This window comes from Kosakonia radicincitans DSM 16656, from assembly GCF_000280495.2.
Lineage (GTDB): Bacteria > Pseudomonadota > Gammaproteobacteria > Enterobacterales > Enterobacteriaceae > Kosakonia > Kosakonia radicincitans.
In genome coordinates this window covers 1088423-1317463 of record NZ_CP018016.1, presented here as the reverse complement: position 1 = coordinate 1317463, position 229041 = coordinate 1088423, and the positions used below count along the sequence as shown (strand labels likewise).

The following is a 229041-nucleotide window of genomic DNA, read 5'->3' as shown; positions in this document are numbered from 1 at the left end:
TTTTCACCGCGCTATCCCACGGCTAAACGCGGTGACGCAGCGCTACCAACACAAACCGCTTAGCCCGCGCCTCTCCAGAGCCGTGTTCAATGGCCATTTTGATACCACCATCCAGCAGGATCTGGCGAGCCGTCTGGTGGCGCTGCTGGCCCGCTATAACCAACTACCGGATCTGGCGAAAAGCGCGATTGACCGGCTGGCGACCGACATCGCGCATTTTATTCGCGGCGAACTGGCAAACATCGACAGCGCGGAAGCGGCAGAGCTGAAAACCCTGCACCGCTGGTATCTGCACGCCGGAATGATTGCGCTGCAATTTAACGTCACGCCGCCGCACTGGCAGCGTGTCACCCGTAAAGTTGCCTGCGCTGATGAGATTGCCCCGGCGGTGATCCGCCTGTTCAGTGAGGTCTGGTGGCGCGGCCATCTGCGTCGCATCGCCGCCCAGTGGCGCGAACATTTGCAAATTGCACTCGGTAACGTCAGCAAGAAAAAACGGCCCTATGCCAGCGACGATTGCGTCAGCGCCTGGCGCGAGCAGAAACGCCGTAACCGCGAGTTTCTCAACAGCATGGAGCTGGAAGATGAGGAAGGAAACCGTATCAGCCTGATTGATAAGCATGACGGCTCGGTCGCCAACCCGGCGATTCGCCGCTGCGAGCTGATGACGCGCATTCGCGGCTTTGAAACGATTTGTCAGTCGCTGGGTTATGTCGGCGAGTTTTATACCCTGACCGCGCCTTCAGCCTGGCACGCCACCACCCGCGCCGGTTATCGAAATCATAAGTGGAACGGTGCCAGCCCGGCGCAAACGCAGGGCTATTTCACCCGGCTGTGGGCAAGGATCCGCGCCAGGCTGCATCGTAACGGGCTGCGTATTTTCGGCATTCGCGTGGCTGAGCCGCATCACGATGGCACGCCGCACTGGCATCTGCTGCTGTTTATGCAGCCGCAGGATGTCAGCCGCGTGCGCGAAATTCTCGGCGACTATGCCCGCGAAGAAGATCACCACGAGCTGCGCAGCGATAAGGCGAAACGCGCCCGCTTTCACGCCGAGGCGATCGATGCACAAAAAGGCAGCGCCACCGGTTATGTGGCGAAGTATATCGCCAAGAATATTGACGGGTATGCGCTGGAAGGCGAGCGCGATAATGAGAGCGGCGCACCGTTGCAGGAGACGGCCTGTGCCGTTTCCGCCTGGGCAGCACGCTGGCGGATACGCCAGTTTCAGTTTGTTGGCGGCGCGCCGGTGACGGTGTATCGCGAGCTGAGAAAAATGGCCGATGGCAAAACAGCTCGCGGCTTAAGCGTGGAATTCGCACTGGTTCACGATGCCGCCGATGCCGGGGACTGGGCAGGCTACGTCAATGCTCAGGGCGGGCCGTTTGTTCGTCGCGATGATTTGCAGGTGCGCACGCTGTATGCGCCGGATGACGAATTTAACCAGTACGGCGAAACCACGGTACGTATTCGCGGAGTGTATGACACCCAGGTCGGTGCCGGTTCGCCGGTGCTGACGCGGCTGAAAAAATGGAAAATTGTGCCGAAGCGAACGGGGGTTGACCTTCAGGGCGCGCCTGCGCCCTCTTGGAGTTCTGTCAATAACTGTACGCGCTGGCCCACCAGCCGCTGTAGTGATCCACCGCCCGATAACCCGGAATTGACGAGACAAACCGCACCAAAAGCGTGGGCGAAGCAGAATAATGGTTTTCTCTTTCAGCAACATAGTGATGCAGTGAAATAATTTTCGCTTCCCATCAATAAACGGCCTATGATACTGTACAAATATACAGTAAAGAACTCATGAGGGGATTCATGGTGTCTGAACGGAATGAACGCGCCCAGCGGAAATGGGCGTGCGTAAGGTTTATTGCCGAGTTGTCTCTGCTCCACCATTGCAAAAAGGAAGAGCTGGAAATGGCACTGTGGCTGATTGCCGATATGGCGGAAAGCGAAAGCGCGACTGCGCAGGAAAGAGACATCTTTTACCAGGCAGAATAGCCGCCGGAAACCCGCCGGTTACGGCGGCCTGCGCGCCAGATCATACCTGCACTGTTTCAGGCCGCCCCTCCCCACTTCACATTGCTTTCGCCCTGTTGTGTCAGCGTACAGCCAGCGGCGACAGATAGCGTCCGCCTGCTCCGGTCTGGAGACTTAACGGTGGGAAAAATCCTTCCCGACGGTAAGAGACGCGAAACGATGAATGTAATCACACAACAGGGCGATACGCTCGATCTCCTTTGCCTGCGCTATTACGGCTACACCCAGGGTGTGGTTGAAACGGTGCTGGCAGCCAATCCTGGCCTTGCCGATCTGGGCGTGATTCTGCCTTACGGCACTCCGGTAAACCTGCCGGAAGCGCAGGCGCCGACGCAGACAGAAACGGTGAATCTATGGGCCTGACTATCGAAAAAGTCACTTCGTCGCTGGCCTACTGGATAAGCGTCGCGCTGACCTTTTTCGGCGCGATGACGCCACAGGATTTCGCAGCCTGGTTCGGCGCGCTGGGCGTTGCCATCACCGTCGCCGTGAACTGGTATTACCGCCGCAAAAGCTATCTGTTCCTGAAATCCTGCGCCACGAGCCAGGAGGTGATGAATGGGCTTACCCGTTAAACGTTGCAGCGCTGCGGCGGTGCTGGCACTGGCGGTGCTGGTACCGGATTTCCATTTACTGCACACCTCGCAGCCGGGGCTGGCGCTGATTGCCGATCTGGAAGGCTGTCGTCTGCGTCCATACCAGTGCAGCGCTGGCGTCTGGACATCCGGCATTGGCCACACCGCTGGCGTCGCGCCAACGCGGGATATCAGCGAAAAAGAGGCGGCGGTGAATCTGGTCGCCGATGTACTGCACGTTGAGCGACGTCTGGCAGCCTGCGCGCCGGTTGCTATGCCATCACAGGTTTATGACGCGGTGGTTAGTTTTGCCTTTAACGTCGGCACCGCTGCCGCCTGCCGTTCGACGCTGGTGTGGTTTATCAACCACAAACAGTGGCAACAGGCCTGCAATCAGCTGCCGCGCTGGGTGTTTATCAACGGCGATCGCAATCGCGGGCTGGAAAACCGCCGCGAACGCGAACGCGCCTGGTGCCTGAAGGGGGTGAAATGACCGCCCGACTGATTGCCCTGCTGCTCGCAGCGCTGGGCGTAATATGGCTGGTGCAGCAAAACCACGTGCTGCGCAGCGCGCTTTCGCAATCCACCCAGCTTACGCGCGAGCAGAACAACACCATCGCGCAACTGAAAGCACAGCGCGCCACCGCTGATGCGCTGGCGGCCAACAACGAGCAGGCGCAGGTGGCGCTGCGTCAGCAGCTCAATGCCGCCAGCGAACAGGCCGTGCGCCGCGAACAAACCATCACAAGGTTACTCCATGAAAATGACGCCTTCCGCCGCTGGTATAACACTCAGTTGCCTGATGCTGTGCGCCGGGTGCACCAGCGCCCCGCCTGCCCCTCTGCCGGTCACTGTTTACAACCGCTGCCCGCAGGTCAGCCTGTGTCCGATGCCGGGCAGCGATCCACAAACTAACGGCGATTTAAGCGCCGATATCCGTCAGCTTGAGCGCGCACTGGAAAGCTGCGCGCTACAAGTCGAAACCGTTAAACACTGCCAGGATGAGATAAATGCTAAAACCCGACACGCTGCGCAAAGCCCTGACTGATGCTGTCCCGGCGCTGCACGACAACCCCGATACGCTGCGGCTGTGGGTGGACAAAGGCAGCAATACCGCCACGTTTGCCCCTTCGCTGTCGTTTGAAAAACAGTTCAACCTCAACGTCGAAGTCAGCGCTTTTTCCGGCGATATCGATACGATTTTTGTGCCGATCATGGCCTGGCTGCGCGACAACCAGCCGGATATTCTCACCGTCGAAGCGGGTCAGCGCGGCTGCTTTAGCTGGTCGCTGACGACCAACAGCGATGGCACCCAGGATCTGCTGATTATCCTGCAACTGACCGAGCGCACCAAAGTGACGGAAGTGGATGGCGCGCTGCACGCCGAGACGTTGCCGGAGCCGCTGCCGCCAGCGCTGGTTACCCGCCCGGTTGAGCTCTATATCAACGGCGAACTGGTGAGCCGCTGGGCTTCATAACGCCCGCAAATGCGCCCCGCGTTGTGCCAAAAGCCGGACAGCCTTGTCCGTTTTTCAAAGCCGGGGCCGCATAGCATCATTTCCGCTATGAACACACAACTCTCGCTCCAGGAAATGGCCCGCGCGCTGCGCAATATGATCCGTACCGGGATTATCGTCGACATCGACCTGACTTCCGGGCGTTGTCGAGTGCAGACAGGCGGCATCGTCACTCAGTGGTTGCAGTGGTTAACCCACCGCGCCGGACATTCACGTACGTGGTGGGCGCCCTCGGTCGGCGAGCAGGTTTTACTGCTGGCGGTCGGCGGCGAGCTCGACACCGCCTTTGTGCTACCGGGCATTTTTTCTGACGACAACCCGGCGCCTTCCGTTTCGGCGGACGCCTGGCATGTCGCCTTCCCCGATGGGGCGGTGTTCGAATACGAACCACAAAACAGCGCGTTGAAAGTCAGCGGCATTAAAACCGCCGATATCACCGCCTCCCAATCCGTAACCGTCAGTGTGCCGGAAGTGAAGGTTGTCGCCTCCACCCGCATCACGCTTGATACCCCGGAAGTAGTCTGTACCAACAAGCTCATTACCAGCACGCTGGAGGTGCAAAAAGGCGGCACGATGAGCGGCAATATCTCGCACAGCGGCGGTTCGTTGTCCTCTAACGGCAAAGTACTGCATACCCATCAACACCCCGGCGACAGCGGCGGTACAACAGGAGCGCCTCTATGACAGTGCAATACAGCGGTTTTGACCGCACCACCGGCCAGCGCCTGACCGACACCGAACATATCCGCCAGAGCATCAGCGATATTCTGCGCACGCCTGTTGGTTCACGGGTCATGCGCCGTGATTACGGCTCACTGCTGTTTGAGATGATCGACCAGCCACAAACCCCGGCGCTGGCGCTGCAGATTCAGGCCGCCTGCTATATGGCGCTGCTGAAATGGGAACCGCGCATCACGCTGAGCGCAGTGACAACCGAACGTCAGTTCGACGGCACGATGATTGTCAATCTGACCGGCCAGCTCGCCAGTACCGGCGAATCCCTTTCGTTAACCCTTCCAGTGAGTTAAAACCATGCCGATTATCGATCTGAGCCAGTTGCCCGCGCCCAATGTGGTTGAGGAACTTGATTACGAGGGTCTTCTTGCCGAACGCAAGGCGACACTCATTTCCCTGTTTCCTGCCGACGAGCAGGAGGCCATCGCCCGTACGCTGGCGCTGGAGTCCGAGCCGCTGACCAAGTTTCTTGAAGAGAACGCTTATCGCGAAGTGCTGTGGCGCCAGCGCGTCAATGAAGCCGCCCGCGCGGTGATGCTGGCGTACGCCGCCGGTAACGATCTTGATGTGATTGCCGCTAACAGCAATACCGCGCGACTGGTGATCACCCCTGCCGATGACAGCACCATCCCGCCGACTGCCGCAGTGATGGAATCAGATAAAGACCTGCGACTGCGTGCGCAGCAGGCCTTTGAAGGCTTAAGTGTGGCCGGGCCGGAAGGCGCTTATGAATATCACGGCCGCAGCGCCGATGGTCGCGTTGCCGATATCTCCGTGATCAGCCCGAACCCGGCGTATATCACCATCTCAGTGCTCTCACGCGAAGGCGACGGCAGTGCCAGCGACGAACTGATCGCCATCGTTGAAAAGGCGCTGAACGCAGAAGATGTCCGCCCGGTTGGCGACCGCGTAACGGTACAAAGCGCGGAAATTGTGCCCTACCAGATTGACGCCACGCTCTATTTTTACCCGGGGCCGGAATCGGAACCGATTCGTCAGGCCGCCGAACAGCAACTCAAGACCTATATCTCCGCACAGCGCCGACTGGGCCGCGATATCCGCCAGTCGGCCATTTACGCTGCGCTGCACGTTGAAGGTGTACAACGCGTGGAGCTGAGCTCGCCGCAAAGCGATCTGGTGCTGGAGAAAAACCAGGCTTCGTACTGCACAGCCTGGAGCATTAATACAGGAGGCACCGATGAGTGATGACCGCCTGTTGCCCGTTGGCTCCTCAGTTCTGGAGGTGGCAACGGCAGAGGCAGCGGCACAAATCGAACGCGTACCGGTGCCGCTGCGCACATTATGGGATCCGCTGACCTGCCCGGCAGAGCTGCTGCCTTACCTGGCGTGGGCGCTCTCCGTCGATCGCTGGGATTACAGCTGGCCCGAGGCCACCAAACGTAAAATTATCGCCTCTGCTTTTTTTGTTCATCAACACAAGGGAACCATTAGCTCATTACGACGCGTTGTTGAACCACTCGGCTACCTGATTGAGCTACGCGAATGGTGGCAGGAGAATGCCGAACCCGGCACGTTCCGGCTGGTGATTGGCGTGCAGGAGAATGGCATTACCGAGCAGATGTACCAGGAGCTGGAGCGGCTTATCAATGATGCCAAACCGGCGAGCCGCCATCTGTCGGAACTGAACATTAGCCTGAGCACCAGCGGCGAGTTTTATGTTGGCGCCAGTTGTTACCTCGGTGAAGAGCTAACGGTTTATCCTTACATGCCGGAAGAGATTGTGGTCGGCGGCGAGTATTACCCCGCTTCTGCCATCCATCTTATCGATGATGTTTATATTTCATAACCCGCCACACTGCTGAAACGGGCTACGGCCCGTTTTGTTTTATCTCCCTCGTTGTATCAGCGGACCGACAACGCCGCTGATTAGCGTCTGCCTGTGGCTGAACGGAAAATAGCTCCGCCGTTCATTCACTATCCAACAACCAGAGAGCATATGCATGACTGCCAAATATTTTGCCATTCTGACCAATCAGGGCGCCGCAAGGCTGGCGAATGCCACCGCTATCGGCACCTCGCTCAATCTGACGCAAATCGCCATCGGCGACGGTAATGGCGTACTGCCGACGCCCGACGCAACGCAAACCCGGCTGGTGAATCAAAAGCGAATTGCGCCGCTGAATGCCCTGTCGATCGATCCCACCAACACCAGCCAGATTATCGCCGAACAGATAATCCCCGAAAACGAAGGGGGTTACTGGATCCGCGAACTCGGTCTCTACGACGATGAAGGCGTACTGATTGCTGTTGCCAACTGCCCGGAAACTTACAAGCCATTGATGCAGGAAGGGAGCGGCCGCACGCAGACGATTCGCATGGTGATCACTGTTTCATCAACCGCCGCGGTGACGCTAAAAATCGACCCGGCAGTGGTGCTGGCGACGCGTAAGTATGTTGACGATAAAGCGATTGAGGTGCGCACCTATGCAGACAACCTGATGAGCCAACACGTCGCAGCGGGCAATCCGCATGCGCAATACCCTCTTATCGCTAATGCGCTGAAAGAGATGGCGAATGCCGGGCTTGTCAGCAGTGTGCAGAGCAATCTTGGCTTGAGTTCGCTTGTGCAGGCAGGAACCGCAAGTGGCCTGCTGGCCACCGCCGGTTATTTTCAGATCCCGGGTATCTTGAATGGCGGTAAACAGGCACTGATTATTCAATGGATGAAGGTAACGACCAGTGTGAACAACGGTGAGAACTCCGTCTTCACATGGCCAATAGCCTTTCCGAACGCCTGCCTGAATACGCAAGTCACCTATACCGAAGGATCATCACCCTTCACCGATATCACGGTGCCCATCTTTGTTGTAGCCCGATCCTTACAGAACATCACCATCCGTTCCTACAGCGGCGCGGGCAACGGCATCGACATTCTGGCGATCGGTTTTTAACCGCTTCGTTAGCTTGCCACGGGCTGCGGCCCGTTTTTTTCATCACGCTCGTTGTGTCAGCAGGCAACCAACGCCGATCAATGGTGTTCGCCTGTGGCTGAACGGAAAATAGCGTCACCGTTCATTCTTCACCAAACAACCTGAGAGTTAACGCATGACTGCCAAATATTTTGCCATTCTGACAAATCAGGGCGCTGCGAGGCTGGCAAACGCCGCATCGCTCGGCACAAAACTTAATCTCACGCAGATGGCGGTTGGCGATGCCAACGGCGTACTACCGATGCCAGACCCAACGCAGACAAAACTGATTAACCAGCAGCGTATTGCGCCGCTGAACCGGCTGTCGGTCGATCCTAATAACAGCAGCCAGATTATTGCCGAGCAGGTTATTCCGGAAACGGAAGGCGGTTTCTGGATCCGCGAAATTGGCCTCTATGATGACGAAGGCGTATTGATTGCGGTCGCCAACTGCCCGGAAACGTATAAACCGCAAATGCAGGAAGGGAGCGGACGCACGCAGACCATCCGCATGGTGCTTACCGTCTCATCAACGGCTGCCGTCACGTTGAAAATCGACCCGTCGGTGGTACTGGCGACGCGGCAGTATGCCGACGACCTGATGAACAACCATGTTAAAGCCGCTAACCCGCATGCGCAGTACGCACCGCTGGCCAGCCCGGTGTTTATCGGCACGCCGACGGTGCCGGATACGCATATTGGCAACTACGGACAGCAGATCGCCAACACCAAATATGTGCGCGATGTTATTGCTGACTACGACGGCATTTTACCGGTGGGTTCGCCCGTCGCCTGGCCGCAAGCCACTCCGCCTGGTGGCTGGTTTAAATGCAACGGCGCGTCCTTTGATAAAACCCAGTTTCCACGGCTGGCAGCCGCCTACCCGGCCGGTGTTCTGCCGGATCTGCGCGGCGAGTTTATTCGCGGGCTGGATGATGGACGCGGGCTGGACGCCGGGCGAGCACTGCTTTCAGCGCAGGCTGATGAGTTGAGATCGCATAACCACCGATTTATTAATGAATACGGCACGCCCACCGGGAAAATTATCGCCTTTACCGATGAAAACAGTGAAAAAGTGGATATCACCGGGCAAACAGGTAACCGCTGCCATACCTATATCTACATGGAAAACACAGGTGGTGCGGAAACCCGTCCACATAACATTGCATTTAACTACATCGTGAGGGCTCAATAATGTTGACCGCAATTCTGGATGAAAACCGCTTAGCCACTCGTGCCGGGGAAGTGACCGTTTACAACTATGACGCGACCAGCCGCGAATACCTCTCTACATCCGTTGAATATCTCGCCGTGGGTGTCGGTATTCCGGCAAACGCAGCGCTTGATGCGCCTCTTTCGGCGAAAGCGGGATTTGCCATCTGCCGCAACGCTACCGGGCAGACCTGGGAATACATTCACGACTCACGTGGTGAAACGGTATATGACACCGCCAGCGGCGAACGGAAACAGATAACCGAACTGGGCGATTACCCGGCGAATGTCACCACGCTTGTTCCGGCTACGCCTTATGACGTCTGGAATGGCAGCGCATGGGTCACAGATGAAAGCGCGCAAAAAACCGCGCTGATAGCGGAAGCTGAACAGAGCAAAACGCAGCGGTTGAAAGAGGCGAAAGAGAGTATCAGCGTATGGCAGACCGAGCTGCAACTCGGCATTATTAGCGACGACGACAAAGCCAGCCTGGTGAAATGGCTGGAGTACATCAAGGGCGTGCAGGCTGTCGATACCACAAGCGCACCTGATATCCGCTGGCCTGAACAGCCACAATAAGAGCAACGGGCCGCGGCCCGTTTTTTGTCGGGTTGGCGCTGCGCTTACCCGACCTACTGTTCCCCCACAGGCCTGCCCGCCAGCAGGCCATTCTCCTCAGGGTTGTATCGCCCGACAACCAACCCTAACTGATAGGCCCCGGCCCACTGCGCCCCGGACAATACCGTTTACTCAATCGATAACCTGAGAGTGAACGCATGACTGTAAAATATTTTGCCATCCTGACCAATCAGGGCGCGGCGAAGCTGGCGAACGCCACCGCGCTGGGCACCCAAATCCATATTACGCAAATGGCCGTTGGCGATGGCAACGGCAGCCTGCCCACGCCAGACCCGGCACAAACCCAGTTGGTTAATCAGAAACGCATCGGCGCAGTAAACACACTGACTGTCGATGCCGAGGATGCCAATCAAATTATTGCCGAGCAGGTAATCCCGGAAAACGAAGGGGGATACTGGATCCGCGAGCTGGGTCTTTTTGACGACGATGGCATACTGATTGCCGTCGCCAACTGCCCGGAAACCTACAAACCGCTGTTAGGTGAAGGTAGCGGACGCACGCAGACGATTCGTATGGCGCTGATTGTTTCTTCTACCTCAGCCATCACACTAAAAATTGATCCGTCAGTAGTGCTGGCGACACGCAAGTATGTCGATGACAAGGTTATCGAGGTAAAAGCATATTCTGATGCTCTGCTGAGCCAGCATATTGCAGCCAGCAACCCGCACACGCAGTATGCGCCGATTGCCAGCCCCACACTGACCGGAACACCCAAAGCCCCCACTGCAGCGCAAACGGCAAACGATACGCAACTGGCCACCACCGCTTTTGTTAAAGCAGCAATATCAACGCTGAACCTGGGTGACGGTTCAGCGCTGCCGATTGGTGTGCCCATTCCCTGGTCATCGGCGACACCACCGGCAGGCTGGCTGAAATGTAACGGCGCGGCATTCGCCGCAGCGCAATACCCGAAGCTGGCTGTGGCTTATCCAAACCTTGTATTACCTGATTTACGAGGGGAATTTATTCGTGGCTGGGATGATGGGAGAGGCATTGACCCAGGACGCAGTATGATGAGTTCTCAAGATTTTTTAGTTGAATCCCACACGCACTCTCTAACCTATCGTGCGTTATTTCCTGAAACCCCAGGGTCTACTCACTTCGGCGGAGTAACTTCAGCAGTAATGGTTGGGCTTGGAAGTATCATGTCCTCTTATGGTGGTTCTGAAACTCGTCCGCGCAACATCGCCTTTAACTACATTGTGAGGGCTGCATAATGACATCAGCAGTATTGGATAAAGCAAAAATCGCCACCACAGCAGGAAACATCACGGCTTACAGCTTTTCTGCGCAAACCGGCGAATTTACGGGTTCCAGCGAAGAGTTTTTAGCGATCGGCGTTGGTCTTCCCGCCGGTTCAACAGACATTACTCCCGGTGCCGTTGCTGAGGGATGTGTGGCTGTCTTTACGGGGAGTGAGTGGGAGCAGAAAGAAGATCATCGGGGAAAAACCGTCTATTCCACGGCCGATCTTAGCGCCTCAACAGTGGATTATATCGGCCCGCTTAAAGACGGATTTGTTGCCATTGAGCCCGCAACGCCCTATGACAAGTGGAACGGAAGTGCATGGATTACGGACGCCGAAGCGCAACACGTAGCCGCGGTTCAGGATGCGCAGGCACTTCGTCAACAACATATCGATACGGCGATGTCATCAATCAGCATTATCCAGCTTAAGTTGCAGGCGGGCAGGACGTTGAATGACGAAGAAAAAAACCGGCTCGACCAGGTTCTGGATTATATCGATGCCATAAACGCCATTGATCTCTCCAGTGCGCCCAATATCACCTGGCCCACTCAACCAGCATAATTCAACGGGCTACGGCCCGTTTTTTTGCCGCCCGCTGTTGTTTCATCCTCGCCCCAACCCCGATAAATAGCGCTGCGCCGCTGTGGCCTGGAGAATAGCACTCACCCCAACACCACGGAGTTAAACGGATGAGTGACTATCATCATGGCGTTCAGGTCGTCGAAATCAACGACGGCACGCGCGTCATTTCCACTGTCTCAACCGCCATTGTCGGCATGGTATGTACTGCCAGCGATGCCGATGCGGCAACCTTTCCACTGAATGAACCGGTGCTTGTCACCAGCGTGCAAAGCGCCATCGCCAAAGCGGGTACCAAAGGTACGCTGGCCTCTTCGCTGCAAGCCATTGCCGACCAGGCGAAACCGGTTATCGTCGTTGTGCGCGTCGCTGAAGGCAGCGGCGATGATGCGCAGGCGCAGACGATTTCCAACATCATCGGCACCACCGATGAAAACGGCAAATACACCGGCCTGAAAGCGCTGCTGACCGCCGAAGCCGTCACCGGCGTGAAACCGCGTATTCTGGGCGTGCCGGGTTATGACACGCAGGAAGTCGCCACCGCACTGGCGCCAGTCTGCCAGAAGCTGCGCGCCTTCGGTTATGTCAGCGCCTGGGGCTGCAAAACCATTTCCGATGCGATTAAGTATCGCGAGAACTTCAGCCAGCGCGAGCTGATGGTGATTTGGCCGGATTTCCTCGCCTGGGATACGGTGGCGAACGCGACGGCAACCGCCTACGCTACCGCCCGCGCACTTGGCCTGCGTGCGTATATCGACCAGTCTGTCGGCTGGCACAAAACGCTGTCCAACGTTGGCGTGAATGGCGTCACCGGCATCAGCACCCCGGTCTTCTGGGATTTGCAGGAATCCGGTACCGATGCCGACCTGCTGAACGAAGCGGGTGTGACGACGCTGATTCGCAAAGATGGCTTCCGCTTCTGGGGCAACCGTACCTGCTCCGACGATCCGCTGTTCCTGTTTGAAAACTATACCCGCACCGCGCAGGTTATCGCCGACACCATGGCAGACGCGCATATGTGGGCGGTCGACAAACCGATCACCGCGACGCTTATCCGCGACATCATCGACGGTATCAACGCCAAGTTCCGCGAACTGAAAAGCAACGGTTACATCGTTGACGCCACCTGCTGGTTCGACGAGAGCGCTAATGACGCCGAGACCCTGAAAGCCGGGAAACTGTATATCGATTACGACTATACGCCGGTGCCGCCACTGGAAAACCTGACCTTACGCCAGCGCATCACCGATAAATATCTGGCGAATCTGGTCTCCTCGGTCAACAGCAATTAAGGAGCCTGATAAATGGCAATGCCGCGAAAACTGAAATATATGAACGTGTTCCTCAATGGCTACAGCTATCAGGGGATCGCAAAATCCATCACGCTGCCGAAACTGACCCGCAAGCTGGAGAACTACCGTGGCGCAGGCATGAACGGTATCGCGCCGATTGATATGGGTCTTGATGACGACGCCATGGCAATGGAGTGGTCGCTGGGCGGCTTCCCGGATGAGGCTATCTGGGAACTGTATGGCGCAACCAGCGCCGATGCGGTGCCGATCCGCTTTGCTGGTTCCTACCAGCGCGATGACACCGGTGAAACGGTCGCCGTTGAAGTGGTGATGCGCGGTCGTCAGAAAGAGATCGACACCGGCGAGAACAAGCCGGGCGAAGACACCGAGTCCAAAATCTCTGTCGTCTGTACTTATTTCAAACTGACGATGGATGGCAAGGAACTGGTGGAAATCGACACCATCAACATGATCGAAAAAGTGAACGGCGTCGATCGTCTCGAACAGCACCGCCGCAATATCGGCCTGTAACCCCTGCCCGGTCAGCCAGTCTGGCCGGGACTTCCCTTCGCTAACGCAATCACGAGGATTTTATGAGCAACGAAACTGATAACGTCGTTACCCTGGAAACGCCGATCAAACGCGGCGAACAGCTTATCAACGCCGTTACCCTGATGAAACCGAATGCCGGCACCCTGCGCGGTTTGAGCCTGGCGGCAGTGGCGAATGCTGAAGTGGATGCGCTGATTAAAGTGCTGCCGCGTATCACCTCGCCTTCCCTGACCGAACAGGAAGTGGCGGCGCTGGATCTGGCGGATATGGTCGCGCTGGCAGGCAAGGTGGTCGGTTTTTTGTCGCCGGTTTCGGCACAGTAAGTTTTCCGGCCAACCTGTCGGTTGACGATTTGATGGCGGATATCGCGGTGATTTTTCACTGGCCGCCATCAGAACTCTACCCCCTGAGTCTGAGCGAACTCATCACATGGCGCGAAAAGGCGCTTCAGCGAAGCGGAAACACACATGAGTAACAGCACAAATATTGACGCACTGCTCACGGCTGTTGACCAGGCGACGCGCCCGTTTAAAAACCTGCAAACGGCGAATGTTTCGCTTGCTGCGGGTATCAAAGAGACGGAGAAAAATCTGCGCGGGTTGTACAGCCAGCTTGCCCAGGTTGAGGGTTTAACGCAGGCCGAAAAATCCCTTTCGGCACTCAGCCTGCGCCTGCAAACCGTGCAGTTGCGCGCGCAAAAGCTGACGGAGCAAGGCCCGCCGACGCGCAGCCACGCCAGCATTCTAAACTTCACGCAGGAGCGTGCAACCGCGCTTTCGCAACAGCACGAAACGGCACGCGGAGCGGTGATCGACCACCGGTTAACGCTGCTGCGCGCAGGCATTGAGCCGAATGCGCCGACGGCGGCGAAACTGCAACTGCAAAGCCAGATCAGCGATCATCGCGCGCAGCTTGTCACGCAGCAGCAGGCGCTGAAGCAGGAGACCCGGCAAAAACGCGCGGAAAAAATCCAGGCGGGCCAGCAAACGATTCAGGGCATCGCCGGGAAAGTCTCCGCGGTGGGCAAAACCGGAATGGCCGTCGCCACTTCTGGCTTCAACATCGGCAAAAAACTCCTGCAGCCGGGCTATGAGCAATCGCTGAAAAATAGCGCGCCGGCGCAGTCTGAAAGCGAAGTAAGTAACCCGGCAAGTGCGGTAAGCGCGCAGGCGGGCAATCTCGGTACCGATTTACAGGCACTGCAAAGTGCTTATCAGTCACTGAGCGTGGATATTTTCAGTACGCAAGAATCCTCCCTGCGCCAGCTGGTGCAAACGGCAACGGTTTATCTGGGGCAGCTGCAACAGTGGGTGCAGAACAACCAGGGGCTGGTGCAAACCTTCGGCATGATTGCCACTGTCGTGGTCGGCGTTGCCGGGGCGATTGGCACCGTCGCGGGCGTTATCGCGCCGGTCTTTACGGGTATCAGCACGCTGATCACCATTGCGACCACTTTTGGCAGCGTCTTTACTACCGTCTGCGGCGGGATTATGGCGGTGCTTGGTTCGCTCACGCTGCCGATTGTCGGCGTGATTGCCATTGTTGCCGCCGCCGCGCTGGCCATTTACACCTGGTGGCAGCCAATCAGCGCTTTCTTTAGCGGTGTAATGGCCGGGATTGGCGCCGCGTTCGCTCCGCTCGCCGGACTGTTTGCGCCGCTACAACCGCTGTTTGATCTCATCGGCAACGGCTTGCAGAACATCAAACAACTCTTCAGCGATCTGATTACGCCGGTGCAGGCCAGCCAGGAAACGCTGAACCAGTGCGCAAAAGCGGGTTTCTATTTCGGCCAGATGCTCTCTGGCTCCATCGCGCTGGTGATTGAGAGCGTAAAAATATTGGGCAGCGGCCTGAATTGGGTACTGGAAAAGCTCGGGATTATCGACAAAAAACCGGTGCTCGAGGTACCGAAACCGCCGACAGATGCCAGCGGCAGCCAGAGCTACATTCAGCCAACCAGCGCAATGCCTGGCTTTAACAATTATCAGGCAGCGAAACCGGCTGGCGGTGGTTCCTACGTTGACCAGAGCAGAACGGATATCAACGTGACGCTACAGGGCGATGTTTCACCGGGCAGCAATAACAGCCGCCACCTGATGGAGCTGCTCGAACAGTACGAAAACAATAAGCGCGACAATGCGCTCTCGCAATTCAACGCGTTAGGAGGTTATGCACCATGATGCTGGCGCTGGGACTTTTTGTATTTATGCGGCAGACACTGCCCTATACCACCATGAACCGCACGGCCGGATATAACTGGGCCTCCAATAGCCGCATCGGTAAACGCGCGGCATTTCAGTACCTTGGCCCGGGCGAAGAGACCATCGTTCTTGGCGGTGACCTCTATCCGGAGCTGACCGGCGGCCTGCAGTCGCTGGATGTCGTGCGCACAATGGCCGAACAGGGGAAAGCGTGGCCGCTGATTGACGGAACGGGAACTATTTACGGCATGTTTGCTATCGAAAGCCTGAAGGACAACGGTTCCGAGTACTACAGCGACGGTTCGCCCCGCAAAATTTCCTTCACACTGAGCTTAAAGCGGGTGGATGAGTCGCTGGCCGCCATGTTCGGCGATATTCGCCAGCAGGGCGAAGAGCTCTATTCCAGGGCAAGAAAAACGCTGGGGATCGACCTATGATCGATGCGCTGACCAATGGGCTGGCGCAGGTCAGCAGCCCTGCTTATTTACTGATGCTGGACGGTAAAGATATCACCGAAAATATTGCCCCCCGGCTTATCAGCCTGACTATCGAAGATAACCGTGGTTTCACCGCTGATACGCTGACACTGGTGCTGAGTGACGCCGATGGCGATATTCAGTTGCCGCAGCGCGACACGAAAATCCGCGTATTTATCGGCGAAAAGGGCTATGCGCTGGTCGGGCTGGGTGAGTTTGTTATCGATCAGGTTAAGCATGATGGTGCGCCGGATAAGGTGACGGTGATCGGACGCAGTGCGGATTTCAACGGCAAACTCAACAAAGAACATGAGCAGTCGTGGCATGACACCACGCTGGGCGCCATTGTTGAGGAGATTGCTAAACGCTGCGGGCTGGAAGCCAGCGTTGCCGAATCACTGAAGAGGATTAAGATTGCGCATATCGACCAGTCGATGGAATCGGACGCCAGTTTCCTGCACCGCCTGGCGGTGCTTAACGGTGCCGAACTGACGGTGAAATGGAACAAACTGATGCTGATTAAACCAGGACGGGGATTGAATGCAAAGGGCGAAGCGTTCCCGCAGGTTGTCATTCAGCGCAGCGACGGTGATAAACACAGTTTTAATATTGCCGACCGCTCAAGTTACACCGGCGTGACGGCGCGCTGGCTTGATACCAAAAAGCCAAAAAATCAGACGCAAAAAGTGCAGTTACAACGTAAAACCACTGCGCAACCCCCTGCCAGTACAGAGCATCCCCAGGCGGTGACACCTGCGGCAGAGCAAAGCGAAAAGCCGGTTTACGTTGCCGGGAGTGCCGATAACGTCTATGGCATGTCGACCGTCTATGCCAGCAAAGAAGAAGCGAAAAGGGCAGCTGATGGGCTGTGGCATTACATTCAACGTAATACGGCCACCTTTTCCCTCACGCTGGCGCGGGGACGTACCGACATCACCCCGGAAACGCCGGTGCGGGTCTCTGGCTTTAAGACGGTCATTGACGATACGGCATGGACGATTAAAAAAGTGACGCACAGCCTGGATAACAATGGGTTTGTCAGCAAGCTTGATTTGGAGGTCAAAATCGAGGAGGGACAATATGATGTGCAGAATAAATAGCAAATGCGATTTAAAGTTTGCATTTGCAAGCTATGAGTTTATTATTGCAGCATGTTAACGAGGGAGAACCCACCATGATGCATTGCCCGGTATGCCAGCAAGCGGCGCATGCGCGCTCAAGCCGCTACCTGAGTTCCGAAACCAAAGAGCGCTACCATCAGTGTCAGAACATCCAGTGTGGCTGCACATTTGTCACCCACGAGTCGCTGGCGCGCTACATTGTCCGACCGCCGGTGACAGAAGCCTCTCCCCATTCAACGCGATAATTGCTTTTCCTCAGCCTGCGCCAGCAGGCTTTTTTTTGCCTGTCGCCACGGCGATCCGCTGCCGCCATTCTGCCGCCATCGCCAATAAAAAAGGGGTTAGCATTACGCTAACCCCTTGTTCTATAACACGCTTTGGATGTTGCGCGCGCGTTTTATCAGTTAAGACGCTCTTTAATACGAGCAGACTTACCGGTACGCTCACGCAGGTAGTACAGTTTAGCTTTACGTACAGCACCACGACGTTTAACAGCAATGCTGTCAACTACCGGAGAGTGAGTCTGGAAGACACGCTCAACGCCTTCGCCGTTGGAAATTTTACGAACAGTGAATGCAGAGTGCAGACCGCGGTTACGAATAGCGATAACCACGCCCTCGAATGCCTGCAGACGTTTTTTGGAACCTTCAACAACCCATACTTTCACTTCCACGGTATCACCCGGACGGAAGGAAGGTACGTCCTGCTTCATCTGCTCTTGTTCAAGTTGCTTAATAATGTTGCTCATAATTTAATCTCTTATCCTGGGTAAACTGATATTCGGGGGTGTATTACACCAGCCCATCATGTTTGTGTTGCTGTTGCGCGTGCTCTCGTTGGAACTCCGCCAGCAACCTTGCTTGCTCTTCAGTCAGAGCCAGGTTTTCCAGAAGTTCAGGTCTTCTAAGCCAGGTACGGCCCAGCGACTGCTTCAAACGCCAGCGACGTATCTCAGCATGGTTCCCCGACAGTAATACCGCCGGTACTTCCATCCCTTCTAACACTTCAGGTCGGGTGTAGTGTGGACAATCCAGCAACCCGTCAGCAAAGGAATCTTCCGTTGCCGATGCTTCGTGCCCCAGTACCCCCGGAATAAACCGGGAAACCGAGTCAATCAGCGTCATTGCTGGTAACTCACCACCACTGAGAACGTAATCGCCGATAGACCATTCTTCGTCAATCTCGGTTTGAATTACGCGCTCATCTATCCCTTCATAGCGACCACACACCAGAATCAACTTCTGATTGGTAGCCAGCTCGCTAACGCCCGCTTGATCAAGCTTGCGTCCCTGAGGTGACAGATAAATCACTTTGGCGCCTTCACCCGCCGCGGCTTTTGCTGCATGAATGGCGTCCCGCAACGGGTTCACCATCATTAACATCCCCGGTCCGCCGCCGTAAGGACGATCGTCCACGGTACGGTGCCGGTCATGAGCGAAATCACGCGGACTCCAGCTCTGGATGCTCAGCAGGCCATTTTTTACTGCCCGGCCAGTTACCCCGTAGTCGGTAATCGCGCGGAACATTTCAGGAAACAGGCTAATTATGCCAATCCACATAGCGCCGTCTTTTACCGTATATCCGGAGGTTTAAAAACCAGGATCCCAATCTACTTCAATGGTTTGAGTAGTGAGATCGACTTTCTTGATAACCTGCCCATCGAGGAACGGAACCAACCGCTCCTTGATACCAAATGCATCTTTCAGGTTTGCCTTGATGACGAGAACGTCATTAGACCCGGTTTCCATCATATCGACGACTTTACCGAGGCTGTAACCTTCAGTAGTCACTACCTGGCAGCCCATCAGGTCTTTCCAGTAGTAGTCACCCTCTTCCAGTTCCGGCAACTGCGAGGAATCTACGACGATTTCGCAATTCGTCAGCAAATTCGCTGCATCTCTGTCATCAATACCTTTCAGTTTGATGACGATGTCCTGATTGTGGTAGCGCCAGCTTTCCAGCTCAATGCTCTGCCACTGACCCGCCTTCTGGATAAACCAGGGCTGATAGTCAAAAATGCTTTCGGCGTCTTCGGTGGAGGAAAACACTCTGAGCCAACCACGAATTCCGTAAGAAGACCCCAGTTTGCCGACAATAATTGGCTCAGCAGGGACCGCTGCGGTTTGTTGCTTGCTCATCATGACCACCGTGACAGATTAAGCTGCTTTCTGTGCTTCTTTGATCAGCGCGGAAACGCGATCGGAAACGGTAGCGCCCTGGCCAACCCAATGCTGAATACGATCCAGATCCAGGCGGGTGCCTTCTTCTTTCTCGGAAGCGATCGGGTTGAAGAAGCCAACGCGCTCAATGAAGCGACCGTTGCGTGCATTACGGCTGTCAGTCACAACAACCTGGTAGAACGGACGCTTTTTAGCGCCGTGACGTGCTAAACGAATAGTTACCATAACATCCTCTTGTGTGAATAAAACACCAGGCCCCATCGAGGAACGGAGCCCGGCGTCATATTAAAAGCCCGAAAATTTTACTGATTTTTGGGGAAATTGCAATCAGGATAAAGTAAACAAGGAGAATAAGGCATATATCGGTGCAACCAGTTTAGTTCCGGCGTGTGCGCAGAAAGCGGAGCGTACACGGAGTGCGTGAGCATTTACTCGCTCCGCTCGCCCTCCGGGGCCGCCCTAAAGGGCGTTCAAAACACGTTCGTGTTTTGTCGGGCACACCCCGGAGCTAAAATGGCAAACAAGATAGCCTTATATCCTTGTTTTGCACGCAGTACGTGAGGATGACGAGCAACCCCCGGCACCAAAATAAAATAGCAAAAAAGCCAGGCCGTTTATTAGCGCCCAGGGAAGCCTGGCGGCATCATCCCCTTCATCCCGCGCATCATCTTCGCCATCCCGCCCTTCTTCATTTTCTTCATCATGCGCTGCATGTCGTCGAATTGTTTAAGCAGACGGTTCACATCCTGCACCTGCATACCGCAGCCTGCTGCGATACGGCGTTTACGGGAGCCTTTGATAATGTCCGGATTGGCGCGCTCTTTCAGCGTCATCGAGTTAATGATCGCTTCCATCCGCACCAGCACTTTGTCATCCATTTGCGCTTTGACGTTGTCCGGGATCTGCCCCATGCCCGGCAGCTTGCCCATCAGACTTGCCATACCGCCCATGTTTTTCATCTGGCGCAGTTGTTCAAGGAAATCGGTCAGATCGAAGCCGCCGCCTTTTTTCAGCTTGTTCGCCAGCTTCTCAGCCTGCGCACGGTCAACCTTGCTCTCGATATCTTCAATCAGCGACAGCACGTCGCCCATACCGAGAATGCGCGAGGCAATACGATCCGGATGGAACGGCTCCAGCGCTTCGGTTTTCTCGCCGACGCCGAGGAACTTAATCGGTTTGCCGGTGATGTGTCGAATCGACAGCGCCGCACCGCCGCGGGCGTCGCCGTCCACTTTGGTCAGCACTACGCCGGTAAGCGGCAGCGCTTCATTAAAGGCTTTCGCCGTGTTCGCCGCATCCTGACCGGTCATAGCATCGACAACAAACAGCGTTTCCACCGGGTTAATCGCGGCATGAACCTGTTTGATTTCGTCCATCATCGCTTCATCAACGTGCAGACGACCGGCGGTATCCACCAGCAGCACGTCGTAGAATTTCAGCTTCGCTTCTTTCAGTGCCGCATTAACGATATCGACCGGCTTTTGCGCGACGTCAGACGGGAAGAAATCGACTTCAACCTGCTGCGCCAGCGTTTCAAGCTGTTTGATCGCCGCCGGGCGATAAACGTCCGCCGAAACGACCAGCACTTTCTTCTTGTGCTTTTCGCGCAGGAACTTACCGAGCTTACCGACGCTGGTAGTTTTACCAGCACCTTGCAGGCCAGCCATCAGCACTACCGCCGGCGGCTGCGCGGCGAGGTTCAGGCTCTGGTTCTCTTCACCCATCGCCGCAACCAGTTCGTTACGGACGATTTTGACGAATTCCTGACCCGGCGTCAGGCTTTTGTTAACTTCATGACCAACCGCTTTCTCTTTTACGCGGTTGATAAAGTCACGCACTACCGGCAGCGCAACATCCGCTTCCAGCAGCGCCATGCGCACTTCGCGCAGGGTATCTTTGATGTTGTCTTCAGTGAGGCGTCCACGGCCACTGATATTGCGCAGCGTGCGCGACAAACGATCGGTTAAATTATCAAACATTGTCTCTCGCCTGAGGTGATACGGTTGGCCGCCAGGGCGACGCATTACAGAAATTTGCCGGAGTATAACATGAAGACATTGCTCCTGTATGTGATGCAACTGTTGGAGCCAACGTCGCCTGACGTTATACTGCTTTTCTTTCTTCTTCAGTCAACTGCCGACATCCCTATGCCCGTTTTTGCTCTGATCGCTCTTGTTGCCTACTCAATCAGCATCGCACTGATCATCCCCGGTTTGCTGCAGAAAAACAGCGGCTGGCGGAAAATGGCTATTCTTTCGGCGGTGATCGCGCTTATTTTTCACGGTTTCGGGCTGAAAGAACGGCTGTTTCCGGACGACGGCGGGCAAAACCTCAGCTTGCTGAATGTCGGTTCGCTGGTCAGTCTGATGATCTGTACGGTGATGACCATTGTCGCCTCGAAAAACCGCGGCTGGCTGCTGCTGCCAATTGTATATACCTTCGCGCTGATCAACCTCGCCTTCGCGATTTTCGTGCCGAATGAGTACATCACTCACCTGGAAGCGACGCCCGGCATGCTGGTGCATATCGGCCTGTCGCTCTTCTCTTATGCCACACTGATTATTGCAGCGATGTATGCCCTGCAACTGGCCTGGATCGACTATCAGTTGAAGAACAAACGGCTGGCTTTCAGTAGCGAAATGCCGCCATTAATGGTCATTGAGCGCAAGATGTTCCACATCACCCAGGTCGGCGTAGTACTGCTGACGCTGACGCTCTGTACCGGCCTGTTCTATATGAAGAACCTGTTCAGCATGGAAAATATCGACAAAGCCGTGCTCTCTATTATTGCCTGGTTTGTCTATATCGTCCTGCTGTGGGGCCATTACCATGAAGGCTGGCGCGGTCGCCGGGTTGTCTGGTTCAACGTTGCGGGCGCGGGTATTTTAACGCTGGCCTACTTTGGCAGCCGCATCCTGCAACAGTTTGTGAGTTAACGCCAAAAGGAGTTCCCCCTGGAACACATCTCTACCACGACGCTGATCATTACCCTGATTATCATGGTCGTGGTTTCAGCCTATTTCTCCGGTTCTGAAACCGGGATGATGACGCTGAACCGCTATCGCCTGCGTCACCTGGCCAAGCAGGGTAACCGCGCGGCCAGGCGCGTCGAAAAGCTGCTGCGCAAGCCCGATCGTCTGATTAGCCTGGTGCTGATCGGCAACAACCTCGTCAATATTCTTGCCTCGGCGATAGGTACTATCGTCGGGATGCGCCTGTACGGTAACGCAGGTGTAGCGATTGCCACCGGCGTGCTGACATTTGTAGTGCTGGTGTTCGCCGAAGTATTGCCGAAAACCATTGCTGCGCTCTACCCGGAAAAAGTCGCCTTTCCCAGCAGCTTTCTGCTGGCGCCATTGCAGGTGATTATGCTGCCGCTGGTGTGGCTGCTTAACGGCGTCACCCGCGTGCTGATGCGCATGGTTGGCATCAAAGCCGATGTGGTGGTCAGCGGTGCGCTCAGCAAAGATGAATTACGCACTATTGTTAACGAATCGCGCTCACAAATCTCGCGCCGTAACCAGGACATGCTGCTGTCGATTCTCGATCTGGAAAAGGTGAGCGTTGATGACATCATGGTGCCGCGCAACGAAATTGTCGGGATCGATATTAACGATGACTGGAAAGCGATTGTTCGCCAGCTCACTCACTCGCCGCACGGGCGCATTGTGCTGTACCGCGATTCGCTGGATGACGCCATCAGCATGTTGCGCGTGCGCGAAGCCTATCGCCTGATGACCGAAAAGAACGAGTTCACCAAAGAGGTGATGCTGCGCGCTGCCGATGAAATCTACTATGTGCCTGAAGGGACGCCGCTCAGCGTTCAACTGGTGAAATTCCAGCGCAATAAAAAGAAAGTCGGGCTTGTAGTCGATGAGTATGGCGATATTCAGGGGCTGGTGACGGTAGAAGATATTCTCGAAGAGATTGTCGGCGACTTCACCACCTCCATGTCGCCTGCGCTGGCCGATGAAGCCACGCCGCAAAACGACGGCTCGGTGATAATCGATGGCAGCGCCAGCGTGCGCGAACTGAATAAAGCCTTTAACTGGCACTTGCCGGAAGATGAAGCCCGCACCATTAACGGCATGCTGCTGGAAGAGCTGGAAGAGATCCCGGCCGTTGGCACGCGCGTACGCATTGAGCAGTACGACATCGATATTCTCGATGTGCAGGACAACATGATTAAGCAGGTAAAAGTGATCCCGGTGAAAACGCTGCGCGAAAGCGTGGCCGAATAAAATGAAAAACCCTCTCCGGGCGGAGAGGGTTTCAGACGGGATTAACCCTTAGCTTTGGCGACGGTAACCATGGCCGCGCGAATAGTACGACCGTTTAAGGTATACCCTTTCTGCATCACGCCCAGCACGTTGCCAGCGGCGATCTCGTCGGATTCCACCATCGCAATCGCCTGATGGACGTTCGGATCCAGCGGAACATCGGTATCAGCAACCACTTCAACGCCGAATTTCTTCACTACATCCAGCATCGATTTCAGCGTCAGTTCGATACCTTCAACCATCGGCGCCATTTCGGCGTTGTTCCTGTCTGCGACTTCGAGCGCGCGATCCAGGCTATCCACTACCGGCAGCAGTTCGTTGATGAATTTTTCCAGCGCGAACTTATGCGCTTTTTCAACGTCCTGTTCGGTGCGGCGACGCAGGTTTTCCATTTCCGCTTTCATGCGCAGAACAGTTTCACGCTCGCGGTTTTGCGCTTCGGTTAACTGCGCTTCAAGGTTCGCAATTTTCTCATCGCGCGGATCCACCTGCTCAGCAGAATCGTCAGACTCAACAACTGCCTCAACTTCGTCGTGCTGTTCCATGATAATTTCTTCCGGGGCTTGCCCGTCAGGCGTTTTCTGTTCTTTACTACTCATGAATTTCTCCGCGTTTTTTTGCATTCATCTCGCTAACCTGGCTTATTATGGGGATCAGTTTCCGGGATTCAAGGGAACGTGACAGATTGTCATCATTCATTCGCCACAAGGACCACCAGAACATGACCCTCCATTTCAAGTGTATTGGTATTGTCGGGCATCCACGGCACCCTACCGCGCTGACCACACATGAAATGCTCTACCGCTGGCTTCACGAAAAAGGTTATGACGTCATTGTCGAACAACAGATTGCCCAGGAATTGCAGCTCACGAATGTGAAGACCGGCACACTGGCGGACATTGGTCAGCAGGCCGACCTGGCTGTGGTGGTCGGCGGCGACGGCAATATGCTGGGCGCGGCGCGTACGCTGGCGCGCTATGATATTCAGGTGATCGGCATCAACCGCGGTAATCTCGGTTTTCTTACCGATCTCGATCCAGACAACGCCCAACAGCAGTTGGCCGATGTACTGGAAGGGCATTATATCGCCGAAAAACGCTTCTTGCTGGAAGTACAGGTCTGCCAGCAGAGTTCCCTGCCAGAGTGCCAAAAACGGATCAGCACCGCTATCAACGAAGTGGTGCTACACCCAGGAAAAGTTGCCCATATGATTGAATTCGAAGTATATATCGATGAAATCTTCGCGTTCTCTCAGCGTTCCGATGGGCTGATCATCTCCACACCCACTGGATCGACCGCTTATTCACTCTCTGCCGGCGGGCCAATTCTGACGCCGTCGCTGGATGCAATTACGCTGGTGCCCATGTTCCCGCATACCTTGTCGGCCCGCCCGCTGGTAATTAACAGCAGCAGTACCATTCGCTTGCGCTTTTCCAACCGTCGCAGCGACCTGGAGATCAGTTGTGACAGCCAAATTGCGCTGCCGATCCAGGATGGCGAAGATGTGCTGATCCGCCGCAGCGACTATTACCTGAATCTGGTTCACCCTAAAGATTACAGTTATTTCAATACATTAAGCTCAAAACTTGGCTGGTCGAAAAAATTGTTCTGAAATTCACCGTCAGGGCTTTACTGTATATAAAACCAGTTTATACTGTATGAAAACACAGTTATGGTTTTTCATACAGGAAAGCAACCATGTTGGCACAACTGACCATCAGTAATTTTGCTATCGTTCGTGAGCTTGAGATCGATTTTCACAGCGGGATGACGGCTATTACCGGCGAAACCGGGGCGGGTAAATCCATTGCCATTGACGCGCTTGGGCTGTGCCTCGGCGGTCGTGCTGAAGCCGACATGGTGCGCGCAGGTGCTCCGCGCGCCGACCTGTGTGCCCGCTTTGCACTGAAAGACACACCCGCAGCGCAGCGCTGGCTGGAAGAGAATCAACTGGAAGATGGACGTGAGTGTTTACTTCGCCGCGTCATCAGCAGCGACGGGCGCTCCCGTGGTTTTATCAACGGAACGGCGGTACCGCTTTCTCAACTCCGCGAACTTGGCCAACTACTCATACAGATCCATGGTCAGCACGCGCACCAGCTGTTAACCAAATCAGAACACCAGAAGAGCCTGCTCGATGGCTATGCCGGTGAGTATGCGCTCACTCAGCAAATGGCTGAACATTACCGCACCTGGCACCAGAGCTGCCGCGAACTGGCTCAGCATCAGCAGCAAAGCCAGGAACGCGCCGCCCGTGCCGAACTACTGCACTACCAACTGAAAGAACTGAATGAATTCCACCCGCAACCGGGTGAATTTGAGCAGATCGACGAAGAATACAAACGTCTCGCCAACAGCGGCCAGCTGCTTTCCACCAGCCAGCACGCGCTGAACGTGCTGGCCGATGGCGAAGAGGTCAACCTGCAAAGCCAACTCTATACCGCCCGCCAGCTTTTAACGGAGCTGGCAGGTATGGATTCGCGCCTTTCCGGCGTGCTGGATATGCTGGAAGAAGCGGCTATTCAAATCAGTGAAGCCAGCGATGAGCTGCGCCATTACTGCGACCGCTTAGATCTCGATCCCAATCGTCTGTACGAACTGGAACAGCGCATCTCCCGGCAGATCTCGCTGGCGCGTAAGCACCATATCGCCCCGGAAGAACTGCCGCAGTTCCACCAGTCTCTACTCGATGAACAGCAGTTACTGGACGATCAGGCCGACTCCCAGGAGACGCTGGCGCTGGCGGTAACGCAGCACCACCAACTGGCGCTGTCCAGCGCGCAGGCACTGCATACCCAACGTGTGAAATATGCTCAGGAACTGAGCGAACTGATCACCGAGAGCATGCACGCACTTTCCATGCCGCATGGCGTGTTTGTCATTGATGTCGATTTTGACGATCGTTCGCTGACGGCAGAAGGCGCAGATCGTATTGAATTTCGCGTCACCACTAACCCCGGGCAGCCGCTGCAACCGATCGCTAAAGTTGCCTCCGGCGGCGAGCTGTCACGCATTGCACTGGCGATTCAGGTGATCACCGCACGGAAGATGGAAACCCCGGCGCTGATCTTCGATGAAGTGGATGTCGGTATCAGCGGGCCAACGGCGGCCGTGGTCGGCAAGCTGCTGCGTCAACTGGGCGAATCGACTCAGGTAATGTGCGTTACGCACCTGCCGCAGGTTGCCGGTTGTGGTCATCATCACTTTTTTGTCAGCAAAGAGACCGACGGCGCGATGACCGAAACACATATGCAACCGCTGGATAAACGCGCCCGTCTGCAGGAGCTGGCCCGCCTGCTCGGCGGCAGCGAGGTGACGCGCAATGCGCTGGCAAACGCCAAAGAGCTGCTGGCTGCGTAAACTTTTCGGTAATATGACGGTCTGAGTTCTCGACAAAATCGACAACAGACCAGCCCGCAGAGGTTTTAAACTGGCTAAAGGTCTATTATCATCGGCATATTACATATGAGCCACGTATTGTTCGGGCCCGAAAAGGAATCAAATCACTATGCGCTGTAAAATGCTGACTGCTGCCGCAGCGGTTCTCCTGATGTTGACCGCTGGTTGCTCTACCTTAGAACGCGTGGTTTACCGCCCTGATATCAATCAGGGGAACTACCTGACACCAAACGATGTTTCCAAAATCCGCGTAGGTATGACGCAACAGCAGGTTGCTTATGCACTGGGTACGCCAATGATGAAAGACCCATTTGGCACCAACACCTGGTTCTATGTGTTCCGCCAGCAACCGGGCCACGAAGATGTCACACAGCAGACGCTGACGCTGACCTTCAACAGCAATGGTGTGTTAACCAATATGGATAACAAACCTGCTCTGACCAAAAGCTAAGATCGCAGAAACGCAAAAAGGTGCTCAGTGAGCACCTTTTTTGTTTCCGCTAATAGCGCATTACGGCTTGTTCGCCGCTTTTTCTGCCCGCTGGCGACGCAGCTCTTTCGGATCGGCAATCAGTGGACGGTAAATCTCCACGCGGTCTCCCTCATGTACCACATCATGCAGTTTTGCCGGACGGCTGTAGATGCCCACTTTATTGACCTTCAGATCGATATCGCTGCGCAACTCCAGCAGGCCCGACTGGCGAATCGCCTGCTCAACGGTCGCGCCCTCTTCCAGCGTCACCCGTTGCAGATACTGCTTTTCCGGCAGTGCATAAGCCACTTCGACGGCAATTTTACCCGACACGGTAAACCTCTTTCGCGCGAAGAGTAAACGCCTGCACCATATTGGCCGCCAGCTCTTTAAAGATGCGACCAAAGGCCAGCTCAATCAGCTTATTGGTAAATTCAAAATCAAGCTGAAACTCAATGCGACAGGCATCGGCACTGAGCGGCGTAAATTTCCAGCCGCCCATCAATGACTTAAAAGGTCCATCGACCAGATGCATCAAAATGCTTTGGTTAGCAGCCAGCGTATTGCGCGTGGTAAACGTTTTGCTGATCCCGGCTTTGGAAACATCGACCGCCGCCGTCATCTGCGTCGGCCCGGCTTCCAGCACCCGGCTACCGGTGCAGCCAGGCAAAAACTGAGGATAAGATTTCACATCGTTCACTAACTGATACATCTGTTCCGCGCTGTAAGGCACCAGCGCAGTACGGCTAATCTGAGGCATAAGGTTTTCCGCGTTCACACAATCGTCAAATAATACCATTTCCGTCGGATGAAAGGAAAACGCTAAGCCGGAACTCATGCTAAGATAACGCGTTAAACCTCACAGGACGCAATGAGGTCAGTTTCAGATATCAGATTACCGGATGGCTTCACGACATTATGACGAAGAAAAAAGCACATAAACCAGGTTCAGCCACCATTGCGCTGAATAAGCGCGCCCGCCATGAATACTTTATCGAAGAAGAATTTGAGGCCGGGCTGTCACTGCAAGGCTGGGAAGTAAAATCCTTACGCGCAGGTAAAGCTAACATTGGCGACAGCTACGTTATTCTGAAAGACGGCGAGGCGTTTCTGTTTGGCGCAAACTTTACGCCATTAACCGTTGCCTCCAGCCACTATGTGTGCGACCCCACACGTACCCGTAAGTTACTGCTGAATCAGCGCGAACTGGATTCCCTCTACGGCCGCATCAATCGTGAAGGCTACACCGTCGTCGCGCTGTCGCTGTACTGGAAAAACGCCTGGTGCAAAGTGAAAATTGGCGTAGCGAAGGGTAAAAAACAGCATGATAAACGCTCCGATCTGAAAGAGCGCGAATGGCAGCTGGATAAAGCCCGCATCATGAAAAACGCCGGGCGCTAACCCGCACAGCCCTCTCACACCGGGAGAGGGCAACACGGCTTTCCGGCTTCTCTTGTTTATCCCACTAAATTTTTTCCTCGAATAACGCTTCGATAGAACAAATGCCGCTCAGAATATCCTCAACTCGCATTATCAGGCCGTTTGCCGCGATATGGACTGGTATGCTGCGTCATAAATCTGTTATACTCAGCGAACACTTTTGGGGCTGATTCTGGATTCGACGGGATTTGCGAAACCCAAGGTGCATGCCGAGGGGCGGTTGGCCTCGTAAAAAGCCGCAAAAAATAGTCGCAAACGACGAAAACTACGCTTTAGCAGCTTAATAACCTGCTGAGAGCCCTCTCTCCCTAGCCTCCGCTCTTAGGACGGGGATCAAGAGAGGTCAAACCCAAAAGAGATCGCGTGGATGCCCTGCCTGGGGTTGAAGCGTTAAATCTAATCAGGCTAGTTTGTTAGTGGCGTGTCCGTCCGCAGCTGGCAAGCGAATGTAAAGACTGGACTAAGCATGTAGTACCGAGGATGTAGGAATTTCGGACGCGGGTTCAACTCCCGCCAGCTCCACCAATTAAAACAAGGGGTTACGTGAAAGCGTAGCCCCTTTTTCTTTGGTAGTGGCGGCAAAATGGCGACAGCGGGTTACGTTCGTGTGTCATCAAGACAAGTTTGAAAACAACCTAAAAGCTACTTTTTTGGGAAATGTCGATTAGCCTGATCAGGGTTTACACTTCGGATATATGCTGCGATACCTTTTCGCTCGTGCTTGTTCTTAGACTGTGCATAAGCCTGTAAGAACTCAACTAACCTTTTTGATGTAACTCTAAGATTATTATGAGAAAGGTTAAGGTTAAAAACAGTGACAACCTTAGCTGGCGGAGACGTTTTAACTTCATTGACTTCATAACGGGATTTTTGCAAAGCCTCACATAAGGTCTTAAAGTTATCGTTAAGGATAACTAAGTCTTTGCTGGAAAGGATAATATCGTCCATATATACAGAAACTTTCACCAATCCGCTCTTATACATACCCTGAATCGCCACGGGTTTAACAGACACCTCAGAGTCATTTAAGATGGCTTAAAGAGAGGTGCCCATGAGCGGTAAGCGTTATCCCGAAGAGTTTAAAACTGAAGCAGTCAAACAGGTTGTTGATCGCGGTTATTCTGTTGCCAGCGTTGCAACACGTCTCGATATCACCACCCACAGCCTTTATGCCTGGATAAAGAAGTACGGTCCGGATTCTTCCACTAATAAAGAACAGTCAGATGCTCAGGCCGAGATCCGCCGTCTCCAGAAAGAGCTGAAACGGGTTACCGACGAACGGGACATATTAAAAAAAGCCGCGGCGTACTTCGCAAAGCTGTCCGACTGAGGTACGCCTTTATCCGTGACAACTCCTGTTGCTGGCCTGTTCGCCTGCTCTGTCGGGTGCTGGATGTTCATCCCAGTGGTTTTTACGCCTGGCTTCAGCAGCCGCATTCACAACGCCATCAGGCAGACCTGAGACTGACAGGACAGATTAAACAGTTCTGGCTGGAGTCGGGATGCGTCTATGGTTATCGCAAAATCCATCTGGATCTGCGTGACAGCGGGCAACAGTGCGGAGTAAACAGAGTCTGGAGACTGATGAAACGTGTCGGAATAAAGGCTCAGGTCGGATACCGAAGCCCGCGGGCACGTAAAGGCGAGGCCAGTATCGTGTCACCCAACAGGCTCCAGCGACAGTTCAATCCGGATGCTCCTGATGAGCGTTGGGTAACGGACATAACCTACATCAGGACCCACGAAGGCTGGCTGTATCTTGCCGTTGTTGTTGATCTGTTCTCACGCAAAATTATCGGCTGGTCCATGCAATCCCGGATGACAAAGGACATTGTCCTGAACGCACTGCTGATGGCTGTATGGCGGCGTAATCCCGAAAAACAGGTGCTGGTTCATTCGGATCAGGGCAGTCAGTACACAAGCCATGAGTGGCAGTCGTTCCTGAAATCACACGGCCTGGAGGGTAGCATGAGCCGTCGCGGTAACTGCCATGATAATGCGGTTGCAGAAAGTTTTTTCCAGTTGTTGAAACGTGAACGGATAAAGAAAAAGATCTACGGAACGCGGGAAGAAGCCCGCAGTGATATTTTTGATTACATCGAAATGTTTTATAACAGTAAGCGTCGGCATGGTTCTAGCGAACAGATGTCACCGACAGAATATGAAAACCAGTATTATCAACGGCTCGGAAGTGTCTAGATTATCCGTGGCGATTCACCCTTTATAACTTGCCCAGCATAAGAGTTGTGTAAACATAAGGTAGCTAAAATCGGTGATTGAGGAAATCCGTAGGGGAGTGAGAACTTTTTATCTTCGCTTTTAGGAATTCTAACTGTTGATATTTTTGCTATTTTCCTGGCATCCTCATAGGGGAAAATGGTCTTTAACTCCCTTGTGACGCGGCTTTGTGAAGTTGACTCAAAAAAGTTTCGTATATCAACCAAAGCAAAATATTCACTCTTGAAATGAATTCTGGCAGCAGCTAAATGCCCACCATCTCTCATATGGTAATAATAAAGAGGAGCCCGCCATTTACCAATTATAAAGCGATGTAATCTTTTACCATATCTATACATTTCATCAGAAGGAACATAGACCCATCTATCTTTTTTGATTTCAAATTTGTGTTTCCACATATCCATCAATATCGATACGCCTATGCAAAGAGTAGTGTAGGACTACGTGAAGGTGAGGCAGCAGAACCTCAACAAACACGATAAGTGCAGTGAGGAACTCAAGAATTGCCGTAGCAACTTTCAGCACCTTCACTAAGTCAAGTTTGTATTTAAACATACTTGTGCTCTCTATACAGTCCTGACGTTTCTTAGCGCAAGCGCATAGTCCAGACTAAAAACGGAGAACCACGGATAACGAATAACCGTTATTCACGGTTCGCGGCGACCCGGAGATTCGCGATTCGGCGATTCGGCGATTCGTTGAGCGCCACATGTCGTAACACGACGATCGTACAGAGAGGCCGGGATTCACCGGCTAACGTCAGGAAGTTAAGAATACACTTTGCATGCAACATTAATAAACATTTTTATACATGTTTTACATTAAAAAAATTCCCATTAATTGGCGGGCTTTTCCCTAATGAGCCGAGGCCGACATACGCACAACCAATTCGTTATCAAATGGCATGTCTGCAATAGGTAACCATTCCTTTGTTCCAACACGTTCGTTTTCATTCTCGTTTCGGACTTTATCCTGTCTATTAATAAAACCGGTTCCCTCTGCCGTTCTGACGGCAGATAAATAAAGCCCCTCAGGTATTGAAGCCAGGCCGTCACTGATGCCCTTCGCTACCAGTTTTGCATCCATAAAATCCATCTCACGAAACATGCGGTGAAGGAAGGTTATCAAACAACCTGCCCTTACCAGCCAGGAGACTTTTTCTTTCGGATGATTCTTGGAATTCACAGGCAAAAATAGCGCCGCTGAGCGTGTATGTTTTTCAGTTCTGCCCGATGCGGAAACTTTCCCGCAGGCCTTACAGCATCTGGCTTTCCTCTTTTTAGCCCCGCGCTCTGCCACTGTTCATGATGCCCCTTTCTGGTAACGTAAAATAATGAAAATCCTTTTAAAACATAAAGATGAATTTTCAGCGAGATCCTTTACAGATCCTGAAAACTGAAAAAAGCTGAAATCCTTTTCAATCTTTTCAGTGTTGGTTTTCCCGCAAACCGCCAGCAATGGCACAGTCTGGCGGTCTAGTTTGTAGAAAAATAAAACTGAAAAATTTCCCCGATCCAAAACCCGCAGGCGGGTGCGGTGTAGTGCCGTTTTTGTCTGTGACGACTTTATTTTGTCGGCGCGTGGCTGCGCCAGCGAACCGGGACGGGTGCGATCGTGTTGATGGGGGGCGTGGAGATGGTGCGGGGCGTGACGCGCTCAGAACGCACCGTAGCGTGTCTGGTGAGGGGTACAAAAAAGCCCGCACGGGGCGGGCTGTCGGGAGGGGATCAGGCGATGATGCCCTGATACTTGCTGCGGGTCTGTCCCGCTTTGCCAGCCGTCTGCGTAAAGGCGCTGGCGTTGGTCGGCGTGCCGGTGTCGGGGTGGGTGTGGCTCGCGCACTGCTGCGCCAGCTGTTCTTCCCTGGCGGCACGTCTGCCGGTTGCGGAGGCGCGTGTATGAAACAGACCACCATCCCCATCGATGCTCTCAAATATCTGGAGCACCTGCGCACAACACAGCTGCAAGTCACCACCGCCCTGCCCTGTTCAGGCCTCTGGCTTATCTACCAGCGCAGTGTGATGACGGATCGGCTTGACGCAGCCCGAACGCTGAAACTTGCGCGGTCAAATCGGGGGGAGCAGTCATAAATCAGCGAGAGGCCAGCGCAGGAGGAGTCGTATTAGATTCAGATTTCACTAACAATCACGCCAAACAAAACCCCGCAAGACCTTCGCCCGACGGGGTTTTTATTCTAAAGCAACGAACCTCACGCCACTTCCGCGCCATTCACCCCCATAAACTGGCGGATGCGTTGCAGCGCTGGTGTCGCTTCGCCGTGGCGAATATTTTCCGGCGTGGTATCGGCCTGAATAGTGCCTTTATCCATCAGCACCACGCGGTCAGAAATCGCCAGCGCAAAATCCATTTCGTGGGTCACAATCACCATGGTCATCCCTTCCCGCGCGAGATCGCTTATCACTTTCAGCACTTCGCCGACGCGTTCCGGATCCAGTGCCGAGGTCGGTTCGTCGAACAGCATAATATCGGGCGATAGCGCCAGCGCGCGGGCAATCGCCACCCGCTGCTGCTGCCCGCCGGAAAGTTGGTGCGGATATTTGTTCATATGGGCCAGCAGGCCGACTTTATCCAGCAGCCACAGCGCCTGCGCACGCCGTGCGGACTCCTGCTCCGGCTGCTGGTGATAACGCTGCGCCAGCATCACGTTCTGCAAAATGGTGTAATGCGGGAACAGATTAAAACCCTGAAAAACCATGCCGATGCGGCGAATACCCTGCTTGCGTAAACGGGAGTGGCGGTTGTCGCCGGCCTGAATAAAACTTTCGCCAAACAGCACAATCTCACCGCTGTCCAGCGTCTCCAGACCATTAATACTGCGGATAAGCGTGGTTTTCCCGGAGCCGGAAGGCCCGATCACGCTGACCACTTCGCCAGGCGCGACCCGTAAATCAATATCCTTAAACACCGGGTTTTGCCCCCAGGTTTTCTGGATCTGTTTCATCAATAACGCGTCAGGCGTACCGTGCTGCTCGACAGCCTGACGTTTGGCCAACGGCACGGCCTGCTGGCGCAGCGCGTCAAGCTGGTGGTCATCCAGCGTTTGCGGGTTTTTCACTTGAACGTTCGCCCAGCGCTCCAGCGCCTGGAACAGCAAACTGAAGACGGAAACGATCAGCACGTAATAGACCGCCACCGCCGCTAGCGTCTCCATCACCAGAAAGTTTTCCGCGTAGAGTCGCTGCCCGGTCATCAGCAACTCCGGCAGAGAAATCACCGACACCAGCGAAGTCTGTTTAACAATAGTAATAAACTCATTCACCAGCGCCGGTAACGCAATGCGCAGCGCCTGCGGGATCACCACCTTCCGCTGAATGCCGAGGTAGCTGAAACCCAGCGCATAGCCGGCCTCATGCTGGCCCTTCGCCACCGAGATCAGGCCGCCGCGGTGGATCTCCGCCATATAAGCCACTTCAACCAGAATGGTGGCAAGAAGCCCGGCAAAAAAAGCATTGCCGAGCACCGCGCCGCTGGCCGGGAACATCTGCGGCAGGTTATAAACAAACACCACCAGCACCAGCAACGGCACGCTGCGAAACAACCAGATGTAGACCTGGCAAACGCTTTTCAGCCAGAGAGGGCCGGATAACCTGGCGCTGGCGACCACAAACCCCAGCACCAGTCCCGCGCACCAGGCAAGCACGCTGAGTTCCACCACGGTGACGCTGGCTTGCCAGAATGTCGCCATCGAAAACAGTGAAAAGAAATAGTCCCAGTTAAATGTCATGCGTGCCGCTCCCTTATCTGGTGAGGCCAGGCGCTATCAGCGCGCCTGGGTCTCGGTGATGCCATAACGGGCGTATTTTTGCAGCAGCGCGGCGTATTTACCGTTTTCACGCAGGGCGTTCAGCGCGGCGGTAATTTCGGTTTTCAGCGCGGTGTTGCCTTTCTTCACATAAATCCCCAGCGTCTGCGGATAAATGGTCTGCGGCGAGGTGATTTTGACGCGGCCATTGCTGCGCTCAGCGAACATACTCACCGCGCCAGCAATATCCACCTGCGCCTGCACATTGCCGGAAAGCAGAGCCTGCAACGTCTCCGGCGCAGTGGGGAACTCTTTCACGGTGATGCGTTCTTTACCGTTTGCTTTACAGTAGTTTTCCGACAGATCACGCAGTTTGGTCACCCATGAAGTGCCCTGCTGCAAACCGACGGTTAAGCCGCACAGATCCTGTTCGGTTTTTGGTGCGACCTTGCTGTCGCTGCGCACCATAATGTAGGCCCCGGTATCGGCATAAGGAATGGCGTCGGCCTGCGCGATGCGCCCTTCGGTGATGTACAGCGCGGAAATCACCGTGTCGTGACGATTGGCGTTCAGCCCGAGGATCAACCCGGCGAATTTGGTGTCGGCCAGTTGCAGTTTCAGGCCCATTTGATCGCTAAGGAGCTGTGCCAGCTCAGCATCAAAACCAACAATTTTATTATCCTGCCAGGATTCAAACGGCGGATAGGCCACTTCCAGCCCGACTTTCAGTTCTCCGGGCGTCAGAATGCCGTCTGCGGCGCTGGCCGCCGACATGCCCGCCATCAGCGCCGCTGCGGCGCAAAGCCCACGTAACATTTTCATTTTTTTCATTCCCCTGCTCCTGTAGAAAGCCGCTGCCGATGATGCGCATCAGCAAGCTGGCAAAGTAGTTCAAACATCATGGTGGCACCGGTCAGGCTGGTCAGATTGCCCTGATCAAACGGTGGCGAGACTTCCACCACGTCGGCTCCCACCAGATTTAACCCTTGTAATAAACGGATCCCTTGCTGCCCCTGTAGCGAGGTCAGCCCGCCGATTTCCGGCGTTCCGGTTCCCGGCGCGTACACCGGATCCAGCACATCAATATCAAAACTCACATAGGTCGGCTGCTGGCCCACGATGGCTCTGGCCCGCGCCATGACTGCTGCCATGCCCTCTTCGGCCACCTGCTCCATGCGAATCACCGTGATGCCGTTGTCTTCGGCCCAGCGATGATCTTTTTCGCTGAACAACGCGCCGCGAATGCCAATCTGCACGGTGCGTTTCGGATCCAGCACGCCCTCTTCCACTGCGCGGCGAAACGGCGTGCCATGGGTAAAGCGCTCGCCGCCGAAATAGGTGTCGTTGGTATCGGAATGTGCATCAAAATGGATCATTCCCAGCGGCTGCTCACGCCCTAACGCCCGTAAAATGGGTAGCGTCGTCAGGTGATCGCCACCGGCGGTCAACGGCATCACCTTTTGCTCATGCAACGCGCGGTACCAGGCCTCGATCAGCGCCAGCGTGTCCTGCACATCTACCGGGTTGACCGGCACATCCCCCAAATCACCGACGCGGGCCTGGTCATACGGCGACTGAAAAGTCACCGGATGCACCCGCCGTACCAGGCTGGAGGCATTGCGTAATTCACGCGGGCCGTGCCGGGTTCCCGCCCGGTTGGTGGTGCCACCATCCCACGGCACGCCAACCACGCCGATATCGAGCGATGCAATTTGCGCGCCAAACGGCAGGCGAAAAAAGGTCGGCAGCCCGCTGTAGCGCGGAATTTCGCCGCTTTGCGGCTGCGGGTAATCCACTGGCGTTGAATGATTCACAGACGTTTTTCCCCCTGATAATGAACACCGGGCAACACACACAACATTTCGTACAGCAGGTTGGCGCCAAGCTGCGCCGTGATCCCGCTGATATCGTAAGGCGGAGAGACCTCCACCAAATCGCCGCCAATCAGGTTCAAGCCGCGGCAGCCACGTACAATCTCCAGCGCCTGAATCGCGCTCAGCCCGCCGACTTCCGGCGTGCCGGTGCCCGGCGCCCAGGCGGGATCGATGCTGTCAATGTCATAGGAAAGGTAGACCGGCCCGTCGCCGAGCATTTCGCGGATCTCTGCCATCAGCGGCGTCAGGCTTTTATGCCAGCACGATTCCACCGTAATCAGTCGAAATCCCTGATCCACGCCCCACTGAAAATCGCCACTGGCATAGCCCTGCGCACGCTGGCCAATCTGCACCACGCGTTTGCAGTCCAGCAGCCCCTCTTCCACCGCCCGGCGGAAGGTGGTGCCGTGGGCAATCTTCTCGCCAAACATCTCGTCGTTGGTGTCGGTGTGGGCATCCACATGAATCAGCCCGACCGGGCCATGTTTTTTGGCGAGCGCGCGCAGGATCGGCAACGTCAGGGTGTGATCGCCGCCGAGCGTCAGCGGGATCACCGGCCACGCATTGAGTTCGCTATAAAACGCTTCGATAAGATCGACAGACTTCAGCAGGCTGTAGGTATTGATCGGCACATCGCCAATGTCCCCCACCTGCAATGACTCAAACGGCGCTGCGCCGGTCGCCATGTTGTACGGGCGAATCATCACCGATTCGCTGCGGATATGGCGCGGGCCATAGCGGGTACCGGCCCGCTGCGACGTACCGACATCCAGTGGAATGCCGACAAACGCCACATCCAGCCCGGCCGGGCTATCGCAATACGGCAGACGCATCATGGTGCTGCGTCCGGCGAAACGGGGCATGTCGTTACCGCTCTGCGGCTGGTGAAAAAGAGTTTCCATGCTGACTCGCTCCTCGCAATACAGGGTGTGTTGCGAAGATAGTGCCCGGGGGGAAACGGCGGAAAAATAGCAAAATACAAAAAATTAGTTTAGAAAAGTGAAAACTAATTACGCGCGAAAAAGAGGGCAATCGACTGTCATGGCTGCAAAATTTCCCAATCTGCGGTTAATGCATATTTTCGTCACCGTGGCGAAACATCAGGGCTTTGCCAGCGCGCAACAGGATCTCAACCTGACGGTATCGGCCATCAGTAATTACATGAGCGAACTGGAAGAGAAGCTGGGTTTTGTGCTGTGCCGCCGGGGGCGGGGAGGTTTTGCACTCACGCCGAAAGGCGAAGCGTATTTGCAGCAAAGCATGACGCTACTGAATACGCTGGAAAACTTTGAGCGCTACACCGCCTCGCTGCGCGGCGAACAGGGCGGGACGCTCAACCTTGGCGTCATTGACTCGACCATTACCGACCCGATGCTGCCGATCACCGATGCAATTGGGCAGTTCAGCGATCTCTTTCCGCTTGTGCATCTGAATCTGCAAATCAAAAACCCGAACGCCCTGCTACACGGCATTTTAAATAATGAACTGGATATCGCCGTCGGCACCTTTTCATTACAGGGAAACAGTGTGGTTTCGCATCCGCTGTACCGCGAGCAGCACTGGTTATATTGCAGCGATCAGCACGAATTATTCGGCGTGCGCCATCCGACCGTCGCGCATATTTCGCAGATGCGCATGGTGACCCGCAGCTACTGGAGCGCGGCGGATCTGGGTAAAAAAGGCTTTAAGCAGAGCGTGGCCAGCGTGGAGAGTATGGAAGCGCAGTTGATGCTGATCCTGTCCGGAAAATACATCGGTTATTTACCAGAACACTATGCGCTGCCGTGGGTGCAGCAGCAGCGCCTGCGCGCCCTGCTGCCGACCGATTACGGCTACCAGGCGCCGTTTTCCCTGATCTTCCGCCGCGGGCGCAGCAAAGAGATCCTGATCCGCACGCTGCGCGATTTACTGCGCAGCGCGTCGAAATCGTGGAAAACGCGGCGTTAGCAATGCCAAAACAAAAGGCGCGTCCTGCGCCTTTTGTTCGTTTATTACCGCATTCCCGGCCCCTGATACATACCACCACCGCCGCCGTGACCGCCACCGCCAGGGCCACCACCGCCGGGCCCCCACGGTCCCCAGGGGCCAATACAACCGGTCAGCGCGCAGGCGCTGGCTAACATCAGCACGGCAAAAACTACTTTTTTCATATCCACTCCTCAGGGACATCACAGGTAAAACAAAACATTACTCGGACTGGCTGGCATGCCAGCCGCCGCCAAGCGCGGCAATCAATTCGACGCTCGCCACCCACTGCGTGCTCTGTAGCGACAGCAGGCTCTGCTGCTCGCTCAGGCTGCTGTTTTCGGTAGTGGCCACGTCGAGGTAATCAATCATCCCGGCTTCATACTGGTTGCGGGTTACGCGCGCGGATTCCTGCGCGGCATCGGAAGCGCGCTGCTGCGCGGCAATTTCCCCTTGCAGGGTATTCAGCTCCACCAGCCCGTCTTCCACTTCCTGCAACGCCGACAGCACCGTTTGCCGGTAGGTCGCGACTTTGCTGTCATACGCCGCGCGCGCCTGATCGACTTCGGCAGACGTCGCGCCGAAATCAAGCAGCGTCCCGCTCAGCGATGGCCCCAACGACCAGACGCGGTTCGGCAGCGAGAACAGGCTCTGAATGGCAGAGGCGCTGACGCCGCCGCTGGCGCTTAAACTCAGATCCGGATAGTAACCGGCCACCGCCACGCCAATCGCCGCATTGGCCGCAGCGACGTTACGTTCTGCTTCGGCAATGTCCGGCCGGCGCTGCAACAGCCCGGCGGGCAAGGTTTGCGGAATGGCGGGCATCGTGGCGCTGAGTTTTGCCACCGGCAGGCTGAAATCGGCAGGTGCTTTACCCAGCAGAATGGCGATGGCATGCTCCAGTTGCGCGCGTTGCCACTGGTAGTCCTGCGCAGTCGAGCGGGCGCTTTCCAGTTGCATTTGCGCCTGCGCCAGCGTGCCGCGCGATTCGCTTCCAGCCTGATATTTATTGTTGATGACCGTCAGATAGCGCTCATAAGCGGCAACGCTGCGCTGGTAGAGGGCGATTTTTTCGTCCATCACCCGCAGTTCGAAATAGTCCTGCGCCAGTTCGGATTGCGCGCTCAGCGTCATGTTTGCCAGCTCAGCCGCGCTGGCTTCGGCGCTGGCGCGGTTCTCTTCCAGCGTGCGCCGCTGTTTTCCCCACACATCCAGTTCCCAGCTGGCGCTGAGTTCCGCCTGGTGCGCATTGCCGGTGCTGCGCTGCCCGTCGCTATGGCTGCTGCTGCGGGTGGTACTGGCGTCATAACTGACGGAAGGAAATAGCCCGGCGCGCGACTGCGCCGCCAGCGCCAGCGCCTGGCGATACAGCGCGGCGTAACTGGCGACATTCTGGTTGGAGAGGCTCACCTGGCGCAGCAGCGCATCGAGTTGCGGATCGCGGTAAACCGCCCACCACTCGCCTTTGCTTGCGCTATCCTGCGGCGTTGCCTGCTGCCAGCCGCGCGCCTCTTTGTAGTGAACCGGCAGCGCCATCGACGGGCGCTGATAGTCCGGGCCGACGGTACAGCCGCCAAGCAGCAATAAGATGACCGGAGTCAGACGTAACGACATTTTCATCAATCAGGATCCTGCATGGCGCAGACGACGCCACTGACGGCGGGTCGCGCGGCTAAGCGTATCGAGCCAGAGGTAAACCACCGGCGTCGTAAACAGCGTCAGTAGCTGGCTGAGCGCCAGACCACCGGCAATCGCCAGCCCCAGTGGGCTGCGTAAATCGGCATCACCGCCGCTGCCCAGTGCCAGCGGCAAGGCACCAAAAAAGGCGGCAAGAGTGGTCATCATGATCGGGCGAAAGCGCATCAGGCAGGCCTGCACGATCGCCTGCTGCGGCGTCATCCCCAGCCGCCTTTCGGCGTCCAGCGCGAAGTCGATCATCATGATGGCGTTCTTCTTGACGATGCCAATCAGCAGGATGATGCCGATCAGGGCGATCACCGTCAGTTGGGTATTGCTGAGCAGTAACAGCAGCAGCGCGCCAACGCCTGCCGACGGCAGCGTGGAGAGGATCGTCAGCGGATGGATGTAGCTCTCGTACAGCATGCCCAACACGATATAGATCGCCGCCAGCGCAGCGACGATCAGCCACGGCATAGTGGCCGCCAGTTCCTCATAGGCTTTCGCCGTGCCCTGGAACCCGGCCTGAATCGATGCGGGTAAACCGATTTTCGCCATCGCGGTTTTAATCAGGCTCTGCGCCTGCTCCAGCGAGACGCCATCGTTAAGGTTAAAGGCTACCGTACTGGTCGCCGACTGCCCCTGGTGCGCCACCGACAGCGGCGCATTCCCGCTGACAATCGAGACAAATGCCGCCAGCGGCACGCGGTCGCCATCGTCATTAATCACAAACAGCTCCTGCAATATCGCCGGATCGCGGGTGTAGTTATCGGCGAGCGTCATCACCACGTGGTACTGATTCAGCGTGTGATACAGAGTGGCGATCTGCCGCTGGCTGAACGCGTTATTCAGTAGGGTATCGAGCATGCTGACGTTGACGCCGAGGCGGCTGGCGCGATCGCGGTCGATCTGCAACACCACTTCCTGGCCGCCGGTTTGCGAGTCGGAATCCACGCTGTTCAGTTGCGGGATCGCCGCCAGTGCCGCCTGTACTTTTGGCGTCCACTCGCGCAGTAAATCGAGATCGTCAGCCTGCAGGCTGTACTGGTAGCTGGCGTTGGCACTGCGCCCGCCAATGTGCAGATCCTGCGCCGCCATCAGGAACATTTGCGCACCGGGCACGTGGCTGGTTCGCCTGCTCAGCCGGTTGGCGATTTCAGTCGCGGTGGCGTCGCGCTGGCTAAAATCCTTCAGCCGGACAAAGAAGTTGGCGCTGTTGCGCGAACCGAACATGCCGCTGCCCATCGATGACATTACGCTGTCCACCGCCGGATCGGCCTCGATCAGTTTGGTGAACATCTGCACTTTCGGCTCCATCGCCTGGAAGGAGATATTCTGATCGGCACGCACTGCGCCCATCAGCAGCCCGGTGTCCTGATCGGGGAAGAAACCTTTCTGCACCACGCTGTAGAGAAACACGTTGAGTATGACGGTGAGCAGCAGGCTTAACATCACCGCTTTCTGGTGCTCCATCACCCACGTCAGCCGCCGCGAGTAGGCCGCCAGCAGGCGGTTGAGCTGATTTTCAATCCACTGGTACAGCGGATGACGACGTTCATTGACGGCGGGTTTGGCTTTCAGCAACCGCGAGCACAACATTGGCGTCAGGCTGAGGGAGACGAACATCGAAATCAGCAGCGCCACGCTGAGCGTCACGGCGAATTCGCGGAACAGCCGGCCAATAATGCCGCCCATCAGCAGGATAGGAATAAACACCGCCACCAGCGAAACAGTCATCGACAGTACGGTGAAACTGACCTCGCGCGCGCCGCGCAGGGCCGCACGTAACGGGCTAAGCCCCTCTTCGATATGGCGGGCAATGTTCTCCAGCACCACAATGGCGTCATCAACCACAAAGCCGGTGGAGATAATCAGCGCCATCAATGAGAGGTTATCAAGGCTGTAGCCGAGCAGATACATCACCGCGCAGGTACCAATCAGCGACACCGGCAGCGCCAGCGCCGGGATCAGCACCGCCTGCGCATTGCGCAGAAAAACAAACACCACCGCGATCACCAGCAGCACGGCGATCAGCAATGTCTCTTCGGTGTCATACAGCGATTCGCGCACCGTACCTGAACGATCGACCACCACTTTGAGCTGCGTATCTGCGGGCAGATCTTTCTCAAGCTGCGGAAGCTGCGCTTTCACCGCATCGATAGTCTCCAGCATATTCGCGCCCGCCTGGCGCTTGATGCCCAGCATCACCGACGGGCTGCCATTGAGGAAACCGGCCTGGTATTTATCTTCGATCGAGTCATAGACGTTGGCGACATCGCTCAGGCGCAGCGCTTTGCCATTCTGATAGGTAATGATCAACGAGCGGTACTGCGCGGCTTTGTCGAGCTGGCCGTTGCCATCCACCACCCAGGATTGCGTGTCGCCCTGCAACATGCCTTTCGGCAGATTGGAGGTACTGTTGGCGACAGCCTTGCGCACGGTGTCGAGCGAAATGCCGTACTGCGTCAGGCGCTGCGGTTGCAGATCGATGCGCACCGCGGGCAAGGCGCTGCCCATCAATGACACTTCCCCGACGCCTTTCACCTGCCCAATGGCCTGCTCAATTTTGCTTTCCGCCAGATCATAGAGTTCGCCCGGCGAGCGCGTCGCGGAGGTGAGCGCCAGCATCACGATCGGCGCATCAGACGGGTTGGCTTTGCGGTACGTCGGCAGCGACTCCATGCTGCTCGGCAGCAGGCTGCGCGCGGCATTAATTGCCGCCTGCACGTCACGGGCGGCGCCGTTGATATCGCGGTCGAGATCGAACTGCAAAACAATGCTCGCCGATCCCTGTGAACTGCTGGAGGTCATCTCGGTAATACCGGCGATCTGCCCAAGCGATCGCTCCAGCGGCGTGGCGACGGTGGCCGCCATGGTTTCCGGGCTGGCACCGGCGAGGCTGGCGCTGACCATAATGGTCGGGAAATCGACCTGCGGCAGCGGCGCGACCGGCAACAGCCGGTATCCAAGGCTACCCAGCAGCAGGATAGCCAGCGTGATCAGCAGCGTGGCGACCGGGCGGAAGATAAACAGACGCGTCAGGTTCATGATTTCGCCTGCTGCCGACGTTTTATCCAGCGGCTACCGCGCGTGGCAAGGTCATCAAACAACAAATAGATCACCGGCGTGGTAAACAGCGTCAACATCTGGCTGACCACCAGCCCGCCAACAATCACCAGCCCCAGCGGCTGGCGCAGTTCCGCGCCCGAACCGGAAGCCAGCATCAGCGGCAGCGCGCCAAGCAGCGCCGCCATGGTGGTCATCATGATCGGTCGAAAGCGCAATAAACACGCCTGATGAATCGCCTCGCGCGGGCTGAGCCGCTGCTTGTATTCGGCCTCCAGCGCAAAGTCGATCATCATAATGGCGTTCTTTTTCACGATGCCGATCAGCAGGATCACGCCGATCAGCGCAATCAGGCTGAAATCGGATCCGGCCAGCATCAGCGACAGCAAACCGCCCACTGCTGCCGATGGCAGCGTGGAGAGGATGGTCACCGGATGGATAAAACTTTCATACAGGATGCCGAGCACCACATACATGGTGAGCAGCGCCGCGAGGATCAGCCACAGCGTATTGCTGGTGGCGCTCTGGAAGGCGTCGGTTTCCCCCTGGTAGCGCAGGGTCATGCTGGAAGGCAACTGCAACTGCTCGCTCACCGCAGCAATTGCTTTTTGCCCGTCCCCCAGCGAATAGCCGTCATTCAGATTGAACGAAATCATCGCCGCCGGGAACTGGTTCAGGCGCATATGCATCAGCGAACCGGTGCGCTGATGGATGGTGGCAATGGAGGTCAGGCGAACCATACCGCTGGTGCTGGTTGAGGTCGTACTGGTCGAGCTACTGCTGGTTGAGCTACTGGACGACGAGGTGCTGGTCGAGCTGCTGTCTGATGACGAAGAGGCACTGCTGGTCGACGGTTGCAGCCAGACATCATCAAAAGAGGCCGGTGATTGCTGATACTGCGGCGCGACTTCCAGCACCACGCGATACTGGTTCGACTGGGTGAAAATGGTCGAAACCAGCCGCTGACCAAAAGCGTTATACAGCGCCGTATCCACATCGGAAGCGGTAATGCCAAAGCGGGAGGCTTTATCGCGATCCAGCGAAACATACGCCACGCGCCCCTGCGATTGCAGGTTGCTGACCACGCCGTTAAATTCCGGGCGTTTTTGCAACGCCGCCACCATCTTCGGCACCCAAGTGAGCAGATTTTCGCTGTCGGCATCGTCAAGGGTGAACTGATACTGGCTGGGTGTCACCTGGTCGTTGACCGTCAGATCCTGCGCCTGTTGCAGGTAGAGCTGAATACCCACCACCTGCTGCGCCGCCTGCTGCAACTGTTTGATCACCACCGGCGCTTTATCGCTGCGCTCAGCGAACGGTTTCAGGTTGATCTGCAACCGTCCGCTGTTGAGGCTGGTATTGTTGCCATCAATCCCAATCGTTGAAGAGAGGCTCTCCACCGACGGATTCTGCAAAATCACGTTCGCCAGCGCCTGCTGACGCTTCGCCATTTCATTGAACGATACGTCCTGCGAGGCAATGGTCACGCCCTGAATCAGCCCGGTATCCTGCACCGGGAAAAAGCTTTTCGGAATGGCGATATAGAGCACGGCGGTCAGCGCAAAGGTTGCCAGCGCCACCAGCAGCGTTAACTTGCGATGGTTAAGCACCACGGTCAGCAGACGGTCGTAGTAATGAATTAACCGATCAAACAGTTCCCCGCCCTTGCGGGAAAAACGCGACTGCTGCTCCGGCGGAATATGCCGCAGCAGATAAGCACAAAGCATCGGCGTCAGGGTCAGCGACACCAGCATCGAAACGAGGATCGAAACCGCCAGCGTAATGGCGAATTCGCGGAACAGCCGCCCGACCACATCGCCCATAAACAGCAGCGGGATCAGCACCGCAATCAGCGAAAAGGTCAGCGAGATGATGGTAAAGCCAATCTGCTGCGAGCCTTTCAGCGCCGCCTGCATCGGCGTTTTGCCCTCCTCCAGCCGCCGGGAAATGTTCTCCACCACCACAATCGCATCGTCAATGACGAAACCGGTGGCGATAGTCAGCGCCATCAGCGACAGGTTATTGAGACTGAAACCGGCGAGGTACATCACGCCAAACGTGCCCACCAGCGACAGCGGCACCGCGATGCTCGGAATGAGCGTTGCCGCCACGCTGCGCAGAAACAGGAAGGTCACCATCACCACCAGCGCGATCGACAGCATCAACTCAAACTGCACATCGCTGATGGAGTCGCGAATGGTCTGTGTGCGATCCGACAGAATGCTCATCTTCACGCCATCCGGCAGCGCCGCCTGAAGTTGCGGCAGACGCGCTTTGATGCTGTCCACCACCTGAATCACATTCGCGCCGGGCTGGCGCTGCACGCTGATGACAATCGCCGGGCTGTTATTGGCCCACGCCGACTGGAAGCTGTTTTCCGGCCCCTGCTCAATATGGGCAATGTCTTTCAGACGCAGCGCGGCGCCGTTCTGATACGTCAGAATCAGATTGCCGTACTCCTGCGCCGTACGCAGTTGGTCGTTGGCATCGATGGTGACCGAATGGTACTGGCCGTCAAAACCCCCTTTCGAGCCGTTGACGTTGCTGTCGCCGATCAGCGTATTGACGTCCTCCAGCGTCAGGCCGTGCGCCGCCAGCGCTTTCGGGTCCATCTGCACGCGAATCGCCGGTTGATGGCCGCCCGCCAGCGTCACCATACCGACGCCGGAAATCTGCGACAGTTTCAGCGCCACGCGGGTGTTGACCAGATCCTGCACGCTGGTCAGCGGTAAGGTGTCCGAGCTGGCCGCCAGCGTGATGACGGCGTTATCCGCCGGGTTCACCTTTTTGTAGGTCGGCGGGTTCGGCAGGTCGCCCGGCAGCAAATTGTTGGCGGCGTTGATGGCCGCCTGCACTTCCTGCTCGGCAACGTCCAGCGACAGATCGAGCGAGAACTTCAGGGTGATGATCGACGAACCGCCGGAACTGGAGGAGGTCATCTGGCTGAGCCCCGCCATCTGCCCAAGCTGGCGCTCCAGCGGCGAAGTGACGGACGAGGCCATCACATCCGGGCTGGCGCCAGGATAAAGCGTCGTCACCTGAATCGTCGGGTAATCAACCTGCGGCAGCGCCGAGGTGGAGAGAAAACGGTAGGCGAAAATACCGCTGATCAGCACGCCGACCATTAACAGAATGGTGGCAACCGGACGTTGAATAAACAGACGTGACGGGTTCATTTCGCGCTGGCCGCCGCCGTTTTCGCCGGGCTTTCATCCACGACCGACACTTTGCTGCCCGTGCTAAGACGATCGATCCCTTCGGTTACCAGCCTGTCGCCCGGCGCAACGCCGGTGAGCACCACTTGCAGGTTATTCTGCCATGCCGGGCCGGTCTTCACCGCTTTGCGGGTAACGGTATTGTCTTTGTTGATCAGCCAGACAAAGGTGCCATCGCTGCTCAGTTGCAGCGCCTGCGATGGCACTACCGTGGCCTGTTTCAGCACGCGGGTCTGCAAGCGCAGATTGACAAACTGGTTGGCGTACAGCGCTTCGTTCTGATTGGGGAACAGCGCTTTCAGGGTAACCGTGCCGGTGCTGGTGTCGATCTGGTTGCTGATGAATTTCACCGCGCCCTCGTCCAGCACGCTGTTGTTGTCGGCATCGAAAGCGGTCGCAGGTAACGTCTGGCCGGCGTGCAGCGTTTTCGTCAGTTCAGGAATATAGCTTTGCGGCACGCTGAAGGTCACCGCCGCAGGCTGCATCTGGGTAATGATCACCAGCCCGGTGGTGCTGGAGCTTTGCACCATATTGCCCGGATCGACCAGCCGCAGGCCGACGCGCCCGCTGACCGGCGCGGTAATACGCGCGTACTCAATGTTCAGTTGCGCGCTGGCGATCTGCGCCTCGTCGGACGCCACCGCACCGCGATACTGGCCGACGGTGGCGATTTGCGAATCCAGATCCTGGCGCGCCAGCGAGTCCTGCGCATACAGCTTGCGATAGCGCGCCAGCGTCAGCTCTGCGCTTTGCAGCAACGCTTTGTTTTCGCTTAATTCGCCCTGGTACTGTTTCAGCGTTGCCTGGTAAGTGCGCGGATCGATCTGCGCCAGCAACTGCCCGGCTTCCACTTTTTGCCCTTCGGTGAAGAACACGTTTTCCAGTTGCCCGTCCACCCGGCTGGTGACAGTGACCGACGCGTTGGGGATCACGGTGCCAAGCGCATTCAGGTAGACCGGCACATCCGCCGCGCTTGCTGTACCGCTATGCACCAGCGTAGTTCCGGCACCCAGCCTCGCCATCGGACCACCAGATCCTCCGTGCCCGTGCGGCCCGCCGCCTGGAGGGAAATCACCGCCGGGCCCTTTCCCCACAGGCAGCAGACGCCACACCACACCGGCTGTAATCAACACCAAAATCAACACTATTAGCCATTTGAGCCAGCGGGAGCCATTGCTCGGGGATACGTTCGTTTTCATTGAATTCTTCTGGTGGACGGGAAAAAAGTCGCTGCTACCCGGCCAGGGGAAAACCTGTCGCCGGTTATGCCCGGTTAAACTCACATGAAATTATGAAGATAATTACTTTGGCGATATTTCAATTTATTTCAATATAATTCAAATCAATAACATTAAGGAAATAAATCAAATTTAATAATATTAAACAGTTCTTTTCCTGTCCCTGACAAAAATACAGAATGCTCTCACAGACAAATAAAAATATCTCAGCCGGGTCGACAGATTCTTTACCCGCAGCTCCATAACCCTACCACTATCGAAGCTATTTCCCATATTCAGACGTTTATCCCCTCCGAATAATACTCCCGCATCGGGAAAACATAATTTATGGACAATTTGAGCAATGAAAATTAAATCATTGGCGTTACTGATCTGCGCAGTACTCCCCTCTTTCTCTGCGCTGGCGGAAAATATTCCGGTTATTCAGATCGCTTGGAAAGGCAATACTTACCCGGCCATTATGGTCAAAATGAAGGCCGCCTCCGGCCTCACTCGTCAGCAACTGCCCGCGCTGTTAGCGCTCGGCGATTCGTCTCTTAGCGTTAACGCGGCATTTAAGCACGCCACCGCACGCGGGACAGAAATAAGTGAGTTGCAGGCGCTGGATGCGAAGTACGGTTTTGACCGCTACCTGCGCATTGCCATTCCGGACGAACGCAAACGTGATATCGCGTATATCAACGGCATCGTCGAAGAGCTAAAACAAAATGCCAACGTTGAAGTGGTTTATCCGGAAGCGGAACTGATACCGCACGAAGATGCGGTAAAGACAGGGCGCGCCGCGAAGCAACTGAAAGTTATCGATTATCGCTCGTTGCAGTATTACACCAAAGGACCACATGACTCTTCCCCCTCCTACAGCCTCGGCGGCGTGAACCGCGACAGCGTAAATCAGTTTGAAGGTCATGAGGGTGCCAACGTCACGATCTTGTCCCATGAGCTGGGCATGTGGAACCAGAACCATATTAACCTGCCCAAAGCGGCCTTTATTCTGGGTACACCGAATAACAACCAGGCGATGACGGACCATGACACCGCATCGGTGGGCATCATGGCAGCGACGGATATCGGTGCGGGCGTGAAGGGCCTGGCCTGGAATACGCGCATGGCGTACGCCGCAGCGGGCAGCGATCAACTCTATAACGCCATTCCGCGTCTGCAAGCCGGGGACGTGGTGCAGATTGGTTTTGAGATTGCCGGTGGTCAGCAGGTTGGCTGTGCCGACGTGTGCGCTCTGCCGCTCGAAAGCCAGCAGGCGTACTTTGATGTGCTGAAAGCGCTGACCGACAAAGGCGTACACGTGATTGAAGCCGCTGCCAATGGCAATATTGACCTCGATAACAGCGCCTTCGGCGGCCTTTTCGATCTCAAAAAACGCGATTCCGGCGCCATTCTTGCGGGCGCAATCAACCCGGTAGACAGCATGCGCGCCAGCTTCAGTAACTACGGCAGCCGTGTCACCAGCGCAAGCTGGGGTTTATATGTCACCAGTACCGGCTATGGTGATCTCGCCAGACCGAATGCCAACGAAACCTATACCTGGCAGTTCAACGGTACCTCGTCGGCTAACCCGATTATCGCCGGGGCCGTTGCCAGCCTCTCCAGTATCGCCAAAGCGCACGGCAAAACCGTTACCCCACGCCAGATGCGAGACATCATTCATGACACGGGCACTCCGCTTGCGGGTAATACCTCCACGCTTATCGGTACCCAACCGGATATGGGCAGAGCGGTCGAGAAGATCCTTGAGCTGGACGGCGAAGTCATCTCCGATGAAGCGCCGGTTATCAGCGTCGATCGCGCCACCATCAATACCGTTGCCACCAGCACAAACTGGAGCTATCCGGTGACCGCCAGCAGCGATCAGGCCAACGTCTCCTGGGAGTGGAAATTCATTTCCGGCGACAGCAGCATCCGCCTGAGCAATACCAGCAGCGACAGCACCTCGATTATCGTCCCGGGCAACGTGGGCGATACTCAGGCGCGTTTCCAGGTGACGGCGACCAACGGCAGCGGTAAATCCTCCACCACCGACGTCACGATCGTTGTTACACAACCGACGGTGGTTATCGTCGGCGTGGACAGCATGGACACCAACAGCCCGGCCAGAATGTTCGCTCAGGCAAACTTTGAGCAGGCAAGCTATGCCTGGCAGTTGCTGAAAAATGGCCAGCCAGTGACTGGCGGCATCGATCAGAACGGCCAGATCAAAGCCGGTCTGCCTGCGGGCAACTATATGGCAGAAGTGACGGCCACCAATACCGCGCAGGGCACGCGCACGGCCACCACCCGCCACAGTATTAATGTGACCGGTGAAGCGGTACAGAACAACGATGCCGCCTTCATTCAGGCATTGCAGATGGCGATTTCCGCCACCGATAACGAACGCAGCGTGACCTTCAACGGCAACGTCACTTCCACACAAGCGGCGACCAGCACGCCGTCTTATCACTGGGCGCTGCCAGCGGGCGCACAGGGCAGCACTGACGGCCTGCCTTCCCAGCGTTTCACCATCACCAAAACCAGCCAGCCGCAAACGCTGACGGTGAACGTCACGGTGAACGCCGGTACCGAATCCCGCGTGCTGGCGCAGACGCTTACCGTTCCGGCGCTGACCAGCAACGACGGCGAAAACGACAAAGCACCGGTCCTCAACGTCGATCGTCGCATTATCAACACCGTTGCCAGCAATATGGCCTGGAGCTACCCGGTTGTTGCCAGCAGCGATCAGACCAACGTCGCCTGGGAGTGGAAATTCATTTCCGGTAACAGCAACATTCGCCTCGGCGGTAGCACCAGCGACCGTACCATCATCTCTGTACCGGCGAATGCGGGCGACACTCAGGCGCGCTTCCAGGTGACGGCCACCAACAGCAATGGCAAAGCCACTTCCACAGAAGTGGTCATCGTGGTGGCGAAACCGGCAGTCGTCATTGCCGGTGTGAAAAGCATGGATACCGCCAGCCCGGCGAAACTGTATACCCAGGCGAACTTCGAGCAGGCAGGCTATGCCTGGCGTCTGCTGAAGGGCGGCCAGGTGGTCAGCAACGGCATCGATCAGAGCGGCCAGATCCAGTCTGGACTGACAGCTGGTGACTATGTGGCTGAAGTGACCGCCACCAACACCGCGCAGGGCACCCGTACCGCCACCGCGACACACACGATCAAAGTGATCGGTGAAACCGTGCAGAACAACGACGCCGCGTTTATTAACGCGCTGCAAATGGCGTTCTCCACTACCGATAACGGCGACAGCGTGACCTTCAACGGCAACGTTACTTCCGCACAAGCTGCAACCAGCGCGCCAACCTATAACTGGTCGCTGCCAGCAGGTGCGCAGGGCGGCAGCAATGGCCTCGCGTCCCAGCGCTTTACCGTCGCCAAAACCAGCCAGCCGCAAACCCTGGCGGTGAATGTCACGGTGAAAGCCGGAACGCAATCCCGCGTGCTGACGAAGACCATCACCGTTCCGGCGAAAGAAGTGACGAACACCGATGCCGCGTTTATTAACGCGCTGCAAATGACGCTCTCCTCCACCGACAACGACGACAGCGTGACCTTCAGCGGCAACGTTACTTCCGCACAAGCAGCAACCAGCGCGCCAACCTACAACTGGTCGCTGCCAGCAGGCGCGCAGGGCGGCAGCAATGGCCTCGCGTCCCAGCGCTTTACCGTCGCCAAAACCAGCCAGCCGCAAACCCTGGCGGTGAATGTCACGGTGAAAGCCGGAACGCAATCCCGCGTGCTGACGAAGACCATCACCGTTCCGGCGAAAGAGGTGCCGAACACCGATGCCGCGTTTATTAACGCGCTGCAAATGACGCTCTCCTCCACGGATAACGGCGACAGCGTGACCTTCAACGGCTTCGTCACCTCCGCACAAGCAGCAACCAGCGCGCCAACCTATAACTGGTCGCTGCCAGCAGGCGCGCAGGGCGGCAGCAATGGCCTCGCGTCCCAGCGCTTTACCGTCGCCAAAACCAGCCAGCCGCAAACCCTGGCGGTGAATGTCACGGTGAAAGCCGGAACGCAATCCCGCGTGCTGACGAAGACCATCACCGTTGCGGCGCAGGCCAGCAATGATGACGGCGGCTACCCGCAGTGGGCCTTCGGCACCGCGTATAAAGCCGGTGATGTGGTGACGCACAAAGGCAAAAACTTTGAGTGCGTTGTTGCAGGCTGGTGTTCTCAGGCCGGTGAGTTTTCTCAGCTGCATTATGAGCCGGGCGTCGGTCTGAACTGGGGAATGGCGTGGAAACTCTCTAACTAAGTCATCTGGTTATCAAAGGCGATGATATCCGTCATCGCCTTTTTTATGCATTTTGTTAATACCGCGCAACATCTGAATTTATATTCAGCCAATAAGTAACAGCCTATTAAAATTCATTAACATTTATCCTGTAACTTCATTTACGCAAACACATCAAATAGATAAGAATGTATTTCCTTATCATTTAGCGCCGCTAAATTATTAATATCAAGAATATTCACCAAATAAATGCATCCTGTTGAAAAAGAGAAGAAAACTGCCGCCACCATCTATTTAAACTAACGAAACGCCTACTTTTTTACTTTCAATTGTATTGTTAGCCGACTTTCTTTTGTGTATCCTTATTTTCGTCTTAAGAATACTCCCTTAAGAAACTACTCAATAAGCGCACTATGATGCGCCGTAGTATGAAGTTCATTTATTATTAAATTGTTATTTGTTTTTTTATTGTCGAAATAAGTGGTTGCTCGCTTTTATTAAATTAAGAAAAACATCGTTAACAGATTGTTGACATGTTGTTCTCAGGAGCAAACACATGCACGAACAAAATATGAATGAGCAAATGCAGTCTATTGAGGATCTGAACCTGTCCTATCTGTTACTGGCACAGCGTCTGATTCGCGAAGATAACATTGCGGCAGGTTTTCACCTTGGGTTGAACGAAACCACGATGGAAACCATCAAGGGGTTATCTCTTCCGCAGCTCATTAAATTGTCATCAACCGGTCAGTTAATTAGCCGACTGCGTATTGATGATGAAGCACTGATTGCTTGTTTGACAAAAGAATCCCGTATCGATGCGCTTCAGCGTTTTCATACTGGCATTATTTTATCGAGCAATTTGCTTTCTGAAGACAACGAAAGCAAAGCCGCATGAGGGATGACATGATGTGTGATAAAAGCATTATGTCTGAAATCAGGGACGCGCAAATCGCCATTGAGTTAATTACTTTTGGCGCCAGAATGCAGGTTCTGGAGAGCGAAACTGGCCTCAGTCGTCGCAAGCTGTTGAAACTTTATAAAGAACTGAAAGGCTGTTCACCCTCAAAAGGTATATTGCCGTTCTCTGCGGACTGGTATATGGCCTGGGAACAGAATATTCATTCTTCTATTTTTTATAATATTTATTGTTTCATCAAAAAATCTGTATCTGGTCGCCCGGTAGAACTGATGCTGAAAGCATACCGTATTTATCTGGCGCAAGGTTTAGCGGATGCAGAGGAAAAGCCGGTACTGGATCTCACGCGGGCGTGGACACTCTTACGGTTTATTGATAACGGCATGATAAAACAGACCGAATGCAGCGAATGCAAAGGGAAATTTATCACCACGCCAGAACATATGTTTAACGGTTTTACCTGTAGCTTATGTGTTCCGCCATCGCGGGCCATGAAAAAAAGCGACAGATTAAATCAGTCAGCTTCTGCGTAAGTTTGTCGGGATAAATATTAATACCGTGCTTGAAACGTTTTCGGCGGCCTCGCATATTCAGGAAAATCCTGAAAATGCGAGGCCGTCGCGTTTTATCGTTATTCGGTAAACATACCGCGATAATAGGTAGGACAAATATTCAGGCGCATCAGAATATCACGTCGGTGAACATAAGCCGTTTTCAGGCTGATCCCCAGAGAGTCAGAAACCTGCTGCGCGCTCGCGCCACAGGCCAGCATACGAAGCACTTCGCGTTGACGCAGCGTAAGCAGCGGCGTAGTCGTGGTTCTGCGTTGAGGAAGCCTGTTTTTTCTCGCCAGGTGGCTTGCCAGAAACTCAAAGATTTCCGTCATTGATGCATTCAGTCCCATTACCGGAATCTCCGGAAATAATGCGGACAAGAGTGAATTACCGCTATCCCCTAATAACACACAGGGTAAATTTGCATTTTCCTTGCGCATATTATCAAACAGATGCGACATATCCCCGACGTTGGTTGCATCTGTCGCAATCCCTACCACCAGCCGTAGTCTGTTATTTTTCACCTGACGCATCTCCTCCGCGCGGCGAATATGGTAGACCTTCAAACTGGGTCGATAGAGTTTAATTAACTTGATAAGACCTGATGCAGCAAAAATATCCCCACTGTGAACCAACACATGTGCAGCTGCTAATGATAATTTTCCGTTCATAGCTCCCGGGCCTGTTTTTACGTCACCTCATGTGAACGCAGGTTGTCAAAAAAACGCAGGGCTCATTGTTCCTGCGTGTGTTAACCGAACCCTTTCAGAATGATGAAAAGAGTGTCGAAAATGCCCGCCATCATGTTTTCAAAGAAGGGGGCAAGCGTGTACATCACCAGCGACATGGCGACCATGCCGACAGTCAGCGAGACGGGAAAACCGACGATAAAAATAGAAAGTTGCGGTGTCAGACGGTTCAGCAACCCCAGCGTGAGGTTGAGGCACAGCAGCAAAGTAATGACCGGCAGACCGAGCATAAAACCGTACTGAAAGATCATGCGACCCTCGCGGACGATCTCCATCATTCCCGTAGCGCCCATCGGCGCGGCACTGACCGGGAACGCGTTGAAGCTGCTCGCCACCACTTCCAGCAGATAGAGGTGACCATTGAAAACGAGGAACAGCAGCGTCACGCACAGGTTCAGCAGGCGGGCCACCACCGGCATATTGGTACCGCCGCTCGGGTCGTAGACCATCGCCATCGACAGCCCCATTTGCATACCGACCAACTCACCGGCGTGGCGTACCGCGACAAAAATCAACTGTACGGAGAAGCCAATCGCGATGCCGATGATCAGTTGCTGGCAACCAGCCATCAGGCCATCCAGCGAGGCAATCGCAATGCCTGTATCGGGTAACTGCGGCGCAATTAAGAAGGTTGAAACCAGCGCCAGCGCAATTTTGATGCGCGCATTGATCTGTTTTTCACTGAAAATCGGCGCGGTGCCCAGGAGCGCGAGAATGCGCAGGCACGGCCAAAAGTAATGATTTACATACGGATACAGGCTGGCCAGAGAGAGCGTAAGCATTGTTAACGAAGGCTGGCAAGCGAGCTAAACAAACCGTGCATATAATCCACCAGCGTCGCCAGCATCCACGGCCCACAGGCAATCAGCACCACAATAATCGTCAGGATCTTGGGAATAAACGACAGGGTCATTTCGTTGATCTGTGTCGACGCCTGCAAAATACTGACAATCAGACCCGCAGCCAGTGCGGCTAACAATAAAGGCGCAGCAACCAGCAGCCCAACTTTGGTGGCCTGAAACGCCAACGACATTACACTTTCCGGAGTCATTCTCTTCTCTCACTTAGCGGAAAAAACTGTCTGCCAGCGAACCGATAATCAGTTGCCACCCATCCACCAGCACAAACAACATCAGCTTGAACGGCAGAGAAATTGTCGCCGGGGGAACCATCATCATTCCCAGCGCCATCAAAATACTTGCTACCACCAGATCGATAATCAGGAACGGGATGAACATTGTGAAACCAATCTGGAAGCCAGTTTTCAGTTCGCTGGTCACGAACGCGGGCACCAGAATGCTCATCGGAACATCCTCTGGCGTATTAAATTCAGCGGCTTTCGCAATACGGGAAAAGAGTGCTAAATCCGTTTCACGGGTCTGTTTGAGCATAAAGGCGCGCAGCGGCTGCGACCCTTTCTGCAATGCCACTTCCATGGAAATTTTGTCCTGCGACAGCGGCAACCAGGCTTCGTCATAGATGCGGTTAGCAACCGGCGACATCACGAAAAAAGTCAGGAACAGCGCCAGCCCCAGCAGCACCTGGTTAGGCGGCGTACTGGCAGTGCCGAGTGCGTTGCGCAGCAGACCGAGCACAATCACGATGCGGGTGAACCCGGTCATCATCAGCAACACCGCAGGTAAAAACGTCAGCGAGGTCATTAACACCAGCGTTTGCACCGGCAGAGACCAGCTTTCGCCATTCGCGGAATGGGTAAGCATGATGTCGTTATTTGCCGCCCAGGCGAAGTGCGCTGGCAGCAGGATCCCTGCCAGCACAGCACCGAGGCCAATCACTCTGGATGTCAGACGAGAGACGTTTTTCATGACTGGCTCCTGGCGGCGCGCTGTTTAAAACACCGGAGCAAAGAAGCCTGAAAATCAGAAACCACCGGCATGGCCGTGCTGCTCTCCTGCTTTTCCATCGTCATCAGAGGCGTGATGCTTTGTTGCGTCACCCCCAGTAACAGCCATTTATCATCAACCTCAACCACCACCAGCCGCTCACGCGAACCGATACTCTGGCTGTGTTTCACTGCCAGCAGGTTATGGCCTTTAGCGACGCGAGAAACCACGCCAGTGCGACGGAGGATCCACGCAACCGCCACAATCATCACCAGCACCAGCGCCAGTGAGCCAACGATATTTCCCATGGAAATCGGGAAGGTCGCCGCTTCTGTGGTATGCGGCGCAACAGTATTCAGCGTCCCGGTATTCATTATCTGCTCAGCCGATGCATGCGCTCAGAAGGGGTAATAATGTCGGTAATACGAATCCCGAATTTATCGGAAACGACAACCACCTCGCCCTGAGCAATTAAATAACCATTAATCAAAATATCGAGCGGCTCACCCGCCAGGCCTTCCAGAGAAACAATGGAACCTGGGCTAAGTCTTAACAGCTCTTTAATTGTCATTTTCGTGCGCCCGAGTTCCACGGTCATTTTCACCGGGATATCAAGCACCAGATTTAAATCGTCAGTAAAATTCACCACAACATCTTCTTTTTCTGCAGATTGCATGGCCGTACCGTTTTCTGCGGTCAACTGTTCACTCATCGCGTCGCCCCAAAGATCGTCAAGTGATGATTTTTTTGCACCAGCAGATTGTTCAATATCGCTCATGTGACGATCACTCCTTCTTAAACGCTGATAATATTGAATCCATCAGAGATTCGACCCGGATGGCATATTGATTATTGGCAAAGCCATATTTACCTGACATAACAGGCACATCATTAACAAAACCACCGACATCTTCTGGTTTATCCAGAGGAATAATATCTTGTGGTTTCAGACTCATAATTCTGGAAAGACGAGTCGAAATTTCGGCGAATTTCACCACCAGTTCCAGTTCGGTATCCCGAACCTGCGTTGCCAGTGAACTGCGCCACTGATTATTTTCCTGCTGTGAATTTTCCAGCGGCGGATTGGTTAATAATTCGCGCAGCGGCTCAATAATGCTGAACGGCATACAAATTTGTAATTCACCACTGTGCGAACCAATATCAACATGGAAAGGCGTGGTAACCACAATATCGTTAGGTGAAGAGGTAATATTGGTAAACTTCACCTGCAATTCCGAACGCACATATTCCGTTTTGATTTTGTAAATCGAACGCCAGGCGTAATCGTACGCTTCCTGAGCCATCGCCAGCATGCGCTGGATAATGCGCTGTTCTGTCGGCGTAAATTCGCGACCATCGGCTTTAGTCGGGAAACGGCCATCGCCGCCAAACAGGTTATCCACCGCCATGAACACGAGGTTCGGCGAGAAGACAAACAGTGCCGTACCGCGCAGCGGATGCATGTTCATCAGATTCAGGTTGGTCATTACCGGCAAATTACGTGCAAACTCATGGTAAGGCTGAATCTTGATATTACCGACGGTGACATCCGGGCCACGACGGAGGATGTTAAATAACCCGATACGAAACTGGCGGGCAAATCGTTCGTTAATAATCTCTAATGAGTGCAGACGTTCACGAATAACACGGCGCTGCGTATTAGGATCATAAGGTTTAATATTATCGGCTGCGGTTAATGATGACATAGCCTCGATGCTACTGTTGCCAGCATTAGGGCCACCATTCAGCAGGTTATCAATTTCATCCTGAGATAAAAGGCTATCAGACATAATCACTACCGTAAGATAAATGCATTAAACAATACGCTTTTTACCATCACGCGTTTTTTTCCTGACAGTGGTTCACTCACCACAGCCATTATTTTTTCAGAAAGTTTTTTCTTTGCGTCATCGCTGATAAGATCTTCGGCTGACTGTTGAGAAAAAAGCACCACCAAACGACTACGTACATCCGGAAGGTTTTCAACGAGAATGGCTTTCGATTTATCGTCCTGCAAGCGCAAGGTCAAACCAATATACAGAACACGATCGTCGCCATGGCTATCTGGTTTCAGGCTGACGGTAAAAGCTTCGAGATCTTCATACACCGGAACAATATTCTCTTCGTGTGCCGCAGATTCATTTGGGCCTTTCATATTGGCGATCTGTGAATTCAGCTTTTTAATTTCAATATAAGAATATGTCGCAACCGCACAGATACCAACGGCAATTAATAAGGTGAGCAGAGTCAGCAGCAGAGAACGCTTCCCGCTGTTAGCAGATAATTTCTTTTTCGACATTTAATGATTAGCTCTGTAAAAAATAAATCAAGATTCAGCAATTTGCCGGACTTGATGGGATGCGAATATAGTAATACAGCACCCACCAAGTACAATTCATTGATAAGCTGAAATTATTGCCAGTAACTTACTATTTAAGGCAATAATATCAGGCAAAAGTATTGATTCCGCTGGAATATATCAGCGTACGCGGTGTTGAAATGCGCTCTTCCGGCGCGGAAATGGCCATTTCGGACGACTCTTTCTCAGACTTTCCTTGCCCGGAATGCTCACCCGATGGCGCATCGCCGGTCGAGGAGAAACTTTCGGCGCCAACGCTGCTCTGCCCAAGCTGGATGCCGGATTCCTGCAGTTGCGTGCGCAGATGCGGCATCGCGGACTCCAGCGCGGCACGTACCTGATGATCGCCGGTAACAAAGTGCAGTTGCGCCTGATCGTTATTTAAACGCAGGCTAATCTGCAACGATCCCAGATCCTCAGGATGCAGACGCAGCTCCGCATGATGAACGCCATCACGGGTGAACACCGCAATCTGCTGGCCCAGCGATTGCTGCCAGGCGGGCGTTCCCACTTCAGCTTGCAGCGCGCCGGTAACCACTTTGTCGCCCGGCACCGCCGTCACCGGCTGGCTGACAGGCGTACTGACGTGGGCGGGATGCGCGTACTGAATCGGCTCCGTTGTTAAGGCAGAGTGCGGTTTCGCAGCGATATTTTCGCTAGTGGCAACCGGCTGTGCGGCAGCCTCAGCGGTTTTCGCCGCCTCTGCGCTCTCCGCCGTTACCGGTTTCTCAACCGGCACCTCAGCCGTTTTTGCGGCTGCCGGTTTGGCAATGTGCAGCGTCGTCGCCAGCGGCGACATGCCGCTCTCCTGCGGTGGAAGTTTCGGCAGTGCGTCGCTCAGCAACGTGGCACTGCTTTGTGGGATATCCGCCGACATCTCACCGCTCAGCTCACTGCCCGGTGCTGCGGCGACCAGTGCTGCAGAATCCTGCACGGCTGAAATCTCTTGCTGGCCCGCTTGCAGGGCAGGCTCCTGAGGCAACAGTTCCTGCGGCAGCGTCACCGGCACCACTGGCGGTAACGGCAACGTGTTATCCGGCGCGATCGCAGCAGGTAACGGATTCAGTTGCGCGGCGTCACCCTGCAAATCCGCCAGCTGTAACTCTTTTGTCGCGGGCTTCTTTTTGATCCCTTGCGGCAAGGGATCTTTTTCATCTCTCTGTTGCGGTTTATCAGCGGAGAGCTTCTTTTTCAGCTCCGTCGAGAAGCGATCATCCTGCGGGGCAGAAATCGACGCCGTTTGTTGTCCACTATTCCCGCTGGTGGAGGTCACAGGTTGTTGAATAATCATCTTATAACTGCCTCTGGCTGGCTGCCCGGCGAGCAAATTCATCCATCATTTTTTGCTCCAGCCGGTTCTCTTTTAATAATTGCTGCTTGTCGGCACGATCTTTCAGTGTCTGGAACGCATTCAAACGCCGCTTATCCTGTTTCCAGGCATCTTTCTCACTGTCAACCTTGTGCTGGCTGACGGAAACGCGTCTCACCTGCTGCGCCACAACGCCATCCAGCGAAGCGAGAAAATTCTGCTGCGTCTGCAAGCTGAGAATCGAAACACTGCTGGTGCGAATCGAATCCTGCAACTGCTGACGGTATTCGTGCGCGTAGGTGTGAAGCTGCTCCAGGCGAGAAGTTTCCTGTACATAACTCTGCTGCGCGCTGCCCAGCCTGATTGCCGTGTCATTGAGCTTTTTTTCTGCTAACTCACGGAGGTGATCCATCGGACCCGGTTTTGCCATTCGTTCCTGCCTTATTCCGGAAAGAGCGTAGAGAGCGCGTTATATGACGCCTCATATTCGCTGGACTCATGTATCCCCTGGCAGAGGAAATCCTGCATTTTGGGGTACTGCACAATCGCCTGATCCAGCAGCGGATCGCTGCCTGCGGCATAAGCGCCCACGCTAATCAGATCGCGGTTGCGCTGATAAGCAGAGAGCATCTGTTTGAAACGTCGCACTTTTTTATAGTGTCCCGGTTCAATCAATTCGGTCATCGCACGACTGATGGAGGCTTCAATATCAATCGCCGGATAGTGGCCCGATTCCGCCAGACGGCGCGACAGCACCACGTGGCCATCGAGGATCGCACGGGCAGAGTCGGCAATCGGATCCTGTTGATCGTCGCCTTCGGTTAACACGGTATAGAACGCCGTGATCGAGCCGCCGCCCTGCGTGCCGTTCCCGGCGCGTTCCACCAGCGCCGGTAATTTCGCAAACACAGAAGGCGGATAGCCTTTGGTGGCAGGTGGTTCACCAATGGCGAGGGCAATCTCACGCTGCGCCATCGCGTAGCGGGTGAGTGAATCCATAATCAGCAGCACATCCAGCCCGCGATCGCGAAAATCCTCCGCAATGCGCGTGGCGTACACCGCGCCCTGCATACGCAGGATTGGCGATACATCTGCTGGCGCAGCAATAACGACCGAGCGTTTAAGCCCCTCTTTGCCGAGGATATTTTCGATGAAGTCCTTAACTTCGCGGCCACGCTCGCCAATCAGCCCGACCACGATGACATCCGCTTTGGTAAAGCGCGCCATCATGCCGAGCAGCACGCTCTTCCCTACCCCGGAACCGGCAAACAGCCCCATACGCTGGCCGCGACCGACAGTCAGCAGGCCGTTAATCGCCCGCACGCCGACATCCAGCACGGTTTTTATCGGATCGCGTTGCAACGGGTTAAACGGCGCGGTAAACAGCGGGCCTCTTTCGGAAGAGCCGGGCGCAGGAAGGCCATCCAGCGGACGGGCACTGGCATCCAGCACGCGGCCGAGCAGCTCCGGCCCCAGCGGTAAAAGCTTGCCTTTGGTATCGCCGCCGTGCGCATAGACGCGCGCGCCCGGCAGTACACCTTCCACGTTTTCCAGCGGCATCAGATAGAGCACGTTACCGCTAAAACCGACCACTTCACTCTCGACGCGCTGCACGCCCTCTTCGCTGTCACGTTCGACAATGCACAACGTACCGATGGGCAGCTTTAAGCCAACCGCTTCCATCACCAGCCCGGTAGCCCGCGTCAGGCGGCCATACTGACGGTACGGCGGTAGCGCTGACATTCGCTGTTCAGCGCGCGCGATACCATCCAGCCATGTTTTCAGCCGCGCCGTCATAAGGAAAACTCCTCGCGGCTCAGGGTACAGAGCGTATTCCAGCGGGTTTCCACGCTGGCATCGAGATCGCCGCTGTCGGTTGAGATCCGGCAGCCGCCAGGCAGCATCTGTGTATCGGGGCAGAGCTCCCAGCCGCGCGGCTCAACAATGGCTTTCAGTTGCTGTAACACGCTTTCCGGTTCTTTATCGCTGACCCACAGTTGCACACTGCCCTGCTTTAAGCTCTCTTCATTCAGCAGTTGCTGAATACGCGTCATCAGCCACTGGTGCGCATTCGCCGTGAGCGCGCTTTCACCCAGCATGCTGCGCGTCGCCATTAAAGCCACCTGCACCAGTCGCGAGGTCATTACGCTGTCGAGGCTATCGAGGGTAATGTTAAAATTATCAATCAGTTGCACAAGCTGTGCTAACTGTTCCTGCTGACGCTGTTGCTGTTCGATCAGCCCCTGCGCAATGCCCTCTTGCAGACCTTGCTGGAACCCTTCGTCATAACCCTGCGCTTTGCCCTCTTCGATACCGCGCGTCTGGCCCTGGGCATAACCTTTCTTCTCGGCCTGCTGGCGAAGACGGGACAACTCAACCTGCATGGCGGCTTCTGTTGCCGGATCGGTTGTGGCGCTCGTCGGACGGAATTCAGGCTCTGCGCTGCTCTCATCGTGCAGGAGGTTTTCCGGTTTCCACGCCAGCCATTGCGTATTAGACATAGGCATCGTCGCCTCCACCGATCACGATTTCGCCGCTCTCGGCAAGACGACGCACCACCAGCAGAATGTTTTTCTGTTCCGTTTCGACCTGCGACATACGCACCGGCCCGCGGGAAGCCAGATCATCGCGCATGATATCGGCCTGACGTTTCGACATATTGCGGAAGAACTTGTCGCGCAGTACGTCGTCAACGCCTTTCAGCGCCACAATCAGCGATTCACCGTCGATATCCTGCAAGATGCGCTGAATACTGCGGTCTTCCATCTCGACGAGGTTTTCGAACAGGAACATTTCGTCGATGATTTTCTGCGCCAGCTCCTGGTCGAATTCGCGCACGGCGGCAATGGCCGCATCTTCCTGGTGCGATTTCATCAGGTTGAGGATCTCCGCAGCAGGACGAACGCCACCCATCTTGTTGCGCTTGATATGCTGACCGTGCAGCAGCGAGTTGAGCACTTCGGTCAGTTCCTGCAACGCAACCGGCTGTACGCCGCCAAACGTGGCGATACGCAGCATAATGTCGTTACGTTCACGCTCATCGAAGTTCGCCAGCACATCGGCAGCCTGGCCGCGTTTCAGGTGAACAAGGATGGTGGCGATGATCTGCGGATGCTCATCACGGATGAGATCGAAGACCATCTGCGGTTCCATAAAGTTGAGCGTCTCAATCCCGTTGCTGCCATCTGACGAGTCGAGCAGATCTTCCAGCAGCGCGTTGGCACGCTCCTCGCCCAACGCTTTCACCAGCACGCTACGCAGGTATTCATTGGTGTTGACATCCAGCGCAGCATACTCGCCGGAGTCGCGACGGAAATCGCGGACCACGGACGAAAGCTGTTCATGGGTGAAGCTGCCCATGGAGACCATGGCGCTACTGATCATCGTCACTTCGTGGGTGTTAAGGTGCTTAAAGACTTCCGCAGCCCGCTCGTCACCGAGCGTTAGCATGAGGACAGCGCTTTTCTCGGCGGCATTCATGATGATTTCTTTTCCTTATTCAGCCACTGGCGAATAACCAGCGCGATAATCTGCGGCTCCTGCTCGGCAATCTTGCGCAGGTGCTGGGTTTCCTGTTCGGTCTCCATGCGCTGCTGTGCTTTTGCAGTCTCGTGGTGCTGTTTCTGACGTTGCTGTGCTTCCATCTCCGCCTGACGAGCTTCTTTTTCCAGCTCCAGACGATGCAGCAGCAGCTCCTGATGCTTGATCCAGAACGGCTGAACCGCTTTACGCCACAGGATCCAGGCAATCAGCGCCACAAAGAGGTAACGCGCGCCGGAGAGCAGCAACTTAATGAAGTCAGGTTGTTTCCACAGCGGTACGGGAGCTTCCGTATCTGCATCGGTGAACGGGGTATTGACGACGTTGAGGGTATCGCCACGTTTGTCGGAGTAACCCATCACCTCTTTGACCAGACCATTCACCTGATCAAGCTGCGCTTTGGTCAACGCGATGGTTTTACCGTTGCCATCCGCCACGTAATTCACCACCACCGCGACAGAGAGGCGCTGCACCGTGCCGGTATTACGCTTGATGTGCGTCAGCGTTTTATCCAGCTCGTAGTTGGTGGTTTCATCGTTCTGCTTGTTGTAAGGCGTGGTGGTCGTTGTCCCGCCCTGGCCATTGGCTGGCTGGTCGATCGGCGCGGTAACCGCCGCAGGCGGCTCGTTGCTTAACGCCCCCGGAACGCCGCCGACGCTGTTTTTACCGCCCTGCTCCGCATTGCTGCTCTGACGGCTGCGGATGGCCATGTTTTCAGGCCGACTGTTGGGCTGGTACTGCTCGGCAGTTTGCTCATGCTGAGTAAAATCGATCTGCGCCGTGACCTGCGTTCTGACATTCTGCGCGCCGACGATCGGCGCAAGGATCGCCTGAATACGGTGCTCATATTCGGATTCCACTTTACGGGTATATTTCAACTGCGTGGTTTGCGTGGCCTGCTCGCCACTCTGCGTCATCAGATGTCCGCTTTGATCGACGATAGTAACGCGATCGGCGCTCAGCCCCGGCACTGCGCTGGAGATCATGAAGGTGATCGCGCTGACCTGCCCGGCATCCAGCTTACGGCCATTGAGCAGATTCAACGTTACGGAAGCAGACGGCTGTTTTTTATCGTGCACAAACAGCGATGGCTTCGGCATGGCCAGATGAACGCGCGCGGTACGCACCGGACCTAACGTCTCGATAGTGCGTGACAGTTCGCCTTCCAGCGCGCGCTGGAAGTTAACCTGTTCGTTAAACTGGCTGATACCAAACTTTTCCTGATCCAGCAGTTCAAAGCCGACAGAACCGCCTTTCGGCAGCCCCTGCTGCGCCAGCTTCAGGCGCACCTCATAGACTTTGTCCGCCGGGATCTGAATAGAACCGTCATGCTCGGCAAAACGATAAGGTATCTGCATCTGCGTCAGCTGGGTGACGATCTCGCCGCCGTCCTGCTCGCTGATGTTGTTGTATAAGATGCGGAAGTCCGGCTCTTTTGCCCAGAACATCAATGCAATCACAACAGAAATAGCCGCCGCAGCAGCGATGAAAAAAATGATTCTGGGATTGCGCCAGATATTTTCAAGCATCGTTTTAATATCATCGATGCCTTTCTTTTTATTACCGTTGTTCGTGGCAAGCATGCCAATTTCCTGTGACAGTGAAAGGAGGCTATATAAATGAAACCCTATAGCGGCTCAGCGTTTCGCGTATGTAATAAAGTAGTAAATCGATATTTCGCAGGATATTTCCTGGTTGCGTATTATCTACAAAATGCGATGTTTCTTAAGTGCTGATAAGCTGAAACTTGTGTCAGCTTTTCACATTATGTTGTTGTCTGACCACATGTTAGGATTGCCGCAATTAATAGAAAGGTGTTTGTTATGTCAATAAATATGAGCAGCAGCATACTGGAGCAGATGCAGAGCCAAACTCGTCAAATTACCGGCGCGTCTTCGCTGAATCCATTTGCTTCTGCTAAAACCACTGAGAATAATCCATCCTTCTCAGATATTTTATTTAACAGCGTAAATTCAATTAGCCAAATGCAAAACCATGCCAAAACCCAGGCGGAAGGCTATCTGTCAGGCGTCGAAGGCATTGGTTTGAACGACGTAATGGTTTCCATGCAGGAATCTTCTCTGGCATTAAATATTGGTGTGCAGGCAAGAAATAAACTTGTTAATGCCTATCAGGAAATAATGAACATGCCGGTTTAATACCGGCCATTATCTTAATAACCACGAAATGAATTAACTATTCCGTTTCATCTTATTAATAACTGATTATTTTGCTGCGTACCTGAGCATCGCTGAAAACCCGGCAGGGGTACTACCGCTTATTATGATAAATAACTGGAACATTATGAACACCGCAACCGAAGCCAATCAGTCTGGTCAGAAACAACTTACGCACAATGAAATAGAAAGAATTAGCGCGCTGATTTATCAACGTGCAGGCATTGTTCTTACTCCACAAAAACGCGACATGGTTTATAACCGCCTGTCGCGACGCATTCGCGTGCTGGAACTGAAGGGATTTACCGATTACATCAATTTGCTGGTCGCCAATCCGGAGAGCGATGAATGGCAAGTCTTTATTAATGCATTAACCACCAATCTGACCTCTTTTTTTCGCGAGGCGTACCACTTTCCGATCCTGGCGCGCCATGCGCAGGCCAGAGGCGGTATGTACAACGTGTGGTGTGCGGGCGCCTCGACCGGTGAAGAACCGTGGTCCATCGCCATGACGCTGGAAGAGACGCTGGGCCGCAGCATTACCGGCCCGCGCGTACTGGCAACCGACATTGATACCGATGTGCTGGAAAAGGCCGGTCAGGGCGTTTATCGCCTGGCGGATATCGACAGCCTGAGCGAACAGCAGAAGAAAACCTGGTTCCTGCGTGGTACCGGCGCGCAGAAAGAGCTGGTGAAAATCAAAGATGAATTACGCCATGCCGTTCAGTTCCGCCAACTGAACCTGATCGATCCGCAGTGGAACATCCAGGGCAATTTTGACGCCATTTTCTGCCGTAACGTGATGATTTATTTCGATCATAAAACGCAGGAAAAACTGGTCATGCGCTTCGCAAAAATGCTCAAACCCGATGGCTTGTTGTTTCTGGGGCACTCGGAACATTTTAACAGCGCTAACAGCCCATTCCGTCTGCTTGGGCAATCCGTCTACCGCATCGCAGAGTAAAAATTATGAACAAGATTAAGGTGTTGTGCATTGATGATTCGTCTCTGATGCGCAGGATACTGACGCAGATGGTCAATGAGCAACCGGATATGGAGATGGTCGCGGCGGCGCCGGATCCGATTATCGCCCGCGATCTGATCAAGCAACACAACCCGGATGTACTGACGCTGGATGTCGAAATGCCGCGCATGGACGGGCTGGAGTTTCTCGATCGTCTGATGCGCCTGCGTCCGATGCCGGTGGTGATGCTCTCGTCATTAACCAGCAAAGGCTCCGATATTACGCTGAACGCGCTGGAACTGGGGGCGGTAGATTTTATTACCAAGCCGTCGATGGGGCTGCATGACGGTATGGGGCAATACAGCGAGATGATTGCCGACAAAATTCGTATGGCGGCCAAAGCGCAGGTTCGTCGCCGCGAAGGACAACCGACCGCACCGCGAGTGATTCAGGCACCACGCGCAGGCAGCGATAAGATCATTGCGATTGGCTCATCAACCGGTGGCACCGAAGCGCTGCGCCAGATCCTGATGTCGATGCCGCAGGGTTGCCCGGGCATCGTTATCGCCCAACACATGCCGCCAGGATTTACCCGCTCATTTGCCGACCGCCTGAACAACTTGTGCCAGATTTCCGTGAGTGAAGCGACCGAGGGCGAGCGCGTGCAGCCTGGTCATGCGTACATTGCGCCGGGCGGGTTTCACATGGAGCTGAAGCGCAGCGGTGCAAACTACCAGATTGCGCTGAACAACGGTCTGCCCATTAACCGCCACCGTCCGTCGGTGGATGCGTTGTTCCACTCTGTTGCACGCTGCGCCGGTAAAAATGCCCTTGGCGCCATCCTCACTGGTATGGGCCACGATGGCGCCGCAGGGTTACTGGCGATGCGCCAGACGGGCGCGTGGACTGTCGCGCAGAGCGAGCGAACCTGCGTGGTATTCGGCATGCCGCGAGAAGCGATTGCCCTCGGCGGCGCCTGCGATATCGCCGACCTCGACCAGATTAGCCAGCAACTTCTCAACCATGCTGTCTCCCGGGCTCGCAGAGTCTGAGCCCTGGTTTCTCTCACCGTTCAATGACTTAACCTGGAAATAAAAAATTATGGCAGATACCAACTTGCGCTTTTTAGTGGTCGATGATTTCTCCACGATGCGCCGTATTGTTCGCAACCTGTTGAAAGATTTAGGGTTCAATAATGTCGAAGAGGCAGAAGATGGCCTGGATGCAATGAACAAACTGCGCGCCGCCACCTTCGATTTCGTCATCAGCGACTGGAATATGCCCAACATGGATGGCTTACAGCTGCTGACGGAAATTCGTAACGATGCCGCTTTCAGCAAAATGCCCGTGTTGATGGTCACCGCTGAAGCCAAGAAAGAAAACATTATTGCCGCCGCCCAGGCGGGCGCCAGCGGTTATGTCGTGAAACCTTTCACGGCGGCGACGCTGGAAGAGAAGCTCAACAAAATTTTTGAAAAGCTTGGGTGGTAATCGATGGACAAGATGGCACAAACACAATCGACAGATGATTTTAAAAATCTCTTTTCGCGCGTTGGCCACCTGGCCCGTTTGTTACGCGACAGCCTGGTTGATCTTGGGCTAGATCGCACCATTGCCGAAGCGGCAGAAGCTATCCCGGATGCACGCGAACGTCTGGACTATGTCGTCGGTAAAACCGCCGAGGCCGCCGAGCGCGTACTGACCAGCGTCGAACAGGCACGTCCTTTACAGGACGAACTGGGCGAACGCGCGGAGCAACTGACTGCTCGCTGGGACGGCTGGTTTGCCGCGCCGGTGGAATTAGCCGATGCACGCGAACTGGTGGCGGACACCCGCAGCTTCCTCGCCAGAACGCCGGACCTTGCACGCAATACCAACAACCAACTGATGGAAATCATGATGGCGCAGGATTTCCAGGATCTTACCGGCCAGGTAATTCGCGGCATGATGTCGCTTATCGAAAGCGTCGAAAAAGAGCTGATTCTGGTGCTGCTGGAGTACCTGCCGGAGGACGTCAGCGGTCTGAAAGAGGTTGATACGACGCTGATGAACGGCCCGCAAATCGACCAGAACAAAACCGGCGTCGTCGCCAGCCAGGATCAGGTCGATGATCTGCTCGATAGCCTGGGTTTCTGATGACCGCCTCACCCACCGGGATGAGGCACTAACGGGAGGCCAGCGGCAGAGAATATGTCCGAAGAAAGTGATGTAGAAAAAACAGAAGAACCCACACCCCACCGACGACAAAAAGCGCGTGAAGAGGGGCAAATTCCGCGTTCGAAAGAGCTGAGTTCGCTGCTGATGTTGCTGGCCGGGTGGGCGCTGTTGTTATCCGGGGGGCAACATTTTGCCCATAACCTGATGCAGATCCTGCATAGCGGACTGATGCTGAACAGGCTACCGGTGACGGATCCCCGTTCCATGCTTCAGCAGGCCAGTTACCTGTTCTCGATGATGGCCAGCGGGCTGCTGCCAATTTTGCTGGGGTTATTCATCACCGGGCTGCTCTCTCCCATGCTGCTGGGCGGCGTGAACTTCAGCGGCAAGTCGCTGAAAGTGGACCTGGCGCGCATGTCGCCGATGAAAGGGCTGCAACGCATGTTCTCGGCGCAGGTGCTGTCAGAGATGTTGAAAGGTTGCCTGAAAGTTGCGCTGGCCGGTTGCGGGTTTGCGTTGTACGTCTACAACAACCGACCGCACTTTATTCAACTGGTTAACGCCTCATTCCCGACCGCAGTGAGCGGCGCCATCGGCATGATTTTTGACTGCCTGCTGATGGTGATTTTCTTCCTGCTGCCGGTAATGGGTTACGACGTGTTTTACCAGATCACCAGCAACCTGAAAAAACTGCGTATGAGCCGTCAGGAGATCCGCGACGAGTTCAAACAGCAGGAAGGCGACCCGCACGTTAAGGGGCGCATTAAGCAGATGCAACGCGCAGCCGCCCGTAATCGCATGATGACGGACGTACCGAAAGCCGATGTCATCGTTAACAACCCGACGCACTACTCCGTCGCGCTCTCTTACAAAGAAGGCGGGATGAGTGCGCCAACGGTACTGGCGAAAGGCGCGGGCGAAGTTGCACTAAAAATTCGTGAACTGGGCGCTGCACATCGCATTCCGATGCTTGAAGCGCCGCCGCTTGCCCGCGCTCTGTATCGCCACTGTGAGATTGGCGAACAGATCCCCGGCGAGCTTTATAGCGCTGTTGCAGAAGTTCTCGCCTGGGTCTACGGCCTGCGGCGGTGGCGCACCTCTGGCGGAGTTCCGCCTGTACAGCCCAGGGATCTTCCGGTTCCTGAGTCGATGGATTTTGCAAATGAGAGAAACTAATGGCCAGTATCGCCAGTAAATTACGTTTACCCGCATTTAAAGAGACACAGTGGCAAATTCTGGCTGGTCCGGTACTGATCATGCTGATTCTGGCGATGATGGTACTGCCGCTGCCGGCATTCCTGCTGGATACGCTGTTTACCTTCAATATCGTGCTGTCACTGATGATTTTGTTGGTGGCGATGTTTACGCAGAAAACCCTCGAATTTTCTGCGTTTCCTACCGTGTTGCTGTTCTCCACTCTGCTACGCCTGGCGCTGAACATCGCCTCTACGCGTATCATTTTGATGGAAGGACACACCGGCGCTGCCGCTGCCGGGCGCGTGGTGGAAGCGTTCGGCCACTTCCTGGTGGGCGGTAACTTTGCCATCGGTATCGTGGTCTTCGCCATTCTGATCATCATTAACTTTATGGTGATCACCAAAGGTGCCGGGCGTATCGCCGAAGTGGGCGCGCGCTTTGTGCTGGATGGCATGCCGGGCAAACAGATGGCGATTGATGCCGATCTTAACGCCGGGCTGATTGGTGAAGCCGAAGCGAAACGCCGTCGTAATGAAGTGACGCAGGAGTCCGATTTCTACGGTTCAATGGACGGTGCCAGTAAATTCGTGCGCGGGGATGCCATCGCCGGGCTGCTGATTATGGCGATTAACGTCATCGGCGGGCTGGCCATCGGTGTGCTTCAGCATGGGCTTAGCGTCGGCGAAGCCGGTGAAACCTACACTCTGTTGACTATCGGTGACGGCCTTGTTGCCCAGATCCCGGCGCTGATTATCTCTACCGCCGCAGGCGTTATTGTTACCCGCGTGTCCAACGAGCAGGATATCGGCGAGCAGATGGTCGGACAGTTGTTTAACAACCCGAAAGTGATGCTGCTTTCCGCTGGGGTGATTGGTCTGCTGGGGCTTATCCCGGGGATGCCGAACGTCGTCTTCCTGCTGTTTACCGCCGTTCTGCTGGGGCTGGCATGGTGGATGCGCGGTCGTCAGATGCAAGCGCCTGCCCGTAACGTCACGCGTGAAGATAATGATAAAGCCGCGCAGGCTGCCAACGATCAGGCCTCTGCAGAAGCCTCATGGGCCGATGTGGAAATGGAAGATGTGCTGGGGCTGGAAGTCGGCTATCGCCTGATCCCACTGGTGGACAGCGCGCAGGATGGTCAGTTGCTGATCCGCGTGCGCGGTATCCGTAAGAAATTTGCCCAGGATATGGGCTTCCTGCCGCCGCCGATCCATATTCGCGACAACCTCGATCTGGCGCCAGGCGAGTACCGTATTCTGCTGAAAGGCGTTGAGATTGGCCGCGGCGAGATCGAACCGGAACGCTGGATGGCGATTAACCCTGGCTACGCCGAAGGTGAATTGCCGGGTACGCCGTGCGAAGATCCGGCGTTTGGTCTGCCAGCGTGCTGGATCGACGAAGTCTTCCGCGAGCAGGCGCAGATTCAGGGGTATACCGTGGTCGATCCGGGTTCCGTTATCGCCACGCATCTTAACCACGTGATCTCGCTGAATACGGAAGAGTTGTTCAGCCGCCAGGAGACACAGCAACTGCTGGAGCGCATTAATAAAGAGATGCCGAAGCTGGTTGAAGATCTGATCCCTGGCGTGATCTCCCTGACGCTGTTCCACAAAGTGTTGCAGAATCTGCTGGCCGAGCGCGTCTCTATCCGCGATATGCGCACCATTATCGATACGCTGGCCGAACATGTTCCGCTACAAAACGATCCGGACGAACTGACCGCGCAGGTGCGCATCCGTTTGGGCCGCGCCATTACGGCGCAGTGGTTCCGCACGGATAACGACATCAAGGTGATTGGTCTGGATACCACGCTGGAAAAACTGTTGATTCAGGCTCGCCAGAACGGCAGCGCGATCGAACCGGGTATTGCCGAAAATCTGATGAAGCAGGCCGAACGCGCCATCACCGACCAGCAAGCGCTGGGCATTTCGCCGGTACTGCTGGTGAATCCGGGGCTGCGCCTGATGGTTTCACGCTTCCTGCGCCGCGCCTTCCCGCAGCTGGCAGTCATGTCAACGCTGGAAATCAGCAGCAACAAAACGGTGCAAATGACCACCGTAATCGGTACACATTCATGATACCTGCCGCTGCTATTTTGGGCATGGCGCTGGTATTGCCAGCGAATGCCGCACCTTCCAGCGGTTCCTGGAGCGATACGGCAGCGGGTGGTAGCACCCGCACCGGCAAGCAGATCGTACGCGGGCGAGCGTTAAGCTCGCCTTCTGCGATCCCGGCGTCGGCAAAGGTTACCCGTGTTTCATGGCGTATTACGCTGCTGGCGCCGCCGCCAGGGCTGGAAATCAAGCTGTGCCGTCGCGATCGCTGCTTACGGCTGCCTTCCCTGGCCGGGCAACGCAGCATCACTTTTCCGCTCTCCGCAACGGGTGAATTTCGCTTTATTTACACAGTGAATAAGCGCGGCCCGTTACGACCCGCCCTGAATGTGGTCAACCAACAGTTAATCGTTAACTACCGCTAAAAAAAGAATAAGGCCATCAGTAAGTTAATTACTGATGGCCTTATTTGTTTAATGTATTGAAGAGGTTTGCTGACGGGAGTAAAGCTTACTGAGCGTGGTTCCACGATGTATTGAGGACAGATTCTGTTTCAGAACATGAAGGCGCGCCTGCAATTTCCGGGTTATTTCACCCTCGTTTTCGACCATCTGCTTTAATACCATTTTCAGGTTTTCTCTTTCCGCAACAGATAGATCATCGGCGCTGACTTCCATAATGTCCTGCTTTTTCAGCATATAGCCAGCGGCCATTTCGGCAAGCAGGTCCCATTCTTCTTTCGCTGCCATATCCAGCAGCGTTAAATTCATCTCGTATAATTCAACGATAATTTTTGGCAGCACCTCACCCATAATTCACCCGACGTTGTGTTGGTTCGATCTCTTTCCATGTCATGGCCAGTTTCATTAACAGCGCATCGATGTGCTTTAATTTCTCCGGCTCGTTACGCAGATTCGCCTCTAATAATGTCCGCGACATATATTCGTACATTTGCTCCAGTTCTGCGGCAATGTGTACGCCCTTTTCGTGATCGAGCGCAGCGCGCAAACCATTATCAATAATATTGATCGCCTTAGAGATCATCTTGCCACGCTGGGCAACGTTGCCATTCTCAAAATAGATATTGGCTTGCAGAATCGCGCTGTGCGCGCCGTCGAACAACATGGAAATTAACTGGTGCGGCGTGGCGCCAGAGAGCTTACTTTGAAGACCCACCTGCGCATACGCCTGGCTCCCCTGTGCTGCATACATGTTTGTCACTCCTGTTGGCAGGCCGCGGCGGGCCTGCGCAATGAAAAATTAGAGGGTTGAAAGCAATGACGTTAACTGACTGCTCATGTTGTTCAGATTCGACATCATGGTGTCGAGGTTCTGGAACTGCACACGGTAACGTTCGACCTGTGCGTCAATCAGCTTCTGCGTCTTGTCGATCTGGGTTTGCGCAATTTTAGTTTGCGATTCCAGGCTGTCGGTGGTGGTTTTAATCAAACCGTCCGTTTTGGTCTTCGAATCGCCAACGTAGCTGGTGATGATGGAGCCCAGCGCCGAAGAGAGCCCTTCGCTGTCGCCACGGCCGGAGAACATCAGGCTGATTTGTTCCGGATTATCGGCAATCGCTTCATCCAGCGTGTCTTCATCCAGCGTCATCTGGCCGGTTGCCGAATCAATCTTGATGCCTAAATCCGCCAGCGAGCCGTAATCTGCCCCGGCATCGCCGTAGACGCCATTGACGGTGGAGCGCACCTGGCTGACCAGGCTGCGCAGCGTGGAATCCCCCACCAGCGAGCCGCTGCCGGAGTTTTGCGTTGCCACTTCTTCATCGCCCAGGCTGGAGGTATCCGCCGCGACATATTTGCTGTCTGCGGTAGTCTCGGTAAGCAGCGCATTGTATTGCTTAACAAAATCCTGAAGGCTGGTTTTGATGGCCGAGGTATCCGAGGTCAGCGTCAACTGCTCAGCTTCGCCGTTTTCCGACACTTTTTTCAGATTCAGCGTCACGCCGTCAATGATGTCGCTGATGTTGTTGCTGGAGCGCGTATAGTCAGAACCATCGACGCGCAGTTTGGCGTCCTGGGCATCGGAAACGGCGATCATATTGTCGTTTGCGCCGCCATCGGCAGCCACGGAGCCGTCATCATTAATATGCTGGCCGCCGCCGGAGGTGTTCAGCACACCCGCCAGCGTATTATCACCATCAACACTGACGGTCATTTCGCCATCGGAGCCGGTCTTTTTCGAACTCAGTACCAGCTGATAGCCATCATCGGTACGCTGTACGGAAGCGGTAACATCACCCTTCTCTTTATTGATCGCTTTCGCAATCTGGTTCAGTGAGGTTTCATCATCCGCCAGCTCCACTTCCATGGTCTTGCCGTCATTCTGCGTGATCGTCACTGTACGGCTGCCGCCGGTGGTTTCGCCCAGCATGTCATCTGCGCTGGCTTCCGGCTGGGTTTTCAGTTTATGTGCCGTCGCGAGCTGTGAAATGGTCACCGAATGGCTGTCCGCCTGCGCGCCGCTGCCAGCAACGGCAGTAAAGGCTTCATTGGCGCTGACGTTCATTTTATTAAAAGCATCAGAACCCATGGTGGTAACGCTTTTTTGCAGATTCGACAGCAGGCTGGAGATCTTACCCCATGCTGAAATCTGCGACTTATAGCTGTTCTGTAGTTTGGTATAGGGTGTTAAACGCGATTGCTCACCGGCCTTCAGCTGTTCCAGCATTGATGCCGTATCGATCCCGCCAGTACCTACACCTAATGATGATATTCCCATTTCGTCTCCGGTCGGAAAGGTCATTTTGTTGAGTGAATTCTATTAACCAATCGGCCTGGGAAATAAAAAGATGAATATTTAATAAAGGAACTATATAGAAGAAAGAAAAAACTCAGCGCTACAGAGAAAATTCGCTAAATCGATAAGGGAATATAACGTCAGTTGTGCGCGCAATTCATATCTTCAATATCAGAATCGGCTGAAATAGCAGCTAAAAAATAGCTAAGTCATTGTTTCCTGAAATTCCCTTCAGCTATTCAACAAATCTTTCCGCAGCAAAAAATTTCAGTCCTTTTTTGAAGGGCCGATTTATTTAGTATGCGAGACAACTTACGCATAACCATAATCCATGTGAACTATAGAGTATTAAGGAATAAACATGTCCCAGGTTATTAACACTAACGCCCTCAGCCTCGTTGCACAGAACAACCTGAATAAATCTCAGAGCTCTCTGGGTACCGCTATTGAGCGTCTGTCTTCTGGTCTGCGTATTAACAGCGCGAAAGACGATGCAGCAGGTCAGGCAATTTCTAACCGCTTCACCGCGAACATCAACGGTCTGAGCCAGGCTTCCCGTAACGCCAACGACGGTATCTCTATCGCACAGACGACTGAAGGCGCGCTGAACGAAATCAACGATAACCTGCAGAACATCCGTCGTCTGTCTGTACAGGCGCAGAACGGCACCAACTCTGATTCTGACCGTCAGTCCATCCAGGACGAAATCAACGCACGTCTGGACGAGATCAACCGTATCTCTGAACAGACTGAGTTCAACGGCGTGAAAGTACTGAGCAAAGATCAGACTCTGTCTATCCAGGTGGGTTCTAACGACGGCCAGACTATCGATATCCAGCTGAACCAGATGGACTCTTCTACTCTGGGTATGGACGACTTCACCATCGCTAACGGCGTTGACGCAAGCACCCTGACTGATGCGACCACCGTTAAAGTTGATACCGGTGCTAAATACGATGTATCCACCATCACGGATACTGACGCTGCTGGCAAAGCTGCTGATGACGTTGTTGAGGGTGACGACGGTAACATCTACGTTAAATCTGGTAGCGACTACTTCCTCGCAACGACTGATGCAACGGGTGCTGTAACGTTTGACTCCGCTAGCACTGCTGCAACAGGTGTTACCATGGGCAACAGCGTAGCTGGCGACGCCGTTATGTTTGACAAAGCTCCGGACGTTTCTGGTATCACCGGTACCCTGAAAACTGACGGCGAAGGCAACTACTATGTTGAAGATGCTAACGGCGCGCTGACCGCTGCAACCGTTGACGATGCTGGCGTTGTGACTGATTCCGGTAAAGCAGTTTCTACCGCTCAGGCAACTGAAGATCCGCTGACCAAAATCGACGAAGCGCTGGCTCAGGTTGACGAACTGCGTTCCGGTCTGGGTGCGGTACAGAACCGTTTCGATTCTGTAATCAGCAACCTGAACAACACCGTTAACAACCTGTCTGAATCTCGTTCACGTATCCTGGATGCTGACTTCGCTTCTGAAGTTTCTGAAATGAGCCGTGCGAACATTCTGCAGTCTGCGGGTACTTCTGTACTGGCACAGGCTAACCAGGTTCCGCAGAACGTCCTGTCTCTGCTGCGTTAATTCGCGCTTTTCAGCCGAAGCCAAAGACCGCCCTCTCCGGGCGGTTTTTTTTTGCCCTTTCCTTACAACTCTTCTTTTTCGTCTGATCCCTTAGATGAGAAGAACGAATTCAAACTTGCGTTATCGTCGTAATCCGATGCGCCCGCAGCCGGACTGCGGGCCTGTGGTTCAGACGAGCCAGCTTAATAACAAGGTGGCAAAAATGACCGTTGAAGCACCACCAATGCGGGTGGCGATTTGCGCGAAGGGCATCAATGCCATTCTGTTGGATGCTGAGAGGATCGCCACATCCCCCGTACCGCCGAGGCCACTATGGCAGCTGGTGACGATCGCCGCCTCGACCGGATACATATTTAACTTTGTGGCAATGAAATAACCGCTGAGCGCCATAGCAATGACGATGGAGCCGCACACAATAACGTAGCCGACAGAGAATACCGCGACCACGCTTTCCAGCGGCACATAAAGCATGCCGAGACCAATCATCAGCGGCCAGACTAATGCTGCGGAAACAAACTTATAGCAACTGTGCGCGCCCTGCTCCATGGATTTGGGGATCACCTGTGCGTACTTGCACAGTACGGCAATCAGGATCATCAGCACCGGACCAGGAATATGCACCAGTTTTTCAAATAACCCGCCGACGATAAAAAAGGCGCATATCATCAACAGCCCGCCGCCCATAAGTTGAAAATCGGTATGCTGCGCCTCCTGCGTCTGTGCGAAGACGCGGTTATCCTCATCACTGCGGATCAGCATACCGTTACCGGTCAGGGAAGGACGGCGCATTCCTATACGCGCCAGCACGCCAGCGCAGATAATGGCAAAGATATTGCCCACCACTGCCGCGGGTGCCAGTTGGGCAACATAAACATCCGGGGTTTGCCCAAGAATGGCGGAATAGGCCAGTGACAGCGGTAATATGCCTTCGCCAATCCCACCGCCGATAATAGGCACGATGATAAAGAAAAAGGTGTGATACGGCGTGTAGCCAAATAATGTTCCTACCAGCAGCCCGGCGAGCACCGCGACCACAGTACCGGCCACCAGGGGCACAAACATGCGGATCATGCCCTGGATCAGGATCACCCGGTTCATGCCGAGAATGCTGCCAACCACCAGACAGGCAATAACAAAATAAAGCAGGTTGGCTTCTTTCATCAGCAGATGGACGGTGGCTAACGTATGCGCTTCAAACAGACCAAAATAGACCAGTACCGAGGGCACCATCAGGCACAATATTGCTGGCCCACCGACGTCCTTCAGCACCGGCAACATACGGCCTATTTTGGCAAAGGCAAAACCAAGCGTCATGATCACCGCCAGGCCGCCAATCATGTTTTTCGGCAATAAACCTGCGATAGCTGAAATGGCGACAATCGAAGCGATACCGATAAAGAGCAGCAAGGGTACGGCGCCGACTTCAAGCCCGTGCAGGCGCGAGAGTTGTGCACCCGCAGGGGATGCGTCAACAGAGGAAGAGAGAGGATTATCTTTCATTATTTTCACCTGATTCGCTATTAATAATTAACAGTGGGTCAGGAATAACCGCTGGGTTATTCGTAATAGGATAAAATGCTTGAAAAAATAAAGCCAACAAAATAAATATTGCCACCAGGAAGTTATGATTGAATAAATAACATAATCTTCGGCCTGTAAAGTGAGCAATAGTTACTGCTTATTGAATTTGTGAGTGCCGTAGTAATTCACATTTAAATAACTTAAACAGGCTATTCGTAAATAAAATAATTGCGCAGATACATGCATTAGATTCTTCTAATGAAAATATAAACTTAGCACCTCAATCTTTCCATTTAATTAAAGTATTCCTTTTGAAACTAATTAAAACACACGAAGTGTGATTCTAATCACCTTTGGAAGTAAATACGATAGATAGAGTTCCTGCCTGAAAACTATTTAAATAAAACAAAAACAGGACATTTTATGCCTTCACTACTCCTACAATCTTTATTCCCTTTAGTATTTATCATGTTACTAGGGTGGCTAAGTGGAAAATTAGGGTATACGCACCGTAAGGATGCCACTGTATTAGCGACAGTGGTGATTCGCTTTGCATTACCCTTTCATCTTTTTATCGGAGCACTGAACACCAACCCGGACAAAATCAAAAACTTCTCGTTTATGGCTGTGCTGGTAATTGGTCTGATGGGCTCTTATTTACTGACGCTGATCCTGTCGCGTTACGTTTTTCGTCATGATATCAAGACCAGCGCAATACAGTCTTTGGTTTGCGCTTTTCCTGATATGGCCTATTTTGGCGCGCCGGTACTGGCCGTGCTGATTGGGCCGGAAGGATTTTTAGGTGTGCTAATTGGCAATTTAGTCACCAGCGTTTTAATGATTCCGTTGACCATTATCTTAATCCGCATGGGCGATAAAGATAGCGACATTGAAACGCTACATCCGGGCAAACTGATTATGCAGAATTTACTGCGGGCGGTGCGTAACCCGATTGTCTGGATCCCCGTATCCGGTGTGGTGCTGAGCCTGGCCGGTGTGCAGTTACCGCATCTGTTGAGTGCGCCGATTGAGATGGTTGGCAAAATTGCTGGTGGTCTGTCGCTGTTTGCCCTCGGTCTGCTGTTTTACGGTGAGCGCCCGTCTCTGAATCTCCAGACCTTTACCAATATCAGCATCAAAAATCTGATCCAACCCGCCATGATGGCAGTTGCCGGGCTGGCATTTGGCCTGAGCCACACCTTAATGCAGCAGGTCGTGATTATTGGTGCAACACCTTCTGCTATCGCTGCGGGAATGTTCGCCCTGCGCAGCGACACTTATATCGAATCCGCATCCTCTTCCATTCTTATTGGCACTGCGATCGGCGTATTAACTGAGGGCGTGATGATCTACTTGATTTCTTGAGCCTCTTTTCTGTTATCCCCGATACATCGGCAGCCGTGCCGTTATTATTTAGTCAGGAGCAGCAATAATGTTACGCAAAGAAACGCTTTATACGCCTTATAATGGTGCCGTATTACTGGAAAACCCGTTACTTAATAAAGGGCTGGCATTCACTGAGGATGAACGTCTGGCCTTTAATCTGTATGGATTATTACCGCATAACGTTGAAACCATCGAAGAACAAACAGCGCGCGCATGGCAACAATTTTGTCATTTTAAAAAAGACATCTCCCGCCATGTTTACTTACGCAATATTCAGGACACCAACGAGACGCTTTTTTATAATCTTCTGCGCTGTCATATGCAGGAAACCCTGCCAATTATCTACACCCCAACGGTAGGCGAAGCCTGTGAGCATTTTTCTGAGATTTATCGCCGCGCCAGAGGGTTATTTATCTCATGGCCGGATCGGCACCGCATCGATGAAATGCTGCAAAGTTTTTCACGCAATGATATTCGCGTAATTGTGGTTACCGATGGGGAACGCATTCTCGGTCTCGGCGACCAGGGCATCGGAGGGATGGGGATCCCGATTGGCAAACTTTCGTTATATACCGCGTGCGGCGGAATTGACCCGGCATCGACGCTGCCTATCATGCTGGATGTGGGTACCAACAACAGCCAGCATCTTGAAAATCCGCTGTATATGGGGTGGCGCCATCCGCGAATCAGCGACGGAGACTATATCGAATTTATGGATATGTTCGTTGAGGCCATCAAAGCGCGCTGGCCAAATGTCCTCCTGCAATTTGAAGATTTTGCCCAGAAAAATGCGACCAAACTTCTGAACCGTTACCGCCACCAGCTGTGCTGCTTTAATGATGATATTCAGGGAACGGCAGCGGTCACCACCGGCACGCTGATTGCCGCTTCGCAGGCGGCGGGAATGCGCTTACGCGATCTGCGCGTGGTTTTCCTCGGCAGCGGCTCCGCCGGCTGCGGCATCGCGGAGAAAATCATTGCCTTGATGGTCGACGATGGTCTGACCCCGGAGGAAGCCCGCAACAACATTTTCATGATCGATCGCTTTGGCCTGTTAACAGATGACATGCCTAATTTACTGGATTTCCAGCAAAAACTGGTCACGCCACGTCGTCTTATCGCCGACTGGGATACCGATTCAGAGAATATGTCTCTGCTGGACGTGGTGCGCAATGTCCATCCCAACGTACTGATTGGCGTTTCCGGGCAACCCGGTCTTTTCAGCGAAGAAATCGTGAAAGAGATGCATCGTCACTGTTCCCGTCCCATTATCATGCCGTTGTCGAACCCGACCTCACGCGCGGAAGCCCAGCCCCGGGATCTGATTGAATGGACGCAGGGAGCCGCGCTCATTGCAACGGGAAGCCCTTTTGAGCCGGTCTTTTATCAGGATGAATCGTACGAAATAGCCCAGTGTAACAATGCGTATATTTTCCCGGGGTTAGGTCTGGGCGTACTGGCTGGCAAGTTAACTCGCGTCACCGACACCATGCTGAGCGTGGCCAGCAAAACGCTTGCAGCATTCTCCCCGCTGGCGAATACCGAGAAAGGCGGGTTATTGCCGCCAGTCGATATCATTGAAACCGTATCGAAAGCCATCGCCCTGCAGGTAGCCCAGGCGGGTCAGCAGGAGGGCGTCGGCCCGCTGATGAGTGAAGAGGAATTAACAACACGTCTCGAAAATATCTATTGGGATGCGCGCTATAAAGCGTACAAACGCGCGTCCTTCTGAGAATCGGCACGGCAGAGCGAGCCATACTCTGCCGTGCGTTAATCAGGACCAACCGTACATTAACTAAAACAGATGCGTTGAGGAGAAAAAGCCATTACGCCCGGCATATTTTGCGTGATAAAGCGCATCATCAGCTAATTCGATAAGCGTTGTCTCCTTGCCTTTTACTGCCGGACCGGGGCCTGAAGCGATACCAATGCTTACGGTCACTATTCCGAACGGGCTATATTCATGAGGGATATTTTCCTGACAAATACTTTGAATTATTTTTTTGGCTTTCTTTTCCGCCGCGATCAAATCGGTTGCAGGAAGAATAACAACAAACTCTTCTCCACCATAGCGGGCAACCAGCGCAGAGCTGCCTTTTACTGTTTTTTTCAGGGATGTTGCGACTTGCCGTAAACAGTCATCACCCGCTAAATGCCCGTAATTATCGTTATATTTTTTAAAGTAATCTATATCAATGAGCATCAAGGATATTGCATGCTTATTTACGGCGCACTGTAATACTTCGCGGGGCAGCGCCTCATCGAATTTGCGACGATTCGCCAGCCCGGTTAAACTATCCTCAGCCGCCATAGCCTTTAATTTCTCATTTGCGGTCATGAGTGATTCAGTAGTTTTTGACAATTCACGACTGGTGCGCACTCGCCGATGGATATCCCGCAGAAGAAAATAACCTGATGTTATAACGCCTCCCATCAGGAAAATAACAATCACTATCAGAATCTCTGATTGTTTTTTCCAGGCCAACATTCCTTCATCGATACTCACGGCGACAGTGGTAACTAATCCATATCGTTTATTTTTTTGAAATGCATACATCCGTGGTATATTGTCAAAGCGAGAGACACTTCTTGCGGTGCCGGAATTACTGTTTTTCAGGTATGTTGTAAAAAGTGGCGAATTGGAAATAACCCGACCAATATATTTATCGTCAAAAGGATAGCGTATCAGTAATATTCCAGACTCGCTTGTTAATGCAATAGCACCAGAATGTCCAATATCGATCTTGCCAAACGTTTCAAGGAAATTTTCAATATTGAGAGTGAGAACGGCGACCCCGGCAAATCTACCCTGGTGATCTTCCAGCCTGCGACTGATGGTTATCACCCATTTCCCGTTCGTCCGGCTTACTACGGGAGGACCAATAAAAACTTTTTTGGACGTATTGTTTTGATGATAAACGAAGAAAAAACGGTCTGCGCTATTGGCGCGGCCAGAAAGCCTTTCGTGTAATGCGATGAGCGTATTGCCAGTAGCATCATAAATAACAACATTATTGAGTTGCTCCAGCAATTCATCCTGACCAGCAAGAATTTTCTTTATATTGGTAATCTGGCTTTTGTCTTCACCATAAATTTCCGTTATGTCCGAAAGATTTTCTATGAGCATCTCGCCCTGCCGGATAACCCCCTCAGAATAAAGATTGAGAGTATGGCTTAAATTCGAAACGTTGGTATTAAGATCGTTGATTGTCTGTACACGGGTGATCCAGATATGGAAGGATAAAATTATCGACATCACGAAGAAGACAACAACAAGAATTGTCAACCCAATAAAACTCTCTCTCTTCATTATGATTTACCACCAGCCCAAATCACGTCTTAAATACCTTCATTACTGAGAACCTTTATCGTTAAAAATATAAACCCTGGCAGAAAATCGTTGCGGTCAGCAGGCAAATACATTTTTGCATTCAACTTTAAAGATTAACACCTGCAGCATAGCTGTGCTTTGCTTATTAATAAAGTGTTATATGAAATATTCATAAATTCATCTTATTACTATTAAAGCGAGAATGAGCGTCATTTCTTACAGACTGGAATTAGCACAGTAGTGCCACTGAAAAATATCCTATTTTGTGTCGTCTAATTTGCTGAATCGTAAGGTGATTAAAAGGATTGCCCGGCGGGTAAGCACTATCACTCTACACAGCGAAACGACATCGCCAATATACTTTCCTGAGCAGAACCAGCCCCTTCCAGCCCAACGCCATGGCGATGCCATGGCGTTGAAGTAAGCGCATTGCCAGGAAGGCATTCACCTGGCTTCACTCATCCACTCCTTCAAGGTAAGAGAGTAAAGCAGGCTCGGTGGCGCACTACATTACTTAAACAGTTTCTGGACAAACTCCGCATACGCCGGACGCCAGACATCCATTTCATGGTTCAGACCGGGGTACACTTTGTAATCAAACTTAATGCCCTGTTTCTCCAGCTCGCTCTTCAGCCCGGCGATGTCTTTTCCGGTGACAGAATCCTTTTCTCCGACAACAACGGTGAAATTATGCAGTTGCTTATTAATTAACGCCGGTTTACTGAACTGCGCGCTAACGCCTGCGTCAGGGACCGTTGTGGTGGTGACACCGCTAAAGGTTGCCAGCCAGCCGAAGCTTTCAAGATGGTTCATCCCGGAAACCAGCGCCTGATATCCCCCTTGCGACAATCCTGCCAGCGCGCGTCCGCTTGCGTCTTTGCGTACATTAAACCGCGCGTCGACCAGTGGAATAATATCGTGCATCAGTTCGCGGTCTGCCGCTTTGGCATTGAGAGGGTAAAATGTTTTGCGGCGATCTTTCGGCGGAAAATTCTCCGGGATCGCCTGCACAATGTCAGTTTCGGTATCCGGAACCACGACCAGCATCGGTTTGATTTTCCCTTCGGCCAGCAGGTTATCCATGATCTGCGGCAGACGTCCCTGATCGATAGCGGAAAGGCCGGTATCGCCAAAACCGTGGTAGAAATAGAGCACCGGTAGCGGTTCGCCTTTTCCGTTATAACCTGGCGGCGTCCAGATATAGACCCGCCGCTCGGAGCCCAGCTCTTTCGAGTGATAAGTCACCGTCAACAAATCGCCATGAGGAACAGCGCGATCGTCGAGAATACTGCCCGGCACCAGAATCAAACTGGTATTCACCTGGCGCTGCGGCTTCTGAAAACGGCTTCCCGTATCCACCGAGCGGAACCCATCGACATCAAAATAGTACTCATAGAGGTTCGGTGCCAACGGCCCGCTCTTCCAGGACCAGACGCCGCTGGCGTCTTTACTCATATCATGCGAAACATAGCTGTCCGGGGTGGAACCCGTGATCACCGAGACCCGTTTTGCGCCCGGCGCGAAAAGGCGAAAGGTTATGCTTTTATCCGCGTTAACCTGCGTCACATACTGGCTGACCGGTACCGATAAGTCAGGCGTCACCGGAAAGGGCGCAGCAAAAGCCGGAACAGCCGCGCTGCCCAACAGAGCGGTAATGGCCAGCGTCAGACAAGCGATGTTTCTTTTCATATCACTCCCTCGTTTTTCACATTTATGTATGCAGATTTATCGACCGGGCATTACTACCAGACCTTAGCCTGAACACCTGGGGCAAATGGTTTGTTTTTCTCATCAGTGCCGTTGAGATTACCCTGTTCGCTGCCCGGCGCATGAATGCCGATATCACAAAAAAGCATTTCCGCATGGAATTCAGGCATGCAGACGTTTCTTATCGACGTATTGGGTAAATTTTTTCAGGGGAGTGGAAATACAGCGAGGACGCGGCGTTAGCGTTACGCGTATTACACAGGCGGCGTTTTTTACTGTGTTCTTTCCGAACTCACGCCCATTCTTTTATCAATAAGCAACAATAAAAAAAGCCTCTCCGTTAACCGGAAAGGCTTGTGAAATAAAAACGCAGAAAGAATTAATTGAAGCCGTTATCGGCGACTTTATCGATCAGTTCCATCTCATCACTGTTTAACAGTTTTTCGATATCCACAAGAATCAACATCCGCTCACCCATCGAACCGAGGCCCAGCAAATATTGCGTGGAGAGCGCGACGGTATATTCCGGCGCAGGTTTAATCTGCGCGGCGTCCAGCGACAGCACATCGGAAACGCCATCAACGACAATGCCCACCACGCGGCTGCTGTTCAGGCTGAGGACAATCACAATGGTGTTGTCATCAAAATTGGCCGACTCAAGAGCGAATTTCACCCGCAGATCGACAATTGGCACAATCACGCCGCGCAGATTGGTGACGCCAGCGATAAAGTCCGGCGTATTGGCAATACGCGTCACGCGATCGTAGCCACGGATCTCCTGCACTTTCAGGATCTCAATGCCGTACTCTTCATTACCCAGACGGAAGGCGAGGAATTCATGCCCCGCGTCATCCTTCAATTGCTTTTCTGTATCAGTTAAGTTCATTTAATAACCTTTCAACCTGTGATTCAGGCACCATTGTCAACGCATCTCTTTTTTTGGCTAATGTCGTTAACACGGCGACATCCAGTATTAACGCCACGCTGCCGTCCCCCAGAATGGTGGCGGCAGAAATGCCCGGTATTTTGCGGTAGTTTTGCTCAAGGTTTTTCACTACCACCTGATGCTGACCGATCAGTTGATCCACCAGCAGGGCATAGCGATTGCCCGCGCTCTGTACAATCACGGCAATCCCCTCGCTGATGTCGTAATCCGCTTCGTGAATGCCAAAGAGTTGTCCCAGTTCGACAAGCTGCAAATACTCATCGCGCACCTGCAACATCCGTTCACCACCGGTCATACGGTGCATTTTCGTTTCAGAAAGCATTAACGATTCCATCATGCTGCCGAGCGGCAACACATAGATCTCAGAACCGATGCGAACCGACATGCCATCAAGGATTGCCAGCGTCAGCGGCAAAATAATCCTGATAGTCGAACCTTTACCCTGCTCAGAATGGAGGGTGATATGGCCGCCCATCTCCTGGATATTACGGCGCACAACGTCCATACCCACGCCGCGACCGGAGATATCCGTCACTTTTTCTGCGGTGGAGAACCCGGCGGCGAAAATCAGCATCCACACATCTTCATCGCTGATGTTTTCGCTGATCAACATGCCCTGAGCCTGCGCCCGCGCGAGAATTTTTTCGCGGTTCAATCCGGCACCGTCATCGCTCACTTCAATAATGATATTGCCGCCATGATGTTCCGCAGAGAGCACCAGATTGCCCTTATCCGGCTTGCCGTTGGCGCGACGCACATCAACCGGTTCAATTCCGTGATCGAGGCTGTTACGCACCAGATGCGTCAGCGGATCGACGATCTGTTCGATCAGGCGTTTGTCCAGTTCCGCGGAGCCGCCCACCAGCGTCAGCTCCACCTCTTTATTCAGTTTCGCCGCCAGATCGTGAACCAGACGCGGGAAGCGGCTAAAGACGTAATCCATCGGCATCATGCGGATAGACATCACCGATTCCTGAAGGTCGCGGGCATTACGCTCAAGCTGAACAATGGTATTGAGCAGGGTATCGTGGCTTGATGAATCAAGGGTGCCGGAAAGCTGCGACAGCATCGCCTGCGTGATGATCAGTTCGCCAACTTGGTTGATGATCTGATCCACTTTTTCCACCGCTACGCGAATGCTGCTCGCTTCCGCCGCCTGCGGGCGGTTGCGTGAAGATTCCGGTCGCGAAGGACGCGGCTGTGCTGATGCGCCAGCAACAGGCTGCGCAACCGCGCTGCTTTCTGCCACTTCCGGCACAGCAGCCTCCTCAACGGCCAGCGGAGTAGCAGCTTTAGCTGGTGCCGGAGAGATGGTTATCTGCTCCGGTTCCAGAATAAAGCACAGTACCGCCTGGATATCATCGGCGCTGGTGGTGGTTTGCAATACCAGTTGCAGAGCGCCGTTTTCACGCTGCACATCGCTGATGCTCCCCAGATTCGCCAGCTCTTCCAGCAGCGGATCCTGATCCTCATCTTTCACTTTTTGCAGCACGATGAGCAGGCGCGGTTCGCCCTCTTCAGCTTCCGCCGGCACCGCGATGGCAGAGGCCGTCACTGGCGCGACGATAGCCGCCGGGACAACCGCCGCAACAGGCGGCTGTGCTGCGTGGTCGTTAGCAATTTGCCGTAGCGCTTCGCAAATATACTGATAAGCCTCCTGATCCGGTTCAGAGGAGGATTTGTAGGCGTCCAGTTGATCCTGCATGATGTCCTTACCTTCCAAAAACAAACTTCGAATCTCTTCTGTAATCCGCAGCTTGTCGCTACGAACATCATCGAGGAGATTTTCCAGAATATGCATCGTCTGCTGCAGCGCAGAAAAACCAAACGTACCGGCTCCCCCTTTTATCGAGTGGGCGGCGCGAAAAATGGCATTCAATACTTCTCTGTCTGGCGACAGCAGATCGAGGTCAAGCAGGTGCTTTTCCATGTCGGCCAACAACTCGTCAGCCTCATCAAAAAAAGCCTGATAAAAGTCGCTGATATCCACTTAGTTATTCTCCATGGCCGTTTTGACTGTTGATTCCGTTGCAGGTGCTGCTGCACCCTGCTCCGCTTTTTTACTCTCATCCGACAGAGAGACAGGGTCACGTAGCAGCACATCTTCCTGCAGGATTTGTTTGGCGCGCTCCTGGCTGAGCACCAGGATACTGATACGCCGGTTAATCGGGTCGTCGGCGATCGTTCCCGACTGCACCATCGTGTCGGCGGTACCAATCACCCGGATAAATTTATTGCTGCCAAGCCCGGCGCTAACCAGAATGCGACGCGAGGCGTTGGCGCGATCGGAGGAGAGTTCCCAGTTGCTGTAACCCGCTTCGCCATTGGCATACGGCAGCGCATCGGTATGGCCGGTCATAATGATGCGGTTAGGCAATTCATTCAGTACCGGAACCAGAGCCTGGAGGATATTCACCATATAGCTCTCCGGAACCGGGCTGCCGACTTTAAACATCGGGCGATCGGCGCTGTCGGTGATCTGAATAAGCAGACCATCATCGGTCAGCGAAAGCCGTAAATTAGAGGTGAAATTGTTCAGACGTGGATCGGTTTGAATCAGGCTTTGCAGCTTGTTTCTGGCGCGCTTCAGATTCGCTTCCCGCTTTTTCTCATCAATTTTATTCAACGTCTTTTTGAAGACTTCCCCGTCATTTTTCAGGGGATCGTCCCCGCCGCCGGGGATCACACTGTCGCTCAGGCTGGCTTTATCGCCCTTCGCCAGCGCGTTTTTCAGCGGGACTTTGAAATATTCAGCGATCTGCATACGCTGCTCCGGAGAAGAGGATGAGAGCAGCCACATCACCAGGAAAAAAGCCATCATCGCGGTCATAAAGTCCGCGTAGGCGATTTTCCATGAGCCGCCGTGCGACTCATGTTTTTTTCGGTTGAATTTGCGGACAACAATGGTTGCGGCTGACTTTTTCTTCACGTTGCCTCTCCCGTCGGTACGGACGATGAAGAGGAGCGGACTTCGCGCACGTGCTCATCAAGTTCAGCAAAACTCGGGCGCTCAGTCGAATAGAGCGTTTTACGGCCAAATTCAACGGCAATCTGCGGCGCATAACCATGAATACTGCACAGCAGCGTGGTTTTAATGCACTCCAGCATTTTCAAATGTTCGGCGCTACGCTGACGCAGCAACGTTGCCAGCGGCAGAACCATGCCGTAAGCAATCAGGATGCCGAGGAAAGTACCTACCATCGCATGGGCAATCAGTTCACCCAGCTCCGCCGCCGGGCGATCCGCCGCCGCCAGCGCATTGACCACGCCCATCACCGCCGCAACGATACCAAATGCAGGCAGCGCATCACCCACGGCATTGATGCTGTTCGCCGGAACGTCGTGTTCGTGCTCGCAGGTCTCGATCTCCTCATCCATTAGCGCTTCCATTTCAAAGGCATTCATATTGCCGCTGATTATCAGACGCAGGTAATCGACAAGGAAATTCATGATTTCGGAATCCGCCAGCAGGCGCGGATAGGCAGAAAAGATGGCGCTGTTTTGCGGATCTTCGATGTCGTTCTCCAGCGCAACAACCCCACTTTGACGGCTCTTTGACAACAGCAGATACATCAGCGCCATTAAATCCATGTATAACGCTTTGGTGTAATACGAACCCCGAAATAAACGAGGAAAAGATTTCATGGTCGCGCGGATCGCTTTGCCATTATTCCCCACCAGAAAAGCGCCCAGGCCGGCGCCACCGATGATTAATAATTCAGTCGGCTGAAAGAGTGCGCCGAGATTACCGCCACTGATAGCAAAGCCACCAAATACGGCTGCAAATACCACGACATAGCCAATAATGACTAACACGTTAACTCCTTAATAATCTAAACGTCCGTTTATCATCTTTATTCCATGCATATAAGCGCGTAACCAGGCACGCATCGCTGCCGTTATTCACGGGGTGGTGATGTACATAGCAGTGAGCCAATATTTACCGGTACCGATCCATTAAAAAAACTTCCGGATTGACACGTTTAATTGCTCGAGAAGGCGGAAAACACAAACTGCAAGTGTATATAGCGTCAGGGCTCTCCTGTGTGGTAATAAACGAACCACCACAAGAGCAACATTCCGTATGCCTGATCATGCCGCAATCAACAAATCGTAATAACGTCCATGCGCGAGTAATACCGAGCACAGGTTTTTTATCTTTGCCGTCAAGACTATTCTCAAGGTACAGACGATAACTTTTCAGCATTGTTTCAACAGGACGGCCACCTTCGGTTTTTTCCAGATAACGATAAATATTATAGAAAATCGATGAGTGAATATTCTGTTCCCAGGACATATACCAGTCCGCGGAAAACGGTAACATCCCCTTCGGTGGTGAACATCCCTTAATTTCTTTATAAAGTTTTAAAAGCTTGCGGCGACTTAAACTTGTTTCGCTCTCGAGGACTTGCATCCGTGCACCAAAGGAAATCAATTCCACGGCGATTTGCGCATCCTTGATTTCAGAGATGATGCTTTTCTCACACATAGATATTTCCCTGTCAGGCCGCCGGACGTTCTTCCTCGGCAAGAGAATTAAGTAATTCTGTAGACAAAATGATTCCAGTATGAATGTTTTGTAAAGCATCAATACGCGAATCTTTCGTCAGACAGTCGATAACCATATCGCTGTCAATGCGCAAACGGCATATTAGCTGGCCTGTTGATGAAAGTTTAATAAGCTGTGAAAGCGATAAATCTTTCAACATATCAATTGTTGATTCATTTAACCCAAGGCGAAATGTAGCGGATAATTTGTCTTCCATAATTAACCGCTGCGCCAGCAGCAGGTAAGAAAGATTCATATCCCGGATACATTGCAGTGGCTCGTCAAACGCTGTCACATTCATGGTAAACGTACCCTTATTATTCCCACCCGCGATCTTCCAGGCGGGCCCGTAATCGTTTAATTGTTTGGCTATGCAGCTGGCTCACGCGTGTTTCCGTAATGCCCAGCAGCACGCCAACCTCTTTCATATTCAAATCTTGTTGATAATAAAGATTCAGCAGCATCTGCTCTCTTTCCGGCAACGCTTTGATCTCATTGCTGACTTGCTTTGTCAGATCGCCTAACAGCGCATCATGCAACGGGTCTAAGTGATCCTGTTCCATCTCTTCCAGTTCAAGACCATCTGCCAGCAGCTCCTGGAGCTCATCCAGCGAGCAGAGCATGCTGGTATTCGTATCTGCCAGCGTCTGCTGATACTCCTGCAGCGACATTCCCATTTCCGCTGCAACATCCGCTTCCGAAGCAACACCGCCGGTGCTCTGTTCCACCCGCATAATCGCGGCAGAGACTTCGCGGGATTTACGGCGAACGCGGCGAGGAACCCAGTCATGTTCGCGTAATTCATCCATAAATGCCCAGCGAAGGCGTTGTGCAATATAAACGCTCATCTTGACCCCTTTAGTCGGGTCAAACTGTTCTACTGCATCCAGAAGCGCAATGGCGCCTGCCTGAATTAAATCGTCAATATCAACGCTTGATGATAATTTGGATTGTAATTTCAGTGCTTCGTAGCGGACTAAATAACCATATTTAGGCCATAGTTGTTCTTTCTGAATTGTGCCGTCAGAGCGATAAATCCCATTCACTATAACCATTCCCGAAGTGCTATTAATATATTTAAATTATTATTAATAATCGCCAAATCAAATAGCCCGATAAGCGAACGGAAAGTGAAACATACTCCTTATTTACGTCATGGCGGCACGACAGAAATTAAAAGGTTTCCCATTCACCTTCTGTTTTTGGCGCAGGTGAGAATTCCCGAATAACCGGAGAATTAACCACGCGGGGAACTTCAACCTTATTTCGCTCACGGGCTACAGCCGAAACATGGTGCTCATTCACCGTAAACTCCGCGACAATCTGATCGAGATTACGGGCGTGCTGTTCGACATTCGTGGCCGTACCTGCCGCCTGCTCAACCATCGTGGCGTTCTGCTGCGTGACGAGGTCCATTTCGTTGACCGCCTGGGCAATCTGGTTGATGCCGGTGCTTTGCTCTTCAGAAGCAGAAGCGATTTCCGCCATAATATCAGTCACCTGGATAACAGACTTAACTATCTCCTGCATCGATGTACCGGCCAGTTGCACTTCCTGCGAGCCGGTATTCATATTCGCCACGCAGGTGTTGATCAGCTGACGGATCTCTTTAGCAGCATCGGCGCTGCGTTTTGCCAGGTTACGCACTTCGCCTGCGACCACGGCAAAGCCACGCCCCTGTTCCCCGGCGCGGGCCGCTTCCACTGCCGCGTTAAGCGCCAGGATGTTGGTCTGGTTAGCAATGCTGTCAATAACGCTGTTGATGTCGGCAATTTGACGGGAGTTAACCGTAATTTCTTCCATGATGCGCTCAAGATTGCCCATCACTTCACCACCACTTTGCGCGCTGCTGCTGGCGCTTTCCGCCAGTTGTTTCGCGCTGTGGGCGTTGTCGGCGTTCTGACGCACGGTGATTTTCAGCTCTTCCATGCTGGCTGCGGTTTGTTGCAGCGCGGAAGCCTGCTCTTCGGTACGTGAAGAGAGATCGTTGTTGCTGTTGGCGATTTCTTGCGCATTACCATAAATATGCTTCACGCCGTTACGAATGCCATAGACCGTATCGGTCAGCGACAGACGCATCTTTTCGACTTCAATCAGCATCTCGCCAATTTCGTTTTTTGCACCAATATCAATCGCTTCGCTCAGGTTTCCGGTAGCAATCAACTGGAAAGACTGTTTCACCTGCTCCAGACGTCGGAACAGCGTTCGCTTAAGCCACTGGCGGGAAAGGAAAGCACACAGCAGGGCCACAACCAGCGCCACGACAGTGAATATAATCATTTTCTGAATGTGCCCGTGCGAAGTCTCACCATACTGTTTGAGCAGGCGATTTGCGTACTCTACGTATTGAGAAACGCGATCCTGCAAGGCAATACGCTGTTTGGATTCTGCCAGCAGGTTACCGTGATAGTTGCCTGGATTGGTGATAAATTCCTTTTTATTCAATGTTGTAGAAATTACCGCTTCAAAACTCTGCTGAATGTCATGGCCGATTTTTTTCTCGGTTTCATCATCGAAAGGCGAGGTGGCGAAGGTATTCACCTTTTTTTGTGCGTCAGCCAGCGTGGCACTGATCTCCGCAATATCGTCTTGTTTTATTTCCTGTTGCAGCATGACGGCCAGCATCATGGCATTCACGCGGGAAACGCTACTGTTTACGCTGATTAATGCATCATTAAGCGTATCAATTTTTTTATTCGCTACGACAGTTGCATCGAAATTATCTGCCGCAGTCAGCGCATTACTCATTCCATAAGATGAAACAAAAATAATACAGACAACAATAACACCGAGAACAATACTGATCCCGGTTGAAATTTTTAACTCTTTAAACATAGAGAGACCTTTGAAGTAAAGGAGCGCCACAAAATATCTTTTAACGATATTTTTTCCGTGTGGTTTTAATTTCGCTCCTGCCGATAAACAATAAAAAAAATATCGCGAGGGTTAACCAACGATGTTGAAGATATTCAGTTGTTGCATCGACTGAAAAACCGTCATCGATGAATTCAGCGCGAACTCAGACATTTTTGACTGTGACAGCAGAGTGATCATCGAATCCCAGTCGGAACCTAGCGTCTCTTGCAGATGACTTTGGGTATCAATCCCCAGCGCATCCGCGCTGAAACCGAGCGTTTCCAGTTGCTGTAAGTTGGTGCCGACGACGGCGCGCACTTTACCGAGGTTATCGATGTTGCTCTTGATGCTGCGGTTGGTGCTGTCCAGCGTATCCTGCAACGCCTGACGATCGGCATCGTTGGTCACCGGTTGTTGTAATGCTGAGATAGCCGCATCCAGCGAGGCAAACAGATCATCCGCCGTACCGCTCATAAAGACATCGCTGCCAGTGTGACCGACCTGCATTTCGGTGCTGTCAGAAACCACTTGCGTCATCGCCGTATCACCGCCAACGTAAGTGCCATCATCCTGGAAAGGCGCAGAACCGGTTTTGTAGCCGCCGAAGATATAGCGGCCATCGCTGTTTTTGGTGTTCGCCAGATCCAGTAAGTTGTCGCGGATCCCCTGCAATTCCGTCGCCAGCGCCTGACGATCTTCATCAGAATAGGCGCCATTACCCGCGGCGACGATTTTTTCACTCAGATCTTCAGACAGCAGATTGGCAATCGAACCGAGAGTGTTATCTTCCTGGCCCAGCGCGTCCTGCGCGTAAGTACGCGCCATATCGAACTGGCTCATTCTCGACAGCGCGCTTTGCAGCGTTACCGCCTGTGAAGCGCCGGTCGGATCGTCAGACGGCGTCAGCAGCGTTTGTCCGGCAGACAAGCGGCTGGAGAGATCGTTATAACCGGTCATCGCCTTCGACAGGCTGTCAATCCGGCTCTGAAACATAAACTGTGTGCTAAGACGCATCATTTATCCCTGTAGAGTGGATAGCGTGGGCCAGCCTGGCTGGCCGCAGGCTTAACGGATACTTAAAATGGTGTCGAAAATGGTGGTCGCCGTTTGTAATACCTGCGCATTCGCCTGGTAGTACTGAGAGAACATCTGCATATTGACGTACTCTTCATTCATATCGACGCCGGAGACCGACTGCTGCTGCAGCGACCACTGGTCGTAGACTTTGGCGGAGGTGGTAATGTCGCCCTTCAGCGCGCTCACCGATGAACCGACGGAACTGACCAGGCTGGCATACGCACCTGACAGCGTCATCTTGCCTACCACTTCCTCATCTTTAATGCCGATTAACGCGAGGATGTTTTCGTTGTTGCTCTCCTCTGTCGGATCCGCAGAAGAAGAGGCCGCAATTTCATCGCCATCGGTAATGGCAACGGCGATGCGATCGGCTGCGCCATCGGTCGGGTTAAGCGTAAAGCTGTCGCCCGGTTGCGGCGTACCGCCAGGCATAATGGAAATGCCCTCGAATTCCAGTTCGCCATTGCCGCCGATGGTCGGCGTGATGGTGCGCCCGTCGCGGGTGGTTACCGTCCAGTCGGTGCTGCCCGGCCCGTTATAGACCAGCTGATAATCTTGTGATTTCACTGCCGTGATATCGGTAAAAGAGACATCCAGCGAGCCGCTGCCCGCATTGTCGGTATTGCCAACCGCCTGCGGGTTGCCAATGGAGAAAATATCGCCGCCAGCGTTGCCGTTCAGATCGTAACCGTTACCGTTCACTTCGTTGAACTTGTTTGCCATTTGCAGCGCCAGCTGGTTCAGTTGATCGCGCGCGGAAACCAGATCTTCATTACGGAATTTAAACAGCCCGCCCAGCTTGCCGGAGGTCGCATTTTCATCCAGCGCCAGCGCATTGCCGGAGGCATCGACATAGGAAACCACCGTCTGCGCCGGGTTTTCTGCGGAAGTGCTGGCCTGCAACTGGTACGACTTACCGCCGCTGACCAGCGCCATACCATTACCCATCGAGACATCAACCGTGCCGGTCTCTTTATTCTCGCTAACCTTAATGCCGATATTCTGACTCAGCTGATTTAATAGCTGGTCGCGCTGATCGAGTAAATCGGATGGCATACCACCGGTCTGCCCGTGAATCTTCTCAATCTGCTGATTCAGTTCGGCAAGTTGTTTGGTACAGGCATTAATATCCGTCACGGTCTGATCAATTTGTGTATTCGTACTTTTCTCAAGACCGTTTAATGTTGAGCTGTTTGAACGATATTGGTTAGCAATGGCATTAAATTGCGCCAGTACGCCCTGACGAGCCGCAGGATCAACCGGATCTTTACTCACGGCTTCCATGGCTTCAAACAGTCCATCCATGCTGGTTGAAATATTATTGGTACTGTCGCCCAACATATTATCAATTTGGCTAACTTGCTCGTAACGACCCGTTAATGACATATATTGAGTGGCTGCGCCGCGTACCTGATTGCTAATAAAACCATCATAGGCACGCTGCACGTCGCCTGTTTTTACGCCGTAGCCGAAGAAGCCGTAATTTGTGGATTTACCACCCGCTTCTCCCAGAATAATATTCTGTCGGCTATAGCCTGATGTCGTCGCATTGGTCAGGTTATTACCGACGACATTCAATGCGTTTTGAGCAGCACTCAGCCCACTTTGGGCAAGATTGAATAAATTCATAAATTATCGACCATGATCGGAAGAGGAGATCCATTATCTCCGGTAAAAATACGCTCTATATATTTAATCGGCCCGGTAATAATTCACTAAAGCCCGGAGCTTAAAATAATGAAGAAAAATCTGACGACCACGCATCCACCGCCTGATTCACATGCTGCCTGACCTGCTGAACTATATTAATGAGTTTTTTCGCATACGCCGGATCGGTCGCATAACCTGCGGATTGCAGTGCTTTTGCGGCTATTTCCGGTGAATCTGAATTAACAACATTTCTATAACGAGGATTACTACTTATTAACGATGTATAATCAGCCAGCGCGTCAGCATAAGAATCATAAACTTTAAATTTCGCTTTTACTTTTTGCGCGACGCCATTCTCATATTCTGTGGTGGTAATTTCCGTGGTTTCCCCCTCCCAGTGACTTGTCGCTTTGACACCAAACAGGTTATGGCTGGGTTTGCCGTCATTGGTCATAATTTCCCGGCGTCCCCAGCCCGATTCCAGCGCGGCCTGCGCAATAATCAACTGATGCGGGATCCCGCTCATACGCGCCACTTTCATCGCTGGTGCCATCAGGCGTGAAATGAACCCTTCCCCGGAAATGGCCGCCGTTTTAGGCTGTGCCTCTGGTTCCGGTTCTGGCGTATTTTCCACGTCGGCGTTCACCGCTGGCGCCGCGGAATGCAGCGGCGCGACAAGCATTTGCGCCGGGCTGATACTCAGCGGCACTTCCTGCGTTGTCGTCACGTTGCCCGCACTCGCGGCTTTACCGGTCATCTGCTGGATCATCAGATCCGCAAAGCCCATTCGCCCTTTATCAGCGATGTTCTGCGCCACCTGTTGATCGTACATCGAGGTGAACATCTCAGACTGCTGGGTGTTGAACAGGCCATCCTTGAACGAGGCCTGGCGCATGCTTTTCAGCATCATCTGCACAAACAGACCTTCCATCTGTTTTGCCGCCGCTTTAAGCCCGTCTGGCGAGTCATCCCTGACTGCCAGTTTCAGCTTATCAAGCGAACGCGCATCAAATGCCGCCCCCTGCGAGACGCTGGCGCTATTCATTAGTTGATCTCCAGACGCGCCCGCAAGCAGCCTGCGGCTTTCATTGATTGCAGAATCGCCATCAAGTCGTTCGGCGTCGCGCCCAGGCTGTTCAGCGCTCTGACCACACTGTTCAGATCGGTGCTGGTGTTAACCCGTTGCAGGGAGCCATTTTGCTCGCGCACCGACAACTGCGTATTCGGCGTCACCACGGTTTGTCCGCCCGCCAGCGGCGTGTTCGGCTGGTTGACCTGGTTGGTTCGGTTCACTTCGACCGCCAGATCACCCTGCGCAACGGCACAGGAATCCAGCGCCACGCGACCGTTGATCACCACCGAACCGGTACGAGAGTTGATAATGATCCGCGCATCGCCTGCATCAACACGCAGCGGAATATCCTGCACTTCGGCAAGAAAACGCACGCGTGATGCGCTGTCTAACGGCGCACGCAGGCTCACAGTACGGGAATCCTGCGCGCTGGCGCTGCCAGGGTAGCGTCGGTTGATGGCGTCGCTGATCTGCTGCGCGACGGTAAAATCTTCATTATTCAGTTGCAGCATCAACGTATTCTGCCCGGCAAAACCTGACGGGACGCTACGCTCTACCGTCGCACCGCCGCTGATGCGGGCACCGTTAAGCTGATTGACCTGCACCCGGCTGCCGCCTGCCTGCGCACCCGCACCGGAAACCAGCAGGTTCCCCTGCGCCAGCGCATAAATCTGGCTGTCGGCCCCTTTCAGCGGCGTCATCAGCAGCGTGCCGCCGCGCAGGCTTTTCGAGTTACCCATCGAGGAAACCACCACGTCAATTTTCGCGCCTGGCTGGGCAAAAGGCGGTAACTCGGCAGTCACCATCACCGCCGCCACGTTTTTCAACTGCATGTTGACGCCTGCGGGCACCGTAATGCCCAGTTGCGACAGCATGTTGTTCAGGCTTTGCGTGGTGAAAGGCGTTTGCATGGTCTGGTCGCCGGTACCGTCCAGCCCAACCACCAGGCCGTAGCCCATCAGAGAGTTACTGCGAACGCCTTCTACCGTCGTCAGATCGCGGATACGTTCTGCGCTGGCTGTTGCCGGTAACAGCAGGCAAAGCAGCGCCATAAAGCAGGTTAAAAAAGCAGTTTTCATCATCAATTACATCGGAGAAAGGTTAAGGAACAGCCGCTGCAACCAGCCCATTTGTTGTGCTTCGTTGATGTAGCCATTGCCCACATATTCAATGCGCGCATCCGCCACCTGGGTGGAAACAACCGTATTGCTGCCGCTGATGGTGCGTGGGTTCACGATGCCGGAAAAACGTATAAATTCAGTCCCCTGGTTGATGGCGATCTGTTTTTCGCCCACCACAGCCAGGTTGCCGTTTTCCAGCACCTGTTTCACCGTGACGGTGATGGTGCCGCTGAAGGTATTTTTTGCCGCCGCGCCGCCTTTACCGGCAAAATCGTTGCTGCCGCTGAACGAGGCGTCCGCCTTCCCGCGGCCAACCAGCCCGGACATAAAACCAGGAACAGCCGTAATGCCCACATCCGTCGAGCCATCACGCGAGGCATTGGCGGAAGAGCTCTTGCTGGCACTGACATTTTCTTGCAGCACGATGGTCAGCGTGTCGCCGATGTTCCGTGGACGGCGGTCTTCAAACAGCGGTTGATACCCATAGTTCATCGCCTGCCCCGACTGGAAAATCGATCCATTGACCGCGGCCGCCGCAACGGGTGCGGGCGCCGCGCTGGTTGCGCCATCCACCAGCGGCTTTTGCGGGATATACGCGCAGCCAGCGATCACAAACGGCAGAATAAGGGTCGTTGCCAGACGACGGAGCACAGGCAGAGAGCAAAGGTGATAGGTCATCTCAGTCACTAAAGGAAAAGCAGCCGCGAGTGAACCCGCGGCTAAAGATCAAAGTTGAGTCAGGCGTTGCAGCATCTGGTCAGAGGTGGAAACCGCTTTACTGTTGATTTCATAAGCGCGCTGGGTCTGGATCATGTTGACCAGCTCTTCCGCTACGTTAACGTTGGAGGTTTCCACGTAGCCCTGTTTCAGGGTGCCAGCACCGTTCAGACCGGGGGTTGATTCATTCGGTGCGCCGGAAGATTGCGTCTCGCGGTATAAGTTTTCGCCAATGCTTTCCAGGCCGGAATCATTGATAAATGACGACAGCGTCAGTTGCCCAACCTGCTGCGGCGCAGTCTGCCCGGCGACCGTGACGCTGACCGTGCCATCGCTGCCGATAGTCAGGCTTTGCGCTTCCTGCGGAATGGTGATGGCAGGCTGCACCTGATAGCCGCTGGAGGTCACCAGTTGCCCATTCTGATCGAACTGGAACGAGCCATCGCGGGTGTAGGCCGTGGTACCGTCCGGCAGCAGCACCTGGAAGAAACCGCCGCCTTCAATCGCCACGTCTTTGGTGTTATTGGTCTGCGTCAGGCTACCCTGGCTGTGAATACGCTCGGTCGCCACCGGACGAACCCCGGTCCCTAACTGCAAGCCAGAAGGAATAGTGGTCTGTTCGGAAGACTGCGCTCCCGGCTGGCGCAATGTCTGGTAAATCAAATCTTCAAACACAGCGCGCTGGCGTTTAAAGCCATTGGTGCTGACATTCGCCAGGTTGTTGGAAATTACATCCATATTGGTTTGCTGAGCTTCAAGGCCCGTTTTTGCAATCCACAGGGAACGGATCATTCTCTTTCTCCTCGCCAGGATTAACCGGCGCTCAGTAACTGGTTGGCGCTTTTTTCGTTGTCATCCACGGTGGTAATGACTTTCATGTTCATGTCAAAACCACGGGCCGTTGCGATCATCTCCACCATTGATTTCATCGGGCTGGCGTTGCTGCCTTCCAGCATGCCGGGCATCAATTTGAGATTCGCGTCGGCGGGAAGCGTCGCCGGGGTCGTCGGATCGGCAACGTGAAACAGACCGTCATCGCCGTTTTTCAGCAGCGCCGGAGAGGCATTCACCATCTTCAGCCGCCCAACCTGCGCCACCGCTGTCGGTTCATCGCCCGCACCAAGCGCGGTGATTGTGCCGTCCGGCGCAATGGTCAATTTGGCTTGCGGCGGCACGGTTACCGGGCCGCCATCGCCCATCAACGGCATACCGCGAACCCGCAACGTGCCTTCGGCATCCACTTCAATGTTGCCGTCTTTGGTATAGCCTTCGCTGCCATCCGGCAGTTGTACTGCCAGCCAGCCGTTCTGCGGCAGCGCAACATCCAGATCGCGCCCGGTCGGATTGATGGCACCCATCGTGTCATCGCTCCACGGCGTGGACGCCGCCACCATCGTGCGGGTTTCAACCGACGGGCCGTGCACCGGAATAGCGCGATAAGCCGCTATCTGAGCGCGAAAGCCGTTGGTTGAAGTGTTGGCCAGATTGTTTGCGGTTACCGCCTGGCGATTAAGCGCCGCATTCGCGGCACCCATCGCGGTATATATCGCGCGATCCATAAGACGTTACCCTTAGCCCAGGTTAACCAGCGTTTGCAGGATGTCAGACTGGGTTTTGATGGTCTGAGAGTTGGACTGATAGTTGCGCTGGTAGACGATCAAATTGACCATCTCCTGGCTCAGATCCACGTTGGAGGCTTCCAGCATGTTGCCGTTCAGCGAACCCAGGTTGCCCGTATCGGCGATACCGATTACCGGCTGGCCCGACTCCGGTGTTTCCGCCCAGCAGTTGTTGCCCTGAGAAGAGAGACCGCCCGGGTTGGTGAAGTTGGAGAGCACCACCTGGCCCAGCAACTGGCTCTTACCGTTGCTGTAGGTTGCAATGATCTGCCCGTTATCACCCACGTTGTAGCCGTTCATCATTCCCGGCGGGTAACCAGTGGTGCTTGGGCTGTCCATGGTGTTTTCGGAAGCCTGCTGGGTAAGACCAGAGAGATCGATGTCGAAGTTCAGCGCATCGCCGCCTTTATAGGCCGCGCCCTGCACGTTCAGATCCGCCGGGTTAGTTATCAGCTTGCCGGAGGTATCAAATTCCAGATCCACCTGGCCCGGCGTCGCGCCCGGAGCGGTAGAGTCAACGGAGTAAGCCGTCCACTTGTTATCGGCGGTTTTAACGTAATAGACGTTAATGGCATGCTCGTTGCCCAGGCTGTCGTAAGCGTTAACCTGGGTGGAGTAGGTGTAGCTGTCGCCATCTTCCGGATCGAACGGCGTGGTGGTTACAACGTCGTTGCCGGAGTCGAGGTTACCGCTGATCGATCCAGCATCAGAGGCGCGAGCCGGCATCTGGCCGGTCGGGATCTGAATCGGCCCAACCGGTGAACCCTGCTGAATTGCAGGCGGGGTACCCGTGGCCATATAGCCCGTCAGACGCATGCCCTGGCTATTAACAATGTAACCATTCTGATCGGTTTCAAACTGACCGTTACGGCTGTAAAACACGTTGCCAGCTTCAGTGACCATGCGGAAGAAACCGTTGCCCTGGATACCCATATCCAGCTGGCTGCTGCCTGCGCCCAGTACGCCATCGCTGAAGTTCTGGTTTACACCGGCAACCTGAACGCCCATGCCGATCTGCGATCCGGCAAAAACGTCAGCAAACGCAATCGCGCCTGATTTAAACCCTACGGTTTGGGAGTTAGCAATGTTGTTACCGACAACATCGAGTGCCTGCGAAGCGGCATTCAGGCCACTAAGACCTTGAGAAAAACCCATTTGATAAATTCCCTGTACAGTGATTGCACAAAACTAGAGGTGAAAATTATTCGATGAGGAACACATCGCTCAGTGAGGCTGAACCATCGATACCCAATTGCAGTTCCGCACCGCTGGCGGTGAACGCAACGCTCTGAACTTTTGCAGGCTTCAGCGCTTCAACTTCAGGCGTATTTCCGTCGGCGTTCGTCGCGGAGAAAGAGACGGTGAAGGTGGTATCGCTCAGCGCGCGCGGATCGGCAGGCTGGAAATCGCCCAAATCGTCCAGCGTGTACTGATGAACACCCGCTTTCACGTCCTGCATGGTGGTGGTGTACGCATTACCGGCGGAGTCGGTCAGCGTGACGGTGATTTCATCTGCATCGCTGCCAAGGTTGAGACCCATTTTCTGGTTGCCGCCCTCGGCAGTAGAGACCACTGGATCGCCTTTGATCATGATGTCGCGCCCAACCCAGTCCGCTGAGTTCATCTGCTGCATACCGGCAACCAGCACGCCCATGCTGTCCATGGTGCTGTTAAGCTGTTCGACGCCTGCGGCGGTGTTGAACTGCGCCAACTGCGAGGTCAACTGGTTGTTGTCCATTGGCGATGTCGGATCCTGGTTCTGCATCTGCGCGACCAGCAACGTCATAAAGTTATCCAGCAACTCATTGGCGGTGGAGTTGGTGCTGACACCGCCAGAGCCCGACGACTCAGACGCCGCGCGAGTTTTCGCGGTCGTCGTGGTCTGGTTATTCATTACGGGTGAAACAGACATAACAATCCTTATTGGCCTAAAGTCAGCGTTTTCAGCATTAACGTTTTTGCCGAATTCATAACTTCAACGTTCGCCTGATAACTGCGGGAAGCCGAAATGGTATTCACCATTTCACCGACGACATCGACGTTCGGCATATGTACGTAACCTTTGTCATCCGCTAATGGATTCGCAGGTTCATACACCAGACGATCCGGATTATTAGACTCGGTAATACCGCTAACTTTTACGCCGCCAATATTCTGGCCGACAGCATTATCGACATTAAATACAACCTGTTTGGCGCGGTAAGGTTTACCATCCGGCCCGGCTATACTGTCGGCATTTGCCATATTACTGGCACTTACGTTAAGTCTTTTTGACTGAGCGGACATGGCTGAGCCAGAGATATTGAAAATACTAAACAGCGACATGAGAATGATTAGCCCTGATTAATGACACTCATCATATTTTTAATCTGAGTGCCGAGAATGGTTAAACTCGACTGATATTTCACATTATTATCAGCAAAATTAACGCGTTCACGATCCATATCCACCGTATTACCATCCGCGCTTGGCTGGTCAGGAATACGGTAGAGAAGTTGCCGTTCGTCCATTTTCGGCGCGACGCCAGGAATATGTTTCCCGGACGTTAATGATAATGACAATGGGCCATTATGTTGTGTTTCCTGACGCATCGCATTTTTCAATTGCTTAGAGAAATCAATATCTCGCGCCTGATATCCTGGCGTATCGGCATTCGCAATATTAGAAGCCAGAATATCTTGCCGACGGGACATCAAACTTAATGCCTGCTGCTGGAAACGTAATTCATTATCAAGTTTGTCAAACATGAAACGACTCGCCCTCGTTCGGGAAATGATTATGGGCATAGTCTAAGAGACAAGCAGATAATTCTAAACTTTAAAAACCCGTCAGAAGTAAGCGCATTTGGATACTTCAAAAAAAGAGGATGACAAAAAGATAACGTAGAGATAGCCGACAACATTAATAGCGGGAATTGCCAGCAAAAGTGTCAGCATTTTACTCAGCAATAAAAGACGTACTCCATTACAATCAAATAACTATATCCGACATTTTTTATATTATCACCAGGGCCGTGTTTGTTATGCCTATTTCGTTAAGTAAACTCTCATGCACTTTATTAATGTGCTGGGGGTTATCTCTGTCCCCGGCGCAGGCAGCGACCAGCGAACTGCAAAGCCGAATCGCCAGTCTGTTAGCTGCTAATAATGAAGGGCAAAACCAGCCGACGTTTCATATCGCCATTTTGACGCCCGAAGCGAGACTCGCAAAGCTATGTCCTGAGCCGGATTTGCGCCTTATCGGGAATCCGGCGCGACTGACCGGAAACCGCAGCGTGGCGGCCCGCTGCGGGAATAAGCAGCATTTTATTCAGATAAAGGTAAATGCCACCGGCAAATACTGGGTTGTTGCACGCCCACTCACCGCCGGCCAGGTCATCACCCCGCCGGATATTCGCCCGATGGAGGGTGAACTGGCCAACTTACCCGCTGGTCTGCTGTTCGACGCAGAAAAAATTATCGGCTCCACGCCTACACGAGCGCTGCATCCGGGGCAGCCGCTGGCGGCCAACCAGTTGCGCCATCGCTGGGCGGTACTGGCGACCCAGGAAGTGGATATCGTCGCGCCGGGCGAAGGCTTTATGATCCGCGCCCGGGGGAAAGCGCTGAATAACGGCGGGCTGGACGATCGCGTCCGGGTACAGATGCGTAATGGGCAGATTTTGACTGCCGTTGTGATCGGCGACGAGAGGGTAAGTATGAACATGGACAATTGATTTCAGTTTTATTGCCTGCGTGCCGACTTATGTATTAAAGGCCCACGCAACGCATTAAAACCAGGAACAGTATGAACATAGAACGCACCCGGCAGGCGAAGCCTGTCCAGGCAACCAGCATGCAATCTCAATCTGAGATACGCGACAAAAACGCTCAGGCTTCTCAAGCGCGTAAAGACGCCGCCGGAGAATCCAGCACCCAGGTCAAACTCAGCCAACTGACCCAACAGTTCAAATCGGATACCAGCCGGGATATCGATACCGCACGCGTTGCCGGGATCAAGGCCAAAATGGATGCCGGTGAACTGACCCTCGACAGCGACAAAATCGCCAGCGCGCTGGTGCGCGACATCTTCAATTTCTCGTAATACAGAGTCTGATGTAACGATGGAAAATTTTACCGGTATTTTGCACAACATGGTGAAGCGACTGGACGAACTGGACAGCACGCTCGCCGAAGAGAACCGCCAGCTAAGTCAGGCGCAAATCAATCCGGTCTCGCTCCAGGTGATCTCGGATAACAAGAGCCGGCTGTTAGCGGCGATCAACTTTTATGATGAACAGCGCCGTCAGGAAGAGACGCAGTTGCGGATAGCGCCTCCCTTTATGCGTCATCGCGAACCTGCCGCCCTGTGGGAGCGCATTACCCGCGTGGTGAAAAAGTGTAATGAGCAGAATCAGCAGAGCTATCAACTGCTGGAGATGCACATGAAACGGGTGAGCGACGTGAAGAAGCTGGTCAGCCAGGTGGCCTCTTCGCCGATGTACGGCGCAAGCGGCGGTAGCGGCCAGCAGGATGCAGGCACCATGTACCGCATCTCGGTGTGATGCGCTGTCTCTATAGATGGTACAAACAGCGGGAAAGTGTTTCCAGATATTTCAATCGGTTTGATAACCTTACGACATCGGGTCGCATTAAAGCGCAAAACCGCTTTTTTTGATCCTTTTTTTCCGGTTAAAAATTCTGAGTCAGCATAATTGAGCAACATTAAATAAAAAGGCACGGTAAATAAGTGGATATTCTGTGCCTTTTATCGTTGTTTGCAGAGAGAAGTTGCTTAAAAATAATGTTTACGAGCAGCATAAAAATAGCGAAAATATCCCTGTCGCGAAAATTCTGATACCGCGCCCGCGTATTAGTTTAGTAGTAGTTGCGATTATCCATTCTTATCATGCGATATAAACCACTTCTTTCGACTTGCCACCATTAGGTGGCATTTTTTTGAATATCAATAAGTTACAAAATTAAAATAAAAACCACATTATAAATACAAGTAAATTGAGTGGTATTTATTTAATTTCAAAAGAAGGGAATGAATGACAGGACATATATAAAAAAACAAACACCAAAAGATGCCATTAAGGCACCCATTTGTTTGTCATAGAATATACTTATCAGAACGTGAAGATCGGTTAATTTAATAATTAACAGAACACGTAGCATGTATTTTATGTGCAGAATGTGTTGCCGTCCAGCCTGACTTATGGCAAAAAGAAACAATATAAATCATTGTTTTAAAACAATATAAAAGCAAAATTACACATTACAGCCGCAAAACAGTAGCGGAAAGTATCGCTGAGCAGCGATCTCCCGCCAAATAACCGAATTTAAAAACCACAAGAAAGCTATTCATTGAGATATAACACTAGCGCAGCGCATCTGCGACAACATCTTCCTCTGTATCAGGTTCGTCGGTCCACAGGCGAGTAAAATCCGGCCAGCACTGTGAGTAGCAGCAAATCCCCTGAATTGAAGTCGGCGCCATCAGCCGGTAGCGTTGCAGGAACTGGGGCACTATCAAACCACGGTGAATCATAAAACGCAGCAGGCGCTGAATGCGCTGCTGATACGCTGTCGCAGCCCCGGCATTGATCTTATCCAGCGTGCTGGTTGCGCGCTGCCACTGTTCCGTTCCCCAGAACCAGCGCCAAATCACGCTGTGACGAAAGCGCTCTTCCATTGAAAACTCCGGGTAGTGACCAAAGCGCATAAACGCGAAGCAGATATCCTGCTCTTCCCAGATATTATCCTGCAGCAGCCAATGGGTGACGTTCACCGGCGTCACGTTGAGCCGACACCCGCGATAGCTCAGGCTCTTCTCCAGCGCACCGACCAGCTTCGTCATTTTCGGCGAACGAAAATAGATCAGATTAAGGGTGGCAGGGAGCGTCGTTTCGACGTAACTCTCCTCTTCTTCCCGCATCCACTCCGGCAGCGGGGCGGCATTCTTCTCATTCTTGATAAAGGCCGCGCTAATCGATCGCGTGAGAACGCGGATCGTCTTCTGCTGCTCCGGGCTCAACCGGGCACGCAGCATATTAAAGAAAAGATAGTAAAAGGCATCGGCGCTCTGCTTGCAGGTCACGGCGTCCGGCGTCAGCAGCGAGCGGGGAGTATCCAGATGTACTTCGAACGGCAGCGGCAGGCTGTTCAGCGGTGTATTGAACGTCACTTCCGCGGCCTGCGGTGTTTCGCCGTACCAGTTGGCGGCGCGCGAGAGAACCAGCCGGGTATTGGTGTGCTCACTGACGCGAAACGGCCCCAGCCCGATCGAGCCATTCTCAGGGTGTGGCAAAGCATAAACCGGGTTAGCCAGCCGCCAGGGCAGCATGATATCCGGCTGGCGCAGCGTCAGCGTTAATACATGACCGCGCAGCGTTGCCGACACCACATGCGGCAGACCCGGCCCGCCGACATAGCGTTGCAGTGCAGCCAGCAGTTGTTCCGGTGCAACCGGTTCGCCGTTATGCCACACCAGCCCGCGCCGCAGCATAAAACGCCAGCACAACCCATCGTCACTGACGCGTACCGTATGCGCCAGACCGGGAACCGGCTCGAGCTGTTCTGGCAGGTGGCGCATTAATCCATCGTGCACCATCTGCAAAACATGACGTCCTGCCCTGTCGACATGCACTGAAGGAACCGGCGTCAGCAGCGGGCGATAAAAAGAGATGACGTAACGGTAACCATCTTCAGAAGCCTGCGTTCCAACCGTCGCAGGGGCGTTTTTCGTCTCCGACGCCGGATACTCTCCGGCGATCAAGGTTTCCATCGCCGCCGTTGTCATCCGGCACTGCAAAACGCCCAGCGCGCCGCGTCCCGGCCGGGAACTCCAGGCAAGCCAGCCCTCTTCCTGCATCTCATTCAGTAGCGAGCGCGCATAACGTGACGTGCAGGCCAGGGTTTCAGCAATCTGCGCCAGTGATAATTCGTTAGGATAAGTGCTGTACTTATTAAGCAGACGGTTATATCGACGAAGCAAACCACTTTTTTTGGCGGCGGAATTAAAAATCATTGACTTTTACCATAATGACGCGACACAACCAGAGGGAATCAGTGCTTCTGAAAAGAAACAATTTTAATTATAGCCTATTTTTCACACATTAAGACTATTCTCAATTAAAGCAATGAATAATTGCCATGTTAATTATTCCTAATAGTTAAAATAATGAATTAGAAGAATTTTTTAAAAATAACTTTTAGTGCAAGAAAAGGATTCCAACGCGAGCGAAACACCTTAACGAGCGGTATTACTGACAGCATAGCGTTTTTCTTTTTTGCCGGTTAATTGATTAGGAATTATCACATCATAAATTCCTTACTTATATTTAGCAGTCGTGAAATACACTCAATGAATAAATGAAACCAGGCTACAGCACAACAAGTGAGCAAGTGCGGAGAAAATTTTCTGCCCGGCGAAACTTTTCCCTCTGTAGCGGCGAACTATCTATGAGCGTTAACGTTCTTCACCCTTATGGAGCGCAACATGACCCCGATAAAAAAACTCGTGCTTAGCCTTACTGCCGCTGCCCTGCTCAACATCGCCAATGCCCAGGCCGCCCTGCCCGCCGGAGCACAGGCACCGGATTTTCAACTGCAAGGTGCGCTGGCCGGGAAACCGCTGACCTTCTCCTTACAGCAGGCGCTGAAAAAAGGGCCGGTGGTACTCTACTTCTTCCCGGCGGCGTTTAGTAAAGGCTGTACCATTGAAGCGCATGCCTTTGCCGAAGCCACTGACGATTTCAAAAAGCTCGGCGCCACGGTGATTGGCGTCACCGCCGGGAATACCGATCAAGTGGATGAGTTCTCGAAGCTGGAGTGCCGCGATAAATTCACCGTCACCGCCGATCCGGGAGCCAAAGTGGCCGCCCGCTACGACACGCTGATGCAGATGAATGGCAAAACCCTTTCCGATCGCACCTCGTTTGTCATCGCCCCGGATGGCAAGATCCTGCTGAGCTACACTGACAGAAATCCGGAAACGCATATTCAGAAAACAATGGAAGCGGTGAAACAGTACGCCAGTGCGCATTCCTGACGCGCAGTAACCCTCCAACTTGCAGAGAATCGCTATGTTGACCGCTATGCTCGCCGCCTTCGCAGGCGGCATTATTCTCAACTTTATGCCCTGCGTCTTTCCGATTATCTCGCTGAAAGCGCTGGGCCTAATCCGTCACGTCGGGGGACCGACGCAAACCCGTCAGGAAGGTTTCGGTTTTCTGCTCGGCACCGTGGTGACGATGATGATACTGGCCGGGGTTCTGCTTGCATTACGTGCGGGCGGCACAGCGGTCGGCTGGGGGTTTCAGCTCCAGTCGCCGCTGGTGATCGCCTTTCTGGCGCTGGTGATCCTCGGCGCGGCGCTCAATTTGCTCGGCGTGTTTGAGGTGGGCCTCAGCCTGCAACGCGCCGGAGAGATTGAGGTTGAACGCGGCGCATTTATCCGCGCGGCGCTGACCGGCGCACTGGCGATCATTGTCGCAACCCCTTGCGCTGCGCCGTTTATGGCGGGCGCGATTGGTTATGCGTTAGTGCAGCCGCCCGCCGTTGCGCTGGCGGTATTTTTCGCGCTGGCGCTCGGGTTTGCCGCGCCGTTCAGCCTGATTTCGCTGTTTCCGTCGCTCGGTAAATGGCTGCCGCGCCCCGGCGCATGGATGAATACGCTCAAACGCGGGCTGGCGTTTCCGATGTTCGGCGCTTTCGGCTGGCTGGTGTGGGTTCTGGCGCAGCAGGCGGGCACCACGGCGCTGGCGGCGATTCTTGCTGCATCTGTGGTGGTGAGTTTTGCCGCCTGGCTGTACGGTATGGCGCAACAACGCCGCTTTGCCGGACGCGGTCATAAAGTGTTGTTCGCGACTACCGCCGTGCTGCTGCTTGCCGCCATTGTGCCGCTACCGTCGGTGGTGAAAAGCGGTAGCGCGCTGCCCGCAGCGCACATTGCCGAGGTGAAATGGTCACCGCAAACGGTGGCGGAGAATCGCGGGCATGGCAAAGCCATCTTTGTCAATTTCACCGCCTCGTGGTGCATCACCTGCCAGGTTAATGAGCGTACATCGCTCTCCACTCAGGCAGTGAAAACCGCGCTGGCGCAGACAGGTACACTCTATATGGTGGCCGACTCCACGAAATTTAACGCGGATATTGATGACGCGCTCAACGACCTGGGCCAGGGTAGCCTGCCGCTCTATGTGGTCTACCCTGCAGACGGCAGCGCGCCGAAGATCCTGCCGCAAGTGCTGACGCCCTCGATCGTGGTGAATGCGCTGAATCAGGCGAGCGGGAAAAAAACCTAAAGGCGGATTATGCAAAAAAGTGAGGCAGCGCGTGACGAATGGCCACGCCTGATGGCGCTTGCGCAGGCAGGCGACCAGCAGGCTTACACGCGGCTGCTGAAAGCGCTGGTGCCCGTTATCCGCACGCTTGCCCGCAGGCAGATTGCCGACGAGGTGCTGGTGGATGATGTGATTCAGGATGTGCTGCTCACCGTGCACCGGGTGCGTCATACCTACGATCCCAGCGCCCCTTTCCTGCCGTGGCTGATGGCGATTGCTCATGCCCGCACCGTCGATGCACTGCGCAAACGCGGTCGCCACTGGCAGCGGGAAGTGGAAAGCGAGGACGCATCACTGCTGATTGCCAGCAGCGAGCCATCGCAGGCGCCGGAAGAGCTGTCGGCGCTGCTGAATCAGTTACCGGACCGCCAGCGGCAGGTGATTGAGCATGTTCATCTGCGGGAGATGAGCCTTGCGGAAACCGCGACGCACAATAACCTGACGGTCTCCGCCGTGAAGTCATTGCTGCATCGCGCCCTGAATAATCTTCGTCGGTTGGGAGCACATCATGGCCGATCATGACCTGTTAATTGAGAAGTTAAGCCGCTCCATCGCGCCGGTAAAACGCCCCTGGCAACCTGGCTTGCGCGTGATGGCCTGGCTGGCGACGGCGTTACCGTGCGGTATTGCCGCCAGCTTATTGCTGAACAGAACCCTGACCGACTGGTCGCAGAGCGGCGCGGCGTGGGTTATCGTGCAGTTGCTGTTGACCTTTGTTGCCGGAACGCTGGCGATTCGTAATGCTTTTTTGCTGAGCATTGCCGGGCAGCAGCCGCTTGGCTGGAAGTGGTTTGCGCCGCTGTTTAGCATCTGGTTCGCCAGCACGCTGAGTAATCTGCACCTGCACTACTCGCAGGCTTCTGCTACCAGCGTTGAAGGGCCGAATTGCTATCTGTTTATGCTGGTGGTCAGCGCGCCAATGATGGCGATTGTGATTGGTTATCTGCACCGCACCCGATCGCTGTTCCCGGCGCGGAGCCTGGCAGTGGCGGGCGCGGGCGTGGCCTGTATGGCGCTGACGTTGCTGGCGTTTTGCCATCCGGCGCACCTCAGCGCGCCGGATCTGTTAATGCATTTCGCCGCCATTTTCACCATTATCGCCGGCACCATTGCGCTGGGTTACCGCTGGGTGGCGTTACCCTGGTGAACCGCTTTTCGGGAAGATCCATAGCTGTTCGGCGGGCAGCACCAGGCGGTAATTCTGCTCGCTGCGCGGCTGAGTACCGTAAACGCGCAGCACAAAATCATCCCCCTGCGTGCGGAACAGATATTCCCAGCGGTCGCCAAGATACATGCTGGTAAGCATCGGCAGCTCCAGCGAGTTGTCCTGCGGTTGATCGCTTAACCGCAGGCTTTCCACGCGGATCACTGCCGTCGCTGGTTGGCCCACCTCGACGCCCGGCCCGGCCACGCCCCACAGCGCCCAGCGCGCACCTTCAATACGCGCCTTGCCGTTCACCACCTCGGTAATGTTGCCATGCAGGCGGTTATTGCTGCCCATAAATTCAGCGGTAAACAGCGTTGAGGGCGTGCTGTACATCTCCTGCGGTGTGCCCTGCTGTTCGATAACGCCATTGTTCAGCAGCAGGATGCGATCCGAAATCGCCATCGCTTCATTCTGATCGTGCGTTACCATCAGCGCCGATAAACCGAGTTTGACGATCAGCTCGCGCAGGAATACCCGCGCCTCTTCACGCAGCTTGGCATCGAGGTTTGACAGCGGCTCATCCAGCAAAATAACCGGCGGGTTATAGACCAGCGCCCGGCCAATCGCCACGCGCTGCTGCTGGCCGCCGGAGAGTTGATGCGGGTGGCGTTTGCCCAGCGTTCCCAGCCCGAGTTGATCCAGCACCGTTTGCACCCGCTGAGCGATCTCCGCCGACGCCACTTTACGCAGTTTCAGCGGATACGCCACATTCTCGAATACCGTTTTATGCGGCCACAAGGCGTAAGACTGGAACACCAGCCCCAGATTGCGCTCCTCGGCGGGCACTTCACTGCGCGGATTGCCGTCGTACACCACATTGCTGCCAATGGTGATGCGCCCCTGGCTCGGTTTTTCCAGCCCGGCGACGGCGCGCAGCAGCGTGGTTTTACCGCTTCCGGAAGGGCCAAGCAGCGAAACAACTTCGCCCCGTTTCAGTTGCATGGAGACGCCTTTCAGTACCGGATTGTCGCCATAGGTCAGATGCAGATTATCTACAGCCAGCTCAATCATGTAATTTCACTCCAAAGCGCAGGGCCACGCCAAGACCGATGACCACCAGCAGAATATTGATAAACGACAGGGCAGCAACGATATCGATCGCGCCCGCCGCCCACAGCGACACCAGCATCGAGCCGATGGTTTCCGTTCCGGGAGAAAGCAGGTAAACGCCGGTTGAGTATTCACGCTCAAAAATCAGGAACATCAACAGCCAGGAGCCGATCAAACCGTAGCGCGACAGCGGCACCGTAACGTGACGGGTTACCTGCCCGCGCGACGCACCAGTGCTGCGCGCCGCCTCTTCCAGCTCCGGCCCGACCTGCAACAGCGTGGAGGAGATCAAGCGCAGACCGTACGCCATCCACACCACGGTATAAGCCAGCCAGACGCTGAAGATGGTGGTACGCAACGAACGCAGCCAGACGATCAGGTTGTCGCGCAGCCACTGCGCCACCGGCAGCCCCGAGAGCCAGCCGTTTTTCAGCGACTGATCCAGCCACATCGGCAGGAAAAGGAACACCCATAAGAACGCCAGCCCCGCCAGCAGCCCAGGCACAGCGCGCGGCACCAGCACGCTATAGTCGAGAAAGCGCGTGACATTATCCTGCTTGCGGTGCATCGCAATGCCGACGAACAGATAGCAGACCACCGCCAGCACGCCGCCAATCACGCCAATAGCCATTGAGTTGACGATGGCGCGCAGCAGGTTCGGCTGCTGCCAGATACTGCGAAACGTGGAGAGCGAAAACTCGTCCCACAACGAAACGCCGACGCCCCAGTTGGCAATAAACGCCCGCAGCACCACGCCTATCAATGGCACGCCGATGGTCACGGTGAGCCACGCCACCACCACCATTCCTGCCACCCAGCGCCATTTGCCGAGCGGCAGCGCGCGCGCCTGCGAGGCTTTGCCCTTCATGGTGACGAAACGGTTGGCGGTGCGCATCAACCTGCGCTGCAACATCACCAGCGGAATGGTGATGCAAATCAGCACCACGGCCACCGCCGCCATCAGGTGGTACGACGGCGTACCCAGTTTATTGGTCAACTTATACAGATATGTTGCCAGCACCATGTTGCCTTCGGGATCGCCGAGCACCAGCATCAGGCCGAACACTTCCAGACCGAGGAAAAAGAGCAGCACGCAGGCATACAGAATCGAGGGGCGAACCATCGGCAGGCTGACGGCAGTCATCACCTGAAGTGGCGATGCGCCGACGGTACGCGCCGCCTCTTCAACATCCGAACCGACGCTGCGTAATGCTGACGAAATATAGAGATAAGCGTGCGGCACATGGGTTAAACCGGCAATCACCACAATGCTGAACATCGAGTAGATGTTCCACGGCACAAAACCGATAAGCTCCTCCGCCCAGCGCGAGAAAAAGCCCACTGGCCCGGCGGCAACCACATAGCCAAAGCCGAGTACCATCGGCGAGACGAAAATTGGCACCAGAATCAACGGTTCGATAAAACGGCGGCCCGGCAAATCAGTGCGTACCATCAGAAAGGCGAGAATACCACCGAGTGGAATCGCAATAATCACCAGCCCGAAAGCCAGAATGAAGCCGGATTTCAGCGCCAGATAAAAATCAGGATCGGTAAAAATAAAGGCAAAGGATTCAAGACTGAACTCTTTGCTGCGGGCGAAAAAGGGTGCGGAAAGGAAGCTCTGCACCACAATAAATAACAGCGGGATATAAATAACCAGTGCGGTAATTAATACGGTTACGCCACGCGGCAACCCCTGCCATTTTCTGCGCACGATATTCATAAATCATCCCTTTACGCTCTGTCATGCCAACAAAACGTTGTGCATCACAGCGATGCACAACGGTGATGGAGGTTATTTGGCGGCGGCTTCGCGCCACTGCTTAATAAATTCCAGACGTTTTTTCGGCTCCAGATATTCCAGCAGTGATTCATCCACCGGGATCGGCTTCAGCGCCTGCCCCAGCAGTTTGGTCATGCCATCAATATCGTTTTTGCCTTCAATATCCTGGCGCAGAGAAGGAATATCCGCCTGGTTGGCGAGAATGCTCTGCCCTTTTTCCGACAGCACATAGTCAAACCACAGTTTCGCCGCGTTGCTGTGTTCCGCTTCCGCACTGATAAACGACACGCGCGACAGCACCAGCACATAATCTTTCGGGTAAGAGATGCCCAGCGATTTATCCCCTTTAATGCGCGCTTCGGCATACGAGCCAAGGATGTTGTAACCGATCAGGTTTTCACCCGACGAGACACGCTCCATCATGGTGCCGGTAGAGGATTGCACCGTCAGGCCGCCTTTGGCGATATCCCCCAGATGCGCGAAATAGTCTTTGTCGCTTTTGCTGTCCTGCACGGCGAGCATAAAACCGAGGCCGGACTTTTCAATATCGTAGGTGGTGACTTTATTTTTGAATTTATCGCTCTGCGCGGCGATTAATTTCGCCAGCGCGCTGTGAGAATCGGGAACATCGCCTGCGGGGATCAGCCGTTTATTATAAATAAACACCACCGGTTCATAGGTGGTGCCATAGGCTTTTTGCTGCCACACCGCCCACTTCGGTAATTTCTCTTTTTCTGGTGAAGCATATTCGGCGGCATAATCCGTCGCCAGCTTCAGCGCGGTATCCATCGATGAACTCCAGACCACATCGCCGCTGCCGCTGCCGGAGGCCTGCTCGCTGAGATAGCGGTTATACAGCTCGGTGCTGTTCATATCGTTATATTCGACTTTAATTCCCGGATATTGCTCCTCAAAGCCTTTAATCAGCGGGCCTGCAGCTTTGGTATCCGTTGTCGAATAGATAACGACTTTGCCCTCTTTCGTCCCGGCATCGACGATTTTCTGATACTCCGCCGGATAGCCCGCAGGCACCGCCGCCAGCGCAGAGCCAGCAAATACGGTGGCCAGAACGGCGGCCAGCGTTGCAATCTTCCCTTCCATACAACCCCCTGGTATTGTTTTTGAAACACAAAATTAACATATAGACCGTGCGCCAACCGATGCAATAAAGTTGCTTGTTTTTTCTGACTTTTGTGACGGTGACGTGATTTAAATATATGCTGTTTCCGCGCGGAAAATAGCAGGCAAAAAAAACCGTAAATATCCGCTTAATATCATGCTCTGTCCGCCTTCTCGTGCCGAAAAATAGCCAGAAAGAAGAAAATAACGTCGTGTGAAATAACGTAAAAATACCCCGTTTAGTGTCTTATATCGCCCCATCGATATACCGATACAAGCGTATGCTGATCGCAAACTTTCAGGAGATCACAACGCAATGGCAGCAGTGGCAACGGACGTTATCAGCGGCGCAATCATTTCCGGGATTGAGAAAGCGCATGAAGATTACCGGAAAATGTCAGGTGGATACTGGGTGTGGACAGCCGCGGAGTACATGCTGACCACCTATATCGCCAAAGAGTTGAGCGAAATGGAAGGGGCGAAATTCGTTACCATCGAGAGTAATGGCAGCAGTTCGATGGAACATGCGCAGGCTATCGCGCCTGGCCCCAAACCTCTTAAAGCGCGGCTGAATGGGCGCTTTGATATTCTGCTGTGGTGGGGAAAATCCCAGCCGCGCGCCGTTATTGAAGTGAAAAACCAGCCCGGCGGCCCCTCCACCTGGTATCACGATATCGAGCGTATTACCTCAGTGCTGAAAATCAGCCGCGAAACCTCTTCCATTAAATTTGGCGCCTTCGCCTATTACTACTCCGCCGCCGACGGTGAGTTGCTTAGCGGTGCGGAGAAGGTGTCGCAGAAATTTGCGCGCGTGGAAGACTACGTACGGAAACAGATCGCTGACCGTTATCACGTTTACCAGGTCACTTCGGAAATTCATGACGAAGGGGTAGAAGGCGCCTGGGGCGCAGCGTGTCTGATTATCCGCATGATATAAACATCGCCTCAGCTACCCGCCACCGCAGCCTGCGGTGGCCTGCCCAACCTTAAGCGAAACCTTCGCGTTCATTATTTGTTCGCCTGTTCGTCATAAAACGATCATCTGTTGTGCCGTTAATGGTCGCCAGTTGAATGACAAAAACCGGAAGACTTATGAACAGCGCGTTGGCAGAACTTTCTGAACACCCCTATTCGCCTCTGCATCAATTAAACACCGTGCCGAAACAAAAGGTGCTGAGCGTCAGGAACTTGCGCAAATCATATAACGAGCATCAGACCGTGCTGGACGATATCAGTTTCGATCTGCACAGCGGCGAGATGGTCGGCGTGATTGGCCGTTCCGGCGCGGGTAAATCAACGCTTTTACATGTACTGAATGGCACGCACAGCGCCAGCGCTGGCGAGATCTTAAGTTACACCGATGATGAAGGCGAGCCGCGTGATGTCTCACGTCTGAAAGGCCGTGCGCTCAATCAGTGGCGCAGCCAGTGCGGCATGATTTTCCAGGACTTCTGCCTCGTTCCGCGCCTGGATGTGCTGACCAACGTGTTGCTTGGGCGTCTGAGCCAGACATCAACGCTAAAATCGCTGTTTAAAGTTTTCACCGACGAAGACCGCGCGAAAGCCATCGCCCTGCTCGAATGGCTGAACATGCTGCCGCATGCGTTACAGCGTGCAGAGACGCTCTCCGGCGGGCAGATGCAGCGCGTGGCGATTTGCCGGGCGCTGATCCAGAACCCCTCGTTATTACTGGCGGACGAACCTGTCGCTTCGCTGGATCCGAAAAATACCCAGCGCATCATGGACGTGCTGCGCGAAGTGAGCCAGCAGGGCATCAGCGTGATGGTCAACCTGCACTCTGTTGAGCTGGTGAAAGAGTACTGCACGCGGGTTATCGGCGTGGCGCAGGGATGCATTATTTTCGATGACCACCCTTCCCGGCTGACACAGGATGTTCTGCACGTGCTGTACGGCGATGAAATCAGCCAATTGCATTAATTATTCCTTCCAATGAGACAACACAGGCAATGACAATGAAAAACCCTATTTCTGGCGCATTACGTTTATCTGCATTGATGACAGGTCTTCTGCTGGCATGGCAGGCCTCTGCCGCTGAGCAGCCGAAGGAATTGAATCTGGGGATTCTGGGCGGGCAGAACGCGACCCAGCAAATCGGCGATAACCAGTGTGTGAAAGAGTTTCTCGATAAAGAGCTGAACGTCGATACCAAACTGCGCAACTCCTCTGACTACTCCGGTGTGATCCAGGGGCTGCTGGGCGGGAAAGTTGACGTGGTACTGAGCATGTCGCCTTCCTCTTACGCCTCGGTGTATATCAACAACCCGAAAGCGGTCGATATCGTGGGCATCGCCGTTGACGATAAAGATCAATCGCGCGGTTACCACTCCGTGGTGATCGTGAAAGCCGACAGCCCGTACAAAAAGCTGGAAGATCTGAAAGGCAAAGCGTTCGGCTTTGCGGACCCGGATTCCACCTCCGGCTACCTGATCCCGAACTACGCGTTCAAACAGAAGTTCGGCGGCAATGCCGACAACAAATACAACAACTACTTCTCCAGCGTTACCTTCTCTGGCGGTCATGAGCAGGACATCCTCGGCGTGCTGAACGGCCAGTTCGCGGGCGCGGTCACCTGGACGTCAATGGTTGGCGATTATAATACCGGCTACAGCACGGGCGCCTTTAACCGCCTGATCCGCATGGATCACCCGAATCTGATGAAAGAGATCCGCATCATCTGGGAATCGACGCTGATCCCGAACGGCCCGATTCTGGTGAGCAACAGCCTGCCGGCGGATTTCAAAGCCAAAGTCATTACCGCCGTGAAGAAACTGGATACCGATAATCACGCCTGCTTCGTGAAAGCGATGGGCGGCACGCAGCATATCGGCCCGGGCAGCGTGGACGATTTCAAACAGATTATCGAGATGAAACGCGAGCTGGTGACTGCACGTTAATCGGCACGCCATGAAATAAGCCCCTGCGTCGCACCAGGGGCTTTTATTCGATTGTCATACAGGACGCTATTGCAACGCATGAACACGTCGAATACGCAGTTTGAGCACTATTACCAGCAGGTCAGAGCGCGCCAGAAGCGCGACACTGTGGCCTGGTCGTTACTACTGCTGGCGCTCTGGTTTGCCGCCGGGAACGCCGCCGAATTTAATATTTTTACCATCTGGCACTCACTGCCCAACTTCCTCGATTACATGCTGGAAACCGTGCCGACGCTGCACTGGTCTGTGCTTTTTGCCGACAGCCACACCAAAGGCTCGCTGGCGTATTGGGGTTATCGCCTGCCGATTCAGTTACCGCTGATTTGGGAGACTCTGCAACTGGCGCTGGCCTCAACGCTATTCTCTTTTGTCATCGCTGGCGTGCTGGCTTTTCTGGCAGCGGGCAACACCTGGTCGCCACCGCCGGTACGTTTTGCCATTCGCGCGCTGGTGGCGTTTTTGCGCACCATGCCGGAGCTGGCGTGGGCGGTCATTTTCGTGATGGCATTTGGCATTGGCGCGATTCCCGGTTTCCTCGCGCTAGCGCTGCACACCGTCGGCAGCCTGACCAAAATGTTTTATGAAGCGGTGGAAAGCACGCAGGATCGCCCGGTACGCGGGCTGGCCGCCTGCGGCGCCACGCATCTGCAACGCATCCGCTTCGCGCTGTGGCCGCAGGTCAAACCGATTTTTCTCTCCTACGGTTTTATGCGCCTGGAGATTAACTTCCGCTCCTCCACCATTCTCGGTCTGGTTGGCGCAGGCGGCATCGGCCAGGAGCTGATGACCAATATCAAACTCGACCGCTACGATCAGGTCAGCATTACACTGCTGCTGATCATCATTGTGGTTTCGGCGCTCGATACCCTCTCTGGCCGTTTGCGTCAGTGGGTGCTGGAGGGGACAAAATGACAAGCTGGCAAGCCGTACCGAATGTGACCTTAAGCCGGAAACTGCACAGTGATTTGTTCAAGGCGCAGGGGCGCTATCTGCGCCGTCTCGGCCTGATCGCGCTGGCCGCTGCGCTCTATTATCTGTGGTTTTTTATGCAGTTCGGCATTCCGCTCGATCAGGCACTTAACGGCATGCAGCAGATTGGCCGCTATCTGCTGCGCATGTTTGTCTGGCACGATTTCCTCAACTGGCCATTTGGCTACTATTTCTCGCAGATTGGCATCACGCTGGCGATTGTTTTCGCCGGTACGCTCACCGCCACCATGCTGGCGTTACTGCTCTCATTCCTTGCCGCACGCAACATCATGCGCGGCGGGTTTCTCGGTGCGGTGGCGTTTTGTATGCGTCGCCTGTTCGATATTCTGCGCGGCATCGATATGGCGATCTGGGGGCTGATTTTTGTGCGTGCCGTTGGTCTCGGGCCGCTGGCCGGGGTACTGGCAATCATCATGCAGGATACCGGTCTGCTTGGCCGTCTGTATGCGGAAAGCCATGAAGCGGTGGATCGTTCGCCGGGACGCGGTATGACGGCTGTCGGCGCGAGCGGCCTGCAAAAGCACCGTTTCAGCACCTTTACCCAGTCATTCCCGACCTTCCTCGCGCTGAGCCTTTATCAGATCGAGTCCAACACCCGTTCGGCGGCGGTGCTGGGGTTTGTCGGCGCGGGCGGTATCGGTCTGATTTATGCCGAAAACATGCGGCTATGGAACTGGGATGTGGTGATGTTTATCACTGTGATTCTGGTCGCGGTGGTGATGCTGATGGATATGGCATCGGCCTGGCTGCGCCGACGCTATATTATCGGTAAACCGGTGCCGCTGTTTAAGCCAGAGTAAGCTGCCAGTTAAGTTGCGGCCAGCGGCGCAGTTCTCCTTGCGCCGCCAGTTGCGGGCAGGGATTCACCATAAACACGTGGTTGGCGTATTCGCAGAGCGGCAAATCGTTAATCGAGTCGGTGTAAAACGTCACCTCCCCACGATGCTGCGGGTGATGAACAAGGAAGTTTTCCAGGCAGGTAATTTTGCCCTGCTGATAGCTCGGCGTACCGTCGATGACCCCCGTGTAGCGCCCATTATCGGTTTTCACCTCCACGCCAATCGCGTGCTCAATGCCCAGCACTGGCGCAATCGCCTTCACCAGTAAACTGACCGACGCGGAGATAATCAGCATCGCCTGGTTGCTGGCCTGCAATTCCCTGATTAACGCCAGCGCCTGCGGGTAGATGCGCGGCACAATCTCCGTTTCCACACACCGCGCCACCATGCTATCCACCAGCGCCACCGGGAAATCGCGCAGCGGCGACATGGTCAGCGCCACATACTCGTGCAGATTCATTTCGCCACGCGCGTAATCCTGCATCATCCGCTCTTCATGGTGCAAATATTCCGCGCCATCGGCAAAACCTTCACGCACCAGGTAGCGGCTCCATAGCGTGCTACTGTCACCAGAAATCAAGGTGTTATCGAGATCGAAAACGTACAGCGGTTGCGGCATTGTTGCGTCCAGAGTAAGGAAACCCGCCCTGCACCTTAGCAAAAAAAGATGACAACTTAACGATGCAGTTGATTTGCTAAACCGGTTTAGTTAAGTTTTAGCGATTATTTTAAAGCGGGAGAGAGTTATGTCAGCACGAGTCTGGTGTCTGGGCGACGCCGTGGTCGATTTACTGCCGGAAGGCGCAGGGTGCTTGTTGCAGTGTCCCGGCGGCGCACCAGCGAATGTGGCGGTCGGTATTGCGCGTTTGCAGGGAAACAGCGGTTTTATCGGCCGCGTCGGTGACGATCCTTTTGGTCATTTTATGCGTCAAACCCTCGACGCCGAACAGGTGAATACCGCGTTTATGTCTGCCGATCCGGCGCAGCGCACCTCCACGGTGATAGTCGCGCTCGATGAAGGGGGTGAGCGCTCATTTACCTTTATGGTACGACCGGGCGCCGATCTGTTTCTCGCTGTGGATGATTTACCCCCCTTTCAGCGCGGCGAATGGTTGCACTGCTGCTCGATTGCGCTCTCTGCTGAACCGTCGCGCAGCACCACGTTTACGGCGATGACGCGCATCCGTGAGGCCGGGGGATTTGTTAGCTTCGACCCGAATATCCGCCACGATCTGTGGGCCGATCCGCAGCAGTTGCACGATGCCCTGAGCCAGGCCTTCACGCTGGCGGACGTGGTAAAACTCTCGGAAGAAGAGCTGGCCTTTTTTAGTGGCCAGGCGGATATCGACGCCAGCATGCAGCAATTGGCCGAACGCTTCGCCATCCCGCTGTTGCTGGTGACGCAGGGTAAAGCAGGCGTCAAAGCCTGCCTGCGCGGCGCGCTCAGCGCCTGGCCGACACAGCCGGTTATCAGCGTCGATACCACCGGCGCGGGAGATGCGTTTGTTGCCGGATTACTGTGGGAGCTGGCGCAGCACGGGCTACCGGATACCCAGGCGCAACTTGGCGAACGTCTTGCCACCGCGCAGCGCTGCGGAGCACTCGCCACCACGGCGAAAGGCGCGATGACCGCCTTGCCCTATCGTCATCAACTGGAAGAACAACCCGTCTGAGTGCCGCTTCGTTTTGCGAGCCGTCTCACAATCACTAAACCGGTTTAGCAAATTTGATTGCGTGATGAAATTAGCCGTGCGTATGATTCATCACCTAAACCGGTTTAGCAAAAAAACAATCCTGTGATGATAGCTCTTCCTTAGGGATGCAAAATGATGAAAAAAAGCACGCTTGCTGTAACCCTTGGTTTGATATTCAGCTCTGGCGCTGCACTGGCAGCCGATCCCAGCATGAGCAGTATAGAAGCTCGTCTTGCCGCGCTGGAACAGCGTTTACAGGCGGCAGAACAACGCGCAAATGCCGCAGAAACCCGCGCCAAAGCGGCGGAAAAACAGGCGCAGCAACTGGCAACCGCGCAGCAGCAGACGCAAACCACGACCAGCCAGGTTGAGCAGCGCACTGCCAAACTGGAGCAAAAAGCCACCGATGAAGGCGGGTTTGAGTTCCACGGCTACGCCCGCTCCGGCCTGCTGATGAACAACTCCGCTGCTAAAACGCAGGGCGGACCAACGGTGACCCCGGCAGGTGAAACCGGTGGTCATGTCGGTCGCCTGGGTAACGAACCGGATACCTATGTCGAGATGAACCTCGAACATAAACAGACGCTGGCAAACGGCGCAACCACGCGCTTTAAGGTAATGCTGGCCGACGGGCAAAAAACCTATAACGACTGGACAGCCTCCAGCAGCGATCTCAACCTGCGCCAGGCGTTTACCGAAATCGGCCATCTACCGAGCTTCACCGGCGCATTTAAAGACTCCACCGTCTGGGCCGGTAAACGTTTTGACCGCGATAACTTTGATATCCACTGGATCGACTCCGATGTGGTGTTCCTCGCCGGGACCGGCGCAGGGATCTACGACATGAAGTGGAATGATGACACACACAGCAACCTGTCAATTTACGGCCGCACCTTCGGCGACATTGAGAACAGTGAAAACACGGCGCAGAACTATATTCTGTCGCTGAACAACTTCTACGGCCCGCTGCAACTGATGGTCAGTGGCATGCGCGCCAAAGATAACGACGATCGTGTCGATCTCGACGGCAATAAAGTGAAGGGCGACGCCGCGAATACCGGTGTACATGCGCTGCTCGGCCTGCATAACGACAGCTTCTATGGGCTGCGGGAAGGCTCGGCGAAAACCGCCCTGCTCTACGGCCACGGGCTGGGCGCAGAGGTGAAATCAATCGGTTCCGACGGCGCGCTGCTGCCGGAAGCGAACACCTGGCGCCTCGCCAGCTACGGCATCACACCGCTGGGCGGCGGCTGGCATATTGCACCGGCCGTACTGGCGCAAAGCAGTAAAGATCGCTACGTCAAAGGCGACAGTTACCAGTGGGCGACCGCCAACTTGCGCCTGATTCAGGGGATCACCGAAAACTTCGAAATGCAGTACGAAGGCAGCTACCAGTACATGGATCTGCGCCCGGAAGGCTACAACAGCCGTAACGCAGTGAGCGGTAGCTTCTATAAACTGACCGTCGCCCCGACGCTGAAAGCCAGCGACGTCGGCGAATTCCTCAAACGCCCGGAAATCCGCCTGTTCGCCACCTGGATGGACTGGGATCACCGTCTGGATAAGTACGCCAGCGATGATGCCTTTGGCAGCAACGGCTTTAAATCCGGCGGCGAGTGGAACTTCGGCGTCCAAATGGAGACCTGGTTCTAATGAGTTCGGCCCCTGCGGGGTGCGGGGGTCGTCTCAACCGGGTTAACACCACAATAACGAGAAGACAGAGGTTGTTATGGATTTTGCACAAATTGCCCGCGCGCTGCTGCTGCCGCTGGGCGGTAAGGATAATATCGCCAGCGCCGCGCACTGCGCCACGCGCCTGCGCTTAGTGCTGGTGGAAGACGCGAAAGCCGATACCGCGGCGATCGGCAAAATTGACGGCGTGAAAGGCTGTTTTCGTAACGCCGGGCAGTTGCAGATTATTTTCGGCACTGGTGTGGTGAATAAAGTCTACGCCGCGTTTATCGCCGAGGCCGGAATCAACGAATCGAGCAAGTCAGAAGCCGCCGATATCGCCGCGCGCAAGCTCAATCCGTTCCAGCGTATTGCCCGCCTGCTGTCGAACATTTTCGTGCCAATTATCCCGGCGATCGTTGCCTCCGGCTTGCTGATGGGGCTGCTGGGAATGGTGAAAACCTACGGCTGGGTGAACCCGGACAACGCTCTGTACATCATGCTCGACATGTTCAGCTCGGCGGCGTTTATCATTCTGCCAATCCTGATTGGCTTTACCGCCGCCCGCGAGTTTGGCGGTAACCCCTATCTTGGCGCGACACTGGGCGGCATTCTGACGCACCCGGCGCTGACCAACGCCTGGGGCGTGGCGGCGGGCTTCCATACCATGAACTTTTTCGGTATCGAAGTGGCGATGATCGGCTACCAGGGGACCGTTTTCCCGGTACTGCTGGCCGTGTGGTTTATGAGCCTGCTGGAGAAGCAACTGCGCCGGGTGATCCCGGATGCGCTGGATCTGATCCTGACGCCGTTCCTGACGGTGATTATCTCTGGTTTTATCGCCATGCTGGTTATCGGCCCGGCGGGGCGCGCACTGGGCGACGGCATCTCTTTTGTCCTCAGCACATTGATTAGCCATGCAGGCTGGCTGGCCGGTATGCTGTTCGGCGGGCTCTATTCGGTGATTGTGATTACCGGCGTGCATCACAGTTTTCACGCGATTGAAGCCGGGCTGCTGGGCAATCCATCTATCGGCGTCAACTTCCTGCTGCCGATCTGGGCGATGGCTAACGTCGCGCAGGGCGGTGCCTGTCTGGCGGTATGGTTTAAAACGAAAGATGCGAAGATCAAAGCCATTACCCTGCCTTCGGCGTTCTCGGCGCTGCTCGGCATCACCGAGGCGGCGATTTTCGGTATTAACCTGCGCTTTGTGAAACCCTTTATCGCCGCGCTTATCGGCGGGGCTGCGGGCGGCGCGTGGGTGGTTTCAGTGCATGTGTATATGACGGCGGTCGGCCTGACGGGCATCCCTGGTATGGCGATTGTGCAGGCCAGCTCGCTGCTCAACTATGTTATTGGGATGGTGATTGCATTTAGCGCCGCGTTTGTTATCTCTTACCTGCTGAAATACAAAACGGACTCCGAATAATGGCTTCAACAACCCTGCTGCCTGCCATGTTGCAGGCAGTAATGAAAGGCCAGCCGAAAGCGCTGGCCGACCCGCACTACCCCGCCTGGCATCTTGCGCCGGTGACCGGGCTGCTTAACGATCCGAACGGTTTTATCCAGTTCGCCGGGCGTTATCATCTGTTCTACCAGTGGAATGCGCTGGGGTGTCAGCACCTGCACAAATGCTGGGCGCACTGGAGTTCGGCGGATTTAGTCCACTGGCAGCATGAACCGATCGCGCTGATGCCCGACGAAGAGTATGACCGCAATGGGTGCTACTCCGGCAGCGCCATTGATAACAATGGCGTGCTGACGCTGTGCTACACCGGCAACGTGAAGTTTGACGATGGTTCCCGCACCGCGTGGCAGTGCCTGGCGGTACAAAACAGCGACGGCGGTTTCGACAAGCTCGGCCCGGCCATTCCGTTGCCGCACGGCTACACCGGCCATGTGCGCGACCCGAAAGTGTGGCGGCACGACGGGCAATGGTACATGGTGCTGGGCGCGCAGGATTTACAGTTGCAGGGCAAGGTGCTGCTGCTGCGCTCAGAGAATTTGTGGAACTGGCAAAACCTCGGTGAAATCGCCGGTAGCGACCTGAACGGGCTGGGCGATGCGGGCTATATGTGGGAGTGCCCGGATATGTTCACCCTCGGCGACCGCACCTTTCTGATCTGCTGCCCGCAGGGCGTAGCGCGTGAGGAGAAACGCTACCTCAATACCTACCCGAGCGCCTATCTCAGCGGTACGCTGGATTACGCCAGCGCGCAGTATCAGCACGGTGAGTTTACCGAACTGGATGCCGGGTTTGAGTTTTACGCCCCGCAAACCACGCTCGCCGATGATGGCCGCCGCCTGCTGGTCGGCTGGATGGGCGTACCGGATGGCGAAGAGATGTTACAGCCAACCGTGGCGAATGGCTGGATCCACCAGATGACCTGCCTGCGTGAACTGACTGAACATAACGGTAAGCTCTATCAGCAGCCGGTTGCTGAGCTACAGGCGCTGCGCGGTGAAGAACAGCGCTATCGCGGTACGGCAGAAGCGATGACTGCGCTGGAGGCAGAGCAACTTGAGCTGGTGCTGGAAAGCGAGGGCGGGTTAACGCTGAATTTCGCCGATACGCTCATTCTCGAATGGCGCGGCGACGAACTGCGTCTGGCCCGTCGCAGCCTGCAAACCGGCGAGTGGCTGTACCGTTACTGGCGCGGCAGCGCGCAGAAGTTGCAGATCCTCTGCGATCGCTCAAGCGTGGAGATCTTTATCAACGAGGGCGAAGGGGTGATGAGCAGCCGCTATTTCCCGACGCATCCGGCGCAATTAACCCTGCGCGGAGGCGCAGAAGTACAGGCCCACTACTGGTCGTTACGTTCTTGCATGGTAGAATAAGTGCTTGTTTCCTTAAACGATGCAAAACCGTGCGAAAAACAAAACGCGTTACCATCAGTGATATCGCTGCGCTGGCAGGGGTGTCGAAAGCCACTGCCAGCCTGGTGCTTAACGGCCGCGGCAAAGAGCTACGCGTGGCGCAGGAGACGCGCGACCGCGTGCTGGCGATCGCCCAACAGCATCACTACCAGCCGAGCATTTATGCCCGTCTGCTGCGCGAAAACCGCAGCCACACGCTGGGGCTGGTGGTGCCGGAAATCACCAACTACGGTTTTGCCGTTTTTTCCCATGAGCTGGAAAACCTCTGCCGCGAAGCCGGTCTGCAACTGCTGATCGCCTGTACCGACGAAAATGCCAGCCAGGAGACAGTGGTGGTCAATAACCTGATCGCGCGCCAGGTGGATGGCCTGATTGTCGCCTCCAGCATGCAGAGCGACAGCGACTACGTGAAGCTCAGCGAACAGTTGCCGGTGGTGTTGTTTGACCGCCACATCAATGACACTCAGTTGCCGCTGGTGATCACCGATTCGCTGACGCCGACGGCGGATTTAGTCGAACGCCTGGCGCGGGCAAACCCCGATGAAATCTACTTTCTTGGCGGCCAGCCACGGCTTTCTCCCACCAAAGATCGGCTCGCCGGGTTTATGCAGGGGCTGGAGCGTGCGGGCGTAACGCCGCGCCCGGAGTGGATTATTCACGGTAACTACCACCCGAGCAGCGGTTACGAGATGTTCGCCGCGCTGTGCGCCAGGCTGGGTCGCCCGCCGAAGGCGCTGTTTACCGCCGCCTGCGGGCTGCTCGAAGGGGTGCTGCGCTATATGAGCCAGCACCATTTGCTGGAGAGCGACATCCATATCGCCAGCTTTGACGATCATTACCTGTATGATTCGCTGTCGCTGCACATCGACACCGTCGAGCAGAACGTGCCGCGTCTGGCGCAGGATTGCTTCGAGATAATCACCCAAATGATTGAAGGCAACGAACCGGCAATGCCGCAGCGCGTACTGCCAGCGACATTGCGCTGGCGTCATGCACAGTAATGACGGCCCGGAATTCAGATATTTGGCCAGGTAACAGAACAAAAGCCCCGATGGGGCTGTTGTTTAATGGGCGGCAAGTTCACGAAAGAAATCGGGATTTGCCTGAATTGTTGCCAGTACCTTGGCTGCCAGGCCTGTCGGGTTACGCCGTTTGGATTCCCAACTTTTAATGGTATCAACGCTGGTTCCCAGCGCTTTCGCCATCTCACTTTGTGAAACGTTGAGTTGCTCTCTAATCGCTTTTACATCAACTATTTCATAGCGGGTGACATTTGCCGACGCTTTAACCCCATTTTTGATGTCTACCGCCTCTTCCAGAGAGGCTTTTAGTTCGTCAAAAAAATGCATGTCACACCTCATTTTTCAGTAATTTCGTCAGTTTTTTCAATTCACTCTTTTCCACATCAGTCAGGTTATCTTTGATGTTTTTCGGATAAGCCATAATCAAATAGATAACCTCTTTGGTCGCCAAAAAGTAAATGACTCTGGCGCTACCGCTTTTCCCCAGCGAACCCGTAGCCATTCTGATTTTTCGCCGCTCACCTCTTTTCGGTATAAAGCTGACTTTTGTGCGACTAATTAAACGCCACGCCCTTTGTGGGCTGCTGCAATTTCCCGGGCGGCTGCAACGAACCGCAGCTGTTGGGCTGTGGAGCGTTTTCCATCACGCCGCGGACAAACTTCAGTTCATCGGCAAAAGCGACGTTGACGGTGCCGTTATGGGTAATGCCGGGATAGGTTTTCCACTCCACCGCATTACCGCCGGCGCACAGCGCGGCCACTGCGGCATATTGGTGGTGCGGCGATAAGGTGTGATCGGCGAGCCCCGTGGCGGCAAATAGCGGCGCCGGGAAGGCTTTGACCGGCATATCGGTTACCGGCAACAGCGCATTAGTGACCTGCGCGGAACCGCCGATAAATGCCGCACTGCCGTCGAGTTTTTCGTGGCGCTCATAGCGGCCCAGCTCGCTCATACAGGCGGTTTTCGCCAATGCCAGCAACTTCGCACCCTTTTCTGTTACCCACTTTTCAGCGGGCGGCGCGCCATCCGGCAACGAGCCGCCAATCAATCGTAACATCGTAAAGCGTGATGGATCGCGATTGCCCGGACGCGCATTGCCGGGTTTCACTGGCCCATCCGGAAACGTTGCCACCACCCCCGTGGCAAGGGTGGCGCGCAGTTTCAATTCCGGGGCGTAATCCGGCGCAATCAGGCTGGCGCCAAGCGACGCGCCCGATCCCTGCGACTGGCCGCTGATCACCAGGTTATTCGCGAGCTGCTGCGGATAGGCCTGTAACGCCGCGCGTAAGCTGTCGAGCACCGAACGTCCTTCCGCTTCCCAGTTCATATACGGATGCGGCCCCGGCCCACCGAGCCCCTGATAATCGGTGGCGACAACCGCAAAACCCTGCTGGAGCCACTGGTTAATATAGTGCGCATCCCGTGCTGTCGGGTTAGTCCACGACGGCGCACAGCTATCGGCAACGCCCAGCGTACCGTGCGCCCAGGCGAGAACCGGCCAGCCTCCGGCCGGTGGATTGCCTTTCGGGAACCAAAGCGCACCGCTGACCGGCACAATTCCGGCGTTCCAGCGTTTATCGCGCGAGGTATACAGAATGCGTTGCGACTTGCTGGCTGCGGTGATTTCCGGCTGTGCGGGAAGCGGCTCTTCGCGCAGCATCATGCCGGGGTTCGCAGGTAAAGAACCGTCCCAGATATAAAAAGGTGAAAGCGATTGATCGCCTGCCGCAGGCCCGACGGGCAAGGCATTACTCCAGGCGCTCGCGCCATGAACCCAGACGCTGACAGCGCAGAGCGCATATTTCAAAACCTTCACATTCTTCTCCGGAAACATCGCCACACATAACCCTCAGTAAACGAAGGTGTTGAAGAGAATTCAAACCAAAAATGTTAAGGATTTATTCAGTGCTTGAATTCTTTCGCTCTTTACTTTAGATTTATCTAAATTTAGAAAAAACTAAACAACCATGACCAAACCCGATATCCCGTTACTTCAGAAACAGGCTGAGCAGGCATCCGGCTTACTGAAAGCGATGAGCAACCCGCACCGGCTGCTGATCCTCTGCATGCTGTGCGACGCGCCGGGCACCTCTGCGGGTGAACTGAGCGCCATTACTGGCCTTAGCCCTTCAGCGACATCGCAACATCTGGCGCGGATGAAAGAGGAAGGTCTGGTTGAAAGCCTGCGCCAGGCGCAGAGGGTCAACTACTTCATTAAAGATGAAGCGGTTGGCAAAATTATCAGCACACTCAAGGGGCTCTACTGCCCGCAGGAGTAACTATGTCTTATACCCGGATCTCCGCGGCTGACGCCCGCGCACAACAAGCGGCAGGCGCACTGCTTATCGATATTCGCCAGCCTGATGAATTTCGCCGCGAGCACCTGCCTGGCGCCGTCTCATTGCCGCTGGAAGCATTGCTGAACGGTGCGCCAATTACTACCGACTCGCCCACACAAACAGTGATTTTTCACTGCCAGTCCGGCAGACGTACGCAGGAGAATGCCGATGCGCTGGTACGTGTCGCAGGGCAAGCGCCGGTGGCCATTCTCGAAAGCGGGCTAAATGGCTGGAAGCAGGCGCACCTGCCAACGGTGGAAGATAAACGCCAGCCGCGTCCGCTGATGCAGCAGGTGCAAATGGTGGCGGGCAGCCTGATCCTGCTCGGCGTGATACTCGGTTACGCGGCGCATCCGGGCTTTTTCCTGCTCTCCGGTTTTGTCGGCGCAGGCCTGCTGTTCGCCGGAGTCAGCGGCTGGTGCGGCATGGCGCTGCTGCTGGCGAAAATGCCATGGAACAAAGTGTGAAAATATGTGCATTTATCTGCCGATGAGGTGACCGCAACCGCCGTCGGCCAGCGCCACGGCAAACCGGTGGTGCTCACCGTTGAAGCGGGGCGGATGCACGCGCAAGGCTTTGTTTTCTATCAGGCCGATAACGGCGTGTGGTTGACGGAAAGCGTACCGGTTGCGTTTATCCGCCAATAACAGCTTGTCTGGCGTTTCTCCTCTGGGTCAAATGAGTGATATATTTCAGAGCGTCAATCCAAGGAGACGCCATGGCGGAATTTGATTCACTCGCACAGGAACTGCTGGCGCAGGCAGAGACTGAACAACAGCGACAGCAGGAACGCGACCGGGCATTACTCGATCAGGTGCTTGAAATCTACGGACAAAAGTACGTGGCCGAGCAGCTGAAAAAGGCAGGTAAAGCGGAATGGAGCCGTGAATCGCTCAACCGTTGGATAAACGGTAAAGGCAGCGCCAAAACGCTGACCGCCGCCGAAGAAGCGCAACTGCGTGCGCTGCTCCCCTCGCCCTCCGCTCATCACCCCAACTATCGTTTCCGTTTTATCGATCTCTTTGCCGGAATTGGCGGTATTCGCAGCGGGTTTGAAGCTATCGGCGGGCAGTGCGTATTTACCAGTGAATGGAACAAAAACGCGGTGCGCACCTATAAAGCCAACTGGTACAACGATAAGTCCACGCACACCTTTAATCAGGATATCCGCGAAGTGACGCTGAGCGGCAATCCTGCCGTCTCTGAAGCCCAGGCTTACGCCCATATCAAACAGCAGATCCCCGAGCACGACGTGCTGCTGGCGGGCTTTCCCTGTCAGCCTTTTAGCCTCGCCGGGGTAAGTAAAAAGAATGCGCTCGGTCGCGCCCACGGTTTTGAGTGCGAAGCGCAGGGAACGCTGTTTTTCGACGTTGCGCGCATTATCAAAGCCCGCCGTCCGGCTATCTTCGTGCTGGAGAACGTCAAAAACCTCAAAAGCCACGACAAAGGCAAAACCTTCAGCGTGATCATGAATACGCTGGATGAACTGGGCTATGACGTGGCCGATGCCGATGCTTCCGGCAAAGACGATCCGAAAATCATTGATGGCCGCCACTTTTTACCGCAGCACCGCGAACGCATTGTGCTGGTTGGTTTTCGCCGCGATTTACACCTCAATGAAGGTTTTACCCTGCGCGATATCGACCGCTTTTACCCCACGCAGCGCCCGACCTTCGGCCAACTGCTCGACCCGACGGTCGACAGCAAATATGTGCTGTCGCCAAAGCTCTGGGAGTACCTCTATCGCTATGCGCAAAAACATGCGGCAAAAGGGAATGGCTTCGGTTTCGGGCTGGTGGATCCCACCAATGCCGCAAGCGTGGCCCGCACGCTGTCGGCGCGCTATCACAAAGACGGTTCAGAGATCCTTGTCGATCGTGGCTGGGATAAAGCGCTGGGTGAAGCCGATTTCGGCAATGCAGAGAACCAGGCGCGCCGCCCGCGTCGCCTGACGCCGCGCGAATGCGCGCGTCTGATGGGTTTTGAAAAAGTCGGCGAACAGCCGTTTCGCATCCCGGTTTCCGACACGCAGGCTTACCGCCAGTTTGGCAACTCGGTGGTGGTGCCGGTATTCGCCGCCGTGGCGAAATTGCTGGAGCCGCGTATTGCGCTGGCAGTAAAAAAACACCGCAACAACCTGTAACGCACTTCCCGGCATGTGATATGCCGGGCACTTATTTAAGTCTTATTTAAGTGTTTAAAAAGCGATCATAAAGTTAACTTTGGCCAGGCCGATATTAACAGAGCAATCCCGACTCTCTCACGGACTATGGCCATGCTCAAAAATATACGGGTTATTACCGGCATCATTATTGCTCTTTCGGTATTTTGTCTTCTCCAGTTGGTCACCGGGGGACTTTTCTACTCTGCAGTCAATAATGACAGGCTGAACTTCCAGAACACCGGGGTTCTTAACGCACAGCAAGAAAACTTAGGCGACAGCGTTAACACGCTGATCAAAACACGCGTCACCGTTACACGCGTGGCGATTCGCTTTTTGAAAAACCAACGCGATCCGGCCTCCCTTGCCAGCATCGATAAACTCCTCACCACGGCAACCGACTCACTCGGCAAAGCAGAAGGTTATTTTAATAACTACAAAAACACGCCGCGCGTGGCGGGCCAGGACAGTGCATTAGCCGACGAAGTTTCGCAAAACATCAGCAAAATGCATGACGTTTTGCAGCAGTCGATCACCTTCCTGCGGGCCAATAATTACGAGGCTTACGGTAACCTGGATGCGCAACAGGCGCAGGATGATATGGATGCCAGTTATACGAAGTGGCGGGCGGAAAACAACACCTTCCTGCAAGCGGCGGCACAGCAAAACCAGAACAGCTTTACCAGTATGCAATGGACGCTGGGCGTAATTTTGCTGGTAGTGATTGCCGTAATGGTCATGATCTGGCTGGGTCTGCAACACCTGCTGCTGCGGCCGCTGCACAGCATTATGGGACATATTCGCGCCATTGCCGGAGGCGATCTGACACAATCGATCGCTGCCGAAGGCCGCAACGAGATGAGCCAACTGGCAACCGGCCTGCATGAGATGCAATCAGCGCTGGTGCAAACCGTCAGCGCGGTGCGTAACAGTTCTGATTCGATCTACACCGGCGCCAGCGAGATCTCCACCGGCAACAACGATCTCTCCTCCCGTACCGAGCAGCAGGCGGCTTCGTTGGAAGAGACCGCGGCCAGCATGGAGCAACTCACCGCTACCGTGAAGCAGAACACCGATAACGCCCGCCAGGCATCGCTGCTGGCGAAAAACGCCTCCGATACGGCGGCTCGCGGAGGCGAAGTGGTCAGCAATGTGGTGCGTACCATGAGCGAAATTTCCGATAGCTCCCAACAAATCGCACATATCACCAGTGTGATTGACGGTATCGCCTTCCAGACCAATATTCTGGCGCTGAACGCTGCGGTGGAAGCCGCCCGCGCAGGCGAACAGGGACGCGGCTTTGCCGTGGTGGCCGGTGAGGTACGTACGCTGGCAAGCCGCAGCGCACAGGCAGCAAAAGAGATTAAGACGCTGATTGAAAACTCGGTGAACCGCGTAAACTCTGGTACCACGCTGGTTGCCGAAGCGGGCGATACCATGAAAGAGATCGTCAACGCGGTGACGCGCGTGACCGACATTATGGGTGAAATCGCCTCCGCTTCCGATGAGCAGAGCAAAGGGATTGAGCAGGTGAGCCTTGCGGTATCGCAGATGGACAGCGTCACGCAGCAGAACGCCTCGCTGGTGCAGGAATCGGCGGCGGCTTCTGCGGCGCTGGAAGAGCAGGCCGAGCAGTTGCGTCAGGCAGTGGCGGTGTTCCGCGTGAATGGACACAGCACGCTGCTGAGCAAAAAATCCGGTACGCCAAAACCGACAGCGCTGCGCCCGGCCACGCCGACGGCAGCCTCCGGGGACAGCAACTGGGAAACGTTCTGATAACTTCGCAAAGGCGCGATACTTGTTATCGCGCCGCTGCGTTAATCGCGGGTCTGCACCCAGAAAGCGTGAATCAGGCCGGGAACGTAGCCCAACAGGGTGAGCAGGATATTGATAATAAATGCCCAGCCAAAGCCTTTGCCCAGCAGCACGCCGAGCGGCGGAAGAATAATCGTCAGGACAATGCGCCAGAAACCCATGTTGCCTCCCATGCAGAAAAAATTCAGGTAATTGAAATAAAAGACTTTCTCTTTAAGAATAGCCACTCTGCAATGTACCGCCACCTCCGTCGCGCGCTTTTACCCTCTTTTACGCTGTACCCCCTACGACCTCCAGGCTAAGGTTAGAGACACAACAAATGAGAAAGGAGGAAGGTATGTTTTCTGTCGGCGATATTGTGCAACCGCGCGTTGGCGGGCCAAAACTTAAAGTGCTTGAAGTTCATCAGGATCAAATCGTTGCAGTTCCCGTTCACGATGAGACGGCAGACAAAATTACGCTGAAAGCGGAAGATGTCTCGCCATATAAAGAAGACGGCGATTTCGGCGTCTGTTAATCCCTCAGCGGTGGGCGTTCCCCACCGCCCTGACTATTATTTTATGCAAAACATAAGCATAAATAATCACGCACAACATCAGAATTAAACTCCACAAAAACACCATTACCAGCATAAAAAATGCTGTTGTTTGTTTTATCTGCACGGCGGAAGCAGAGTACGCTAAAACGCGCCGCGTCTTCCCCTTCAGAGTGCTGCATTTATTCTCACATCATTCATAAGTTTTTGATATTGAATAAATTTAACAACCACTCCAGTTAAAATAATGAAATGAGCAGAAAACGCACAAACACAGAGCACTTTATCCAAAAAAGAAAAGAAAATAAAAATTTATCACTAGTTGTTAGTTTCAAACCAGATGGATACTCTATCCGCATTAATTCAGCCACTTCAAAACGCTAAAAGATCTGTTTATTCGCCTTTTCGTTGATTCTCAAGGAGCAGCACCATGTTCTCTTCGCAGTCTCGCCTGCGTCACGCCGCAGCAGACACCTTTGCGATGGTTGTCTATTGTTCGGTCGTGAACATGCTGATTGAAATATTTCTCTCCGGAATGAGCTTCGAACAGTCACTTTCATCGCGCCTGGTCGCCATCCCGGTAAACATTATTATTGCCTGGCCTTATGGTTTGTACCGCGATGCCTTTATGCGTTATGCACGCCGTATTAGCCCTTCCGGCTGGATGAAAAATCTGGCGGATGTGCTGGCATATGTCACCTTCCAGTCGCCGGTTTACGTGGCGATCCTCTGGTCGGTAGGTGCGGACTGGCATCAGATTGTCGCTGCGGTCAGTTCCAATATCGTGCTGTCGATGATGATGGGCGCCGTTTACGGCTACTTCCTCGATTACTGCCGCCGTCTGTTCCGGGTGAGCAGTTACCACCAGGCTAAAGCCTGATAGCGGATGGCAGGCAACGCCTGCCATCGTTTAGTGCTGTTCGCCAAATAATCCTTTCAGAAAACGTTCCAGCGCCACGCGCGAACTGAATCCGTGCGGAATGCCGTAATGCTCCTGGGAATCGCCGCCAAAATAGAGCGGGAAATTCTGGTAGTGATCGCACAACTTGATGTCCGAGGCGGGATCCGCGAGCGACGAACTGCGTTCTTTCAGCGTGGGGTGGATCACCAGCGCCGTACGGCCCATTCGCGCTTCGCGATTCACATAAACATAATTTTCACCGCGACGATAACCATAGGTTTTTGGCGTCGCCACATCCATTGTAAATCCCACGTTTTCCAGAACGCGTGCCACTTCATCGGGTCTTAAGTACATAGATTTTCCTCGTCATCTCTCTACAGCCTCGCCACCTTACATGACTAAGCATTGACCGTGATTCAGAAAATTCCACAAACGGGCGTGAAAGAGGTGATTGCCGTCAGGCCTTAAAAATTATGGTCTAAACTAAAATTCACATCAAAAACGAGGGAGGATCCTATGTTTAACAGACCGAATCGCCGTGATGTTGATGAAGGCGTCGAGGATATCAACAACGATGTCAGCCAATTAGCCGATAGTCTCGAAGAGGTACTTAAATCATGGGGCAGCGACGCCAAAGACGAAGCGGAAAGCGCACGTCGTAAAGCACAGGTGCTGTTAAAAGAGACCCGCGCACGTCTGCATGGCCGCAACCGTGTGCAACAAGCCGCGAGCGACGTTGTGAGCTGCGCAGATACCTTTGTGAAAGACAAACCCTGGTGCAGCGTTGGTGCTGCCGCCGCCATTGGTATTTTCGTCGGCGCGCTACTCAGTTTGCGTCGCTAAACCCGCTCTTTTCGCAAAAACCCCTGCCCGGTTAACTCGCGCAGGGGTTTTTATTTGCCGCCACATCGCTGTATGCCTGTGTAAAATGTGTACAAATCCCCCTTACCCATTGTGTCCATCCTTTGGGCAAAGCCTATGACAATTTCCTATATATTGTGTGGTTGCATCTTTATATAACTACATCTAGTATTCTTCTCAGTAGCACACACACTAACTGACGCGAACCTTCGCGCTGTTCTTCTATTTTAAACGGAAATACGAATTATGCGCATTACCATTTACACTCGAAATGATTGTGTTCAGTGCCACGCCACGAAACGCGCCATGGAAAGCCGTGGCCTGGCGTTCGAAATGGTGAACGTTGACCATGTGCCCGAAGCAGTCGATGAGCTTCGCGCGATGGGCTTTCGTCAGTTACCGGTGGTTGTCGCCGGGGAAACGCGCTGGTCCGGCTTTCGCCCGGATATGATCAACCGCCTGCACAGCGCTCCCAACGTGGCCAGCGCATGAGTACCCTTGTCTACTTCTCCAGCAGCTCCGAAAATACGCAGCGCTTTATTACGCGTCTTGGGCTGCCGGCGGTGCGTATTCCGCTCAATGAGCGGGAACGCCTCCAGGTAGACGAACCTTATATCCTTGTCGTGCCCAGTTATGGCGGCGGCGGAACAGCAGGCGCGGTTCCTCGCCAGGTGATCCGCTTTTTAAACGATCCGCACAACCGGTCGTTGATTCGCGGCGTGATCGCCTCCGGTAACCGGAATTTTGGCGAAGCGTACGGTCGCGCAGGCGATGTGGTCTCGCAAAAATGCGGCGTGCCGTATCTCTACCGTTTTGAGCTGATGGGTACGCAGCAGGACATCGACAATGTGCGTAAAGGAGTGAGCGAATTTTGGCAACGACAACCGCAGAGCGCGTGAAACACGAAACGCCGGATTACCATGCGCTGAATGCGATGCTGAATCTTTATGATAAAGATGGCCGCATTCAGTTTGATAAAGACCGTGAGGCGGTTGATGCCTTTATGGCGAATCACGTGCGCCCCAATACCGTCACCTTCAGCAGCCAGGATGAACGGCTGAACTGGCTGGTGAGCGAAGGTTATTACGATGCTACCGTGCTGTCGCGCTACGATCGTGCTTTCGTCGTCGATCTGATTGCACACGCGCACGCCAGTGGTTTTCGTTTTCAGACCTTCCTTGGCGCATGGAAGTTTTACACCAGCTACACGCTAAAAACCTTCGACGGCAAACGCTATCTTGAGCACTTTGAAGATCGCGCCAGCCTGGTCGCGCTGACGCTGGCGCAGGGCGACGAAGCGCTGGCGCGGCAGCTGGCGGAAGAGATCCTCTCTGGTCGTTTCCAGCCCGCGACGCCAACCTTCCTTAACTGCGGTAAACAGCAGCGCGGCGAACTGGTTTCCTGCTTCCTGCTGCGCATTGAAGACAATATGGAATCGATTGGCCGCGCGGTGAACTCGGCGTTGCAGCTTTCCAAACGTGGCGGCGGCGTGGCGTTTCTGCTCTCTAACCTGCGCGAAGCGGGCGCGCCGATTAAGCGTATTGAAAACCAGTCTTCCGGCGTGATCCCGGTAATGAAGATGCTGGAAGATGCCTTTTCCTACGCCAACCAGCTTGGCGCGCGTCAGGGCGCGGGCGCGGTTTATCTGCATGCGCATCACCCGGACATTCTGCGTTTCCTCGATACCAAACGTGAAAACGCCGACGAGAAGATCCGCATTAAAACCCTGTCGCTGGGCGTGGTGATCCCGGATGTCACCTTCCGGCTGGCCAAAGAGAACGCGCAAATGGCGCTGTTCTCGCCTTATGATGTCGAGCGCCTGTACGGCAAACCATTCGGCGATGTGGCGATTAGCGAGCTGTACGATGAACTGCTGGCCGACGATCGCGTGCGCAAAAGCTACATTAACGCCCGCGATTTCTTCCAGACACTGGCGGAGATCCAGTTTGAGTCCGGCTATCCGTACATTATGTTTGAAGACACGGTGAACCGCGCGAACCCGATTGCCGGGCGCATCAATATGAGCAACCTGTGCTCGGAGATTTTGCAGGTCAACAGCGCTTCGACGTTTGATGAAAACCTCGATTACGCCACGACCGGCCACGATATCTCCTGCAACCTGGGTTCGCTGAATATCGCGCACACCATGGATTCACCGAATTTTGGCCGCACGGTGGAAACCGCGATTCGCGGGCTGACGGCAGTGTCCGATATGAGCCATATCCGCTCTGTACCGTCTGTTGAGACCGGCAATGCCGCCTCGCACGCCATTGGCCTGGGCCAGATGAATCTGCACGGTTATCTGGCGCGCGAAGGTATTGCCTATGGCAGCCCGGAAGGGCTCGATTTCACCAACTTCTATTTCTACACCATCACCTGGCATGCGCTGCATACCTCGATGATGATCGCCCGCGAGCGCGGCCAGCATTTTGCCGGTTTCCCGGCATCGCGCTACGCCAGCGGCGAATACTTCAACCAGTACCTGGAAGGCAACTGGCAACCGAAAACGGAGAAAGTCCGTGCGCTGTTTGCCCGTTCCGGCATCACCCTCCCGACGCGCGAGATGTGGCAGCAACTGCGTGAAGATGTGATGCGTTACGGCATTTATAACCAGAACTTACAGGCGGTTCCGCCGACCGGCTCCATCTCGTACATCAACCATGCGACATCGAGTATTCACCCGATTGTGTCGAAAATTGAGATCCGCAAGGAAGGCAAAACCGGGCGCGTTTACTACCCGGCCCCGTTTATGACCAATGAAAACCTGGCGCTGTACGAAGATGCGTATGAGATTGGCCCGGAGAAGATCATTGATACCTACGCCGAAGCCACGCGCCATGTGGATCAAGGGCTGTCGCTGACGCTGTTCTTCAAAGACACCGCCACCACGCGCGATATCAACAAAGCGCAGATCTACGCCTGGAAAAAAGGCATCAAAACGCTGTACTACATTCGCCTGCGCCAGCTTGCGCTGGAAGGCACAGAGATCCAGGGCTGCGTGTCCTGCGCGTTATAAGGAGAAAAGGATGAGCCAATTAACACGTATCAGCGCGGTGAACTGGAACAAAATCCAGGACGATAAAGATCTGGAAGTGTGGAACCGGCTGACCAGCAATTTCTGGCTACCAGAAAAGGTGCCGCTGTCGAACGATATTCCCGCCTGGCAGACGTTAAGCCCGGCGGAGCAACAGCTTACCATCCGCGTTTTTACCGGTCTGACGCTGCTCGACACCATCCAGAATACCGTTGGCGCACCGGCGTTAATGAGCGACGCGCTGACGCCGCATGAAGAGGCGGTTTTGTCGAACGTCAGCTTTATGGAAGCGGTGCATGCCCGCTCCTACAGTTCGATTTTCTCCACGCTATGCCAGACCAAGGATGTCGATGCCGCGTATAGCTGGAGCGAAGAAAACCCGGCGTTGCAGCGCAAGGCGCAGATCGTCCTGCAACACTATCGCGCCGATGAGCCGCTGAAGAAGAAGATCGCCAGCGTTTTTCTGGAATCTTTCCTCTTCTATTCCGGTTTCTGGTTGCCGATGTACTGGTCAAGCCGCGGCAAACTGACCAACACGGCAGACCTGATTCGGCTGATCATTCGCGATGAAGCGGTACACGGTTACTACATTGGTTATAAGTACCAGAAAGGGCTGGAGAAAGTCAGCGCAGAAAAACGCGAGGAACTGAAGAATTTCGCGCTGGATCTGCTGATGGATCTCTACGATAACGAACTGCAATACACCGAAGATGTATACGCGCAGAGCGGCTGGGCCGAAGAGGTGAAAGCGTTCCTCTGCTATAACGCCAACAAAGCGCTGATGAACCTCGGTTATGAAGCGCTCTTCCCGGCGGAAATGGCGGACGTGAACCCGGCCATTCTTGCCGCGCTTTCGCCGAATGCCGACGAAAACCACGACTTTTTCTCCGGCTCTGGTTCCTCCTACGTGATGGGGAAAGCCGTCGAAACCGAAGACGAAGACTGGAATTTTTAACCACCTGCCCCTCTCCCTTTCCGGGAGAGGAATATTCCCGCTAATATTCTTTTTAAAAAACCCGCCTGTGAAAAAGGTTATTATTATTACGAGAATATCTGCGTATTTCTCCGGCATAATATTCAAACAGGCACTACACTGTAATTTCCTTGTCATTTTCACCTGAAGCGCTCCATTTCAGGTGCGATTTCGCGACGAATACGAAAAAATTATCATCCGCCGTCAGCCCTTATCTCATGGGAAATAGAGACGATTCGGCAAACGTCAAATTGTGCAGGCCCGGCAATTGAGGGTTGTCTCAGATTCTGAGTATGTTAGGGTATAGCCAGTCAATTATTCTCATCAGGTATTATATCGACACAATAAATAACAGGAACTCTTTTATTGCATGGCAATTAAATTAGAAGTGAAGAATCTCTATAAAATATTTGGCGAGCATCCGCAGCGGGCTTTCAAATATATTGAGAAAGGACTTTCAAAAGAAGCGATTCTGGAAAAAACGGGTCTGTCGCTTGGCGTTAAAGACGCCAGTCTGGCCATTGAAGAAGGCGAGATATTTGTCATCATGGGGTTATCCGGTTCGGGTAAATCCACTATGGTACGCCTTCTCAATCGCCTGATTGAACCCACCCGCGGACAGGTGCTGATTGATGGTGTGGATATCGCCAGAATATCAGACGCCGAGTTACGCGAGGTGCGCAGGAAAAAAATTGCGATGGTCTTCCAGTCGTTTGCGTTAATGCCCCATATGACGGTGCTGGATAATACCGCATTTGGTATGGAATTAGCGGGAACTGCTCCACAGGCGCGACAGGAAAAAGCGCTCGACGCCCTGCGTCAGGTCGGACTGGAAAATTATGCACACGCGTATCCGGATGAACTCTCCGGCGGTATGCGCCAGCGTGTTGGTCTGGCGCGCGCATTAGCCATTAATCCGGACATTCTATTAATGGATGAAGCCTTCTCGGCGCTCGATCCATTAATTCGTACGGAAATGCAGGATGAGCTGGTAAAACTGCAAGCGAAACATCAGCGCACCATCGTGTTTATTTCCCACGATCTGGATGAAGCCATGCGTATTGGCGACCGGATTGCCATTATGCAAAATGGCGAAGTGGTACAGGTCGGTACGCCGGATGAAATATTGAATAATCCGGCCAATGATTATGTGCGCACCTTCTTCCGCGGTGTGGATATTAGCCAGGTGTTTAGCGCGAAAGATATTGCGCGTCGAACACCGGTGGGTTTGATCCGTAAAACGCCTGGTTTCGGCCCGCGATCGGCGCTGAAACTGTTGCAGGATGAAGACCGTGAATACGGTTATGTGATTGAACGCGGCAATAAATTTGTCGGCATTGTCTCCATCGACTCCCTGAAAGCGGCGCTCAGCCAGAACCAGGGCATCGAGGCGGCGTTAATTGACTCCCCGCTTGCGGTGGAGGCGGAAACGCCGCTCAGCGAGTTGCTCTCCCATGTCGGACAGGCGCCCTGCGCCGTGCCAGTCGTCGGTGAAGAACAACAGTACGTGGGCATCATCTCGAAACGGATGCTGCTACAGGCTTTAGATCGCGAGGGGGCAAACAATGGCTGATCAAAATAACCCGTGGGATAGCGCGCCAGCGACCGATAGCGCGGCGCAGTCCGCAGATGCCTGGGGCGGCGGTTCTGCCACGCCCACCGACGGCAGCGGCGCCGACTGGCTGCACAGCGCGCCAGCACCCGCGCCGGAACATTTCAATATTATGGATCCGTTCCATAAAACGCTGATCCCGCTGGATAGCTGGGTAACACAGGGGATCGACTGGGTAGTAATGCATTTCCGCCCGGTATTCCAGGGGATCCGTATCCCTATCGACTATATCCTGAGCACTTTCCAGCAACTGCTGCTGGGGATGCCCGCGCCGGTTGCGATCATCGTGTTCTCGCTGATCGCCTGGCAGATGAGCAGCGCCGGAATGGGGATTGCCACGCTGGTATCGCTGATTGCCATTGGCGCGATTGGCGCCTGGTCGCAGGCGATGGTCACGCTGGCGCTGGTGCTGACCGCGCTGCTGTTCTGCGTGGTGATCGGTTTGCCGCTGGGGATCTGGCTGGCGCGTAGCCCACGGGCGTCGAAAATCATTCGCCCGCTGCTGGATGCCATGCAGACCACGCCGGCGTTTGTTTACCTGGTGCCGATTGTGATGCTGTTTGGTATCGGCAACGTGCCGGGCGTGGTGGTAACGATTATCTTCGCCCTGCCGCCGGTGGTGCGTCTGACGATCCTCGGTATTAATCAGGTTCCGGCGGATTTGATTGAAGCTTCACGCTCATTTGGCGCCAGCCCGCGTCAGATGTTGTTCAAAGTACAGTTACCACTGGCCATGCCTACCATTATGGCGGGAATTAACCAGACGCTGATGCTTGCCCTCTCCATGGTAGTGATCGCCTCGATGATCGCCGTTGGCGGGCTTGGCCAGATGGTACTGCGCGGTATTGGCCGCCTCGATATGGGGCTGGCGACCGTCGGCGGCGTTGGGATTGTGATCCTCGCCATCATTCTCGACCGCCTGACGCAGGCTGTCGGCCGCGATTCCCGCAGCCGTGGAAATCGTCGCTGGTATCAAACCGGCCCGCTGGGTCTGCTGACCCGTCCATTCGCCAAATAAACCGGTTTCCCGGCGCTCAGCGCCGGGCCAACACGTCCCACCTGAACAATAAGGAACAACGATGCGACATAGCGTACTTTTTGCCACAGCGTTTGCCACCCTTGTCTCTACCAGCACATTTGCTGCAGACCTGCCCGGCAAAGGCATCACCGTACATCCCTTCCAGAGCACCATTTCTGAAGAAACCTTCCAGACGCTGCTGGTCAGCCGCGGGCTGGAAAAACTCGGTTATACGGTGAATAAACCGAGCGAAGTGGATTACAACGTCGGTTACACCTCTCTTGCCGCTGGCGACGTCACCTTTACCGCCGTCAACTGGCAGCCGCTGCATGACGATATGTATGCCGCTGCGGGCGGTGACAGCAAGTTTTACCGTTCCGGGGTGTTTGTCACCGGCGCGGCGCAGGGTTACCTGATCGATAAGAAAACCGCCGAGCAGTACCACATTAAAAGCATCGATCAGCTTAAAGATCCGAAAATCGCCAAACTGTTCGACACCAATGGTGACGGCAAAGCCGATCTGACCGGCTGCACGCCCGGCTGGGGCTGTGAAGCGGTGATTAATCACCAGATCGACGCTTACGGCCTGAGCAACACCGTGGTGCATAATCAGGGCAACTATGCGGCGATGATGGCGGACACCATTACCCGCTTCAAAGAAGGTAAACCGGTGCTTTATTACACCTGGACGCCGTACTGGGTAAGCGATGTGCTGAAACCGGGTAAAGATGTGGTCTGGTTGCAGGTACCGTTCTCTTCCCTGCCGGGCAAGCAGAAAGATATCGACACCAAACTGCCGAACGGCATGAACTATGGCTTCCCGGTGAACACCATGCACATTGTCGCCAACAAAGCCTGGGCAGAGAAAAACCCGGCAGCGGCGAAATTGTTCTCGGTGATGAAGCTGCCTATCGCCGACATCAATGCGCAGAATGCGATGATGCATGACGGCAAAGCCTCTGAAGCGGATATTCAGGGTCATGTTGACGGCTGGATCAAAGCCCACCAGCAGCAGTTTGACGGCTGGGTAAAAGAAGCGCTGGCCGCGCAGAAGTAATCCCTCCTGATAAAGCGCCATTCGGTTTATGCCGGATGGCGCTTTCGCTTATCCGCCCTGCGCGCGATATACCGCCAGAGACACAAATTCAGGCACCACCCGAAGGCCCGATAAGGCTGTACTGCCATCCGGCAATTAAATCTCCCCCGCGCTAACTGCACAGATAACAACACGCCCTCTCAAGTAATTGACTATGATAGGTTTCTGAAAAAACCATTACTGATTACGCATTCCTATGACACAAGCAAACCACGGCCTTAGCCCGGCGCTGATTGCGCTGATGTCCGTCGCCACGGGCCTTGCGGTCGCCAGCAATTACTATGCGCAACCGCTGCTCGACACCATCGCTCATGCCTTTTCGCTGTCGCCTAATCAGGCGGGCTTTATTGTCACCGCCGCCCAACTTGGCTATGCCGCTGGCCTGCTTTTTCTGGTGCCGCTCGGCGATATGTTTGAGCGGCGCACGCTCATTGTAGTGATGACGCTGCTGTCGGCGGGCGGCATGTTGATTACCGCCAGTAGTTCGTCGCTGAGCTTCATGATCCTCGGCACCGCACTGACCGGGCTATTTTCCGTCGTCGCGCAAATCCTCGTGCCGCTGGCCGCAACATTAGCCACGCCGGATAAACGCGGCAAAGTGGTCGGCACCATCATGAGCGGGTTGCTGCTGGGGATTTTACTGGCGCGCACCGTTGCCGGGTTGCTCGCCAGTCTCGGCGGCTGGCGCACTGTGTATTGGGTCGCCAGCGTGCTCATGGTGCTGATGGCGCTGGCGCTATGGCGTGGTCTGCCGAAGCTCAAACAGGAAACGCACCTCAATTATCCGCAACTACTCGGCTCTGTTTTTACGTTATTCGCCGGTGATAAAGTGCTGCGCACCCGCGCCCTGCTCGGCTGCCTGAGCTTCGCCAACTTCAGTATTCTGTGGACGTCGATGGCGTTCCTGCTGGCCTCGCCGCCGTTCAACTTCTCCGAAGCGGTCATCGGTTTGTTCGGTCTGGTCGGTGCGGCGGGCGCATTAGGCGCACGTCAGGCCGGTGGTCTGGCGGATCGCGGTAAATCGCACCTCACCACCACGGGCGGTCTGCTCTTGCTGCTGCTTTCATGGCTGGCCATTTGGCTCGGTCACAGCTCGGTTATCGCGCTGATTATTGGCATCATCGTGCTGGATCTTACCGTGCAGGGCGTGCATATCACCAACCAGACGGTGATTTACCGTATCAAACCGGATGCGCGTAACCGCCTGACCGCCGGTTATATGACCAGCTACTTTATTGGCGGCGCGGCGGGTTCGTTGATCTCTGCCTCCGCCTGGCAGCATGCGGGCTGGACGGGCGTCTGTGCGGCGGGCAGTACGCTGGCGCTGCTGAATCTGCTGGTCTGGTGGCGAGGATTTCACCGCCAGCAAGTGGCGAGGTAAGCAAGCGCTCACATTTACATCATTCCACTAAAAACCGGGTGTTAACGAGTCCCTCAGTCTGTTAAGGTTATAGGACTTGTTTATCCCGGTTATATTAACGTGGGTGATATATAACAAACACTATGGATAGTTCAGCAATACCTCCAGACGCCGAGCCAGTGAGAGTAGCCACGCTACAGGAAGGCATCAAAGACAGTCTTCCCATCGTTTTAAGCTACATCCCCGTTGCATTTGCCTTTGGCATGAATGCCAGCAAGCTCGGTTTTTCTCCTCTCGAAAGCCTCTTTTTTTCCTGCATTATCTACGCGGGCGCCAGCCAGTTTGTGATCACCACCCTGCTTGCTGCGGGCAGCACCTTATGGGTTGCCGCGCTGACCGTTATGGCGATGGATGTTCGTCATGTGCTGTATGGCCCGTCGTTACGCAACCGTATTCTGCAACCGCTTAAAAATCCGAAAACCGCGATCTGGGCCTTTGGCCTGACGGACGAAGTATTTGCCGCCGCGACCACCAAACTGGTGCGCGATAACCGTCGCTGGAGCGAAAACTGGATGATCGGCATCGCGTTATTCTCATGGCTCTCCTGGGTCGCGGGAACGGTGCTGGGCGCATTTTCCGGCAGCGGCCTGCTGGAGGGGTATCCGGCGGTTGAATCGGCGTTAGGTTTTATGTTACCCGCCCTGTTTATGAGCTTCCTGCTGGCATCATTCCAGCGTCGCCAGACGCCGAGCGTCACCGCCGCGCTGCTTGGCGCGCTGGCCGGTTTAACGCTGTTCTCTATCCCTGCGGCAATCCTCGCCGGGATCGGTTCTGGCTGCGTTGCCGCGCTGGTACAGGCGTTTTATCAGGGTGTTCCCGATGAGGCATGAAATTTTACTGCTCGGTCTGCTGGTGGGCGGCGTTAATTTTTTATTTCGCTATCTTCCTCTGCGCGTTCGCGTCGGGCGGCCAAATCCGACAAAACGCGGGGTTGCCGGCATCCTGCTTGACACCATCGGCATCGCCTCTATTTGTTCATTGCTGGTGGTGTCATGCGTACCAGAGATTATTCATGACGGCCGCCGCCTGTTACCAACGCTGATTGGCTTCGCGGTACTGGGCCTGAGTTTCTGGAAAACTCGCAGCATTATTCTCCCCACGCTACTGAGCGCACTTGCGTACGGAATCGCATGGAAACTGCTGACGGATGCATAGATGAGGCAAATTTATTAGCAGCAATAATACATTTACTTTATTTGTCACTGTCGTTACTATATCGACTGCAATTAATGAGGTCATACACAAATGGATAGTTCGTTTACGCCCATAGAGCAAATGCTTAAGTTTCGCGCCAGCCGCTATGAGGATTTTCCGTTTCAGGAGATTTTGCTCACCCGTCTTTGCATGCACATGCAGGGTAAGCTGCTGGAAAACCGCAACAAAATGCTGAAAGCGCAGGGTATTAACGAGACGTTGTTTATGGCATTGATCACGCTGGAGTCGCAGGAAAACCACAGCATTCAGCCGTCTGAATTGAGCAGCGCGCTGGGTTCTTCACGTACCAATGCCACACGTATCGCCGATGAACTGGAAAAACGCGGCTGGATCGAGCGTCGCGAAAGCGATAACGATCGCCGCTGCCTGCATCTGCAACTGACCGATAAAGGTCACGAATTCCTGCGTCAGGTTCTGCCCCCGCAGCACAACTGCCTGCATCAACTGTGGTCTTCCCTGAGCGAAGCGGAGAAAGACCAGCTTGAGCAGATCACACGCAAGTTACTTACGCGTCTCGACCAGATGGACGAAGACGACGTCATTCTTGAGGCGCTGCGCTAACGCGACAAGCCGCTCGAATATCCAGGATATAAGAATATAAGGGCCAGCCTGATGCTGGCCTTTCTAACGGAAGGTCGGCTGTGCCGACATCAAAAAATAAGATCGTGGAGAAAAGCATGAGCGCAAATGCGGAGAGTCAAACCCCGCAGCAACCGGTCAAAAAGAAAGGCAAACGTAAAGGCGCCCTTCTGATGCTGACCTTGCTCTTTGTTGTTATTGCCGTTGCGTATGGGATTTATTGGTTTTTGGTACTGCGTCATTATGAAGAAACCGATGATGCTTACGTAGCAGGGAACCAGGTGCAAATCATGGCGCAGGTATCCGGCAGCGTGACGAAAGTCTGGGCTGACAATACCGATTTTGTAAAACAGGGAGATGTACTGGTTACGCTGGATGCCACCGATGCGCAGCAGGCGTTTGAAAAAGCGCAGACCGGTCTGGCAAGTAGCGTTCGTCAAACCCGCCAGTCGATGATCAACAGCAAGCAGTTGCTGGCGAGCATCGAAGTGAAAAAAACCGCCCTCGCCCAGGCGCAGAGTGATTTAAACCGTCGTATTCCACTCGGTACTGCCAATTTGATTGGCCGCGAAGAGCTGCAACACGCCCGTGATGCCGTGACCAGCGCGCAGGCCGATCTGGATGTTGCTATTCAGCAATACAACGCCAACCAGGCGATCGTGCTTGATACGCCGCTGGAAGATCAACCGGCCGTTAAGCAAGCGGCCACCGAAGTCCGCAATAGCTGGCTGGCGCTGCAACGTACGAAAATCGTCAGCCCAATCACCGGCTACGTTTCGCGTCGCGCGGTACAGCCTGGCGCGCAAATCAGCCCAACCACCGCATTAATGGCTGTCGTTCCGGCCACCAATTTGTGGGTGGACGCTAACTTCAAAGAGACACAGCTTGCGCATATGCGTATTGGTCAGACGGCAACTGTAGTCAGCGACATCTATGGCGATGAAGTAACCTACAACGGGAAAGTGGTCGGACTCGATATGGGCACCGGCAGCGCGTTCTCACTGTTGCCTGCGCAAAACGCGACCGGTAACTGGATCAAAGTGGTTCAGCGTCTGCCGGTACGTATTGAGCTGGATGCCAAACAACTTGCCGCTCATCCGCTGCGTATCGGTCTCTCTACGCTGGTGAAGGTCGATACCGCCGATCGTGAAGGTCAGGTACTGGCAAGCCAGGTGCGTAGCAGCCCGGCGTATGAAAGCAACGCCCGGGAGATTAGCCTTGAGCCGGTCAACACGCTGATCGAAAACATCGTGAAAGCCAACGCCGGTTAATCTGAGGTGAGTGCAATGCAACAGAAACCGCTGGAAGGCGCGCAACTGGTCATTATGACCATTGCGCTGTCGCTTGCGACCTTCATGCAGGTGCTGGACTCCACCATCGCTAACGTGGCGATTCCCACGATCGCTGGCAACCTTGGCTCGTCACTGAGCCAGGGGACATGGGTGATCACCTCTTTCGGGGTAGCAAACGCCATCTCGATCCCGATCACCGGCTGGCTGGCAAAGCGTGTCGGGGAGGTAAAGCTGTTCCTGTGGTCAACGGTGGCCTTCGCTATCGCCTCCTGGGCGTGTGGCGTCTCCAACAGCCTGACGATGCTGATCTTCTTCCGCGTGATCCAGGGGATTGTCGCCGGGCCGTTGATCCCGCTCTCCCAGAGTTTGTTGCTGAGCAACTACCCGCCCGCTAAACGCTCCGTCGCGCTGGCGCTGTGGTCAATGACGGTGATCGTCGCGCCGATTTGCGGGCCGATCCTTGGCGGTTATATCAGCGATAACTACCACTGGGGCTGGATCTTCTTTATCAACGTGCCGATCGGCGCGCTGGTGGTGTTGCTGACGCTGCAAAGCCTGCGCGGCCGTGAGACGCGAACCGAACAGCGACGCATTGACGGTATTGGTCTGGCGCTGCTGATTATCGGTATCGGCAGTTTGCAGGTAATGCTCGATCAGGGCAAAGAGCTGGACTGGTTTAACTCGACGGAGATCATCGTGCTGACGATTGTCGCCGTGGTGTCGATCAGCTTCCTGGTGGTCTGGGAGTTGACCGATGAAAACCCGATAGTCGATCTGTCGCTGTTTAAGTCGCGTAACTTTACCATCGGCTGCCTCTGTATCAGCCTTGCTTATATGCTCTACTTCGGCGCGATTGTTCTGCTGCCGCAGCTATTGCAGGAAGTCTATGGCTATACGGCAACGTGGGCGGGCCTGGCCTCCGCGCCTGTCGGGGTGATTCCGGTGCTGCTGTCGCCAATTATTGGCCGCTTCGCCCATAAGCTGGATATGCGCCGTCTGGTGACCTTCAGCTTTATTATGTATGCGGTGTGCTTCTACTGGCGTGCGTATACTTTCGAACCGGGAATGGACTTCGGCGCTTCTGCGTGGCCGCAGTTTATTCAGGGTTTCGCCGTGGCCTGTTTCTTTATGCCGCTCACTACCATTACGCTCTCCGGCCTGCCGCCTGAGCGACTGGCGGCGGCGTCCAGCCTGTCGAACTTCACCCGTACGCTGGCCGGTTCGATTGGGACATCGATCACCACCACGTTGTGGACTAACCGGGAATCGCTGCACCACGCGCAGCTCACCGAGTCGGTCACCCCGTACAACCCCAATGCGCAGGAGATGTATAACCAACTGCAAGGCATGGGGATGTCGCAACAGCAGGCGTCCGGCTGGATAGCGCAGCAGATCACTAACCAGGGGCTGATCATTTCCGCCAATGAGATTTTCTGGTTCTCGGCGGGCATATTCCTGATCCTGCTCAGCCTGGTGTGGTTTGCCAAACCCCCTTTCGGCGCCGGTGGCGGCGGAGGCGGCGCGCACTGATTTTTACCGCTCCTTGTCCAGAACGCGACAGTGGTTGTCAGTTCCGATAAAGCAGCGCTCCTGAAATCGCTTCACGATGGTGAAAAGACAACAGGAGCGCATTACATGCTGAAAAACCCCGCAGAAAAATATTCCCCGTTTATCCCTTTCGCCCTGCCCGATCGCCGCTGGCCGGAACAGCGCATTACCCATGCGCCGCGCTGGCTTTCCACCGATCTGCGCGACGGTAACCAGGCGCTGGCGGAACCGATGGACAGCGCACGCAAGCTGCAATTCTGGGAACTGCTGCTGGCATGCGGCTTTAAAGAGATTGAGGTAGCTTTCCCTTCGGCCTCGCAAACGGATTTCAACTTTGTTCGCCAGTTGATTGAAGAGCAGCGCATTCCCGATGATGTGACGATTCAGGTATTAACCCAGGCGCGGGAGGATTTAATTCACCGAACCTTTGCTTCGCTGCACGGAGCCAGACAGGCGACAATTCATTTGTACAACGCCACGGCACCGCTGTTTCGCCGCCTGGTATTTGGCATGGAGAAAGCGCAAATTGTCGAGCTGGCGACGCGCTCCACGCAGCTGATTCGCCGGCTGTGCGAAGAGAATCCGCAAACACGCTGGCAGTATGAATACTCGCCGGAGACGTTTTGCTTTACCGAAGCCGATTTCGCGCTGGAGATTTGCGAAGCGGTGGCCGATGTCTGGCAACCATGCGCCGAACGCCCGATGATCATTAACCTGCCGGCGACCGTTGAAGTCAGTACGCCGAATGTTTATGCCGATCAGATTGAACATTTCTGCCGCCACTTCAGCCGCCGTAGCGACGTGTGCATTAGTGTGCATCCGCATAACGATCGCGGTACCGGCGTTGCGTGCGCAGAACTGGCGGTGATGGCCGGAGCCGATCGCGTTGAAGGCTGTCTGTTTGGTAACGGTGAGCGTACCGGTAATGTCTGTCTGGTAACACTGGCGATGAATCTCTACAGCCAGGGGATCAGCCCGCAACTCGATTTCAGCGATATGCAGCGCGTGGTGGAAGTGGTGGAAAGCTGTAACCAACTGCCGGTACACCCGCGTCATCCGTGGGCTGGCAGCCTGGCCTATACTGCGTTTTCCGGCTCACACCAGGATGCGATCAAAAAAGGGTTCGATGCCCGTAAAGCGGGCAGCCGCTGGGAGATGCCCTACCTGCCGGTCGATCCGCAGGATATTGGCTGTAGTTATGAAGCGGTGATCCGTGTGAACAGCCAGTCCGGAAAAAGCGGTAGCGCCTGGCTGATTGAACAGAACCATGGCCTGAAACTGCCACGCGCCCTGCAACAGGATTTTAGCCAGCATGTGCAGCAGGAGACGGATAAACACGGCAAAGAGATGACGCAAAATGCGCTGTGGCAACTGTTCCGCAATCGCTACGGTCTTATACCTTCGCCGCCGCTGGCGCTGCAACGCTATCGCAGCGACAGCCAGCAGGATGGTCAGTTGCGCCTGACGGCGACGGTCATGCGGGAAGGTAAAACGCGCGAGCTGACCGGCAGCGGCAATGGCTTACTTTCGGCGGCGGCCAGCGCCATCACGCCATGGCTGGGCACACCGTTTGTCATCAAGGATTACCACGAGCATACGCTTGGCGCGCGCAGCGACAGCCGTTCAGTGGCGTATATTCGCTGCCTGTACCAGGATGGCAGCAGCCGCTGGGGTGTGGGGATTGATAATGATGTCGCGCGCGCCTCATTACAGGCGTTGCTGAACGCGGTGGGCTAAAGAGAAGGTTCGCGGAAGTAATCGCTGGGTGAGACGCCCATCACCCGGCGGAACATCGCCGTAAAAGCGCTGTGGCTGCCGTATCCCAGATCCAGCGCCACGCGCAGTACCGACTGCCCTTGCGCCAGGCGCAACAGCGCCGCCAATAAACGGGCGCGTCGCACCCATTCGCCGTAACTTAGCCCCGTTTGCTGCTGAAAATGCCGGTTCAGCGTGCGCTCGCTCATGTTCGTCAGGCTGGCTGACTGCGCGCTGCTCCAGCTTACTCCCGGTTCGGCGCGGATCTGTTCGCAGAGCTGGCGCAACGCTGCGCTTTGCGGCTCCGGCAGGTGAAATGGCAACACCGGCATGGCGCGGATTTCATCCAGAATCAGTTCATAGATGCGTTCATCACGGCTGCCGGGCGCATACTCCTGGGCCAGATCGAAAGCGGCGACGATGAGTTCGCGCAGCAGCGGCGTGATCTGCACGATTTGGCAGGACGCAGGCAGATCGGCGCGGGCCAGCGGATCGATAAACAGCGTGCGGGCTGCGACGCTACCGGTAATGCGGATAGCATGCTGTGTTCCGGCGGGTAACCACACGCCGCGACCAGGCGGAACGACCCAGCACCCGGCAGCGGTATCCACGCGTACCACGCCGCTCAGGCTATGCAATAGCTGCGCGCAGTCGTGCTGATGCCACGGTTCGCTGTCGCCGTGCTGATAATCATGGGCGAAGGGATGAAGAGGGCGGTGCGTAAAGGAGAAGGTTAAAGTGGTCGTCATCGGGTTGCCGCTGGTGGCGAGAGAGCAGGCCCGGTAAGCTAGCTACCGGGCGCTACAATGACAGCACTAGATGTGCAGTTCCTGCAATTTTTCTTTCGGCAGGGCCAGCTCTTCGTTGCTGTTAACGCGGACATCGCGGTCGAGAATGTGACGAGCGATTTCCTGCGCTTCTTCCAGCGAGTGCATGGTATAGGTGCCGCACTGGTAGACGTTCAGTTCCGGGATCTGGCTCTGTTCTTTCACCTTCAGCACATCGGCCATCGCCGCTTTCCACGCATCCGCAACGCGCTGCTCATCCGGCGTGCCAATCAGGCTCATGTAGAAGCCCGTGCGACAACCCATCGGCGAAATATCGATGATCTCAACGCCGTTTCCGTTGAGGTGGTTACGCATGAAACCAGCAAACAGATGCTCAAGCGTGTGGATCCCTTTTTCCGGCATGACTTCTTTGTTAGGCACGCAGAAACGCAGGTCGAATACGGTGATGGTGTCGCCATGCGGCGTGTCCATGGTCTTGGCTACACGGACAGCAGGGGCTTCCATACGGGTATGATCGACAGTGAAGCTATCCAACAATGGCATTTAGTCACCTCCGACAGTGATTTTTTTTAAATAAAAATGAACTCTTCTTTTTCATGCGAGTCTGAGTATATGAAAGACGCGCATTTGTTATCATCATCCCTGATTTTCAGAGATGAAATTTTGGCCACAGCGATGTGGCCTTTTTCTTTTCTGTCAGGCGTGACGCGCGAGTAACGCTTCAAATGACTCGGTATCCCGGGCTTCAACCTCTGCCTGACGCGCCAGCGATGCTTTGCACTCGGCGATAAAATCTTCCTCATGCAGGATTTCCAGCGGCTCTTCGCGAAGCTGTGAACGATACTGATCGCCCAGCGCTTTGCCGGTGCCGCCAATTCCGTTATCGATCATCGAACGCAGGATGCGCGCCGAGAAGGTAAGCTCCGGATCGTCGAAGCTGGCGACCAGTTGTTCACACACCTGTTCGTATTCGTTGCCACCGTACACGCCATCGAGCGTCTGCGCCACTCGTTTCAAATCCCGGAACAGATCCTTGCCGACGTTCGCCAGCGGGAATTGTGCGGTTTCACAGCCAATACCCAGCGTCAGCCCAGGTTTACGGCCTTCAAGAATCACGCGATTCCAGTTTGTACGCGTACACAGCAGTTCGTCGCTGCTCATCTCCGGCGCATCGGCCAGCACGCACCAGACCATAAACAGATCGAGGAAACGAACCTGCTGCTCGTCAACGCCAATCGCCGTGAAGGGGTTGATGTCCAGCGAGCGCACTTCAATATATTCAATGCCGCCGCGCAGCAGCGCGTCCGACGGTGTTTCACCGCTACGGGTCACGCGTTTCGGGCGAATCGGCGCATACAGTTCGTTCTCGATCTGCAAAATATTGGTATTGATTTGCAGATACTTATCGTCTTTCTTCAGACCAATTTTAGCGTACTCTTCCGAAGGCGTTTTTATCGCCCGCTTCAGCGCCACCACATAATCGTGCAGATTGTTAAAGGTGATGCCCAGATTGTTCTGCGATTTATTGGTATAGCCCAGATCGCTTAAGCGCAGCGATGTGGCATACGGCAGGTAATACATACCGTTCGGCGTTTTCTCAAACGGCAGCGTGGTCGGTTTCCCTTGCAGGAACGACGAACAGATTGCCGGAGACGCACCGAACAGATACGGGATCACCCAGCCAAAACGGTAATAGTTACGGATCAGGCGGAAATAGCCGTCGGATACTGTTTCTTTATCGGTACCGCCGCTTTTCGCTTCCCAGAATGCCATCGGCAACGAGAAGTTATAATGCACGCCGGAAATGGTTTGCATCAGCGCGCCATAGCGGTTTTTCAACCCTTCGCGATAGAGCGTTTTCAGGCGACCGATGTTGGAGGTGCCGTACTGCGCCAGCTCAATCTGCTGACCGTCTTTGATATAGCACGGCATACTCAGCGGCCACATCCGCTCGTCACCAATCTGGCGCGCGGTGTAGCGATGAATATCGCGCATGATCGTCAACATATGGTCGATATCGCTATCGACCGGCGTAATAAACTCCAGAAGTGCTTCCGCAAAATCAGTGGTGATCCACTGATGAGTTAAGGCAGAGCCGAGCGTCGCCGCATGACCGGTGGTCGCCAGTGAGCCGTCTGCGTTTACGCGCAGCGTCTCACGTTCAAGACCGCGTTGGATCCCCTTTACTGCCTGAGGATGTTTTTCCAGCCAGGACAATGCCTGTGATACGTCCGGGATCAAGTTGACCTCCCGCCTGTAATAATCATTTTATTAAGCATAATTGTAATGGTTGACGATTAAAGGTCACTCACTCAGTCCAATTAGTGCCACCACGTCATACCTTGTAGCGTTACCAGGGCTATCGCCATATAGCGTAACGCCTTGCCAAGGCATAAAAAAAACAGCACTGGTCCCCATGAAAGGCGCATCCAGCCCGCCAGCAGACACAGCACATCGCCTATAACAGGCATCCAGCTCAGAAGCAGCGCTGCCGCGCCGTAACGTCTGAGCCAGTGAGTCGCTTTTTCCTGCCAGCGCGATGTTTTACGCTGCGGAAAGAAACGCCCAAGAATAACGTTAGTCAGCCCTCCAAGGCTATTACCCATTGTTGCTATTACTACGAGCAGCCAGGGCTGACTGACACCAGAGAGCAGCATCGCAATCAGCACAACCTCAGAATTGCCGGGCAACAGCGTGGCGCTGAGGAAGCTACTGGCAAACAATGACAGGAGCGACAGGCTGTCACTCACAATAAGCGTACATCAACTGCATCCATACCGGCGGCCTGCGCTGCCTGGATACCAAAATCTGCATCTTCAAATACTACGCATTGCGTCGGCTCCACGCCCATTTGTTGGGCGCAAAGCAGGAAAGTATCCGGTGCAGGTTTGTGATTTTTAACATGATCGGCGGCAACAACCGCATTGAAATAGTGACGCAGGCCAAGGTGCGCCAATAGCGCTTCTGCAATAGCGCTTTCACTGCCGGTTCCCACCGACATGGGACGACGGCCGTGCCACTCTTTTACAACTTCGATTAATGGCAAAGGGCGCACTGAATCCAGCAGCATTGCTTTGACCGCTGCGGTTTTCTCCTGCGCCAGCGCATGCGGATCGAGATCGCCCTGATTAGCTTCAATGATGAACTGCGCGATACGCCAGGTCGGTGAGCCGTTTAGCCCGACCATTGACTGCTCGTCAAAACGCATCCCGTAACGCCCCAGCACTTCATGCCAGGCTTTACGGTGGGTCGGCTCGGTGTCCAGAATAGTGCCATCCATATCAAAAATCAGACCAGCGTAACGTTCGTACATCATGTTCTCACAAAGCGGATAACAAACAGTTACTTTAACGTAAACAGCGTTTTTTGTCGCTGCTGGCAAGAGAAAGCTGAGATGCCTTTACTGGAAGGGGGTTCGCAGAATACGTTTTTTCAGAAGAGGTGGAGCTTGTAGAACATGAGTGGAGATTTTGCAGAGAGATGGTGCATCCGGGAGGATGACTCGTCTTTCGACTCGCCCTGCGGGCCGTTGCTAAAGCAAAGTTATCCACCCTGGTGCCAACGGTTTTATCCGCGACGCCAGAAACATCCGGCTGGCTGTTATTTTATAAGAAGATGGTGCATCCGGGAGGATTCGAACCTCCGACCGCTCGGTTCGTAGCCGAGTACTCTATCCAGCTGAGCTACGGATGCATTGGGAATGCTTATTTACTACGCTGATTCAGTGCTGCGTTCCTCGCCACACTGACAAAGATGATGCATCCGGGAGGATGACTCGTCTTTCGACTCGTCCTGCGGGCAGTTGCTAAAGCAACGTTATCCCCCCTGGTGCAGGCGGTTTTATCCACCGTTATGGAAACGACAAACTCGCTGTCACTTCTTCACAATATGGTGCATCCGGGAGGATTCGAACCTCCGACCGCTCGGTTCGTAGCCGAGTACTCTATCCAGCTGAGCTACGGATGCATCGGGAATACTTGTTTACTACGCTGATTTAGTGCTGCCTTCCTTGCGACACTAATAAAAATGGTGCATCCGGGAGGATGACTCGTCTTTCGACTCGCCCTGTGGGCCGTTGCTAAAGCAACGTTATCCACCCTGGTGCAGGCGGTTTTATCCACCGTTATGGAAACGACAAACTCGCTGTCACTTCTTCACAATATGGTGCATCCGGGAGGATTCGAACCTCCGACCGCTCGGTTCGTAGCCGAGTACTCTATCCAGCTGAGCTACGGATGCATCGGGAATACTTGTTTACTACGCTGATTCAGTGCTGCATTCCTCGCCACACTGACAAAGATGGTGCATCCGGGAGGATGACTCGTCTTTCGACTCGCCCTGCGGGCCGTTGCTAAAGCAACGTTATCCACCCTGGTGCAGGCGGTTTTATCCGCCGTTTCGGAAACAACAAATTCGCTGTCATTCCCTCAAAATATGGTGCATCCGGGAGGATTCGAACCTCCGACCGCTCGGTTCGTAGCCGAGTACTCTATCCAGCTGAGCTACGGATGCAAAATGGCGGTGAGGCGGGGATTCGAACCCCGGATGCAGCTTTTGACCGCATACTCCCTTAGCAGGGGAGCGCCTTCAGCCTCTCGGCCACCTCACCACACGCCTCTTTCGAGTGCTTTGAAGAACTTGTTGAGAGCTCATCGTCGCTGCGTGGCGCACATATTACTTTCTGGGACTTATAAGTCAAACAATTTTTCCAGCCCCTGAATCGTTTGCACACTTCGCAGTCAATTAGCCTGTAAAAAGGCCAAAAAGGATGTTTTCTCAGCAGAATTTCCGCCGCTTCGCTGGAGAAAAACAGAAACAAACCTGCCACGAAAATACGAGCCTGATATAAAAAATCAGCGGGCTGAAATAAAAAGGAAACCTGGAGAGGAGAAAATCCGGAGGAGGTGTTGCGTCTCGCCGTACAACCGCGAGACGCATAATAGCATCAGTAGTTGGACTGCTGTGATTTTTCAGCCTGGATACGCTGGTAGATCTCTTCACGGTGAACAGATACTTCTTTCGGGGCATTAACGCCAATGCGCACCTGGTTACCCTTAACCCCTAAGACAGTCACAGTGACCTCATCCCCAATCATGAGGGTTTCACCAACTCGACGAGTCAGAATCAGCATTCTTTGCTCCTTGAAAGATTAAAAGAGTCGGGTCTCTCTGTATCCCGGCATTATCCATCATATAACGCCAAAAAGTAAGCGATGACAAACACGTAAAGTGTAAGCAGTCACGGCATCACATTCTGTTAAACGTAAGTTTAGCCGATATACACAACTTCAACCTGACTTTCTTGTTATCAATAGCGTAGTGGCAACAAGGCCATAATCGGTAAGATTATGGCCTGTGCATTCGCTTTGTAGTTATGACAGTTTCGCGCTTACCCAGTCTTTAACACTGGCAAGAGCAGCGGGAAGCGCAGCCGCGTCGGTACCACCGGCTTGCGCCATGTCCGGACGTCCCCCCCCTTTGCCCCCAACCTGCTGGGCAACCATACCAACCAGATCCCCTGCTTTCACACGGTCAGTCACATCCTTCGAGACGCCCGCAATCAGAGAAACTTTCCCTTCAGCCACAGTGGCGAGAACAATAACAGAAGCGCCTAACTGGTTCTTCAGATCGTCCACCATGGTACGCAGCATCTTCGGCTCGACGCCTGCCAGTTCGCTGACCAGCAGTTTCACGCCGTTAACTTCAATCGCTTTGCCGGACAGGTTCGCGCTCTCCTGCGCTGCTGCCTGCTCTTTAAGCTGCTGCAACTCTTTTTCCAGCTGACGCGTACGATCGATAACGGTACGCACTTTGTCACTGAGGTTCTGGCTATCGCCTTTCAGCAACTGCGCGATATCGTGCAGTTGGTCGCTCTGCGCATGCAGGCTGGCAATCGCACCTTCACCGGTAACCGCTTCGATACGACGAACGCCAGCAGCAGTGCCTGATTCAGACACAATGCGGAACAGACCAATATCACCGGTGCGGGACGCGTGCGTACCACCGCACAGTTCGGTAGAGAAATCGCCCATGCTCAGTACACGCACGCGCTCATCGTATTTCTCGCCAAACAGCGCCATCGCGCCATTCGCTTTCGCGGCTTCCAGATCCATGATATTGGTTTCGATCGGCAGGTTACGGCGAATCTGCGCGTTCACCAGATCTTCCACCGCGCGGATCTCAGACGGTTTCATCGCCTCGAAATGAGAGAAGTCAAAGCGCAGCGCTTTGTCATTCACCAGCGAACCTTTCTGCGCGACGTGAGTACCAAGAACGGTACGCAACGCAGCGTGCATCAGGTGCGTTGCAGAGTGATTCAGGCGGATGCGCGCGCGACGCGCTTCGTCGACTTCTGCTTTCACACCGTCACCCACTTTCAGGGTCCCGGTCGCCAGCTTGCCGATGTGGCCAATCGCCTGACCATATTTCTGCGTATCCTGCACGGTAAACGTAAAACCGTTGCCTTTCAGTTCGCCTTTATCGCCAACCTGACCGCCGGATTCTGCATAGAATGGCGTTTCATCAAGCACGACAACCGCTTCCTGGCCTGCAGCAATCGCGTTCACCGGTTTGCCGTCGACAAACAGCGCGGTCACTTTGCCGTTCAGTTCAAGGTGATCGTAGCCTTTAAATTCCGACGCGCTATCAACGCGAATCATCGCGTTGTAGTCTGCGCCAAATCCGCTGGATTCGCGTGCGCGGCGGCGCTGCTCTTCCATGGCGGCTTCAAAACCGGCTTCATCAATTTTCAGGTTACGCTCGCGGCAAACGTCCGCGGTCAGATCCATCGGGAAACCGTAGGTATCGTACAGACGGAAGACTGTTTCGCCGTCCAGCGTATCCCCTTTCAGTTTTGCCAGCTCTTCGTCCAGCAGCGCCAGACCGCGCTCCAGAGTACGGGCAAACTGCTCTTCTTCAGTTTTCAGAACCTGTTCAACCTGCGCCTGCTGGCGTTGCAGATCTTCACCGGCAGAGCCCATCACAGCGATCAGCGGCGCAACCAGTTTATAGAAGAAGGTGTCCTTCGCGCCCAGCATGTTACCGTGGCGGATAGCACGACGGATGATACGACGCAGCACATAGCCGCGGTTTTCGTTCGATGGGATCACACCGTCAGCAATAAGGAAAGCACAGGAACGAATGTGGTCCGCGATAACGCGCAGGGATTTGTTGCTCAAATCCGTCGCACCGGTCACTTTCGCTACGGCTTCGATCAGCTTAACGAACAGATCGATTTCATAGTTGGAATTCACATGTTGCAGTACGGCTGCCACACGCTCCAGGCCCATACCGGTATCCACTGACGGTTTCGGCAGCGGTTCCATGGTGCCATCGGCCTGGCGGTTAAACTGCATAAAGACGATGTTCCAGATTTCGATGTAACGGTCACCATCTTCTTCCGGACTGCCCGGAGGGCCGCCCCAGATGTGATCGCCATGATCGTAGAAAATCTCGGTACACGGACCGCACGGACCAGTATCGCCCATCTGCCAGAAGTTATCAGACGCGTAAGCTGCGCCTTTGTTATCACCGATGCGAATAATACGCTCACGCGGGATACCAACTTCTTTTTCCCAAATTTCGTAGGCTTCATCATCCGTTTCGTACACCGTCACCCACAGACGCTCTTTCGGCAGGTTGAACCAGTTTTCACCGGTCAGCAGTTCCCATGCATACTGAATAGCATCATGTTTGAAGTAATCGCCGAAGCTAAAGTTGCCCAGCATTTCAAAAAAGGTGTGATGACGTGCAGTGTAACCGACGTTTTCCAGGTCATTGTGTTTACCACCGGCACGGACACAACGCTGTGCCGTGGTGGCGCGGGAATAATTACGTTTGTCGAGCCCAAGGAACACATCCTTGAACTGGTTCATCCCTGCGTTGGTAAACAGCAAAGTCGGGTCGTTATTTGGCACAAGGGAGCTGCTGGCAACTACCTGGTGTCCTTTGCTATGGAAAAAATCGAGAAACGCCTGACGGATCTCAGCGGTGCTCTTGCTCATAATTATCCTGAAATCAAGCTAACGAAATGTGGTAACCAGCCGCCGCCATGACATAGCAGACGCGCCAGTTACTGGAAAAAGTGGGAATAAGATAAGTTTTCTTTAGTGCGAAGTAAAATCCCGTATGCGCTCAGTCGGCAAAATTTCGCCATATCTCCTGAATATCTTCCTGCAAAAAGCCACGATAGAGCAAAAAGCGTTGCACTTTTACTTTCGCGACAAACTCTGTCGGCAGTGGTTCTCCATACTTGCGCAGCGCCTGATCGCGAGCGCTGGCGACCCAGTCGATATCGCATTCGCGCATCGCCTGTTCCGTCGTTTCCCGCGCTATCCCTTTTTGATTCAGTTCCTGGCGAATACGAACAGGCCCATAGCCTTTGCGCGCCCGGCTGGCGATAAACTGACGCACGAAACGGGCATCATCGAGAAAATGGTGCTCAAGACACCACTCTACAATCTGCACCACCTCTTCTTCCGTACAGTCGAGTTCCTCCGGGCCGTTTTTCCCCATTACCGGCGCCGTCAATTTGCGGCGAAACTCTTTTTCACTGTGATCGCGCATCGCCAGAATCCGCATCGCCCGATCGCGCAAACGGGGAAGAGCAGAGCGGCGGGGAGTATCGTCAGACATGGCTCATTCCTGTGGTCGCAGAAAAGCAAAAGGGCTGCATCAGCAGCCCTCGATTGCGGTTCAGATTATCAGAAATCTTCGTTGGTTTCTTCAACGTCTTCGCCGTTGCTATCCACCGAGAATTCCGCAGCGGAATTCTGATTACTGAGCAGAATCTCGCGCACTTTTTTCTCGATCTCTTTCGCCGTTGCCGGGTTCTCTTTCAGCCAGGTTGTTGCATTCGCTTTACCCTGTCCGATTTTTTCACCGTTGTAGCTGTACCAGGCACCCGCTTTTTCAATCAGCTTCTCTTTCACGCCAAGGTCAACCAGCTCGCCGTAGAAGTTGATACCTTCACCGTAAAGGATCTGGAATTCAGCCTGTTTGAACGGCGCAGCGATTTTGTTTTTCACCACTTTTACGCGGGTTTCGCTGCCGATAACGTTGTCACCCTCTTTTACCGCACCGATACGGCGAATATCCAGGCGCACAGAAGCGTAGAACTTCAGTGCGTTACCGCCGGTGGTGGTTTCCGGGTTACCGAACATCACACCAATTTTCATACGGATCTGGTTGATAAAGATCAGCAGCGTATTGGACTGTTTCAGGTTACCGGCCAGCTTACGCATCGCCTGGCTCATCATACGTGCCGCGAGGCCCATGTGAGAGTCACCGATTTCGCCTTCGATTTCCGCTTTCGGCGTTAATGCCGCCACGGAGTCGACAACCAGCACGTCAACTGCGCCGGAGCGCGCCAGCGCATCACAGATCTCCAGCGCCTGCTCACCGGTGTCCGGCTGGGAGCACAGCAGGTTGTCGATATCAACGCCCAGCTTACGGGCATAGATAGGATCCAGCGCGTGTTCCGCATCGATAAACGCACAGGTTTTACCTTCGCGCTGCGCTGCAGCAATCACCTGCAATGTCAGCGTGGTTTTACCGGATGATTCCGGCCCGTAGATTTCGACGATACGCCCCATCGGCAGACCGCCCGCGCCCAGCGCGATATCCAGCGAGAGCGAACCGGTGGAGATGGTTTCCACATCCATGGAGCGGTCTTCACCCAGACGCATGATGGAGCCTTTACCGAATTGCTTTTCGATCTGACCCAGTGCAGCTGCAAGCGCCTTTTGTTTGTTTTCGTCGATAGCCATTATTACTCCTGTCATGCAGAGTGAAGCGCGTTACGCCCCGCGGTGAATTACTGTTCTGTTGTCGCAATTATACTGTATGGTCATACAGTATCAAGTCTTTTGTAGAAAATGTTGCCAGAGGGTTTGCAGCGCATAAGCCGTCGCCTGCCTGCGCACCGCTTCGCGATCGCCAGGAAAGCATTCGCGCCGCGTAATCCCTTCCCCACTGACGCTGGCAATGCCAAACCAGACGGTGCCGACCGGCTTCGCTTCACTGCCGCCATCCGGCCCGGCGATACCGCTGATCGAAATAGCATAATCGGCACGCGCCGCTTTCAGCGCGCCAATCGCCATTTCCACCACCACCGGCTCGCTCACAGCACCGTGCGCATCCAGCGTGTCGGGCTGCACGCCAATCATTTGCGCTTTTGCTTCATTACTGTAGGTAACAAACCCACGTTCAAACCAGGCGGAACTGCCGGCAATGTCAGTGATGACCTTTGCAACCCAGCCGCCGGTGCAGGATTCCGCCGTCGTTAGCGTTGCGCCGCGCGCTTTTAACGCCTGCCCGATACGCTCACTCAGTTGCATTAATTCAGTGTCCGTCATGATGGCTCCCGTGCACAAAAATCGTGGCGGAAAAGATACCACTTTCCGGGCAAATATGGGGATGGGTTAATGAATTTACGAGGAGGCTTCCGAAAAAAGCGCGGTAGAGAAAATGGCGGCCCTAACCACAGACCCGGCCGCCGGGTAATTCGCCGGATAGCGGTTGCCGCTTATCCGGCTTATTGGGAGTTATTTCATGCTGTTTGCGATGGTGTCAACGTTATGGCGAAACGCTTTCTGATAAGTATCCGCCACGCCGCCTTTCGCGCTGAGCGCTTCCGGATAGAGTTCACCGCCCGGCTGCGCGCCGGTCGCGCTGGCAATCTGTTTTACCAGACGCGGATCGAGCTGGTTCTCCATAAACCAGACGTGAACGCCATCGGCTTTAATCTGTTTAATCAACGACGCTACCTGTGCTGCGCTGGCTTCACTCTCCGAGGAGATCCCCTGCGGCGCCATAAACTCAACATTGTAGGCACGGGCGAAATAGCCGAAGGCATCATGGCTGGTCAGCACTTTACGTTTCGCCTGCGGGATAGCGCTGAAGCGCTCTTTCGCCCAGCTATCCATTTGTTTTAACTCGGCGATATAGCGCTGGCCGGAAGCATTAAGCGCGGCTTCATCTGCCGGATCGGCTTTCACCAGCGCGGCCAGAATATTTTGTGCATACAGCGCACCGTTGGCGGCGCTGTTCCAGGCGTGAGGATCGGTCACGGTTTTACCATCCTCTTCCAGAGTATGCGTGGATACGCCAGTTGAAGCCACCACCAGTTGGCCTTTAAAACCGGAGGCTTTCACCAGCCTGTCGAGCCAGCCTTCCAGCCCTAAACCATTAACCACCACTACATCGGCTTTATTCAGCAGCGCGCTGTCTTTTGCCGAGGGTTCAAAGGTATGCGGATCGCCATCCGGCCCGACCAGCGCCGTCACCTTTACATGATCGCCGCCAACTTCTTGTGCGATATCACCGAGAATAGAAAAACTGGCCACCACATTTAATGTTTTTGCCATCGCGCCCTGCGCCATCAAGCCCAGCGCAAGCGCCAGCATCACCCCTGTACGTTTCATCATTTCCCCTTGCTATGTTAAAAGCGCACGCAGGCTTTGAGCCAGCCCGCTGCGCGTGCCAAATAAAATGGAAAAAAAGAACACCGCGCTGGCGGTCAGCACAATGGCGGGGCCAGCAGGCAGGCCCGCCATCCACGATAAACTTAAGCCCAGCCAGGCGCAGAGCGCGCCGGTTATCGCCGCCAGCAGTAACAACGCCGGTAGCGTGCGCACCCAACAGCGCGCCGCCACTGCGGGCAGCATCATGACGCCCACCGCCATCAACGTGCCGAGGACCTGAAACCCGGCCACCAGGTTTAATACCAGTAACGCCAGAAACAGCCCGTGCAGCAATCCCGGCAAGCGGGATGCATTCACCTGCAAAAACGCACTGTCGAACGCTTCGCTGACCAGCCCGCGATACCCCACCGCCAGCACGATCAGCGTCAGGCTGGCGACACCCGCGACAAACAGCGCCGCATCACTATCCACCGCCAGAATCGAACCAAACAGTAGGTGCAACAGGTCAACGTTCGAACCGCGTAACGACACCAGCGTGACGCCCAGCGCCAGCGAGCCGAGATAAAAACCGGCAAAGCTGGCGTCCTCTTTCAGCGGCGTACGGCGGCTGACCCAGCCAGCGACCAGCGCCACGGTGATGCCTGCAATGAAACCACCAATACTCATCGCCAGCAGCGACATGCCGTTCAGCAAGTAACCGACTGCCACACCCGGCAAAATGGCGTGCGAAAGCGCATCACCCATCAGGCTCATACGACGCAGCAGCAAAAAGACCCCCAGCGCCGTGGTGCTAACCGAAAGCGCCATGCAAACCACCAGTGCGCGGCGCATAAAACCAAATTCAATAAACGGCTGGAAAAAGAGATGCCAGATCATGCGCTGCACACCTCAGCCGTCGCCTGAGACTGAGCGGATGCGCCCCACTGCGCGGCTTTTTCGCCAAGGCGCAAGGTTTGCGGAAAGTAACGCGCCACGCGTTCACTATCATGTAGCACCGCCAGAATGGTCTGCCCTTCGCGATGCATATCAACGATTTGTTCCATCAATATCTGCGAGGTAATTTCATCAATGCCAGTGAAGGGTTCATCCAGCATGACCAGCGGCGCGTTTTGTACCCAGACGCGGGCAAATAACATGCGCTGGAATTGCCCTCCGGAGAGCGTATCAATGGTTTCACGCGCCATGGCCGTTAAGCCCACGCGTTCCAGCCCTTGTGCAACCCGCATACGCGCATCACGATTCAGGCCGCGAAACAGGGAGATACGCGGCCAACAGCCCATGCAAACCACATCCTGAACGGTAAGCGGAAATTGTGATTCCAGCGCGTGACGCTGCGCCAGCCAGCCAATTGTCGGGCGTGATGGTTGCCAGCGCAGCACGCCGCTCACCGGAGGTAAAAATCCGGCCAGCGTTTTTAATAATGTCGATTTGCCGCAGCCGTTAGCGCCGACAATAGCGGTCATACTTCCGCGCTCCAGCGTGCCGCAGAGCGAAGGGGTAATTGCCAGCCGGTCATATCCCGCCACTAAATGGTCAAGTTCAATCATGGCAACGTGACCGCCCAATCAGTCAGGAGCCAGAGCACCAGCAATAACGCGACGGCCAGCAGCAACCGGGTCGCACCAGACAGAGAAAACAGAGTTACGGGGATCATCGATACGCCTCAAATATGTTATAACGTAACAATAAACATTCACGGCGTTGATGTAAATGCAGAGGCGAAACGGGAGTGCATCGAAATGTTTCAGATTCCCCTCCAGTAGGCTATCTCTTGATCAGATCGTCTGATCAAGAGGCTTCGCTGGGTGATATTCTTCAACGATATTCTGAAGCCTGAACCAGGCCGTGCCATATCACTACCCAGCTGTCATCCATCGCCCCATCTTCGCAAGAGCCATTTACACTCATGTTTTTCCCATGGATGGGAAAAAGGCTCAAAAAAATCCCCGACGACCACATCAGGGATTTGAGTATAAGAAACAGAAAAGGGAAAGGGGGGAAAACGCGCTGTCCACATAAGATACCGTTCGTGTCACGTCACATTCAAACGATCATATTCTTTGCATAACAACCACTTCACGGGGACATCCTCCTCAATGGTCGGAAAACGCCCGCCAGGTTCGAGGAAATAGTTATCGCGCTTATCGTCATTCACCATCGAAATCTCCCAACCGAGCACAAGCGTTTTCTCGGCCCAGAAACGGTGATACAAACGCGGCGGCAGACACACCCCCTGCCCCGGTTTTAACACCAGCGTCTCGCCGGGCTTAAACGTACGTTGCCGCCCGTCCACGCTCACTTCAACCATGCGCCGCTCGTCAAACAGCGCCTCATCCGTCGCCCAGCCGAGCTGCATACACAAATCGCCGCGGCCCCGGTTCAGAATGTCTTTCATCTTATGGGTATGAAAATGCCACGGCGTCTGCTGCTCCTGCTGAATTTGCAGCATCTTTTCGGCATACGGCTTTGGGTACGCTCTCGAATTCAGCGCGCCGTTACGCAACGTTAGCAGCGTCAGGCCAATCTTGCCGAAATCACCCCGGCCAAAATCGGTGATATCCCAGCCCAACTGCAGATCCAGCACTTCGCCCCACTCCCCCAGCGGCTGCTTTCGCCAGGCATCGGCGGTAAAAAATGCAAACTCCGGCAGGCACACCCCGAACGTCTCGGCGATGGCATGAGCTTTATCAATGGCATAGTTAATCTGTGAACGTTTCATTCTGTTCTCCCGGTTCGAATGGCAAGCCAGGCAGCGCCACGCATGCCGCTGCTGTCGCCGTGATGGGCTTTCACGATGGGGGTGGAGAAATGATCGGTAAAAACGAAGTGGGCCACTTCGGTGTCCAGGTTCGCGATAAGCAACGCCGCATTCGACAGCCCGCCGCCAATCACAATCACACCTGGATCGAGAAGATTCACTACCGTCGCCAGAGTGCGAGCAAGCTGCTGGCGAAACCGCGCTACCTGCCGCACGGCATCGGGCTCCCCCTGCTGCGCCAGCGCCACAATCGCATCGCCCGTAAGATGCTGTCCGTTAAGCCATTGATAGCGTTCGCTCAACCCCGTCCCGGAGACAAACGACTCCACGCAGTTATCTTTACCGCAGTAACAGCGCACTGGCGGCCCATCGAGTTGCTCGCTGTAGCCAGGCAGGGTGATATGTCCGCACTCGGCGGCATTCCCCCACGCGCCAACAAACGGCTGGCGGTGAATGGCTATCCCGCCACCGCAGCCGGTACCGAGCGTGATACCGAACACGACTTCATGCTGCTGCCCCGCACCGTCACAGGCTTCCGACAAAGCGAAACAGTTTCCGTCGTTTGCCATCACCATTGTCTGCCCCAGCAACTGCTGGAGATCCGTCTGCAACGCGCGACCATTAATTACCTGGATATTAGAGTTCTTAATCAGACCGCTCAGCGGCGAGACGCTGCCCGGCAGGGCAATCCCCGTCATCATCGGCAGTTGTATGTCATGGCTAATCTGGTCGATAAAGGCGACCACCGATTCCACAAACTGCGGATAACTCGCTTTCTGCGTCGGGCAACGGTAACGGGCTATTTCCTGCCCTTGTGCGTCCATCACCACCGCCGCCATTTTCGTGCCGCCGATATCCAGCCCCAGGTAGTACATATCTCTTTCCTTATTGCGAAAAAGGCGGGCGAACCCGCCTTAATGGCCTTAGTAGAGTGATGCTTTCCCGGTTGATCCAAACAGCTTCATTTTGTGGCGGATCACATCTCGCGCAGCGTTGATCGCATCCGGATAGATCACGTTCGGATCCCACCAGGTTTCTCTGGCAAGGATCTCACGCACTTTCTGGAAGTAGGCGTACTTCATGTCGCTGGAGATATTGATTTTGCCCACCCCCAGGGTCACGGACTCGGCGATTTCTACATCCGGGTTGGCCGAACCTCCGTGTAGCACCAGCGGAATATCCAGACGCCCGGCAATGTCGCGCAGAATGTTCATTTGCAGCTTCGGCTGCATCCCTTTCGGGTAGATACCATGTGCCGTCCCGATCGCCACCGCCAGAGTATCTGCCCCGGTGCGGGCAATAAAATCCTCTGCCTGTGCCGGGTCGGTATAGGTCACTTCCGACACGCCGCCTTCCACAGACGTGCCCGTCTGGCCGATGGTGCCCAGTTCCCCTTCCACCGAAACGCCCACCGCATGCGCCAGACGCACCACTTCTTTGGTCAGCGCCACGTTCTCCTCATAGGGCAGTAACGAGCCGTCGATCATTACCGAGGTGAAGCCGCACTGGATTGCCCGAAGCACATGCTCGACCGATGCACCGTGATCCAGGTGCAGGGTGAACGGCACCGGGCTGCGCATGGTGATATCGCGGACATAGCCGAAAAAGCTATCCCCGACAAAATCGTGTTCGCTGGGGTGGATAGAGATAATTGCAGGCGTGTTGGTGGCTTCCGCTTCTTCCACCACCGCGCGAATGAAGCAGCTGTCCGCCACGTTGAACGCACCAATAGCGAAACCGTGTTGGCGGGTGGGTTTCAGTAACTCTTTCATCGAAATTAACATGTTAATTCTCCAGTTTCAGGGTGTAGCAGGCCCTGCCGGTGCATCGTTGCAGAGGCATAGAAGGCGTTACAGAAAAATGAATCAGGCTTTGCCGATGGCGCCGCTGGCCTGTAGATACGGGATAATGGCTTCCTCGCTGGCCTGCTCCATGGCCATCAGCACATCCACCAGTTCGCGAGAATGGTCATGACACAGGGTATGCAGCAGCGCGGCTTTCCCGGCTTCGAACACCGCAGCGCCGACGTTGATCTTGGCGACACCAAAGGACGGACAGCGCTGCATCTGGTCAAACGGGGTTCCGCTGCCGCCGTGCAATGCCAGGGGCACCGTCGATTTACGCGCCACCTCTTCCAGGCGTTGAAAATCGATGGCGGGCGTGATGCCGGGGGCGTACATGCCGTGCGCGGTTCCGACTGACACTGCCAGAAGGTCAATCCCAGTCTGCTGGATAAACGGCTCGACGTCGGCGGCCTGGGTCATCAGATCCGCATTGGTGGCGTGATCGTAGCGCGGTGCATCGGCCAGATGGCCTAACTCCCCCTCCACACACAGCCCGGCGCTGGCAGCCAGCTCAACCACCGCGCGGGTCTGACGGACGTTCTCTTCCAGCGGGAAGGCGGACGCATCAATCATCAGCCCGCTAAACCCGGCGCGAAACGCCTGGCGAATACGCACGGGATCTTTCCCGTGGTCCAGCGCCAGTGTGACCGGCACCGTGGCCTCCTCGGCCAACGCTTTTACCACCGCCACGGCAACCGGTGCCGGGAAATGGGCAAGATGCTCCTGATACAGGTTCAGGATGATCGGTGCGCGGTGTTTCTCGGCAACCCGAACCGCCGCACGGGCGCTTTCCAGGTTCATACAGTTGATAGCGAGCAACGCATAGTGTTCACACCAGGCTTTGGTCACCATGCTTTTCATATCGGCAAACATAGGGTCTCCGTTTATTCCAGGGTGAAGGTGATCTCTTCGTCTTTCAGTTTCTTATCGCTGAGCTCGTCAAACTCTTCGTCGCGTTCGGTCACCGGTTTCTTCCACAGCGACAGCATCACGCCGCAGATAACCGTGCCGATCCCCAGCGCCAGGCAGAACAGCAGCGGATGGGTAAACAGCGGGACCACGAACATGCCACCGTGCGGCACCGGGCTTTCCACGCCCCACACCATGATCAGGCCACCCGCAATAGCCGAGGCCACCACACAGGAGCCGACCACGCGCAGCAGGTCACGCGCCGCAATCGGGATAACTCCTTCGGTAATCATGCAGATCCCCATCGGGAAGGCGGCTTTCAGCGCTTCACGTTCAGCGCGGGTGTATTTGTGGCGTGTCAGCAGGAACGAGAGGGTAATGCCGAACGGCGGAATGATAGAGCCGACAAACTTCACCGCTTCCGGCCCGTACACACCACTCACCAGCAGCCCATCGGCGAACAGCGACATGGTTTTGTTCACCGGGCCGCCGAAGTCGAACGTCGCCATTGCACCGAGGATGGCCCCCATCAGGAAGCGTGAACCACCCTGCATCGACTCCAGCATGTGGATCAGCGCTTCCTGCAGCCAGGCGATGGGTTTGCCGATCAGCGTCATCATCAGCAGGCCGCCGATAATGGTGCTCAGCACTGGCAGCACCATGATAGGCATCAGACCCTGCATTGATTTCGGCAGGCGAATATAGTGTTTAAGCAGCAGGACGGTGTAACCCACCAGGAAACCACCCAGCATCCCACCAATAAACCCGGTATGAATCTGTCCGCAGATAAAGCCAACAATCAGGCCCGGTGCGAATCCGGGACGGTCAGCAATGGAGTAGGCAATGGCGGCGCTGATCAGGGGTACAATCAATCCCATTCCCCAGCCGCCAATCTGATTGAGCATCCAGGGGATGGTGCCCGTTTTTTCTCCAACGTTTGTGCCGCCGAGTACCTGGCCGAGGGCAATACAAATGCCCGCTGCCACAATTAACGGAATCATCCACGAGATGCCCGTCAAAAGATGTCTTTTTATTTCCTGCGAAACAGGAACTTTATTTTCACTCATGTGACCTCCAGATAAGGATCACGCATTAGCTAATGATTTCTCGACCTTTTCAAGAAACTGAACGGGTGATTTAATGACAATTTCGGTTTTAACTCGCACGATGCGTTTATTAATGAAGCGCTCTTCTCCTTTTATTTTGACATCGACCGCAAGAATAACGACGTCGGCTGCGGAAATATCTTCCGCCAGCAACTCATTTTCAGTACCGATAGTGCCCTGAGTTTCAATTTTAATATTATGCCCAAGCGCTTTCGCGCCTTTAATTAACTTCTCGCGGGCAATATACGTATGTGCAATTCCTGCCGTACAGGCAGCGACACAAACAATATTCATAACATACCCCACTTTTTATTTAGCAAACATCGGATTCAGCATATTGACTAAACAAGTCAATAATCTTTTGTGGACTGCTCTCTTCAAGTAATTGCTCGATGATGTCTTCATCCGCCAGTGCACCTGCCACCTGAGAAAGCAGGCGAATATGCGTCGTATTTTGATCTTCAAGCCGTACAGCAAATAAAATAATGCAGCGCACGTTACTGCCATCCAGTGTTTCCCAGGGAATATCGTGGTGTGTGCGTCCAATCGCCAGGGTGGTATTAACTACCGCCGAGGATTTACCATGGGGTATCGCGATATGATTTTCGAAGCCGGTCGATCCTTCTGATTCACGTTGCCAGACATCCTGAATAAACGTTTCCCGGCAACTAATAGCGCCATCTTTTTGTAAAAGATCGGTTAATTCCTCAATCGCCTCCGTTTTATTCGTAGCTTTCATATTCAAAATAACGCGATTTGTATTCAGGATTTTTGTTATGTCCATTAAACATACCTCATGGATTCAGATATTAATGTTCGACGACCAGAGACGTCGCACGATGCAATTTTTCCGTAATAATCGTTTCCGTCACGCGCTTAATATCGGCGTCATTAAAAAAAGCGGTGACGTATACCACTGGCAGAGCAATGGCCGGCAGATTGATCGTCGAGACAACCAGTTCAATATCTTCTGTCAGTACCGACGGCAAGCTCCCCGCAGAAACCACGCCAACGATGGTCCAGTCCGGGAAGGCGCGCAGAATGCGGCTTTTCAGCAGATGCGAGGTTCCGACACCCGTCGAACAGACCAGCAGTACGCGCTTACGGGCAATCTGTCGCTCCATCGCCGCCTGGAAATGCACGGTTAAATAGCCGACTTCATCTTCCGATACCGCCTGCTCGCCCCAGCCGCTGAACACCCGGTTCACCGCACACTGGGTCAGCCGCCAGACGTCCTGTAACTCGCCTTTGATATCGTCCAGCAGCGGGTTACGAATGCAAATCTGGTAATTGAGACGGTTAATCAATGGCTTAATGTGAATCAGTAGCCCGTCGTACAGCGCGATGTCCTGGCTAAAATCACTGTCGACCATATCGGCGAAGGTTGCGATAAGCCGGCAGGTAATCAGCCGGGCCTCATCGCTGGAGTGCATATGGCCAATCACGCTGACGTCGTTATGCTCTTCGATGACCACACCGGAAGAGATAATATATTGATAAATAAACCAAACTTCGTCTTCCGGCAGCGGATGGGCAATGCGTGTTTCGATACGCTGAATCATGCGGCTGGCAACAGAAAAGATGTTTTCATCGAAGACGCTGGCGTTATCGTCCTTTTTCGGCAGCGCATTGCCGCGCGTAATACGGTACATCATGATCAGGATATGAGTAAAAATATTGACGTAATACGGCTCGCCCAGCGACCAGCAGAGATCGTTTTCCATCTCCTGTAATAATGACTGAACGAATAAAACGTCTTCTTCGCCAAAATAATGGACCAGCGCGTTATAACTTCCCGGGTCGAGGCGGGAATAGATCACGCTGCCCGGTTCGTTATGGTTAATGATGCCATTAATCAGCGATGCCATTGCCTGACGCACACTACTTTCGCTGCCTTCGATATGCGTTCCGCTCTGGCTACGAATCAACGTCAATCCCAGCGGAGCAATCCAGGATTCAATCACTTTCAGATCGTTAACGATTGAAGCATTGCTGATAAAATAGCGTTCTGACAATTTGCTGATGGACGTTTCATGTGGCGTTTCGCTTAATAATTGTGAGGCTATTTTCACTCGCCGGGAATTGTTCATCATGCCATCGGTATCGTCACCTTCCACACTAAGTAGCTGCTCAAGATGCAACAGGTCCGTTATATTATCTGCGCTTAACATGACCCCGGCACCGGCACGTTTATTTATGCGAATACTCCATTCTGCTAGCCACGGCTCCAGCATTCGGAAATCGCGTTGAATGGTTTTTTCCGAAACATTTAAGTATTCAGCGATTTTTAACAAGGTAATAAATTCCCTTCGTGGAAGAAGGAATTTCAATAATCTGTTTTGTCGCGAGGTAATCATTTGCATTATTTACCCTTACGCAGATTAAAAATAATTAAGAAGCTCTGAACACATAAGCTCCACTTGCAATCCGTGATGATAAATATAAGAGGGCATTGAAATAACGACAATACTAAATCGTGTCCTGCCTTCCGGACAGAGAATAAGACAAGAAGGGGAATCTAAGAGATATTTCCAGCGCAGATCACACTTTTCACGCTAATTAACGTGATAGCGCTCGCAAATATGGGGAGGATAAAATTTTAAATCAGATAATTCTTTTGCGGATGTCCGGCGTTGCCCGTGTCAGGTTCAAAAAAATCCCTGACGACCACATCAGGGATTTGTGTATAAGAGACAGCCCGCAGAAGGGGAAGGGATCAGCGCACGCGCGCTAACGCTACAGCCTGGCCGAGCTGCCAGACCGCCATCGCGTAGTGGGTGCTGTGGTTATAGCGGGTGATGGTGTAGAAGTTCGGCAACCCGTACCAGTATTCATAACCAGTACCAATATCCAGGCGCAGCAGGCTGGCCTGTTGATGATTGCCCAGCGGCTGCTGCGGCGTTAAACCTGCCGCCGCCAGCTGTCCGACGCTGTAGTTGGTTTTAAAGCCATTCTCCAGCCCCGGCGCCTGGCCGTTGGCCGGAACGGCCACCAGATCGCCTTTCACCCAGCCGTGCTGTTTGAAGTAGTTCGCCACGCTGCCGATGGCATCGACCGGATCCCACAGGTTGATGTGACCATCACCATTAAAATCAACGGCAAACTCTTTATAGGAGGAAGGCATAAACTGGCCGTAACCCATTGCTCCGGCGAAAGAACCTTTCAAATCGAGCGGATCATCACTCTCATCGCGCGCCATCAGCAGGAAGGTTTCCAGTTCGCTGGCAAAGTATTGCGCGCGGCGCGGATAAGCAAAGGCCAGCGTCGCCAGACCATCCAGAATACGGGTTTTGCCCATTACACGGCCCCAGCGCGTTTCCACGCCAATAATGCCGACGATGATTTCCGGCGGTACGCCATAGACCATCCACGCGCGATTGAGCGCATCTTCGTACTGGTTCCAGAACGCCACGCCGTTTTGCACGTTATCCGGGGTAATGAACTGTTTGCGATAGCGCAGCCAGGCGCCATTCGGCCCCGTCGGCCCGGTGTATATCGGCGCCTGTTTATCCATCAGGCGCAGCACGTAGTCCAGACGTTTCGCCTGCGACAGAATTTCGTGCAGTTGCTGGCGGTCAAAACCGTGCTTACTCACCATCATATCGATGAATTGTTCAGCGGCCGGATTATTGGCGAAGTCGCCGCCGGTCATCACTACCGAATGCTGCGGCTCCAGCAGAAAACCGCCGGAAGGCTTAGGTGATACGGTTTGAGGGGTTTCGGCAAGCTGGGGTTTACTGCTACAGGCGCAGAGCACAACAAACGCAGGCAGCAACGCTGCGTAATAACGCTTCAACATGGGACATCCATTTTAAACGAATTCAGCCAGGAGCAAGTATGGTAAAGCATCTGGCTATCCACAAGGAAGCAACATCAGGCCTGCGCGCACGATCGCACCCCACTTTTTCTCTTCTCATTGCGTGTTCATTTAAAAGCGTCGCTCTTCGCATAATCTTTCACAATGATCATTTTTTCTTTCATAACGAGATCTAAATAACACATTTCAACCTTTCATCATGATTATGATAGCGCACGGTTAAACAACAAAACGACAACCCTACAGGAGAGAACAATGGAAACCATCACGCATGGTGCCGAATGGTTCATCGGGCTGTTTCAGAAAGGCGGAGAAGTTTTTACCGGCATGGTGACCGGTATTCTGCCGCTGCTGATAAGCCTGCTGGTAATCATGAATGCGCTGATTAACTTTATTGGTCAGCAGCGAATTGAAAAGCTCGCGCAGCGCTGCGCGGGCAATCCGCTGACCCGTTACTTACTGCTGCCGTGCGTCGGCACTTTTGTCTTCTGCAACCCGATGACATTAAGCCTTGGGCGCTTTATGCCGGAGCGCTACAAACCCAGTTATTACGCTGCGGCGTCTTACAGTTGCCACTCAATGAACGGCCTGTTTCCGCACATTAATCCCGGCGAACTGTTTGTCTATCTCGGCATTGCCAACGGCCTGACCACGCTCGGTTTACCGTTAGGCCCGCTGGCAGTGAGCTATCTGCTGGTTGGCCTGGTCACTAACTTCTTCCGTGGCTGGATTACCGATCTCACAACGGCCATTTTCGAGAAGAAAATGGGGATTCAACTTGAACAGGATGTCCAACTCGCCGGAGCAACATCATGACCCACATTGTGATTGAAAAAGGCGCTGGCGGTTGGGGCGGCCCGCTGGAAATCGACGCCAGCGTTGAGAAGAAAATCGTCTATATCACTGCCGGAACACGTCCGGCCATCGTTGACAAGCTGGCGCAACTTACCGGCTGGCAGGCGGTGGACGGTTTTAAAGAGGGCGAACCACCGGAAACAGAGATCGGCGTGGCGGTGATTGACTGTGGCGGCACGCTGCGCTGCGGCATCTACCCGAAACGGCGCATCCCGACGGTGAACATCCACGCAACGGGAAAATCCGGGCCGCTGGCGCAATACATCCTCGAAGATATCTATGTCTCTGGCGTGAAAGAGGAAAACATTCATCTGCAAGGCGAAGCGGCCACGGCCAAACCGGCCGCCCGGCGGGAGTACGACAGCAGTAAAAAAATCACCGAGCAGAGCGACGGGCTATTGGCAAAAGTCGGTATGGGCATGGGCTCGGCAGTGGCGGTGCTATTCCAGGCCGGGCGCGACACCATCGATACGGTGCTGAAAACCATCCTGCCGTTTATGGCCTTCGTCTCGGCGTTAATCGGCATCATTATCGCCTCCGGTCTCGGCGACTGGATCGCCCACGGTCTGGCGCCGCTGGCCAGCCATCCGTTGGGTCTGGTGACGCTGGCGCTGATCTGCTCTTTCCCGCTGCTGTCGCCGTTTCTCGGCCCTGGTGCCGTGATCGCGCAGGTGATTGGCGTGCTGATCGGCGTGCAAATTGGCCAGGGGAATATCCCACCGCATCTCGCCCTGCCCGCGCTGTTTGCCATTAACGCACAGGCGGCTTGCGACTTTATCCCTGTCGGTTTGTCGCTGGCGGAAGCCCGCCAGGACACGGTTCGCGTCGGGGTGCCCTCAGTGCTGGTCAGCCGCTTTTTGACCGGTGCGCCAACGGTGCTGATTGCCTGGTTTGTTTCCGGTTTCATTTATCAGTAAGGAGCTGTCATGAGCGTTATTTATCAAACCACCATTACCCGCATTGGCGACAGCGCAGCGGATGCGCTCAGTGACAACATGCTGATTACATTCAGGGAAGGTGCGCCCGCCGATGTTGCCGAGTTCTGTTTTATCCATAACCACGGTGCGCTTAGCGGCGCACTGCTACCCGGCGCGCAATTCGAGCTTGGCGAACAACATTACCCGGTCACCGCCGTTGGCGACGTCGCCGAACAGAATTTACGTGAGCTTGGCCATATCACCCTGCGTTTTGATGGGCAAACGCAGGCGGAATACCCCGGAACGGTACATGTCGCAGGCCCGGTGCCGGACACTATCGCCCCCGGCTGCATTTTGAAATTTGTCGCTTAAGTCGTAAGGAGAAGAGTATGAAACAGGTTGCCGTAGTCATTGGCGGAGGACAAACCCTCGGGGCGTTCCTGTGCCGTGGGCTTGCCGCAGAAGGATACCGCGTGGCGGTAGTGGATATTCAGAGTGATAAAGCGGCGAATGTCGCCCAGGAGATCAACAGCGAGTTTGGCGAAGGGATGGCCTACGGCTTTGGCGCGGATGCCACCAGCGAACACAGCGTGCTGGCTCTGGCGCGCGGCGTGGACGAAATTTTTGGCCGTGCAGATCTGCTGGTCTACAGCGCCGGCATCGCCAAGGCGGCTTTTATCAGCGATTTTGCGCTGGGGGATTTTGACCGCTCGCTACAGGTCAACCTGGTTGGCTATTTCCTCTGCGCACGCGAATTCGCCAAATTGATGATTCGCGACGGTATTCAGGGGCGCATTATCCAGATCAACTCAAAATCCGGCAAAGTGGGCAGCAAACACAATTCCGGCTACAGCGCGGCAAAATTCGGCGGCGTCGGCTTAACCCAGTCGCTGGCGCTGGATCTGGCGGAATATGGCATTACGGTACATTCGCTGATGCTGGGCAACCTGTTGAAATCGCCGATGTTCCAGTCACTTATCCCGCAATACGCCAGCAAACTGGGCATTGCGGCTGACGAGGTTGAGCAGTACTACATCGACAAAGTGCCGCTGAAACGCGGCTGCGACTATCAGGACGTGCTGAATGTGCTGATGTTTTACGCCAGCCCGAAAGCCTCTTACTGCACCGGGCAGTCGATTAACGTGACCGGCGGCCAGGTGATGTTCTGACAATGCATGCGCCATCATCTGATGGCGCTTTGCTTACAGGCCTGTGCGTACTGTCTGAAAGCGAAACGTCGCAGGCCGGATAAGGCGTTACCCTGACGCAACAATAAAGGAGGACAGAATGGTTTCAGCCCTGATTACCGTCGCCGCCATCGCCTGGCTCAGCCAGCTAGCGCTTGGCGGCTGGCAAATCCGCCAGTTCAACCGGGCGTTCGACGCGTTGTGCCAGCGCGGACGCGTCGGCGTTGGCCGCTCCGGCGGGCGCTTTAAACCCCGCGTCGTTCTCGCCATCGCTTTTGATAAGCAGGACTGCGTTTGCGATACGCTGCTGATGCGCGGCATTACGGTTTTCGCCCGCCCGGCAAAAATCAACCATTTAATCGGTGTGAAAAGAGAGGAATTAGAGCCTGATGTGATCTTTCCCCATGATCCAGCCTGTCAGAATGCTCTATCATTAGCGCTTAAAATGAAACATTGATAATTTCGTTGTGAACGCTATTAGCTTGCGAAATTATCATTTCGCAACGTAACGCAGGATATCAGCGCCTATGAAACCACGTCAGCGTCAGGCGGCTATTCTTGAGCATCTGCAAAAGCAGGGAAAGTGTTCTGTTGAAGAGCTGTCAGCATACTTCGACACCACAGGGACGACCATACGTAAGGATTTGGTCGCGCTGGAGCATTCCGGCGCGGTGATCCGCACCTATGGCGGCGTGGTGCTCAATAAAGACGAAGCCGATCCCCCTATCGATCACAAAACGCTGATCAACACCGTACAAAAGGGGCTGATTGCCGAAAAAGCGGTCACCTATATTCATGACGGCGACTCGATCATCCTCGACGCGGGCAGCACCGTTTTGCAGATGGTGCCGCTGCTCAGCCACTTCAATAACATCACGGTGATGACTAACAGCCTGCACATCGTCAACGCGTTATCGGAACTGGATAACGAGCAGACCATCCTGATGCCCGGCGGCACCTTCCGCAAAAAATCCGCCTCGTTTCACGGCCAACTGGCGGAAAACGCCTTTGACCATTTCAGCTTCGACAAGCTGTTTATGGGCACGGACGGCATCGATCTGAACGCGGGCGTCACCACCTTCAACGAAGTGTTCACCGTCAGCAAAGCGATGTGCAACGCCGCGCGGGAAGTGATTCTGATGGCCGACTCATCGAAGTTTGGCCGCAAAAGCCCGAACGTGGTGTGCAGCCTGGAAAGCGTCAATAAATTGATCACCGACGCCGGGATCCCGTCAGACGTTCGCGCCGCGCTGGAAGCCAAAGGCGTCGAGGTGATCATTGCCGGAGAAGATCATGAGTGAGTCGTTAATTAATGCCGGGCGTCAGACCCTGTTACTGGAGCTTCAGGAAGCAAGCCGCCTGCCGGAGAGGCTCGGAGAGGCTTTCGTGCGAGCCGCCGAAACGGTGCTGAAGTGCGAAGGTAAAGTGATTGTTTCCGGCATTGGCAAGTCTGGTCATATCGGCAAAAAAATCGCCGCCACCTTTGCCAGCACCGGCACTCCGGCTTTTTTTGTTCATCCGGCGGAAGCGCTACATGGCGATCTGGGCATGATTGAAAGCCGCGACGTGATGCTGTTTATCTCCTACTCCGGTTCGGCAAAGGAGTTGGATCTGATCCTACCGCGGCTGGCGGAGAAATCCGTCGCCCTGCTGGCGATGACCGGCAAACCGCGCTCGCCGTTGGCGCTCGCCGCTGACGCAGTGCTGGATATCTCCGTTGAACGTGAAGCCTGCCCGATGCATCTGGCGCCGACCTCCAGTACCGTCACGACGCTGATGATGGGTGACGCGCTGGCGATGTCGGTGATGCAGGCGCGCGGCTTTGACGAAGAGGATTTTGCCCGCTCGCATCCGGCAGGCGCGCTCGGCGCGCGGCTGCTGAATAAAGTGCATCATCTGATGCGCAAAGAGGAGCAGATCCCGCAGGTGCAACTGACGACCAGCGTGATGGAGGCGATGCTGGAGCTAAGCCGCACCGGTTTAGGCCTGGTTGCCGTTTGCGATGGACAACGCCAGGTTAAAGGCGTCTTTACCGATGGCGATCTGCGTCGCTGGCTGGTGGCAGGCGGCGCGTTAACCACCGCCGTCAGTGAAGCGATGACGCACGGCGGCATCACCTTAGACGCCAACAGCCGCGCAGTGGATGCCAAAGAGCGCCTGATGCAGCGTAAAATCGCCGCCGCCCCGGTGGTGGATGACGCGGGAATTCTGGTGGGCGCCATCAACCTGCAGGATTTCTATCAGGCCGGTATTCTTTAACGCTTCAGCCCCAGACGTTTCGCCAGCCGGTGCAGGTTGGCGACGTCCATTTCCAGCGTCCTGGCGCAGGCCGCCCAGTTTCTCCCACACTCTTCAAGCGTTCTGGCAATCAGCGCCCGCTGGAAATCCTCAGTGGCATCGCGCAGATTCTGCCCCGCCGGTAACGCCGAAGCGGTTTGTGCCACCGGCGTCTGTTCATCGCTGAGGGCAAAATGTCGCGCCTCCAGCACCACATCGTCGCTGTTGCGCGTCCCGCGCGCCAGAATCACCGCGCGGTGAATGGCATGTTCCAGCTCGCGCACATTGCCCGGCCAGCCGTAGCTGAGTAAATGCGTTCGTGCGCCGGGGCTGAGTGCCACCCGGCCAAGACCCAGACGCAGACGGCACTGCTCGCAGAAGTAACCCGCCAGCAGCACCACATCGTCGCCCCGTTCACGCAGCGGCGGCACCGACAACGGAAACACGCTAAGACGATGATAGAGATCGGCGCGAAAACGGCCAGCCAGTACCTCTTCTCGCAGATCGCGGTTCGTCGCCGCCAGCACGCGCACATCCACGCGCAGGCTGCGATCGTCGCCGACACGTTGCAGATCGCCATACTGCAAGACCCGCAGCAGCTTGGCCTGCAATGAGAGGGACAATTCACCGATCTCATCAAGAAACAGCGTGCCGTTATCTGCCATCTCAAACTTGCCGCTGCGATTGCTGATGGCTCCGGTAAAAGCCCCTTTCACGTGGCCGAACAGTTCACTCTCGGCCACGCTTTCCGGCAGCGCTGCACAGTTGAGATAAACCAGCGGGCTGGCTGCCCGCGCGGAACCTTCATGAATCGCCTTAGCCACCAGCTCTTTCCCGGTGCCGGTTTCGCCGCTGATCAGCACGTTAAGATCGGACGCGGCGACAATATCGATCTCTTTTTTCAGCGCCACCATACCGGGCGATAAACCAATCATTTCGCTGTGCGCCACCGGCTCAAACGCGGCGGGTGCGCCGGGCAGCATATTCTGGCTCTCCAGTTGCTCAATCAGCAGCGCGTTGTTCAACGCCCCTGCCGCCAGCGCCGCAATCAGTCGCAGCTCTTCGTCGCTGAAGGTGTCGAACTGATCCGGTGACATACCATCCAGCGTCAGCGCGCCAATCAGGTTCTGTCCGGCAAACAGCGGCAGCCCGACGCAGGCGTGCACTTTCAGGCTCTCCTGGCCGGGGATCAGCCCATCATAAGGATCGGGCAAATCACTATCGGCCGGAAAACGCACCACATCCCCGGCGCGGGCAATCGCTTCCAGCCTTGGGTGCCCTTCCAGCGTAAAACGCCTGCCGAGTACGTCCTGCGCCAGCCCGTCGATAGCCAGCGGGATAAACTGCCGCGCCTCATAACGCAGCAGCGCAGAGGCATCGCACGCCAGCACCTGGCGCAGCGTGGCGATCAGCCGCTGGAAACGATCCGCATGGCCGATACCGCTCTGCAATTCAATGGCGATTCCTGCCAGCACATTCAGCGAAAAACTCATGCTTACCTCACTGTCTTTTTGACAATGCATGGTGTCATATTGACTGTAAATATCATAGTCATAATGACAGCAATTTTTTCAGTAAAATCATTAAAAATGATAAAAATCAATAAATTAAAAAGTTGGCATAGCCTTTGATATTAGCCATACATCGAACTGAAAAAAGTACAGGACATTTGATATGGCTATTCATGTAAAAAACAACATTCACTGGGTTGGGCAACGTGACTGGGAAGTGCGTGATTTTCACGGTACTGAATACAAAACGCTGAAAGGCAGCAGCTACAACAGCTATTTGATCCGCGAAGGCAAAAACGTGCTGATCGATACCGTCGATCACAAATTCAGCCGCGAGTTTGTGCAGAACCTGAGCGCAGAGATCGATCTGCAAAGCATCGACTACATCGTGATTAACCATGCCGAAGAAGATCACGCCGGTGCGCTGACCGAGTTGATGTCGCACATCCCGCATACGCCGATCTACTGCACGGCGAATGCGATCGACTCGATCACCGGCCATCACCATCACCCGGAGTGGAACTTTAACGTCGTGAAAACCGGCGACACGCTGGATATCGGCAACGGCAAGCAGCTGATTTTCGTTGAAACGCCGATGCTGCACTGGCCGGACAGCATGATGACCTACCTGACCGGCGACGCCGTACTGTTCAGCAATGACGCTTTCGGCCAGCACTACTGCGACGAACGCCTGTTTAACGATGAAGTGGATCAGGCGGAGCTGTTCGAACAGTGCCAGCGCTACTACGCGAATATCCTGACGCCATTCAGCCGCCTGGTGACGCCGAAAATCACCGAGATCCTCGGCTTTAACCTGCCGGTAGATATGATTGCCACCTCGCACGGCGTGGTGTGGCGCGATAACCCAACGCAAATTGTCGAACTGTACCTGAAATGGGCGGCCGATTATCAGGAAGATCGCATCACCCTTTTCTACGACACCATGTCCAACAACACCCGCATGATGGCCGACGCCATTGCGCAGGGCATTAACGAAGTTGACCCACGCGTGGCGGTGAAAATCTTTAACGTCGCCCGCAGCGATAAAAACGACATTCTCACCAATGTGTTCCGCTCGAAAGGCGTGCTGGTTGGCACCTCGACCATGAATAACGTGATGATGCCGAAAATTGCCGGGCTGGTCGAAGAGATCACCGGCCTGCGTTTTCGCAACAAACGCGCCAGCGCGTTTGGCTCTCACGGCTGGAGCGGCGGCGCGGTAGATCGTCTCTCCACCCGCTTACAGGATGCCGGGTTTGAAATGTCCGTCAGCCTGAAAGCCAAATGGCGGCCGGACATCGATGCGCTGGAAGTGTGCCGCCAGCACGGGCGCGATATCGCCCGCCAGTGGGCGCTCTCTCCTTTGCCGGAAGCGGTAAAACCGGCCTCCTCAGCAGCTCAGGAAGCCTGTGCCTGTGCCGCAGCAGCCGCTGCGGAACTCGGTCCGCGCATGCAGTGCAGCGTCTGCCAGTGGATCTACGATCCAGCAAAAGGCGAGCCAATGCAGGATGTTGCGCCAGGAACGCCGTGGAGCGAGGTACCGGATAACTTCCTCTGCCCGGAATGTTCTTTAGGCAAAGAGGTGTTTGACGAACTGGCAACGGAGGCAAAATGAGCGCAGGCATTGTGATTATCGGATCGGGCTTCGCCGCCCGGTCGCTGGTGAAAAACATCCGTAAACTCGACAGCGCCGTACCGCTGACGCTGATTGCCGCCGACAGCATCGATGAGTACAACAAACCGGATCTCAGCCATGTCATCAGCGAAGCGCAAAGTGCCGATGATTTGCTGCGCCAACCGGCGGGAGAATTTGCCGAGCAATTTAACCTGCGACTGTTCCCGCACACGGTTATCACCGCCATTGATGCTGAAGCGCAGGTGGTGAAAAGCGTCGATAAACAGTGGCAGTACGACAAACTGGTACTGGCGACGGGGGCAAAAGCCTTCGTTCCGCCGCTGCCGGGGCGCGAGCACATGCTGACGCTCAACAGCCTGCAAGAGTATCGCGCCTGTGAAAACAGGCTGCGCGATGCCGCCAGCGTGCTGATTGTCGGTGCCGGGTTGATTGGCTGCGAGCTGGCAATGGATTTTCGCCGTACCGGGAAAACCGTCACGCTGCTGGATAACGCCGCCAGTATTCTGCCTTCGCTGATGCCGCCGGAAGTCAGTAGCCGCCTGCAACATAGCCTGACGTCGCTGGGTGTGCGCCTGCTGCTCTCCTCCCGTTTGCAACACCTGATGGCGAGCGCGAATGGCATTTGTGCGCAGCTTGATGACGAACGCTGCGTAGAGGCGGATGTGGTGATTGCCGCCACGGGCCTGTCGCCGGAAGTGTCGCTGGTACAAGCCGCCGGGGTGGAAACCCGCCGTGGCATCGTGGTTAATGCGGCGCTGCAAACCAGCAACCCACAGATCTATGCACTCGGCGACTGCGCCGAGATCAACGGCAGGGTGCTGCCTTTCCTGCAACCCGCCCAGCTCAGCGCCATTACGCTTGCGAAAAACCTGCTCGGCAACAACGCGCAACTGGCGCTGCCTGCCATGCTGGTGAAGGTAAAAACGCCGCTGATGCCGCTGCATCTGGCCGGAGAAACCGCCCGCCGCGATCTGAACTGGCAGATTACAACCCACCCCCAGGGCATGGTGGCGAAAGGGTTCGATGCCGATGAGAAACTGCGCGCCTTTGTGGTCAGCGAAGAACGCATGAAAGAGGCTTTCGCCCTGCTTAAAGCGCTGGCGCTATAGTCCGCGCAGCAGCAACCAGCCCCTGGCCGAAGGCAATTCCGCCATCACCGGCCGGGAGCTGGTGCGGGAACAGCAGGATAAAGTCAGGAAGCCAGGCTTGCAGGCGTACCTTCAGCAGGCGGTTATGCAGTACGCCGCCGCTGAATACCAGTGTCTGAATACCGCGTCGCTCTGCCTGTTCGCGGGCAAGGCTTGCCAGCCCCTGCGCCAGCGCGTCGTGAAACGCCCATGCACGCTGTGCGGGTGATGCCTGCCAGCCCAGCCACTGCCGCCAGAAGGTGGCGAGATCAAGCTGGTTTCCGCGTAGCGGCAGCGTGACGGGGTGCTCCACCGCAGAAGTGGACGCCGCCAGCGCTTCAAGCTGGCAGGCGGCTTCGCCTTCATAACTCAGTTGCAGCGGCGCGCAGCCCAGCGCACAAGCTACCGCATCAAATAAACGTCCGCAGGAAGAGGACAGCGGCGCGTTGATGCCGCGCTCAATGGCGCGTGCCAGCAACGGCCAGTTTTGCTGCCGGAGAACCGCGGTTTCCGGGTAATGTTGCCACTCAGGCACAAACGCCAGCATCTGCGCCAGCAGGTTGCGCCACGGCTGCCGCGCGGCCAGATCGCCGCCCGGTAACGCCACCGCCGGTAAGCCGCCAAGGTGCTCGCATTCGCGATAATTGACGCGCAAACATTCGCCGCCCCACAGTGCGCCGCCCTCCCCCATGCCAATCCCGTCCAGGGTCAGCGCAATCACATCACCGCCGTCAAGCGGCCAGTTGTGCTCGCCGAGACACGCTGCGGCATGCGCATGGTGATGCAGCACCGTTTGCAGTGGCAATCCACTGCAATGAGCCCACTGGCTGGTGCGATAAGCGGGATGCGCATCGATGACCAGTTGCTGCGGAGTGAAGTCGTAAATCGTCTGCATCAGGCGCAGCGCGTTGCGCCACTGCGTTTCCACACCTTCATCGGTGAGATCGCCAAAGTGCTGACCCGGCACCGCCGCTTCACCGCGCAGCAGGCAAAAGGTGTTTTTCATATCCGCGCCAAGACACAGCAGCGGCGGTATGGCGTTGAACCCTTCCGGCAGGCTCAGCGCATCCGGCACGTAGCCGCGCGAGCGGCGCAGCATCTCGCCGTTTGCCCGCAGCACGGAATCATCCATGCGTTGCACAATGTCGCGATTGTGCAGTAAAAAACCACCGGCAATTCCCGCCAGATCGACCAGCGCCTGTTCATTCGTGAGGGCGGGCGGTTTGCCGCTGAGGTTGCCGGAGGTCATCACCAGCGGGCGCTGCAAACCCTGCGCCAGCAGATGCTGCAACGGATTGGACGGTAACATAACGCCCACTTCATCCAGGCCCGGCGCCACGGCGTCGCATAAACCGTCAACGGTGGATTTCGCTACCAGCACAATCGGCGCGGCTGGCGTGGCGAGTAAACGCAGCGCATCGGCAGGTAACCCTGCGGCATCCGGCAGCATCACCGCCAGCGGTTTTGCCGGGCGGCGTTTACAGGCGCGCAGATGCTGCACCGCCGCCTGGTTATGCGCATCGCAAGCGAGATGAAAACCGCCCACGCCTTTGACAGCCACCACGCCTCCGCTTTTCAGGAGTGAAATCGCGGCCTGCAATGCCGCTTCGCCAGTGGTTTGCCAGACATCGCTGCGCCACTCAAGCTGCGGGCCGCACTGCGGGCAGGCGACGGGCTGAGCGTGAAAACGACGATCGAAGGGGCTGCGATACTCCGCTTCGCAGTCCGCGCAGAGCGGGAACGCCGCCATCACCGTATAAGGCCGATCGTAAGGCATGGCGTTGATAATGGTAAAGCGCGGCCCGCAATGGGTGCAGTTGATAAACGGATAACGGTAGCGGCGTTCGCGGGGATCGTTCATCTCCGCGAGGCAGGCGGGACACGTCGCCGCATCGGGAACAATTTGCGTATTCATCGTGCCACCCGCGCTCTGGCGGATGGTGAAATCTTGTGGTGGCGATGGCCAGTGGAACGGTGAACTGACGACGCGATCGATGCGCGCCAATGGCGGGCAGTGTTGCTGCAACAGGGTGACGAAATCACCGGCATCGCCGAGCAGGCGAACTTCGACACCCTGTGCATCATTACAGACATCGCCTTTGCAACGGTGCTGCTGCGCCAGTTGCCAGACAAAGGGGCGAAAACCCACCCCCTGAACTTTACCGTATACGCGTAAGCAAACACCGTTGCTGGTTGTCATCGCATCACTGCATCGCCGCGTTGAGCAAGCGATTCTTCATCTGTTGATAAGTGCTCTGAGTGTACTCCTCGGCCCAGCGCTGATCGTTGATCGCACTCACCCGAACGGCGCAGTATTTGGTTTCCGGCGTTTTGGAAATCGGATCCAGATTATCCTGCGTCAGTTCGTTACAGGCGCCAATCCACCACTGGTACGTCATATAAACGCTACCGTTGTTGATGCGTTCGTTGACATCCGCGCGGGTGATCACTTTGCCACGGCGTGATTCCACCCACACCAGTTGCCGGTCTTTCACACCCAGCGCTTCGGCGTCGGCCGGGCTGATCTGCACAAAGCCCGGTTCGTCGGCAAGGGTTTGCAACGCGGCACAGTTGCCTGTCATAGAACGGCAAGAGTAGTGGCCTACTTCACGCACGGTACAAAGCACCAGCGGGAATTCAGCATCCGGGCGCTCTGCGGGCGCACGCCACGGCGCGGCAAAAAGATGGCCTTTGCCGTCCGGGGTATCGAACTTATTGTTCTGATACAGGTACGGTGTACCAGGGTGATCGAGGGTCGGGCACGGCCACTGAACATGTCCCATGTCGCCCATTTTCTCGTAGGTGACGCCGTAGAACAGCGGGCACAACTCGCGCAGTTCGTCCCAGATCTGCTGGTTATTGTCATAGTGCATCGGGTAGCCCATCTCGGTGGCGATCAGGCTGATGATCTCCCAGTCACGTTTGACGTTATACTTCGGTTCGATGGCTTTTTCGAAACGCTGGAAGCCACGATCGGCGCAGGTGAAGACGCCGCCGTGTTCGCCCCAGGAAGTGGCGGGCAGCAGCACATCAGCTTGTTCGGCGGTTTTGGTCATAAAGATATCCTGCACCACCACAAAATCGAGCGCTTCGAAACCTTTACGCACCAGCCCCAGATCCGCTTCGGTCTGCAACGGATCTTCACCCATGATGTAATAGGCTTTCACCTTGCCTTCCAGCGCCAGATGCGGCACTTCGGTAATGCGGACGCCGACTTTGTCATCCATCACTGCCGGATCGATGCCCCAGGCTTTGGCAAATTTTGCCCGCACCTCCGGGTTCACCACATCCTGATAACCCGGGAACTGGTTGGGGATCACGCCCATATCGCACGCGCCCTGCACGTTGTTCTGGCCGCGCACCGGGCCGACGCCGACATTTTCGCGCCCAAGATTCCCGGTCAGCAGCGCCAGGCTGGAGAGCCCTTTCACCACATCCACCGCCTGGCCGAACTGCGTCACGCCCATGCCCCACATAATGGTGGCGGATGGCGCTGCCGCGTAGGTGCGCATTACCTGGCGAACCTGTTTTGCCGGCACGCCAGTCAGATGCTCTACCGCCTCCGGCGCATAGTCTTTAACCGTTTCACGATAGTCATCCAGCCCGGTGGTAAAGCTGGCGACATAATCTTTGTCGTACAGCTCTTCTTCCAGCAGCACATAGCCGAAAGCGTTGACCAGCGCCATATTGCAACCGTTTTTGAGTTGCAGATGCTGATCGGCAATACGCGCGGTCTCAATGCGGCGCGGATCGCAAACAATAATTTTGGCCCCTTTCTGTTTGGCTTTGATCACCCGCCGCGCGACGATCGGGTGCGAATCGGCGCAGTTATAACCAAATACCAGCAGGCAACTGGAGTTTTCGATATCGCCGATAGAGTTACTCATCGCACCGTTGCCAAGGGTTTCCTGCAAACCCGCCACCGATGGACCGTGGCAGACGCGGGCGCAACAGTCGACGTTATTGGTGTTAAGCACGCCACGGGCGAATTTCTGCATCACATAGTTGGTTTCATTGCCCGTACCGCGAGATGAACCGGTAGTCATAATGGCGCGCGGGCCATATTTGGCTTTGATTTCACTGAGGCGCTTTGCGGTATAACGGATCGCTTCATCCCAACTGACGGGGGTCAATTTGCCGCCTTTTTCGTAACGGATCATCGGCTGCGTAAGACGCGGCGTCAGCAGTTTGGTGTCGTTGAGGAAATCCCAGCCGTAGTAGCCTTTCAGGCAGAGTTCATTCTGGTTGGTGTGGCCGTCGGCCGCTTCTGCGCGGATGATTTTTCCGTCGTCGACAACCAGTTTCAGTTTGCAGCCCGCGCCGCAGTATGGGCATACACTTGTGATTTTTTTCATCAGTAACAGACCTGTTAAAAGTGAAAGTCAGATTGTTTAGAACACCAGAGAAACAGCGCTGTCCAGCGCGGCGCGACGACGTTTCTCCGCGCTCATCTGTTCCAGTAAATTACGATCGACACAGACCAGCGCTTTCGTCGGACATGCCTGCATACAGGCGGGACCGCTTTCACTGTGGTGGCACAAATCGCATTTGTTGGCTTCGGCTTTTTCTGCGCGAACATTCAGCCCTGCGCCGCTATGGCGAATAACCGGACGCACAACCACTTCCATCGCACCGTACGGGCAGGCCACGACGCAGGTTTTGCAGCCAATGCAGCGTTCCTGCATCACATGCACAAACCCTTCGTCACGGCTAATGGCACCGTTCGGGCAGACGTTGGCACACGGCGCGTCTTCGCACTGACGACAGAGTGTCGCTGTCGAGACGTTGACGCCTTTGACAACATGGATACGCGGTAAAAAGCTCTCAGGCGTGAGCGCCGCGCAGTCCTGGTTTTCCTGATGAGACACCACACAGGCGACCTCGCAGGTGCGGCAGCCAATGCATTTTGCAGCGTCCGCCATGATAAATCGGTTCATTATCTTCTCCGGCAATGTGCTTTATCCCGCCGGAATATTCATAAACCGTGCCAGTTTTTAATTTGCTGTTATTTAAGGAAATTTAAAGAAGCATTCGGTAAGGATGGCTGTCATCGACACTTCTGTCGATGACAGATGTCGAGGTCAGGCGTGCGGGCCGGAAATCAGTGAGTCACGTAACATTAATTCGCCAGGAAAGGTTTGCTGATAAGTAAAGTCGCCGCCATCGAGCATAAAGATTAAGCGGTTGATCGTCTCTTTGATCATTTCGGTGACCGGTATTTTCACGCTGGAAAGTGCCGGAACGGTAAATGGCGCCATCGCAATATCATCGAAGCCAATCACCGAAACTTGCTGCGGCACCGTTATTTTGCTGTCGTGTAACTGTTTAATTGCGCCAATCGCCATGTCGTCATTACTTGCCACCAGTGCGCTAAATTCAACGTTCCGGGATAAGAGTGTCTGTACGCCCTGCGCGCCGCTAACTGGCGTCCATTTCCCTTCAACAATCAACTCATTACGCAGCGCAATACCCTGCTGCGCCAGCGCATCTTTATACCCGGATAAACGTTCAATACCGGTCGGAGAATCGAGTGAACCGGTAATAAACGCAATATCACGATGACCATGAGAAATTAATTGTGACACCGCGCTAAAGCTTGAGGCTTTTTGATCGGAATAAACACAGTGGCTGCTGTTTTTACGTAAACGACGGTTAAGCACCATTATTGGCTGCGAATGACTGTCGATAATTTTATCCATTTCATCGACGCTCAAAAAACGCGGATAAATAATGATCGCATCACAGCGTAAATCGAGCAGATATTGAATCGCCTGACGCTCCTCTTCCGCGCTGTGTTTTCCGTCGGCCAGCAGTAACTGACGGCCTTTGTCTTCGGTCATTCGCGCAGCATGGAACAGCAATTCACTAAAATAAACGCCGTGGTAGAGGGTGTTAGTTACCACCAGCCCCAGCGTCTGGGTTTTACTGCTCGCCAAGCTACGGGCCAGTAAATTCGGGCGATAGCCACTTTCGGCAATGGCCTGAAATACGCGGTCTTTCGTCTCTTCGCTGACATATCCTTTGCCCGTCAGAACGCGGGAAACCGTCGCTTTCGACACGCCTGCCCGCTTCGCCACCTCCAGCATTGTCGCCATCTTTTCCCCCTGAAAATGTTATGAGCCGAAGTGTACTTCAGGCGTTGCGTTTAATGGAACTCTTTACGCCGCACAACGATTTCACATCCCGCGATCTTATAAGTGATCGTTATCACGATTTCAAAAATTGGCGCTTTCTAGGCCTTGTTAACCACAAATAAACTCTTCATGATTTTGTGGAACCGGTTACCTATTTCATGTTTCACAGCCGCCAGGCGCGGCTGTGAGCCAGTACCTTATTGATAAAACAGGATAATAACTCCATGGCAAAGAATTATGCGGCGCTGGCCCACTCGGTGGTCGATGCGCTGGGCGGCGCGGAAAATATCGCGGCCGTCACGCACTGCATGACGCGCCTGCGCTTTGTGGTGAAAGATGAAACGCGCGTGGACAGTCCGACGCTGAAAAGCATCAGCGGCGTGATGGGCGTGGTGCGTAACGACAAACAGTGCCAGGTGATTATCGGCAATACCGTCTCCCAGGCCTTCCGCGAAGTGGTCAGCCTGCTGCCGCAAGATATGCAGCCAGTTGAAGAACCTTCCACGCAAAAACTGACGCTGAAGCGCATTGGCGCGGGCATTCTCGATGCGCTGATCGGTACCATGTCGCCGCTTATTCCGGCGATCATCGGCGGCTCGATGGTGAAACTGCTGGCCATGGTGCTGGAGATGACCGGCGCACTGCCGAAAGGCTCCTCGACGCTGACCATTTTGACGGTGATCGGCGATGGCGCCTTCTTCTTCCTGCCGCTGATGGTTGCCGCATCTGCGGCGGTGAAATTCAAAACCAATATGTCGCTGGCGATTGCCATTGCGGGCGTGCTGGTGCATCCGAGCTTTATTGAATTGATGGCGAAAGCCGCGCAGGGTGAGCACGTTGAGTTCGCGCTGGTGCCGGTAACGGCGGTGAAATACACCTACACGGTGATTCCGGCGCTGGTGATGACCTGGTGTCTGTCGTATATCGAGCGCTGGGTCGATCGCATCACTCCGGCGGTAACGAAAAACTTCCTTAAACCGATGCTGATTGTGCTGATTGCCGCGCCGCTGGCGATTGTGCTGATTGGCCCGCTGGGCATCTGGATCGGTAGTGCCATCTCCGCGCTGGTGTATACCATTCACGGTTACCTCGGCTGGCTCTCCGTCGCCATCATGGGCGCGCTGTGGCCGCTGCTGGTGATGACCGGGATGCACCGCGTCTTTACGCCGACCATTATTCAGACCATTGCCGAAACCGGCAAAGAGGGCATGGTCATGCCGTCTGAAATTGGCGCGAACCTGTCGCTTGGCGGCTCTTCGCTCGCCGTGGCGTGGAAAACGAAAAACCCGGAACTGCGCCAGACAGCAATGGCGGCAGCGGCTTCCGCCATTCTGGCGGGGATTTCCGAACCGGCGCTCTACGGTGTGGCCGTTCGTCTGAAACGTCCGCTGATCGCCAGCCTGATTAGCGGCTTTATCTGCGGCGCGGTTGCCGGTATTGCCGGGCTGGCCAGCCACTCGATGGCCGCGCCGGGCTTATTTACCAGCGTGCAGTTCTTCGACCCGGCCAACCCAATGTCCATCGTCTGGGTGTTTGGTGTGATGGCGCTGGCCGTGGTGCTGTCGTTTGTGCTGACGTTACTGTTGGGCTTTGAAGATATTCCGGTGGAAACCGCGAGCAAACCGCAGGCAGCACAGCCGGTCAATGTTAAAGAAGCACGCGCCTGATTAACAAAAAAGAGGTTACGCATGTCAGTATTTCCGCAAGGATTTTTATGGGGCGGCGCACTTGCCGCCAACCAGTCGGAAGGGGGTTATCTGGAGGGCGGTAAGGGGCTGACCACCGTCGATATGATCCCGCACGGCGTCAACCGCCTGCCTGTGAAACTGGGCCAGGAAAAGCGCTTTCAACTGCGTGACGATGAGTATTATCCGAGCCATCAGGCGATCGATTTTTACCATCGTTATAAAGAAGATATCGCGCTGATGGCAGAGATGGGCTTTACGGTATTTCGCACCTCTATCGCGTGGAGCCGTTTATACCCGAAAGGCGATGAGCTGACACCAAATCCAGAAGGCATCGCCTTCTATCGCGCGGTGTTTGAAGAGTGCAAAAAGTACAATATCGAGCCACTGGTGACGCTTTGCCACTTTGATGTGCCGATGCATCTGGTGATTGAGTACGGCTCCTGGCGCAACCGTAAAATGGTGGAATTTTTCACCCGCTACGCGCGCACCTGCTTTGAGGCGTTCGACGGGCTGGTGAAATACTGGCTGACCTTCAATGAGATCAACATCATGCTGCACAGCCCGTTCTCCGGCGCGGGCCTGGTATTCGAAGAGGGTGAAAATCAGGATCAGGTGAAGTACCAGGCCGCGCATCATGAGCTGATTGCCAGCGCGCTGGCGACCAAAATTGCTCATGAAGTGAACCCGCAAAACCAGGTGGGCTGCATGCTGGCGGGCGGTAATTTCTACCCTTACTCCTGCAAACCGGCCGATGTGTGGACCGCGCTGGAAAAAGATCGCGAAAACCTGTTCTTTATTGATGTACAGGCGCGCGGCAGCTACCCGGCCTACTCTGCACGCGTGTTCCGCGAAAAAGGCGTCAGCATTGTCAAAGAAGCGGGCGATGACGAAATCCTGAAGAATACCGTCGATTTCGTCTCCTTCAGCTACTACGCCTCACGCTGCGCCTCGGCCGATATGAATGCCAACAACACCAGCGCCGCCAATATCGTGAAATCCCTGCGTAACCCGCATATTGAAGTGAGCGAATGGGGTTGGGGCATCGATCCGCTGGGTCTGCGCATCACCATGAACATGATGTATGACCGTTACCAGAAACCGCTGTTCCTGGTGGAAAACGGCCTCGGCGCGAAAGATGAGTTTAATGCCGACGGCGAAATCGTCGACGATTACCGCATCAGCTATCTGCGCGAACATATCCGCGCAATGGGCGATGCCATTGAAGACGGCATCCCGGTTATCGGTTACACCACCTGGGGCTGTATCGATCTGGTGGCAGCTTCCACCGGCGAGATGAGCAAGCGCTACGGTTTTGTCTATGTCGATCGTGACGATGCAGGCAACGGCACGCTGGCGCGCAGCCGGAAAAAGTCATTCTGGTGGTATAAAAAAGTGATCGCCAGCAACGGCGAAGATCTCGACTGAGTTTGTCACGCAACCGGCCTGCGGACTCTGCAGGCCGGATAAACGCCAGCCTTACCTGCCAGACACCCGATATCCCGCTTGTTGTGCCGCCCGCGCGCCGGTGCCATCCCGGACATTGGCCAGTAGGATTGATGATAAAGCGTTATGAAATCCATGGTCGTCTCCGGTTGTGTTGTGCGATGAGTGTGGCGTTTGCCGCCTCTCCCTCACAACCGAAAATCGGACGACCATTTTTTACAGCCAAAGGCAGCATTACAGCCCGACAGCAAATAATCTTAAAAACGCCGTCTTGCCTTCCCCGGTAATGGTCACTTCACGGTAGCCGGGCGTTCTGCGCAGCCAGCCCTGCTGCTCGAAGGCGATAAGTAGCGCGGCACCCGCATCGCCGCCAAGATGGAAACGCCTTTCGCTCCAGTCCAGGCACGCGCAACAGGGCTTGCGGCGAGTATGCGGATCGAGCGTCACGCCGATCTTTTCCAGTTGCCGTTTACCGACATTCGTTACCGCGCTGCCATCGTCAGTGATCCAGCCTTCACGCTGCAAAAACGCGTAGATGTCCACCGCGATTTCACCGGCAAGATGATCGTAACAGGTGCGTGCCTGCCGCAGTTCCGGCGGCGTTCGGCTGGTCAGCGTACGTCCTGTGCGCATCGACACGCCCATCATATTTTCCAGCAGCGCAGCGACATCACTGCCCGCCAGCCGGTAGTAGCGGTGCCGCCCCTGCGAAACGCAGACCAGCAGGCCATGATTTAACAGCCGGTTCAGGTGGGCACTGGCGGTCGAAGGGGCAATATCCGCCACGGTGCTTAGCTCCGTCGCCGTCCACGCCCGTCCATCCATCAGCGCACAAAGCATCCGCGAGCGCGAAGGATCGGCCATCGCACTGGCAATACCGGCAAGCGCCTCTTCCAGCGCCAGCGTGTTGCCGTGTGCCGCAGATAAACCGGGTAAACTCATGTCGCCCCCTTCCAGGGTTGCGTGACCTCATGGGTCAGCGGATCGTTGTCGGTCAGCAGAATCAGGCGATTATCATGATCGCTGTACTGCACAAGAATAGTGATGCCATGTTGCGCGATCGTGCGGGCAATCGCGCCTAGCTCACCGGGTTTTTCCTGCTTTAGTTTGCGGATCACCGGCTGCGCTACATTGCACACTGTAAATCCGGCAGACTCCAGAACCTGACGGGCACGTTCACCGTCGGCCACCAGAAAATGGGCATGGCTTTCCCTCCCGATGCTGAAAACGCCGCCGCCTTCCAGACCAATACCGTTTTTACCCAGCGTTTCACCCAGTTCTGCCAGCCCGCCGGGCGCCTCATTAAGCATAACGTGAATATCATACATGGTCGGTCTTCCCTGCTGCGGATGAATAATCGCGAAAAACCTGCGCGACACGGATACGGTAAAACGAGAAAATCGATCGCCGTCCTTCCGCCTGCGCTGCCTGGTGCAGGACGTTGCTCTTCCATGCCAGTACCGCCTCTTCATCCCGCCACCAGGATAAGGACAAAATCTTCCCTTCCGTGCTCAGGCTCTGAAAGCGTTCAATGGCGATAAAACCCTCGATTTCTGCCAGTTGCGGCTTGAGCTCCGCAGCTAATTGCAGGTAGCGATCCTGCTTGCCAGCGGCGACATCGGCTTCAAACAGTACAGCGATCATCAGTGCTCTCCATCAGTGAATGTGCCGCCAGTTTACGCAGCCCGGCACACCATGCTTCGGCCTGCAACGAAATATGCGTGACGGGAGAGGAACAGATCAGTACGAAACGACGACGAGCGTGATGATGCCAGCCTGCGGATTTTGCAGACTGGCGCAGCGAAATTGACGAAAGAGGGTTTGTTCAGATTTGAAACACGATCTTTTTACCGCCCGGCAAAGTGACATCAATGCTCAATTCGCCGCCCAGGGCCGCGACATAACGTTTAAGCGTTGATAAGCGCGGATCGTTACCCGGTTGCTCAATTTTGGCCAGCGTAGGTTGCTTCACGCCCATTGCCGCTGCCAGTTCAGTTTGAGAAAGATTCAATGCTTCCCGTAACTGACTTAATACGATATCGCGGCGAAGTTCATCGACACGAGATTCAATGCGCGCAAGGCTCTCCGGGCTTCGTTTGGCTAGCATCTCATCTAAGGTTGCCATGTTAACTCCTTTTTCTTCAGGTGATGACTTAACTCGGTTTCGGCAAGTTTGATCATATCTTGATAAAACCGCTTCTGATTTTTTCCTGTTTTATCGCCTGCGCATAACACAATGGCCTGGCGGGTTGGATCAAAAGCAAAAAATGCACGAACAGGATGGCCAGCAAATTGAATGCGTAATTCCTTCAAATTCAAAAATGTTGATCCCTTCAGTATCCACATACGGCCGACCGAGATGGGGACCGTATTCACTCAATATTTTGAGGATCGCCAGGACTTCATCCTGTAAAGGTTCAATTTGTTTGTTAAACCATGCGTCAAAACGCTCCGTCGTTATTACGTTCCACATTGCCGTTCCCTCATAGCCTAAATGCTATGACACAACTTTATAGCCTTAAGGCTATGACTGCAAGAACCTATATCCAATGGGCCACACCTTAATAGTTCTTTTAAATCCCGGCCTGTTAAGCCTCCTGCCCAATATTATGGCGTGATTTCCCTCCCAGTTTTCCATGAAACCGGTTGCAGGACGAGCCGACCAGGTTAGCATGAAACCGGTTTCACCCAGTTACACCTACTCAGTCACCGATAATAAAAGGTAAATAAAAATGGCCGTTATCAGGGATTACAATAAGTTAGCGAGTGATATCCTGCGCGAGGTGGGTGGCGAAGAGAACATCAACAACTTCTCCCGCTGCGCTACCCGCCTGCGTCTGGTATTAAACGAAACGCCCGCCACGGCGAAAGCCAGCATCCAGAGCCTGCCCGGCGTTATCGCCGTGGTGGAGAGCGGCGGTCAGTTCCAGGTGGTCATTGGCACCCATGTCGCCGATGTATTTAACGCCCTGAGCGGCATGGTGAAAGAGAAAGACGGTGGTGCAGCGCAGCCGAAAACACGCTGGCTGGACGCGGTCATCGCCACCATGTCAGCGGTGTTTGCCCCGATTGTCTATATTCTTGCCGCCGCCGGGATTTTGCAGGGGCTGCTGATTCTGCTGGGCCTCGCGGATGCGGATATCAAAACCACTGGTACCTTCGCCATTCTTAACTTTATGTCCTGGACGCCGTTTGCCTTTCTGCCGGTGTTTATCGCCATTACCGCAGCGCGCCATTTTAAATGTAATCCGTTTATTGCCGTGCTCTGCTGCTGTGCGCTGATCAACCCGGAGTGGACGGCACTGGCCGGGAAAATCGCCGCCGGTAGCGAAGTGAAATTCCTCTTCTTCCCGCTGGCGGAAACGGTTTATACCTCATCGGTGCTGCCGCCACTGTTCCTTGTCTGGGCGCTCTCCTGGTTTGAACGCCGCGTCGAAAAATGGCTGCCGGAAGTGATAAGCCCGCTGTTTACGCCGCTTCTCTGTTTTGTGGTGATCGTGCCGCTGACGCTGGTAGTGATTGGGCCGATTACCAGTTGGGCCGCGCTGGGCGTTGCTCATGGCTATAACACACTGTTCCATGCCGCTCCGGCCGTTGCCGCGGCGATCATTGGCGGCGTATGGCAGGTGATCGTCATTTTTGGCGTTCACTGGGGGATCACGCCGGTGATCATGGCGAACTTCGATACCCAGGGTTATGACTCATTCCAGGCTTACCAGACCATCGCGGTGATTGGCCAGATGGCCGCCGTGTTTGGCGTGTTTATCAAAAGCCGCAATAAAGCGCTAAAAGCCACCTCGCTTTCTGCGGGTGTTACCGCCATTTTCGGCATCACAGAACCGGCCATTTACGGTGTGACGCTGCGCTTTAAAAAACCGTTTATCTGCGGCTGTATTGGCGGAGCAATCGGCGCAGTGGTCGCCAGCCTGTTTGGCAGCCTCTACTACGCTTATGCGGCGCTGCCCGGCCTGTTCACGCTGGTGAATGCCATTAGCCCGGATGCGCCAATGTCGTTTATTGGCGAACTGGTTGGCGCAGGCACCGCGATTGTGCTGACTATTGTGATGGTGCAGTTTGTCGGTTTTGAAGATCCGCAGGAAAGCGCTGAACCCGCACCGCTGAAGGTCGGTTCATTACAGATGCTCAGCCCGATTAAAGGCGAAGTGATCGCACTGGAAAACGTGCCCGATGAAGCCTTTGCCGGGAAAGTGCTCGGCGATGGTGTGGCGATCGTTCCTCACGAAGGTAAAGTGGTCGCCCCGTGTGATGCGCAGGTCGCCACATTAATTGACACGCATCACGCTATCGGCCTGATATGTGATAATGGCGCAGAATTACTGATCCATGTTGGTCTGAATACCGTTAACCTTCAGGGTCAATACTTTACGCCGCTGGTAAAAGAGGGCGACAGAGTCACCGCTGGCACGCCGCTGCTGGAGTTCGATAAAGCGCGCATTGAGCAGGCGGGTTACGATCTGACCACGCCGGTGCTGGTGGTGAACAGTGATGAATTTACGCTGACTCGCCATCAGTCGCAGGGTGCTGTCAGCCCCGGTATGCCGCTGATGTCGCTGGAGACAGGAGCGCAGCCAGCATAATAACAAGAGTGAGGTCGAAAAATGGTAACGATACTGGATGTCGCCAGGCTGGCTGGCGTATCGAAAGCGACGGTATCGCGCGCGCTAAATGGCAAAGTTTTTGTCCGTGAGGAAGTGAAGGAACGCATTTTCCAGGCCATTGCCGAAACGGGTTATCGCCCCAACCAGCTGGCGCGCAATCTTGCCAATAATAAGACCAACTCAGTGGGGCTGGTGATCACCAACGGGCTGTATAACGGCCCGTTTTTCGCCAGCCTGACTTACCACGCGGCGACCAACAGTGAAATACATGGCCGACAACTGGTGCTGGCAGACGGTAAACACAGCGCACAGGAAGAGCGCGACGCTATCGATCTGCTGATGTCGCTGCGCTGTGAAGCGATCATGATTTACCCCAAATACCTGACGGTCGATGAGCTGGACGCTATTATCGATAACAGCCAGACGCCCATCGTCGTCATCAACCGTGAACTCTCCCGCCACCGCAATCAGTGCGTGTTTGTCGATCATCAACAAAGTTGTGAAACGATGATGGCCCACCTGTTAGCGCAGGGGCATACGCGTATTGCTTTTGTTGCCGGAGCAGCAGGTTCGCCAACCGGGGAAAAACGCCTGGCGGGCTACCAGCAGGCGCTGCGCCGCGCCGGTATTGAGCCAGACCCGCAACTGCTGGTACATGGCGCATGGTCTACCGACAGTGGTTATGCCGCAGGGCGTGAACTGTTAGCGCGCAAGGTGCCGTTTACCTGCATCCTCGCGGGCAATGACGATATGGCGATTGGTGTGGCGAAAGCCTGTCTGGAAGCGGGGCTGCGCCTGCCGCAGGATGTGTCGCTGGCCGGGTTTGACGATTCGGTGCTCGGCAAGTATTACAACCCGTCGCTCACCACCATTCATGTGCCGATGGAGGCGATGATCCGTCACGCCATCGACATTCTGTTGACGCCAGGCGAGCACGCGGCCCGTTCACACGAAGGTGAACTGGTGCGCCGCGAGTCGGTGGCGCCCCCCAAATAATGGCTCTGTGGCGGCTGATTGCCGGATGGCGGCGATGCTTTATCGGGCCTATGAACCGATGCGATCCCACAGGCCCGATCGGGGCAACCATCCGGCGCAGAAGCTACGCGCCAATGCCGTTGAGTTTTTCCAGCGCTTCCGGCGGCAGCACGAGGTTCGCGCTCGCCATGTTTTCCTGTAAATGCTGCGGCGACGACGTACCGGGGATCAGCAGGATATTCGGCGAACGCTGCAACAGCCACGCCAGCGCCACCTGCATCGGCGTGGCGTTAAGCGATTGCGCCACCTCGTTCAGCTCACCGGATTGCAACGGCGTGAAACCGCCCAGCGGGAAGAACGGCACGAAGGCAATGCCCTGCGCGTTCAGGCTATCCACCAGCGCATCATCCTTACGGATCGCCACGTTATACAGGTTCTGCACGCAGACAATGGGCGTCATTTTCTGCGCGTCGGCCACCTGCTTCGCTGTAACGTTGCTCAGCCCGATATGGCGGATCAGCCCGCGCTCTTTCAGTTTGATCAACGCCTCCAGCGGCGCTTCGAGCGGCCCCTCTTCCGGCTCGTGCACACCAAACATCGAACGCAGGTTGACCACCTCTATCGTCTCCAGACCGAGGTGACGCAGATTATCTTCCACCGCACGGGTCAACTCTTCGGCGCTGAATGCGGGCAGCCAGTTGGCTTTATCATCACGACGCGCGCCGACTTTGGTGACGATGCATAAGTCGTCCGGATAAGGATGCAGCGCCTGTTTAATCAATTTATTGGTGACATGCGGACCATAAAAATCACTGGTGTCGATATGATTCACCCCGGCAGCAATAGCATCGCGCAATACCGCCAGCGCCTTTGCTTCGTCCGCGGGCGGACCAAACACGCCAGGGCCAGCCAGTTGCATCGCACCGTAACCCAGACGACCAACCTGACGATCGCCAAGACGATAAGTAAGTGTGGATTGAGACATGGAAAACCTCCTGTGCGTTAAGTAACCCGATTGTAGGAGCTGTACGGCTGTGCAACAATCCAGCAAAATTAATACACACTGTACGGTTAACCGAACAATGAAGCTGGATTTCGCCCTGTTAAATGCCATTGTCGCGGTCGCCAACGCCGGAGGCTTCCGTGAAGCCGCGCGCGTGACCGGTTCCAACCCCTCCCGCCTGAGCGACGCGGTGCGCCGCGCCGAGCAGCAACTCGGCGTACGGCTGTTTAACCGCACCACCCGTACCGTGGCGCTGACCGAGGCAGGCAGAGCGCTGATGGAGCGCCTGCAACCGGCAATGAGCGAAGTGAATGCCGCGCTGGACGCCATCAACCGCTATCGCACCACGCCGAGCGGCACGCTGCGTTTGAATGTCCCGGTCAGCGCGGCACGGCTGGTTCTGCCCACCATCGTCCCCCCTTTTCTGGCGCAATACCCGGACATTCGCCTGGAGATCGTCGCCGAAAGCAACGTACAGGATGTGTTTCGCGACAATTGCGATGCGGGGATCCGTTACGACGAAAGCCTGGAACAGGATATGGTGGCGCTGCCCATCGGCCCGCGCCGTCAGCGTTTTGCCGCAGCGGCGGCACCGGCCTATTTGCAGCGTTACGGCCTGCCGCAGCACCCGCGCGATCTGATTAGCCACAACTGCATTCGCGGGCGCTACGCCAGCGGCGTAATGCCGGAGTGGGAATTTACCCGCGAGGGTGAAACCCTGCGCATTCAGGTGAATGGTTCACTGGTGGTCAGCGTCGGCAGCGCGGTGGATCTGGCGGTGCAGGCAGCGATTGCCGGTAGCGGCATCATCTATCTGTTTGAAGAGTGGCTGCGCCCGTCGTTCGAAAGCGGCGCGCTGACGCCATTGCTGGAACCCTGGTGGCAATCATTTAGCGGCCCGTGGCTCTATTACAATTCGCGGCGCTTAATCCCTGCGCCATTACAGGCATTTATCAATTTTATCCGCGCGCAGGGGCAAACCACGGATATATAACGCAATGATGGGAAGATCTGTCTACACTTGAGAAAACAAAGAAAATCGAGGATGCCCTATGATCTTCCCGGCCATGCCAGTCAATGAAAGAGAGCGGCTTAAGTCTTTGTATATGATGGATCTTCTGGATAAAAAGGATGATGAACGTTTTGACCGGCTCACCCGCACGGCAAAGACTACCTTTGATGTCCCCATCGCAGTGATAAGCCTGCTCGATCGCGATCGTCAGTGGTTGCTGTCGCGCAGCGGCATCGATACCCACGAAACGCCGCGCAATCTGTCGTTCTGCGCGCACGCGATCCTCGAAGAGGGCGTGTTTATTGTCAAAGATACCCTTGCCGATCCGCGCTTTGCCGAAAACCCGTTTGTCGTTGGCGAGCCGTGGGTGCGATTTTATGCGGGTTGCCCGGTGCGACTGCCGGACGGCGCAATTGCCGGAACCATCTGCGTCATCGATACCTATCCGCGCCCGTTTTCCAGTGCGGAAATCAATACCCTGCTCGATTTCGCCGCCATTGTGGAAGATGAGTTTCTGATCCTCAGCATGGCAATGACCGATTTGCTGACCGGCATGCCCAACAGCCGTGGCTTTTACCGCTCCGGCGAAAAACGTTTTGCCTGGCTCAAAGAGCATAAAAAAGATCTCAGTCTGCTCTATTTCAGCATCGACAATCTGAAATCGATCAATGAATTGCTGGGGAATAAAGAGGGCGACGAGGTGGTAAAAATCTTCGCCAGCAATATGACAAAATGCCTGAAAGATCAGGATATCGCCGCCCGGCTTAGCGGAGGTGAGTTTGCGGTACTACTGGCGAACACGCCGACTCACAATGCTGATGCGTTTCTCTTCGATCTGCAATCACGCATCGATGCCATCGACCATCTTTCCGGCAAGAATTATCACATCAACTACTCGCACGGGATTATTGAAAACGGCGGCGATAAGTACACCACGCTGCGCGGCATGCTGGAAGATTGCGATAAGGTGATGTACTCGGAAAAACGCCGTCGTTAATACAGCGCCGGAAACCCGGCGCTGTTTATAGCGGCTCGAACCCGCCGTTGCCTTCCCAGCCAGCCAGCCGCTGGTAAATTGTTTCTACCGCCGCTTTCACTGGCGGCGTCATCGGGTAGTAAAAGCCGACAATATCGGGCTGAATGCCAAGAAAAATCACCTCGCCAATATCCTCTTTCAACTGATCGATCAGATAGTTGAGCGGCATATTGTGAGTGGTCATCAGGAACATCTCCGCGATGTCATCGGGATCGACAATGCGCATCTCGCCGGGGTTCAGCCCCATATCGGTAGCATCCACAATCAGCAACCGCGTCGGGCGCAGCTCGCGGATCGCCACCACGTCGTTTTCCGGTGCGCTGCCGCCGTCGATCACGCGCCAGTTTCCCTGCGGGTTTTCCGCGCACATCTGCGCCAGCAACGGGCCTGCGCCATCGTCGCCCATCATGCTGTTGCCCACGCAAAGTAATACGTCAGTCACGTAATCTCCTTACCATCAAATAGATAGCGCTTTCCTGATGAATGTCGTGCAACATCGACAGCAGCGCCCTGCTCCAGGCCTGCTGCTGTTCATTCTGCCCGGCCAACGCCCGGTCAAAGGCGTTGGCCAGCATCATCACGTGCGTGCTGTCGATAACAATCTCGCCGTAACGCGGCACGCCTTCCATTTTTCGCCGCGCTTCACTGCCGCTCTCCAGCGTGCCGATCCACGCCAGATAAGCCTCCCAAGGGCAGGAAAGCGCCGTTTCCAGGCAATCGATCACGCCAAGATGGTGACCAATCGCCAGAGAGTAATAGACCACCTGCTGCGCCTGCGGCGGCGTGGCATCATTCTCATCGACAAATTTCCGCCGCAGCTGGCTAAAGGCCACCGTCTCGCTCATCAGATTTTCGCCTCCTGCACCACCTGATTAAGGTGGCTGACAATTTCGGTCAGACGCGGATCGTTCTCCTGCGCTAACCAGCGCACCACTTCATGTTCGCCGACGCTGCGCAAGCGCAGGTAATCATCGGCAATCTGGCGGCCATAGCGGTAACCCGCGAGGCGACGTGCGGTGCGATCCACTTTCACCCGCAGCGGCTGCACCATAGTCGGATGCAGGATCTCTGCCGGTTGATCGTCCTGTTCGCCGGGCAGACGGGCATGAATTTTCTGCTCCAGCAGCCCCAGCGCCATAGCAAAACCATACAGCGTGGCGGCAGGCGTCGGCGGGCAGCCGGGAATATAGACATCCACCGGAACGATTTTATCCGTGCCGCCCCAGACACAGTACAGGTCGTGGAAGATACCACCGCTGTTACCGCATGCGCCGTAGGAGATACAGATTTTGGGATCCGGCGCAGATTGCCAGGCGCGCAGCGCCGGTGAACGCATCGCGCGGGTGACGGCGCCGGTAAACAGCAGAATGTCGGCGTGGCGCGGTGAAGGTACGACCTTAATGCCGAAGCGTTCTGCATCGAACAGCGGCGAAAGCGTCGCGAAAATCTCGATCTCACAGCCATTGCAGCCGCCGCAATCCACACGATAAACGTAAGCGGAGCGTTTGATTTTATTCAACAGCGAGGCTTTCATACTGGCGATGGATTCCTCCACCGTCATCGGCACCGGAATACCATCCGCATCACGCGGACCTATTAGCTGGCTCATTAGCTGGCCTCTCTCATATGGCGGGTCAATTCGACGCGGTCGGACGACACCAGGCATTTCTGGCGTTTGCAATCCGGGCAGGTCTCAAAGCTGGCGCGGTGCTGCTCTGCGCGGGTATCCCCGTTATGCGCCAGCAGCGCAATGGCGTAATCGATCTCTTTCTGCACCGCAAAAGGCCGCGCGCATTCGCGGCACTGGCACAGCTCGTAGCGCGACTGTTGCAGAAAATCGGCTTTGCTCCACACCGCCAGTTCGTACTCCTGAGAGAGCTTAATCGCCGCCGTTGGGCACACTTCTTCGCAGCGGGCGCAGAAAATGCAGCGCCCGAGATTAAACTGCCAGGCCAGTTCGCCGGTCGCAAGATCGGTTTCCACCGTCAGCGCGTTCGACGGGCAGGCATTGACGCACGCCGCGCAGCCAATGCACTGCTGCGGGTTGTGCTGCGGTTTGCCGCGGAAGTTTTTATCCACCGGCATCGGCGCAAGCGGATACGCGCTGGTTGCCGTCCCGGTTTTGATCACTTTTTTGATAAAGGTAAACATTGCTAGCGTTCTCCCACTATTTCAACGGCGAGTTTTTACGCTCGATCCCGTAACGCTCCAGCTCTTTGTACGGCACGACCTTGCTTTTCTTCTTGCGCACATCCACCACCGTCATGCGGTCGGTGCAGGAGTAGCAAGGATCGAGGCTGCCAATAATCAGCGGCGCATCAGAAACGGTGTTGCCGCGCAGCATATAGCGCAGCGTTGGCCAGTTGGCGTAGGTCGCCGCACGGCAACGCCAGCGATAGAGCTTCTGGTTGTCGCCGGTCATACTCCAGTGGATATCATCCCCGCGCGGCGCTTCGGCAAAACCAAGGGCAAAACGGTGCGGAATGTAGGTAAAGCCTTCAACCATCAGCGGGCCGCCGGGCAGATTATCCAGACCGAAATCGATCATGTTCAGCGCGGTCAGCACTTCGTTGATACGCACTTTCAGGCGGGAAATGACATCGCAACCCTGCTCGCTGTGCACGGTCATTGGCAACAGGCCGTAACCGGCAAACGGGTGATCGGCGCGGGTATCGCGGGCGTGACCGCTGGCGCGCACCATCGGGCCGACGTTACTGAAATCGCGGGCGATTTGCGGATCAAGACGGCCAATACCCACGGTGCGCTGCTCGATATTCGGCGTGCTCATCAGCACATCAACCAGCTCCATCACATCGCGGCGCATCTGCTGCACCAGCGCGCGCGTCTGCACCATATCGTCTTTCAGCATGTCGCGGCGAATGCCACCGATCAGGTTCAGACCGTAGGTTTTACGCGCCCCGGTAAGAATTTCCGCCATCTTCATTGACGTTTCACGCACGCGGAAAAACTGCATAAATCCGGAGTCAAAACCGACAAAGTGGCAAGCCAGACCGAGGTTTAACAGGTGCGAGTGCAGACGTTCCACCTCCAGCAGAATGGCACGGATCATCTGCGCGCGTTCCGGCACCACGATGCCCATCGCGTTCTCTACCGAGGTGGTGTAAGCGGTACTGTGGGCAAACCCGCAGATGCCGCACACGCGATCCGAGAGAAAGGTGACTTCGTTGTAACCCATGCGGGTTTCCGCCAGTTTCTCCATCCCGCGATGCACATAGAACATGCGGTAGTCGGCATCGACAATATTCTCGCCATCCACAAACAGGCGGAAGTGGCCCGGTTCATCCGACGTAACGTGCAGCGGGCCAATTGGCACCACATTGTTTTTCTTGTCGCCCAGCTCGTTGATGAATTCATAAGTTTCCGCGTCGGTGGTCGGTGCGGGACGCTGGCGATAATCCATGCTGTCTTTACGCAGCGGATAGAGTTCGTCCGGCCAGTCATCCGGCAGCACCAGGCGTCGCTCATCCGGCAAACCGACCGGCACCAGGCCATACATATCACGCACTTCGCGCTCGCCCCACACGGCCGCAGGCACGCGCGGCGTCACGGATGGATACTCCGGTTTCAGCGCATCGACTTCAACGCGCACCGTTATCCAGCATTTGACGCCCTGCTCCATCGACAGCACGTAGTAAACGGCAAAGTGACCGTTCAGCTTGCGCTCGTCGTTACCAAACAGCACCGACAGCCAGCCGCCCTGCTGGTAGTAAAGAAACTCCACCACCTCCGGCAGGTAGTTCACTTTCACGGTAAGGGTGATTTGGTCTTTGGTCTGCCACGCTTCATCCAGCACTACGCCGGGAAATTTCTCGTGCAGCGCAGCCAGATAGTGTTGACCGATTTTTTCTTCAGACATGCATAAACTCTCTTAATACGTCGCCAGTAAGGAGACGAACGCTAAAAAGGCAACGCCGAACCCGGCCCAGGTGACGCGTGACGTGGCAGCAAAACGCAGGCGCGCCATGCTGTTTTCAAACAGGGCAATCACCAGTACGCCAACAATTAATTTCACCACCGCCACCACCAGCGCCAGCAGCAGACCCGCCGCGCTGAAGCTGCTCATCTGCCCCCACGGCAGAAAGACGCCGACAAACATTTGCAGCACCACCAGCTGTTTTAAGCTGATGCCCCACTTCAGCAGCGCAAAGCCGCTGCCGCTGTACTCCGACAGCGGCCCTTCCTGCAACTCCTGCTCCGCTTCCGCAAGATCAAACGGCAGTTTGCCCATTTCGATAAAGGTGGCGAACGCGCAGGCGCAGAGCGCCAGAAACAGCGGGATTGAAGCCGCGCGCGGCCAGTGGTAAACGGTGTCGGTGATATGGCTGATATGAGTGGAACCTGCGACCAGCGCCGCCACCCACAAACCGAGCAGCAAAATCGGCTCGACCAGCACGCCCAGCATCGCTTCGCGGCTGGCGCCGATGCCGGTAAACGGGCTACCGGTATCCAGCCCGGCAATAGCAAAGAAGAAGCGGGCAATGGCGAACAGATAGATCAGGGTGATCAAATCGCCCAGCAAAGGCTGCGGCGAGTTAATGGTGACCACCGGCAAAGCCGTCGCAATGGTCAGCATCACGCCCACCATCACAAACGGCATCAGGCGAAACACCCAGCCGGACGCTGCAGGCGCAATACTCTGGCGGCCCAGCAATTTGACCAGGTCGCGGTACTCTTGCAGCACGCCAGGCCCACGGCGATTGTGCAACCGGGCGCGCGCCACGCGGCTGATACCGGACAGCAGCGGCGCAAAGGCAAACAGCACCAGCGCCTGCAATAACGCATACAGAAAATTCATCATCAGGCTCCTCGGGAAATCACCACAACCACCAGCACCGCCAGCTCAATCAGTGCCAGCCGACGAAACAGCAGCGGAGCCGCGTCGGTACGCCAGCCGGGCAGAATCAGCGTGGGTTCCAGCCATTTGCGCAGCTTCAACACCGGGGCAAATGCGGCTTTTACCGGCATGGCAAAACCGTGGGCGGTGATCACCATTGAGCCTTCATGATCGTAGCCGCAGACCCAGGCGCTTCCGCGGCTGCGGGACGGAAGACGATCGCCTTTAAACAGCACCATCAACAGCAGCGGCAGCAGTGGCATGGCAATCAGCAGCAGCGTGATCATCGGTTGTGACACCACCGTGTTCGCGGTATGCAGCGGCAGCGGTACGGCGGCATACAGACGCGGCAGCAGCCACGGCGCAGCAACGCCGCCAATAACGCAGCAGAGTGCCAGTACGGCCACGCTTGCGGTCATCAGCCAGGGAATGGATTGCGGGTTTTCCGCCTGCGGGGTGCGCGGCGCGCCAAGGAAGGTGACGCCATAGACTTTCGCCATACACATCACCGCCAGCGCACCGGTTATCGCCAGGCCAACGGCCAGCAGCGGCCCAATCAGTTGCAGGACAAAGTGGCCGCTACCGCTCAGGCTGAAGAAGGATTGATAAATCACCCACTCACCGGCAAAGCCATTGAGCGGCGGCAGCGCCGCCATCGCCATCAGCCCGACCAGCATCGCCAGCGAGATAAGCGGCATTTTTTTGCCGATACCGCCCAGTTTTTCGATATCGCGATAGCCGGTGCCAAACCACAGCGCACCCGCGCCAAGAAACAGCGTGCTCTTAAACAGGCTGTGGTTGAAAAGGTGATACAGACCGCCAACCAGCCCCAGCGCCATCAGCGCCGGTTGCTGCAATGCCAGCCCGGTTACGCCCGCGCCAAGGCCAAGCAAAATGATGCCGATGTTTTCCAGCGTGTGATACGCCAGCAGGCGCTGAATATTGTGCTCCATCAGCGCATACAAACCGCCGACAAAGGCGGTGATCATGCCGAATACCAGCAGCACAACGCCCCACCACAGCGGCGGCTGGCCGCCCAGCAAGGAGAAACTGAGAATGCCGAACAGCCCGACTTTCATCACCACCGTAGAAAAGAGCGCGGCGGCCGGCGCTTGCGCGCTGGCATGCGCCTGCGGCGCCCAGGCGTGCAGCGGAATAATCCCCGCCAGCAAACCAAAACCAATCACCCCCAGCAGCCAGACGCCACTGCTCAGTTGTTGCCCGCTAAGCTGAACAAAATCGAGCGTCTGATAACGCTGCCAGATAAACCAGCAGGCCAGCACCAGCAGCACCGTGCCAAGACGCCCCATGGCAAACCACAGCTTGCCAGAGGCGCTGCACCCGGTAAGAAACACCGCGCTCAGCGCCATGATTTCGCTCATCACGACCAGCTCGCCCAGATTCGCGGCGCAGACGGCGCACAGCGCGGCGGCCAGTAGCAAATTGATCAACAACCCGTTGGCTTTCACCGCGTCATGGCGGTGCCAGTGGATGTTATAGAGGCTGATAAGCAGGCCGCAGAGGCCGAAGGTGATCACCCACACGGCACGCAGGGGTGTGACCAGTAACGGGTACTGCAACAGCGTCAGGCTGCCGGAAACGGCATCAGCGCCCAGCAGCGACAACAACCCGGCGACTGTCGCCATGGCGCTGCCGATTGCGCCGCCAAGACCGGCCAGCCAGCCGCTGAGAATTTTCGCCCGCGTAAACAGGTACGCCAGCGCAGCAGCGCAGATAAACACCGCCACCGCGCCGTTGAGCAAAGAGAGGATCGTCATTTTGCACTCCGGTTAAGCTGGGTAAACAGCGACAAATCGCCGTAGTCCGTATTCAGGGTCTGCTCGCGTTTGCGACGGCTGGCGCGGGCGATGTCGAGGTTATTGACCAGATGCAGCGCCTTGGTCGGGCACATCCGCACGCAGGCCGGGCCTTGATCATCGAAATGGCAGAGATCGCACTTCACGGCGATAGCCCGCACGCCAGGCACCCAGTCCAGCAGCGTACTGACGCGCGCAGGCGCAGGCGGCGCGGCGGGCGCGAGCGGCGAGTTAACGTTGGCCGGAATATCCAGCGGACGGCTACCGGCAAATTCGATAGCGCCAAACGGGCAGGCAATCGCGCACAGTTTGCAGCTTACGCACAGGCTTTCATTTAACTGCACCGCGCCATCGACGCAATTAATGGCGTTTACCGGACAAACGCCCGCACAGGGCGCGTCTTCGCAGTGGTGGCACTGCTGCGGCGCGGATTCATGTTCATTACGCATCACGCGCAGCCGCGGCATCGACTGCAAGCCATACGCGCGGTGCGTCTCCGCGCAGGCCGCCTCGCAGGTGTGGCAGCCGATACAGAGCGCCGGGTCGGCAATTACAAAACGGTTCACCAGCTAATCCTCAGGTGATTCACCCAGTCCGGGCGGTCATTTTTGACGAAATCAGTCGCACGACGTGTCACTTCGACACATCTCGACACCCAAACTCAGGCCAGCGCAGACGCGTGCGCGCTGCTGGCAAGAAGAGAGAGATTGATGGGGGTATCGTTTTCCACCGCCGCGTACAGGCTGTCGTAAACCGTGGCGATTTTTTCCAGATAGTGCTCCAGCACTTTTTCACGATCGTGGGTGCTGATAACGCCGTCCACTTTGCCGTCGCTGGTGAGCTGCGCCTTTGCAATCAAGCGTTTATCGCTGCCATCTTTATTGGCAATCGCATATTCGATGGTATGACCATTAAAGCCGCCGGTCAGAGAGACGGTGACCGTGAAGTGGCCGAACAGCTCAAAACAGAGCTGCTGCTCTGGCGCGCAACCTATGGCATGGTGCAGGCGCGCTTTTGACAGCGTGATCCCCTGAACCAGCGCGTTGCAGTAACTGCGCCACTCCTCCTGCAGGAGATGGTGTCGCCCGGCAATGTAATCTGCCTTTTCGCTAATTTCCCAAATCGTCATGTCTGCTTACCTGATTAATTGAAACAACGGCGGTAAAGCATCATCCATGCCAACATTTAATTTATTGATTATTAAAGGAATAAATAAAAATATTCGTTAATTTCGACGTGTCATCTCGACAGGTTCGACATCGTCACAGTGTCAAAATCACTCATGGCACTCTTATTGCATTAACGCGGCAACTCATAAGGAGGGATTATGCATGAGATCACTTTGTGCCAGCGGGCGCTGGAAATTATTGAACAACAGGCCACCGCGAGCGGCGCGCGTCGGGTTACCGGCGTCTGGTTAAAAGTGGGCGCATTTTCCTGTGTCGAAACCGAAGCTTTAACGTTTTGTTTTGATCTGGTGTGCCGTGGCAGCCTGGCTGAAGGTTGTACACTGCACATCGAACAACAGCAAGCGGAGTGCTGGTGCGAGTCTTGTCGGCAGTACGTCACGCTGCTCACCCAGCGTGTTCGCCGCTGCCCACAATGCCACAGCGACCAGTTGCAGATCGTTGCCGACGATGGAATGCAAATTCAGCGCCTGGAAATTGAGGAGTAAACAATGTGTACAACATGTGGTTGTCAGGACGGTAACCTTTATATCGAGGGTGACGAACATAACCCGCACTCTGCGTTTCGCAGCGCACCGTTCGCCCCTGCTGCGCGCCCTGCGCTAACTATAACCCGCGTCAATACCCGAGAGTTCACCCCAACCCAATCGGGTAACGGCGATTTGCATTACGGTCACGGCGAAGCCGGCACCCACGCGCCGGGCATGAGCCAGCGCCGGATGCTGGAAGTGGAGATCGACGTACTGGATAAAAATAACCAGATCGCCGCCCGCAACCGCGCCCGCTTTGCCGCCCGCCAGCAACTGGTGCTGAACCTGGTCTCCAGCCCTGGCTCCGGCAAAACCACCCTGCTTACCGAAACCCTGCAGCGCCTGAATGCGCGCGTACCCTGCGCGGTGATCGAAGGGGATCAGCAAACCGTCAATGACGCCGCACGTATTCGCGCCACCGGTACCCCGGCGATTCAGGTGAACACCGGCAAGGGTTGCCACCTGGATGCGCAGATGATTGCCGATGCTGCGCCGCGTCTGCCGCTCGACGATCGCGGCATTCTGTTTATTGAAAACGTTGGTAACCTGGTATGCCCGGCGGGCTTCGATCTGGGCGAACGCCATAAAGTGGCGGTACTGTCAGTGACTGAAGGGGAAGACAAGCCGCTGAAATATCCGCACATGTTCGCTGCCGCCTCGCTGATGCTGCTGAACAAAGTGGATCTGCTGCCGTACCTCAATTTCGATGTCGAACGCTGCATCGCCTACGCCCGTGAAGTGAACCCGCAGATTGAGATCCTGCTGGTTTCCGCCACCAAAGGCGACGGGATGGACGCCTGGCTCGACTGGCTGGAGACACAACGATGTGCATAGGCGTACCGGGGCAAATTTGCGCCATTGACGGCCTGCAAGCCAAAGTGGACGTCTGCGGCATTCAGCGCGACGTGGATTTAACCCTGGTCGGCAGCCATGATGAACACGGCCAGCCGCGTCTCGGCCAGTGGGTGCTGGTGCATGTCGGTTTTGCCATGAGCGTGATTAACGAAGCGGAGGCGCTGGATACGCTGGCGGCGCTGCAAAACATGTTCGATGTCGAGCCGGATGTCGGCGCGCTGCTCTACGGCGAGGAGAAATAATGCGTTTTGTCGACGAATATCGCGCCCCGGAACAGGTGATGCAACTGATTGCCCATCTGCGCGAACGGGCCTCTCATCTTAGCTATACCGCCGCGCGTCCGCTGCGCATTATGGAAGTGTGCGGCGGCCATACGCACGCCATCTTTAAATTCGGCCTCGATCAGTTGCTGCCGGAAAACATCGAGTTTATCCACGGGCCGGGCTGCCCGGTGTGCGTGTTACCAATGGGGCGTATTGATACCTGCGTGGAGATCGCCAGCCATCCGGAAGTGATCTTCTGTACTTTCGGCGACGCCATTCGTGTACCGGGGAAAAAAGGCTCGCTGTTACAGGCGAAAGCGCGCGGTGCCGATGTGCGCATCGTCTATTCACCGATGGATGCGCTGGCGCTGGCGGAAAAAAATCCGCAGCGCAAAGTGGTGTTCTTCGGCCTCGGTTTCGAAACCACCATGCCCGCCACGGCCATTACGCTGCAACAGGCGAAAGCCCGCAACATCAATAACTTCTGGTTTTTCTGCCAGCACATTACGCTGATCCCTACGCTGCGCAGCTTGCTGGAGCAGCCGGATAACGGCATCGACGCTTTCCTTGCGCCCGGCCATGTCAGCATGGTGATCGGTACCGACGCGTACACCTTTATTGCCGAAGAATTTCGCCGCCCGCTAGTGGTTGCCGGGTTTGAACCACTGGATTTGTTGCAGGGCGTGGTGATGCTGGTGGAACAGAAAATCGCCGCGCAGAGCCGGGTGGAAAACCAGTACCGCCGCGTCGTACCGGATGAAGGCAACCGGCTGGCGCAGGCCGCCATTGCCGATGTGTTTGCCGTCAGCGGCGACAGCGAGTGGCGCGGGCTGGGGGTGATTGGCGAATCCGGTGTACATCTGACGCAGGCTTATCAGCAGTTTGATGCCGAAGCGCACTTTCGTCCGGCCGCGCAGCAGGTGTATGACGATCCGCGCGCCCGCTGCGGCGATGTGCTGACCGGCCGCTGCAAACCGCACCAGTGCCCGCTGTTTGGCAACACCTGTAATCCGCAAAGCGCCTTTGGTGCGCTGATGGTCTCCTCAGAAGGAGCCTGCGCAGCCTGGTATCAGTATCGCGCTCAGGAGTGTGAAGTATGAATGAAGTCCAACTCGCCCACGGCAGCGGCGGCCAGGCGATGCAACAGCTTATCAGCCAGCTCTTTATGGAGGCGTTTGCCAACCCGTGGCTGGCCGAGCAGGAAGATCAGGCGCGGCTGGATCTGGCCGCACTGGCCGCCAGCGGTGACAGGCTGGCGTTCTCCACCGACAGCTATGTGATCGATCCGCTGTTCTTTCCCGGCGGCAATATTGGCAAGCTGGCGGTGTGCGGCACCGCCAACGACATCGCCGTCAGCGGCGCGACACCGCGCTATCTCTCTTGCGGGTTTATCCTTGAAGAAGGCCTGCCGATGGCGACGCTGAAAACCGTCGTCGACAGCATGGCCGCCACCGCCCGCGCGGCCGATATCGCGATTGTGACCGGCGATACCAAAGTGGTGCAGCGCGGCGCGGCGGATAAGCTATTTATCAATACCGCCGGGATTGGCGCGATTCCACGTTCGATTCGCTGGGCGGCGCAGTCGCTGCAACCGGGCGATGTACTGCTGGCAAGCGGTACGCTGGGCGATCACGGCGCAACGATTCTTAACTTGCGCGAAGGGCTGGGGCTGGACGGCGAGTTGTCCAGCGATTGCGCGGTGCTGACGCCGTTAATCGCCACCCTGCACGATCTTCCCGGCGTGAAAGCGCTGCGCGATGCCACGCGCGGCGGCGTGAATGCGGTGGTGCATGAGTTTGCCGCAGCCTGCGGCTTCGGTATCGAGCTCAACGAAGCCGCGTTACCGGTGAAACCGGCGGTGCGCGGCGTTTGCGAGTTACTGGGGCTGGAAGCGCTGAACTTTGCCAACGAAGGCAAACTGGTGATTGCCGTACAGCGCGAGGCCGCAGAGCAGGCGCTGTCACGTTTACGCGCCCACCCGCTTGGCGCGGATGCCGCTATCATTGGTGAAGTTGTTGAACGTCAGGGCGTACGCCTGGCGGGGCTGTACGGCGTTAAACGCCTGTTAGATTTACCCCACGCGGAACCGTTACCGCGTATTTGCTAATTTTTTGTTTTTTATTATTTTTTTCACACCTGCGAGTGTGTTCCTGGATGAGCAATATGTCGTATACACCGATGAGCGATCTCGGACAACAGGGGTTGTTCGATATCACCCGTGTTTTGTTACAACAGCCGGATATGGCGTCACTCAGCGAAACGCTGGCCCGGCTGACCCGCCAGGCGGCACTCGCGGATAGCGCGGCGATTGTGCTGTGGCATGCAGACAGCCACAGCGCCAGCCGCTACGCCGTCAACGCCCCTGCAAACAACGCAACTTATGAGGATCATTTACTGCTGGCGAGTGGGCCAGTCAGGCACATTCTTTCCCACCCACAGGCGCTCTATTGCAGCGCAGCCACGTTTGCGGAAACCTGGCCGGCGTTGACGCAGAACCGGCTCTATCCGCCGTTTGCGCACTACTGCCTGCTGCCGCTGGCGGCGGAGGGGCAAATTTTCGGCGGCTGCGAATTTTTTCGCCACGACGGGCAACCGTGGAGCGATAAAGAGAGCGAACGCCTGCACACCCTGGCGCAAATCGTCGCCGTGGTCGCCGAGCAGCTCCAGAGCCGCGACAGTCAGACGCCGGATTACCAGCTATTGTGCCAGGAGCGGGACGATTTTCGCATTCTGGTAGCCATCACCAATGCGGTGCTCTCGCGGCTGCATATGGACGAGCTGGTCAGCGAGGTGGCGAAAGAGATCCACTACTATTTCGGCATCGACGCCATCAGCCTGGTGCTACGCGGTAGCCGCAAAGGCAAGCTGACTATCTATTCGACGCACTACAAAGATGAACTGAATCCGAAGCATGAGATTCAGGAAGCCGACGAAGAGGGAACGCTGACCGAACGGGTATTCCGCAGCAAAGAGATGCTGCTGCTCAATCTGCACGAACGCGACAAACTCGCGCCCTACGAGCGGATGCTGTTTGAAACCTGGGGCAACCAGATCCAGACGCTGTGCCTGCTGCCGCTGATGTCCGGCAAAAATCTGCTCGGCGTGCTGAAACTGGCGCAGTGCCAGAAAGAGGTGTTTACCCAGGCGAATCTCAAGCTGCTGCGCCAGATCGCCGAACGCATCGCTATTGCCGTGGATAACGCGCTGGCGTACCAGGAAATTCACCGCCTGAAGGAGCGGCTGGTGGATGAAAACCTGGCGCTGACCGAGCAGCTAAATAATGTCGATAGCGAGTTTGGCGAGATCATCGGCCGCAGCCAGGCGATGTTCAGCGTGCTGAAACAGGTTGAGATGGTGGCGCAAAGTAACAGCACGGTGCTGATCCTTGGCGAAACCGGCACCGGCAAGGAGCTGATTGCCCGTGCGATCCATAACCTCAGCGATCGCAATAGCCGCAGAATGGTGAAGATGAACTGCGCCGCCATGCCCGCCGGGCTGCTGGAAAGCGATCTCTTTGGCCATGAGCGCGGCGCGTTTACCGGTGCCAGCACCCAGCGAATTGGCCGCTTCGAGCTGGCGGATAAAAGCTCGCTGTTTCTTGATGAAGTGGGCGATATGCCGCTGGAGCTACAACCGAAGCTGCTGCGCGTATTGCAGGAGCAGGAGTTCGAGCGGCTCGGCAGTAATAAACTGATCCAGACCGATGTGCGGCTGATCGCCGCCACCAACCGCGATCTGAAACAGATGGTCGCCGATCGAGAGTTCCGCAGCGATCTTTACTACCGGCTCAATGTCTTCCCGATTCATCTGCCGCCGCTGCGCGAACGGCCGGAAGACATTCCGCTGCTGGTGAAAGCCTTCACCTTCAAAATTGCCCGCAAAATGGGCCGCAGCATCGACAGTATTCCGGCGGAAACCTTACGCGTGCTGAGTTCCATGGAGTGGCCGGGCAACGTGCGTGAGCTGGAGAACGTCATCGAACGGGCGGTACTGCTGACGCACGGCAATGTACTGCAACTTTCGCTGCCGGAAATCACCGTTCCGCCTCAGCCCGTAGCGGAGCCTGCTGAAGTGGCTCGCGAAGGCGAAGATGAGTACCAGCTGATTGTTCGTGTGCTGCGCGAAACCAACGGTGTGGTCGCCGGGCCAAAAGGCGCAGCGCAGCGGCTGGGACTTAAACGCACCACCCTGCTTTCGCGCATGAAACGTTTAGGTATCAATAAAGACGCACTATGTTAAGCTGGAAAAATATTCAACATATCCATACATTATGGAGGGTCTATGGCAGTTTCAGCGCGAAATCAATTAACAGGCAAGGTCAGTGCAACCTCTCACGGTGCCGTGAATGATGAAGTGGAACTCACTCTCGACGGCGGCGCAACGCTGGTGGCGATTGTCACCAGCAGCAGCCAGGCGGCGCTGGGGCTGACACCAGGCAAAGAGGCTATCGCGCTGATCAAAGCGCCGTGGGTGACGCTAGCGACCGAAGATAGCGGGTTGAAGTTCTCCGCCCGCAATCAGTTCGCCGGGAAAGTCACTTCGGTGACCGAAGGCGCGGTCAATGCCACGGTGCATGTGCAGACCGATGCCGGGTTTGAGCTGGTGGCGGTGGTGACCAATGAAAGTGTGCAGGATTTGCAGCTGGACAGCGGTAAACGCGTGATTGCGCTGATTAAGGCGTCGGCGATTTTGATCGCTACGCGCGCCTGAGTGCAGCCGCAGTTGCAGGCCGGATAAGGCGAAGCTGCCATCCGGCCTGCGCCGCTGGTGAACGAAATAATTCCACGATCTTCCAAAAACGCCGGACGGCAACTCAACCTATTTCCGCCGATACTTCTCCGGCAGCTCTGGCACCGGGCGTTTATCGTCAATCAAATGGCGTACCGTCAGCACCGGATGCCGCCATAACATGCGCGGCCCCGCCCAGCGCATAATCTGCTTCATCTCTTCACCTTTGCGGGCTGGTAACAGTGCACCGGGCACTGCTTGCAGGCCGGTTTCTCTTCGCCGAACACGCACTTATCCAGCCGTTTTTCCGCATAAGCGTACAAATTCGCATAGTGCGATTCACTGCTAACCGCATCCGGGCAGGCACGCTGATAGAGCGCGATCATTTTGCGGATGGTCAGTTTCTCCCGCAGGATCCGTGGACCAGACATACACAATACCCATCAATTAAGATGCATTAATAATACATCTTAATACTACTCCGTTGCACCTCATTAGTGCACTTTCTGCGCAATCATGGGGGCTTCTTCCCCGACTCTACGCCACAGTGCGCGTGAACGCCCGCCTGCAAGAGTGGCGCGTTTCTTGCGTAACTGACTGTTTACCCGAGGAGACGTTTTCCCATTCATTTCACAAGGTATCGCTATGGAATTGAAATGGTTCGAAGATTTTCTCAGTGTCGCCCGCAGTCTTAGCTTCACGCGCGCCGCCGATGAGCGGCACATCACCCAGTCCGCCCTTAGCCGTCGCATCCGCCAACTGGAAGAGTGGCTTGGCGTCCCGCTGTTCGATCGCAAAACCTATCCGGTCACGCTGACGCCGGAGGGAGAAGCCTTTCACGCCACCGCCAGCGAAACCGTGTTCGCCATGACCCATCTGCGTAACGATCTCAACCAGCGCTTTCGTTCCCGCACGGCGGTGTTGCGCTTTGCCATGCTCAATACCCTGTCGCTGACCTTTTTCCCGGACTGGATCCAGCGCCTGAACCTGCAACACCAGCTTGGGTATATCCGCATGTGCAACTCCAAGCCGAGCTTTGTCGAGCACATCGCCACTCTGCACAGCGGCGAAACCGATTTTCTGCTTACCTACGCCCACGATGCAGTGTCGCTGATCCGCCAGCTTGCGCCTTACCCGATGATCCATTTAGGCCGCGAATGGGCGATTCCGGTCTGCCGACCGGACAGCGGCGGGCAGCCGCTTTACCCCATCAACCCCAATGGACGCCCGATTCCGTGGCTGAGCTACGGCAGCCACTCCTTTTTCGCCCATGCGCTGGCGCAAATGCTGAGCGAACGCCCGTTGCCGCTGGAAGCGGTGTATGAAAACGGCATGTCGGCCAACCTGAAAGCGATGACGCTGGCGGGCGGTGGCGTCGCCTGGCTGCCGCTGAGCCTTGTCCACGAGGAGCTGTCAAACGGCACGCTGGTGCGCGCCGGCAGCAGTGACCAGGAGATCAAACTGGCGATCCGTCTCTATCGCCAGCCGGTGCTGCGCAACCCGCAAGCTGAACAACTTTGGCAGTTGATCCAGCAGAGCGAAACCGCCCATGCCGCCTGATGGCGGCAGACTATGCAAGAACGGAATAGCCAGTGTGAATTGCTCATTGGCCTTTTACGAACCGTTGCCCTCATTCTGGTGGTACAGCGACGTTAACGCGTGCGCATTATGCCGACCAACCAAACTGGGGAGTATCATGGAAAACAAAGCGTTAGTCTGGAAGTGGGTAGAGAACTATCAGCACGATTTCTGCGATCTCAGCGATCGTGTATGGGGTACACCAGAGATCTGCTACACCGAATACCGCTCGGTGGCCGAACATACCGCCATGCTAAAAACGCAAGGTTTCCGCGTCACTGAAAACGTCGCCGGTATTCCTACCGCCGTAATGGGCGAAGCGGGAAGCGGCGGGCCGATCATCGCTTTCCTAGGTGAATACGATGCATTGCCTGGTCTGAGCCAGGCCTCCGGCGTCGCGCACTACTCGCCGCTGCCGGGCAACGGTCATGGACACGGTTGCGGGCATAATCTGCTCGGCTCCGGCGCCATGCTGGCAGCCACCGCGCTGAAAGCCTGGCTGGAAGAGACCGGCACGCCGGGCCGAGTACGTTACTACGGTTGTCCGGCGGAAGAAGGCGGCGCGGCGAAATCCTTTATGGCGCGCGCCGGAGCTTTCGATGGTGTTGATGTGGCGATCACCTGGCATCCCAGCGCACATCATGAAGTGGCGAAACCGCTGTCGCTGGCCAATACCCGCATGGATTTCTTCTTCACTGGCCGCTCCTCCCACGCCGCCGCCTCCCCACATTTAGGCCGCAGCGCGCTCGACGCCGCAGAATTGATGAACGTGGGCGTCCAGTTTCTGCGTGAGCATGTACCGCAGGATTCCCGCATCCATTACGCGATGCTCGATTCCGGCGGCATTGCGCCAAACGTGGTGCAGGCGAAAGCAGCGGTGCGCTACGCCATTCGCGCGCGCGATGTCCACGCCATGTTTGAACTGAACGAACGCGTAAAACGTGTGGCGCAGGGCGCTGCGCTGATGACCGACACCAAAGTGGAGATCAGCATCATGAGCGCCGTCTCTAACCTGCTCGGCAACCGTCCGCTGGAAGAGGCGATGCAGCGCAATCTGGAAAGCCTTGGTACGGTGCCGTTCGACGATGCCGACATGGCCTTTGCCGCTGAAATCCAGGGCACGCTCTCCGAAGAGGAGATTGCCAGTTGCTATCGCAAAACCGGGATTAAACCCGCAAACCCGAAACCGCTCAGCGACTACATCATCCCGCTGGATACCCACGGCGAAGTGATGATTGGCTCCACCGACGTCGGCGATGTCAGTTGGGTGCTGCCGACCGTGCAGGCGCATATTCCCACCATGGCGATTGGCACGCCGGGCCACTCCTGGCAACTCACCGCACAGGGCAAGATGCCTGCCGCCCATAAAGGCCTTTCCCATGTGGCGAAAGTGATGGCTGCCACTGCCGTCGATGTGTTGACCGACAAGGTACTACTGGCGCAAGTGAAAAAAGCGCACTTCGAGCAGGTGAGCGAAAAACCGTATCACTGCCCCATCCCGGAAGAGGTGATGCCACCCATCCAGCCACGCCCGGCCACGTTATAAGGATATCCGACATGAAATTCACCCCGATTGCCGTAGCCGTGGCGCTGACCAGCGCCGTCAGCCTTCATGCTCAGGCCGCCACGCCGCCGGATTCACTGGTGATGGCATGGAATATTGACGCCATCAGCACCTGGGACCCGGCGCAGATTGGCGAAGTGGTGACCAGCGAAATCTACGCCAACACCTGCGATGCGCTGGTCGATTTTGATGTGAAAGATGAGAAGAAACTGACCCCGGCCATGGCGAAAAGCTGGGATGTCTCGCCGGACCGCAAGACCCTTACGTTCCATTTGCAGGACAACCTGAAGTTCCCGGACGGCACGCCCGCCAGCGCAGGCGATCTGGCGTGGTCCATGCAGCGGGTGGTGAAACTCGGTTACGGTAACGCCGCGCAAATCACCGAATATGGCTTTAACAAAGAGAATGTCGACAGCCGCATTATCGCGCCGGATGACAAAACGCTGGTAATGACGCTGGATAAACCCTACCCCACCAGCCTCGTTTTACAGGCAATCGCCGCCAATAACGTCTCGTCGCTGCTCAACCGCAAAGTGGTGGAAAAAGAGGCCGTGGAGGGTGATTTCGGCCACAAATACCTCACCACGCATACTGCCTGTGTTGGCCCGTATCAACTGGTGCGCTGGAACGCCGGTGAAGGCGTGATGTTGCAGGCCACCGATCACTACTGGGGCAAAGCGCCGGTACTGAAACGTGTACTGATCCGCCACGTTGCCGAAACCGGCACGCAGCGCCTGCTGTTGACGCAGGGTGATGTGGATATTGCCCGCGATCTGTCGGCTGATGATCTGAAAACCCTGGATCAAGGCGGCAAAGTCAGGGTGGACAAAGTCCTGAAACCGCAGCTCTTTTTCTGGACCTTCAACAACGAAGATCCAATCTTCAAAAATGAAAAAGTGCGCCTCGCCATGCGCTATCTGATCGACTACGACGGCTTAGGCAAAAGCGTGATGCCTTACCTCGGTGTACCGCGCGCGAGCTTTGTGCAGCTTGGCGCGTTCGGCGCGCTGGACGAAAAGGAGGGCCAGCCGTTCAAACTCGATCTGGCGAAAGCCAAACAGCTACTCACCGAAGCCGGTTACCCAAATGGTTTTAGCGCGTCGGTCATTTTCGGCACCCTTGCCCACTCCGCGCCCATCGCGCAAAGCATTCAGCAGAATGCCTCGAAAATCGGCGTCAAGCTGACGCTGGAGCGCATGGCGAACGCTCAGTTGTTTAGCCGGGCGCGCGGACGCGAATTCCAGAGCGCGATGATGGCCTGGCAAACCTCCGTGCCGGATGCCTACGGCAACGCCTCAAGGCTGGTGTTTAACCCGGATAACCGCAAAGAGGCTCGCGCCACGCAGTATCCGAGCTGGCGCGCCGCTTACTACGACGCGCAGATGAACCAGAAAGTGGAAGCCGCCCTGCTGGAGCCGGATGACGCCAAACGCAGTGAGATGTATGCCGCATTGCAGAAAGAGGTCATGGAAAAAGGACCGATGGCGATCATGTTCCAGATGTACAACAGCGCGGGCATTAGCCCGGCGGTGAAGAACTGGACGTGGAACGGTTTTCGCGTCTGGTACGGTGACGCAAGTAAGTAATGGAGGTTGCTGATGTCTCAGGTTATTGCACCGACCACAACCGATAACGCTCCGCCGCCGTGGATGCGCCTGACAGGCCGTGTCTTCCGGGGAGCCCTTTCCATCTGCTGTACGCTGCTGGGGCTGGCGGCGCTGACCTTCTTTATCGGTCGGCTGCTGCCTATCGACCCGGTAGTGGCGGTGATTGGCGATAACGCCAGCCACGAAGCCTACGAGAAGATGTATGCGCAACTCGGGCTGAATCAGCCGCTGTGGAAACAGTTTGTCGATTATGTCTGGCAGTTGCTGCACCTGGATTTCGGCACCGCGCTGACCACCAGCCAGCCTGTGGCGCAGGATATCGCCCGCGTCTTTCCGGCAACGCTGGAACTGGCCACGGTGGCGGCGATAATTGGCGTCGGCCTCGGCATTCCCGCCGGGGTTTTCGCCGCAATGTATCGCAACTCGTGGTTTGATCACCTGATCCGTTTTGTCGGTTTGCTGAGTTACTCCACGCCGCACTTCTGGCTGGGGTTAATGGGGCTGCTGCTGTTTTACGCCACCCTTGGCTGGATCGGTGGTCCGGGGCGCATCGACTTTATCTACGAATTCGAGCTACACCCGGTCACCGGATTCTGGCTGCTGGATGGCGCACTGAGCGGCAACTGGGCGGTATTCAAAAACGTCTTCAGCCACATCATTCTGCCCGCCTCGATCCTCGGGCTGAGCGCGCTGGCGTATATCAGCCGCATGACCCGCAGTTTTATGATCGAGCAGCTTTCCCAGGAGTACATCATCACTGCCCGCGTCAAAGGTTTGTCCTGGGCGCGCTGCGTCTGGGTACATGCGTTTCGCAATATTGCCGTGCCGGTGCTGACCGTGGTGGCGCTCTCCTGGGCGTGGCTGCTGGAAGGGGCGGTATTGACGGAAACCGTCTTTGCCTGGCCCGGTTTTGGCCGCTACCTGACCAACGCTCTGCTGGCGGGCGATATGAATGCCGTGGTCGGCTGCACTCTGCTGACCGGCGCGATTTTTGTCGCCCTTAACCTGCTGTGCGATCTGCTGTACCGCATCTTCGATCCGCGCACGCGACGGGAGGAGCAATGACCGATTCGACCAAATACCTGCGCGCCCATCCGCGCCAGGGGCTGCGCGCGTGGCTGCGCGATCCGGCGCCGCAAACCCCGTTGCAGGCCAGAGTTCAGCTTGCCTGGATCCAGTGGCGACGTTTTTGCGCCAACCACTCCGCGCTGTTTGGCCTGCTGGTGCTGCTGATCATTGTTGCCGCCGCGCTGTTTGCGCCGTGGCTGGCAAACCACGATATCTACGCGCAAAACCTGGCGCTGCGCCTGCAGCCCCCGAGTGCGGAGCACTGGCTCGGCACCGATGAACTGGGGCGCGACATCTTCAGCCGCCTGCTTTATGGCGCGCGCATCACGCTCTATATCACCGGGTTGACGGCGCTGATTATCACCCCGCTCGGGCTGGTGATTGGCGCCACGGCGGGCTATCTCGGCGGGCGCGTCGATACGCTGCTGATGCGGCTGGTGGATATCTTTCTTGCCTTCCCCAGTCTGATCCTCGCACTGGCGTTTGTCGCTGCCCTCGGCCCCGGCATTGAGAATGCGATTATCGCCATTTCCCTCTCCGCCTGGCCGCCGATTGCCCGCCTGGCACGCGCTGAAACGCTGGCTATCCGCAAGATGGATTACATCGCAGCGGTGCGCTTACAGGGCGCATCGGCGTGGCACATCATTTTGCGCCACGTGATGCCAATGTGCCTGCCATCGGTGGTGGTGCGCGTCACGCTCAATATGGCGGCGATTATTCTCACCGCCGCCGGGCTTGGCTTTCTTGGCCTTGGCGCGCAGGCACCCAGCCCGGAATGGGGCGCGATGCTGGCCTCCGGGCGCGAATTTATGCTGAACAATGGCTGGATTGCCGCCATTCCCGGTTTAGCGATTTTGTTTACCAGCCTGGCCTTTAACCTGCTCGGCGATGGCCTGCGCGATGTAATGGATATCCGCCATGAATAATCAACTGCTGGAAGTAGAAAACCTCAGCATCCTGTTTAAAGGGGCGCACGAAGATAACCTCGCGGTGCGCGACGTGAGCTTTCAGGTAGGGCGGGAAAAGGTTGCGATTGTCGGCGAATCCGGTTCGGGGAAATCACAGACCTGCCGTGCCCTGCTGAAGCTGACGCCGAAAATCGGCCAGGTGCGGGCCGCTAAAATGCGTTTCGGTGAGTTCGATCTGCTGAACGCCAGCGAACGGCAAATGCGCACTATTCGCGGCAACCGCATTTCGATGATCCTGCAAGACCCGCGCTTTTCGCTGAATCCGTTAATGCGCATTGGCGATCAGGTGGCGGAAGCCTGGCGTTTACACCGTCGCGTCAGCAAAGAGGAAGCCCGCGCCCGCGCGCTGGAGATGCTGGAGTCAGTGCATATTCGCGAGGTGGCGAAAGTCGCCCGCCTCTACCCGCACGAAATCTCTGGCGGTATGGGGCAGCGGGTGATGATCGCCATGATGTTGATCCCGGAACCGGATCTGATCATCGCCGACGAACCAACCTCGGCGCTGGATGTCACTGTGCGCCGCCAGGTGCTCAGCATTCTTGATGAGCAACTGCAACGCCGCCAGACCGGGCTGCTGTTTATCACTCATGATTTAAACCTGGTGTCGCGTTTCTGCGACCGGGTGCTGGTGATGTACGCCGGGCGCATTGTCGAAGAGATCCGTGCCAGCGAACTTGACCAGGCCTGCCATCCCTATACTCAGGCGCTGCTCGCCAGCCAGCCCCGGCTGCGCGAACCGGTAGAAACGCTGCGCGTGCCGACGCGCGATCCCGCCTGGCTCAACGGCCCCAATTACCGCAATGGAGTAGCCCAATGAACCCGATCCCAACAACCGAACGCGCCGTTGAAATGGTCAATCTCGCCATTGCTTTTGGTCAGGGCAACCAGCGCCGCCAGGTGGTGAACGATGTCTGCCTGATGCTGGCACGCGGTGAAAGTTACGGCCTGATTGGCGAATCCGGCTGTGGAAAATCCACCATTCTGCGGGCGCTGGCCGGGCTAAACCCGGACTATCACGGCCATATTTTGTTTAATAACCGTGAACAACAGCCGCACCGCGACAAAGCCTTTTACCGTCAGGTACAGATGGTTTTTCAGGATCCGTATGCCTCGCTGCACCCGCGAAAAATGGTGTGGGCCAGCCTGCGCGAGCCGCTAAAACTGCACGATATGGATCGGCACGAAGCGCGGATCAGCGAGGTGCTGCATGCGGTCGGCCTCTCTGACGCTTTTCGTTACCGCTATCCGCACCAGCTCTCCGGCGGCCAGCGCCAGCGCGTGGCGATTGCCCGCGCGTTGATCCTCGAACCGTCGGTTCTGCTGCTTGATGAGCCTACTTCCGCGCTGGATGTTTCTGTCCAGGCGGAGATCCTCAACTTACTCAGCCGCATGCACCAGCAGCGCAACCTGACCTACCTTTTGGTCACCCACGATTTGGCGGTGGTTACCCACCTTTGCGAACGCGTTGGCGTGATGTATCAGGGGAAATTGCTGGAAGAGATCAGTGCGGCGCGTTTACGAAAGGGCGACGCGCAAGAAACCTATACCCGTGAGTTTCTCGCGGCGAGTGAAGCATAAGCGCCATCTGGCGTCGGAAGGAGTTGGCATCATGACACTGATCGAAACGCTGGCGCGCTGGTGCGCCGCACCGCAGCCCTTTAGCGAGCGGGCAAAAACGCTGGCGCGCGAAGCCATTACCGATACGCTGGCCTGCATGGTCGCCGGGCAGAATGACTTTTCCACCCGCGCGGTAAGCGAGGCGTGGCACGATTCGCCGCGCAGTGCCGCACAGGCGGCGCTGGTGAACGCTACCGCTGCGCACGCCATCGACTATGACGATAATTTTACGCCGGGCATGAGCCACGCTTCCGCCGTACTGCTCCCGGCTCTGTTACCGGTGGCACTGGCGCAGAACAGCAGCGGCGCGGAGCTGATTGCCGCTTATCTGGTGGGTTTGCAGGCGCAGGCGTTTATTGGTGAAGCGACCGGTTACGGCCATTACACCGCCGGATGGCACGGCACATCGACCATTGGCTGCATCGGTAGCGCCGCAGGCGTGGCAGCGCTGATGGGGCAAGATGCGCCAGGCATTGCCCGCACGCTGAGCATATCGGTCAGCATGGCCAGCGGTGTAAAAGGCCAGTTTGGCACGCCGCTCAAACCGTTTCATGCTGGTATGGCCGCGCGTAACGCCGTTGAAGCCGCAATCCTTGCCCGCACGGGGATGCACGGCAGGCTGGATATTTTTGAATGCCCGCAGGGTTTTGCCGAACTCTATGCCGGAACGTTAAGCCAGCCGGGCTGGCTTAACGACCGCCAGCATGTGATTGAGCGCATCGGCGTCATGCCGAAAAAACACCCCTGTTGCGGCTCGACGCACCGCATTCTGGATGCAATTGCCGATTTGCAGGCGCAACAGCTCTTCCATACCGATGAAGTTGAACAGGTGCACTGCCAGGTGGGCATTGCCAACTGGCGCAACCTGGCGTACCCGCAACCCGCTGACGAAATGCAGGCGCGGTTTTCCATGCCTTACTGCGTGGCGGTGATGCTGGAAAAAGGGGCGCTCAGCGTTTCGGATTTCACGCCGCAGGCCGTTGCTGCGCAGAGCGATGCGCAGAAACTGGCGCGTATTACCATGAGCCACTGGACAGCAGAGCAGGAAAATGAAAACGCCGCGCTGCCGCATACGCTGACAGTAACGCTTAAAGATGGCCGCACGCTTCGCCACTCGCGCTGGCAGGCAAAAGGTGTGCTGGAAGAACCGTTCAGCGAGGCGGAACGGCAGGCGAAATTCCTCGATTGCTGCGCGCATCTGCCCGATGCGCAGGCGCTTTACCAGCAATTAGCGGATCTGGAACAAACGCGTGATATCGGTTTTCTGCGCCGGATGATGGTCACCAGCCGCCCTTCGCTACCGGGTGATGCATAAGCCAGCATCGCCCTGCGGTTGCCGGGTTCCGCTGAGCTTTGCCAGACTGCTGGTGATGATAAACCGCCGCCGTAAACCACTAATAGACATCCCGCAGGTAGCGTTTCTCGCGCGCCAGTGCCGCCACCCAGTCGCTGGCCTCATCGGCGCGCATGCCGCCAAAGGTTTGCACCACCTGCTTTAACGCCGCGTCGACATCTTTCGCCATCTGGCTGGCATCGCCGCAGACATAAAAACAGGCGCCGTCGCACAGCCAGCGCCACAGCTCAGCCCCCTCTTCCACCATGCGGTGCTGCACGTAGATTTTTTCCGCCTGATCGCGGGAAAACGCCGTGCTCAGGCGGTGCAGAACGCCGCCGCGCTGCCAGGCTTCCAGCTCCTCCTGATACCAGAAATCCGTTGCCGCATGCTGCTCGCCAAAGAACAGCCAGTTGCGGCCCGGCGCAGCGGTGGCCTGCCGTTCCTGTAAGAAGCCGCGAAACGGCGCGATACCGGTGCCCGCGCCAACCATAATCACCGGCGTTTGCGGGTTGGCGGGCAGACGGAAGTGCGGCGACGAGTGAATAAATACTGCCGCGCTGGTCGCCCGGTCGGCGAGAAACGTTGAGCAGACGCCACCGCGCTGATTCCCTTCACCATAACGCACCGTCGCGACCGTCAGCGCTACCTGCTGCGGCGAAACCTTTGGGCTGGAAGAAATGGAGTAGAAGCGCGGCTGTAAACGGCGCAGCACCGACAACCACGCCTGCGCCGACGCGCGAACCGGGGACATCTGCAGCAGATCGCTAAGCTGGCGTCCCCACAGCCACTGCGATAATTCCCCGGTGTTGTCGAGCCGCGTTTTTAGCGCCGCGTTGCCGGTCTGTTCACAGACAAACCGCATGATTTCCGGAGTAATGCGCGTGATATCCATCTCGTTGGTCAGCGCTTCACGTAACGTCATTTCACCTTTATCACTCAGTTGTACCGGCGTTTGTGCATCCAGTTCCAGCAGACGCAGTATCTGATCAACCTGCTGCGGGCAGTTGATCGGCCAGACGCCGAGCGCATCGCCCGCCTCGTAATGCATGCCGCTGCCTTGCAGATCAAAAACCACCTGGCGGATCTCTTTTTGCGCCACCGACGCGTTCAGCCGCTGATTGACTACCAGCGGAACAGTTAACGGCTGATGGCGGCTAAAGCCAGGCTTTGGTTGCGTTTCGCCGGTTTCCGCGATGACCTCACCGAGCAGCGCGCGCTGCACCGCATTCAGCCACTGCTGCGCTGGCGCATTATCGCCAGCATCGCATTCATGGCGCGCCACCAGCCGCTGAGCGCCCAGCGCTGCCAGACGGGCATCAAGCTTGCGGCCAAAGCCGCAAAACCGATCGTAGCTGGTGTCGCCAAAGGCCAGCACGGAAAAGGCGATACCGGTAAGTTCAGGCGCGCTGTCGCTTTCCAGCGCGGCCCACAGCGCCGCGCCATTGTCCGGCGGATCGCCATCGCCGAAGGTACTGGCAACCAGTAATACGTGCGAGGCGGCGGCAATATCGGCCACGCCGACGCTCTCCATTCCCCGCAGTTTTACCGCCTGCCCGGCATCGAGAAAATGCCCGGCGCAGCGGCGGGCAAAGGCCTGCGCATTGCCGGTCATTGACGCCCACAGCACCAGCAGCACGCCCGGCGTGGCTTGCGCGGTTACGGCGTTTTTTTCGCTCATCACCGGCTGCTGCGCGCTGCGCGTCAGCGCGACGGCGGCATGTTTCAGTTCCGGTTGCAGTGAAATGGGATCGACGGCGTCGCTGGTCACCGCGTTGATCGCCAGCCTGTCGCCAAACAGATCGTTCCAGTGAAACGGCGCGAAACAGGTGCCGGGGCTGACCCGATCGGTGATCACCGCAGGTAGCGTCGCCAGCCCGCGCCGGGAGCGAATATCCACATGATCATTTTCTCGAATGCCGAGCCGTTCGGCATCCTGTGGTGCGATTTCAACAAACGGACCAGGGTTAAGCTGATTGAGCATCGGGATCTTCCCGGTTTTCGTCAGGGTATGCCACTGGTGCTGGACGCGCCCGGTATTCAGCACCAGCGGAAATTCGTCATCCGGCATCTCCACGGGTGCCAGATCCGGGCGGGCGAAGAATTGCGCCTTGCCGCTGGCGGTGGCGAAACGCACCCGCGCCGTGGCGCAGTGCTGCAGATAACGAATCGGGTGGCGTTGCTGTGTGTCATCCGGCGGGCACGGCCATTGCAACGGCATCTCGCGCAGCCGCGCATGGCTGGCACCGCGAATGTCATAGCCGGTTTCCGGGTTATACGACTGGCGGATCTCGTCGAAGACTTCGGCAGCGCTGGCATAGGTAAAACCCTCGGCATAGCCCATTTCGCAGGCCACGCGGGCGATAATTTGCCAGTCGGCCAGCGCCTCGCCCGGCGGCAACACCGCCTGCTGCATCAGCGTCATGGTGCGTTCGGAGTTGATCATCACCCCTTCCGCTTCCGCCCACAGCGCGCCCGGCAGCAAAATATCGGCATAGCGGTTGGTTTCGGTATCGAGAAACGCATCCTGGGTGATCACCAGTTCCGCCTGCTGTAGCGCGGCAATCACCTGCTGGCGATTGGGGACCGTGGCGACCGGGTTAGTGCAGATTATCCAGCAGGCTTTAATTTTCCCGGCGCGCATCTCATCGAACATCGACACCGTGCCGTGGCCGCTATCGCTGCGCAATGAACCCGGTGGGCGCTGCCAGAGTTGCTCGACAAAGGCTCTGTCTTTTTCCACCAGCAGCGAGCGCTGGCCGGGCAATCCTGCGCCCATATAGCCCACTTCGCGCCCGCCCATCGCGTTTGGCTGCCCGGTCAGCGAGAACGGGCCGCTGCCGGGACGGCAAATCGCCCCTGTTGCCAGATGCAAATTGCACAGCGCATTGGTGCTCCAGGTGCCGTGGGTGCTCTGGTTCAGCCCCATCGTCCAGCAACTCATCCACTCGGTGGCTTCGCCAATCCACTGTGCCGCCTGGCGAATGTCCGCCTCCGCCAGCCCGGTACGTTCGGCCACCTGCTGCGGTAAATAGTCCTGCAAGAAATCCGGCATCGCCTGCCAGCCTTCGGTGCAATGTTCAATAAACGCCTCGTCGATCTGGCCGTTCTGCACCAGTAACCCGAGCAAACCGTTCAGCAAAGCGAGGTCGGTGCCGGGTTTGATCTGCAAAAACAGCGAGGCTTTCTCCGCCGTGGCGGTGCGGCGGGGATCGACGACAATCAGCTTTGCCCCGGCTTTGACTCTGTCCATCATGCGCAGAAACAGGATCGGGTGGCAGTCGGCCATGTTTGCGCCGATCACCAGAAAGAGATCGGCGCGATCGAAATCATCATAAGATCCCGGCGGCCCGTCAGCCCCCAGCGACAGCTTATAGCCGCTGGCGGCGCTGGCCATGCACAGCCGCGAGTTGGACTCGATATGTTGCGTGCCGATAAACCCCTTTGCCAGCTTGTTCGCCAGATACTGCGCTTCCAGCGACATCTGCCCGGACACATACAGCGCCAGCGCATCAGGGCCATGATTATCGATAATGGCGCGCAACCGTTGTGCGGTTTGCGTGATGGCGCTGTCGATGCCGACCGGCACCGACTCCTGCTGGCGCGAAGTGCGCAGCCATGCGCGATCCAGCCTGCCCGCTGCGGTAATCGCCTGCGCACAGCTTTTACCTTTGGTGCATAAACGCCCCTGATTGGTGGGGTGCGTTTTATCCCCTACTACGTTGATAATGCGCTGGTTTTCCACTTTCATAACCAGCCCGCAGCCTACCCCGCAATAAGGGCATACACTTTTTAGATCCATTTTTGCCCCCGTTGCGGCTTATGACGCTTCGGCAATCGCCGGGAAAGTGCTCTCTGCCAGCGGCTGGCGATGAACCCAGATATGCCCGTCGATAATGTTGACCGGCCAGACGCGCACCCGCAGCGTGGCATCGTCGAGGCTGACGCCGTCGCACAGTCGGAAACGCTGTTTGTAGAGCGGCGAAATCACGATCGGTTCGCCCTCTTTATCGCCCACCAGACCGCGCGCCAGCACATTGGCTTCGCTGCCCGGTTCGCGATTGTCCAGCGCGAAAATCTGCGCCTCGCTTGCGGGCAGATGGAACAGCGCAATCTGTTGCTGACCCAGACGCGCGGCAACCCCGCTGTTGGCCGGAATATCCGCCACCGCGCCAACATGCACCCATTCGGCTTCGGCGCCCGGCAGCGTTGTCGCCTGCGCGGGTTTTTCCTCGCTTCTGGCCGGGCGGATCTGCCCGCGCTCCGGCACCATCACCACCGCTTCATCCGGGCGATCGCTGTTGAGGAAGCCGCGGAACAGCAGACGGTTTTCCGCGCTATCGAGCGTGGTTTTCCATTCGCACTGGTAAGCGTCCACCACCTGCTGCATTTCACGCTCCAGCTCCGCGCCAATC

General features: G+C 55.3%; 227 protein-coding genes, 5 tRNA genes, 1 other RNA gene and 5 pseudogenes (2 of these 238 only partly in view). 117 read left to right on the top strand and 121 right to left on the bottom strand.

Annotated elements, in window-relative coordinates:
* The 25 genes from Y71_RS06605 to Y71_RS06490 all read left to right on the top strand — a co-directional run.
* A protein-coding gene (locus tag Y71_RS06605) for a replication endonuclease (protein WP_007370736.1) crosses the window boundary here: on the top strand, window positions 1–1744 show its 3' portion. The gene continues 230 nt to the left of window position 1, outside the view; only the last 1744 of its 1974 coding nucleotides appear in the window; the start codon falls outside the window, past its left edge; the stop codon is at window positions 1742–1744.
* Window positions 1745–1815: 71 nt separating this feature from the next.
* The gene (locus tag Y71_RS06600) at window positions 1816–2001 is read left to right on the top strand and encodes a hypothetical protein (RefSeq protein ID WP_035888419.1); all 186 of its coding nucleotides are present in this window, start codon (window positions 1816–1818) and stop codon (window positions 1999–2001) included.
* Window positions 2002–2199: 198 nt separating this feature from the next.
* Window positions 2200–2403 (top strand): tail protein X, encoded by a 204-nt coding sequence (locus tag Y71_RS06595; protein WP_035888416.1) that lies wholly within the window; start codon window positions 2200–2202, stop codon window positions 2401–2403.
* Complete coding sequence (locus tag Y71_RS06590; protein ID WP_007370733.1) at window positions 2394–2615, top strand: HP1 family phage holin; 222 nt, start codon at window positions 2394–2396, stop codon at window positions 2613–2615. The genes Y71_RS06595 and Y71_RS06590 overlap by 10 nt, the downstream gene beginning before the upstream one ends.
* Entirely contained in the window at window positions 2599–3108 is a 510-nt protein-coding gene (locus Y71_RS06585; RefSeq protein ID WP_007370732.1) for a lysozyme, read from the top strand. Before Y71_RS06590 ends, Y71_RS06585 begins: the two co-directional genes overlap by 17 nt.
* Window positions 3105–3530, top strand: a complete 426-nt coding sequence (lysB, locus tag Y71_RS06580) for an Rz-like lysis system protein LysB (RefSeq protein ID WP_007370731.1) — start codon at window positions 3105–3107, stop codon at window positions 3528–3530. The genes Y71_RS06585 and lysB overlap by 4 nt, the downstream gene beginning before the upstream one ends.
* Window positions 3418–3663 (top strand): Rz1-like lysis system protein LysC, encoded by a 246-nt coding sequence (gene lysC / locus Y71_RS30645; protein WP_233218433.1) that lies wholly within the window; start codon window positions 3418–3420, stop codon window positions 3661–3663. Before lysB ends, lysC begins: the two co-directional genes overlap by 113 nt.
* On the top strand, window positions 3626–4093 hold the full coding sequence (locus tag Y71_RS06575) for a phage tail protein (protein WP_079517515.1): 468 nt from the start codon (window positions 3626–3628) through the stop codon (window positions 4091–4093). The genes lysC and Y71_RS06575 overlap by 38 nt, the downstream gene beginning before the upstream one ends.
* Before the next feature lie 87 nt (window positions 4094–4180).
* Window positions 4181–4816: a phage baseplate assembly protein V gene (locus tag Y71_RS06570; protein ID WP_035888404.1), complete on the top strand. Its 636-nt coding sequence runs from the start codon at window positions 4181–4183 to the stop codon at window positions 4814–4816.
* Window positions 4813–5160, top strand: a complete 348-nt coding sequence (locus Y71_RS06565) for a GPW/gp25 family protein (protein ID WP_007370726.1) — start codon at window positions 4813–4815, stop codon at window positions 5158–5160. Before Y71_RS06570 ends, Y71_RS06565 begins: the two co-directional genes overlap by 4 nt.
* 4 nt (window positions 5161–5164) lie before the next feature.
* Window positions 5165–6073, top strand: coding sequence for a baseplate assembly protein (locus tag Y71_RS06560; RefSeq protein WP_007370725.1), 909 nt, complete (start codon window positions 5165–5167; stop codon window positions 6071–6073).
* On the top strand, window positions 6066–6674 hold the full coding sequence (locus Y71_RS06555) for a phage tail protein I (RefSeq protein WP_007370724.1): 609 nt from the start codon (window positions 6066–6068) through the stop codon (window positions 6672–6674). The genes Y71_RS06560 and Y71_RS06555 overlap by 8 nt, the downstream gene beginning before the upstream one ends.
* Window positions 6675–6828: 154 nt before the next feature.
* Window positions 6829–7779, top strand: coding sequence for a phage tail protein (locus Y71_RS06550; RefSeq protein WP_007370723.1), 951 nt, complete (start codon window positions 6829–6831; stop codon window positions 7777–7779).
* A gap of 154 nt (window positions 7780–7933) precedes the next feature.
* Entirely contained in the window at window positions 7934–8992 is a 1059-nt protein-coding gene (locus tag Y71_RS06545; RefSeq protein WP_007370722.1) for a phage tail protein, read from the top strand.
* A complete protein-coding gene (locus tag Y71_RS06540; RefSeq protein WP_007370721.1) occupies window positions 8992–9588 on the top strand; it encodes a tail fiber assembly protein in 597 nt (198 codons plus the stop codon). The genes Y71_RS06545 and Y71_RS06540 overlap by 1 nt, the downstream gene beginning before the upstream one ends.
* A gap of 197 nt (window positions 9589–9785) precedes the next feature.
* Window positions 9786–10865 (top strand): phage tail protein, encoded by a 1080-nt coding sequence (locus Y71_RS06535; protein ID WP_007370720.1) that lies wholly within the window; start codon window positions 9786–9788, stop codon window positions 10863–10865.
* Window positions 10865–11458: a tail fiber assembly protein gene (locus tag Y71_RS06530; protein WP_007370719.1), complete on the top strand. Its 594-nt coding sequence runs from the start codon at window positions 10865–10867 to the stop codon at window positions 11456–11458. Before Y71_RS06535 ends, Y71_RS06530 begins: the two co-directional genes overlap by 1 nt.
* Window positions 11459–11586: 128 nt before the next feature.
* Window positions 11587–12768 (top strand): phage tail sheath protein, encoded by a 1182-nt coding sequence (locus tag Y71_RS06525; protein ID WP_007370717.1) that lies wholly within the window; start codon window positions 11587–11589, stop codon window positions 12766–12768.
* Window positions 12769–12780: 12 nt separating this feature from the next.
* Window positions 12781–13299, top strand: coding sequence for a phage major tail tube protein (locus tag Y71_RS06520; RefSeq protein ID WP_007370716.1), 519 nt, complete (start codon window positions 12781–12783; stop codon window positions 13297–13299).
* Between the two features lie 62 nt (window positions 13300–13361).
* Window positions 13362–13643, top strand: coding sequence for a phage tail assembly protein (locus tag Y71_RS06515; RefSeq protein ID WP_007370715.1), 282 nt, complete (start codon window positions 13362–13364; stop codon window positions 13641–13643).
* A gap of 32 nt (window positions 13644–13675) precedes the next feature.
* The gene (locus Y71_RS06510) at window positions 13676–13795 is read left to right on the top strand and encodes a GpE family phage tail protein (RefSeq protein WP_061493592.1); all 120 of its coding nucleotides are present in this window, start codon (window positions 13676–13678) and stop codon (window positions 13793–13795) included.
* Window positions 13788–15500, top strand: a complete 1713-nt coding sequence (locus Y71_RS06505) for a phage tail tape measure protein (protein WP_007370714.1) — start codon at window positions 13788–13790, stop codon at window positions 15498–15500. The genes Y71_RS06510 and Y71_RS06505 overlap by 8 nt, the downstream gene beginning before the upstream one ends.
* Complete coding sequence (locus Y71_RS06500; protein ID WP_007370713.1) at window positions 15497–15958, top strand: phage tail protein; 462 nt, start codon at window positions 15497–15499, stop codon at window positions 15956–15958. The genes Y71_RS06505 and Y71_RS06500 overlap by 4 nt, the downstream gene beginning before the upstream one ends.
* Window positions 15955–17097, top strand: coding sequence for a contractile injection system protein, VgrG/Pvc8 family (locus Y71_RS06495; protein WP_007370712.1), 1143 nt, complete (start codon window positions 15955–15957; stop codon window positions 17095–17097). The genes Y71_RS06500 and Y71_RS06495 overlap by 4 nt, the downstream gene beginning before the upstream one ends.
* Before the next feature lie 74 nt (window positions 17098–17171).
* The gene (locus Y71_RS06490) at window positions 17172–17363 is read left to right on the top strand and encodes an ogr/Delta-like zinc finger family protein (protein ID WP_071531981.1); all 192 of its coding nucleotides are present in this window, start codon (window positions 17172–17174) and stop codon (window positions 17361–17363) included.
* A gap of 155 nt (window positions 17364–17518) precedes the next feature.
* Here Y71_RS06490 and rplS read toward each other — a convergent pair whose 3' ends face one another.
* The 5 genes from rplS to ffh form a co-directional block, all read right to left on the bottom strand.
* The gene (gene rplS, locus Y71_RS06485) at window positions 17519–17866 is read right to left on the bottom strand and encodes a 50S ribosomal protein L19 (RefSeq protein WP_002914145.1); all 348 of its coding nucleotides are present in this window, start codon (window positions 17864–17866) and stop codon (window positions 17519–17521) included.
* A gap of 43 nt (window positions 17867–17909) precedes the next feature.
* Window positions 17910–18677: a tRNA (guanosine(37)-N1)-methyltransferase TrmD gene (trmD, locus tag Y71_RS06480; protein WP_007370710.1), complete on the bottom strand. Its 768-nt coding sequence runs from the start codon at window positions 18675–18677 to the stop codon at window positions 17910–17912.
* Window positions 18678–18707: 30 nt separating this feature from the next.
* The gene (gene rimM / locus Y71_RS06475) at window positions 18708–19256 is read right to left on the bottom strand and encodes a ribosome maturation factor RimM (protein ID WP_007370709.1); all 549 of its coding nucleotides are present in this window, start codon (window positions 19254–19256) and stop codon (window positions 18708–18710) included.
* Between the two features lie 18 nt (window positions 19257–19274).
* A complete protein-coding gene (gene rpsP, locus Y71_RS06470; protein ID WP_007370708.1) occupies window positions 19275–19523 on the bottom strand; it encodes a 30S ribosomal protein S16 in 249 nt (82 codons plus the stop codon).
* Window positions 19524–19915: 392 nt separating this feature from the next.
* Complete coding sequence (gene ffh, locus Y71_RS06465) at window positions 19916–21277, bottom strand: signal recognition particle protein (protein WP_007370707.1); 1362 nt, start codon at window positions 21275–21277, stop codon at window positions 19916–19918.
* Window positions 21278–21445: 168 nt separating this feature from the next.
* Between ffh and Y71_RS06460 the strand changes: the two genes are divergently transcribed.
* Both Y71_RS06460 and Y71_RS06455 read left to right on the top strand, forming a co-directional pair.
* Complete coding sequence (locus Y71_RS06460) at window positions 21446–22234, top strand: cytochrome C assembly family protein (RefSeq protein ID WP_007370706.1); 789 nt, start codon at window positions 21446–21448, stop codon at window positions 22232–22234.
* Window positions 22235–22252: 18 nt separating this feature from the next.
* Window positions 22253–23539, top strand: a complete 1287-nt coding sequence (locus Y71_RS06455) for an HlyC/CorC family transporter (RefSeq protein ID WP_035888378.1) — start codon at window positions 22253–22255, stop codon at window positions 23537–23539.
* Between the two features lie 41 nt (window positions 23540–23580).
* Here the strand turns inward: Y71_RS06455 and grpE are convergent, their stop codons facing one another.
* Window positions 23581–24177, bottom strand: a complete 597-nt coding sequence (gene grpE, locus Y71_RS06450; protein WP_007370704.1) for a nucleotide exchange factor GrpE — start codon at window positions 24175–24177, stop codon at window positions 23581–23583.
* A gap of 122 nt (window positions 24178–24299) precedes the next feature.
* Between grpE and nadK the strand changes: the two genes are divergently transcribed.
* From nadK to bamE, 3 genes are all read left to right on the top strand, one after another.
* A complete protein-coding gene (gene nadK, locus Y71_RS06445) occupies window positions 24300–25190 on the top strand; it encodes an NAD(+) kinase (RefSeq protein WP_007370702.1) in 891 nt (296 codons plus the stop codon).
* 86 nt (window positions 25191–25276) lie between these two features.
* The gene (gene recN, locus Y71_RS06440; RefSeq protein ID WP_007370701.1) at window positions 25277–26938 is read left to right on the top strand and encodes a DNA repair protein RecN; all 1662 of its coding nucleotides are present in this window, start codon (window positions 25277–25279) and stop codon (window positions 26936–26938) included.
* A gap of 148 nt (window positions 26939–27086) precedes the next feature.
* On the top strand, window positions 27087–27428 hold the full coding sequence (gene bamE / locus Y71_RS06435) for an outer membrane protein assembly factor BamE (protein WP_007370700.1): 342 nt from the start codon (window positions 27087–27089) through the stop codon (window positions 27426–27428).
* Between the two features lie 60 nt (window positions 27429–27488).
* On the opposite strand, the gene Y71_RS06430 is transcribed toward bamE, so the two are convergent.
* Both Y71_RS06430 and Y71_RS06425 read right to left on the bottom strand, forming a co-directional pair.
* The gene (locus Y71_RS06430; RefSeq protein WP_007370699.1) at window positions 27489–27782 is read right to left on the bottom strand and encodes an RnfH family protein; all 294 of its coding nucleotides are present in this window, start codon (window positions 27780–27782) and stop codon (window positions 27489–27491) included.
* Window positions 27772–28209 (bottom strand): type II toxin-antitoxin system RatA family toxin, encoded by a 438-nt coding sequence (locus Y71_RS06425; protein WP_007370698.1) that lies wholly within the window; start codon window positions 28207–28209, stop codon window positions 27772–27774. The genes Y71_RS06430 and Y71_RS06425 overlap by 11 nt, the downstream gene beginning before the upstream one ends.
* Window positions 28210–28367: 158 nt before the next feature.
* Here Y71_RS06425 and smpB point away from each other — a divergent pair, with 158 nt between their 5' ends.
* Both smpB and ssrA read left to right on the top strand, forming a co-directional pair.
* Window positions 28368–28850, top strand: a complete 483-nt coding sequence (smpB, locus tag Y71_RS06420) for an SsrA-binding protein SmpB (protein ID WP_007370697.1) — start codon at window positions 28368–28370, stop codon at window positions 28848–28850.
* 201 nt (window positions 28851–29051) lie between these two features.
* Window positions 29052–29414: a transfer-messenger RNA gene (gene ssrA, locus Y71_RS06415) on the top strand.
* Between the two features lie 117 nt (window positions 29415–29531).
* Here ssrA and Y71_RS06410 read toward each other — a convergent pair.
* The gene (locus Y71_RS06410) at window positions 29532–29903 is read right to left on the bottom strand and encodes an RNA-dependent RNA polymerase family protein (RefSeq protein WP_236946451.1); all 372 of its coding nucleotides are present in this window, start codon (window positions 29901–29903) and stop codon (window positions 29532–29534) included.
* A 37-nt stretch (window positions 29904–29940) separates the two neighbouring features.
* Between Y71_RS06410 and Y71_RS06405 the strand changes: the two genes are divergently transcribed.
* A protein-coding gene (locus Y71_RS06405; protein ID WP_085949497.1) for an IS3 family transposase occupies window positions 29941–31088 on the top strand; the annotation gives its coding sequence in 2 pieces (ribosomal slippage) (window positions 29941–30178 and window positions 30178–31088; 1149 coding nt in all).
* Here the strand turns inward: Y71_RS06405 and Y71_RS29915 are convergent.
* The 7 genes and pseudogenes from Y71_RS29915 to speB (Y71_RS06370) all read right to left on the bottom strand — a co-directional run bounded on the left by Y71_RS29915 (window position 31085) and on the right by speB (Y71_RS06370) (window position 37666).
* Entirely contained in the window at window positions 31085–31531 is a 447-nt protein-coding gene (locus tag Y71_RS29915; protein WP_145954126.1) for an RNA-dependent RNA polymerase family protein, read from the bottom strand. The two genes, Y71_RS06405 and Y71_RS29915, sit on opposite strands and share 4 nt — an antisense overlap.
* Window positions 31532–31982: 451 nt before the next feature.
* Window positions 31983–32426 (bottom strand): hypothetical protein, encoded by a 444-nt coding sequence (locus Y71_RS29910; RefSeq protein WP_145954125.1) that lies wholly within the window; start codon window positions 32424–32426, stop codon window positions 31983–31985.
* Window positions 32427–32854: 428 nt separating this feature from the next.
* Window positions 32855–32983: pseudogene (locus Y71_RS29905) on the bottom strand (phage tail sheath family protein); the annotation flags it as partial.
* Between the two features lie 353 nt (window positions 32984–33336).
* Window positions 33337–34872: an amino acid ABC transporter permease/ATP-binding protein gene (locus Y71_RS06385; protein ID WP_007370690.1), complete on the bottom strand. Its 1536-nt coding sequence runs from the start codon at window positions 34870–34872 to the stop codon at window positions 33337–33339.
* A 36-nt stretch (window positions 34873–34908) separates the two neighbouring features.
* Window positions 34909–35721 carry an ABC transporter substrate-binding protein gene (locus Y71_RS06380; protein WP_007370689.1) on the bottom strand — a complete coding sequence of 271 codons (813 nt, stop codon included), beginning with the start codon at window positions 35719–35721 and terminating at the stop codon, window positions 34909–34911.
* Complete coding sequence (speB, locus tag Y71_RS06375) at window positions 35718–36704, bottom strand: agmatinase (protein WP_007370688.1); 987 nt, start codon at window positions 36702–36704, stop codon at window positions 35718–35720. Before speB (Y71_RS06375) ends, Y71_RS06380 begins: the two co-directional genes overlap by 4 nt.
* Window positions 36701–37666, bottom strand: coding sequence for an agmatinase (gene speB, locus Y71_RS06370; RefSeq protein ID WP_007370687.1), 966 nt, complete (start codon window positions 37664–37666; stop codon window positions 36701–36703). Before speB (Y71_RS06370) ends, speB (Y71_RS06375) begins: the two co-directional genes overlap by 4 nt.
* Before the next feature lie 139 nt (window positions 37667–37805).
* On the opposite strand from speB (Y71_RS06370), the gene Y71_RS06365 reads away from it, so the two are divergent.
* Complete coding sequence (locus tag Y71_RS06365; RefSeq protein ID WP_007370686.1) at window positions 37806–38711, top strand: LysR family transcriptional regulator; 906 nt, start codon at window positions 37806–37808, stop codon at window positions 38709–38711.
* Between the two features lie 44 nt (window positions 38712–38755).
* Here Y71_RS06365 and Y71_RS30350 read toward each other — a convergent pair whose 3' ends face one another.
* From Y71_RS30350 to Y71_RS06345, 5 genes are read right to left on the bottom strand one after another with little or no spacing between them, the layout of a single operon-like run.
* The gene (locus Y71_RS30350; RefSeq protein WP_007370685.1) at window positions 38756–38914 is read right to left on the bottom strand and encodes a hypothetical protein; all 159 of its coding nucleotides are present in this window, start codon (window positions 38912–38914) and stop codon (window positions 38756–38758) included.
* A gap of 37 nt (window positions 38915–38951) precedes the next feature.
* Window positions 38952–40343, bottom strand: a complete 1392-nt coding sequence (locus tag Y71_RS06360; RefSeq protein WP_035942389.1) for an efflux transporter outer membrane subunit — start codon at window positions 40341–40343, stop codon at window positions 38952–38954.
* Between the two features lie 9 nt (window positions 40344–40352).
* The gene (locus Y71_RS06355; protein ID WP_007370683.1) at window positions 40353–43454 is read right to left on the bottom strand and encodes a multidrug efflux RND transporter permease subunit; all 3102 of its coding nucleotides are present in this window, start codon (window positions 43452–43454) and stop codon (window positions 40353–40355) included.
* On the bottom strand, window positions 43451–46648 hold the full coding sequence (locus Y71_RS06350) for an efflux RND transporter permease subunit (protein ID WP_007370682.1): 3198 nt from the start codon (window positions 46646–46648) through the stop codon (window positions 43451–43453). Before Y71_RS06350 ends, Y71_RS06355 begins: the two co-directional genes overlap by 4 nt.
* Window positions 46645–47886: an MdtA/MuxA family multidrug efflux RND transporter periplasmic adaptor subunit gene (locus tag Y71_RS06345; RefSeq protein ID WP_035942108.1), complete on the bottom strand. Its 1242-nt coding sequence runs from the start codon at window positions 47884–47886 to the stop codon at window positions 46645–46647. Before Y71_RS06345 ends, Y71_RS06350 begins: the two co-directional genes overlap by 4 nt.
* A 382-nt stretch (window positions 47887–48268) precedes the next feature.
* Here Y71_RS06345 and Y71_RS06340 point away from each other — a divergent pair, with 382 nt between their 5' ends.
* The 3 genes from Y71_RS06340 to flhC (Y71_RS06330) all read left to right on the top strand — a co-directional run bounded on the left by Y71_RS06340 (window position 48269) and on the right by flhC (Y71_RS06330) (window position 53626).
* Entirely contained in the window at window positions 48269–52195 is a 3927-nt protein-coding gene (locus Y71_RS06340) for a PKD domain-containing protein (RefSeq protein WP_081120712.1), read from the top strand.
* 535 nt (window positions 52196–52730) lie between these two features.
* Complete coding sequence (flhD, locus tag Y71_RS06335) at window positions 52731–53072, top strand: flagellar transcriptional regulator FlhD (protein ID WP_007370675.1); 342 nt, start codon at window positions 52731–52733, stop codon at window positions 53070–53072.
* A gap of 11 nt (window positions 53073–53083) precedes the next feature.
* Entirely contained in the window at window positions 53084–53626 is a 543-nt protein-coding gene (flhC, locus tag Y71_RS06330) for a flagellar transcriptional regulator FlhC (protein ID WP_007370674.1), read from the top strand.
* A 98-nt stretch (window positions 53627–53724) separates the two neighbouring features.
* Here the strand turns inward: flhC (Y71_RS06330) and Y71_RS06325 are convergent, their stop codons facing one another.
* The 14 genes from Y71_RS06325 to fliF all read right to left on the bottom strand — a co-directional run bounded on the left by Y71_RS06325 (window position 53725) and on the right by fliF (window position 65031).
* Window positions 53725–54318 carry a helix-turn-helix domain-containing protein gene (locus Y71_RS06325; protein ID WP_007370673.1) on the bottom strand — a complete coding sequence of 198 codons (594 nt, stop codon included), beginning with the start codon at window positions 54316–54318 and terminating at the stop codon, window positions 53725–53727.
* Between the two features lie 80 nt (window positions 54319–54398).
* Window positions 54399–55178: a flagellar biosynthetic protein FliR gene (fliR, locus tag Y71_RS06320; protein WP_007370672.1), complete on the bottom strand. Its 780-nt coding sequence runs from the start codon at window positions 55176–55178 to the stop codon at window positions 54399–54401.
* Between the two features lie 2 nt (window positions 55179–55180).
* The gene (gene fliQ, locus Y71_RS06315; protein WP_035942105.1) at window positions 55181–55447 is read right to left on the bottom strand and encodes a flagellar biosynthesis protein FliQ; all 267 of its coding nucleotides are present in this window, start codon (window positions 55445–55447) and stop codon (window positions 55181–55183) included.
* A gap of 13 nt (window positions 55448–55460) precedes the next feature.
* Window positions 55461–56222, bottom strand: a complete 762-nt coding sequence (gene fliP / locus Y71_RS06310) for a flagellar type III secretion system pore protein FliP (protein WP_050998879.1) — start codon at window positions 56220–56222, stop codon at window positions 55461–55463.
* Entirely contained in the window at window positions 56219–56614 is a 396-nt protein-coding gene (gene fliO, locus Y71_RS06305) for a flagellar biosynthetic protein FliO (protein ID WP_007370669.1), read from the bottom strand. The genes fliP and fliO overlap by 4 nt, the downstream gene beginning before the upstream one ends.
* Window positions 56614–57018, bottom strand: a complete 405-nt coding sequence (gene fliN / locus Y71_RS06300; protein WP_007370668.1) for a flagellar motor switch protein FliN — start codon at window positions 57016–57018, stop codon at window positions 56614–56616. Before fliN ends, fliO begins: the two co-directional genes overlap by 1 nt.
* 7 nt (window positions 57019–57025) lie before the next feature.
* On the bottom strand, window positions 57026–58030 hold the full coding sequence (gene fliM, locus Y71_RS06295; protein ID WP_007370667.1) for a flagellar motor switch protein FliM: 1005 nt from the start codon (window positions 58028–58030) through the stop codon (window positions 57026–57028).
* A 5-nt stretch (window positions 58031–58035) separates the two neighbouring features.
* On the bottom strand, window positions 58036–58539 hold the full coding sequence (locus Y71_RS06290) for a flagellar basal body-associated FliL family protein (protein ID WP_007370666.1): 504 nt from the start codon (window positions 58537–58539) through the stop codon (window positions 58036–58038).
* Between the two features lie 148 nt (window positions 58540–58687).
* Window positions 58688–59890, bottom strand: coding sequence for a flagellar hook-length control protein FliK (locus Y71_RS06285; protein ID WP_007370665.1), 1203 nt, complete (start codon window positions 59888–59890; stop codon window positions 58688–58690).
* Window position 59891: 1 nt separating this feature from the next.
* Window positions 59892–60338 (bottom strand): flagellar export protein FliJ, encoded by a 447-nt coding sequence (gene fliJ / locus Y71_RS06280; RefSeq protein WP_007370664.1) that lies wholly within the window; start codon window positions 60336–60338, stop codon window positions 59892–59894.
* 11 nt (window positions 60339–60349) lie between these two features.
* Window positions 60350–61705 carry a flagellar protein export ATPase FliI gene (gene fliI / locus Y71_RS06275; protein ID WP_007370663.1) on the bottom strand — a complete coding sequence of 452 codons (1356 nt, stop codon included), beginning with the start codon at window positions 61703–61705 and terminating at the stop codon, window positions 60350–60352.
* On the bottom strand, window positions 61702–62415 hold the full coding sequence (locus Y71_RS06270) for a flagellar assembly protein FliH (RefSeq protein ID WP_035888293.1): 714 nt from the start codon (window positions 62413–62415) through the stop codon (window positions 61702–61704). Before Y71_RS06270 ends, fliI begins: the two co-directional genes overlap by 4 nt.
* Window positions 62402–63388 (bottom strand): flagellar motor switch protein FliG, encoded by a 987-nt coding sequence (gene fliG / locus Y71_RS06265; RefSeq protein WP_007370661.1) that lies wholly within the window; start codon window positions 63386–63388, stop codon window positions 62402–62404. The genes Y71_RS06270 and fliG overlap by 14 nt, the downstream gene beginning before the upstream one ends.
* Window positions 63385–65031 (bottom strand): flagellar basal-body MS-ring/collar protein FliF, encoded by a 1647-nt coding sequence (gene fliF / locus Y71_RS06260; RefSeq protein ID WP_035888291.1) that lies wholly within the window; start codon window positions 65029–65031, stop codon window positions 63385–63387. The genes fliG and fliF overlap by 4 nt, the downstream gene beginning before the upstream one ends.
* Before the next feature lie 240 nt (window positions 65032–65271).
* Here fliF and fliE point away from each other — a divergent pair, with 240 nt between their 5' ends.
* From fliE to Y71_RS06220, 8 genes are all read left to right on the top strand, one after another.
* A complete protein-coding gene (gene fliE / locus Y71_RS06255) occupies window positions 65272–65607 on the top strand; it encodes a flagellar hook-basal body complex protein FliE (RefSeq protein WP_007370659.1) in 336 nt (111 codons plus the stop codon).
* Between the two features lie 145 nt (window positions 65608–65752).
* Window positions 65753–66589 (top strand): chemotaxis protein-glutamate O-methyltransferase, encoded by an 837-nt coding sequence (locus Y71_RS06250; protein ID WP_007370658.1) that lies wholly within the window; start codon window positions 65753–65755, stop codon window positions 66587–66589.
* A 5-nt stretch (window positions 66590–66594) separates the two neighbouring features.
* Window positions 66595–67641, top strand: coding sequence for a protein-glutamate methylesterase/protein-glutamine glutaminase (locus Y71_RS06245; protein ID WP_035942102.1), 1047 nt, complete (start codon window positions 66595–66597; stop codon window positions 67639–67641).
* Window positions 67642–67690: 49 nt separating this feature from the next.
* Entirely contained in the window at window positions 67691–68080 is a 390-nt protein-coding gene (gene cheY / locus Y71_RS06240; protein WP_007370656.1) for a chemotaxis response regulator CheY, read from the top strand.
* 3 nt (window positions 68081–68083) lie between these two features.
* Window positions 68084–68725 (top strand): protein phosphatase CheZ, encoded by a 642-nt coding sequence (gene cheZ, locus Y71_RS06235; protein ID WP_007370655.1) that lies wholly within the window; start codon window positions 68084–68086, stop codon window positions 68723–68725.
* 54 nt (window positions 68726–68779) lie between these two features.
* A complete protein-coding gene (gene flhB / locus Y71_RS06230) occupies window positions 68780–69922 on the top strand; it encodes a flagellar biosynthesis protein FlhB (protein ID WP_007370654.1) in 1143 nt (380 codons plus the stop codon).
* Window positions 69922–72021, top strand: coding sequence for a flagellar biosynthesis protein FlhA (flhA, locus tag Y71_RS06225; RefSeq protein WP_007370653.1), 2100 nt, complete (start codon window positions 69922–69924; stop codon window positions 72019–72021). The genes flhB and flhA (Y71_RS06225) overlap by 1 nt, the downstream gene beginning before the upstream one ends.
* Complete coding sequence (locus tag Y71_RS06220) at window positions 72018–72422, top strand: flagellar protein FlhE (protein WP_007370652.1); 405 nt, start codon at window positions 72018–72020, stop codon at window positions 72420–72422. Before flhA (Y71_RS06225) ends, Y71_RS06220 begins: the two co-directional genes overlap by 4 nt.
* Before the next feature lie 48 nt (window positions 72423–72470).
* On the opposite strand, the gene fliT is transcribed toward Y71_RS06220, so the two are convergent.
* The 3 genes from fliT to fliD are packed head-to-tail and all read right to left on the bottom strand — an operon-like array spanning window position 72471 to window position 74733.
* Window positions 72471–72809, bottom strand: coding sequence for a flagellar protein FliT (gene fliT / locus Y71_RS06215; RefSeq protein WP_007370651.1), 339 nt, complete (start codon window positions 72807–72809; stop codon window positions 72471–72473).
* Window positions 72802–73209 (bottom strand): flagellar export chaperone FliS, encoded by a 408-nt coding sequence (gene fliS, locus Y71_RS06210; protein WP_007370650.1) that lies wholly within the window; start codon window positions 73207–73209, stop codon window positions 72802–72804. The genes fliT and fliS overlap by 8 nt, the downstream gene beginning before the upstream one ends.
* A 48-nt stretch (window positions 73210–73257) precedes the next feature.
* A complete protein-coding gene (fliD, locus tag Y71_RS06205) occupies window positions 73258–74733 on the bottom strand; it encodes a flagellar filament capping protein FliD (RefSeq protein WP_007370649.1) in 1476 nt (491 codons plus the stop codon).
* Window positions 74734–75112: 379 nt separating this feature from the next.
* On the opposite strand from fliD, the gene Y71_RS06200 reads away from it, so the two are divergent.
* The gene (locus tag Y71_RS06200) at window positions 75113–76351 is read left to right on the top strand and encodes a FliC/FljB family flagellin (RefSeq protein WP_007370648.1); all 1239 of its coding nucleotides are present in this window, start codon (window positions 75113–75115) and stop codon (window positions 76349–76351) included.
* A 168-nt stretch (window positions 76352–76519) separates the two neighbouring features.
* On the opposite strand, the gene Y71_RS06195 is transcribed toward Y71_RS06200, so the two are convergent.
* Entirely contained in the window at window positions 76520–77851 is a 1332-nt protein-coding gene (locus Y71_RS06195; RefSeq protein ID WP_007370647.1) for a 2-hydroxycarboxylate transporter family protein, read from the bottom strand.
* Between the two features lie 444 nt (window positions 77852–78295).
* On the opposite strand from Y71_RS06195, the gene Y71_RS06190 reads away from it, so the two are divergent.
* Together Y71_RS06190 and Y71_RS06185 are read left to right on the top strand one after the other, a co-directional pair.
* Window positions 78296–79237 carry an AEC family transporter gene (locus tag Y71_RS06190; protein ID WP_035888280.1) on the top strand — a complete coding sequence of 314 codons (942 nt, stop codon included), beginning with the start codon at window positions 78296–78298 and terminating at the stop codon, window positions 79235–79237.
* A gap of 67 nt (window positions 79238–79304) precedes the next feature.
* Window positions 79305–80990 carry an NAD-dependent malic enzyme gene (locus Y71_RS06185; protein ID WP_007370645.1) on the top strand — a complete coding sequence of 562 codons (1686 nt, stop codon included), beginning with the start codon at window positions 79305–79307 and terminating at the stop codon, window positions 80988–80990.
* A 63-nt stretch (window positions 80991–81053) separates the two neighbouring features.
* Here Y71_RS06185 and Y71_RS06180 read toward each other — a convergent pair whose 3' ends face one another.
* The 22 genes from Y71_RS06180 to flgB form a co-directional block, all read right to left on the bottom strand.
* Window positions 81054–82568 carry a sensor domain-containing diguanylate cyclase gene (locus Y71_RS06180; protein WP_035888278.1) on the bottom strand — a complete coding sequence of 505 codons (1515 nt, stop codon included), beginning with the start codon at window positions 82566–82568 and terminating at the stop codon, window positions 81054–81056.
* A gap of 531 nt (window positions 82569–83099) precedes the next feature.
* On the bottom strand, window positions 83100–84278 hold the full coding sequence (locus tag Y71_RS06175; RefSeq protein ID WP_007370641.1) for an alpha/beta hydrolase-fold protein: 1179 nt from the start codon (window positions 84276–84278) through the stop codon (window positions 83100–83102).
* 53 nt (window positions 84279–84331) lie between these two features.
* Window positions 84332–84466: a hypothetical protein gene (locus Y71_RS30915; protein WP_007370640.1), complete on the bottom strand. Its 135-nt coding sequence runs from the start codon at window positions 84464–84466 to the stop codon at window positions 84332–84334.
* Window positions 84467–84675: 209 nt separating this feature from the next.
* Window positions 84676–85182: a chemotaxis protein CheW gene (cheW, locus tag Y71_RS06170; RefSeq protein WP_007370639.1), complete on the bottom strand. Its 507-nt coding sequence runs from the start codon at window positions 85180–85182 to the stop codon at window positions 84676–84678.
* Entirely contained in the window at window positions 85169–87232 is a 2064-nt protein-coding gene (gene cheA, locus Y71_RS06165) for a chemotaxis protein CheA (protein WP_007370638.1), read from the bottom strand. Before cheA ends, cheW begins: the two co-directional genes overlap by 14 nt.
* Window positions 87233–88171: a flagellar motor protein MotB gene (motB, locus tag Y71_RS06160; RefSeq protein WP_035888274.1), complete on the bottom strand. Its 939-nt coding sequence runs from the start codon at window positions 88169–88171 to the stop codon at window positions 87233–87235.
* Window positions 88168–89058, bottom strand: a complete 891-nt coding sequence (gene motA / locus Y71_RS06155) for a flagellar motor stator protein MotA (protein ID WP_007370636.1) — start codon at window positions 89056–89058, stop codon at window positions 88168–88170. Before motA ends, motB begins: the two co-directional genes overlap by 4 nt.
* A 124-nt stretch (window positions 89059–89182) precedes the next feature.
* Window positions 89183–89731 (bottom strand): flagellar transcriptional regulator FlhC, encoded by a 549-nt coding sequence (flhC, locus tag Y71_RS06150; RefSeq protein WP_007370635.1) that lies wholly within the window; start codon window positions 89729–89731, stop codon window positions 89183–89185.
* A 13-nt stretch (window positions 89732–89744) separates the two neighbouring features.
* Window positions 89745–90092, bottom strand: a complete 348-nt coding sequence (gene flhD / locus Y71_RS06145; RefSeq protein WP_007370634.1) for a flagellar transcriptional regulator FlhD — start codon at window positions 90090–90092, stop codon at window positions 89745–89747.
* Window positions 90093–90108: 16 nt separating this feature from the next.
* Window positions 90109–90837: an RNA polymerase sigma factor FliA gene (locus tag Y71_RS06140; protein WP_007370633.1), complete on the bottom strand. Its 729-nt coding sequence runs from the start codon at window positions 90835–90837 to the stop codon at window positions 90109–90111.
* A gap of 127 nt (window positions 90838–90964) precedes the next feature.
* Window positions 90965–92626, bottom strand: a complete 1662-nt coding sequence (locus Y71_RS06135) for a methyl-accepting chemotaxis protein (protein WP_007370632.1) — start codon at window positions 92624–92626, stop codon at window positions 90965–90967.
* 111 nt (window positions 92627–92737) lie between these two features.
* Complete coding sequence (flgL, locus tag Y71_RS06130) at window positions 92738–93664, bottom strand: flagellar hook-associated protein FlgL (RefSeq protein WP_227136478.1); 927 nt, start codon at window positions 93662–93664, stop codon at window positions 92738–92740.
* A gap of 48 nt (window positions 93665–93712) precedes the next feature.
* Complete coding sequence (flgK, locus tag Y71_RS06125; protein WP_007370630.1) at window positions 93713–95353, bottom strand: flagellar hook-associated protein FlgK; 1641 nt, start codon at window positions 95351–95353, stop codon at window positions 93713–93715.
* A gap of 100 nt (window positions 95354–95453) precedes the next feature.
* Entirely contained in the window at window positions 95454–96419 is a 966-nt protein-coding gene (gene flgJ / locus Y71_RS06120; RefSeq protein ID WP_007370629.1) for a flagellar assembly peptidoglycan hydrolase FlgJ, read from the bottom strand.
* Window positions 96419–97528: a flagellar basal body P-ring protein FlgI gene (locus tag Y71_RS06115; RefSeq protein ID WP_007370628.1), complete on the bottom strand. Its 1110-nt coding sequence runs from the start codon at window positions 97526–97528 to the stop codon at window positions 96419–96421. The genes flgJ and Y71_RS06115 overlap by 1 nt, the downstream gene beginning before the upstream one ends.
* Before the next feature lie 3 nt (window positions 97529–97531).
* Entirely contained in the window at window positions 97532–98245 is a 714-nt protein-coding gene (locus tag Y71_RS06110; protein WP_035942100.1) for a flagellar basal body L-ring protein FlgH, read from the bottom strand.
* A 48-nt stretch (window positions 98246–98293) separates the two neighbouring features.
* Window positions 98294–99076 (bottom strand): flagellar basal-body rod protein FlgG, encoded by a 783-nt coding sequence (flgG, locus tag Y71_RS06105; RefSeq protein ID WP_007370626.1) that lies wholly within the window; start codon window positions 99074–99076, stop codon window positions 98294–98296.
* 20 nt (window positions 99077–99096) lie between these two features.
* Window positions 99097–99843 carry a flagellar basal body rod protein FlgF gene (locus Y71_RS06100; protein WP_007370625.1) on the bottom strand — a complete coding sequence of 249 codons (747 nt, stop codon included), beginning with the start codon at window positions 99841–99843 and terminating at the stop codon, window positions 99097–99099.
* Between the two features lie 12 nt (window positions 99844–99855).
* Complete coding sequence (gene flgE, locus Y71_RS06095) at window positions 99856–101058, bottom strand: flagellar hook protein FlgE (RefSeq protein WP_007370624.1); 1203 nt, start codon at window positions 101056–101058, stop codon at window positions 99856–99858.
* Between the two features lie 46 nt (window positions 101059–101104).
* Window positions 101105–101815, bottom strand: coding sequence for a flagellar hook assembly protein FlgD (locus Y71_RS06090; RefSeq protein ID WP_007370623.1), 711 nt, complete (start codon window positions 101813–101815; stop codon window positions 101105–101107).
* An 8-nt stretch (window positions 101816–101823) separates the two neighbouring features.
* On the bottom strand, window positions 101824–102228 hold the full coding sequence (gene flgC, locus Y71_RS06085) for a flagellar basal body rod protein FlgC (protein WP_007370622.1): 405 nt from the start codon (window positions 102226–102228) through the stop codon (window positions 101824–101826).
* Between the two features lie 8 nt (window positions 102229–102236).
* A complete protein-coding gene (flgB, locus tag Y71_RS06080; RefSeq protein ID WP_007370621.1) occupies window positions 102237–102650 on the bottom strand; it encodes a flagellar basal body rod protein FlgB in 414 nt (137 codons plus the stop codon).
* Between the two features lie 275 nt (window positions 102651–102925).
* Here flgB and flgA point away from each other — a divergent pair, with 275 nt between their 5' ends.
* The 3 genes from flgA (at window position 102926) to Y71_RS06065 (ending at window position 104446) form a co-directional block, all read left to right on the top strand.
* Entirely contained in the window at window positions 102926–103618 is a 693-nt protein-coding gene (gene flgA, locus Y71_RS06075) for a flagellar basal body P-ring formation chaperone FlgA (RefSeq protein WP_035888261.1), read from the top strand.
* Between the two features lie 119 nt (window positions 103619–103737).
* On the top strand, window positions 103738–103986 hold the full coding sequence (gene flgM, locus Y71_RS06070; RefSeq protein ID WP_233218418.1) for a flagellar biosynthesis anti-sigma factor FlgM: 249 nt from the start codon (window positions 103738–103740) through the stop codon (window positions 103984–103986).
* Between the two features lie 19 nt (window positions 103987–104005).
* Window positions 104006–104446 (top strand): flagella synthesis protein FlgN, encoded by a 441-nt coding sequence (locus tag Y71_RS06065; protein ID WP_007370617.1) that lies wholly within the window; start codon window positions 104006–104008, stop codon window positions 104444–104446.
* A gap of 818 nt (window positions 104447–105264) precedes the next feature.
* Here Y71_RS06065 and Y71_RS06060 read toward each other — a convergent pair.
* The gene (locus tag Y71_RS06060; protein WP_007370615.1) at window positions 105265–106914 is read right to left on the bottom strand and encodes an SgrR family transcriptional regulator; all 1650 of its coding nucleotides are present in this window, start codon (window positions 106912–106914) and stop codon (window positions 105265–105267) included.
* 471 nt (window positions 106915–107385) lie between these two features.
* On the opposite strand from Y71_RS06060, the gene Y71_RS06055 reads away from it, so the two are divergent.
* From Y71_RS06055 to Y71_RS06040, 4 genes are read left to right on the top strand one after another with little or no spacing between them, the layout of a single operon-like run.
* Window positions 107386–107937: a peroxiredoxin gene (locus Y71_RS06055; RefSeq protein ID WP_007370614.1), complete on the top strand. Its 552-nt coding sequence runs from the start codon at window positions 107386–107388 to the stop codon at window positions 107935–107937.
* A gap of 34 nt (window positions 107938–107971) precedes the next feature.
* On the top strand, window positions 107972–109192 hold the full coding sequence (locus tag Y71_RS06050) for a protein-disulfide reductase DsbD family protein (protein WP_007370613.1): 1221 nt from the start codon (window positions 107972–107974) through the stop codon (window positions 109190–109192).
* A gap of 9 nt (window positions 109193–109201) precedes the next feature.
* Complete coding sequence (locus tag Y71_RS06045) at window positions 109202–109753, top strand: sigma-70 family RNA polymerase sigma factor (protein WP_007370612.1); 552 nt, start codon at window positions 109202–109204, stop codon at window positions 109751–109753.
* Complete coding sequence (locus tag Y71_RS06040; RefSeq protein WP_007370611.1) at window positions 109740–110378, top strand: DUF1109 domain-containing protein; 639 nt, start codon at window positions 109740–109742, stop codon at window positions 110376–110378. The genes Y71_RS06045 and Y71_RS06040 overlap by 14 nt, the downstream gene beginning before the upstream one ends.
* Here Y71_RS06040 and Y71_RS06035 read toward each other — a convergent pair.
* From Y71_RS06035 to Y71_RS06025, 3 genes are all read right to left on the bottom strand, one after another.
* Complete coding sequence (locus tag Y71_RS06035; protein ID WP_007370610.1) at window positions 110367–111449, bottom strand: ABC transporter ATP-binding protein; 1083 nt, start codon at window positions 111447–111449, stop codon at window positions 110367–110369. The two genes, Y71_RS06040 and Y71_RS06035, sit on opposite strands and share 12 nt — an antisense overlap.
* Entirely contained in the window at window positions 111442–113211 is a 1770-nt protein-coding gene (locus Y71_RS06030) for an ABC transporter permease (protein ID WP_007370609.1), read from the bottom strand. The genes Y71_RS06035 and Y71_RS06030 overlap by 8 nt, the downstream gene beginning before the upstream one ends.
* 72 nt (window positions 113212–113283) lie before the next feature.
* Window positions 113284–114372 carry an ABC transporter substrate-binding protein gene (locus Y71_RS06025; protein ID WP_007370608.1) on the bottom strand — a complete coding sequence of 363 codons (1089 nt, stop codon included), beginning with the start codon at window positions 114370–114372 and terminating at the stop codon, window positions 113284–113286.
* A gap of 334 nt (window positions 114373–114706) precedes the next feature.
* Between Y71_RS06025 and Y71_RS06020 the strand changes: the two genes are divergently transcribed.
* The 5 genes from Y71_RS06020 (at window position 114707) to phnE (Y71_RS06000) (ending at window position 119134) form a co-directional block, all read left to right on the top strand.
* Window positions 114707–115327 carry a hypothetical protein gene (locus tag Y71_RS06020; RefSeq protein WP_007370607.1) on the top strand — a complete coding sequence of 207 codons (621 nt, stop codon included), beginning with the start codon at window positions 114707–114709 and terminating at the stop codon, window positions 115325–115327.
* A gap of 155 nt (window positions 115328–115482) precedes the next feature.
* On the top strand, window positions 115483–116328 hold the full coding sequence (gene phnC / locus Y71_RS06015) for a phosphonate ABC transporter ATP-binding protein (RefSeq protein ID WP_007370605.1): 846 nt from the start codon (window positions 115483–115485) through the stop codon (window positions 116326–116328).
* A 35-nt stretch (window positions 116329–116363) separates the two neighbouring features.
* On the top strand, window positions 116364–117305 hold the full coding sequence (gene phnD / locus Y71_RS06010; RefSeq protein WP_035890112.1) for a phosphonate ABC transporter substrate-binding protein: 942 nt from the start codon (window positions 116364–116366) through the stop codon (window positions 117303–117305).
* Between the two features lie 78 nt (window positions 117306–117383).
* Window positions 117384–118256, top strand: coding sequence for a phosphonate ABC transporter, permease protein PhnE (gene phnE / locus Y71_RS06005; RefSeq protein ID WP_007370603.1), 873 nt, complete (start codon window positions 117384–117386; stop codon window positions 118254–118256).
* Complete coding sequence (gene phnE / locus Y71_RS06000; RefSeq protein ID WP_007370602.1) at window positions 118253–119134, top strand: phosphonate ABC transporter, permease protein PhnE; 882 nt, start codon at window positions 118253–118255, stop codon at window positions 119132–119134. Before phnE (Y71_RS06005) ends, phnE (Y71_RS06000) begins: the two co-directional genes overlap by 4 nt.
* On the opposite strand, the gene Y71_RS05995 is transcribed toward phnE (Y71_RS06000), so the two are convergent.
* Window positions 119121–119792 (bottom strand): HAD family hydrolase, encoded by a 672-nt coding sequence (locus Y71_RS05995; RefSeq protein WP_007370601.1) that lies wholly within the window; start codon window positions 119790–119792, stop codon window positions 119121–119123. The two genes, phnE (Y71_RS06000) and Y71_RS05995, sit on opposite strands and share 14 nt — an antisense overlap.
* 127 nt (window positions 119793–119919) lie before the next feature.
* Between Y71_RS05995 and cscK the strand changes: the two genes are divergently transcribed.
* The 5 genes from cscK to Y71_RS05970 all read left to right on the top strand — a co-directional run bounded on the left by cscK (window position 119920) and on the right by Y71_RS05970 (window position 126416).
* A complete protein-coding gene (gene cscK, locus Y71_RS05990; protein ID WP_007370600.1) occupies window positions 119920–120846 on the top strand; it encodes a fructokinase in 927 nt (308 codons plus the stop codon).
* Between the two features lie 156 nt (window positions 120847–121002).
* Entirely contained in the window at window positions 121003–122520 is a 1518-nt protein-coding gene (locus Y71_RS05985) for a carbohydrate porin (RefSeq protein ID WP_035890143.1), read from the top strand.
* A 76-nt stretch (window positions 122521–122596) separates the two neighbouring features.
* Entirely contained in the window at window positions 122597–123967 is a 1371-nt protein-coding gene (locus tag Y71_RS05980; RefSeq protein WP_007370598.1) for a sucrose-specific PTS transporter subunit IIBC, read from the top strand.
* Window positions 123967–125376 carry a sucrose-6-phosphate hydrolase gene (locus Y71_RS05975; RefSeq protein ID WP_007370597.1) on the top strand — a complete coding sequence of 470 codons (1410 nt, stop codon included), beginning with the start codon at window positions 123967–123969 and terminating at the stop codon, window positions 125374–125376. The genes Y71_RS05980 and Y71_RS05975 overlap by 1 nt, the downstream gene beginning before the upstream one ends.
* Before the next feature lie 29 nt (window positions 125377–125405).
* A complete protein-coding gene (locus tag Y71_RS05970) occupies window positions 125406–126416 on the top strand; it encodes a substrate-binding domain-containing protein (protein ID WP_007370596.1) in 1011 nt (336 codons plus the stop codon).
* Window positions 126417–126479: 63 nt separating this feature from the next.
* Here the strand turns inward: Y71_RS05970 and nadS are convergent, their stop codons facing one another.
* The 3 genes and pseudogenes from nadS to Y71_RS05955 form a co-directional block, all read right to left on the bottom strand.
* Window positions 126480–126764 (bottom strand): NadS family protein, encoded by a 285-nt coding sequence (gene nadS / locus Y71_RS05965; RefSeq protein ID WP_007370595.1) that lies wholly within the window; start codon window positions 126762–126764, stop codon window positions 126480–126482.
* A 1-nt stretch (window position 126765) separates the two neighbouring features.
* Window positions 126766–126960, bottom strand: a pseudogene (locus tag Y71_RS05960) (type II toxin-antitoxin system RelE/ParE family toxin); the annotation flags it as partial.
* A 31-nt stretch (window positions 126961–126991) separates the two neighbouring features.
* Complete coding sequence (locus tag Y71_RS05955; protein ID WP_035942098.1) at window positions 126992–128254, bottom strand: lipase family protein; 1263 nt, start codon at window positions 128252–128254, stop codon at window positions 126992–126994.
* A 151-nt stretch (window positions 128255–128405) separates the two neighbouring features.
* Here Y71_RS05955 and Y71_RS05950 point away from each other — a divergent pair, with 151 nt between their 5' ends.
* The 5 genes and pseudogenes from Y71_RS05950 to tcp all read left to right on the top strand — a co-directional run bounded on the left by Y71_RS05950 (window position 128406) and on the right by tcp (window position 132714).
* A complete protein-coding gene (locus tag Y71_RS05950) occupies window positions 128406–128717 on the top strand; it encodes an ArsR/SmtB family transcription factor (RefSeq protein ID WP_007370592.1) in 312 nt (103 codons plus the stop codon).
* Between the two features lie 2 nt (window positions 128718–128719).
* Entirely contained in the window at window positions 128720–129244 is a 525-nt protein-coding gene (locus tag Y71_RS05945; protein WP_007370591.1) for a rhodanese family protein, read from the top strand.
* Window positions 129245–129424, top strand: a pseudogene (locus tag Y71_RS05940) (RNA 2'-phosphotransferase); the annotation flags it as partial. It lies immediately after the preceding gene.
* Window positions 129425–129495: 71 nt separating this feature from the next.
* The gene (locus tag Y71_RS05935; RefSeq protein WP_007370589.1) at window positions 129496–130920 is read left to right on the top strand and encodes a DNA cytosine methyltransferase; all 1425 of its coding nucleotides are present in this window, start codon (window positions 129496–129498) and stop codon (window positions 130918–130920) included.
* Between the two features lie 132 nt (window positions 130921–131052).
* Window positions 131053–132714 (top strand): methyl-accepting chemotaxis citrate transducer, encoded by a 1662-nt coding sequence (tcp, locus tag Y71_RS05930; RefSeq protein WP_007370588.1) that lies wholly within the window; start codon window positions 131053–131055, stop codon window positions 132712–132714.
* A gap of 41 nt (window positions 132715–132755) precedes the next feature.
* Here the strand turns inward: tcp and Y71_RS05925 are convergent, their stop codons facing one another.
* Window positions 132756–132914, bottom strand: coding sequence for a YqaE/Pmp3 family membrane protein (locus Y71_RS05925; protein WP_035890145.1), 159 nt, complete (start codon window positions 132912–132914; stop codon window positions 132756–132758).
* Window positions 132915–133090: 176 nt separating this feature from the next.
* Between Y71_RS05925 and Y71_RS05920 the strand changes: the two genes are divergently transcribed.
* Together Y71_RS05920 and alaE are read left to right on the top strand one after the other, a co-directional pair.
* Window positions 133091–133270: a YodC family protein gene (locus tag Y71_RS05920; RefSeq protein WP_007370586.1), complete on the top strand. Its 180-nt coding sequence runs from the start codon at window positions 133091–133093 to the stop codon at window positions 133268–133270.
* A gap of 448 nt (window positions 133271–133718) precedes the next feature.
* Window positions 133719–134168, top strand: a complete 450-nt coding sequence (gene alaE / locus Y71_RS05915) for an L-alanine exporter AlaE (RefSeq protein WP_007370584.1) — start codon at window positions 133719–133721, stop codon at window positions 134166–134168.
* Window positions 134169–134198: 30 nt separating this feature from the next.
* Here the strand turns inward: alaE and Y71_RS05910 are convergent, their stop codons facing one another.
* Complete coding sequence (locus Y71_RS05910; RefSeq protein WP_007370583.1) at window positions 134199–134543, bottom strand: DUF2002 family protein; 345 nt, start codon at window positions 134541–134543, stop codon at window positions 134199–134201.
* Window positions 134544–134705: 162 nt separating this feature from the next.
* Here Y71_RS05910 and Y71_RS05905 point away from each other — a divergent pair, with 162 nt between their 5' ends.
* The 15 genes from Y71_RS05905 (at window position 134706) to leuA (ending at window position 150574) form a co-directional block, all read left to right on the top strand.
* Entirely contained in the window at window positions 134706–135032 is a 327-nt protein-coding gene (locus Y71_RS05905) for an ElaB/YgaM/YqjD family protein (RefSeq protein ID WP_007370582.1), read from the top strand.
* A gap of 264 nt (window positions 135033–135296) precedes the next feature.
* Window positions 135297–135542 carry a glutaredoxin-like protein NrdH gene (gene nrdH, locus Y71_RS05900; protein ID WP_007370581.1) on the top strand — a complete coding sequence of 82 codons (246 nt, stop codon included), beginning with the start codon at window positions 135297–135299 and terminating at the stop codon, window positions 135540–135542.
* Window positions 135539–135949 (top strand): class Ib ribonucleoside-diphosphate reductase assembly flavoprotein NrdI, encoded by a 411-nt coding sequence (gene nrdI, locus Y71_RS05895; RefSeq protein WP_007370580.1) that lies wholly within the window; start codon window positions 135539–135541, stop codon window positions 135947–135949. The genes nrdH and nrdI overlap by 4 nt, the downstream gene beginning before the upstream one ends.
* A complete protein-coding gene (nrdE, locus tag Y71_RS05890) occupies window positions 135922–138066 on the top strand; it encodes a class 1b ribonucleoside-diphosphate reductase subunit alpha (RefSeq protein WP_007370579.1) in 2145 nt (714 codons plus the stop codon). The genes nrdI and nrdE overlap by 28 nt, the downstream gene beginning before the upstream one ends.
* Window positions 138067–138076: 10 nt before the next feature.
* A complete protein-coding gene (gene nrdF, locus Y71_RS05885; RefSeq protein WP_007370578.1) occupies window positions 138077–139039 on the top strand; it encodes a class 1b ribonucleoside-diphosphate reductase subunit beta in 963 nt (320 codons plus the stop codon).
* Window positions 139040–139427: 388 nt separating this feature from the next.
* Complete coding sequence (gene proV / locus Y71_RS05880; protein ID WP_007370577.1) at window positions 139428–140630, top strand: glycine betaine/L-proline ABC transporter ATP-binding protein ProV; 1203 nt, start codon at window positions 139428–139430, stop codon at window positions 140628–140630.
* Window positions 140623–141687, top strand: a complete 1065-nt coding sequence (gene proW / locus Y71_RS05875) for a glycine betaine/L-proline ABC transporter permease ProW (protein WP_007370576.1) — start codon at window positions 140623–140625, stop codon at window positions 141685–141687. Before proV ends, proW begins: the two co-directional genes overlap by 8 nt.
* Before the next feature lie 61 nt (window positions 141688–141748).
* Entirely contained in the window at window positions 141749–142744 is a 996-nt protein-coding gene (proX, locus tag Y71_RS05870) for a glycine betaine/L-proline ABC transporter substrate-binding protein ProX (RefSeq protein WP_007370575.1), read from the top strand.
* A 235-nt stretch (window positions 142745–142979) separates the two neighbouring features.
* Window positions 142980–144164 carry an MFS transporter gene (locus Y71_RS05865; protein WP_007370574.1) on the top strand — a complete coding sequence of 395 codons (1185 nt, stop codon included), beginning with the start codon at window positions 142980–142982 and terminating at the stop codon, window positions 144162–144164.
* Between the two features lie 122 nt (window positions 144165–144286).
* The gene (locus Y71_RS05860) at window positions 144287–145033 is read left to right on the top strand and encodes an AzlC family ABC transporter permease (RefSeq protein WP_035942096.1); all 747 of its coding nucleotides are present in this window, start codon (window positions 144287–144289) and stop codon (window positions 145031–145033) included.
* The gene (ygaH, locus tag Y71_RS05855; RefSeq protein WP_035890139.1) at window positions 145023–145358 is read left to right on the top strand and encodes an L-valine transporter subunit YgaH; all 336 of its coding nucleotides are present in this window, start codon (window positions 145023–145025) and stop codon (window positions 145356–145358) included. The genes Y71_RS05860 and ygaH overlap by 11 nt, the downstream gene beginning before the upstream one ends.
* A gap of 90 nt (window positions 145359–145448) precedes the next feature.
* Window positions 145449–145979: a transcriptional repressor MprA gene (gene mprA / locus Y71_RS05850; protein WP_007370571.1), complete on the top strand. Its 531-nt coding sequence runs from the start codon at window positions 145449–145451 to the stop codon at window positions 145977–145979.
* A 116-nt stretch (window positions 145980–146095) separates the two neighbouring features.
* Window positions 146096–147268: a multidrug efflux MFS transporter periplasmic adaptor subunit EmrA gene (emrA, locus tag Y71_RS05845; protein WP_007370570.1), complete on the top strand. Its 1173-nt coding sequence runs from the start codon at window positions 146096–146098 to the stop codon at window positions 147266–147268.
* Between the two features lie 15 nt (window positions 147269–147283).
* Entirely contained in the window at window positions 147284–148819 is a 1536-nt protein-coding gene (gene emrB, locus Y71_RS05840; RefSeq protein WP_007370569.1) for a multidrug efflux MFS transporter permease subunit EmrB, read from the top strand.
* Window positions 148820–148924: 105 nt separating this feature from the next.
* Window positions 148925–150574, top strand: coding sequence for a 2-isopropylmalate synthase (gene leuA, locus Y71_RS05835; protein WP_007370568.1), 1650 nt, complete (start codon window positions 148925–148927; stop codon window positions 150572–150574).
* Here the strand turns inward: leuA and Y71_RS05830 are convergent.
* The 27 genes from Y71_RS05830 to mltB form a co-directional block, all read right to left on the bottom strand.
* Window positions 150571–151341: an AraC family transcriptional regulator gene (locus tag Y71_RS05830; RefSeq protein ID WP_007370567.1), complete on the bottom strand. Its 771-nt coding sequence runs from the start codon at window positions 151339–151341 to the stop codon at window positions 150571–150573. The genes leuA and Y71_RS05830 overlap by 4 nt on opposite strands.
* Before the next feature lie 66 nt (window positions 151342–151407).
* Window positions 151408–151923 (bottom strand): S-ribosylhomocysteine lyase, encoded by a 516-nt coding sequence (gene luxS / locus Y71_RS05825; protein ID WP_007370566.1) that lies wholly within the window; start codon window positions 151921–151923, stop codon window positions 151408–151410.
* A 153-nt stretch (window positions 151924–152076) separates the two neighbouring features.
* The gene (gshA, locus tag Y71_RS05820) at window positions 152077–153621 is read right to left on the bottom strand and encodes a glutamate--cysteine ligase (RefSeq protein WP_007370565.1); all 1545 of its coding nucleotides are present in this window, start codon (window positions 153619–153621) and stop codon (window positions 152077–152079) included.
* An 80-nt stretch (window positions 153622–153701) separates the two neighbouring features.
* On the bottom strand, window positions 153702–154130 hold the full coding sequence (locus tag Y71_RS05815; protein ID WP_007370564.1) for a YqaA family protein: 429 nt from the start codon (window positions 154128–154130) through the stop codon (window positions 153702–153704).
* Window positions 154127–154693 carry a fructose-1-phosphate/6-phosphogluconate phosphatase gene (yqaB, locus tag Y71_RS05810; RefSeq protein ID WP_007370563.1) on the bottom strand — a complete coding sequence of 189 codons (567 nt, stop codon included), beginning with the start codon at window positions 154691–154693 and terminating at the stop codon, window positions 154127–154129. The genes Y71_RS05815 and yqaB overlap by 4 nt, the downstream gene beginning before the upstream one ends.
* A 303-nt stretch (window positions 154694–154996) precedes the next feature.
* Window positions 154997–155073 (bottom strand) — tRNA-Arg (locus tag Y71_RS05805).
* Window positions 155074–155269: 196 nt separating this feature from the next.
* Window positions 155270–155346 (bottom strand) — tRNA-Arg (locus Y71_RS05800).
* A gap of 196 nt (window positions 155347–155542) precedes the next feature.
* Window positions 155543–155619, bottom strand: a tRNA-Arg gene (locus Y71_RS05795).
* Window positions 155620–155815: 196 nt separating this feature from the next.
* Window positions 155816–155892, bottom strand: a tRNA-Arg gene (locus tag Y71_RS05790).
* A gap of 4 nt (window positions 155893–155896) precedes the next feature.
* A tRNA-Ser gene (locus Y71_RS05785) sits at window positions 155897–155989 on the bottom strand.
* A gap of 336 nt (window positions 155990–156325) precedes the next feature.
* Window positions 156326–156511: a carbon storage regulator CsrA gene (csrA, locus tag Y71_RS05780; protein WP_007370562.1), complete on the bottom strand. Its 186-nt coding sequence runs from the start codon at window positions 156509–156511 to the stop codon at window positions 156326–156328.
* A gap of 240 nt (window positions 156512–156751) precedes the next feature.
* On the bottom strand, window positions 156752–159382 hold the full coding sequence (gene alaS, locus Y71_RS05775) for an alanine--tRNA ligase (protein ID WP_035942094.1): 2631 nt from the start codon (window positions 159380–159382) through the stop codon (window positions 156752–156754).
* A gap of 130 nt (window positions 159383–159512) precedes the next feature.
* The gene (gene recX / locus Y71_RS05770) at window positions 159513–160013 is read right to left on the bottom strand and encodes a recombination regulator RecX (RefSeq protein WP_007370559.1); all 501 of its coding nucleotides are present in this window, start codon (window positions 160011–160013) and stop codon (window positions 159513–159515) included.
* 68 nt (window positions 160014–160081) lie between these two features.
* The gene (recA, locus tag Y71_RS05765; RefSeq protein WP_007370558.1) at window positions 160082–161146 is read right to left on the bottom strand and encodes a recombinase RecA; all 1065 of its coding nucleotides are present in this window, start codon (window positions 161144–161146) and stop codon (window positions 160082–160084) included.
* Window positions 161147–161236: 90 nt separating this feature from the next.
* Window positions 161237–161734: a nicotinamide-nucleotide amidase gene (gene pncC, locus Y71_RS05760; RefSeq protein ID WP_007370557.1), complete on the bottom strand. Its 498-nt coding sequence runs from the start codon at window positions 161732–161734 to the stop codon at window positions 161237–161239.
* A gap of 189 nt (window positions 161735–161923) precedes the next feature.
* Window positions 161924–162802 (bottom strand): metal ABC transporter substrate-binding protein, encoded by an 879-nt coding sequence (locus Y71_RS05755; protein WP_007370556.1) that lies wholly within the window; start codon window positions 162800–162802, stop codon window positions 161924–161926.
* 12 nt (window positions 162803–162814) lie between these two features.
* Window positions 162815–163678: a metal ABC transporter permease gene (locus Y71_RS05750; protein ID WP_007370555.1), complete on the bottom strand. Its 864-nt coding sequence runs from the start codon at window positions 163676–163678 to the stop codon at window positions 162815–162817.
* Window positions 163675–164349 carry a metal ABC transporter ATP-binding protein gene (locus tag Y71_RS05745; protein ID WP_007370554.1) on the bottom strand — a complete coding sequence of 225 codons (675 nt, stop codon included), beginning with the start codon at window positions 164347–164349 and terminating at the stop codon, window positions 163675–163677. Before Y71_RS05745 ends, Y71_RS05750 begins: the two co-directional genes overlap by 4 nt.
* Window positions 164350–164834: 485 nt before the next feature.
* Window positions 164835–165521 carry a D-lyxose/D-mannose family sugar isomerase gene (locus Y71_RS05735; protein WP_007370553.1) on the bottom strand — a complete coding sequence of 229 codons (687 nt, stop codon included), beginning with the start codon at window positions 165519–165521 and terminating at the stop codon, window positions 164835–164837.
* Window positions 165518–166435 carry an ROK family protein gene (locus Y71_RS05730; RefSeq protein WP_007370552.1) on the bottom strand — a complete coding sequence of 306 codons (918 nt, stop codon included), beginning with the start codon at window positions 166433–166435 and terminating at the stop codon, window positions 165518–165520. The genes Y71_RS05735 and Y71_RS05730 overlap by 4 nt, the downstream gene beginning before the upstream one ends.
* A 48-nt stretch (window positions 166436–166483) precedes the next feature.
* Window positions 166484–167344, bottom strand: coding sequence for a ketose-bisphosphate aldolase (locus Y71_RS05725; protein WP_007370551.1), 861 nt, complete (start codon window positions 167342–167344; stop codon window positions 166484–166486).
* Between the two features lie 81 nt (window positions 167345–167425).
* On the bottom strand, window positions 167426–168277 hold the full coding sequence (locus tag Y71_RS05720) for a class II fructose-bisphosphate aldolase (RefSeq protein ID WP_007370550.1): 852 nt from the start codon (window positions 168275–168277) through the stop codon (window positions 167426–167428).
* An 11-nt stretch (window positions 168278–168288) separates the two neighbouring features.
* A complete protein-coding gene (locus Y71_RS05715) occupies window positions 168289–169380 on the bottom strand; it encodes a PTS fructose transporter subunit IIC (RefSeq protein WP_007370549.1) in 1092 nt (363 codons plus the stop codon).
* 18 nt (window positions 169381–169398) lie between these two features.
* A complete protein-coding gene (locus Y71_RS05710) occupies window positions 169399–169713 on the bottom strand; it encodes a PTS fructose transporter subunit IIB (RefSeq protein WP_007370548.1) in 315 nt (104 codons plus the stop codon).
* Between the two features lie 19 nt (window positions 169714–169732).
* Window positions 169733–170203: a PTS sugar transporter subunit IIA gene (locus Y71_RS05705; RefSeq protein ID WP_007370547.1), complete on the bottom strand. Its 471-nt coding sequence runs from the start codon at window positions 170201–170203 to the stop codon at window positions 169733–169735.
* Window positions 170204–170228: 25 nt separating this feature from the next.
* On the bottom strand, window positions 170229–171782 hold the full coding sequence (locus tag Y71_RS05700) for a BglG family transcription antiterminator (RefSeq protein WP_035942092.1): 1554 nt from the start codon (window positions 171780–171782) through the stop codon (window positions 170229–170231).
* A gap of 353 nt (window positions 171783–172135) precedes the next feature.
* Window positions 172136–173218 (bottom strand): lytic murein transglycosylase B, encoded by a 1083-nt coding sequence (gene mltB, locus Y71_RS05695; RefSeq protein ID WP_007370545.1) that lies wholly within the window; start codon window positions 173216–173218, stop codon window positions 172136–172138.
* A gap of 273 nt (window positions 173219–173491) precedes the next feature.
* Here mltB and srlA point away from each other — a divergent pair, with 273 nt between their 5' ends.
* The 7 genes from srlA (at window position 173492) to gutQ (ending at window position 178454) form a co-directional block, all read left to right on the top strand.
* On the top strand, window positions 173492–174052 hold the full coding sequence (srlA, locus tag Y71_RS05690) for a PTS glucitol/sorbitol transporter subunit IIC (RefSeq protein WP_007370544.1): 561 nt from the start codon (window positions 173492–173494) through the stop codon (window positions 174050–174052).
* Window positions 174049–175008, top strand: a complete 960-nt coding sequence (gene srlE, locus Y71_RS05685) for a PTS glucitol/sorbitol transporter subunit IIB (RefSeq protein WP_007370543.1) — start codon at window positions 174049–174051, stop codon at window positions 175006–175008. The genes srlA and srlE overlap by 4 nt, the downstream gene beginning before the upstream one ends.
* A 9-nt stretch (window positions 175009–175017) precedes the next feature.
* The gene (srlB, locus tag Y71_RS05680; RefSeq protein WP_007370542.1) at window positions 175018–175380 is read left to right on the top strand and encodes a PTS glucitol/sorbitol transporter subunit IIA; all 363 of its coding nucleotides are present in this window, start codon (window positions 175018–175020) and stop codon (window positions 175378–175380) included.
* 17 nt (window positions 175381–175397) lie between these two features.
* Complete coding sequence (srlD, locus tag Y71_RS05675) at window positions 175398–176177, top strand: sorbitol-6-phosphate dehydrogenase (RefSeq protein ID WP_007370541.1); 780 nt, start codon at window positions 175398–175400, stop codon at window positions 176175–176177.
* Between the two features lie 118 nt (window positions 176178–176295).
* A complete protein-coding gene (gene gutM / locus Y71_RS05670) occupies window positions 176296–176652 on the top strand; it encodes a transcriptional regulator GutM (protein WP_007370540.1) in 357 nt (118 codons plus the stop codon).
* Window positions 176653–176722: 70 nt separating this feature from the next.
* Window positions 176723–177496 carry a glucitol operon DNA-binding transcriptional repressor SrlR gene (srlR, locus tag Y71_RS05665; RefSeq protein ID WP_007370539.1) on the top strand — a complete coding sequence of 258 codons (774 nt, stop codon included), beginning with the start codon at window positions 176723–176725 and terminating at the stop codon, window positions 177494–177496.
* Window positions 177489–178454, top strand: a complete 966-nt coding sequence (gene gutQ / locus Y71_RS05660; RefSeq protein WP_007370538.1) for an arabinose-5-phosphate isomerase GutQ — start codon at window positions 177489–177491, stop codon at window positions 178452–178454. The genes srlR and gutQ overlap by 8 nt, the downstream gene beginning before the upstream one ends.
* On the opposite strand, the gene norR is transcribed toward gutQ, so the two are convergent.
* Window positions 178451–179965, bottom strand: a complete 1515-nt coding sequence (norR, locus tag Y71_RS05655; protein ID WP_007370537.1) for a nitric oxide reductase transcriptional regulator NorR — start codon at window positions 179963–179965, stop codon at window positions 178451–178453. The genes gutQ and norR overlap by 4 nt on opposite strands.
* Before the next feature lie 181 nt (window positions 179966–180146).
* On the opposite strand from norR, the gene norV reads away from it, so the two are divergent.
* Together norV and norW are read left to right on the top strand one after the other, a co-directional pair.
* Window positions 180147–181598, top strand: coding sequence for an anaerobic nitric oxide reductase flavorubredoxin (norV, locus tag Y71_RS05650; RefSeq protein WP_007370536.1), 1452 nt, complete (start codon window positions 180147–180149; stop codon window positions 181596–181598).
* Window positions 181595–182728, top strand: a complete 1134-nt coding sequence (gene norW, locus Y71_RS05645) for an NADH:flavorubredoxin reductase NorW (RefSeq protein ID WP_007370535.1) — start codon at window positions 181595–181597, stop codon at window positions 182726–182728. The genes norV and norW overlap by 4 nt, the downstream gene beginning before the upstream one ends.
* Here norW and hypF read toward each other — a convergent pair.
* From hypF to Y71_RS05625, 4 genes are all read right to left on the bottom strand, one after another.
* Complete coding sequence (hypF, locus tag Y71_RS05640; RefSeq protein WP_007370534.1) at window positions 182709–184946, bottom strand: carbamoyltransferase HypF; 2238 nt, start codon at window positions 184944–184946, stop codon at window positions 182709–182711. The genes norW and hypF overlap by 20 nt on opposite strands.
* A gap of 4 nt (window positions 184947–184950) precedes the next feature.
* Complete coding sequence (gene fdhF / locus Y71_RS05635) at window positions 184951–187101, bottom strand: formate dehydrogenase subunit alpha (RefSeq protein ID WP_007370533.1); 2151 nt, start codon at window positions 187099–187101, stop codon at window positions 184951–184953.
* Window positions 187102–187137: 36 nt separating this feature from the next.
* Complete coding sequence (hydN, locus tag Y71_RS05630) at window positions 187138–187683, bottom strand: electron transport protein HydN (RefSeq protein ID WP_007370532.1); 546 nt, start codon at window positions 187681–187683, stop codon at window positions 187138–187140.
* A gap of 144 nt (window positions 187684–187827) precedes the next feature.
* A complete protein-coding gene (locus tag Y71_RS05625) occupies window positions 187828–188841 on the bottom strand; it encodes a LacI family DNA-binding transcriptional regulator (RefSeq protein WP_007370531.1) in 1014 nt (337 codons plus the stop codon).
* Between the two features lie 263 nt (window positions 188842–189104).
* Here Y71_RS05625 and ascF point away from each other — a divergent pair, with 263 nt between their 5' ends.
* Together ascF and Y71_RS05615 are read left to right on the top strand one after the other, a co-directional pair.
* Entirely contained in the window at window positions 189105–190547 is a 1443-nt protein-coding gene (gene ascF / locus Y71_RS05620) for a PTS cellobiose/arbutin/salicin transporter subunit IIBC (protein ID WP_007370530.1), read from the top strand.
* 21 nt (window positions 190548–190568) lie between these two features.
* A complete protein-coding gene (locus Y71_RS05615; RefSeq protein ID WP_007370529.1) occupies window positions 190569–191993 on the top strand; it encodes a 6-phospho-beta-glucosidase in 1425 nt (474 codons plus the stop codon).
* Window positions 191994–192245: 252 nt separating this feature from the next.
* Here Y71_RS05615 and Y71_RS05610 read toward each other — a convergent pair whose 3' ends face one another.
* From Y71_RS05610 to Y71_RS05590, 5 genes and pseudogenes are all read right to left on the bottom strand, one after another.
* The gene (locus tag Y71_RS05610) at window positions 192246–192953 is read right to left on the bottom strand and encodes an ArsR/SmtB family transcription factor (protein ID WP_007370528.1); all 708 of its coding nucleotides are present in this window, start codon (window positions 192951–192953) and stop codon (window positions 192246–192248) included.
* The gene (locus Y71_RS05605) at window positions 192950–193339 is read right to left on the bottom strand and encodes a hypothetical protein (protein ID WP_007370527.1); all 390 of its coding nucleotides are present in this window, start codon (window positions 193337–193339) and stop codon (window positions 192950–192952) included. The genes Y71_RS05610 and Y71_RS05605 overlap by 4 nt, the downstream gene beginning before the upstream one ends.
* Entirely contained in the window at window positions 193332–193655 is a 324-nt protein-coding gene (locus Y71_RS05600) for an antibiotic biosynthesis monooxygenase family protein (protein ID WP_007370526.1), read from the bottom strand. The genes Y71_RS05605 and Y71_RS05600 overlap by 8 nt, the downstream gene beginning before the upstream one ends.
* Before the next feature lie 181 nt (window positions 193656–193836).
* Window positions 193837–194136, bottom strand: coding sequence for a helix-turn-helix domain-containing protein (locus Y71_RS05595; protein WP_007370525.1), 300 nt, complete (start codon window positions 194134–194136; stop codon window positions 193837–193839).
* Window positions 194124–194484 (bottom strand): annotated as a pseudogene (locus Y71_RS05590) (type II toxin-antitoxin system RelE/ParE family toxin). The gene Y71_RS05595 and the pseudogene Y71_RS05590 overlap by 13 nt, the downstream one beginning before the upstream one ends.
* 259 nt (window positions 194485–194743) lie before the next feature.
* Between Y71_RS05590 and Y71_RS05585 the strand changes: the two are divergent.
* Window positions 194744–196609: a beta-glucoside-specific PTS transporter subunit IIABC gene (locus tag Y71_RS05585; RefSeq protein WP_007370522.1), complete on the top strand. Its 1866-nt coding sequence runs from the start codon at window positions 194744–194746 to the stop codon at window positions 196607–196609.
* Window positions 196610–196630: 21 nt separating this feature from the next.
* Window positions 196631–197626, top strand: coding sequence for a LacI family DNA-binding transcriptional regulator (locus Y71_RS05580; RefSeq protein WP_007370521.1), 996 nt, complete (start codon window positions 196631–196633; stop codon window positions 197624–197626).
* A 103-nt stretch (window positions 197627–197729) separates the two neighbouring features.
* Here Y71_RS05580 and Y71_RS05575 read toward each other — a convergent pair whose 3' ends face one another.
* Complete coding sequence (locus tag Y71_RS05575; RefSeq protein WP_007370520.1) at window positions 197730–198590, bottom strand: aldo/keto reductase family oxidoreductase; 861 nt, start codon at window positions 198588–198590, stop codon at window positions 197730–197732.
* A 97-nt stretch (window positions 198591–198687) separates the two neighbouring features.
* On the opposite strand from Y71_RS05575, the gene Y71_RS05570 reads away from it, so the two are divergent.
* On the top strand, window positions 198688–199602 hold the full coding sequence (locus tag Y71_RS05570) for a LysR substrate-binding domain-containing protein (RefSeq protein ID WP_007370519.1): 915 nt from the start codon (window positions 198688–198690) through the stop codon (window positions 199600–199602).
* 58 nt (window positions 199603–199660) lie between these two features.
* Complete coding sequence (locus Y71_RS05565; protein ID WP_007370518.1) at window positions 199661–200617, top strand: sensor domain-containing diguanylate cyclase; 957 nt, start codon at window positions 199661–199663, stop codon at window positions 200615–200617.
* Window positions 200618–200642: 25 nt separating this feature from the next.
* Here the strand turns inward: Y71_RS05565 and hycI are convergent, their stop codons facing one another.
* The 9 genes from hycI to hycA form a co-directional block, all read right to left on the bottom strand.
* Window positions 200643–201098 (bottom strand): hydrogenase maturation peptidase HycI, encoded by a 456-nt coding sequence (hycI, locus tag Y71_RS05560; protein WP_007370517.1) that lies wholly within the window; start codon window positions 201096–201098, stop codon window positions 200643–200645.
* Window positions 201091–201501, bottom strand: a complete 411-nt coding sequence (locus Y71_RS05555; RefSeq protein ID WP_007370516.1) for a formate hydrogenlyase maturation HycH family protein — start codon at window positions 201499–201501, stop codon at window positions 201091–201093. Before Y71_RS05555 ends, hycI begins: the two co-directional genes overlap by 8 nt.
* A complete protein-coding gene (locus tag Y71_RS05550; RefSeq protein ID WP_007370515.1) occupies window positions 201501–202265 on the bottom strand; it encodes an NADH-quinone oxidoreductase subunit B family protein in 765 nt (254 codons plus the stop codon). Before Y71_RS05550 ends, Y71_RS05555 begins: the two co-directional genes overlap by 1 nt.
* The gene (locus Y71_RS05545; RefSeq protein WP_007370514.1) at window positions 202265–202807 is read right to left on the bottom strand and encodes a formate hydrogenlyase complex iron-sulfur subunit; all 543 of its coding nucleotides are present in this window, start codon (window positions 202805–202807) and stop codon (window positions 202265–202267) included. The genes Y71_RS05550 and Y71_RS05545 overlap by 1 nt, the downstream gene beginning before the upstream one ends.
* Window positions 202808–202823: 16 nt before the next feature.
* Window positions 202824–204533: a formate hydrogenlyase subunit HycE gene (gene hycE / locus Y71_RS05540; RefSeq protein WP_007370513.1), complete on the bottom strand. Its 1710-nt coding sequence runs from the start codon at window positions 204531–204533 to the stop codon at window positions 202824–202826.
* Between the two features lie 12 nt (window positions 204534–204545).
* On the bottom strand, window positions 204546–205472 hold the full coding sequence (locus tag Y71_RS05535) for a respiratory chain complex I subunit 1 family protein (protein WP_007370512.1): 927 nt from the start codon (window positions 205470–205472) through the stop codon (window positions 204546–204548).
* A gap of 2 nt (window positions 205473–205474) precedes the next feature.
* Window positions 205475–207289, bottom strand: coding sequence for a formate hydrogenlyase subunit 3 (gene hycC, locus Y71_RS05530; protein WP_007370511.1), 1815 nt, complete (start codon window positions 207287–207289; stop codon window positions 205475–205477).
* The gene (locus tag Y71_RS05525; protein ID WP_007370510.1) at window positions 207286–207894 is read right to left on the bottom strand and encodes a 4Fe-4S dicluster domain-containing protein; all 609 of its coding nucleotides are present in this window, start codon (window positions 207892–207894) and stop codon (window positions 207286–207288) included. Before Y71_RS05525 ends, hycC begins: the two co-directional genes overlap by 4 nt.
* Before the next feature lie 95 nt (window positions 207895–207989).
* Window positions 207990–208457 (bottom strand): formate hydrogenlyase regulator HycA, encoded by a 468-nt coding sequence (gene hycA, locus Y71_RS05520; protein ID WP_007370509.1) that lies wholly within the window; start codon window positions 208455–208457, stop codon window positions 207990–207992.
* A 198-nt stretch (window positions 208458–208655) separates the two neighbouring features.
* Between hycA and hypA the strand changes: the two genes are divergently transcribed.
* The 7 genes from hypA to Y71_RS05485 are packed head-to-tail and all read left to right on the top strand — an operon-like array spanning window position 208656 to window position 214873.
* Window positions 208656–209003: a hydrogenase maturation nickel metallochaperone HypA gene (gene hypA, locus Y71_RS05515; protein ID WP_007370508.1), complete on the top strand. Its 348-nt coding sequence runs from the start codon at window positions 208656–208658 to the stop codon at window positions 209001–209003.
* Window positions 209004–209006: 3 nt separating this feature from the next.
* Window positions 209007–209879, top strand: coding sequence for a hydrogenase nickel incorporation protein HypB (hypB, locus tag Y71_RS05510; RefSeq protein WP_007370507.1), 873 nt, complete (start codon window positions 209007–209009; stop codon window positions 209877–209879).
* Window positions 209870–210142: a HypC/HybG/HupF family hydrogenase formation chaperone gene (locus Y71_RS05505; protein WP_007370506.1), complete on the top strand. Its 273-nt coding sequence runs from the start codon at window positions 209870–209872 to the stop codon at window positions 210140–210142. The genes hypB and Y71_RS05505 overlap by 10 nt, the downstream gene beginning before the upstream one ends.
* Window positions 210142–211263 carry a hydrogenase formation protein HypD gene (gene hypD, locus Y71_RS05500; RefSeq protein ID WP_007370505.1) on the top strand — a complete coding sequence of 374 codons (1122 nt, stop codon included), beginning with the start codon at window positions 210142–210144 and terminating at the stop codon, window positions 211261–211263. The genes Y71_RS05505 and hypD overlap by 1 nt, the downstream gene beginning before the upstream one ends.
* Window positions 211260–212270, top strand: a complete 1011-nt coding sequence (hypE, locus tag Y71_RS05495; protein ID WP_007370504.1) for a hydrogenase expression/formation protein HypE — start codon at window positions 211260–211262, stop codon at window positions 212268–212270. The genes hypD and hypE overlap by 4 nt, the downstream gene beginning before the upstream one ends.
* 56 nt (window positions 212271–212326) lie before the next feature.
* Window positions 212327–214402: a formate hydrogenlyase transcriptional activator FlhA gene (gene flhA, locus Y71_RS05490; protein WP_007370503.1), complete on the top strand. Its 2076-nt coding sequence runs from the start codon at window positions 212327–212329 to the stop codon at window positions 214400–214402.
* Between the two features lie 42 nt (window positions 214403–214444).
* Complete coding sequence (locus tag Y71_RS05485) at window positions 214445–214873, top strand: TOBE domain-containing protein (protein WP_007370502.1); 429 nt, start codon at window positions 214445–214447, stop codon at window positions 214871–214873.
* Between the two features lie 108 nt (window positions 214874–214981).
* Here the strand turns inward: Y71_RS05485 and Y71_RS05480 are convergent.
* Window positions 214982–215322, bottom strand: a pseudogene (locus Y71_RS05480) (nitrous oxide-stimulated promoter family protein).
* 214 nt (window positions 215323–215536) lie between these two features.
* On the opposite strand from Y71_RS05480, the gene Y71_RS05475 reads away from it, so the two are divergent.
* The 8 genes from Y71_RS05475 (at window position 215537) to Y71_RS05440 (ending at window position 224608) form a co-directional block, all read left to right on the top strand.
* Window positions 215537–216451, top strand: coding sequence for a LysR family transcriptional regulator (locus Y71_RS05475; RefSeq protein ID WP_007370499.1), 915 nt, complete (start codon window positions 215537–215539; stop codon window positions 216449–216451).
* A gap of 136 nt (window positions 216452–216587) precedes the next feature.
* Entirely contained in the window at window positions 216588–218015 is a 1428-nt protein-coding gene (locus Y71_RS05470; protein WP_007370498.1) for a M20 family metallopeptidase, read from the top strand.
* An 11-nt stretch (window positions 218016–218026) separates the two neighbouring features.
* A complete protein-coding gene (locus Y71_RS05465) occupies window positions 218027–219619 on the top strand; it encodes an ABC transporter substrate-binding protein (protein WP_007370497.1) in 1593 nt (530 codons plus the stop codon).
* 12 nt (window positions 219620–219631) lie between these two features.
* The gene (locus Y71_RS05460) at window positions 219632–220705 is read left to right on the top strand and encodes an ABC transporter permease (RefSeq protein ID WP_035942088.1); all 1074 of its coding nucleotides are present in this window, start codon (window positions 219632–219634) and stop codon (window positions 220703–220705) included.
* Window positions 220702–221634, top strand: coding sequence for an ABC transporter permease (locus Y71_RS05455; RefSeq protein ID WP_007370495.1), 933 nt, complete (start codon window positions 220702–220704; stop codon window positions 221632–221634). Before Y71_RS05460 ends, Y71_RS05455 begins: the two co-directional genes overlap by 4 nt.
* Entirely contained in the window at window positions 221627–222493 is an 867-nt protein-coding gene (locus Y71_RS05450) for an ABC transporter ATP-binding protein (protein WP_007370494.1), read from the top strand. The genes Y71_RS05455 and Y71_RS05450 overlap by 8 nt, the downstream gene beginning before the upstream one ends.
* The gene (locus Y71_RS05445; protein WP_007370493.1) at window positions 222490–223254 is read left to right on the top strand and encodes an ABC transporter ATP-binding protein; all 765 of its coding nucleotides are present in this window, start codon (window positions 222490–222492) and stop codon (window positions 223252–223254) included. Before Y71_RS05450 ends, Y71_RS05445 begins: the two co-directional genes overlap by 4 nt.
* A 31-nt stretch (window positions 223255–223285) precedes the next feature.
* On the top strand, window positions 223286–224608 hold the full coding sequence (locus Y71_RS05440) for an MmgE/PrpD family protein (protein WP_007370492.1): 1323 nt from the start codon (window positions 223286–223288) through the stop codon (window positions 224606–224608).
* 79 nt (window positions 224609–224687) lie between these two features.
* Here the strand turns inward: Y71_RS05440 and Y71_RS05435 are convergent, their stop codons facing one another.
* Together Y71_RS05435 and nirB are read right to left on the bottom strand one after the other, a co-directional pair.
* Complete coding sequence (locus tag Y71_RS05435; RefSeq protein WP_007370491.1) at window positions 224688–228428, bottom strand: bifunctional nitrate reductase/sulfite reductase flavoprotein subunit alpha; 3741 nt, start codon at window positions 228426–228428, stop codon at window positions 224688–224690.
* Between the two features lie 18 nt (window positions 228429–228446).
* Window positions 228447–229041: the final stretch of a nitrite reductase large subunit NirB gene (nirB, locus tag Y71_RS05430; protein ID WP_081120709.1), read on the bottom strand. It continues 2318 nt past the right edge of the window; 595 of the gene's 2913 nt are visible here — the last part of the coding sequence; its start codon lies off the right edge, out of view — the gene reads right to left on this strand; it ends in the stop codon at window positions 228447–228449.

Excerpts from the sequence above, each read along its gene's own strand:
- Y71_RS05565 (WP_007370518.1), top strand. The coding sequence starts at position 199,661 with ATGATCTTCCCGGCCATGCCAGTCAATGAAAGAGAGCGGCTTAAGTCT.
- Y71_RS06360 (WP_035942389.1), bottom strand. The coding sequence starts at position 40,343 with ATGTCGTTACGTCTGACTCCGGTCATCTTATTGCTGCTTGGCGGCTGT.
- Y71_RS05455 (WP_007370495.1), top strand. The coding sequence starts at position 220,702 with ATGACCGATTCGACCAAATACCTGCGCGCCCATCCGCGCCAGGGGCTG.
- smpB (WP_007370697.1), top strand. The coding sequence starts at position 28,368 with ATGACGAAGAAAAAAGCACATAAACCAGGTTCAGCCACCATTGCGCTG.
- Y71_RS05570 (WP_007370519.1), top strand. The coding sequence starts at position 198,688 with ATGAAGCTGGATTTCGCCCTGTTAAATGCCATTGTCGCGGTCGCCAAC.
- Y71_RS06220 (WP_007370652.1), top strand. The coding sequence starts at position 72,018 with ATGATACCTGCCGCTGCTATTTTGGGCATGGCGCTGGTATTGCCAGCG.
- Y71_RS06505 (WP_007370714.1), top strand. The coding sequence starts at position 13,788 with ATGAGTAACAGCACAAATATTGACGCACTGCTCACGGCTGTTGACCAG.
- flhA (WP_007370503.1), top strand. The coding sequence starts at position 212,327 with ATGTCGTATACACCGATGAGCGATCTCGGACAACAGGGGTTGTTCGAT.
- srlE (WP_007370543.1), top strand. The coding sequence starts at position 174,049 with ATGACCCACATTGTGATTGAAAAAGGCGCTGGCGGTTGGGGCGGCCCG.
- Y71_RS05945 (WP_007370591.1), top strand. The coding sequence starts at position 128,720 with ATGTCTTATACCCGGATCTCCGCGGCTGACGCCCGCGCACAACAAGCG.
- fliN (WP_007370668.1), bottom strand. The coding sequence starts at position 57,018 with ATGAGCGATATTGAACAATCTGCTGGTGCAAAAAAATCATCACTTGAC.
- bamE (WP_007370700.1), top strand. The coding sequence starts at position 27,087 with ATGCGCTGTAAAATGCTGACTGCTGCCGCAGCGGTTCTCCTGATGTTG.
- Y71_RS06565 (WP_007370726.1), top strand. The coding sequence starts at position 4,813 with ATGACAGTGCAATACAGCGGTTTTGACCGCACCACCGGCCAGCGCCTG.
- Y71_RS06575 (WP_079517515.1), top strand. The coding sequence starts at position 3,626 with ATGCTAAAACCCGACACGCTGCGCAAAGCCCTGACTGATGCTGTCCCG.
- Y71_RS06535 (WP_007370720.1), top strand. The coding sequence starts at position 9,786 with ATGACTGTAAAATATTTTGCCATCCTGACCAATCAGGGCGCGGCGAAG.
- Y71_RS06250 (WP_007370658.1), top strand. The coding sequence starts at position 65,753 with ATGAACACCGCAACCGAAGCCAATCAGTCTGGTCAGAAACAACTTACG.
- fliG (WP_007370661.1), bottom strand. The coding sequence starts at position 63,388 with ATGAATGCCGCCGAGAAAAGCGCTGTCCTCATGCTAACGCTCGGTGAC.
- nadK (WP_007370702.1), top strand. The coding sequence starts at position 24,300 with ATGACCCTCCATTTCAAGTGTATTGGTATTGTCGGGCATCCACGGCAC.
- pncC (WP_007370557.1), bottom strand. The coding sequence starts at position 161,734 with ATGACGGACACTGAATTAATGCAACTGAGTGAGCGTATCGGGCAGGCG.
- ygaH (WP_035890139.1), top strand. The coding sequence starts at position 145,023 with ATGAGGCATGAAATTTTACTGCTCGGTCTGCTGGTGGGCGGCGTTAAT.
- recA (WP_007370558.1), bottom strand. The coding sequence starts at position 161,146 with ATGGCTATCGACGAAAACAAACAAAAGGCGCTTGCAGCTGCACTGGGT.
- Y71_RS06270 (WP_035888293.1), bottom strand. The coding sequence starts at position 62,415 with ATGCCTATGTCTAATACGCAATGGCTGGCGTGGAAACCGGAAAACCTC.
- srlB (WP_007370542.1), top strand. The coding sequence starts at position 175,018 with ATGAGCGTTATTTATCAAACCACCATTACCCGCATTGGCGACAGCGCA.
- Y71_RS06065 (WP_007370617.1), top strand. The coding sequence starts at position 104,006 with ATGGAAAATTTTACCGGTATTTTGCACAACATGGTGAAGCGACTGGAC.
- Y71_RS05720 (WP_007370550.1), bottom strand. The coding sequence starts at position 168,277 with ATGTTTGCCGATATGAAAAGCATGGTGACCAAAGCCTGGTGTGAACAC.
- Y71_RS06585 (WP_007370732.1), top strand. The coding sequence starts at position 2,599 with ATGGGCTTACCCGTTAAACGTTGCAGCGCTGCGGCGGTGCTGGCACTG.
- Y71_RS06110 (WP_035942100.1), bottom strand. The coding sequence starts at position 98,245 with ATGACCTATCACCTTTGCTCTCTGCCTGTGCTCCGTCGTCTGGCAACG.
- Y71_RS06090 (WP_007370623.1), bottom strand. The coding sequence starts at position 101,815 with ATGTCTGTTTCACCCGTAATGAATAACCAGACCACGACGACCGCGAAA.
- lysC (WP_233218433.1), top strand. The coding sequence starts at position 3,418 with ATGCTGTGCGCCGGGTGCACCAGCGCCCCGCCTGCCCCTCTGCCGGTC.
- fliE (WP_007370659.1), top strand. The coding sequence starts at position 65,272 with ATGTCAATAAATATGAGCAGCAGCATACTGGAGCAGATGCAGAGCCAA.
- Y71_RS06195 (WP_007370647.1), bottom strand. The coding sequence starts at position 77,851 with ATGAAAGATAATCCTCTCTCTTCCTCTGTTGACGCATCCCCTGCGGGT.
- phnE (WP_007370603.1), top strand. The coding sequence starts at position 117,384 with ATGAACACGTCGAATACGCAGTTTGAGCACTATTACCAGCAGGTCAGA.
- flgJ (WP_007370629.1), bottom strand. The coding sequence starts at position 96,419 with ATGAATAGCGCCAGCGTCTCGCAGGGGGCGGCATTTGATGCGCGTTCG.
- Y71_RS05950 (WP_007370592.1), top strand. The coding sequence starts at position 128,406 with ATGACCAAACCCGATATCCCGTTACTTCAGAAACAGGCTGAGCAGGCA.
- fliI (WP_007370663.1), bottom strand. The coding sequence starts at position 61,705 with ATGACGGCGCGGCTGAAAACATGGCTGGATGGTATCGCGCGCGCTGAA.
- recN (WP_007370701.1), top strand. The coding sequence starts at position 25,277 with ATGTTGGCACAACTGACCATCAGTAATTTTGCTATCGTTCGTGAGCTT.
- Y71_RS06245 (WP_035942102.1), top strand. The coding sequence starts at position 66,595 with ATGAACAAGATTAAGGTGTTGTGCATTGATGATTCGTCTCTGATGCGC.
- hycA (WP_007370509.1), bottom strand. The coding sequence starts at position 208,457 with ATGACGATTTGGGAAATTAGCGAAAAGGCAGATTACATTGCCGGGCGA.
- Y71_RS06550 (WP_007370723.1), top strand. The coding sequence starts at position 6,829 with ATGACTGCCAAATATTTTGCCATTCTGACCAATCAGGGCGCCGCAAGG.
- Y71_RS05975 (WP_007370597.1), top strand. The coding sequence starts at position 123,967 with ATGGCTTCAACAACCCTGCTGCCTGCCATGTTGCAGGCAGTAATGAAA.
- Y71_RS06510 (WP_061493592.1), top strand. The coding sequence starts at position 13,676 with ATGGCGGATATCGCGGTGATTTTTCACTGGCCGCCATCAGAACTCTAC.
- speB (WP_007370687.1), bottom strand. The coding sequence starts at position 37,666 with ATGGAAACTCTTTTTCACCAGCCGCAGAGCGGTAACGACATGCCCCGT.
- Y71_RS05735 (WP_007370553.1), bottom strand. The coding sequence starts at position 165,521 with ATGAAACGTTCACAGATTAACTATGCCATTGATAAAGCTCATGCCATC.
- Y71_RS06200 (WP_007370648.1), top strand. The coding sequence starts at position 75,113 with ATGTCCCAGGTTATTAACACTAACGCCCTCAGCCTCGTTGCACAGAAC.
- gutQ (WP_007370538.1), top strand. The coding sequence starts at position 177,489 with ATGAGTGAGTCGTTAATTAATGCCGGGCGTCAGACCCTGTTACTGGAG.
- alaS (WP_035942094.1), bottom strand. The coding sequence starts at position 159,382 with ATGAGCAAGAGCACCGCTGAGATCCGTCAGGCGTTTCTCGATTTTTTC.
- cheZ (WP_007370655.1), top strand. The coding sequence starts at position 68,084 with ATGGACAAGATGGCACAAACACAATCGACAGATGATTTTAAAAATCTC.
- alaE (WP_007370584.1), top strand. The coding sequence starts at position 133,719 with ATGTTCTCTTCGCAGTCTCGCCTGCGTCACGCCGCAGCAGACACCTTT.
- Y71_RS06035 (WP_007370610.1), bottom strand. The coding sequence starts at position 111,449 with ATGATTGAGCTGGCTGTAGATAATCTGCATCTGACCTATGGCGACAAT.
- fliD (WP_007370649.1), bottom strand. The coding sequence starts at position 74,733 with ATGGGAATATCATCATTAGGTGTAGGTACTGGCGGGATCGATACGGCA.
- rplS (WP_002914145.1), bottom strand. The coding sequence starts at position 17,866 with ATGAGCAACATTATTAAGCAACTTGAACAAGAGCAGATGAAGCAGGAC.
- Y71_RS06050 (WP_007370613.1), top strand. The coding sequence starts at position 107,972 with ATGTTGACCGCTATGCTCGCCGCCTTCGCAGGCGGCATTATTCTCAAC.
- Y71_RS06355 (WP_007370683.1), bottom strand. The coding sequence starts at position 43,454 with ATGAACCTGACGCGTCTGTTTATCTTCCGCCCGGTCGCCACGCTGCTG.
- Y71_RS05905 (WP_007370582.1), top strand. The coding sequence starts at position 134,706 with ATGTTTAACAGACCGAATCGCCGTGATGTTGATGAAGGCGTCGAGGAT.
- Y71_RS05575 (WP_007370520.1), bottom strand. The coding sequence starts at position 198,590 with ATGTCTCAATCCACACTTACTTATCGTCTTGGCGATCGTCAGGTTGGT.
- flgM (WP_233218418.1), top strand. The coding sequence starts at position 103,738 with ATGCAATCTCAATCTGAGATACGCGACAAAAACGCTCAGGCTTCTCAA.
- Y71_RS06555 (WP_007370724.1), top strand. The coding sequence starts at position 6,066 with ATGAGTGATGACCGCCTGTTGCCCGTTGGCTCCTCAGTTCTGGAGGTG.
- Y71_RS06030 (WP_007370609.1), bottom strand. The coding sequence starts at position 113,211 with ATGAATATCGTGCGCAGAAAATGGCAGGGGTTGCCGCGTGGCGTAACC.
- gutM (WP_007370540.1), top strand. The coding sequence starts at position 176,296 with ATGGTTTCAGCCCTGATTACCGTCGCCGCCATCGCCTGGCTCAGCCAG.
- flhD (WP_007370634.1), bottom strand. The coding sequence starts at position 90,092 with ATGAATGTGACAGCGTTTGACGAGCCACTGCAATGTATCCGGGATATG.
- cscK (WP_007370600.1), top strand. The coding sequence starts at position 119,920 with ATGTCAGCACGAGTCTGGTGTCTGGGCGACGCCGTGGTCGATTTACTG.
- Y71_RS06040 (WP_007370611.1), top strand. The coding sequence starts at position 109,740 with ATGGCCGATCATGACCTGTTAATTGAGAAGTTAAGCCGCTCCATCGCG.
- Y71_RS06055 (WP_007370614.1), top strand. The coding sequence starts at position 107,386 with ATGACCCCGATAAAAAAACTCGTGCTTAGCCTTACTGCCGCTGCCCTG.
- cheY (WP_007370656.1), top strand. The coding sequence starts at position 67,691 with ATGGCAGATACCAACTTGCGCTTTTTAGTGGTCGATGATTTCTCCACG.
- Y71_RS05580 (WP_007370521.1), top strand. The coding sequence starts at position 196,631 with ATGGTAACGATACTGGATGTCGCCAGGCTGGCTGGCGTATCGAAAGCG.
- hypE (WP_007370504.1), top strand. The coding sequence starts at position 211,260 with ATGAATGAAGTCCAACTCGCCCACGGCAGCGGCGGCCAGGCGATGCAA.
- flgL (WP_227136478.1), bottom strand. The coding sequence starts at position 93,664 with ATGATGCGTCTTAGCACACAGTTTATGTTTCAGAGCCGGATTGACAGC.
- Y71_RS06365 (WP_007370686.1), top strand. The coding sequence starts at position 37,806 with ATGGCTGCAAAATTTCCCAATCTGCGGTTAATGCATATTTTCGTCACC.
- Y71_RS06350 (WP_007370682.1), bottom strand. The coding sequence starts at position 46,648 with ATGAACCCGTCACGTCTGTTTATTCAACGTCCGGTTGCCACCATTCTG.
- Y71_RS06115 (WP_007370628.1), bottom strand. The coding sequence starts at position 97,528 with ATGATGAAAACTGCTTTTTTAACCTGCTTTATGGCGCTGCTTTGCCTG.
- Y71_RS06540 (WP_007370721.1), top strand. The coding sequence starts at position 8,992 with ATGTTGACCGCAATTCTGGATGAAAACCGCTTAGCCACTCGTGCCGGG.
- hypF (WP_007370534.1), bottom strand. The coding sequence starts at position 184,946 with ATGACAACCAGCAACGGTGTTTGCTTACGCGTATACGGTAAAGTTCAG.
- yqaB (WP_007370563.1), bottom strand. The coding sequence starts at position 154,693 with ATGTACGAACGTTACGCTGGTCTGATTTTTGATATGGATGGCACTATT.
- flgG (WP_007370626.1), bottom strand. The coding sequence starts at position 99,076 with ATGATCCGTTCCCTGTGGATTGCAAAAACGGGCCTTGAAGCTCAGCAA.
- Y71_RS05865 (WP_007370574.1), top strand. The coding sequence starts at position 142,980 with ATGACACAAGCAAACCACGGCCTTAGCCCGGCGCTGATTGCGCTGATG.
- hycC (WP_007370511.1), bottom strand. The coding sequence starts at position 207,289 with ATGACGATCCTCTCTTTGCTCAACGGCGCGGTGGCGGTGTTTATCTGC.
- Y71_RS05980 (WP_007370598.1), top strand. The coding sequence starts at position 122,597 with ATGGATTTTGCACAAATTGCCCGCGCGCTGCTGCTGCCGCTGGGCGGT.
- Y71_RS05710 (WP_007370548.1), bottom strand. The coding sequence starts at position 169,713 with ATGAATATTGTTTGTGTCGCTGCCTGTACGGCAGGAATTGCACATACG.
- Y71_RS05460 (WP_035942088.1), top strand. The coding sequence starts at position 219,632 with ATGTCTCAGGTTATTGCACCGACCACAACCGATAACGCTCCGCCGCCG.
- fliS (WP_007370650.1), bottom strand. The coding sequence starts at position 73,209 with ATGTATGCAGCACAGGGGAGCCAGGCGTATGCGCAGGTGGGTCTTCAA.
- flhD (WP_007370675.1), top strand. The coding sequence starts at position 52,731 with ATGCACGAACAAAATATGAATGAGCAAATGCAGTCTATTGAGGATCTG.
- Y71_RS06495 (WP_007370712.1), top strand. The coding sequence starts at position 15,955 with ATGATCGATGCGCTGACCAATGGGCTGGCGCAGGTCAGCAGCCCTGCT.
- flgE (WP_007370624.1), bottom strand. The coding sequence starts at position 101,058 with ATGGGTTTTTCTCAAGGTCTTAGTGGCCTGAATGCCGCTTCGCAGGCA.
- Y71_RS05485 (WP_007370502.1), top strand. The coding sequence starts at position 214,445 with ATGGCAGTTTCAGCGCGAAATCAATTAACAGGCAAGGTCAGTGCAACC.
- srlR (WP_007370539.1), top strand. The coding sequence starts at position 176,723 with ATGAAACCACGTCAGCGTCAGGCGGCTATTCTTGAGCATCTGCAAAAG.
- Y71_RS05610 (WP_007370528.1), bottom strand. The coding sequence starts at position 192,953 with ATGAGTTTACCCGGTTTATCTGCGGCACACGGCAACACGCTGGCGCTG.
- norV (WP_007370536.1), top strand. The coding sequence starts at position 180,147 with ATGGCTATTCATGTAAAAAACAACATTCACTGGGTTGGGCAACGTGAC.
- Y71_RS30915 (WP_007370640.1), bottom strand. The coding sequence starts at position 84,466 with ATGCCTGAATTCCATGCGGAAATGCTTTTTTGTGATATCGGCATTCAT.
- Y71_RS05555 (WP_007370516.1), bottom strand. The coding sequence starts at position 201,501 with ATGAGCGAGACGGTGGCCTTTAGCCAGCTGCGGCGGAAATTTGTCGAT.
- Y71_RS06500 (WP_007370713.1), top strand. The coding sequence starts at position 15,497 with ATGATGCTGGCGCTGGGACTTTTTGTATTTATGCGGCAGACACTGCCC.
- Y71_RS05830 (WP_007370567.1), bottom strand. The coding sequence starts at position 151,341 with ATGACGACCACTTTAACCTTCTCCTTTACGCACCGCCCTCTTCATCCC.
- fliQ (WP_035942105.1), bottom strand. The coding sequence starts at position 55,447 with ATGACTCCGGAAAGTGTAATGTCGTTGGCGTTTCAGGCCACCAAAGTT.
- Y71_RS05860 (WP_035942096.1), top strand. The coding sequence starts at position 144,287 with ATGGATAGTTCAGCAATACCTCCAGACGCCGAGCCAGTGAGAGTAGCC.
- phnE (WP_007370602.1), top strand. The coding sequence starts at position 118,253 with ATGACAAGCTGGCAAGCCGTACCGAATGTGACCTTAAGCCGGAAACTG.
- mltB (WP_007370545.1), bottom strand. The coding sequence starts at position 173,218 with ATGTTGAAGCGTTATTACGCAGCGTTGCTGCCTGCGTTTGTTGTGCTC.
- lysB (WP_007370731.1), top strand. The coding sequence starts at position 3,105 with ATGACCGCCCGACTGATTGCCCTGCTGCTCGCAGCGCTGGGCGTAATA.
- Y71_RS06595 (WP_035888416.1), top strand. The coding sequence starts at position 2,200 with ATGAATGTAATCACACAACAGGGCGATACGCTCGATCTCCTTTGCCTG.
- Y71_RS05750 (WP_007370555.1), bottom strand. The coding sequence starts at position 163,678 with ATGATCTGGCATCTCTTTTTCCAGCCGTTTATTGAATTTGGTTTTATG.
- Y71_RS29915 (WP_145954126.1), bottom strand. The coding sequence starts at position 31,531 with ATGGATATGTGGAAACACAAATTTGAAATCAAAAAAGATAGATGGGTC.
- Y71_RS06520 (WP_007370716.1), top strand. The coding sequence starts at position 12,781 with ATGGCAATGCCGCGAAAACTGAAATATATGAACGTGTTCCTCAATGGC.
- Y71_RS05985 (WP_035890143.1), top strand. The coding sequence starts at position 121,003 with ATGAAAAAAAGCACGCTTGCTGTAACCCTTGGTTTGATATTCAGCTCT.
- flhA (WP_007370653.1), top strand. The coding sequence starts at position 69,922 with ATGGCCAGTATCGCCAGTAAATTACGTTTACCCGCATTTAAAGAGACA.
- flgB (WP_007370621.1), bottom strand. The coding sequence starts at position 102,650 with ATGTTTGACAAACTTGATAATGAATTACGTTTCCAGCAGCAGGCATTA.
- Y71_RS06600 (WP_035888419.1), top strand. The coding sequence starts at position 1,816 with ATGGTGTCTGAACGGAATGAACGCGCCCAGCGGAAATGGGCGTGCGTA.
- fliT (WP_007370651.1), bottom strand. The coding sequence starts at position 72,809 with ATGGGTGAGGTGCTGCCAAAAATTATCGTTGAATTATACGAGATGAAT.
- hydN (WP_007370532.1), bottom strand. The coding sequence starts at position 187,683 with ATGAACCGATTTATCATGGCGGACGCTGCAAAATGCATTGGCTGCCGC.
- Y71_RS06340 (WP_081120712.1), top strand. The coding sequence starts at position 48,269 with ATGAAAATTAAATCATTGGCGTTACTGATCTGCGCAGTACTCCCCTCT.
- Y71_RS06020 (WP_007370607.1), top strand. The coding sequence starts at position 114,707 with ATGGCAGCAGTGGCAACGGACGTTATCAGCGGCGCAATCATTTCCGGG.
- Y71_RS06525 (WP_007370717.1), top strand. The coding sequence starts at position 11,587 with ATGAGTGACTATCATCATGGCGTTCAGGTCGTCGAAATCAACGACGGC.
- Y71_RS06180 (WP_035888278.1), bottom strand. The coding sequence starts at position 82,568 with ATGAAGAGAGAGAGTTTTATTGGGTTGACAATTCTTGTTGTTGTCTTC.
- Y71_RS05920 (WP_007370586.1), top strand. The coding sequence starts at position 133,091 with ATGTTTTCTGTCGGCGATATTGTGCAACCGCGCGTTGGCGGGCCAAAA.
- csrA (WP_007370562.1), bottom strand. The coding sequence starts at position 156,511 with ATGCTGATTCTGACTCGTCGAGTTGGTGAAACCCTCATGATTGGGGAT.
- flgC (WP_007370622.1), bottom strand. The coding sequence starts at position 102,228 with ATGTCGCTGTTTAGTATTTTCAATATCTCTGGCTCAGCCATGTCCGCT.
- flhB (WP_007370654.1), top strand. The coding sequence starts at position 68,780 with ATGTCCGAAGAAAGTGATGTAGAAAAAACAGAAGAACCCACACCCCAC.
- fliR (WP_007370672.1), bottom strand. The coding sequence starts at position 55,178 with ATGCTTACGCTCTCTCTGGCCAGCCTGTATCCGTATGTAAATCATTAC.
- emrB (WP_007370569.1), top strand. The coding sequence starts at position 147,284 with ATGCAACAGAAACCGCTGGAAGGCGCGCAACTGGTCATTATGACCATT.
- Y71_RS05595 (WP_007370525.1), bottom strand. The coding sequence starts at position 194,136 with ATGGCAACCTTAGATGAGATGCTAGCCAAACGAAGCCCGGAGAGCCTT.
- Y71_RS05725 (WP_007370551.1), bottom strand. The coding sequence starts at position 167,344 with ATGTTAATTTCGATGAAAGAGTTACTGAAACCCACCCGCCAACACGGT.
- fliO (WP_007370669.1), bottom strand. The coding sequence starts at position 56,614 with ATGAATACCGGGACGCTGAATACTGTTGCGCCGCATACCACAGAAGCG.
- fliM (WP_007370667.1), bottom strand. The coding sequence starts at position 58,030 with ATGTCTGATAGCCTTTTATCTCAGGATGAAATTGATAACCTGCTGAAT.
- hypB (WP_007370507.1), top strand. The coding sequence starts at position 209,007 with ATGTGTACAACATGTGGTTGTCAGGACGGTAACCTTTATATCGAGGGT.
- Y71_RS05475 (WP_007370499.1), top strand. The coding sequence starts at position 215,537 with ATGGAATTGAAATGGTTCGAAGATTTTCTCAGTGTCGCCCGCAGTCTT.
- Y71_RS06190 (WP_035888280.1), top strand. The coding sequence starts at position 78,296 with ATGCCTTCACTACTCCTACAATCTTTATTCCCTTTAGTATTTATCATG.
- nrdH (WP_007370581.1), top strand. The coding sequence starts at position 135,297 with ATGCGCATTACCATTTACACTCGAAATGATTGTGTTCAGTGCCACGCC.
- proV (WP_007370577.1), top strand. The coding sequence starts at position 139,428 with ATGGCAATTAAATTAGAAGTGAAGAATCTCTATAAAATATTTGGCGAG.
- Y71_RS06490 (WP_071531981.1), top strand. The coding sequence starts at position 17,172 with ATGATGCATTGCCCGGTATGCCAGCAAGCGGCGCATGCGCGCTCAAGC.
- recX (WP_007370559.1), bottom strand. The coding sequence starts at position 160,013 with ATGTCTGACGATACTCCCCGCCGCTCTGCTCTTCCCCGTTTGCGCGAT.
- Y71_RS05445 (WP_007370493.1), top strand. The coding sequence starts at position 222,490 with ATGAACCCGATCCCAACAACCGAACGCGCCGTTGAAATGGTCAATCTC.
- Y71_RS06345 (WP_035942108.1), bottom strand. The coding sequence starts at position 47,886 with ATGAAAACGAACGTATCCCCGAGCAATGGCTCCCGCTGGCTCAAATGG.
- Y71_RS06060 (WP_007370615.1), bottom strand. The coding sequence starts at position 106,914 with ATGATTTTTAATTCCGCCGCCAAAAAAAGTGGTTTGCTTCGTCGATAT.
- fdhF (WP_007370533.1), bottom strand. The coding sequence starts at position 187,101 with ATGAAAAAAATCACAAGTGTATGCCCATACTGCGGCGCGGGCTGCAAA.
- emrA (WP_007370570.1), top strand. The coding sequence starts at position 146,096 with ATGAGCGCAAATGCGGAGAGTCAAACCCCGCAGCAACCGGTCAAAAAG.
- norR (WP_007370537.1), bottom strand. The coding sequence starts at position 179,965 with ATGAGTTTTTCGCTGAATGTGCTGGCAGGAATCGCCATTGAATTGCAG.
- Y71_RS06590 (WP_007370733.1), top strand. The coding sequence starts at position 2,394 with ATGGGCCTGACTATCGAAAAAGTCACTTCGTCGCTGGCCTACTGGATA.
- fliJ (WP_007370664.1), bottom strand. The coding sequence starts at position 60,338 with ATGGCAAAACCGGGTCCGATGGATCACCTCCGTGAGTTAGCAGAAAAA.
- Y71_RS06290 (WP_007370666.1), bottom strand. The coding sequence starts at position 58,539 with ATGTCGAAAAAGAAATTATCTGCTAACAGCGGGAAGCGTTCTCTGCTG.
- Y71_RS05465 (WP_007370497.1), top strand. The coding sequence starts at position 218,027 with ATGAAATTCACCCCGATTGCCGTAGCCGTGGCGCTGACCAGCGCCGTC.
- Y71_RS06285 (WP_007370665.1), bottom strand. The coding sequence starts at position 59,890 with ATGATTATTCAACAACCTGTGACCTCCACCAGCGGGAATAGTGGACAA.
- mprA (WP_007370571.1), top strand. The coding sequence starts at position 145,449 with ATGGATAGTTCGTTTACGCCCATAGAGCAAATGCTTAAGTTTCGCGCC.
- Y71_RS06560 (WP_007370725.1), top strand. The coding sequence starts at position 5,165 with ATGCCGATTATCGATCTGAGCCAGTTGCCCGCGCCCAATGTGGTTGAG.
- Y71_RS06325 (WP_007370673.1), bottom strand. The coding sequence starts at position 54,318 with ATGAACGGAAAATTATCATTAGCAGCTGCACATGTGTTGGTTCACAGT.
- Y71_RS06135 (WP_007370632.1), bottom strand. The coding sequence starts at position 92,626 with ATGTTTAAAGAGTTAAAAATTTCAACCGGGATCAGTATTGTTCTCGGT.
- luxS (WP_007370566.1), bottom strand. The coding sequence starts at position 151,923 with ATGCCATTGTTGGATAGCTTCACTGTCGATCATACCCGTATGGAAGCC.
- Y71_RS06175 (WP_007370641.1), bottom strand. The coding sequence starts at position 84,278 with ATGAAAAGAAACATCGCTTGTCTGACGCTGGCCATTACCGCTCTGTTG.
- norW (WP_007370535.1), top strand. The coding sequence starts at position 181,595 with ATGAGCGCAGGCATTGTGATTATCGGATCGGGCTTCGCCGCCCGGTCG.
- nrdF (WP_007370578.1), top strand. The coding sequence starts at position 138,077 with ATGAGCCAATTAACACGTATCAGCGCGGTGAACTGGAACAAAATCCAG.
- ascF (WP_007370530.1), top strand. The coding sequence starts at position 189,105 with ATGGCAAAGAATTATGCGGCGCTGGCCCACTCGGTGGTCGATGCGCTG.
- Y71_RS06385 (WP_007370690.1), bottom strand. The coding sequence starts at position 34,872 with ATGACATTTAACTGGGACTATTTCTTTTCACTGTTTTCGATGGCGACA.
- Y71_RS05440 (WP_007370492.1), top strand. The coding sequence starts at position 223,286 with ATGACACTGATCGAAACGCTGGCGCGCTGGTGCGCCGCACCGCAGCCC.
- Y71_RS05755 (WP_007370556.1), bottom strand. The coding sequence starts at position 162,802 with ATGAAACGTACAGGGGTGATGCTGGCGCTTGCGCTGGGCTTGATGGCG.
- Y71_RS06185 (WP_007370645.1), top strand. The coding sequence starts at position 79,305 with ATGTTACGCAAAGAAACGCTTTATACGCCTTATAATGGTGCCGTATTA.
- Y71_RS06515 (WP_007370715.1), top strand. The coding sequence starts at position 13,362 with ATGAGCAACGAAACTGATAACGTCGTTACCCTGGAAACGCCGATCAAA.
- cheW (WP_007370639.1), bottom strand. The coding sequence starts at position 85,182 with ATGAACTTAACTGATACAGAAAAGCAATTGAAGGATGACGCGGGGCAT.
- Y71_RS05470 (WP_007370498.1), top strand. The coding sequence starts at position 216,588 with ATGGAAAACAAAGCGTTAGTCTGGAAGTGGGTAGAGAACTATCAGCAC.
- flhC (WP_007370674.1), top strand. The coding sequence starts at position 53,084 with ATGTGTGATAAAAGCATTATGTCTGAAATCAGGGACGCGCAAATCGCC.
- tcp (WP_007370588.1), top strand. The coding sequence starts at position 131,053 with ATGCTCAAAAATATACGGGTTATTACCGGCATCATTATTGCTCTTTCG.
- Y71_RS05550 (WP_007370515.1), bottom strand. The coding sequence starts at position 202,265 with ATGAGCCAGCTAATAGGTCCGCGTGATGCGGATGGTATTCCGGTGCCG.
- flgA (WP_035888261.1), top strand. The coding sequence starts at position 102,926 with ATGCCTATTTCGTTAAGTAAACTCTCATGCACTTTATTAATGTGCTGG.
- srlA (WP_007370544.1), top strand. The coding sequence starts at position 173,492 with ATGGAAACCATCACGCATGGTGCCGAATGGTTCATCGGGCTGTTTCAG.
- Y71_RS05615 (WP_007370529.1), top strand. The coding sequence starts at position 190,569 with ATGTCAGTATTTCCGCAAGGATTTTTATGGGGCGGCGCACTTGCCGCC.
- Y71_RS05435 (WP_007370491.1), bottom strand. The coding sequence starts at position 228,428 with ATGGATCTAAAAAGTGTATGCCCTTATTGCGGGGTAGGCTGCGGGCTG.
- Y71_RS06045 (WP_007370612.1), top strand. The coding sequence starts at position 109,202 with ATGCAAAAAAGTGAGGCAGCGCGTGACGAATGGCCACGCCTGATGGCG.
- grpE (WP_007370704.1), bottom strand. The coding sequence starts at position 24,177 with ATGAGTAGTAAAGAACAGAAAACGCCTGACGGGCAAGCCCCGGAAGAA.
- Y71_RS05505 (WP_007370506.1), top strand. The coding sequence starts at position 209,870 with ATGTGCATAGGCGTACCGGGGCAAATTTGCGCCATTGACGGCCTGCAA.
- Y71_RS06380 (WP_007370689.1), bottom strand. The coding sequence starts at position 35,721 with ATGAAAAAAATGAAAATGTTACGTGGGCTTTGCGCCGCAGCGGCGCTG.
- Y71_RS30350 (WP_007370685.1), bottom strand. The coding sequence starts at position 38,914 with ATGAAAAAAGTAGTTTTTGCCGTGCTGATGTTAGCCAGCGCCTGCGCG.
- Y71_RS05730 (WP_007370552.1), bottom strand. The coding sequence starts at position 166,435 with ATGTACTACCTGGGGCTGGATATCGGCGGCACGAAAATGGCGGCGGTG.
- Y71_RS06545 (WP_007370722.1), top strand. The coding sequence starts at position 7,934 with ATGACTGCCAAATATTTTGCCATTCTGACAAATCAGGGCGCTGCGAGG.
- hypA (WP_007370508.1), top strand. The coding sequence starts at position 208,656 with ATGCATGAGATCACTTTGTGCCAGCGGGCGCTGGAAATTATTGAACAA.
- hypD (WP_007370505.1), top strand. The coding sequence starts at position 210,142 with ATGCGTTTTGTCGACGAATATCGCGCCCCGGAACAGGTGATGCAACTG.
- Y71_RS05605 (WP_007370527.1), bottom strand. The coding sequence starts at position 193,339 with ATGTATGATATTCACGTTATGCTTAATGAGGCGCCCGGCGGGCTGGCA.
- Y71_RS05585 (WP_007370522.1), top strand. The coding sequence starts at position 194,744 with ATGGCCGTTATCAGGGATTACAATAAGTTAGCGAGTGATATCCTGCGC.
- phnD (WP_035890112.1), top strand. The coding sequence starts at position 116,364 with ATGAAAAACCCTATTTCTGGCGCATTACGTTTATCTGCATTGATGACA.
- Y71_RS05450 (WP_007370494.1), top strand. The coding sequence starts at position 221,627 with ATGAATAATCAACTGCTGGAAGTAGAAAACCTCAGCATCCTGTTTAAA.
- Y71_RS05705 (WP_007370547.1), bottom strand. The coding sequence starts at position 170,203 with ATGGACATAACAAAAATCCTGAATACAAATCGCGTTATTTTGAATATG.
- proX (WP_007370575.1), top strand. The coding sequence starts at position 141,749 with ATGCGACATAGCGTACTTTTTGCCACAGCGTTTGCCACCCTTGTCTCT.
- nrdI (WP_007370580.1), top strand. The coding sequence starts at position 135,539 with ATGAGTACCCTTGTCTACTTCTCCAGCAGCTCCGAAAATACGCAGCGC.
- flhC (WP_007370635.1), bottom strand. The coding sequence starts at position 89,731 with ATGTGTGAGAAAAGCATCATCTCTGAAATCAAGGATGCGCAAATCGCC.
- flgK (WP_007370630.1), bottom strand. The coding sequence starts at position 95,353 with ATGAATTTATTCAATCTTGCCCAAAGTGGGCTGAGTGCTGCTCAAAAC.
- hycE (WP_007370513.1), bottom strand. The coding sequence starts at position 204,533 with ATGTCTGAAGAAAAAATCGGTCAACACTATCTGGCTGCGCTGCACGAG.
- phnC (WP_007370605.1), top strand. The coding sequence starts at position 115,483 with ATGAACAGCGCGTTGGCAGAACTTTCTGAACACCCCTATTCGCCTCTG.
- Y71_RS05925 (WP_035890145.1), bottom strand. The coding sequence starts at position 132,914 with ATGGGTTTCTGGCGCATTGTCCTGACGATTATTCTTCCGCCGCTCGGC.
- Y71_RS06570 (WP_035888404.1), top strand. The coding sequence starts at position 4,181 with ATGAACACACAACTCTCGCTCCAGGAAATGGCCCGCGCGCTGCGCAAT.
- Y71_RS05935 (WP_007370589.1), top strand. The coding sequence starts at position 129,496 with ATGGCGGAATTTGATTCACTCGCACAGGAACTGCTGGCGCAGGCAGAG.
- Y71_RS05745 (WP_007370554.1), bottom strand. The coding sequence starts at position 164,349 with ATGATTGAACTTGACCATTTAGTGGCGGGATATGACCGGCTGGCAATT.
- Y71_RS05700 (WP_035942092.1), bottom strand. The coding sequence starts at position 171,782 with ATGCAAATGATTACCTCGCGACAAAACAGATTATTGAAATTCCTTCTT.
- rpsP (WP_007370708.1), bottom strand. The coding sequence starts at position 19,523 with ATGGTAACTATTCGTTTAGCACGTCACGGCGCTAAAAAGCGTCCGTTC.
- Y71_RS06425 (WP_007370698.1), bottom strand. The coding sequence starts at position 28,209 with ATGCCTCAGATTAGCCGTACTGCGCTGGTGCCTTACAGCGCGGAACAG.
- fliP (WP_050998879.1), bottom strand. The coding sequence starts at position 56,222 with ATGAAAAACGTCTCTCGTCTGACATCCAGAGTGATTGGCCTCGGTGCT.
- srlD (WP_007370541.1), top strand. The coding sequence starts at position 175,398 with ATGAAACAGGTTGCCGTAGTCATTGGCGGAGGACAAACCCTCGGGGCG.
- Y71_RS05625 (WP_007370531.1), bottom strand. The coding sequence starts at position 188,841 with ATGGCGACAATGCTGGAGGTGGCGAAGCGGGCAGGCGTGTCGAAAGCG.
- ffh (WP_007370707.1), bottom strand. The coding sequence starts at position 21,277 with ATGTTTGATAATTTAACCGATCGTTTGTCGCGCACGCTGCGCAATATC.
- Y71_RS06460 (WP_007370706.1), top strand. The coding sequence starts at position 21,446 with ATGCCCGTTTTTGCTCTGATCGCTCTTGTTGCCTACTCAATCAGCATC.
- Y71_RS05600 (WP_007370526.1), bottom strand. The coding sequence starts at position 193,655 with ATGATCGCTGTACTGTTTGAAGCCGATGTCGCCGCTGGCAAGCAGGAT.
- Y71_RS05910 (WP_007370583.1), bottom strand. The coding sequence starts at position 134,543 with ATGTACTTAAGACCCGATGAAGTGGCACGCGTTCTGGAAAACGTGGGA.
- Y71_RS06025 (WP_007370608.1), bottom strand. The coding sequence starts at position 114,372 with ATGGAAGGGAAGATTGCAACGCTGGCCGCCGTTCTGGCCACCGTATTT.
- nadS (WP_007370595.1), bottom strand. The coding sequence starts at position 126,764 with ATGCATTTTTTTGACGAACTAAAAGCCTCTCTGGAAGAGGCGGTAGAC.
- Y71_RS05545 (WP_007370514.1), bottom strand. The coding sequence starts at position 202,807 with ATGTTTACCTTTATCAAAAAAGTGATCAAAACCGGGACGGCAACCAGC.
- Y71_RS05715 (WP_007370549.1), bottom strand. The coding sequence starts at position 169,380 with ATGAGTGAAAATAAAGTTCCTGTTTCGCAGGAAATAAAAAGACATCTT.
- Y71_RS06100 (WP_007370625.1), bottom strand. The coding sequence starts at position 99,843 with ATGGATCGCGCGATATATACCGCGATGGGTGCCGCGAATGCGGCGCTT.
- fliF (WP_035888291.1), bottom strand. The coding sequence starts at position 65,031 with ATGCTTGCCACGAACAACGGTAATAAAAAGAAAGGCATCGATGATATT.
- rimM (WP_007370709.1), bottom strand. The coding sequence starts at position 19,256 with ATGAGCAAGCAACAAACCGCAGCGGTCCCTGCTGAGCCAATTATTGTC.
- trmD (WP_007370710.1), bottom strand. The coding sequence starts at position 18,677 with ATGTGGATTGGCATAATTAGCCTGTTTCCTGAAATGTTCCGCGCGATT.
- leuA (WP_007370568.1), top strand. The coding sequence starts at position 148,925 with ATGCTGAAAAACCCCGCAGAAAAATATTCCCCGTTTATCCCTTTCGCC.
- Y71_RS06530 (WP_007370719.1), top strand. The coding sequence starts at position 10,865 with ATGACATCAGCAGTATTGGATAAAGCAAAAATCGCCACCACAGCAGGA.
- proW (WP_007370576.1), top strand. The coding sequence starts at position 140,623 with ATGGCTGATCAAAATAACCCGTGGGATAGCGCGCCAGCGACCGATAGC.
- Y71_RS05995 (WP_007370601.1), bottom strand. The coding sequence starts at position 119,792 with ATGCCGCAACCGCTGTACGTTTTCGATCTCGATAACACCTTGATTTCT.
- Y71_RS05535 (WP_007370512.1), bottom strand. The coding sequence starts at position 205,472 with ATGAATTTTCTGTATGCGTTATTGCAGGCGCTGGTGCTGTTTGCCTTT.